The organism is Mesorhizobium huakuii, from assembly GCF_014189455.1.
GTDB lineage: Bacteria > Pseudomonadota > Alphaproteobacteria > Rhizobiales > Rhizobiaceae > Mesorhizobium > Mesorhizobium huakuii_A.
On sequence record NZ_CP050296.1, the window covers coordinates 2,208,409 to 2,432,011 of the forward strand.

Sequence of the window (223,603 nt, forward strand, 5' to 3'; positions counted from 1 at the left end):
TTTGTCGGCACGGCGAGATATCATATCTAGGCAAGATATCCGGTCGCGGCAAATGACAAAGCCAGCCGGCAGCGGGGACTACCCCTTTATCCCCCCGCTGCAGCCTATCGATGACGTGCCTGCACCTACTGCTTCAGCACGTCAGCCCATTCCGCGTGGCGGCGGAACTGGGCGTTGGCGAACGGGCAAAGCGGGATGATCTTCTTGCCCGCCGCGCGCGCATCCTCGACAGCGCGGGTGACGAGCCGAAGCCCGGCGCCCTGGCCGCGAAACGCGTCCGGCACTTCGGTGTGGTCGATGATGATCTGGTGTTCGCCGATCTTGGTGAAGGTCATCTCGGCCTCGGCGCCGCCGGGGCCACGCAGCACATAGCGCCCTTTGGAGCCGCGGGCTTCCAGTTCGATTTCGGGCAGTTGGTCGGGCATGTCTAAACTCCTTGAGCGACGCCGGCAAAGAGCCGCCGGGCCGCTTCGATTTCATTTGGCCGCACCTCGTGCCCGCCTTCGTGCCACTCCACTGTGACATCGGCGCCATCGGCACGCAAATAGGCCTCGAGCCGCGTCGTCAGGTTCGGCGGGCAGATCGGATCGCGCTTGCCGGCGGTCAGCAACATGTGGCGGCCGGCGAGGCTGCCCTTGACCTGCGGTTCGAACGGGATCAGCGGATGCATCAGCACCGTGGCGTCGAACAGCCCGGGCTCGGCGAACACCACCGAGGCCAGTATGTTGGCACCGTTGGAATAGCCGAGGCCAAGCACCGCCGAGGGCTTCGCCGCTTCGACATGCGCCTTGACGAAGGCCACCATCTTGTCCGTTGCCCGCGCCAGATCGTCCATGTCGTAGACACCCTCGCCGGTGCGACGAAAGAAGCGCGCCGCACCGTATTCGGACACATCGCCGCGTGGCGAGATGATGGTGGCCTGGGGCACGAGATCGCGCCCTGGCGACAGAAGCTGGCTCTCGTCACCGCCGGTGCCGTGGAAGACGAAAAGCAAGGGACCGCCCGGCGAACCGGGCAGCACCTTGTGGATGTAAGCGTCCTTGCTCATGGTCTTAGCCTTCCAGCTTCTGCAGGTGCTGTTCGAGATAGGGCCGCAAATGCTGGTGCTGCGTCGGCAGCTTCAGCGCTTCGCCCAGATGCGCGGTGTCCTCATCCCTGTCGAACCCCGGCTCATTGGTGGCGACTTCGAACAGCACGCCGCCCGGCGTGCGGAAATAGATCGCCCAGAAATAGTCGCGGTCGATCACCGGCGTCACCCCATAGCCTGTGTCCATCAACGCCTTGCGCACTTCGAGCTGCTTGGCGCGGTTCTCGACGGCGAAGGCGACGTGGTGGACCGAGCCGGCACCGAGATCGGCGAAGGCTGCGGTCGGCAGCGATTCGATGTCGACGACATCGGCACCACTGCCGTTCTTCATGGCAAGCCGTCTGACATTGCCCGATTTGTCGACTTCCTCGTAGCCCATGAATTTCAACAGCTCCTCGGTGGCGCCGCCATCCTTCAGCCTGAGCGAAACCGAGTGAAAGCCGCGGATCGCCTCGTCAGTCGGGATGCCGCCTTTGGCCCATGGCGTTCTGCTATCGGCCTTGTCCTCGACAAGCGCGAAACCGTCGCCGTCAGGACCGGCAAATCTGAGCCGCTTCTCACCGAAACTCTCCTCGCGGGAAACACCGCTCACACCTTCGTCGGCGAAGCGCTTTTCCCAATAGGCGAGCGTGCCTTCCGGCACCGAGTAGACCGTGGTGCCGACTTCGCCGACGCCGTGACGGCCCTTGCCGATGTTGGGAAACGGAAAATAGGTCATAACCGAACCCGGCGTGCCAGCCTCGTCGCCATAATAGAGGTGGTAGACGTCGGGCGCGTCGAAATTGACTGTCTTTTTGACCCGGCGCAGGCCGAGCTTGTGGGTGAAGAAATCATTGTTCTGGCGCGCATCCCTGGCCATCGAGGTGACGTGATGCAGGCCCTTGATCTGGTCGAGCATTGTCTTGCTCCTTCCCTTGGTGTTTGTGCGGCCCTCGCCGCTGTCCACGCCAATATGAGGACACCCATGCTTGCGGCAAAGGCGGCAAACACAGAATGGACTGTGCTGTAAAAGTGAACGATGGAAAGAAATTTGTTCACCAATCGACTAACACGGGCGGCCTTGCGCCCTTGATGGAATCGGTTCCATGAATGGCATTCGACCAACCAGCGAAAGGTATCGCGAGTGACAGGAAAAGCCAGGCGCCCGAATGTTCTCCTGATCGCTTGCGACCAGTGGCGCGGTGATTGCCTGTCGGCTGCCGGCCATCCCGTGGTGAAGACGCCCAACGCCGACGCGCTGGCCGCCGAGGGCGTGCTGTTCAGGCGCCACTATGGCGGCGCCGCACCCTGTTCGCCGGCGCGCGCCTGCCTCTACACCGGCCTCTATCAGATGAACAACCGCGTTTGCCGCAACGGCTCACCGCTCGACGCCCGTCATGGCAACATCGCGCAGCACGCGCGCAGCATCGGCTACGATCCGACGCTGTTCGGCTATACCGACGTGTCGCTCGATCCACGCCTGCTGGCACCCCCGTGATCCAAGGCTGAAAAGCTATGAAGGCGTGCTGCCGGGATTCACGGCGCGCCAGCTGCTGCCGGAGCACCAGAAGCAGTGGCTGTCCTGGCTGAAGCAGCAGGGCATCGATGCCAGCGCCGGATTTCCAGGCATCCACCGTCCCGTAGACGAGGACGACAGCGGCGACGCCGTGACCGAGGCACCGCCGATCTATTCGAAAGACCAGACGCCGGCGGCTTTCCTTGTCGGCGAGTTTCGCCGCTGGCTCGGCGAGCAGGAGCAGGCCACGCCCTGGTTCGCGCATCTTTCCTTCATCAGCCCGCATCCACCGTTCATCGTACCGGAGCCCTACAACACACAATACGATCCAGCCGACGGCCCGGCCTTTCACCGTGCGGAGAGCTGGCGGGCCGAAGCGCAAAGCCATCCCTATCTCGCCTATGATCTCAGCCGGCAGAAACGCGCGAAATTCCGCCCCGGCGCCGCGGGCAAGGTGCACGACTGGAGCGAGGATGATTTCCGCCGCATCCGGGCGATTTATTACGGCATGATCTCGGAGGTCGACGCAAAGCTTGGCCTGGTATGGCAGGCGCTCAAGGCTTCGGGCGCGTGGGACGACACAATCATCGTTCTCACCTCGGATCACGCCGAGATGATGGGCGATCATTTCATGCTGGGCAAGGGCGGCTACTTCGATGGCAGCTACCATATCCCGCTGATCATTCGCGATCCGCGGCATGGCAAAGGCTGCCGGCGGCACGGTCGATCGCTTCACCGAAGCGGTAGACATCTTGCCCACGCTTATAGACCTGCTTGGCGAGCCGCCCGAACCACATCTCGACGGATGGTCGCTCAAACCATTCCTGAGCGGCGGAACCCCCGCTATCTGGCGCGACGCCGCGCATTGGGAGTTCGACTTCCGCTCGATCGCCGATGGCGAGGCCGAAGCGCATTTCGGCATTGCCTCTCGCCAGTGCAACCTGGCTGTCATCCGCACCAAAAAATTCAAATACGTGCATTTCGGCGGCGGCTTGCCACCCTTGCTTTTCAACGTCGAGACCGACCCTGGCGAACTGACCAACCTCGCCACCAGCCCCGCGCATCTGTCCACCCGTCTGGAATTCGCCGAACGGCTTCTCGCCTGGCGGGCCGAACATCTCGACCAGTCACTGGCGCTGGCGGAGTTAACGGACAATGGCGTGGTGGGACATGTGAGTAAGGCAGTGAGGGAGTGAAGGCGTAAGGCAGTAAGGCAGGAGTTTGGATACACCGGCACCGACGCCGCTGCCCTACTGCCCTACTGCCCTACTTCACAATCAACCGCTGCTGGTCGCGCTTCTCGGCATAGCTGCCCTTGTCATAGGCAGGCTGTGCCTCGAGCTGTTCCTTGGTGAAGGTGGTGTAGAGATATTTCTTGCCGTCCTTGTCGGTCATGAATTTGAGATTATCCAGACCGACCGCCACCTCCTTCTCGCCGATGCCAAGGAAGCCTCCGACATTGACGATCACCGCGTCGGTCTTCTTGTCGGGCGTCAGTACGACATCGCCGATCTCCCCGACCTTGGCGTCGTTGGCGCCGTAGACCGTCGCACCCTTCAGATCGTCACCTCTGATTTCTCCAACCGGCATCTCGGTCAGAGCGGACTTGTCGATGGCAGCCGTCTGAGTCTGATCAGGGGCAATGGCATCAGGCGTAGCAGCTGTCTTGTCAGCCGGAGCGGCAGCAGGAGCGGCTGGCGCGGTTGCCGCCGGTTCGTTGGATGCCGTCGTTGCCGGCACCGGGTCATAGGCCTTGCGGTTGAAATCCGGCTGCGCCTGCAGCTCTTCCTTGGTGGTCTGCGCCACCAGCCAGCGGTCGCCGTTCTTCTCCGCCCACTGCGCCTTGCTGAAATCATAGGTGACATTCTTGGCGCCGAGGCCAAGGAAACCACCGACGCCGATGACCAGCGATTCCGCCTTGCCTTCCTTGTTAAGCACGATGTCATTGACGCTGCCGATGTTCTGCGCGTCATCGCTGGTGCCGTTGTAGACGGTCTCGCCAATGATGTTGGTGGCAAGGTTGCCATCACCACGCTTCACCGGTTCGGCGGAGGCGGCGGCAGGAGCCTGCGCGGTATCCGTCGTCGCAGGAGCTGCCGGTGCTGCCGCGTCGGTGGAAGTGGCAGGAGCCGGCGCGGCGCCATAGGGCTTGCTGTCAAACTCAGGATGCGCCGTCAGTTCGTCCTTGGTGGTCTGGGCAACCAGCCAGCGGTCGCCGTTCTTTTCGGCCCACTGCAGCTTGTCATAGTCGAACGCGACATTCTTAGTGCCGACGCCAAGGAAGCCGCCGACGCCAATGACAACCGATTTTGCCATGCCGTCCTTGTCGAAGACGACATCGCTGACCTTGCCGATGTTCTCGGCGTCGTCGCCTGTGCCGTTATAGACGGATTCGCCGATGATGTTGGTGACGATACTGCCTTCGGCGTGCGCCACCGGAGCGGCTGCGGCCGGCGCCTGAACGGCAGGAGCGTCGGCCGGAGCCGGGGTCGTCGCGGTCTGCGCAAAGGCGCCCGTCGCGATCAACGTTGCGAGTGCGGTCGTGGCTAAAAGAGTGCGTATCATGATAGTCTCTCCTGGTGCGTGATTTCATGCGCGCCGCGCCCGATTGAACCGTTGCTGGGAAGATCGGGCGCGGCATCTCCACGGGTTCACAACGTCGTGACCATGCCGTTGTTCCGACAAAACTGGCGTGGATTTCGCGTCGGAAAAACACGCAGCAGTTGCGCGGGCGGTTGGTGAACCCGCGTTGAATTGCACCTTTCCAACGGAACCTTTCCCGCATCGCCACGTTTCAGCCTGCGGCTGGGCTCCTCCGGCCGTCTTGGGCTGAAACAACGGAGCGGGGCATGAAATTTGCAGCGGTGCTGAACCGGGATGGGGGCACCTTGCGCACCACCGACCTCGCCGCTTTTTCCGACAGGATGCGCCAGACGCTGGAGGCGGCAGGCCACTCCTTGAGCATTGACGTGGTTGCCGGCAAGGACGTGGTGGAAAGCCTCGACAGCGCGGCTTCGCACCGCGCCGTCGATGTGGTGCTGGCGGGTGGCGGCGACGGAACCATTTCAGCGGCGGCCGCGAGGCTGATGGGCACGAAGAAGGCGCTTGCCATCTTGCCGGCCGGCACCATGAACCTGTTTGCGCGCGGCCTCGGCATTCCGCAGTCGCTCGATGCCGCGCTGAAATCCTTCGCTGATGGTGAGATCATCGCCGTCGACGTGGCCACCGCCAACGGCCGGCCCTTCATTCATCAATTCTCGATCGGCATGCATGCGAAGATGGTGCAGCTGCGCCAGGGAATGGAATTCGGCTCGCGCCTGGGCAAGATCGGAGCTTCGGCCAAGGCGGCATGGGCGACAATCAAGAACCCGCCGGCGATGAACGTCACGCTCACCATCGGCAAGGCTGAGATGACGACGCGCATCTCAGGCATCGGCGTCACCAACAATCTGTTCGGTGAGGGCCATCTGCCCTATGCGGACAATCCTTCGGGTGGCGTGCTCGGCATCTATGTCACGGTGGCGCAGCAGCGCGCCGAGCTGGTGAAATTCCTCTTCAATGTGGCGCGCGGCAAATGGCGTGACAATGAACATGTCGAAATCCATCAGGCTGACCGCACCGTCCTGAAAATCCATTCCGGCAGCAGAAAATTCCGCGCCGTCATGGACGGCGAACTGGTCAGGCTCGAGCATGAGACGACGATCGAAATCCGGCCCGGCGCGCTGAATGTCCTGGTGCCGGCCAGCATTGCCGAGGCAAAGGCCGCCTGATGCGATCTCCAACGATGACGGCCGAAAATCTAGCCGCTCGGCGCGCTTCCCTGCTGCGTCGCCGGTGTCTTGGTCGCCTCACCGTAGATTTCGGCGATGCCCCAGGCAGCAAAGGCCAGAAGCAGCGCGGCGATCAGGATGCGCAGGCCGTGCCAGCCCCACCGCCCCTGACGCGCTTTGTCCTCGGGAATGATCTTGGCCATGGCCGGTCCTTGTCTCGCTCCGCGCCCGTGGGCGCCTTCGGCAAATCACGGTCGGGTAACGGTTCCTCGCTAGGATGGTTCCGGGAATGCCACCTTGCCATGGGCCGTTGGATCGGCAAGACGGCGAAGACCGGCATGGGCATTTGGGGATTGGGGTGAACAGCAAGGCGGAAATAGGGGCGAGCCTGCCGGCCGAGGTGGCGCTCGCGGTCAATGCCGAAGACCGGCTGGCCGTGCTGCACGGGCTGGAGATGCTGGATACGGCGGCCGATCCGGATTTCGACCGCATCAGCAGCCTTGCCGCGGCTGTGATGCAGGCGCCGATCGCCCTGGTCACGCTGGTCGATCTCGAACGGCAATGGTTTAAGTCGTGCTTTGGCCTCGACCAGACCGAGACCGCGACCGACATCTCCTTCTGTGCCCACGCCATCGCCGCCGGCGACGATCCCATGGTGGTGACGGACGCGACGACGGACCCGCGCTTCAAAACCAACCCGCTGGTGACCGGCAAGCATCATGTGCGCTTCTATGCCGGCGCGCCGATGGTGGTGGCGGGTGCCAGGATCGGCACGCTGTGCGTGCTCGATCGCAAGCCGCACGCCTATCCCTCCGGCGCCAAGCTCGATCAGTTGAAGACGCTGGCCAGCCTTGCCGCCAGCCTGTTCACCTTGAAGGACGCGACCCGCAGCGGCGCCATCGCCGAGGCCGCCCTGGCGCGCGAGGAGAAGCGGCGGGCCATCGCGCTCGACGCGGCCTCGCTTGCCAGCTGGGCATGGGATATCCGCACCGACATGATCGAATGCGATGTCCGGCTGTCGGAACTGTTCAACCTGCCGCGCTCGACCCGTCTGCGGGCGCGCGACATCCTGACTGCCATCGATCCGCGCGACGTCTACCAGACCGAAACCCGCTTCCGCGATGCCCTGTCCGGCAGCGACGACTATTTTGGCGAATACCGCGTGAAGGGCTTTCATCCGCCACGTTGGGTGGCCACGCGCGGCCGCGTCATCGAGCGCGACGGCGACGGCAAGCCGACGCTGATCTTCGGCGTCAACTACGACATTTCCGAACGCAAGCTCGGCGACGAGCGGCAACGACTTTGCTGCGCGAGCTCAACCACCGCGTCAAGAACACGCTGGCGACCGTCCAGGCGCTGGCGACGCAGACCGTGCGCCATGCCCGCCAGCCGAGCGAATTCCTCGAAGCTTTCAGCGCCCGTCTTCAGGCGCTGGGCATCGCCCACAATCTCTTGTCCGACCGCGAGTGGCGCGGCATCGGCATCCGCGAGCTCGTCCAGATCGAGATCAGGCCCTTTGACACAGCCGACCAGCCGCGCATCACCATCTCCGGCGCCGACCTCTTGCTGTCGCCCGATCAGGCCGTCGGCCTCGGACTCATCCTGCACGAACTGGCCAGCAACGCGCTGCAATATGGATCGCTGTCGATTGCATCGGGCAAGGTCGATCTCGACTGGAAGACACAAGGCAGGAAGGGCAGCCGTCGGCTGGTGTTGACCTGGCGCGAAAGCGGCGGACCGGCAGTCGCCCCGCCGCAGCGCCACGGCTTCGGCTCGATCCTCATCCGCCGCAGCCTGGCCAAGGTCATTTCAAGCGAAGTGACCCATGAATTCCGGCCGGAAGGCGTCTTCGCCGAAATATCGATGCCGTTGGAGGATCTGTCCAAGTGACGGATCATAATCGGGAGCGGCAGCGTTATTTCCCCTCCCCGCCATCCGGATCGTCGGGCTTCACATTCTCGCGGTAGATGGCATAGGCGGCGAGCGCCACGGCCGGGCCCAGAATGACACCGAGGCCGCCTTTTCCCTTGAGCAATACCGGCAGCACGGCGAGTGCCGCCGTAATGCCGAGCGCCCTCATGTCGGCTTTGCGCCGCCTTGCCTCGCTGCGGGCACGGGCGCCGGACATCAGCCGATGGACCAGAAGCACGAGGCCGGCGATCACCAGGAAGCCGACACCGAAGCCAAGCGCCGCGGAGAATGATCCATAACGGGCGGCGGCCCAGATATAGGCCGCCCCGACCAGAAAGCCGAGGCCGCAAAGTGCCGCCAAAGCGGCTATCGCATACACGATGGCCGCCGTACGTGCGCGACGTATGGCGGCGATGGTTTCACCCGAGGCGAAACCCGAGAGCAGGGATGCCAGCAGACCCATCTCAGGCGGAACTAGCGACGCGCAAGCAGCGCGAAGAGGAAGCCAACGCCGGCGGCGATCGCCAGCGACGTCACCGGCTTTTCGCGAACATTTGCCAGCAACTGCGCCTCGATATCCTTGGCACTGCCGCGAAGGCTGTCAAACGCAGCTTCACCCTGCGCGCGCAATTGCTCGACTCCCTCGGTGGCCGCGCGGCGGGCGGTGCCATAGCCATGTTCACCGGTCTTGGCCAACTGCTTGGTAAGCTTGTCGATATCGGCCTTCAACTGACGGATGTCGGCTTCGAGGTCCGAATTTGCCCGCGCTTCGTTGGCGGTCTTCCCTGCAGCGGTTGCCATTGCTTAACTCCTTGTGATTGCTCGATTTCAAACGCGCCGTGCGTCTCAAGGTTCCGGCATCGGGACAAACTAGAGCAACTCCAGGAAAAGTGCGAAACGGTTTTCCCGGGAAAAGTGCGTAGCACTTTCCCTTGGGAGTTGCGTCAAAACAAAGAGATAGAGCAGTTCGCTGTTTCCGTGAAACAGTGAAATTGCTCTAGCCGAAAAACATGCGCGTGCGCACCAATCGCCAATCCATGGCGAGAGGTGCGTCTCAGATCAGAGGGCGACGCCCCTCGCCCAGCCCTTCCCAGCCCGCGAGCAACTTGAGCGCTTCATTGTCGACGACCTCGCAACCACCATCGCGCCAGACGATCAGCTTGCGGTCCATCAGCTTGCGGATCGTCTTGTTGGTGTGAACCAGCGAGAGGCCAAGCGTGTCGGCGATGTGCTGCTGCGTGATCGGAATCTGGATGGATTTCTTGCCGTTCAATCCGACGACTTTGGCGCGGCTGCCGATGAAGGCGATAAGGTAGGCGGCGCGTTCGATCGCGCTGCGGCGGCCGACACTGAGCAGGTTCTCGTCCAGCATGCGTTCTTCACGCGACGCGATCCAGGTTATGTCGTAGGCGAGACCCGGATGGTTGCGGTAGAGCTCGTGCAGATTGTCGCGCTCGAAGACACACAGCAGCATTGGCGACAGGGCCTCGACGGAATGCTGCATTTCCCCCATGACGCTGCCTTGCAGGCCGATGAGATCGCCGGGCATGAGATAGTTGAGGATCTGTCGGCGCCCGTCCGGCAACAGCTTGTAGCGGAACGCCCAGCCGGACAGCACCGTGTAGAGATGGGCGCTGTGGCTTCCTTCCACGAGGACCGTGGCGCCCTTGTCGACCGCCAGTTCCCCCTTCTTGAATGTGCTGATGAAGGCGAGTTCCTCTTTTTCGAACTCCCGGAACACGGGCAGGGGCCGCAACGGGCAATTTTCGCAAGGGTATTGGCGGCTTGCGAAAGAACGTGCATTCTGGCTTGGCATTTCGACCCCCTTCGAAAGCCTGCCGGTCGGCAGGCCGGTTTCAAACGCTTTGCCGGGGATCGGGTTCCGCCGCTGGTGGCATGTCTTTTTAAATGACAGCGCGCGGAATTGCGATCATGACTCCCGGCGTTTCAAGGAGCGATTACCCGTGCCCCATTTGCTTGACGGATTGCGAATTCTTGTCCTGGAGGACGAATTCCTCATCGCCATGGATGTCGAGCAGCTCTGCCGCGACCACGGAGCCGGCGAGGTGGTGGTTGCCCGCGACCTTGCCGAGATCGATGACCGAAAGATCGCAACGCAATTCGACGCGGCCATCGTTGATCTGATGCTGGGCGGCACCTCGACGCTCGAATTCGCAGCCGGTTTACGTGAAACAGGCGTCCCGTTCGTGTTTGCCTCCGGCTATTCGGACGCTGACGAGATCAAGGCATCCTTTCCGGGGGTGCGGCTGGTCACCAAACCCTATTCAGGCGAAGATCTCGTCGAAGCGGTCGCGCTGGCCTATGGACGTGGCTCTCCCGGATGAGACCGATGCGGCCGCATCCGCATCCCGTTGTCCAGACCTCGCGTTAATGCGCCGCCGTCCCCGTGACCTGAGCCGAGATCGCATCGGGACCATATTCGTCCTCGCCCGAAATCTTCAGGATTTCCTGCAGGCGCGTGCGGGCCCTGCTGACGCGGCTCTTGATCGTTCCGACCGCGCAACCGCAGATTTCGGCGGCCTCCTCATAGGAGAAGCCTGAAGCGCCAATGAGGATGATGGCCTCGCGCTGGTCTTCCGGCAATTGCTCGAGAGCGCCACGAAAATCCTTGAGGTCGAGTTGGCCGTGCTGGGCCGGATGCACGGCAAGCCTGGCCGTCATGATGCCGTCGCTGTCCTGCACCTCGCGGCCGCGTTTGCGCATCTGTGAATAGAATTCATTGCGCAGGATGGTGAAAAGCCATGCCTTGAGATTGGTGCCGGGCTGGAAGCTCTCATGCTTGTCCCAGGCCTTGACCAGCGTTTCCTGAACGAGGTCGTCGGCCTTGTCGGCATTCTGCGTCAGCGACACGGCAAAGGCCCGCAAGCTCGGGATTGCCCCAAGCAGATCGGTCTTGAAGCCTTGGGAGACCGCTGCCATGCCTCAGTCCTTCTTCTGTGCGGGTTCGGCCTGTTCCAGCTGGCTGAGCAACTGGGCGAAGCGATCCGGCACATCGTCGGAGACCAGCTCGTCATAATATTGTTTGAGTTTGCGACCGATTTCGGAGTTCGGCCCGAGCGGATCGCCGGCACCGTTCCGGCGCCTGCCCACGGCGCCAGCCAAAATATCTTTCGTCATGTCCTTCATTTCGCCCTTATATTCCCAGCGCCCAGGCCGCTCATATTCAACTCAACACAAGGCAAGCGGCACCCTCGTCTGGTTGCCCATCCCGACACTGAAACGCCGCTCTCGCCTATTCGTTCCATATCGGCCGGAACTTTTTCGGAAAATCCGCGTTGTATTAGCGGGGCCTGCAATCAGCTTGGCCTGCAATCCGTGCAATCACGTCATTCTGAGGGAGACGTCTTACCATGAGTTTATCCGCCACCATCGCACCGCACCTGCCGTTCCTGCGCCGCTTCTCGCGTGCCGTCTCGGGATCGCAAGAGAGCGGCGACGCGCTGGTCGCTGCGATGCTTGAGGCCATCATAGCCGACGTCGACATCTTCCCCGAGGCATCGAGCGACCGTATCGCGCTCTACAAGGTTTTCGCCAAACTCTTCACCTCGGTGGCCATCCGCGTGCCACAGGAGCAGGCCCAATCGGCATGGGAGCAGCGCGCCGCCGCCAATCTCAATGCGATCGCGCCTCTTCCGCGCCAGGCCTTCCTGCTGGTTGCCGTCGAAGGCTTCAGCGAAGACGAGGCGGCCGAGATACTGGACGTCGGCGACCAGCAATTCTCCGAGCTGCTTGCCCAGGCAAGCAATGAGATTTCCCGCCAGGTGGCGACCGACGTGCTCATCATCGAGGACGAACCGCTGATCGCCATGGACATAGAGGAGATGGTCGAGAGCCTCGGTCATCGTGTCGTCGGGACGGCGCGCACGCACGCCGAAGCGGTGACGATGTTCGGCAAGACGCGGCCGAAGATGGTGCTGGCCGACATCCAGCTCGCCGACGGCAGCTCGGGTATCGAGGCGGTCAACGAGATCCTGTCGTCAACCTCGGTGCCGGTGATCTTCATCACCGCCTTTCCCGAGCGCCTGCTGACCGGCGAGCGCCCCGAACCGGCCTTCCTGGTGACCAAGCCGTTCAATCCCGACATGGTCAAGGCGCTGATCAGCCAGGCGCTGTTCTTCGACCGCCAGGCGAAGGCCGCCGCCTAATGCCTGTCGCCCAAAAGTGATCTCGGTTTTGGGGGAACGACATGCATAAAAGTAAAGATCTAAAGCGCGTCGCATGAACCCGTTTCAGCGCGACGCGCTTTAGGTCCGCTGCTTTTCCGGCAGGAATACCCGACATCAAAGGCCGTTCGATGCGATGCATCGGGCGGCCTTTTGGCAACCCGATCCATCAACCGAGAATTTCGAGAGCTCCACTGCGAACCATTTGCAAGCGCCGTCTTTTTCAGCAAAGGGTGGAACAAACCGCATCCACCCACGTTTCCCTGCATCATTCGGAAGGAGATGAACCATGCTCTACTGGGCGCTCGTATTTCTCGTCGTGGCGATCATAGCCGGCGCGCTTGGTTTCGGCGGCATCGCCGGCACATCTGCCGGTATCGCGCAGATATTGTTCTTCATCTTTCTCGCCTTCCTGGTCATTTCGCTGCTGGCCGGCCTGTTCAAACGGGCGTGAGGGCGAACACCTATCCGAGCGAACACTGGAAGCCGCACCCCTCAAACGGTTTCCAGCCACCGCCGGACGGAGCCCTTCAAAAGGCACCGTCCGGCGGACCGTTTTAGGGGACAGGTTTCCGGGAAATTTCATTTGGGAACCCATTTCACAGTGAGCCGTTCAGCCTGAGTTGGGTGGACAAATCGACCGATGCGCTCCAGGACTGCAGATAGAACGGAAGGCGCACGGAGCGACGAAGTCATCGCCCTGCATCCGGCAGAAAGTGGCATGCAGCTTGGCCGGGCTCTTCTCCACGCACTGCACAATGCCGGCATTTCCGTTCTCTATCAGGATCGCGAGATGAAAACCGTATGGGCTCGCAACGTGCGCGCGCCCTGGGCCTCGGACAATTCCGACGGCAATGGCATTCTACCGATGGCGCAGGCAGACCGCATCAGCGCCGCCAAGCGCGACGTGGTCGCGACCGGCAACCCAGAGCGGCTCGAGATCAGTGTTCCGGTCGAGAACGGCGTCCGCTGGTTTCAGATCTGGGTCGATGCCGACCGGGGTGACGCCGGTGACGTGCAAGGTGTCGTCACCACCATGGTCGAGACGACCGAGCAGAAGCGGCGCGAACAGACACTGACAACGCTGCTGCGCGAGGTCAGCCACCGCTCGAAGAACCTCCTGGCGATCATCCAGAGCATCGCGACCCAGACCGGTCGCTATTCCGATGGCATCGGCGACTTCCTGACGCGTTTTCGCGGCCGGCTGCAGTCGCTGGCCTCCTCCCAGGATCTGGTGACGTCCTCGAACTGGCGCGGTGCAGCCCTTCATGAACTGGTGACGAGCCAGGTCGGCCGCTACGGAACGAACACGTCGCACGGCCTTCGCTTCCGGGGCGCCAATCCCTATCTCAATCCCAATGCCGCCCTGCATATCGGCCTGGCGATGCATGAGCTCGCCGTCAACTCGGTCAGCTACGGCGCCCTGTCCCGGCCGGATGGATTCGTCGAAGTGACCGCCAATCTCAACACCGCCGCCACTGGCGAGGTCGCCCTGTCGCTGACATGGGCCGAGACCACAGGAGCCAATGGCGGCCGGGGGGAATCAAAAGCGTTTCGGCAGCGTCGCGCTGGAGCGGGTGGTGCCTACATCGCTCAGCGGAACCGCGAGCCTCGACATCGCGGACGGCCGCCTTGAATACCGCCTTGTCGTCCCGCACAGCAATTTCGAGACGCAGTGAGTGACTCTATCTCTTTGATTTAGAGGCGGATTCAGATTTCAGGTCGATCTGACCTGAAATCATCCGGCTCTGGCGGTAAGCAACGATCCTTAACCGGCTGTTCACCATAGGAGCGGATGCTGTTTTACCCAGATACGGCTGCAACCCACTGGGCTGCGGCACGGTGTGGGGAGGAAATGCTTGACGGTCACCGACATAAACAGACTGGAACAGGCCGCCCGTGTTTCGATGGGCGAATTTCAGGATCCCGAAGCATCCGCGGAACCGCTTTCCCTATCGCATCACGCATTGCTGTGGGGCATCGTCCTGGCGGCGGCCGCGACAATTCTCCTAATCGCCGTGTTCCAGCTGACCTGACCTAAATCCCCTGCCGGCAACATTGCCCGGCGTTCAACCGCTTGCAGCGCTGGCATTATTCGTGTGTCCACCCCGGTCGCTCAGGAACTTTCGGCCGATCTGGGCCGTTATTGTGGCGAGAGGACACGTCGCCATGGAACACATCGCTGCATTGTTGCTGGTCATCGGTTGCAGCAATTCGATGACCGAGTGCCACGAACTGCAGGTGCCGGTGAGCATTTTCGAAACCGCCGACGCATGCACCGCCGAGCGTCCCTTCGCCATGGGCGACGTGCAGGGACAGGCGCAGCATATTGTCGCCAAGTGTCTCGCTGTCGATCCCGCGCTCGAGGATGACTATGATCAGATCGTCTGGAATGTGCGTCCCGATGGCAGCCTCGAAGCTTCGCTTGCCATTTCCAGCCTGGTCATGGCATCTAACGCAGTACGCCCAGAAAAAGACTATCTTAGCCAACAATAAATTCGAGCAGCAAAGGCCGTCATTTCGTGCTAAATGGCTGTTGGAGCTTACCAAAGTGTGGACACAAAGTGAGGAGTGACTCTATGCGGAAGATGATTATTGCCATGGTTGCGGTGGCCGCTCTCAGCGGCTGCACCTCGACCGAGCAGGACGTCGTTGGCGGCGGCTTGATTGGCGCCGGTATCGGCGGTCTGGTCGGCGGCGGCAAGGGCGCGCTGATCGGTGCGGCTGTCGGTGCCGGTTCCGGCCTGCTGGTTCGCAAGCTGCAGAACGGCTATTGCCAGTATCGCGATCATCGCGGCCGGATTTACACGGCGCGCTGCAACTAATCCGGCGATAGTCGAAACTTCGATCCGGAGGCCGGCCCGCCGGCCTCCGGATTTTGTACGTATTGGCGTTCGATTGCCATCCGCCTGGCTGGTCGCCGTCAGCCAGTCAGTGGGATTCGTATTTCCACCTTCAGACCATCGGCCTGAAAATCGCGCTTGATCGTGCCGCGCAGCTCGCGCGTGACATTGAGGTCGATCAGCTTGGTGCCGAATCCGGTCTCGGCCGGCGCCTCGACTTTCTTCTTTCCGGCCTCCCGCCAGTTCAGCGCCAGCGTCCGCTCGCGCCCACGCCCTTCCACCGACCAGTCCACCTTGAGCGCCCAGTCACTCCTGAGCGAATTGGCGGAATTGCCGGCTTCGCCGTATTTCAGCGCATTGGTTGCCAGCTCATGAAAGGTCAGGCCAAGCGCCTGCGTCGTGGTCTCGTCGAGCAGCACCTCCGGTCCTGACAGCAACCCCTCGGGCAGGTCCTTGCCGAACACCTGGCCAAGCTCGATGCGCAGCAGATCGGCGAGATCGGCCTTCTGCCAACGCGAGCGCGTCAGCATGTCCTGGGAGGCCGCCATTGCCTGCAGCCTGGCCGAGAAGGATGCCGAGAACTCGTTGACGTCAGTCGCCCGCGAAGCCGTCTGCCGCGCGATCGCCAGCACCCGGGTGATCGAATTCTTGATGCGATGCTTCATCTCCTGCAGCATCAGGTCTTTTTCGAGCAGGCTCTTTTCGGTCGTCTCGTGCAGGCGCGATGCCGCCTCATAGGCGCGCTCCTGATAGCGCGCCACCAGTGCGATGGCGCCCGCCGCCAGCAGGCCGAACAGCCCCAGCATCACCGGGATGGCGCGCGACGACGGCTGCGAGAAGGCGCTGGTCGGCCTGAACAGCACCGTCCACGGCCGGCCGGCCACCGTGATCTTGCGGGTGACCAGCAGCCGGTCGCCAAAGGACGAAGCCGGCGGCGTCTCCGACCGGAACAACAGATTGTCGCTGTTCGCCGCGCCGTCATAGATCTCGGTGTTGACCGGCAGCAGCGGCGCGCGGCTGAGCGCGATCTGGAACAGGTCGCGGGCCCGGAAGGCTGCATAGAGAAAGCCCGCGGTCGAGGACCGCGATGCGTTGATGACCTCCGGCGCGGTTTCGACGTTGAGCCGCACGAAGACCAGGAAGCCGGGGAAGGTCTGCGTGGCACCCGTGCCCTGGCCCAGTTGCACCAGGCCGCTCGCGTGCTGCTGATCATCGGCCATTGCCTTCTCGATCGCCGCGCGCCGCACCGCTTCGCTGAACATGTCATAACCGATACTGGCCTGATTGGACGGATCCAGCGGTTCGAAGAGCATGATGGGCGCGCGCCAGGGCTGCGTCGTTTCCGGATAGACCGGATGGCTGACGCCAAAATCATGGAGGATGTCGCGTTCAACCGCCGCCTCGTCGCCCGTCTTGACGAGGCCGAGGAAGCCGATGCCGCGCAGGCCGGCGAAATTGTTGTCGACATCCAGCGCGTTGAAGAACGCCTTGAATTCGTTCTGGGAGATGTCGCCATTGCGGGCATCGAACAGCGCCTGTGTCGACCGCAGCAGCGACAAATGCAGGTCGATCCGGCTCTCGATCCGGTTGAGTGCATCGTCGGCCGCCGCTTCGAACTTGATGCGGGAGGCCTCCTGCGTCGCGAAATAGGCGAACCCCGCCATGGTCATGCTGATCAGCGCAACGGCGATGAACGCGACAATCGGAAAAAGTTTCTTCAACGGATGATGTGGTCCATGGGCAATACCGGACCTTTATGGGCAAGTCGCCGGGCCAACACAATGGCAAGGCCAAGCCATCGCGGTCACTGGCATATCACGTGAGCGGCAACGGGCGATGCCAATCAAGCCCATACCGGGCCGCCGACAGCCTCAGGCGGCGATCTTCAGCGCGCCCGGCCCGGGAATGGCGCCCGGAGGACATTTGCCCAGGATGATCATGCCGAGCACCTCGTCCTGGGTGACATCGGTGGTGCGCGCGGTGCCGACGACCTGGCCGTTCTTCATGACGCAGACCCGGTCGGCCAGTTCGAACACATCGTGAATGTCGTGGCTGATCAGGAAGATGCCGATGCCATCGGATTTGAGCTGCTTGACCAGTTCGCCGACCTGCGCCGTCTCCTGCGGACCAAGGGCGGCCGTCGGCTCGTCCATGATCAGGATGCGGGCGTTGAACAGGATCGCGCGCGCAATCGCCACCGATTGCCGCTGTCCGCCCGACAGCTTGATCACCGGCTCCTTGAAGCGCTGGAAGCGCGGATTGAGCCGGCCCATCACCTTGCGCGCCTCGGCCTCCATGGCAACGTCGTCGAGCGTGCCCCAGCCGGTCATCAGCTCGCGCCCGAGGAACAGATTGGCGGCGGCGTCGACATTGTCGGCCAGCGCGAGTGTCTGGTAGATCGTCTCGATGCCGTATTTCTTGGCATCGCGCGGATTGGCGATCGAAGCCTCCTCGCCATTGACGAAGATCTGGCCGGCATCGCGCTTGTAGGCGCCGGAGAGGATCTTGATCAACGTCGATTTGCCGGCGCCGTTATGGCCGAGCAGCGCCACGACCTCGCCGGGGAAAAGATCGATCGAGGCATCGTCGACGGCGCGGATGCCGCCAAAGGCGATCGAGATGTTGCGCATGTCGATCAGCGGCGTGCCAGAGGGGGCAGTTGTGGGGGAAGTTGCGGGAGCGGTTTTGTCGGCCATGATCGTTTCTCCCCTAAACCCGCTTGCGATAGACGGTGTCGAGCCACACCGCGATGACCAGCACGGCGCCGACGACGATGCTCTGCAGCGGCGAGTCGATGCCGAGCAGCACCATGCCCGACTGCAATGACTGCATCAGAAGCGCGCCCAGCATGGCGCCCATCACCGTGCCGGCGCCGCCGGCGAGCGACGTGCCGCCGATGACAGCGGCGGCGATGACCAGAAGTTCATCCAACGTGCCAAGCGCATTGGTCGACGCGTTGAGCCGCGCCGACGAGATCGCCGCGCTGATCGCGGCCAGCACGCCCATGATCATGAACACCTTCATGGTCACCCAGCGTGTGTTGATACCGGCGAGTTCGGCCGCCTCCGGATTGCCGCCGATGGCAAAGACATAGCGGCCGAAACGCGTGCGCTTGGTGATGAAGGTCATGATGATGCCCACTGCCACCGCCATCAGCACCGGTATGGCAATGCCATGCGCGATGAACAGCCCGCCCTCGGGAACGGTAATGCCGTTCTGCTGGGCGTACTGGCGCACGATGCCGATCGGCCATGGATAGGAATTGGCGATCCAGACGGCGCCAAGGATAGCGGCGCAAGCAACCACGCCAAGCAAGGTCTCGGCCCAAACGGGGCGCAGCGGAAAGTGGAACCGCTTGCGCTGCGACCTGCCGTTGAGCAGCATGAAGGCGACCGCCACGCAAGCGACGACACCGACGATCCAGCTGGCGGTGGCGCCGATCGAGCCGCGTGGTCCGCCGCCCATCAGCTGGAAGGTTGTGTCGAGCGGCGCGACCGTGCGCCCGCTGGTGATCAGCCATGCCATGCCGCGCCAGACCAGCAGGCCGCCCAGCGTCACGATGAAGGCCGGAACCTCCATATAGGCGATGATGAAGCCCTGGAATGCGCCGATCAGGAGACCAAGCACCACGCCGGCCGCCAGCGCGATGATCCAGAGCCAGGGGTTTCCAAGCTGGAAACCGACGACGCGAATGAGGAACTCGGCCTGCGCCACGCCCATGATCATGCCGATCACGCCTTCGACGGATCCGACCGAGAGGTCGATGTTGCGCATGACGATGACCAGCACCATGCCGGTCGCCATGATCGCGACCGAAGAGGTCTGCACCGACAGGTTCCACAGATTGCGTGGCGTCAGGAAAAGTCCACCCGACAGGATATGGATGCCGACCCAGATGACCAGCAGCGCACCGACCATGCCGAGCATGCGCGTGTCGAGTTCGGTAGCCTTGAGAAACCTTCCAACGGCGCTGAGTTCGGATGCACGCGCTTTGTCCGCCGCCGTGCTGCCGACCGGTTGATTAGAGGTCGTGTCGGTCATGCTATCCTCCCACCGGTTTACCGTCTGGCGCGGATGCCGGAACATGGATGCTATTTGCTTTCCGCAGTCACTTGAAGCGGGAAGCCCCTGGAGAAACGCCGCGGCTTTTGGGCCGCGGCGTCGATATCGAACCGTATTGCGCCGTTTAGTTGCAGGCCGCGACGCTGCCGGCAGCGACGCCCGCGCAGACTTCGTCCTTCTTGATCCAGCCGGCGTCGATGACGACGTTGAGATTGTCCTTGGTGATGGCGACCGGGGTCAGGAACAGCGACTTGACGGTGTTGCCGCCAGGCGTCGTGAAGTCCTTGACGCCGGCGATGTCGGTCATCTTCTTGCCGTCGGCCAGCTGCGAGGCAATCTCGGCGGCGTTCTTGCCGAGTTCGCGCGCGTCCTTCCAAACCGACACGGTCTGGGTGCCGAGCGCGATGCGGTTGAGCGCGGCATGGTCGCCGTCCTGGCCCGACACCGGCACGGTGCCGGCGAGACCTTGCGCCGTCAGCGCCGCGACGACGCCGCCGGCGGTGCCGTCATTGGCCGCGACGACCGCATCGACCTTGTTGTCGTTGGCGGTCAGGAACTGTTCCATGTTCTTCTGGGCGTTGGCGGGCAGCCAGCCATCCGTATAGGCCTCACCGACATTCTTGATCTTGCCGCTGTCGATGGCCGCCTTGAGCACTTCCATCGAGCCCGAGAACAGGAAGTCGGCATTCGGATCGGCGCCCGAGCCCTTGATAAAGACATAATTGCCTTCCGGCTTGGCCTTGAACACCGCAGCGGCCTGCAAGCGGCCGACTTCCTTGTTGTCGAAGGTCAGGTAGAAGACGTCCTTGTTCTCGATCAGGCGGTCATAGCCGACGACCGGAATGCCTTCGTCCAACGCCTTCTGCACGGCCGGGCCGATGGCCGAGGCGTCCTGCGCCAGGATGATCAACGAATTGGCGCCCTGCGAGATGAGGCTCTCGACATCGGTAAGCTGCTTGCCGGGATTGGACTGTGCGTCGGCGGAAATGTACTTGTCGCCGGCGGCCTCGATGGCCTTCTTCATGGCGGCTTCGTCAGTCTTCCAGCGCTCTTCCTGGAAGTTGGACCACGAAACGCCGATGACCTTGTCCTTCGCCTGCGCGACCGACGCAAGCGTCAGCGACATGGCGACACCCGCCAGGATGGCGGCTGTGAATCTCTTCATGATATTCCTCCCTGCGCCGCGTATGGCGCGACCAAACTGGCCCTAAGGCCGGCACAGAGGCTCTATTTTTTCGAGCCTCGAAAAACACTGGTCCAACACCGGAACGCTGTCAACAACGATTCTGATGGATTTTGATGTCCCTGCGAATTTTTTCGAGCCTCGGAATAAATAAATGACAGGACGGGCCGCTTCTGCCAGTATTTGACCGTGTCGCACGCGGCGTTTGAGGGGCCGGAGGAACCGCGGCGACCGGGAGGATGTGGAAAACATGTCGGTCGGAATCCGTCACGACGATCTGCGCCGGCGCAACCGCGCCATGGTGATTGCGGCCGTGCGCCGGGCCGGCCGGCCCTCGCGCACCGAGATCGCCGCGACCACCGGCCTCAGCCATTCGACCATATCGGCGATTTCCTCCGATCTGATCGGTGAAGGCATCCTGGCCGAAGGCAAGCCGAGCGAGGCCGGCTCGCTGAAGCGCGGCAGGCCGCAGGTCGGCCTCGGCCTCAACCCGGAGGCCGCGGCCGTCATGACCGTGGTGCTGTCGCTGAATTTCCTGTCCGTCGCCGTCATCGACTATGCCGGCCAGGTGATATCGGAGGAACAGCGCCGGCTGGACACGCTGACCATGTCGCGCGAGGCGCTGATCGGCGAATGCGTCGCCATCGTGCGGCGGCGCCTCGAGGATCCCGATATCGACGTGCGCAGCGTCGCCCGCATCGCACTGGCAATCCAGGGCATCACAGACACCGAGGCCCGGGCGATGCTGTGGTCGCCGATCACGCCACAGACCGACATCGCCTTCGCCGATATACTCGAAGCCGAGTTCGGCATCCCCGCCACCATGGAAAACGACTGCAACATGATGGCGGTGGCGCTGCGCTGGCGCGATCCCGAGCGTTACCGCGACGACTTCATCGCCATCCTGCTTTCGCACGGCATCGGCATGGGGCTGGTGTTGAAGGGCGAGCTGTTCACCGGCACCCATTCCTCGGGCGGCGAGTTCGGCCACATGATCCATCGGCCAGGCGGCGCGCTCTGCCGCTGCGGGCGGCGCGGCTGCGTCGAGGCCTATGCCGGCAACTACGCCATCTGGCGCAATGCCCGGCAGCTCGGTGAGGACACCGAGCCGGTCGCAGATGTCAGCGACGCCCAGATGCGGGCACTGGCCGCGACGGCGCGGGAACGGGACGGGCCCGAGCGCGAAGCCTATCGTAAAGCCGGCGAGGCGCTCGGCTATGGCCTCGGCAGCCTGTTCGCGCTGATCGATCCCGCACCCGTCGCCATGGTCGGCGTCAGCGCCGCCGCCTTCGACCTGATCGAGCCGGCATTGCGCGAGGCGATCGCCCAGACCGCTGGCGGCCAGCACTCGAAATCGATTTCCTTCGACACCGAACCGAACGAACTGCCGCTGATCCGCGAAGGCTGCGCCATGCGCGCACTGACCTTCGTCGACCAGGAGATTTTCGCGCCGGGCGGGCAGGGTAAGTCAGGCGTTGCCGGCAAGAACGTTGCCTGAGTAACGCGCAGGGATATGTTGAGATTCAGGTCAGGCCGAGTCGAGAATGGCGGGTTCCGAGAACCGGAACGGAGCGGACATTTGGGTCCGTGAGTACCGGAAGCGCGGGAAACCGCCATTCGCAGGCCGGCATCACCTGAATATCAGCATATCCCTAATCCTCGCGGATCGCGTAGCCCGCCCCCCGAATGGTCCTGATAACATCGGGCATGCGGCCATTGTTGACCGCCTTGCGCAGCCGGCCGACATGCACGTCCACGGTGCGCTCGTCGATGTAGATCGTCTCGCCCCAGACATTGTCGAGCAACTGGCTGCGCGAGAACACGCGACCGGGATGGCGCATCATGAATTCGAGCAGGCGGAACTCGGTCGGCCCGAGCCGGATCTCGCTCTTCTTGCGATAGACCCGGTGCGATTCGCGGTCGAGCACGATGTCGCCGACCTTGAGCACGCTGGACAGAACTTCCGGCTTGGCGCGGCGCAGCAGCGCCTTGACGCGAGCCATGAATTCCGGCGTCGAGAACGGCTTGACCAGATAGTCGTCGGCGCCGGTCGAAAGGCCGCGCACACGGTCGCTTTCCTCGCCGCGCGCGGTCAGCATGATGATCGGCAGCCGCTCGGTCTCGGGCCGCATCCGCAGGCGCCGGCAGAGTTCGATGCCGGACACCGCCGGCACCATCCAGTCGAGCACCAGAAGGTCGGGCACGTTTTCCTGCAGGCGGATTTCGGCTTCGTCGCCGCGTGTCACCACCTCGACCTGGTAACCCTCCGATTCCAGATTGTAGCGGAGGAGCACGCCAAGCGGCTCCTCATCCTCCACCACCATGATGCGTGGTGCGATCATCGATTGGTTACCCCTGCGCTCAGGCCGCCGGCGCCGACATCGCCGTCTCGTCCTGTTTTGGACGGTTGGCGGGCAGTTGCGTGCCGGTCAGGACATAGTACGCGTTTTCGGCGATGTTGGTCACATGGTCGCCGATGCGTTCGAGATTCTTGGCGCAGAACAGCAGATGCGTGCAAGCCGTGATGTTGCGCGGATCCTCCATCATATAGGTCAGCAGTTCGCGGAAGACGGAGGTGTATTTGACGTCGATGCGCTCGTCGTCGGCGCGCAGCTTCGCCAGCGCGGCGGCATCGCGCGCCGCATACTCTTCGATCACGCCCTGCACCTGGATCAACACCAGCTGCGCCATGGCGTCGATGGAGTGCGAAAGATCGCGCGGCGTGGCGCTGAGCCCGACGGTGCCGACGCGCTTGGCGATGTTCTTGGCAAGATCGCCGATGCGTTCGAGGTCGCCGGCCATGCGGATCGAGCCGACGACATGACGCAGATCGTCGGCCATAGGCTGGCGCTTGGCGATCAGTGTGATGGCGCGGTCGTCGAGCTCGCGCTGGCGCGCATCCATGATGGCGTCGTCGGAGACCACGCGCTGTGCCAGAGCATTGTCGGAATTCAGCAGTGCCTTGGTGGCACCGCCGACCATCGAGCCGGCGAGATCGCCCATGTCGCTGATCAGTCTGCTGATCTGTCCGAGATCCTCGTCGAAGGCTGCGACTGTATGTTCGGCCATGATCCTGGTCCTCGTATGCGTGCGATCAGCCGAAGCGGCCGGTGATGTAGTCTTGCGTGCGCTTCTCGCGAGGCGACGTGAAGATCTTCTCGGTTTTGTCGAACTCGACCAGTTCGCCCAGATACATGAAGGCGGTCTGCTTCGACACGCGCGCCGCCTGCTGCATATTGTGGGTGACGATGACGATCGTGTAGTCGGCTTGCAATTCGTCGATCAGCTCCTCGATCTTGGCGGTCGACAGCGGGTCGAGCGCCGAGGCCGGCTCGTCGAGCAGGATGACTTCCGGCTTCACCGCCACGGTGCGGGCGATGCACAGCCGCTGCTGCTGGCCGCCCGACAGGCTGAGGCCGCTGGCATTGAGCTTGTCCTTGACCTCGGTCCAGAGTGCCGCGCGCTTCAGCGCCTGCTCGACACGGCCGTCCATCTCGGCCTTGCTGATCTTCTCATAGAGCCTGACGCCGAAAGCGATGTTCTCGTAGATCGACATCGGGAACGGCGTCGGCTTCTGGAACACCATGCCGATCTTGGTGCGCAGCAGGTTGAGGTCCTGCGAGCGGTCGAGAACGTTCTGGCCGTCGAGCAGCACCTGGCCCTCGGCGGTCTGCTTGGGATAGAGCTCGTAGATGCGGTTGAAGACGCGCAGCAGCGTCGACTTCCCGCAGCCCGAAGGGCCGATGAAGGCGGTGACGCTGCGTTCGGGCAGCGACAGCGTGATATCCTTCAGGGCCTTCGACTGGCCATAGTAGAAGTTGAGGTTCTTGACCTCGATCTTGGCCTTGGCCACCGCCTCGGCGGCGATCGTCATGTCTGGAGACAACATCTGGCTCATTTGTCCTCTCTGCGTCCGGTCAGGCTGCGCGCAAAGATGCTGAGCGCGAGAACCGTCAATGTGATGATGAGTGCGCCGGTCCAGGCCAGCTGCTGCCATTCCTCGTAAGGGCTGAGAGCGAACTGGAAGATGGTGACAGGCAGGCTGGCCATCGGCGCGTTGAGATTGCTCGACCAGAACTGGTTGTTCAGCGCCGTGAAAAGAAGCGGCGCCGTCTCGCCGGAGATGCGGGCGATGGCCAGCAATATGCCGGTGACGATGCCGGAAAGTGCGGCGCGGTAGGCAACCGAGCGGATCACCACCCAGCGCGGCGCGCCGATCGCGGTGCCGGCTTCGCGCAAGGCGTTTGGCACCAGATTGAGCATGTCTTCAGTGGTGCGCACCACGACCGGGATGACCAGGATGGCAAGTGCGACGGCGCCGGCGATTGCTGAGAAATGCCCCATCGGCCGCACCATCAGCTCATAGACGAACAGGCCGATGATGATCGACGGAGCCGACAAAAGGATGTCGTTGATGAAGCGCACCACGGTGGTGAGCTTCGAGAAGCGGCCGTACTCGGCCATGTAGGTGCCGGCCAACACGCCGATCGGCGTGCCGACGATGATGCCGATGATGGTCATCACGATGCTGCCGTAGATGGCGTTGAGCAGGCCGCCGGCATCGCCGGGCGGTGGCGTCATTTCCGTGAAGACCGACAGTGAGAGGCCGGACAGGCCCTTGTAGAGCAGGGCGCCAAGGATCAGCGCCAGCCAGGCAAGGCCGATGCCGGCGGCAACGACGCACAGCGTCATCATCACGCCATTCTTGCGCTTGCGGCTCTGGTGAAGCGATGCGGCTGTCGACATCGGTCAGGCTCCGGTGCGGGCGTCAATGCGCATCAGCATGTAGCGGGCGATGGCAAGGATCAGGAAGGTGATGACGAACAGGATCAGGCCGAGCGCCACCAGCGAGGAGGTGTAGAGATCGCCGACCGCTTCGGTGAATTCGTTGGCGATGGTCGCCGAGATGGTCGTTGCCGGCGCAAACAGCGACGTCGAGATGCGGTGCGCGTTGCCGATGACGAAGGTCACCGCCATCGTTTCGCCGAGCGCACGGCCGAGAGCGAGCATGACGCCGCCCATGATGCCGATGCGCGTGTAAGGAATGACGACCCGGCGCGTGACTTCCCAGGTCGTGCAGCCGATGCCATAGGCCGATTCCTTGAGCACCGATGGCACCGTATCAAAGACGTCCTTGGTGATCGAGGTGATGAAAGGCAGGATCATGATGGCCAGGATCATCGCCGAGGTCAGCAGGCCGATGCCGTAAGGGGGACCGGCGAACAGGCCGTTGAGGCCCGGAACGCCGTGAAACACGTTGATGATGAAAGGCTGCACCGTCGTCTGCAGGAACGGCGCCAGCACGAACAGGCCCCAGATGCCGTAGATGATCGAAGGGATGCCGGCCAGCAATTCCACCGCCATGCCGATCGGGCGACGAAGCGGACGCGGGCAAAGCTCGGTGAGGAAGATGGCGATGCCGATGCCGAGCGGCACGGCGATCAGGATGGCGATGGCCGAGGTGATGATGGTGCCGTAGATCGGCGCCAGGGCACCGAACTTCTCCGTCACCGGGTTCCAGCTTTCGCTGGTCAGGAAGGAGAAGCCGAAGGTCGACAGAGCTTGCCAGGAACCGGCTACCAGCGAGATCGCAACGCCACCGAGCAGGACCAGCACCAATATGGCGGCGGCGCGGGTCATTCCATGGAAGATCGAATCGGTCAGCGCGAACCGTCGAACGGTGGCGTCGCGCGAACCTCTAACGGCTGGCAAGGCTTCCTGGACAGCGCTCATGTCAAGCTCGGCTCTTTCAAGTTGATGAGAAAAGGAGCGCCGCAGGCGCGACGCTCCTTCAGACGATATTACTCGCCGGCGTAGACGGGCTTGCCGCCGGCCTGGATGTCGGCCTTCCACGAAGCCTTGATCAGGTCGACGACGCTGTCGGGGATCGACACGTAGTCGAGCGCCTTGGCGGTTTCCTTGCCGTCCTTGTAGGCCCAGGCGAAGAACTTGAGCGCTTCGCCGGTGGCAGCGGCATCATCCGGAGCCTTGTGGATCAGCACCCAGGTGGAGGCAGCGATCGGCCAGGTGGTGTCGCCAGGCTCGTTGGTGATGATGACGTTGAAGTTCTTGGCGGTCTTGAAGTCGGCATTCGAAGCGGCAGCGCCGAAGGATTCGAGCGACGGCTCGACGACCTTGCCGGCTGCATTCAGCATCTTGGAGTAGGACAGGTTGTTCTGCTTGGCATAGGCGTATTCGACGTAGCCGATGCCGCCGTCCGTCTGCTTGACGGTGTTGGCAACGCCTTCGCTGCCCTTGGCGCCGACGCCCGTCGGCCATTCGACGGCGGTGTCCGAACCAACCTTGTCCTTCCAGTCGGGCGAGAGCTTCACCAGATAGTTGGTGAAGTTGAAGGTGGTGCCCGAGCCGTCCGAACGGTGGACCACGGCGATCGCGGTCGACGGCAGCTTGAGGCTGGGGTTCAGCGCCTTGATCGCGGCGTCGTCCCAGGTGGTGATGGCGCCGAGATAGATCTGCGCGATCGTCTTGCCGTCGAGGACGAGTTCGCCCGGCTTGACGCCAGTGAGGTTGACGATCGGCACGATGCCGCCCATCACCATCGGGAACTGCACGAGGCCGTTCTTTTCCAGATCGGCATCGGACATCGGCTTGTCGGTGGCGCCGAAGGTCACGGTCTTGGCGATGACCTGCTTGATGCCGCCGCCGGAGCCGATCGACTGGTAGTTGAGGCCGACGCCGGTATCCTTCTTGTAGGTATCAGCCCACTTGGCGAACACCGGATAGATGAAGGTCGAGCCGGCGCCGGAAAGGTCAGCTGCGATGGCTGCGGAAAGGGTGAAAGTAGACGCTGTAGCCATTGCAATCGCAACGGCCGCCGAGCGGATGAAATGTCTCATGTGGCCTGCTCCTGTTCGGAAGATGGTCTCTCGGCGCCATTCAAAACCGGCGCCCGCTGAGGCCAATAGACTTCGATTATTACAGTCGCATGACAGTTTCATGTCAGCCCGGTAACGCGTCGCTGGCACTCGAAAAGACGGTGACGGCAGATGGTCGTGGCCAGGTCCAGGTTTGCCCCCGAAATCAGGGGCTTGAGCCATCCGCCGGCTGCGGCCACCGCCGGATTCGGCGGGGCTTTCCCAGGTGAAGAAAATCCGGACGGGAGTGCGTTGCTCAAAGCCAGAGCGTGTCGTGGCCGGGCCATCGCCAAAAACAGGTCCGTTGGGGTAGGTTGACGCTGTCTCTTTCCGGCGGTCGCTGCTCCCGCCCGTAACTGCAAAAGGCGGAATTCGATTTTGCTATTGTTCCGACTCGGCGCCGCCTTTGGTATGGTGCGATCGCACCATAGGCATTGCACGTAGGGGTAGCAGCAAATCCGCGATTGATTCCCTCGGCTTGCCTCTTCAGATCCTTGGAACCGGGCGACGCGCGCTGCTATCCCGCGCTGCGCTGGACCTGGCGGCTGGCGCCGAGCCAGCGCTCGACTTTCTCCAGCAGGGCCCTGGGGCTGATCGGCTTGGGCAGATAATCGTCCATGCCCGCCTCAAGGCAGCGTTCGCGATCGCCCTTGAGCGCATGCGCGGTGACGCCGACAATCGGCACATGCGTGCCAGTTTCCTGCTCCAGTTGGCGGATCGCGGCGGTCGCCTCGAGCCCGCTCATCTCCGGCATCGAGACATCCATCAGGATCATGCACGGATTGAGCTTGCCGAAGGCGTCGAGCGCCTTGCGGCCATTGCCGACGATCTCGAAGCCGTAACCGGTCTCGCCAAGAATCTGGGTGAAGACCATCTGGTTCACCTCATTGTCCTCGGCCACGAGGATATCCAGCCTGTGTCCGCCATCGCCGGTGGCAGGCAGCCTCGGACGAACCGGCGGCGGCTGCAATTGCGCGCGTTGTTCGGACAGCGCCAGTGGCGGCCGCTGGGGAGCATCAAGTCTCTCGGTTGCAAGCTGGACCGGGATGTCCGTGGTGTGGCGATGGCGCTGGATGGTCGCGACCAGCGTCTCCAGGAGCACGGAGGAGCGCGCCGGCTTGATCAGCTGGGCGTCGATGCCGAGATCGCGGTAACTGGTGTTGGCGAGCGACTGGTCGACCGAGGTCAGCATGATGATCGGCGTCTCGGCAAGGCCTTCGGTGTTGCGCACGATGCGCGCCATTTCGGCACCGCTCATCTCTGGCATCTGGTAGTCGAGCACGACGCAATCGACAGGCACGCCATAGGCGGCGGCCGCGATCAGCACCTTGAGACCCTCGGCGCCGCTTTCGGCCGCGCAAGAATCGAACGTCCACGAAGTCATCTGCTCGGTCAGGATGGCTCGGTTGACGGCATTGTCGTCGACGATCAGCACGCGCGCGCCGGTCACGTCCACCGGCATGATGCGCTGCCCGTTCTGCTGTCCGGCCCTGGGCAACGTTACGGTGAACCAGAAGGTCGAGCCCTTGCCCTCGGCGCTCTCGACGCCGATCTCGCCGCCCATCAGTTCGACCAGCCGTGAAGTGATGGCAAGGCCCAGCCCGGTGCCCTCATGCCGCCTTGTCGAGGAGGTGTCAACCTGGCTGAATTTTTCGAAGACAAGCTTCAGCTTTTCCTCGGGGATGCCGATACCGGTGTCGGTGACCGAGATCGTCAGCCTTGTTCCGGCCGGGACCCTCTCGCCGGTCACATCGACCAGCACATGGCCTTCATCGGTGAATTTCACCGCATTGCCGAGCAGGTTGGTGACGATCTGGCGGATGCGGCCGACATCGCCGATGAACAGGCTTTCGAGCCTCGGCTCGACGCGCACGATGAGCTCGAGGTCCTTTTCCTTGGCCCGTGTCGACACCAGCGTCGCCACGTCCTCGATCGCCTCGGCAAGGTTGAAGGGCGCCGGATCGAGCACCATCTGGCCGGCATCGATCTTGGAGAAATCCAGGATGTCGTTGATGATGGTCAACAGCGCGTTGCCCGACTTGACGATGATGTCGGTGAACGTCTTCTGCTTCGGATCGAGATTGGATTTGGCCAGGAGTTCCGCCATGCCCAGCACACCATTCATCGGCGTGCGGATCTCATGGCTCATATTGGCAAGGAATTCCGACTTGGCGCGGTCGGCGAGCACGGCGCGCTGGCGCGCCTCGCTGAGCTCCGCCTCGCGCATCTTCAGTTCCGTGATGTCGGTGGTCGATCCGATCAGGTAGAGCGAACCGTCCGACGCGATCATCGCGCCCTTGCGCGCGAACTGATGCCTGACGCTGCCATCGGGGAGTGTCACACTCTCCTCGATCTCCTGGGTATCGCCGGTGCGCAGCACCGCCAGATCGCCGGCCACGAAAGCCTCGCCATCCGGCCCGAAGATCTCGATGTCTGTCTTGCCGATCGCATCTTCCCTGCCGAGACCGGTCAGATCGCACCAGCCCTTGTTGACATAGAACTGCCTGAGATCGGAGCGCTTGGCGTAGATCGACACCGGTACATTATCGATCAGGCTGCGGAACACCTCGTTCTCGCGCATGCTCTCTTCCAGAGCCCGCTCGCGCGCCTTGACTTCGGTGATGTCGGTGCTGGAGCCGACCAGATGCACCGATCCGTCAATGGCCACCAGGCGGCTCTTGCGCGTCATCAATTGCCGCACCGTGCCGTCGCGGTGGGTGACGGGCTCCTCGACCTCACGCACGGCGCCGGTCGCCACGACATCGGTGTCGTCATGGCTGTAGCCTTCCGCGTCCTCGGCGCCGAACAGCTGGCGATCGGTCCGGCCGATGACGTCTTCCTTTGCGAGGCCGGTAATCGCGCACCAGGCCTTGTTGACGAATTCGATGCTCAGATCCTGCGCCTTGATGAAGGCGGCCACCGGCAACTCGTCCATAACGTGCCGGAAGAGATCGATCTGGCGCATCGAGTCGCGCAGCGCCGCCTCGCGGCTCTTGATGTCGGTGATGTCGACACGCACGCCGATGAACGTGCTGTCATCGGTGCGCATGTCGTAGACCTGGTACCAGCGTCCATCGGCATTGAGCCGCTCGTAGGAAGAATTTGGCAGGTGGTAGCGCGCCAGCATGCTGTCGAGCCAGCGTTCGGGTTCGGTCTCGTACAGCCTGTCGATGCCGGCATCGCCGCTCGAGCGGAAATAGCCGACCGAATGGCCGAACTCCAGCGCCTCGCGGAAGCTGCGGCCGGGCTGCCAGAAGGGTTTGAGCGCGGGCAGCGAGTCCTGCAGCTTGCGGTTGGCGAAGACGAACTGGTCGTCGCGGTCGTAGATGATGACGCCGGCCGGCAGCGATTCCAGCACGCTGGCAAGATGCCTGCGCGCATCCTGTGCCTCGGTCTCGCGGCCCTTCATGTCGGTGACGTCGACATAGGAGATGAGCCGCTTGCCGCCGGGCAGCGGCGCCAGCGATGCGACAAGCGTGCGCCCGTCATTGTGCGGCAATTGCCTGGAGCCGGCGACGCCAGCCCTGATTTCGGCTTCGCGCTCGGCCGTGTGACGTTGCCAGGCAATTTCATCGGCGCCGTAAGGGTCGATGCCGCGGCTGGCTTCCATCAGCTCGCGGAAGGCCGAGCCGATGCCGGCGCGGCCGGGATCGATCCTCCAGAAGTCATAGAAGGCGCGATTGATGACTTCGGCACGCATATCGGCATCGAGGACGAGAACGCCGATCGGCATCTCATCGACCATGGTGCGCAGATTGGCGAAGGTCTCGGCGATTTTGGCGTTGGCGCTCTCGATCTCGGCATCGCGACGCTTGAGTTCGGTGACCTCATAGTAGGTCAAGAGCCGCTTGCCGCCGGACAGCGCCGTCACCGAGAACATCATCGTCCTGCCGTTGGCATGGACAAATTCGCGTGGCGCGACGGAGCCGGCGCGAATCTCCTCGATACGGGTGGCGAGGTAGCGCTGCCACGGCTGTTCGTCGATGTCGCCATAGATGCCATTGCGGCGGTTGAGTTCCATCAGCCGGCTGAACGGAGCGCCGACGGTCACGGCATCGTCCGGTATCCTCGACAGGTCGCGATAGGCCTTGTTGACGATCAGCGTGTCGAGCTTGGCATCAAGAAGCACGACGCCCATGTGCATGGCGTCCATCGTCCGTTCCAGATCGGCAAGATGCCGGTCGGGTTCGCTGCCCGACAACGGGTTCTGCTCCACGGTCTCGAAGGCGCTGGCCAGCGCCGTGACATTGCGGCCTATGCCGCGATAGCCGGCAAATTCCCCTTCGCCGTCAAACCGTGGGAAGCCTGACGTCAGCACCCAGCGGCAGTCGGCGCCGCCGCCCTTCAGTTCGTAGACGAAGTCGCGGAACGGCCGGCGCGCCTGCAGATCCTCCAGATGCGCAGCCGCGCTGTGGTTACCCTTCAGGACCTGGTTGAGGAAATCGAAGCGGAACCGGCCAAGCACATCGGCCGGATCGATGCCGGTGGCCGCCTGGTAGGTGGGGGAAAGCCAGGAGAACCGCAGTTCGGCGTCGGTCTCCCAAACCCAGTCCGAGCCTGCCTCGACCAGTTGGCGAAGCGCATCGGTCGAATCCATGTCCGCGCGCGGTGGCGCATCGCGGCGATGTACCGCCTTGCCGGGCTCACGCTTGCCGCGCGCGCCGATTGTTTCGTCCGCTTCCGCCATGCTGTCCCCACCCCGAAAATCAAGGCCGAACCCTCCCTCCGCGGTTCGTCGGCGGAATGTGCCCGAGAAGCATTAACGATCCGCTAACCTTAACGGCGCAACCAGCGCGTTCCTCCTGCGTTATTCAGTCCGGTTGTCGGGCGGACCAAGGCCGCGTTATAAGCCCGTGCAGGGGTGTTGCTAATGTATGGACGGATAGGGCCTTTCTTGCTGGGCGTGGTGCTGCTTTTCGGCAGCGGCTGTTCGCGCAGCTATGACGGCACGGTGATCATTCCGCGGCCGCTCGACGCCAGGCGCTTCTGGGACCGGCCGCCACCCAATATCGACTACGCCCCGCCGGCCGACAACGGCGCCTTTCCGGTGCCGCCACAGCCGCCACCCGGACGACTTTCTGATCGCAGGGTTTTGAAGCCTGCCGTGCATAGACGGCACCAGACGCGATTTTCGCCGCCGCCTCCCCCGCCCTCGGACTCGGATTCGCAAAAGCAATTGGCATGCAGGAACGTGAGCGCGCCAGGCCAACGGGTTCGCATGGTCTGCGAATAGGAGCAATTCAGGGAAGCTGCCCGCCGGAGCCTCACAGCGGACAGGCCTATAGCGATGCCGCGCCCTTCTTCGGTTCCTTTGCGCCAAGCTTGTCGAGCGCAAGACGAACCTGGCGCAAATCGTCCTGCCAGCCGTCATCATCGCCCATGGAACTCTCCGACGCCGCCCGCTGCAGGCCGCGCGCCTCGGATTCGATCTCACGCAGTTCGGCGACCTTCTCGTCATTGGTCAGTGAGCCGTCTTCGACGATCTCCAGAACCCGCATTTCCCTGAACGTGGCCATGGCGTTTCTCCTGGCTGATGTCGATCACAACGCCGTGAGCGCCCCTCTGTTCCAGACGGTTCTATAGCCGGCTGCACCATGACAGCCTGCTGCAAGCTGTTATCCGATGGATGCGCAGAGAGGGGCGGTCATTCAGCCGGGAAGAAGGCCGGGCCGACCACGCGCACCGGCCGCTTGCTGGCCTCGATCGACTGCAGCTGAGCGACAGCCGCGGTCTCGGTGCCGGATTGCGGGATCGCCGCAACGTTGCCGAGGTCCGGCTTTGGCTGCGGCAGGGGAATGACGGCGTTGGTCATGTTTGTCGGCGTCACCGTCCTTGCCCGCAATTCGGCAACGCGCTGGTAGTAGCGCTTGACGTCGCAGGCCTTGAAACTGGCATCGTCGCGGTAGCGGAAAGCCGACGGCAGTTCGGTATAGGGTTTGCGCGTATCGAGCGCGACCATCTTTTCGGTTTCAAGACTGGCATCGCTGAGCGTGTAGAGATCGACGGCCGGATCATCGCAGATGTAACGGCACTGATCGGCCATATCCTTGACATCGTCGTTGCCGGCAAATTGCGACTTTGGCGCGGGGAAGAAGTAGCCATCCGACAGGCGCACGCAAAACAGCATCGCATTGCCGGCATAGATTGCTCCGCCGGACTGGGTCTTCGGCGCCGGGCGCTCCTTCGCCCCGAACGTGCAGCCGAGCGCCGCGAACCGTGCCTGCAGGCCGAAATGTCCCGGCCAGAATTGGATGCGGCGGCCATCTGGCGCAGCACCTCCGTGCGGTTTCTGGCAAGGTCGGCACAAGCGTTGAAGAAGCCGCCCGTGGCGCTTTGCGCCGTGCATCTGCGTTGCCTCTCCAGGCCCTGGATCGCCGCAAGCTGGCGGCGCAGTTGCGCCAGTTCGGGGCTCGCGCCCCCACCGCGGCCGCCAGAAAGCAACTGACCTCTGATGGCGCTGCAACTATCCGCGTAGGAAGACGCCGTGCCAAGCGCAGAGGCCGCCACCGTCACCAGTGCGATCATCATGAGAAACCAGAAACGGATCATCGGGGCGACGTTGTCCTTGTTGCTGACGGACTGGAATCGCGTTCTTTCGACTTGGATAATCTATAACTAAATGAGCTATACCTAATAATTGAAGAGTTACGACATGAAACAGACTTTCATCTAGTGTAATAGGATCGCTCCTGTAAATTCGATATTACATTTTTATTTCAAGATTGAGACGAACCGGAAAACAATGCGGCCAGTCCGGCGGCTGTCGAAATCGCTGGACCATGGACCGCAGGGGCGAACGATCAATCCGGCGTTACCGGCACCTGACCTTGAAACCTTTGCCTGACTGCCGCGTTGATGGGCAGAGGAGAACGCAGATGTCGATCCACTTCACGGTATCGGAACTGACAAGAAACCTTTTCCATTCTCTCGGGCTGGATCACGAGCGCGCGCCACGACCGCTCAATCCCGAGCAAAACCTGTTGCTTGAGTGCTATCTGGCCGGACAGATTCCGGAATCGGCCTGGAGCGACTACGTGTTCGAAACACCGGATCTGGCACGGCATGCCGAGGTCCGGCGCCTGAACCATTGAGCAATTGTTTCTTCAAAGCCAGCCTGGCGGAGGCGTAAGGCCTTACCAGGCAGCCTGTCCGAAAGCTTTCCCTCGCCCATGGACATCAGGGATGTGTATCCGGGTGCCGCCATTTCTCACTGAAAGGTCGGCGGCAACAGCTATTTCTTCGGAGAAACCAGTTGCAACGTGAAGACGTTGCCGCCAACGCCTTGCGCCAAAGCCGGTGAAAAAGTCAGGGGCGTGCAATTCTTGACGGCGGCAATGGCCGCGTCGATGAATGCCTTCCGCGCCTTGTCATCGCCGGCGACTTTGACGGCGGTCGGCCGTGGCGGACCGATCAGCGAGCCGTCGCGCTTGAAGCTGAAGCTCAGGGTTACGGTCGAATTCCCGGCGTCCGCCGGCGGCGTCCAGCACGCCTGGATCGCGTCCCCGACATCATCCATTGTGTTGAGCACTGCTGCCTGTGACGGGAGAAGCGTCCCAGCCAGCATTCCACCTGCCATCACAAGCGTTGCCGCCACGCATTTCATCGCAAGCCCTCATCTCGCTCCAGGCCGGCATTCCAAGCCGAATCCGCTGGAAGCGATGTTAGAGCCAGCGTCGGCGATGACAATATCCCGATGTGAAAAGTTGATGCTCTGGCGCAATTCCAGGAAAAGTGTCAGCGGTTTTCCGTCCGGAATTGCGCAAAAACAAAGAGATAGAGCGGCTCGCCGTTTCCGTGAAACGGAGCAATGCTCTGGCGTTGCCTGGTCACCGTCGCGCGATGTCCCGGCATGAGGCCGAAAAAGCAAAAAAGGCCGGCACGGAGCCGACCTTTCCTTCCACCGATCATGCGCCAGTACATCCGTGGTCGCGCGGTGAATTCCTGCCAGTAGACAGGGCTTTGGTTAACGAAGCCTTAAGCTGAAGCCTTCGCCTGCGACCGCACATAGGCGATGTAGCCACGCACGTCGCCGGCCGGCTCGGCGTAGGCCTTGCCGAGCTTCTTCTCGATTGCCGCCATATACTCCTTCGCCCATTTGGGCAGCGCGTAGTCGATGACCGCCAGGAACTCGAGCGTCGCCGCCAGCCTTATGTCGGCGATCGACGGGTTCTTGCCGCCGATGAACGGCTTGCCGTCCCTGAAGAAGCTGTGGAAGACCTCCAGCGGCTCGGCGATCGCGGCCATCGCGGCCTTCTGTGCTTCCGACTTCTTGTCCGGATGGGCATCGCTGTGGCCGACCTCGCCGGCATATTGCGGGAACCCCAGCGCCGGGTAGGTGGCGCGCGCCACAAGGGGGGTAGAGCGTGCCGATCAGGTAGAACATGGCGCTGTCGACCATCGCCCGCTTGGCCGGCGCCTTCGGATAGAATTTCTCCAGCCCGTGCTTGTTGGCGAGGTACTGCATGATGGCGCAGCTTTCCCACAGCACACCCCTGGGCAGCCCCTTGTCCTCGATCATCGGCGTCAGATGCGCCGGATTGCGCGCCATATATTCGGGCGAACGCGTGTGGCCCCAGGCGTCGGTCTCGGCGGCGTCGAACCCGGCCGCGCGGGCAAACACCCGCACCGTCATGTTGTTGACGCTCGGCTTCAGCATGCTGAGCTTCAGCGCCGGCTTTTTCGCCGGCTTGGCCTTGGCGGCCTTCGGCGCCGACTTTTGAGCTGCCGGTTTTGCCGCTGCTTTCGCGGCCACTTTTGCCGCAGCCGCGCTTTCGGCTTTGCCTGGGCACCGGATTTCCCAGCACTCTTGGTCACTGTCTTTGCCATTATTGTCCTCCCTCTGTTTTTGTTGGCCGTCAGTATGGATTCTTCGGCGCCCGGTCGTCCGACAAAGTCGCGCGGGAGCTCTCGACAAGCGCCTGGATCGCGTCGGCAAGGTGTGCCTCGGCGATGTTGTAATCACCGCGTCCGACACGCAGCCTGTGCGCCTGCATCAGCACGTCCGCATGGGTGAAACCCGTTGGCGGCTCGAAGCGGTAGGAGGCGAGTTCGATCAGCAGGCCGAGCGGATCCTCGAAATAAATCGAATCCATGAAGCCGCGATCCTTGACGCCGCTGTGCTTGATGCCGCGCTCATCGAGCCGGGCGACCGCCTGCAGGAAGGTGACACGCGACACCGCAAACGCGATGTGGTGGACGCAGCCCGGATCGGTCGGCGTGCGCCGTTTCTGCGGCGTGCGGCTCTCATCGGTGAAGACGGTGATCAGCCGGCCGTCGCCCGGATCGAAATAGAGATGGCTTTCGCTGGCCTTGTCGAGGTTGGGCTGCTCGAAGATGAACGGCATGCCGAGCACGCCTTCCCAGAAATCGATCGAGGTCTGGCGCCCGGCGCCGACCAGCGTGATGTGGTGGACGCCCTGCGCTTGCAGTTTCTGCATCGGCCTTCTCCCCGTGGCATCGTTGCCCGTCAGGATCTGCCTGGCACCCGGCGTTCAGTGCGCCGCTTGAGCCCTGCCTCGAAATCCATGAGGTGATGCTAGTGCAATCGGACCCGCCGCGCCAGAAGCCGTAAGTCCTATCGCTGCATGACGGGAAACCCGCTCTTGGCCCTAAAAGCTCAAGAGACGGCGGAAGCGATCGCAAGGCGAAAGCCGCCCTTACCACGTCTCGGACGAAGCCACGACTAGGCGACGGCCCTGAGTTCGGCTTCCGCCAGCATTCCCAGGCCACTGCACTCAGTGCAGGTAACGGTTTTGCCCGGGCAACTGGTCTGGTGCGTCCCTTGCGGGCAGCAATGCCCTTTCGACGCACTCCATCTGGAGCAATCGAAAACCTTGCCGCCGCCATAGCAGCGCGGGCAAATCATCTTCACTGACGCCATTCCAACTCTACCCGACCCAAAATCCACGTTGCCGCGGATGCTACCCCACGCCGTAAGTAACAGGGATCGTTGCGCTTTCAAGCGTCGCGGCCTGACTTAAATTGGGGGATTCGAGGCACGCGGGCCGTCGCGCTTTCGCGGGCCTCGCCAATCCCGCCAGGCCGAACGCGATCCGCGCGGGTGCATGCCCCGAGTGTTGTCCAGGGCCATTCTACGCGCAGAGAGGATGGCCCCGAAATGTGGATAGGGCTGTTTCCTTCATCTGTTCGGCCGATGCGGTACGTCATCCTGAGGGCTACATTGGAGATGATCCTACGGATCACTGAGTAGTCCACAGCCAGTCCCCTGCGGCTACTCCAAGGGCCCCGCTTGACTCCCGGTCGGCGGGGCTTTTCCGTGCAGTCAACAGGGCGACCTTGCGGCGTAAAAGCGGATGGTTGATCAGCCCGCAATTGCCCCGATCAAAGATTGAAGACATGCGAAGCGGTCAGTCCGGCCAGCAGCACGCCCGCAAGGAGAGCGATGATCGAGGCGAGGAACCAGCGCAGTGTGACCTGATAGACCGGCTCGTCGTCGTCGCGCGGGAGCAGCGAACGCCACAGTGCGACGAGTTGCAGGACGATGGCCAGCGCGAGCAGGAGCGTCGCCAGGATCGAGGCAGTCGTCCATCCGCCATCAGCTTCGAAATTCCAATACCGCAGGAAAAGAAGCGAAAATCCGAGCAATACGGTGATCGCCGAGATCACGCCCTGTCGGTAGCCGACAGGCAAGGGAACTCTGCGCGCCTCGATTGCCTGAAAACCCGGCTCGATGGCCTCATCGGGATCCTGACGCTTGGGTGAGTCGATCATGAAGGCAACATCTGATTTGGCAGGCCCTTGGAAGTCGGCGCAGGTCTTGTTCAATCGATACCATCGAGGAAGCCATGTAGCGCCGTCATCATCATCCTTGCGCCTTCCTCGCGCAAGGTGAACGACTTGAAACGATCGACAGCGGGGAGTCCGACCAGACACATGGTTGACGCGCCTGTTCGCCCTCCAGATCATCGCTATCTGGAAGTGCGCAGCCAAGGCCGGATCTATGGCCGAGGTGATAATCAATGGCGTGACAGTGCGTCTGGTGCCTGGGATCTATTCCTGATCTTCGGGGCGCCAGCAAGGCGACTTGCGAGGCGTCGGAGGTAAAAAAGAGCGCCGGTAGACTCGGACTCCTCAGCCGGCGCTCAATAGCGCAGGGGTTTAAGCCACGCCATGCATCAAGGTAACGCCGGCCATCATGGGCTTCATCCATCGATTGGATGACACGGGCTGATCGCCGCGAGTGGCGGCAGCAAGCGCTGTGGCTTTCGTGCGGATAGAGGATCGGCTATGGAACTCATCGGCTAGGCTGCGGGCGCCAGTAGCACGGTGAAAAAAGGGAGCCCCACGAGGATCAGCATGCATCTGTCAAACGAGAGCATCATTGTCGTATTGGTAGTCGGCCTTGTTGCCGGATGGTTGGCCGGAAAGATCGTACGAGGGGCCGGCTTTGGTCTGATCGGGGACATAGCAATCGGGATCATCGGCGCGCTCATCGGCGACTGGCTGCTGCCTCGCTTAGGCATCCATCTTGGGACCGGGACGATCAGCTTGATCGTCAACGCCACCGTCGGCGCGATTGTACTTCTCCTGATCATCCGGTTGGTTGCCGGTGGCGGTCGATTTGGTCGTCGGTAGTCGCAGCGCATCGGTCGAACTTGGTGCCGCCGGCTACCTACAGCGGAGACGCGTCCTGCGCCTCCTGGCACGTCCTTGCTGGCGCTCCTTCATTCGCATGTGAGGCCCGCACCCAACTGTGCGCCGGGCCTCGGTACCAAGTCCTTGGGCTTCATCACAACGAAGGACGACATGCATAGGCAGCCATGGAATCCATTCTGAGATATTCACGGGGAATTTCTAAGGTGGAAGCAGTAGGCCTTTACCTTTGCCCAGGAAATCCGCCCTTCGCCTGCATCCTGGAGAAGGCCAAATGCAATTACATGGCCCAGGAAGCCTACCGCGCTGGCGGGCTCAAGCCGGACTTTGACGCATTGCCGTGGGAAGCTGATTACAGGGCAGCAAAACAAAAGGTCTAGAGCAATTCCAGGGAAAGTGTGAGCGGTTTTCCCGGGAAAGCGCGCAGCGCTTTCCCTTGGGAATTGCGTCAAAACAAAGAGTTAGAGCGGTTCGCCGTTTCCATGAAACTGTGAAATGCTCTAGGAACGAAGACCTGCTCTAACGAAGACCTGCTCTAATGTGCTCATTTTTCCCAGAAATCGCACCGACCCGTAAACCACTTCATTAGCCAGTACTTAATTAGGTCTGGGGAATTTTAACGAATCGTTGACCGCGCTGTCCTATTTTGGAACAGCGCGGTCAAACCCCAACCGGACCGCGCAGGCGGCTCCGGCAACCCAGCCCCCGCCGCACTGCCGGAGCCGCTACCACACGCATCTAAAATACCAGCAATGGTTGAATCAACAGTTACCGCACGTACTTTCCAGTGCGCTGTCCCGATCGTTAGACTTTGATGGAAAAAGGGTGGGCATGCGCTGGCTGGTTAGCCAGCCCCTATCAAGTACATCAAGAGGCCTACAACGGCGGCCACCGACGCTCCGCTGATAAGCAACGGCAAGCGGCGGCGCTTGCCTTGTTTGACTGGCCTTCCGTCTGCGGCGGCATAGGCGCTGTAAATGCGCCGGCCGTCCTCTCCGAACCGATCGCTATTTGGGTAAGCCTTTTTTGGCTTAGATCTCGGTCGAAGTATTCCCATGGCCTAGCCCGGATCACGATCCTTGCCGACAGTTTAGGGCTGTCTTCTTAGACTCAGCCATTTTCCGCATCCTGTTTCAATAGATCTGCACACCAAGCCGCTCGTTTTTTCTCCATCGCACGACAGCACGATATCTAGCGTCATCCGCAGGGATGTGAAGAACGAACCGCTCAGGAATAACCACGCCCGGATCCACTCGTAGCTCTGCACCGTGAGCGTGCTGATTTCTGACGGAGCACCGGATGGTCGCATCTTCAGTGATGATGGTCCCGTCTTTTAGGACAGCACTCCGAAGATGCGAGCGTCGCTCAATTGGCGGATCGTCGGAGCCGCTGCTCATGGTTCTCATTCCTCGAAACACCGCGATTCATTTAGCTTGCGCTGAAATGGTTCCCAAAACGAAAAAGCCCGCCGGCCGGAGCCATCGGGCGAATGGGGCGTATGCGGCTCAATGGGAAGCGAAAATGACCTCTACGGAAGGCATGTTTGACGGTTTTGCGAGTGCTTGAAAACTCTGGTACGCCCAAGGGGAATCGAACCCCTGTTCCCGCCGTGAGAGGGCGGTGTCCTGACCGCTAGACGATGGGCGCGTTCAAGAACCGGCGATATAGGCTGACGGCTGGGAAAAAGCAACTGGGGTTCGGCGGCTTTACTGCAGCAAGCGAAAAGCAGCCCGCAGGTTACCGCTTGGGCTCGATCAGATCCCAGAGATTGCCGTGGAGATCAGCGAAAACCGCGACCGTGCCATAAGGCTCGAAGCGCGGCGCCTCGCGGAATTCGACGCCCTTTGCCAGCATCGCCGCATGGTCGCGCGCAAAGTCGTCGGTTTCGAGGAACAGGAAGACCCGGCCACCCGTCTGGTTGCCGATGCTATGCCTTTGTGCCTCGTCGGACGCCTCGGCCAAGAGCAGCCTGGCGCCCTGCCCGTTGGCCGGCGCGACCGTGACCCAGCGCTTGGCGCCGCCGAGATCGACATCCTCGAGGAGCAGGAAACCCAGCCGCCCGACATACCAGGCGATCGCCTCGTCATAATTGGCGACGACCAGCGCGACGGTCGCGACACGGCGATGTCCGGCGAAGCCTGTCATGACTGAGGCCTGTTCATTTCTGCGACAAACTTGTTTGTTGCATTGCCGCCGGCCTATTTGTTGCGAATTGCGAACTGGCCGATCAGGCGGCGCTCGGCGATATCATAGACGAAGATCGCACGGCCGCCGTCGGCAAGCTCGGCGTCGATCGAGATGCGATTGCCGGACAGCGACTGGCTGACCACTTTTGCGCCGACCGGCAGCACGATGTCGCCGCTGAGCGGCTCGCCGGCGGGCACCTGGACATCGCCGGCCAGCGACGCGTTCGCGGGCGGGGCGTTGCGCGCTTTGTAGACAAGGGCTCCGATCACCACCATAAGGGCGACAAACAGCAGGCCGAGATTGATGCCCATGAAGCGGATGAGCTTCTTGCGCACCTTTTCAGCTTCGGCGTCGAGCGGCTTCTCCTGGTCTTCGTCGACAATTGGGCTGGCCATGGCAAAACATTCCGGAATTTTTCAATGAGCGCTCATAACGAAGAGGCCCCCGAATTGATAGAGGAGCAATTCATCGCGGCAGCGCCCACCGTGCTGGTGGCGGGACCGGACGCGGCCGGCCAGCGCCTTGACCAGTGGCTGGCCGCCAGCCTCGGCCCTGATATGTCGCGCAGCCGCGTGCAGATGCTGATCAGGCAGGGCGCGGTCTCTATCGACGGCAAGCCTGTCGACGAGACCAAGCGAAAGGTGATTCCAGGCGAAAGCGTATCGGTTGCGATGCCGGAACCGGAGCCGGCCGCGCCTGCGGGAGAAAACATCGCGCTCGACGTGCTCTATGAGGACGACGCACTGATCGTCATCAACAAACCGGCGGGGCTGGTCGTGCATCCCGGCGCCGGCAACTGGACCGGCACGCTGGTCAACGCGCTGATCCATCACTGCGGCGACAGCCTGTCCGGCATTGGCGGGGTGCGCCGCCCGGGCATCGTGCACCGGCTCGACAAGGAGACCAGCGGCGTCATGGTGGTGGCCAAGACCGACCGCGCCCATAAGGCGCTGTCGGAAGCCTTCGCCGATCACGGCCGGACCGGCGATCTCGAACGCGCCTATCTGGCGCTGGTCTGGGGCATACCGCAAAGGCCGACCGGAACGGTCGATGCGCCGCTCGGCCGTGCCGCCGACCGGGTGCGCCGTGCCGTGGTGCCGGAAGGCCGCGACGATGCCCGCCATGCCGTCACGCACTTTGCCGTCCAGGAGCGTTTTGGCGAAAAACAGCAGGAGTTCGCCACCGCAAGCCTGGTCGAATGCCGGCTGGAAACCGGCCGCACCCACCAGATCCGCGTCCACATGGCCCATATCGGCCACCCGGTGATCGGCGACCCCGATTACGGCCAGGCCTTCCGCACCAAGGCCAACCGGCTGCCGGAACCGCTGAAAAGTCAGGTCAAGGCATTTTCCCGGCAAGCTTTGCATGCCTGGCTCCTTGCATTTCGTCATCCCGATACCGATTTACCGATGAGGTTCGAGGCGCCGATACCGGGGGACATGGAGGAACTCGTCGGCGGCTTTCGCAATCTCTGAACCCGCCATCAACAAGCTCGAAACCAGCCATCAAAAAACCTGACTGGCATTGTTCACTTCAGCGTGACACACTGTTTCGTGTTGAACAAATGCCTGTCTTTTCTGGTTTTGTTCCTGTATATATATCTGACGTCGCGAGCGAGCCTTTGGGTGCTCGCGTCAAATGCCCGCCGCGTTTCGGGGGCATCACTCCAATAGAGAGGGGGCGCTATCATGGCCCAGTCACTACCCAGTATTGTTTCCGGCGAAGGCGGCCTCAGCCGCTACCTGGAAGAAATCCGCCGCTTTCCCATGCTTCAGCCGCAGGAAGAGTACATGCTCGCCAAGCGTTACGCCGAGCATGAAGACACGTCCGCCGCGCACAAGCTCGTTACCAGCCACCTTCGGCTCGTCGCCAAGATCGCCATGGGCTATCGCGGCTACGGCCTGCCGATCGGCGAGGTGATCTCGGAAGGCAATGTCGGCCTGATGCAGGCCGTCAAGAAATTCGAACCAGAGCGCGGTTTCCGCCTCGCGACCTACGCCATGTGGTGGATCAAGGCCTCGATCCAGGAATACATCCTGCGCTCGTGGAGCCTGGTCAAGATGGGCACGACCGCCAACCAGAAGCGGCTGTTCTTCAACCTGCGCAAGGTGAAGGGCAAGATCCAGGCTCTGGACGACGGCGATTTGAAGCCCGATCAGATCACCGAGATCGCCACCAGGCTGAACGTTTCCGAAGCCGAGGTGGTATCGATGAACCGCCGCCTGTCTGGCGACGCTTCGCTCAACGCGCCGATCCGGGCGACGGAAGGCGAATCCGGCGAATGGCAGGACTGGCTGGTCGACGACCACGAAAGCCAGGAAGAGATGCTGATCGAGCAGGACGAGCTGGAAAACCGGCGCGGCATGCTGTCAGGCGCTCTTGCCGTGCTCAATGAGCGCGAGCGGCGCATCTTCGAGGCCCGTCGCCTCGCCGAGGAGCCGCTGACGCTGGAAGAGCTGTCGGCCGAGTTCGACATCAGCCGCGAGCGCGTGCGCCAGATCGAAGTGCGCGCCTTCGAGAAGGTGCAGGATGCCGTCAAGGCCGCCGCCAAGCGCCAGACCCAGGCGCTGCGCACAATCGAGGCCCAGCCGGCGGCTTAAAGTCAGCCTCGGCAACGAAATGAAAAAGGCGGCGCCAGGAAACTGGCGCCGCTTTTTTTGTTCCTGACCGCCGAGTTGCGACCTCAAAGCGGATCCAGCGGAAACTTCAGATACCGCCTTCCATTGGCTTCCGGTTCCGGCAGCCGGCCGCCATTCATATTGACCTGCAGCGCATGCAGGATCAGCCGCGGCATCGGCAATGTCCGGTCGCGCGCCTCGCGCAGCGTCACGAACTCGGCCTCGCTGTGGGCGGCAACGAGATGGATGTTCGTTGCCTTCTGCGCGGCCACCGTGCTCTCCCACAAGGGCTCGCGTCCACCGGGCTGATAGTCATGGCCGACGAAGACACGCGTCTCGTCGGGCAAAGCCAGTATGTCCTGGATCGAGCGCCACAGCCGCGCGGCGCTGCCGCCGGGAAAATCCGCCCGCGCCGTGCCGCTGTCCGGCATGAACAGCGTGTCATGCACGAAGGCGGCGTCGCCGACCACATAGCTGATCGAGGCCAGCGTATGCCCGGGTGAGAACAGCACCTTGACCGGAAGGCTGCCGATCGCAAACGTCTCGCCTTCCCTGAACAGCCTGTCCCACTGCGAACCGTCGGCGGGAAAATCCGGCCAGTTGTAGATCACCCTCCACAGCTTCTGGACATCGACGATCCTGTCGCCGATCGCTACCAACGCCCCGGTCTTCCGTTTCAGATAGTGCGCGGCCGAGAAATGGTCGGCATGCGGGTGGGTATCGAGGATCCACTCGAGCTCCAGCCCGCTTTCTCCAATGAAATCGAGCACCGCATCAGCGCTCTTCGTACCCGTCGCGCCGGATCTCTCATCGAAGTCGAGGATCGGATCGATGATCGCGCACCGCTTCGTCGCCGGATCGGTGACGACATACTGGATGGCCCCGGTCGGCTTGTCGTAAAACCCCCTGACCATTGGCCTGGCCAAAGTTACGTCCACTTCCGGCTCCCTCACCCATCGCCGGCGGGAACGATTTTCTCCACCAGCACCCATTGTGAGCATGGTTGTCCACCCCGGCGAGCCAGTCAAGCATGACTTGGCCCGCAGAGATAGAAACGGCAAAACCGTCCCGGCGCCGACTTCAGGCGGACGGCTGCTTGGTCTTCCTGAGATAGGGCAGGATGGTCTCGAAGGCGCCAAAACGCTTGATTGCATCCTCGTTGGAAACGGCGGCGGTGATGATGACGTCCTCGCCCTGCTTCCAGTTGGCCGGCGTCGCCACCTGATGCTTGGCGGTGAGCTGCATGGAATCGACCGCGCGCAGGATCTCGTCGAAGTTGCGGCCCGTGGTCATCGGATAGGTCAGCACCAGCTTGATCTTCTTGTCCGGCCCGATGACATAGACCGAGCGCACGGTGGCATTGTCGGCGGGCGTGCGGCCTTCCGAGGTCTCGCCAGCACCGGCGGGTAGCATGTCATAGAGCTTGGCGACCTTGAGGTCCTTGTCGCCGATCAGCGGATAGTGCACCGTTTGGCCGGTCGCCGTCTTGATGTCGGCCTGCCACTTGTCGTGGCTTGCAACCGGATCGACGGAGATGCCGATGATCTTGACGTTGCGTTTCTTGAACTCACCTTCCAGCCCCGCCATCGTGCCAAGCTCGGTGGTGCAGACCGGTGTGAAATTCTTCGGGTGGCTGAAGAGGATCGCCCAGCCGTCACCGATCCAGTCGTGAAAGCTGATCGTCCCTTGCGTGGTCTCGGCGGTGAAATCCGGCGCGATGTCGTTGATGCGAAGGCTCATGGTTCCTACCCCTGTGAATGCCGCCCGTTGGCGGGCTCCCACCCTTTTACCACTCCCTCGGCGACGTTCAAAACGCTGAGGTCGCCCGGCAGCGGTGCAGGCCGCGAAAAAATTTCGCCTTTTCTTGGGGAATGTGGAAATTTCGCTGTCGGCGCCGGCAATGTCTAGGATTTCACCGCCAGCGACGTCGCCAGATCTTCCATGCGCTGCGCCAGCGCGCCAAGCGCGTTGGTCAGCACGCTGTCGCTCTTGTCGGCCTTGGTCAGCGCCTCGTCGCGTGTCTTGCGCAAGGTCAGCACTTCGCTTTCCATGCCCTTGACGCGCTTCTGCAGTTCCGAGAGTTCGTCCATCACCATGATGCCGGCCATGACGGTCAGCCGCTGGTCGCCGATCTCGCCGAAAGAATCCTTCAGATGCGAGACATAGCGATCGAAGCGTTCGGCGAGGTCGATCAGATGCTCTTCCTGGCCCTCGTCGCAGGCCATGCGATACTGCTTGCCGTCGATTGAGACCGTGACCTGTGCCATGGGCCAGCTCCTATCTGTCCAACACGGCGCGGATGGTTTCCATGGCGGTCACCAGCCGTCGCGAGACTTCCTTGTTGGCGTCCTCCAGCCGTTCGGCGCGCGCTTCGGAATTGTCGAGTTCCTGCGCCAGCCGGGAGCGGTCGGCATTCATCCGCTGCACTTCGGCCTCGGCTTCCGAGTAATCGCGTTCATGCTCCAGCTTGGCCGCGACGGCGTTTTCCAGCCCCTCGATGGCCTTGCCCAGCCTGGAGATGACTTCCTTGAGCGTGGTTTCCCCGGTCATGGCCTTCGTCCTGTGCCCTGCCCATCACCGAATCGTTCGCGTTCAGAACGCGTTATCCGGGAAACATTAGGCACCGGGTGAAGGCAACGTCAACAAAGCTCTCGCGACTGTCCCCTGCTAACGCTAATGTAGACCCGCCGCCGGCATCACAAGACCGGCAAATCTGCACCCGATTTGTTGACTAAAAGCCCGCGCCTGCTATGTGTCGCGCACCCTTTTCAAGGGCTCTCCCAAGCCCCAAACCCCCACCTCTGGAGGAACCATGACGTCGCGTGAACAACATGACCGGATGGCCAATGCGATCCGTTTTCTCGCCATGGATGCCGTCGAGAAGGCCCAGTCCGGCCATCCCGGCCTGCCGATGGGCTGCGCCGACATCGCCACGGTGCTGTTCACCCGCTTCCTGAAATACGACCCCAAGGCCCCGCACTGGCCCGACCGCGACCGCTTCATCCTGTCGGCCGGCCACGGCTCGATGCTGCTTTATTCGCTGCTGCATCTGACCGGTTATGAAGACATGACCATCGATCAGATCAAGCACTTCCGCCAGTTGGGCTCGAAGACGGCAGGCCATCCCGAATACGGCCATGCCACCGGCATCGAGACGACGACCGGCCCGCTCGGCCAGGGTCTCGCCAATTCGGTCGGCTTCGCGCTCGGCGAGCGCATCATGAACGCTGCCTTCGGCAACGACCTCGTCAGCCACTACACCTATGTGCTGGCCGGCGACGGCTGCCTGATGGAAGGCGTTTCCCAGGAAGCCATCGCGCTGGCCGGGCATCTGAAGCTCAACAAGCTGATCGTCTTCTGGGACAACAACAACATCTCGATCGACGGTCCGGTCTCGCTTGCCGACAACACCGACCAGGTCGCCCGCTTCCAGGCCTCCGGCTGGAACGCCAGCCACATCGACGGCACCGATCCGGAAGCCATCGCCTATGCCATCGAAGCCGCCCGCCACTCCGACAAGCCGACGATGATCGCCTGCAAGACGACCATCGGCTTCGGCGCCCCGACCAAGGCCGGCACCAACAAGGCGCACGGCTCGCCGCTCGGCGCCGACGAGATCGCCGGTGCGCGCAAGTTCTTCAACTGGGAGTCGCCGCCCTTCGAAATTCCGGCCGACATCCTCGATGCCTGGCGCACCGCCGGCAAGGCCGGCGCCAAGCCGCGCGCCGACTGGGAAGACCGTCTCGCCAAGGCCGAGCCGAAGCTGAAGGCCGAGTTCGAGCGCCGCCTGGCCGGCAAGCTGCCGTCCAATTTCGACGCCGTCATCGCCGACTACAAGAAGAAGCTCTCGGCCGACAAGCCGAAGGTCGCCACCCGAAAGTCGTCGGAAATGGCGCTTGAGGTCATCAACGGCGCCGTGCCGGAAACCATCGGCGGCTCGGCCGACCTCACCGGCTCCAACAACACCAAAACCAGCCAGACCAAGAACATCACGCCGGACGATTACGGCCAGCGCTATGTCCACTACGGCATCCGCGAGCACGGCATGGCGGCCGCCATCAACGGCCTGACGCTGCACGGCGGCCTCATCGCCTATGGCGGCACCTTCATGTGCTTCTCCGACTATGCCCGCCCGTCCATGCGGCTTTCCTCGCTGATGGGCATCCGCTCGATCTTCGTCATGACCCATGATTCCATTGGTCTGGGCGAAGACGGCCCGACCCACCAGCCGGTCGAGCATCTGGCGGCCCTGCGCGCCATCCCCAACCACAATGTCTTTCGTCCGGCCGACGCGGTGGAGACCGCCGAATGCTGGCAGATCGCGCTCGAAACCGAGAAGACGCCCTCGACGCTGGCGCTGACCCGCCAGAACCTCCCGACGGTGCGCACCGAGCACTCGGCCAACAACCTGAGCAGCCTGGGCGCCTACGAGCTGGCCGCGGCCAGCGGCGAGGCGGCGGTGACGATCTTCGCCACCGGCTCCGAGGTCGAGATCGCGCTCGGCGCCCGCGACCTGCTCGAGAAGCACGGCCACCCGACCCGCGTCGTGTCGGTGCCTTGCTTCGAACTGTTCGACAAGCAGAGCGACGACTACCGCAAGAAGACGATCGGCAACGCGCCGATCAAGATGGCGATCGAGGCCGGCATCCGCCAGGGCTGGGATCATCTCATCGGCTCGGATGGCATCTTCGTCGGCATGACCGGCTTCGGCGCCTCGGGCACGATCGAGCAGCTCTACCCGCATTTCGGTATCACCGCCGAAGCAGCGGCCAAGGCGGCGGAAGCCTGCCTGCACGCCAAGTAAGGCTGTGCATGCCGCTCAAAACTGTGTCGCGGTTTTGGGACAACGGCATGCACAAAACAAAAATGCCCCGCGAAATCGCGTCGAGCGGTTTCGCGGGACTGGCCCAACCTAATCGATTTAAATCCACGTCGCTGCGGCTGGATTCTTTGCCCGTCCGCCGCTATGAAGCTGCGGACCCATCGTCAGCCTTCCAGCTCCCAGGGAGAGAAAAATGACTGTCAGAGTTGCCATCAACGGATTCGGCCGCATCGGCCGCAACATCCTGCGCGCCATCCATGAATCCGGCCGCAAGGACATCGACGTCGTCGCCGTCAACGATCTCGGCCCGGTCGAGACCAATGCGCACCTGCTGCGCTACGACAGCGTGCATGGCCGTTTCCCCCATGAAGTAAGCGTCGATGGCGACCAGATCACCGTCGGCAAGGAAAAGTTCAAGGTCACCGCCATCAAGGATCCGACGCAGCTGCCGTGGAAGGAACTGGGCGTCGACATCGCGCTCGAATGCACCGGCATCTTCACCGCCCGTGACAAGGCCGCCGCACATTTGACCGCCGGCGCCAAGCGCGTGCTGGTCTCCGCACCTGCAGACGGCGCTGACCTAACCGTCGTCTACGGCATCAACCACGACAAGCTGACCAAAGACCACATCGTCATCTCGAACGCGTCCTGCACCACCAACTGCCTGGCGCCGCTGGCCGCCGTGCTGCATGAGACGGTCGGCATCGAAAAGGGCATGATGACGACGATCCACTCCTACACGGGCGATCAGCCGACGCTGGACACCATGCACAAGGATCTCTACCGCGCTCGCGCCCGCGCCCTGTCGCAGATCCCGACCTCGACCGGTGCCGCCAAGGCCATCGGCCTTGTGCTGCCCGACCTCAAGGGCAAGCTCGACGGCATCTCGATCCGCGTGCCGACTCCGAACGTCTCGGTCGTCGACTTCAAGTTCATCGCCAAGCGCGCGACCACGGTCCAGGAAATCAACGAAGCGGTCATCGCCGCCTCCAACGGCAAGCTGAAGGGCATCCTCGGCGTCACCCATCACCCGAACGTGTCGATCGATTTCAACCACGATCCGCGTTCGTCGATCATGGCGCTCGACCAGACCAAGGTGATGGACGGCAACTTCGTTTCGGTGCTGTCCTGGTACGACAATGAGTGGGGCTTCTCCAACCGCATGGGCGACACCGCCGTCGCTTTCGGCAAGACCATCGCCTGATCGCGGACCCCTCTTCCAGAGACTTGAAACGCCCGGCTCTGTCCGGGCGTTTTCATTTGCCGGAGCAGCAACGCTTGGCCGTCCGAAAATCAGCGGCATAGGGCAAAAAACCACCCTCCCGCCTTGCACTGGTCATGCCTTCGCCTCACTCTCCCTTGAATCGGGAAGACAGAGGAATTCTAGGGGCAAATCACGGATGGAGCATGCGATCTATCTCGTTACGCTGGTTGGCACGGCGCTTGTTGTCGCCGCCGCGTTTTCGAGCCTGATCGCCTTCCGCTTCGGCGCCCCCCTCCTGCTTCTGTTTCTCTGCATCGGGCTCGCCACGGGAACCGACGGCCTCGGCATCGAATTCGACAATGCCCGCATCGCCTATTTTGCCGGCTCACTGGCGCTGGCGGTCATCCTGTTCGACTCCGGCTTCGGCACGCCGCTCAACGCCTTGCGGCAGGCGGCGGGACCGGCCCTTTCGCTGGCGACCTTCGGCGTGCTTATCACCACCGGCCTGTTCGGAGCAGCCGCCTACTATCTGCTCGACCTCAGCTGGCTGGAATCCTTCCTGCTCGGTGCCGCCGTCGCTTCGACCGATGCCGCAGCGGTGTTCTTCCTGCTGCGCGCCGGCGAGATCAATCTGCGCGAGCGCGTGCGCTCCACGCTCGAGGTGGAATCCGGCACCAACGACCCGATCGCCATCTTCCTGACCATCACCCTGGTCGAGATCATCGCCGCCCACGCCAATCCCGAAGCCAATGTGCTCGCCACCAGCCTGATCCTTGGCTTCCTCGTCAATATGGGCCTCGGCGCCATTGTCGGGGTGCTCGGCGGCCTTGCCATCGTGCGCCTCGTCGACCGGCTCAACCTCGACCATGGCCTGCTGCCGATCTTCGTGCTGACGCTGTCGCTGATGATTTTCGCCGCCGCCGGCGCCATTGGCGGCTCGGGCTTCCTGGCGGTCTATATCGCCGGCCTCATCGCCGGCAATTCCGACATCCGCGCCGTCACCATCCTCAAGCGCTTCCAGGACGGCATGTCGTGGCTGGCGCAGATCATCATGTTCCTGATCCTCGGCCTGTTCGCCACCCCCTCGCAATTCCCGGCGATCATGGTGCCGGCGATAGCGCTTGGCCTGTTCCTGATGTTCGTCGCGAGGCCCGTCGCCGTCTGGCTCTGCCTGATCCCGTTCCGCTTGCCACGTCCCGAAGTCGCCTTCGTCTCCTGGGTCGGCCTGCGCGGTGCCGTCTCGATCCTGCTCGCCATCACACCGCTGCTTGGCGGGCTGGAAAACGGCCGCACCATCTTCAATGCCGCCTTCATCATCGTTCTGGTGTCGCTGGTCATCCAGGGCTGGACGGTCGGACCGCTGGCGCGTCGCCTCGGCCTCATCGTGCCGGCGCGGCTCGGCCCTCTCGACAAGGTCGAACTCGAACTCCCCGGTTCGGCCCATCACGAGCTTCTCGCCTATCGCGTGGCGCATGGCAGCCCGGTGGCGCGCGGCGAGCGCATTCCGCGCTGGGCGCGGCCCTCGCTGGTGCTGCGCGACGGACGCTCGATGCGCTTCCAGGACATGGGGCGGCTCGCCGCCGGTGACCAGGTCTACATCTTCGTGCCGGACCGCTATCCGCGCCTGCTCGACAAACTGTTTGCCAGCCGCGCGGTGGTCGACCCGGAAGACGCCGATTTCTTCGGCGCCTTCGCCGTCGACCCGGCTCGCTCCGCCGCCGAACTGGAAGCCGCCTACGCGCCGGGCCTGACCGAGGCGGAGCAGAAGCAGACCGTCGGCGCGCTGGTCACGGCGCGGCTTGGCGGCCATGCCGAATATGCCGATCGCGTGCTGATTGGCCAGATCGAGCTGATCGTCAGGGATGTCGACGACAAGGGCAGGATCACGGGTCTCGGCCTCTCCTTCGAACCGACCGCGCCGGTGGCGCGGGTGCCGGTGTTCCTGAGCGCCGGCGAGATGGGCGACCGTCTCAGCGCCTTCATCCGCAACTGGCGCAAGCCGACCGAGACGCAGGAGGCGGCACAGACAGATGAGCCGCCTGAGCCACCGGTTGAAAAGGCAACGACCGGGAGCTGACAAGGGCGATTGTTTGCCTCACCCCATCCGCGTGGGGCGATCTTCACGGACTATGTCCCCGCCCGCCGCAAAATTTCGCCCCGCACCGCGCGCCAAAGCCTTGCATCGTCATTGATGCGAGGTATGGTCCCGGCGATTTTCCGAGGAAAGGGACCGGCATGGCTGCCTTCAAGACACTGGACGATATCGGCAACATCAGCGGCAAGCGCGTGCTGGTGCGCGTCGACCTCAACGTTCCCGTCGCCGACGGCAAGGTCACCGACGCCACCCGCATCGAACGCATCGCGCCGACCATCGCCGAACTGTCGGGCAAGGGCGCCAAGGTCATCCTGCTTGCCCATTTCGGCCGGCCCAAGGATGGCCCTTCCGCCGAATTCTCGCTTGAGCCGATCGCCAGGGCAACGGCGCAGGTGCTCGGCCGTCCCGTCGGCTTTGCCTCGGATTGCGTCGGCGACACGGCGGGAAGCGCTGTCGCCGCCATGAACAAGGGCGACGTCCTGCTCTTGGAAAACACCCGGTTCTACAAAACCGAGGAGAAGAACGATCCGGCCTTTACCGAGCGACTTGCCGCCAATGGCGACATCTTCGTCAACGACGCCTTTTCGGCGGCCCACCGCGCCCACTCCTCGACCGAAGGGCTGGCGCGTCTGTTGCCCTCCTTTGCCGGCCGCACCATGCAGGCCGAGCTCGAAGCGCTGGAGAAAGGCCTGGGCAATCCGGTCCGCCCGGTCGTCGCCATTGTCGGCGGCGCCAAGGTCTCGACCAAGATCGACCTGTTGATGAACCTGGTGAAGAAGGTCGACGCGCTGGTGATCGGCGGCGGCATGGCCAACACTTTCCTTGCCGCGCGCGGCACCGATGTCGGCAAGTCGCTGTGCGAGCATGACCTGGCCCCCACCGCCAAGCAGATCATGATCGAGGCCGCCGAGGCCGGCTGCGCCATCATCCTGCCGGTCGACGGCGTCGTCGCCAAGGAATTCAGGGCGGGCGCCGCCTGCGAGACCGTCGCCATCTCCGACGTGCCGGCCGACGGCATGATCCTCGATGTCGGCGAAAAGACCGTGACGACGATCGGGGAGTGGATCGACCGCGCCGCGACGCTGGTCTGGAACGGCCCGCTCGGCGCCTTCGAGATCGAGCCTTTCGATCACGCCACGGTTGCCGCGGCAAAACACGCGGCCGCGCGCACCAAGGCCGGCAAGCTTGTCTCCGTCGCCGGTGGCGGCGACACGGTGGCGGCGCTCAACCATGCCGGTGTCGCCGACGACTTCACCTATGTCTCGACCGCCGGCGGCGCTTTCCTGGAATGGATGGAAGGCAAGCCGCTGCCCGGCGTCGACGTGCTGAAGCGCTGAGACCATCAACATAGAGAGAGCGCTCAGTGGCGCTCTCGACTTTCAATCGATTCGAGCTTTCCGATGCCATTCCTTTGGCGGTAGACTTCCGTTAAGCGCGGAACGAACCCCTTTCAGGAGAAGCATGATGAGCGAACGTCTCGAAGACATTGCCGCCGCGATTGTGGCCAACGGCAAGGGCCTGCTGGCCGCTGACGAAAGTTCCGGCACGATCAAAAAGCGCTTCGACGTCATCGGCGTCGAATCGACCGCCGACAGCCGCCGCGACTATCGCGAGATGATGTTCCGCGCCAAGGACGCGATGACCAAGTATATTTCCGGCGTCATCCTCTATGACGAAACGATCCGCCAGAAGGCCGCCGACGGCACGCCGCTGGTCGACATCATCAAGGCATCAGGCGCCATTCCCGGCATCAAGGTCGATGCCGGCGCCAAGCCGCTGGCCGGCTTTCCCGGCGACACCGTCACCGAGGGCCTCGACGGCCTGCGCGAACGGCTTGCCGATTACTACAAGCTCGGCGCCCGCTTCGCCAAATGGCGCGCGGTGATCGACATCGATACCGGCAAGGGCGTGCCTTCGACCAATTCGATCAACGCGAACACCCATGCGCTCGCCCGCTATGCCGCCCTCTGCCAGGAGGCCGGCATCGTGCCGATCGTCGAGCCGGAAGTGCTGATGGACGGCGCCCACGACATCGGCACCTGCTACGAGGTCTCGAAGGCGACGCTGATCAAGCTTTATGATGAACTCCATGCGGCGGGCGTCGTGCTCGAAGGCACCATCCTGAAGCCCAACATGGTTCTGTCGGGCAAGAAGTCGGGCACGGTGGACAGTCCCGAAAAGGTCGCCGAGATGACGATAAAACTGTTCCGCGAGACCGTGCCGACGGCGGTGCCGGGCATCGCCTTCCTTTCCGGCGGCCAGGAGGACGAGGAGGCGACCGCCAACCTCAACGCCATCAACGCCATCGGGCCGCATCCGTGGAAGCTGACCTTCTCCTATGGCCGCGCACTGCAGGCCGCCCCGCAGAAGGCATGGAGCGGCAAGGCGTCGAACGTCGCCGCCGGCCAGGCCGCCTTCACCCACCGCGCCCACATGAACTATCTGGCCGCGCTCGGAAAATGGAAAGCGAGCCTCGAACAGGCCGCCTGATCCCAACTCTTCCGCCTCTCTTCGAACCCGGGCCGATGCGCCCGGGTTTTTGTTGCCTGCGGATTTGGGGGAAGACCTCCTCGTTCCTATTTCCTCTGGGCGTTGCCGGCGGCGATGTCGGTTTGCGCCCATCCCGAACGTCCTTGGGATGAGAGACAGGGAGAGGTTCATGCATCGCAACAAGGTTGTTTCACGCGAAGACTGGTTCCAGGCGCACAAGGCGCATCTGGCCCGCGAGAAGGAACTGACACGGCTACGCGAACGCATCGCGGCCGAGCGGCGCGAACTGCCCTGGCTGAAGATCAGGAAGGACTATGTTTTCGAGACCGAACAAGGGCCGAAGAGACTGGCCGACCTGTTTGGCGCCAACAGCCAGCTGATCGTCTACCACTTCGTGTTCGCGCCAGGTTCCAACCATCACTGCGAAAGCTGTGCCTTCGTCGCCGACCATATGGATGGCGCCAACCAGCATCTCAGGCATCATGACGTGTCGCTTGTCGCCGTGTCGCGGGCGCCGCTCGCTGAGCTGCTGCCCTACAAGCAGCGCATGGGCTGGCAGTTCGACTGGGTGTCTTCCTATGCCTCGGACTTCAACTTCGATATGCAGGTATCCTTCACCGACAAGCAGATCGCATCCGGCGAAGCGGTCTACAATTTCGAAACACCGGTGCTGACGTCGAAAGACCTGCCCGGCACCACTGTCTTCCACAAGAACGAGATCGGTGACCTCTTCCTGACCTTCATGTCGCGCGCCCGTGGCAGCGAACAGTTTATCGGCGCCTATCAGTATCTCGACATCGCACCGAAAGGCCGTGACGAGACCGGTCCTTACGGCACGTTCATGGACTGGGTACGGCTGCACGATGAATATGGGAACAGGTCGCAGCAGGGCGATGCATGCCCTTAGGGCACGGGCCGGCAGTGCAAGGATCCGTTCACCTCGGCCCAAACATGCGCTAAGCCTGCCGCAGATCATTCCACGGTTCCGTCATGCGCTTCCCGGCCTCTCTCACCTGGCTCGCCTTCCCAGTCTATATCTGGCAGGGACTCGGCGTGCGCCGCCGCACCACGCGCATGCTGCCGGCACGGGGACCAGTCATGCACGACCTCGCTGGTAAGGCGCCGGCAATCTCGCTTCTGGTGCTGGGTGATTCCTCGGCCGCCTCGGTCGGCATCGGCAATTCCGAAGACGGGCTTGCCGCGCAACTCGCCGTGCTGATCGCGCAGCGTACCGGCCGCGCCGTACGCTGGCGCGCCGCTGGCTTCAATTCGGCGACGTCAGGCCAGATCCGCGACCATGTCCTGCCCAATCTGTCGGCCGATCCGTGGACGCATATCGTGCTCGCCATCGGCACCAACGACACCAAGAATTTTCATTCGGTGCCGCGCTTCAAGAAGGAGTTCGGCGGCTTGCTCTACGCCTTGCGCGCCAAATGGCCGGAGGCGCGCGTGGTGTGGTCGCCGGTGCTCGAATTCACGCGGGCGCCGGCCATGCCGCCGCTGCTCGGCAAGATCCTCGAGATCCGCGCCACCGCAATGAACCGGATGGGTGAACGCCTCTGCCTGGAGCGCGGCGCAGTGCCGGCGCCACGCCTGCCGATCACCAACCCCGAGGCCGGTTTTGCCTCCGACGGGTTCCACGCCTCGGAGGCAGGTTACCGCGCCTGGGCGGAACATCTCGTCGACCAGGTGCTTGCCGGCTGACTTTGCGGCGGCGGTCCTGTCATGCGCAGGCTACGTCAAATGCCCAAGCACGGCGGCCAACGAGATCGCGGCCATGGCGAGCAGCGCCAGCTTCCAGAAATCGCCGCGGCGCTTGAGCCCCGGCCATCCGATCGGTTTGATCAGCTGGATGACCATGAAGCCGATGATCACAAGGGCAAGGAGTTTCGTCATGTCGCCTTTGACCAGCAACGCGGCTGGCTGTCAAAGCGCCTTGTTCGATCTCTGAGAAAGCACAGGCGCCACAATCCGAACCGGAAACGTGGCGCCCACCTTCAGGCGGCGATCTATTTCAGCGGCTTGAGACCAGCTTCGATCGAGGCGCGCTTCGGTTCAAGGAACGGCGGCAGGGCCAGGCTTTCACCCAGCGTCTCCAGCGGTTCATCGGCGGTGAAGCCCGGCCCGTCTGTGGCGATCTCGAACAGGATGCCGTTCGGCTCGCGGAAATAGAGCGAACGGAAGTAGTAACGCTCGACCTCGCCGCTCGACGGCAGGCGGAATTCGGCCAGACGGGCGGTCCACTGATGCAACGTCTCCTGGTCCGGCGCCCTGAAGGCGACGTGGTGAACAGCGCCGGCGCCTTGCCTTGCTGGCGCCAGGCCTGGCTGCACGGCGACATGAAGCTCCGCCGCCGGCCCGCCAGCCCCCATTTCGAAGACATGGACCTGGCCCTCGCCGTCCGGCGAGGCATAGTCGCGGCCCTTGCGCATGTTCATCACCCGGGTCAGCACCGCCTCGGTGTTGGTGATGTCGGGGACACTGATGACGATCGGCCCGAGCCCGCGGATCTGATGCTCAGCCGGCACCGGGCTTTGCGCCCATGGATGGCTGCCGCCCTTGCCACCATCGCTGATGAGCCGCAGGCGCTGGCCTTCGGGATCCTCGAAATCCAGGCTGGGATAGCCGCCAATGTCGGCAACCTCTCCTGTCACGATGTTTTCACCGGCCAGGTGCTGCTTCCACCACGCAAGGCTTTCGGGACTGCCGACCCTGAGGCTGGTGCGCGCGATGGAGTGGGTGCCGCGCCGCTCGCGGCCAACCGGCCAGTCGAAGAAGGTAAGGTCGGTGCCCGGAGTCGCTTCGCCGTCGGCATAGAAGAGGTGGTAGGCCGATGTGTCGTCCTGGTTCACCGTCTTCTTGACCAGCCGCAAGCCTAGCACCCTCGTGTAGAAGTGAAGATTGCCCGGGGCGTCGGCGGTGATGGCGGTCAGATGGTGGATTCCTGTCAGTTGCAGGCTCATGGTCGTCTCCCTGGTTTTGGGGAAGAATTTTCTCCTTTCATATCAGAACTGCGGTCACGGCGCTGAAGGCCGCCAATCCTGACAGTCCGTCGCCATGAGATGAACAATGCCGCACATATTGTTGCACCTACGGTGAACAATCAGGCGCTCCGCGGCTTGCTGCAGCGAGGGCGCGACGGCATCGAAAAAAGGCTTCCCCTCAAAGAGACGCGTCGAGGCGTAACTATCGCTGAGCGCCTGACATCCTCCTGACAGACTGCTGTCAGGAGGGGTGTGCGATAGTGTCTCCATCAAAAGAGAGGAGACTGGTCATGAACGGTTACACCATTCTGCGCGGCATGCAGCATTATGTCGGCAAGGTTCGCACCATGCGCAACGAAATCCGCACACAGCGTTTCCTGAACGCGCTGCCTGCGGACGTCCGCAAGGATATCGGCTGGCCGGATATGTATGCGGAACGTCGCTCCCTCGGCAATTGAGGCGAATTTTTCGACGTCGATATTGGACATGGACGCGCCAATGCCCAGATGTCAATGCATGTCGCCCAAAAGTGGCCCCCGGTTTTGGGGGCACGACATGCATGACAACAAAGCTGCGGCGCGCTGGGGGATGGAGCGAGCTTATGCCCGATCAGAAGACAATCGGCTTCCTTTTCATCGAAGGTTTTGCCGACTGGGAATATGGGCTGCTTGCGGCCTCGGCGGTTGAATGGTTCGGCGCTCGCGCCGTGTCGCTGACGCCCGAAGGCAAGCCCGTGACCGGAATCAGCGGTTTTCGGCTGACGCCCGACCGTTCGGTCGGCGTCGAAGAGAATGCCGATCTTGACGCCGTTGCCGTCATCGGTTCCGACCAGTGGGCGGGCACGGCACCGCCGGATGTCGCTCGACTGCTCAATGCAGTAGCAACGCGCGGTGGTGTGGTTGGCGGTATCTGCGCCGGCACGCTGGCGCTGGCCCGTGCGGGTATGTTCGAAGAAGCCAGGCATACCAGCAATGGCCGCGACTGGATCAACGGACATGAAGCCGGCTATGCTGGCGACAGCAACTATCAGGACGTGCCGCATGCGGTCGCCGACGGCAGGATCGTGTCCGCGCCGGGTTCAGCGCCCGGCACCTTTGCCCTTGCCTTTCTGAAGACACTCTATCCCGAAAGAGCCAGCGATCTCGCTCAGATGCGAACGCTGTTTGTCAGGGAATATGCTGAAGCCTCCTGACAGTATGCTGTCAGGAGGTGCATGCGATGGTGGGATAATGCGCATGGCCGGCCGAGAGGACAATCGATGAAAAGTTGGAACGACAGGCTGAATACGCCTGGCATCAACGGCGTGAAACCGACGCCGCGCACGGTGGGTGACGTGGTCGAGGGCCAGCCGATGCTGGTGCCAACGGCACGCCAGGTCGACGACTTTATCCGCTCGATTCCCGCAGGCGTCGAGATGGATATCCGTGCGTTGCGCACCGCCCTTGCCATCGAACACGGCGCCGAAGTGACATGCCCGGTCACAACAGGCTATCATCTGCGCACGGTTGCCGAAGCCGCCAAGGAAGACCTCGAGCGCGGCATGACGCTGAGCGACGTCGCCCCCTTCTGGCGCGTGCTCGATGAGAAGACGCCAACAACGAAGAAACTGTCCTTTGGCGCGGAGTTCGTTGCCGCCCAGCGCAAGCGCGAAGGACTGAAACCGTAATGCATGTCATCTGCAAGTGGGCCTGGTTCTGGGGCCACGGCATGCATAGAGATAAAACTGGGGAAGCAAACGATGCGCCGCGCCGACAGGCTCTTTCAGATCGTGCAGCATCTGCGGGGTGGCCGTCTGGTCACCGCCCAGAAGCTCGGCACGTGGCTCGAGGTTTCCGAGCGAACGATCTATCGCGACATAGCCGACCTGCAATCGACCGGGGTGCCGATCGACGGCGAGGCCGGTGTTGGCTACATGATGAGGGAGGGTTTCGACCTTCCGCCACTAATGTTCACGCGTGACGAGATCGTGGCGCTGGTTGCCGGCGCCCGCATGGTGCGCGCCTTTGGCGGCGCCGCCATGGCGCGGGCCGCCGACGAGGCGCTGGTCAAGATCGGCGCCGTGCTGCCCGATGCCGAAAAGGATCGCATCGCCCGCACCGAGATCCACACCCCGATGTGGGTTGTGAGCGACGCCGCCCGCGAGGCGATCGACCTGATCGAGCGTGCGGTCGAAAAACGCCAGGTGCTGACCATCGACTATTGCGACGAGGCCGGCCGCGGCACCGCGCGCGACATCAGGCCGCTCGGGCTGTGGTTCTGGGGCAAGGTGTGGACGCTGGTCGCCTGGTGCGAAATGCGCGACGATTTCCGCGCCTTCCGCATCGACCGCATCGCCTCGGTGGTGATCGCCGGCCGCATCTTCAAGCCGGAGCGCGGCAAGCAGCTTGCCGACTTCTACCGGGCGGTGGAGCGCAGCGAGGATTACGGCATGGCGCCGGACCGCGTGGCGCGAAGCTGAGGTCGACCATGGAATAAAAAAGCCCGCTCGAAGCGGGCTTTTTGTTGGCCTGTAGCGGACCTCACTCGTCGTCCGCGTCTTCGTTCTTCGACTTCAGCGCCGAGAGCTTGGCGAACACGGCGTTGGCGTCGAGTTCGGCATCTTCGTCCTTCGGCTTTTCCGGAGCCGGCACCAGCCGCTCGGTCAGGGCCGCTGGCAGCAGCGTGTCGCCGACCGGCTGCGCCTGTTCGCGGCCACGCGAGGCGCGGTTGACTTCCATGTCGAGGTCGATCTGCGAGGCGAGACCTAGCGTCACCGGGTCCATCGGCTGCAGATTGGCCGAATTCCAATGCTTGCGTTCGCGGATCTGCTCGATCGTCGACTTGGTGGTGCCGACGAGGCGCGAAATCTGCGCGTCCTTGAGTTCGGGATGGTTGCGCACCAGCCACAGGATGGCGTTCGGCCGGTCCTGGCGCTTCGACAGCGGTGTGTAGCGCGGACCCTTGCGCTTGGATTCCGGCACCCGCACCTTGGGGTCGGAAAGCTTCAGGCGCTGGTTCGGATCCTTCTCGGCGCGCGCGATCTCGTCGCGGGTCAGCTGGCCGGTCATGATCGGGTCCATGCCCTTGATGCCTTGCGCCGATTCGCCGTCGGCAATCGCCTTGACCTCGAGCGGATGCAGCCCGCAGAACTGCGCGATCTGCTCGAAAGACAGCGCGGTGTTGTCGACCAGCCAGACGGCAGTCGCCTTGGGCATCAGCAGCGTATTGGCCATTTAAAAAATCCTTCTCGTTCGCCCGCGTTCCCGCGCGGGCGGTGGTTTAGGGCCACCAAAATGGGAAATTCGCGGCCTGTATAACCGTTCCCTTGCTGTTTCGCAATGTTTTTGGAAGTGCGGCGGCCCCGATGCGTTCAGGAACCGGCAAGCCACATTCGAATGGCTAACCTCGGCCGAAGGGACGGGCACTTTTGAACGAGACGCAGAAGTGCTGCACGCGCCCCTTGGAATTGCCAGTGCAATTGCCTGGGCCCAAAAAGACAAAACCCGCTGGACGGGGTCCAGCGGGCTCGGAACCGGAAACGGGAAACGTCTGCGACGGCTCTACTTCTCAGCATGAGCCCGGCCTTGCGGCCGGGTCGTGCTTAAACTCAGATCGCCTGGCGGGCGATCCGTTCGATGTCGGCGCGGTTGATGCCGAGATCGTTGAGCTGACGGGCGTTGAGCTTGTTCAGTTCACGCACGGTCTCGTTGTACATGCGCCAGTTACGGAAAGCGCGGATCGGGTTCATGGTAGTCCTCCTGATGGGGTGTTCGTTTCGATGCTGCACAGATAGTGATCATCGATGGGGACTTGAACGGCCGATTTTGCATAGCAATGATGCAAATGCTGCATTGCACCATTAAGCTTCTGTTCATCTCGTAGGCAGTCCTCGGCGCAGGACGTGTCGAGATTCAGGTCAGGCCGAGTCGAGAATGGTGGGTTCCGGGGTCGCCCTGCGACGAGCGGAGCGTACTTAAGTACGCGAGCACCGGCCTACGCCGGCCATAGCCCTTGGCTGCCGCGACCGCCCAGATGAGTGCTTCGGCCGGCGAAGGCCGGAAGCGCAGGTATCAGCCATTTGCAGGCCGGCCTCACCGGAATATCGGCGCGTCCTAACCGACGTCGAGCACGATCTTGCCTATATGCTCGCCCTCCTCCATCCGCTCATGCGCGCGCCAGGCATCGGTGAGCGGGTAGATCATGTCCATGACGGGTGCCACCTTGCGCGTGCCGAGCAGCGGCCACACCTGCGCCTCCAGAGCCGCCGCGATCGCCGCCTTGAACTCGACAGTGCGCGGCCTCAGCGTCGAGCCCGTATGGGTCAGCCGCTTGACCATGATCTTGGAAAAATCGGCGCTGGCGACGGCGCCGGCCTGCACGGCGATCTGGACGATGCGGCCCTCGACGGCGGCGGCCTCATAGTTTCGCTGGACATAGTCGCCGCCGACCATGTCGAGGATGACATTGGCGCCCTTGCCTTCCGTCGCCTCTTTTACCGCCTTGACGAAATCCTCCTCGCGATAGTTGATCGCGCGGTCGGCGCCGAGCTTCAGGCAGGCATCGCATTTTTCCTCGGAGCCGGCGGTGGTGATGACATAGGCGCCGAAGGCCGACGCCAGTTGGATCGCCGTCGTGCCGATGCCGGACGAGCCGCCATGCACCAGCAGCGTCTCGCCTTTCTTCAGGCCGCCGCGTTCGAACACATTGTGCCAGACGGTGAAATAGTTTTCCGGCACTGCCGCCGCTTCCGTGTGGGTGAACCCGGCTGGCAGCGGCAGCACGCTGCCGGTGTGAACCTTGACATATTCGGCGTAGCCGCCGCCGGGCGTCAGCGCGCAGACCCGGTCGCCGATGCGCCAGCGCGATATCTCGTCACCAAGGGCTGCCACTTCGCCCGACACTTCGAGGCCCGGCAGGTCCGATGCGCCGGGCGGCGGCGGATAGGCGCCCTTGCGCTGCTGCACGTCGGGCCGGTTGACGCCGGCGGCATGCACCTTGATCAGGATCTCGCCGGGACCGGGTTGCGGCACGTCACGCGTTTCCGGTTTCAGCACCCGTGGGCCACCCGGCTCCGAGATCGCGATCGCCGTCATCCTCGCCGGAATTTTCTGTCCGCTCGCCATGAAGTTTCCCGTCTTTCCTCGCCGCATTCTTACCGGCTGTTTGCATCGACGCCCTTGCCCTATGTATGCTGATTGGCAAATCAGGCAAATGGCCAATCTGGTGTGGCGGAGGAGGAGCAACGATGGCGATCTTCGACGACGAACCCAAGAAGAAGACGCGCCCGCACGAGATCGGGCAGGACCTGTCGCTGCTCTCGCTTGGCGAACTGTCGGAACGTATCGGCATATTGCGCGACGAAGTTGCCCGGCTGGAAGCAGAGATCAAGTCCAAGGACAACACCAAATCGGCCGCCGAGGCACTGTTCCGCCGCGGATAGAGGACCGGAGCGGAACGGCTCGCCGCTGAAAAGCCGGAATGCGACTGTCTTCAGACCCTGCCATCCCTTTCAGAGTCCAGCCGGATCAAAAAATGCTCGCATCCTACCGACCGATCCTCTCCCTGCTTCGCGGCACTGCCTTTCTGCTCGCGGCATCGGGTCTGCATGGGCTGCTGTTGCCCCTGCGCGGCCAGGTGGAGGGGTTCTCGACCGCATCGCTCGGCCTAATGGGCACCGCCTGGGCCGGTGGCTTCGTCACCGGCTGTTTCTTCGCGCCGCGCCTTGTGCGCCGCGCCGGGCATGTGCGCGCCTTCGGCGCCTTTGCCGCGTCCGGCGCCATCGTGGCGCTGCTCACCGGCCTGATCATCGACGAATATGTCTGGATCCTGTTGCGCGCCTTCACCGGCTTCACCATGGCCGGCGCTTTCATGGTCATTGAGAGCTGGCTGAACGAGAAGGCCACCAACGAGAACCGCGGCACCGTCTTCGGCCTCTATATGATGGTCACCTACGCCTCGATCATGGGCGGACAGATGATCGTCGCCGGCGGCGACGTGAAATCAGCCTCGCTATTCATGATCACCGGAATCCTGTTTTGCCTGTCGCTGATCCCGACCGCGGTTTCTTCGGCATCGCTCCCCAAGCCGCTGCAGGACGTCAAGCTCGACGTCAAGGGCCTCTACGCCAACTCCCCGGTGTCGGCGGTCGCTTGCCTGTTGGTCGGTATCGCCAACGGCGCCTGGGGCACGCTGGGTGCCGTCTACGGCGCCCGTATCGGCATTTCCACGGCCGAGATCGCCTTGATGATGAGCCTTGTCGTCGTCGCCGGCGCCGCCATGCAGCTGCCAGCCGGGCGTCTGTCCGACAAGACCGACCGCCGTTTCGTGCTCGCCGGTGCCGCTTTTGGCGCGGCGCTGGTCGCACTGCTGGTCTTCCTCTTCGAGCCGCGCTCCGCCGTCTTTGTCATCGTCTTGACCGCCGCTTACGGCGCCTTCGCCTACACGCTCTATTCGATCGCCGTGGCCCATGCCAACGACCACGCCCGTGCTGAGGATTTCGTCAAGGTATCGGGCGGCTTGCTGCTGCTTTACGGCTTCGGCACCATGATCGGCCCTTTGCTGGCGGCGGCGCTGATGGGCTGGATGCGACCGGAGGGTCTGTTCCTGGCGACCGCCTTCGCGCATCTGTCGCTGGCCGGCTACACGCTGCTACGCATCAGCCGCCGCGCTCCGGTGCCGATCGAGAATCGCGATGCTTTCAAGACGCAGCCGGCCGATCGCTCGCTGACGCCGGAAGCATTGCGGCTCGATCCAAGAAGAAAAGCAGAAGCAGACAGTTGAGATTCGAAAAACTTTGCCTCACAAATGAGGCATGATGTTTTCCGACGCCTTCATGGCGATCGCCGACCCCAATCGGCGCCATCTTCTGGAAGAACTTCGACGCGGCCCGAAAACCGTTAACGAGTTGGCCGCCGGCTTGCCAGTCTCACGCCCGGCCGTATCACAGCATCTGAAAGTGCTTCTGGACGCCGGATTGGTCAACGCCAAAGCTGAAGGCACGCGACGTGTCTATACAGTCAGCAATTCCGGCTTCCTGAAGCTCAACATCTGGCTCGATCAATTCTGGGAAGCCTGACCGTTTCTGACCGCGGCCCGATCAACACTTCAGGTCTTTTTGTCCAGAAAGGCGCCGAGCAGATCGAGGAGCACTCCGGTCCCGTGCTCGCGCGTTGACGAGGTGTCGTGGCCATCGAGGAAAGCGCCCTGCTCGGTCAGCACCAGCCGCGTCCCCTTGCCTTCTGCAAAAAGTTCGATCGTGGCCAGCGACACCGAGATGCGGGTTCCGCCGAACAGCATGTCATAGCTGTAGACGATACGCTGGTCCGGCACGATATCCTGATAGGTAGCGGTGTAGACGTGGATCGGACCATCTTTTGGCCCGCCGGCATTGACCTCTTTGCCGCCGACGCGAAAGTCCATTTCAAAGCGGCCGGGCATCGGATTGTCGGGATCGGTGAACCAGCGTCGCTTGGCGTCTGCATTGCTGAGCGCGAAGAAGACTTTCGACGGCGCCGCCGGATAGAGACGCTCGATGACGAAGGTGGAATGGACGACGGATCTTTGGCTCACTGAGATCTCCTTCATGTTTCGTGTTTGGTTTCCGCCAGAAAATCGCCCAGCCGGTCCAGCCGGCGCTCCCAGGCGAGGCGCCGCTCATTGATCCAGTGTTCGGCCGCCCTGAGCGCCTTGGGTTCAATCTGGCAGGTGCGCACGCGCCCAACCTTCTGCGTGCGAACCAACCCGCTTGCTTCCAGAAGGTTGAGGTGCTGGACGACGGCCGACAGCGACATCGCCAGCGGTTCGGCCAGTTGGCTGACCGAGGCGGGGCCACGCGACAGCCGGTCGACCATCTGCCGCCGCGCCGGATCGGCAAGCGCCTGGAACATCAGGTCGAGCTGGGCGGCATCGTGCAGCATAGCGGTCAGCCGTTGTTGTAGGGGAAGAACTTGAAGTAGGGCTGCGCCTCCTCGATTACCCTGGCGAAGGCAGGGCGCTGCAGCAGCCGGTCGTGATAGCGTTTCACGGCCGGATATTTGTCGCCGAACGGCTCGACCTTGTTGGCATAGAAGAGCGCGGGCGACGCCGCGCAATCGGCCATGGTGAAGGCGTCGCCCACCGCCCAAATCTTCGACTGCATCTCCTGTTCGATGATGGCATAGGAGTTGCGCAGCTGGCCGCGCGCCTGTTCGACGCCGAACGGATCTGTCTTGTCGAGCGGCCGCAACCGGTCGCCGACGATCTTCTGCATCGGCTCCTGCACATAGAAATCATAGAAGCGGTCGGCCTGGCGGACCGCCAGCGCCGCGTCGATGTCGGCTGGGATGAGTTCGACCGGCCCCGGATAATGCGCGGCGAGATATTCAACGACGATGGTCGATTCCAGCACCGTGCGGTCGCGCGCATCGTCGCGCAGCGCCGGCATCTTGCCGGTCGGCGAAATCTTCAGGAAGGCCGCGCGCGAATGGTCGTCGCCAAGGTCGACGATGACCGGATTGAAGACCGTGCCGTTCTCATAGAGCGCGATCAGCGGCTTCCAGCAGAAAGAGGCCAGCGGATGGAAATGCAGTGTCAGGGACATTCTTTGCTCGTCTCTTTCTGGTTCGTCGATGGGCGAGAGCTATGCGCCCGCCAGGTCAACACTGAAGCAATTACTTAACTATTGTGGCAAACCTCGCCCGTCAAGACCGACCCCATGAAATCTCAATTGGACCTGATATGCGAGACGATGGCGGCTTCGATGTCCGGCCAGTCTTGCGAATGCAGCTCATGGCCGCCGCCCGCGACGCGAAGGAGGTTCGCGCCGGCGACCGTTTTGGCCAGCGCCTCGCCATGCTCGACCGGAAAGATCGGATCTGATGTGCCATGGATAACCAGCAGCGGCGCCGCCATTTCTGGCAAGCGGCCCTTCCACGCATCGCCACCCTTGAGCGAGAAATGATTGGTTGCGCTGAGGAACCCGCCGGAGCGATCGTAATCCTGTTCGATGAAGGCCCGCATCAGGGCCTCGTCGAACGGGTGTGCGGTGCTGGCGATCGCCCTGGCATCCCTGACCATGAAATCAATCACCTGGCGGCGGTCCGACCAGTCGACATCGGCGCCCGCGCCGAATGCTCGATATAGGCATCGGTCGTCTGCGGCAGATGGGAGGTGTCCATCCCCACCTGCGAACTGCTGATCACCGTCAGCGAAGCGACGCGGGAGGGGTGCCTGAGCGCCGCGATCTGCGCGATCATGCCGCCCATCGACATGCCGGCGACATGGGCCTTGTCGATGCCATGGCTGTCGAGCACACCAATCGCGTCGTCCGCCATGTCGTCGAATGTGTAGGGCGCCTTGCCCGGCGGATATTTGGTCGAACGGCCGGTATCGCGATTGTCGTAGCGGATAACATACAGGCCGGCATCCGCCAGCTCCCGGCAAAACGCCTCCGGCCACCACAGCATCGAGGCCATCGCGCCCATGATCAAAAGCAGCGGGGGATTTTCAGGGTCGCCGAAGGCTTCGGATAGGATCTCGGGGCGATTGATCGTCGTCATCACAGGGCTCCTAATCTGATTGCATTTTGCAATCGGTCGCACCATAATAAAACTGATACGATAATGCAACTGGTTTTGTGTGGAGAGAATCGAATGAGCCTCGATCGCCGGTCCGGCTGCCCGATCAATCTGTCGCTGGAAGTGTTCGGCGACCGCTGGAGCCTGATCATCCTTCGCGACATGATTTTCGGCGGCAGGCGGCATTTTCGCGAACTGCTCAACGGCTCGATGGAAGGCATTGCCTCCAACATCCTTGCCGACCGGCTGAAGCGGCTGATGGAATTGGGCATGCTGACAAAGGCCGACGACCCCAGCCACAAGCAGAAGGCGATCTACAGCCTGACCGAGATGGCCATCACGCTGGTGCCGATTCTCGCCCATCTCGGCGCTTGGGGCCGGGTCTGGCTGCCAACCACCGAGGAACTCTCGATCCGCGCCGAGCTCCTGGAAAAGGGCGGACCGCCACTGTGGGAGAAATTCATGGACGAATTGCGCCATGAGCATTTGGGTACGCCGCTCGATACGGCGTCCGGCCCTTCTGTCCGCGCGACCCTGCAGGCCGCCTATCAAGCCGTGGTCGCCAGCAAGGCTCTCAACGCCAGCCCGGCCGCGTAAACAACTATTTTCCCCGTTGAGAGGCCGGCTCTGCTAGAACAAGCGGAAACCACAATTCACGGGATTGGATAAGGTCTTGGTTGAGAACTCTCGGGATGCCGCCCGCGCGCGCGCCGATCTGCGCTTCAAGAAACAGGAAGAAGCGGCGACCGTCCGCCAGAAGGCGATGGCGGAATATGCCGCCGAGAGTGACGCCCGCAAGGTCAAGACCGACAAGCTGAGGGCGCTCCGGCTCGCCAAGGAAGCCGAAGACCTCGCCAACGCGCCGGCATTGCCCGCCAAGAAGCCTGCACGCGCCAAGAAGAAATAACACGCACCTCTTCGGCACCCCCGCCTGAATCGGCCGGCGCCTGCTCGCCTGTTGCCGTTCGACGGCGCCATCCAGACAGCGGCCCTTCATCCCACCGCTTCACAAGAAGCAATTTCAACCGAAACCGGGATTGCTTCGGCCGGCCGCCCGCCGATGATTGTCGCTTTCCAACAGGAGATTGCCATGACCGCGCTGCCGCTCGAAAAAGCCAGGCAAATCATCGATGCCGCCTTTGCCAAGGGCGCCGATCTCAAGCTCAAGCCGCTGGGTGTCTCGGTGCTTGACGCCGGCGGCCATCTGGTCGCCTTCCAGCGCCAGGACGGCGCCTCGTTCCTGCGCCCGCAAATGTCGGCCGGCAAGGCCTATGGCGCGCTGGCCATCGGCATGGGCTCACGCAAGGTCGAGGCCTTCGCCAAGGAGCGCCCGCATCTGGTCGCCGGCATCTCCGATGTGTCGGGCGGACGCGTCCTGCCGGTGGTCGGCGGCGTGCTGATCCGCGACAAGGCCGGCACTATTGTCGGCGCGGTCGGCATATCAGGCGACACGTCGGACAATGACGAGGCAGCGGCCATCGCCGGCATCGAGGCCGCCGGCTTCAACGCCGATCCGGGCTGAGCCCTTAGTCTAGTTAACGTTGATGTCCCGGCTCGCCGACCGCATCGACACCGCGAATCCGGCCAGCACATCGAACAGCGCGATGATCATCAGCGTGAAGAAGATCGAATGCGCCGCGCCCTTGACCAGCAGGAACTCCACCAGGAAGGCGACGAAGACCAGCGTCGACAGGAGATGGTCCATGATCGAGGCGCTGGTCGTGCGCGCCGACTTCACCATTTCGAGGAACAGGAAGATCAGCCCGATCAGGATCATCAGGTCGCCCAGCGTCATCGAGAACACCCCGCCCGACATCATGCGGAACGAGAAGATCTCGCTCGCCCATGGATCGTCACCGCCGCCGAAAATTCCGAGCAGGCCGAGATTGTAGAGAATGAAAGGCACGATCAAAAGCGGGACGGCACCGAACATCTGGCGTCTCCATATGGGGGCACCTTCTGTAGAATGCGCCACAGCCACGCCGTCAAGATTTTTCGTGAAAAGCCGCAAACACGGTCGAAGACCGGATGCAACAACCATGTCAGCCGGTTGCAAGCGTAAGACAGAGGCTCAGCACTTGAAGTAGCCAGCGCACTGCGCGCCGGTGAGATGGCAGCCCGAGCTTCGGCACCGGTTCGTCCAAGTTCCGCCAAACGCAAAAAGACCGGCCAGAGGCCGGTCCTTTGTAACTCAACCCTTTGGAAAGCTGGTCTCAGCTTTCCTTGGGGGTCAGCACCTGGCGACCGCGATACATGCCGGTCTTCAGGTCGATGTGGTGCGGGCGGCGCATTTCGCCGGAATTCTTGTCCTCGACATAGGTCGGGGCCTTGAGGGCGTCGGCCGAGCGGCGCATGCCGCGCTTGGACGGAGAGGTTTTGCGTTTCGGAACGGCCATGGATATGCTCCACTACATGGTCAAAAAGCCCCGCCCGCCCTCGTGAAAGGGCCATGTCGGGGCCTAAATCTGAGAAAGTCGGGTGCCTATACACGCCCTGTGCCGTTTTGGCCAGCGCTACCATGAACTTTTTTGTGCCGGCTATTCGAGACAGCCGACATAAGCACCGGAACGACCTGCCCTGCGCTCGATCAGATTGGCGAGCCGTCGTAGGCCCGGCCCGGGTTTTGCCGGATTGCGGGCGATCGGATTGGGCAAGGTGACGGCGAGAAGTGCTGCCTGCCGGCGCGACAGCTGTTTTGCCGAAATGCCGAAATGGTGCTGTGCCGCCGCCTCGATGCCGTAGATGCCCGGCCCCCATTCGGCGATGTTGAGATAGATTTCCATGATGCGGCGTTTCGACATCACCGCGTCGAAATAGACGGCCAGCGGCAGTTCGACGACCTTGCGCACCGAGCCCAGCGGCCGCGACCACAGGAACAGGTTCTTCACCGTCTGCATGGTGATGGTCGAGGCGCCGCGCGTTGCCTCGCCGGCCAGCGCGTCGTCGACAACGCCACGCAATTCGCCGAGATCGACGCCGCGGTGGAAGCAGAACTGCCCGTCCTCAGACATGATGACCGAATGGGCCAGCACCGGCGCGACATCGTCGATCGATACCCAGCGCCGGTCATAGCCGGAGAAGGTCGCCAGGTCCTTCAGCATCAGCGTCGACACCGGATGCACGAAGGACGGCAGGTAAAGGAAGGTCAGCACAACCGGGATCAACGCCAGCACGGCGGCCACGACGATGCCGCGCCGAACCCAGCGCCTGAGATTGCGGCGGTTCACGCCGCGCGATCTCGTCGCCATGTCCAGCTTTTCGGTTTCATGATCGACGATCGGTTCCGCCAAGCCGCCCAACCCGTGCCAGAGAGCTTGTTTCGAAACCCGCTCCTGTGAGTCACATGACGGTGTTTTCGAGAACCGGAGCGGAGCGTACATTTGAGTACGTGAGCACCGGAAGCACAGAAAACGCCTTCAGATGACCGCAGGAGTAGAGTTTCCAAACGGGCTCTTACTGCTCCGGCATAATGGCGCTTGCCTTCTTGCGCAACGTCTGAGTGTCGGCTACCGCTCCCGGCCATGACGAATGACGACGAAATGGCGTTCGAAATGGCGCTCATCAGGCGGGCGGCGGCCGTCGAGGTGCTGCTGCGGCGGTTGCTCGACGATCGCCCGCTTTCGGGCGAGATCGCGCGACCCGACCGGCTGATGGCGGCGATGCGCCATGGCGTGCTGAACGGCGGCAAGCGGCTGCGCCCGTTCCTAGTCATGGAAAGTGCCGCCCTTTTCTCCGCCGATGGCGAAGCAGCACTTCGCGTCGCGGCGGCCCTCGAATGTGTGCATTGCTATTCGCTGATCCATGATGATTTGCCAGCGATGGACGATGACGATCTGCGCCGCGGCCAGCCGACCGTGCACAGGGCCTTCGACGAGGCGACCGCGATCCTGGCCGGCGACGCCTTGCTGACTCTGGCCTTCGACATCATCGCCGGCGAAGCGACCGTATTGCCGGCCGAGCGGCGGGCGGCCCTGGTGCTGGCGCTTGCCCGTGCGGCCGGAGCCGGCGGCATGGTCGGTGGCCAGAAACTCGACCTCGAAGCCGAACAGACACCGCCCGACGAGGCCGGTATCATAACGCTGCAGGCGATGAAGACCGGCGCACTGATCCGCTTCGCCTGCGAAGCCGGCGCCATCATCGCCGGCGCTTCGGCGGAAGACCGCGAGCGGTTGGCCGAATTCGGCTCGGCGGTCGGCCTTGCCTTCCAGCTTGCCGACGACCTGCTCGACCTGACCGCCGACGCCAGCCAGATGGGCAAGGCGACCGGCAAGGACGCCGCCGCCGGCAAAGGAACGCTGGTGGCGCTGCACGGCGCGCCCTGGGCGCTCCGACAGCTGAAGGGCCTCGTCTACCAGGCCCACGCGCTGCTCGAGCCCTATGGCGAACAGGCGGCGCTGCTGAGGCAGGCGGCAAACTTCGTGGCGGATCGCAACAGCTGAGTTTGGCATTTGGAAATCGCCTGCCTGGCAGGGCAGGCAGGACTATCCCCGCCCTGCGCCATTCGCCACGACATACACCGAATAGAGCGACTGCCGCGCCGTGATGAACAGGCGGTTGCGTTTCGGGCCGCCGAAGGTGAGGTTCGCCACCGTCTCCGGAATGCGGATCTTGCCGATCAGCGTGCCGTCGGGGTCGAAGCAATGGACGCCATCGCCGGCGCCAGCCCAGACGCGGCCAGCCGTATCCACCCTGAATCCGTCGAACAGGCCAGCCGTGCAGGTCGCGAAGACGCCGAGTTCGTTGAGCGCGGCACCCTCGACAGCGAACTTGCGTATGTGCCGCGCCCATCCTTCTGGTGTGTTACGCCGGTGTCGCCGACATACAGGATGGTTTCGTCCGGCGAGAAGGCGAGACCGTTGGGTTTCGCCATCGTCGAGACGACGCGTGTCACCGCGCCCGTTGCAGGGTCGGCGCGGTAAACGTGGCAGCCCTCGATCTCCTGCTCGGCGCGGTCGCCCTCATAGTCCGTCGCGATGCCATAGGGCGGATCGGTAAACCACACCGTGCCGTCCGAGTGAACCACCACATCGTTGGGCGAATTCAGCCGCTTGCCCTCGAAGCGGTCGGCGATCACCGCGATCGACCCGTCATGCTCGGTGCGGGTGACGCGCCGCGCGCGGTGCTCGCAGGTGACCAGCCGCCCTTCAGTGTCGACTGTGTTGCCGTTGGCGTTGTTCGCCGGCGCGCGAAAAACCGAGACCATGCCGCTGGTGTCGTCATAGCGCATGATGCGGTCGTCCGGGATGTCCGAAAACACCAGATACCGCCCGGCTGCGAACCATGCCGGACCCTCCAGCCAGCGCCCGCCCGTCCACAGCCGTTCGACGGCGACATGGCCGACGAAGCAGCGCTCGAACCGCTCGTCGAGAACCTCGAAGCCTGCGCCTTCAATGTCTCCGAACATGCCTTGTCCTCCACGAAGCCGGCCTATCGATAGCCTTCGCGGCGAGCCATTTTCAAGACTTGACCTGCAAAAATGTTAGCGATAACATCGTTGCCAATTCAGTCCGTTTGTTTGGCTTGGGAGGGCCATAGATGCGGCCCAAGCTCATCGAATTCATCGACATCTCCAAGCGCTTCGGCGGCACCCTGGCGTTGAAGTCGGTCTCGCTCGACATCCACGAGGGCGAGGTCGTGGCGCTGCTGGGCGAGAACGGCGCCGGCAAGTCGACGCTGATCAAGACGCTGGCAGGCATTTACAAGCGCGACCAGGGAACAATCCGCTTTCGCGGCGAGGACTATCACCACCGCCCGCCGCGCCCCAACCAGCCCCAGAAGGTCGCCTTCATCCATCAGGATCTCGGCCTCATCGAATGGATGACGGTGGCCGAGAATGTCGGCATGGCGCAGGGTTTTTCGCGCCGCTCGGGCTTGATCGACTGGCGCGACACCGAGCGTCGTGCCGAGAGCGCCCTGGCACTGGTCGGCTGCGCCTTCGATCCGGCGACGCGCGTCCAGGATCTTTCGCGCACCGAGAAATCGCTGGTGGCCATCGCCCGCGCGCTCGCCACCGAAGCCGACGTGCTGGTGCTCGACGAGCCGACGGCAAGCCTGCCGGCAGATGAGGTCGAACGCCTGTTCCAGGCGCTGCGGCCGTTGCGCGAGCGCGGCGTCGGCATGATCTATGTCTCGCACCGCCTGGACGAAGTGTTCCGCATCGCCGACCGTGTCGCCGTAATGCGCGACGGCCGCATGGTGGCGGTCAAGCCGGTTGCCGAGACGACGCCGCAGGAACTGGTCGATCTCATCGTCGGCCGCCCGGCGCATCAGATGTTCGCCAAGTCGCGCTGGCAGGATGGACCGGAGCGGCTGAAGGTCGAGGATCTGCGCTGCGGCAGCGTCGGTCCGGTCCGCTTCGAGGCGCGATCGGGTGAGCTGCTCGGCCTGGTCGGCTTGCGCGGTGCAGGACAGGAAGCCGTCGGCCGCGCGCTGTTCGGCGCCGAGCCTTTCGAGGGCATTGTCTCACTAGACGGCAAACGCCTCGATTTGTCCTCGGTCGGTGCAGCCCTTGCCGCCGGCGTCGGTCTGATCGCGCGCGACCGCACCGAGGAGTCGGTGGCGCTGTCGCTGTCCGTGCGCGAGAACATGTATCTCAACCCGTCGGCGGTCGGCCGCGGACTTTTCTCCTTCATGAAGCCGGCGCGGGAGAGCGAGCTGACGCAGGAGCTCGGCGCGCGGCTCGGCCTGAGGCCAAACGACCCGCATCTGCCGATCGAGGCGCTCTCCGGCGGCAACCAGCAGAAGGTGGTCGTCGGCCGCTGGCTGGCGACGGGCCGCAAGCTGCTGATCGCCGAGGATCCGACGGCGGGTGTCGATGTCGGCGCCAAGGCCGAAATCTACCGGCTGATCGCGGCGGCCGTCGAGGCCGGGCTGGCGGTCATCGTCGTGTCCACGGATTTCGAGGAGGTCGCCCATATCTGCCATCGCGCCCTTGTCTTTTCGCATAACCGCATCGTGCGCGAACTGGCGGGCGATGCCTTGACGACGGCGGCGCTCATCCACGCCGCCTCCGTGTCCGAAGCCGCCTGAGGAGGATCCATGAACTCGATCAAATCGACTGCGCTGGAGCCGACCCGCTCGGAACTCTCCGGGCTGAGCTTTGGCCAGAAGGCGGCGCGCTATCTGCCGGTCTACGGCCTGCCGATCCTGACGTTGCTGCTCATCCTGCTGTTCTCGCTGCTCCTGCCGCGCACTTTCCCGACGCTGCTCAATCTGCGCTCGATCATCTCCGACAAGGCGATCATCGCCCTGCTCTCGCTGGCAGCGATGATCCCCATGGCCTCCGGCCGCATCGACCTGACGGTCGGCTACGGCATCGTGCTATGGCATATCCTGGCCATCAGCCTGCAGACCGCCTTCGGTGTTCCCTGGCCGATCGCGGTACTTATCGTGATCCTGCTCGGCGTCGTGACCGGCTTCATCAACGGCCTGCTGGTCGAGGTCGCGCGCATCGATTCCTTCATCGCCACGCTCGGCACCGGCACCGTGCTCTATGCCTTGGCCATGTGGTACACGGGCGGCCGCCAGGTCGTTGGCATGCTTCCCGACGGCTTCCTCGCCCTCAACGGCACGATGCTGTTCGGCCTGCCGATCACCGGCTACTACGTGATCGTCCTGGCGCTGGCGATGTGGCTTGTGCTCGAATACATGCCGATCGGCCGCTACCTCTACGCCATCGGCGCCAATCCCAAGGCCGCCGCGCTCAACGGCATACCGGTGCAGAAATTCGTCATGGGCGCCTTCATTGCTTCGGGCGCGCTGACGGCGCTGGGCGGCGTGCTTCTCGCCTCCAAGCTGCGGATCGGCCAGGCCAGCGTCGGCCTCGAATATCTGCTGCCGGCACTGGTCGGCGCCTTCCTCGGATCGACCACCATCAAGCCCGGCCGCGTCAATGTCTGGGGCACGATCATCGGCGTCGTCATCCTCGCCGCCGGCATTTCCGGCATCCAGCAGTTCGGCGGCTCGTTCTGGGTCGAGCCGCTGTTCAACGGCGTCACCTTGCTCGTCGCCATCGGCATTGCCGGCTACGCGCAGCGCCGCCGCGGCGCGGTCGTGCCGCCCCCAGCCGCCAGCCAACCAACAAAGACAAATGACAATGCTTAATGGGAGAAGAAACATGCATCGCAGAACAGTCCTTCAGCTCGGCGTCGCCTGCCTGGCGCTTGGCATCGCCTCGACCGCGCTGGCCGACCCGATGGCCGACGCCAAGGCCGTCGTCGACAAATACGCCAGCAAGGTCGACAAATGGGACGGCCCGACGACCGGACCGAAAGGCGCTGCCGGCAAGACCATCGTGGTGCTTGGCGCCGACATGAAGAACGGCGGCATCCTGGGCGTCACCAAGGGTGTCGAGGAGGCAGCGGCGGCCCTTGGCTGGACGGTCAAGACGCTTGACGGCGCCGGCTCCATCGGTGGCCGCACGGCGGCCTTCGGCCAGGCGCTGGCGCTCAACCCCGATGGCATCATCATCAACGGCTTCGACGCCGTCGAGCAGAAGCCGGCAATGGAGCAGGCGAAAGCGGCCAAGATCCCGATGGCGGCGTGGCATGCGGCACCGACGGTCGGCCCGATCGACGATCTCGGCATCATCGCCAACGTCTCGACCGATCCGATGGAAGTGTCGAAGGCGGCAGCCGACTGGGCCTTTGTCGACGCCAAGGGCAAGCCTGGCGTCATCATCTTCACCGATTCCACCTACCAGATCGCCATCGCCAAGGCGGACCGGATGAAGAAGGAGATCGAGGATCTCGGCGGCAAGGTGCTCGAATATGTCGACACGCCGATCGCCGAAACCTCGCAGCGCATGCCGCAGCTCACCACCTCGCTGCTGCAGAAATACGGCGACGCCTGGACCCATTCGCTGGCCATCAACGATCTCTATTTCGACTTCATGGGCCCGTCGCTGGCGGCCGCCGGCAAATCCGGCACCGACGCGCCGATCAACGTGGCGGCGGGCGACGGTTCCGAATCCGCCTACCAGCGCATCCGCTCCAGCCAGTTCCAGAAGGTGACGGTGGCAGAGCCGCTGAACCTGCAGGGCTGGCAGCTCGTCGACGAGCTCAACCGCGCCATGGCCGGCGAGAAATGGTCGGGCTACATCTCGCCGCTGCATGTGGTGACGTCGGACAATGTCGAATTCGACGGCGGCCCGGACAACCGCTTCGACCCGGGCAACGGCTACCGCGACCAATACAAGAAGATCTGGGGCAAGTAAGCTCGGCCGCAAAGGCCACCAGAAGACGGCTGGCGCTCATCGCGCTGGCCGTTTTCTTTTGGAAACCGTCAAGCCGTGTGACGCACGATCACCTTGGGCGTCATGCCGACCACCACCCGGTCATCGGCAGCGCGGCGATCGTTGAGCAGGTCGAGCACCAGCTCGGCCACCCTGACACCGATCTCATGCGCGCCGACATCGATCGTGGTGATCGAAGGCACCGACTGCTCGGCGAGGTCATAGGCGCCGAAGCCGGCGATTGCGACATCGTCGGGAACGCGGATGCCGCGCCGCACGCATTCCATCAGCGCGCCGAAAGCCGAAAGGTCCGACACGCACATCACCGCCTGCGTGTCCGGCCAGCGTGAGATCATCTCGACCATGGCGATGGCGCCCTCGCGCATCGATATCGGCGGCACGCCCGACGCGATGACGCGCGAGGCGTCGAGGCCCCTATCCTGCAGCGCCGCGACAAAGCCGCGCCGGCGATCGAGGCCGCGCGTGTCGCGCGACGTGTCGCCGCCGATGAAGCCGAGCCTCGAATAGCCGCGTGCGACGAAATGGTCGACCATCAGCCGCCCGGCTTCGGCGTTGGAGAAGCCGACGACATGGCCGATCGGATCGTCCGGCAGATCCCAGGTCTCCACCACCGGCACGCCGGCATTCTCCAGCATCTTGCGGCAGCGCGGCGTATGCCGGCCGCCGGTGACGATGATCGCTTCCGGCCGCCGCCGGAGCAACTGGCCGACCAGGCGCTCCTCCTCCTCGACATTGTAGTCGGTGAAGCCGAGCAGGATTTCCAGCCCGCTGTCGCGCAGGCCCTCGGTCATACCGCGCACCGTGTCGGCGAAATTGGCGTTGTTGATCGACGGGATCGTCACCGCGACGAAACCGGACCGGCGCGACGACAGGTTGGCGGCGATGCTGTCGAAGACATAGCCGAGCTCGTCCGCCGCCCTAATGATCCGGTCGCGCGTGTCGGCGCTGATGGAGGTATCGCGTTTGAAGGCGCGCGACACGGTCATTGTCGAGACGTTGGCGCGATGCGCGACATCGGCCATGGTCGGGCGTTTTGACGAAGGCTGCATGGCCATACGTTATCGATATCACTGCGGAATGCAACGCGCCGCCAAGGCTCACGAGAAGGCGATCTGAACCTTCATCGCCTGGCTGCGGTCGTTGGCGAGTTCGAAGCCGGACAAGGCCTCCTCGCAGGCCACGGTGTGGGTGATCAGCGGCTTCACGTCGATCAGTCCCTTGCGCATCAGCTCAACGCCCACGGCGAATTCCGGATGGAAGCGGAACGACCCGTTGATCGACAGTTCCTTGGTGGTGACCGCCGACATCGGCAGGGCCATCTCGGCGCCGCCGAGGCCGAGCTGGACGATGGTGCCGCGCGGGCGCAGCGCCGCGATGCCCTGCGCCAACGCCGCGGCGGCCCCCGAGCATTCATAGAGGATGTCGAACGTCCCCTTGTCGGCGAGATAGGGGGCCAGCCCATCCGGATCGGTGCGTGTGTTGATCGTCTTGTCAGCCCCGGCCCGCATCGCCATCGACAAGGTGAAATCGGCGATGTCGACGGCGACGATCTCGGCGGCGCCCGCACGCCGCGCGCTGAGGATCGACAACAGGCCGATCGGCCCGCAGCCGGTCACCAGCACCCGCTTGCCCAGCATCTCGCCGGCCCGGCGCGTCGCGTGGAGACAGACCGCCAGCGGCTCGGCCATTGCCGCCTCGCCAGCGCTCAACCCGTCCGCCGGCACGCATTGCAGCGCGTCCGCCACCAGCATTTCGCGGAACGCGCCCTGTATGTGCGGGAATGGCATGGCGCTGCCGTAGAAGCGCATGTTGAGGCACTGGTTGTGCATCCCTTCGCGGCAGTACCGGCAGCTGTAGCAGGGCCGCGACGGCGAGACCGCGACCAGTTGGCCAGGCTGCAGCCCGCTGACGCCGGGCCCAAGCTTTTCGACGACGCCGGAGACCTCGTGGCCGAGAATCATCGGCTCCTTCAGCCGCACCGTTCCGAAGCCGCCATGATTGTAATAGTGCAGGTCGCTGCCGCAGATGCCGCCGGCGGCGAGACGCAGCAGCACCTGGCCCGGACCCGGCTCTTCGACCGGACGGTCCTCGATGCGCAGGTCCTTGGCGGCATGGATGACGATCGACTTCATGGCAGGTGAGCTCCTCGGGCGATTCCAGGAAGGCTGTGCAGCGATTCCCTTCGGAGTTGAAATCTAAGAGTTAAAGCACCGGCGTGAGCAGCGGCTGGCCGGCAAAATGGGCGGCGAGGTTGTCGCGCACAAGCTTACCCATGGCCTTGCGCGTTTCGACGGTGCCCGACGCATGGTGCGGCTGCAGCAGCACATTGTCGAGCGCCAGGAAGCGCGGATTGAGCTTGGGCTCGCCTTCGAACACATCGAGCGCGGCGCAACCGAGTGTCTTGTTCTCGAGCGCGTCGAGCAGCGCATCCTCATCGATGTTGGAAGCGCGCGAAATGTTGATCAGCATGCCGTCCTCGCCAAGCGCCGCGATCACATCGCTGTTGACGATGTGGCGCGTCGCGGGCGACGCGGCAAGCGTCACGAACAGGAAATCCGAGCGCTCGGCCAGCTTGACCGGGTCGGCGACGAACGCCCAGTTCGACGCGAAATCCTTGCGTGTGGGGCTGCTGTACGCAATGTCCATGCCGAAGCCGGCGAGGCGTTTGGCCACCTCGTGACCGATGCGGCCAAGACCAAGCACGCCAGCCCGCCGGCCCCAGACGCGGCGCTGCAGCGGGTACAGCCCCTTGGCCGCCCAACTGCCGTCGTGCACCCAACGCTGCGCGCCCACCACGCCACGCGAGAGGGCAAGCATCATGGCGATCCCGAGATCGGCGACGTCGCCGGTCAACACATCGGGCGTGTTGGTGACACGCACGCCCCGTTCCCGGCATGCCGCGAGGTCCACCGCGTCGAAACCGACGCCATAGACGCTCACGACCTCGAGCGAAGGACAGGCCGCGATCATGGCCCGGCTGGCGCCGAGTTCGCCGCGCGTGGCGATGGCGCGTATGCGCGGCCCAACCTCTGCAAGGAAGGACGGCTTGTCGAGCGCGTCGAAATAACGGTGGACAACAAAGGCCTGGTTGAGTGGCTCCTCGTCCCACGCTGGATAAGGTCCAATCTGAAGGATGTGAGGCCGCTGCATCGGTTTTCGCTCCAATTGACTTGACAGCAATGTTATCGATAACATAACAACATTCAACGACGAGAGGCAATCGGGAAAATGTCGTCCACTCTGTTCGATCTCACGCGGCGCACGGCGCTCGTTACCGGCTCCTCTCAAGGCATCGGATTTGCGTTGGCCGAGGGCCTGGCCGGGGCTGGCGCCAGCGTGGTCCTCAATGGCCGCGACGCGACAAAGCTCGCGGCGGCGGCGGCACGGATACCAGGGGCACGAACACTCGTCTTCGACGCAACCGACCATGAAGCGGTGCGCTCCGCCATTGACGGTTTCGAGCTCTCCGGCGGGCAGATCGATATACTGGTGAACAATGCCGGCATGCAGTTTCGCGCGCCGCTCGAGGACTTTCCCGCCGATGCGTTCGAGCGCCTGCTGCAGACCAACGTCGCCAGCGTCTTCCATGTCGGCCAGGCGGTCGGACGCCACATGATCGGCGCGCCGCGCAAGATCATCAACATCGCCAGTGTGCAGACCGCACTCGCCCGCCCGGGAATCGCACCCTACACGGCGACGAAAGGCGCGGTCGGCAACCTGACCAAGGGCATGGCGACCGACTGGGCCAAGCATGGCTTGCAATGCAACGCCATTGCACCGGGCTATTTCGACACACCGCTCAATGCTGCCCTTGTCGCCGACCCGGCCTTCAGTTCATGGCTCGAAAAGCGCACACCGGCCGGCCGCTGGGGCAGGGTCGAAGAACTGGTCGGGGCCTGCGTCTTCCTCGCCTCCGACGCGTCCTCCTTTGTCAACGGACATATCCTCTATGTCGATGGCGGCATCACAGCGTCGATCTGATCCGCCGCGCCGCATGGTCATCATGGGCGTTGCGGGATCGGGCAAGACAACGATCGGTGAGGCACTCGCCCGCGCGATCTCGGCGACCTATGTCGATGGCGACCAGCTGCATCCGGAGGCCAACATTGCCAAGATGAGCGCCGGCACTCCGCTTGTCGACGCCGACAGGTGGCCGTGGCTGGCAAAGGTCGGCGAAACCCTGAGGCCAGGCACGATGCCCGTCATCGTCGGCTGCTCGGCGTTGAAGCGCGCCTATCGCGATTTCATCACCGAACAGGCCGGAGCGCCGGTGCTGTTCATCTATCTCGACGGTTCGCACGAACTGATTTCCCGTCGCATGCGCGAACGCACCGGCCACTTCATGCCGACCAGCCTGCTCGACAGCCAGTTCGCGACGCTGGAGGTGCCAAGCAAGGACGAGAACGCGATCAGGGTGGCGATCGACGCGCCGCTCGAGGAGATTGTCGCGGACATAACAACGAAATTCGAGGAGCGGCCGTCATGACCAACAACGTCGCATTGATCGGCGCCGGCGCCATGGGCGGGGCGATCGGCGAGCGCCTGCTCGCCACCGGCAATCGCCTCGCCGTGTTCGATCTCGACAAGGTCAAGGTCGAGGCGCTGGTCGCCAAGGGCGCGACCGCCATGGCGAGTGCGGCCGCGCCGCCGGCGCGTCCGACTACGTCATCCTCAGCCTCAATTCGGCGGCGATCGTGCGCCGCGCGGTGTTCGGTGACGGCGGCGTGGCGGCTGGAGCGAAGCCCGGCACGCTGATCATCGACATGTCGTCCATCGACCCCGATGCGACGCGCCAGCTCGCCGCCGACGCAAGCGAGAAGGGTTTGCGCTGGGTCGACAGCCCGCTCTCAGGCGGCGCGCCGAAGGCGTTGATCGGCGAGTTGACACTGATGGCCGGCGGCGAAGAGGATGACGTCGAGGATGCCCACAATGTACTGCGCGACGTCGCGGCCAATTACACCCATATGGGCCCGGCCGGCACCGGCCAGACGACCAAGCTGATCAACCAGGTGCTGTGCGCGCTGAACTTCATGGCCGTGGCGGAAGCGACGCGGCTGGCGCTGGACGCCGGCGTCGACGTGCTGAAGATCCCGCAGGCGTTGAAGGGCGGCCGCGCCGACAGCGCCATCCTGCAGGAATACCTGCCGCGCTTCGCCACCCGCGACTACCGGCGCACGGGCCGCATCGACAATATGGTCAAGGATCTCAATGCCGCGCAGGATCTGGCGCGGCGCACGCATACGGCGATGCCGCTGACGGCCGTCTGCGCCGAAGTGCACAGGCTGCTGACGGCTGCTGGACTGGGCGGCGAGGATCAGGCCGCATTGATGGAATTCTTCCAACGCAACAACGATCAGGAGAACCGGACATGATCACGCGCTATGCGCTGTTTGAAGGCAAGGTGAAGGACGGGCAGACCCTGGCATTCCGCCAGGCTGTCCTCGAGACCGTCCTGCCGAAGTGGAAGGCGTTTCCCGGCGCGCTCGACGTGCGCGTCAGTTTCGCCGAAAAGCGTGACGACGGCGCACCGGAATTCCCGCTAATCCTGGCGATCAACTACCGCGACATGGCGGCCGTCGACGCGGCCCTTGCCAGCCCCGTCCGCGCTGAATCGCGCGCCGCGACCGAGGCGGTCCTGGCCAGATATTTCGAGGGCCGCATCCACCATCACGTCACGATCGCCAACGAGTTCCCCCTGGCCAAAGCGTAGTGGCATCCGCGGTTCCGGCCCCGGCTCGCTTCCTGGCGGGGTCGTGTCAGCAATCGGACAGGCGCGCCAACGAAATCTTAATGTAAATGAAGCGTAATCCCGGTCGTTAAAATAATGCGTATGTGTTGGGGTTGCGCATGCCGGAATATTCTTCCTTCATCCGGTTTGTCCGGATTCGCTATCTTTCAGGATTGCTGATTTTCGCGCTGGCTTCCACGGCCATCATGGTTGCGCTCAACCGTGTCAATTCCTTCCGTCATGAGGTCGATGCGCTTAGCAGCAACCTCGTCGTCTTCACCCGCGATCTGCGCAACGCAACCAGCTTCGCCGAGACGACAGGCTCCGCCTGGCGCAACGAAACGCGCGACGCGCTGACCGCTTCGGCGCGCGACCATTCCGAACGTCTGACCAGCGAAATCGACACGCTGACCGCCCAGTTCGCCGCGCTGCGCTCACGCCTGTCGGCCAAGACCATCAACGAACTCGAAACCGCCTCGGTCAACGGCGACCTGTTCTGGTCGGCGCACGATATGGTGCGCAACTTCAACCTGATGTCGATGGCGCAAAAGGCAGATGAATGGAGCTATCGAGAAATCCGCAACCAGAACGATCTGTTTGTGCAGCCGATGCTGGTCCGCGTCCGCACCGCGATGGACGAGGAGCGCCATCTGGCCGACGCATCCAGTGACCGGTTGCTCTTGTGGGCGAGCGGCCTGTTGTTCGGCGTCCTGGCCATCGTCGCCTTCTGGATTTTCCGGCCGATGGAACAGGCGATCCGCCGCGCCTTTGCCCAATCGGCCGAATCGCTGTTCAAGGCCGAGGCCGCCGACCGCGCCAAGTCTGAATTCCTGGCCAATATGAGCCACGAAATCCGCACGCCGATGAACGGCGTGCTCGGCATGGCCGAATTGCTGGCCAAGACCGAATTGACTCCGCGCCAGAGGACCTTCACCGACGTCATCGTCAAATCGGGCAATGCGCTGCTCACCATCATCAACGACATCCTCGACTTCTCCAAGATCAATGCCGGACAGCTGACGCTGGACCCTGCCCCTTTCCGTCTCACCGAAGCGGTCGAGGATGTGGCGACGCTGGTCTCGGCACGCGTCGCCGAGAAGAACCTCGAACTGATCGTGCGCGTCGACCCGCGCCTGCCGGCCCATGTCGTCGGCGACGCCGGCCGCTTCCGGCAGATTGTCACCAATCTGGTCGGCAATGCGGTGAAGTTCACCGAGAAGGGCCATGTGCTGATCGATGTCGGCGGTGACACTGTCAACGACGTCGTCCAGCTCAAGCTGCGTGTCGAGGACACCGGCATCGGCATTCCGGCCGAGAAGCTGCAGAACGTGTTCGAGAAATTCGCCCAAGTGGACGGATCTTCGACCCGCCGCCATGAAGGCACTGGCCTTGGGCTTGCCATTGCCGCCCGCCTCGTCGACCTGATGGCCGGCAAGATCGGCGTCGAGAGCGAGATCGGGCGCGGCTCCGTCTTCTGGTTCGGCGTGCCGCTGCCCGTGCACCATGCCGAAGCGCGCGATGCGATCGTGCCGGTCGACGTCACCGGCGCGCGCGTGCTGGTCATCGACGACAATCCGGTCAACCGCGAGATCCTGCTCGAGCAGCTCAGAAGCTGGAGCTTCGACTGCGCCGCCGCCGAAAGCGGCGCCGTGGGGCTCGCCTTCCTCGATCGCGCCTGCCAGTTGGGCGCCAGCGTCGACTGCATCATCCTCGACTACCAGATGCCCGGCATGAACGGCGCCGACGTCGCCCGGGCCATCGCCGCCGACAGCCGGCTGTCGGCCATCCCGATCGTCATCCTGACCTCGGTCGACCAGGTCGATTTCGGCAAGATGATCATCGATTTCGGCATTGCCGCGCATCTGACCAAGCCGGCGCGCTCGGCGGTGCTGCTTGGTACGGTCATTTCGGTCATCCAGAAGGCCCGCTCGCAGGTCGGCAAGGCGCAGTTCATCCGTGAGCCGGTCCAGCCGATGCCGCAGCCGGCTCCGCCGGCCTTCACCGTCATCCGCGGCCCCGCCATCCCGCTCGCCACCGCGCCGGAACCGGCCGTCACACCGAACGGTCCGATCGACATCCTCATCGCCGAGGACAATGAGGTGAACCAGCTGGTGTTCGGCCAGATCCTCAACGGGCTGGGCCTCAGCTACCGCATCGCCGGCAACGGTCGCACGGCGGTCGAGATGTACCGGTCGCTGCATCCGAAACTGATCCTGATGGATGTCTCGATGCCCGAGATGAACGGCTACGAGGCGACCCGCGCCATCCGGGCGATCGAGGCCTCGTCGGGCGGTCACATCCCCATCATCGGCGTCACCGCGCACGCGCTGAAGGGCGATCGCGACAAATGCATCGAGGCCGGTATGGACGACTATCTGCCGAAACCGGTCTCGCCCGATCGCCTCGGCGCCAAGATCGGCACATGGCTCAGCGAAACGGTGGTGGCCAAGACGGCGTGAGATATAGCCCCGTTAGGCTGCCAGATCAGCGCAGCCGACCTGTCGGGATGATTTCCGGAGAGGTGTCCGCATAGGATTCGCCTTGCCAGTCGCCGAACCATTGCTCCACCAGCAGGCCGGCGTCATCCAGCATCCCGGCAAGATCTTCCCTGTTCGGAAACGCGATTTTCGATTCGGCGCCCAGAACTGGTCTGCCGCCCGGAATTTCATAGAAGGTCGAATAGGTGACCACCGCACTGGCGGCATCCCAGTCGGCATCATACCATGCCCTGACCGTGCCAAGGCTGGGATGCTCCACCATCCTTTCGGAGCGCTGCGGCGTCCATTCCAGCCACGCCTCCATGGCGGGATTTCGCGTGTCGAAGATGAAGCGCCCACCGGGAGCGAGATGTTCGGCGATGGTACGCAGCACCGCCCGCTGATCCTCTTCGGTCAGGAAAACCTGGAACGCGTGACCGGTCAGCAGCACCAGATCGAACCGCCTTCCGAGCCGCACCGTTCGCGCGTCGCCGACAATCCAGTCGACCTTGTCGCCGCCGCTCCTGCGTCGCGCGACGTCGAGCATGGCCGATGCGGGATCGATACCGGTGACGTTGCACCCTTCGGCCATTTCGGCAGCCAGTTGACCCGTGCCGCAACCAAGATCGAGGACCGAGCCGCCATCCCGGGCAAGACGGATGCAATAGTCGAAATCGGCGCGGCCATCCTGATTCTCGATGTCGTAGAACTGAACGAAGTCGGGATCATTGTAGATCAGATCGGTCATGTCGCCGCCTATAGCTCAAATGCTTGCCATGCCCGACGGGCACAATCCACGCCGCCGATGACGTTGCGGCCTTGCTCGGCCCCCATGCTCAGCCGGCCGCCTCCAGACGATAGCGGCGCATCCAGTCGAGGCTTGTCTCGTCGGCGAGCTTTGCGACGCCTGGCCGGATGTCATCGGCATTCGGCAGTTGAATGCCGACGGCCTCGCAAATGGCCAGTAGGGCCGCCGCCGGGTCGGCGGAAAGCCGCTCGTAGCCAACCCGCAGCGGCGTCAGGCCTTGCGCCGCGAACCAGATGTTCCAGGCCGTGTCATAGGCTTCGAGCCTGGCAGGCTCGGCTTTGATCCGCTCGAAATCATATTGGGGTTCTTGCGCCGGTGCGACCCTTTCGATCTCGGTGCCGTCAGGCGCGATGTGCCAAAGACCGGTCTGCTGTGCCTTGATCAGCGAGATCGCCTGCGCAAGCTTGTTCTCGCGCGACAGGTGGATGTAGAGGGTGCGGCCAAAGGCCTTTTCGAAACGCGCCGTGTCCGACGCCAGCCCGGGGAAAATCCGGTCGAGGATCGCTGAAAGCTCATCCAGGTTTTCGCGCATCAGGCGCAGGCCGAAGACGCCCGTTCCGCCCTTGCCAGCGGTGATTGCCGCATCGAGATAGGCAATCTCGAATTCAAGCTCGCCCATCGTGTCACGAGCTGGCAGTTTCCACTCCTGCGCCCACTCCGCCACATCCTGCCGCCGATAGAAGGAGTGAGGATCGCCTGATGTTCCAGTGGATGCCAGGAGCTTGCACAGCAAAGTGCTGCCGGTTCTCGGCGTGCCGCAGATAATGTAGGCGTCGAACATCCCGCTGCCCTCGTCGTTCATCGCAGGCAGGGCAACCCCGGCCAATCCACCGCCGCCTATAGTCGAAATTGTTGCTGGATGCGACGGGCACATTCCAGCGCGGTGAGATGGCCGGTGTCGACTTCGAGACGCCCTCAGACCATCCGGCTCCGGACCGGCCTACCGGTTGCGCACCACCACGCACGCCCCGCCGACACTCTGCAATTTCTGGCAGATGACATTGGCGGCGGGACGATCGTCGACCCCGATCCGGACCGCGTAGATGCCGCGCCGGCCGATCGGCGTGCGCACCCGGCTCACCACCGGATCATGGCCGGCAAGCAGCGTCGGAAAACGGCTCCTCACCCGCAGCCACTGGCCGATTGCGGCACTGCGGCGGAAATTGCCGGCCACCTGGATGCCCCATGGTTTGACGTTGATCGAAGCCATCGCCACGGTCTGCGACATGATCACCGGCAGCTTGCGGCAGGCGACGGCAAAATCCGCCTTGGCGTCGAGCGGCTCGATTTTTCCGGCATAGGCGGGGTCGGTGAACTTGTCGACCGGCTCGCCCATGACATCGAAGACATAGCTCTCGGTCTCCATCGGCAGGAAGCCGCCCGAACCCAGCCAGCGCGACACCCGGCTTTCGCCGGCATTGTAGGCGGCCGCGCCAGACCAAGATTGCCGTAGCTGGTCTTCATTTCGGCGAGATATTTCGCCGAGGCCGGGATCGCCTGGTTGATGTCGAAGGAATTTTCGAGACCGCGCATCTTGGCGGTGCCCGGCATGAACTGGGCGATGCCTTCGGCGCCGACAGGGCTGACGGCGTTGGGATCGAAACGGCTCTCTTTCCAGATCAGCCGGGCGAAGAAATCCCGGGGCAGGCCGTTCTGGTCGGCATGGGCCTGGATCAGGTTGCAGACCTTGTCGATCAGCCGCTGCTTGGCCGATTGCGGTGGATCGGCCTGGACAAGCGTTGACCAGGCCAGCCCGCAAAGCAAAATCAGCGTTGCCAAGAGGAAACGCTGCATCTGAGCTACTCTGCCGCAGCCTTGCCGCGACCAAACCGTTGCTCGATATAGTCGGCGACCATTTTCTCGAAATCCGCCGCGATCGACGGCCCGCGCAGCGTCGCCGCCTTCTTGCCGTCGACGAAGACGGGCGCCGTCGGCGTCTCGCCGGTGCCGGGCAGCGAAATGCCGATATCGGCATGCTTGGACTCGCCCGGTCCGTTGACGATGCAGCCCATCACCGCGACCTTGAGGTTCTCGACGCCGGGATATTTTTCGCGCCACACCGGCATGTTCTTGCGCAGATCCGCCTGGATGTTCTGGGCGAGCTCCTGGAACACGGTGGAGGTCGTGCGGCCGCAGCCGGGGCAAGCCGCGACGATCGGCACGAACTGCCTGAAACCCATGGTCTGCAGCAGTTCCTGCGACACCTGCACCTCGCGCGTGCGGTCGCCGTTCGGCTCCGGCGTCAGCGAGATGCGGATGGTGTCGCCAATGCCCTGCTGCAGCAGGATGCCCATGGCGGCGGACGAGGCGACGATGCCTTTCGAGCCCATGCCGGCCTCGGTGAGGCCGAGATGCAGCGCGTGGTCGGAGCGGGTGGCAAGCTCGGTATAAACGGCAATCAAATCCTGCACGCCGCTGACCTTGGCCGACAGGATGATCTTGTCGCGGCCAAGGCCGATCTCTTCGGCCATCTCGGCGGACAGGATCGCCGACTGCACGATCGCCTCGCGCGTCACTTCCTGCGCCGTCAGCGGAAAACCCTTGTCCTGGTTGTCGTCCATCAGCCGGGTCAGAAGTTCCTGGTCGAGCGAGCCCCAGTTGACCCCGATGCGCACCGGCTTGTCATGTTTGATCGCCATTTCGACGATCGCGGCGAACTGCCGGTCCTTCTTGTCCTTGAAGCCGACATTGCCGGGATTGATGCGGTATTTGGCCAATGCCTCGGCGCAGGCCGGATGGTCGGCGAGCAACTTGTGGCCGATATAGTGGAAGTCGCCGACCAGCGGCACGTTGATGCCGAGCCGCTGGAGCCGCTCATGAATGCGCGGCACGGCGGCAGCGCTCTCGTCGCGGTCGACGGTGATGCGTACGATCTCGGAGCCGGCGCGGTGGAGTGCTGCGACCTGCGCGACTGTCTGGTCGATGTCGGCCGTGTCGGTGTTGGTCATCGACTGCACGACAACCGGAGCGCCGCCGCCGACGACCACGCCGCCGACATCGACGCCGACCGAAGGGCGGCGGGGGAAGGGAAAAGAAAAATATCCGGTCATGCCGGCCGCCTTTTAGCTGGAAGGTCCGGGCATGAGGTGGAGGAGCAAAGATGGCTTGTCAATGGCGACAGGTCGCCACAAAGGCGCGTCGCCTGAAACTGCGGGGTGAATTTGGGGCACCCTCGGCGAAAAAACGGAGAGCGCCCCGTCACGTCGAGCATGACAAGTTGGCGAAAGTCGCATAGCGGCCGAGCCGCCAGTTTCCAAGTTCCGTATTTTCCGCCGGCGTCAAGGGGGGGAGGATTCGGACTCACGCCACCAGATTGTTTGGAACTTGAATGCCAATGAAACCCTGAGCGATCCTCGTTGCGAACAGCCTCTACCCAGGATAATATTTACTCACACGTCCAAACCCATATGCAGATGAGATCATGAACTGGCGACAAAAATTATATTCCAAAATACATCTAGTCAAAAATGCCTTTATAGCAGATATATCTGTATATATACTTATGTTTGCTAATGTTTCAATTTCTCTATATATAGTAACCAAAATAGGCCCTCAGCACAACTACAACAAGCTCTATCACGCGTTAATATTATACCTTCTAGCTATGTTTTCACTTGATATAATCCTGAAACTTGTAGGAATTGGCATAAAGAGATATCGCGGATTGTCCATGCTTCAGATATTCGAGACATCCAAGAGAAAATTCTGGAGCGAGCCTCATAAATATATATCGCTGTCAATTGGCTTTCCCATAAGCCTTTATCTTGCGCTAACAGCAGGGCCTGAATACGATTTCAAAGAATTATTCTACGCAGCACTTTTCGGTCTTCTGGCAGCAGCTGCAGTCAATGCAATCTTCGGACTGCTCAGAAAGCGGTGGTCTTGAATATCTTCTGTTCTCGGCAAACCGGCCAGTCAGCGCGGTCGCGAGCAGACAAATTTCACCTTGGCTAAACGGAAAAGCGTCCGGCGACAGCAACTGCCGCCGGCAAGACATTCCGCGTGAAACGGCTATGTCAGTCGGGCATCAATGCGTGGTCGGTTGCGCTTTCAATTTCTCAATCGCATCCTTGAGTGCCAGCTTGCGTCGCTTGAGATTCACGATTTCGAGGTCGTCCACCGAGGGGTGGTTCATCGCGTCATCGATCTCACGTTCGATGTCGCCGTGTTTCCGCTGCAACTCATCAAGATGGGAAGCAAGAGACATGATTGGTTCTCCCTTTCATGGTTTCCTCGATTGCAGCCGTCAAGGCGCGTCCACCGCAGGCTCGCTTCTGTGACGGCACAATGACACTTTGCCACCTTCCGACTTCGATGTCGAATGCTGCGTGGTAGCATTCCACGACAATGTGAAATGTGATATGGGCTCCCCGCCGGTGGCAGAAATTGCCACCCCCGCCCAATCAGGCCCAGCTTTTGGGCGCCGCAGACGTGCAGACGGTAGAGAATGTCCGATCAGGAACAGGCCGATATTCGCCTCGAATTTTCCCGGCTGAAGCAGGAACACGCCGATTTCGATGCGGCGATCAACGCGATGATCGCCACCAATTGCGATCCCCTGCAGATCCAGCGCATGAAAAAGAAGAAGCTGGTGCTCAAGGACCGGCTGATGGCGCTGGAAGACAAGATCATTCCAGACATCATCGCTTAGCCGTCTCTCGCTATCCGCCGATCGACAGCCTGCCGGCGCGGTCGCGCAGCAGGCCGATGAGGTTGCCGGTCCGTTCCTCGGACGTATCGATGGGAACCACCAGGCACATCGTCGCCTCGACCTTGCCCGGCGCCGAAAAGACCGGCACGGCAAGACATTTCGTGTAGGCATCGACCAGCCCCGAGGTGACGCAGTAGCCGGTCACCCCAGCCTTGGCGATGTCGGCGATGAAATCGTCTAGCCGCAGCTTGCGGCCATCGGGCAGCACGAGATCGTCTTCCGACACCATGGCTTCGATTTCAGGCCGCTCCAGCCCTGCCAGAAGCAGCCGGCCCGACGCGGTCCAGGGCAGCGGTATCTGCAGGCCGGTGGCCGAGCTGATGCGGAACGGCCTGGTGCCCGGGCTGGAATGGACGATGGTGTAGCGGCCGCTCTGCAGCATGCACAATTCCGAGGTCTCGCCGGTTTCCCGCGACAGATGGTCGACTTCCTGGCGCCCGCGCCGCAGCAGGTCGTTGCCGCGCACATAATCCATTCCATAGAGATAGAGTTTTTTACCGAAATAGACGCGGTTGCCGTCGCCCGCCATTTCCAGCAGGCCGGCATCGACCAGCGAGCGCACCAGCGTGTAGGTCGTCGAACGCGGGGCGTTCACCCCCTTGGCAAGATCGCCAATGCCGATCGCCCGCTGCGTCGTGTGCAGAAAGTCCAGGATCTCGAGCACCCGGTTGAGGCCCTTCTCGCGGGAGGCCGTCGTCTTTTCGTCGGCCGAAACGGCCAAGGCATTGCCATCTTGCATTGTCGATTCCTGGTGCTAGTATCTGTCTTGTACAGGATACATGCGTCTCTTGTAAGAGACAATCTTATGATAATCACCGTCGCGTGTATTGCCTGTGCGTAGGGGAACACAACACGAAAGGAGGTCGCCGTGAACGACACATCCGGAAGACGTGATTTTCTGAAATTGGGAATGGCGGGACTGGCGACGGCCGGCGTGCTGGCAACCGTCGATGCTCAGAAGGCCGCCGCCCAGGCCGCATCCGACAGCCTACTGCGCACCGTGCTCGACCGCGGCAAGCTGATCGTCGGCACCGGCAGCACCAACGCGCCCTGGCATTTCGAGAACGATGCCGGCGAGCTGGTTGGCATGGACATCACTATGGGGCGCATCCTGGCCAAGGGCCTGTTCGACGATCCGACCAAGGTCGAGTTCGTCATGCAGGATCCGGCGCAGCGCATTCCCAACGTCACCACCAACAAGGTCGACATCACCATCCAGTTCATGACCATGAGCGCCCAGCGTTCGCAGCTGGTCAATTTTTCCCGGCCCTACTATGTCGAGGGCGTTGCCCTGCTGAGCCTTCCGACAGCCGAGAACAGGACGTTCGACAAACTGCTTGCCGGCGGTTCGGCGACGCGCATCTCCATCCTGCAGAATGTCGATGCCGAGGCACAGGTGCATTCGGTCCTGCCGCAATGCCAGGTCATGCAGATCGACACCCAGGCCAACGTGCTTCAGGCGCTGGAATCGAAGCGCGTCGACGCAGCCGCAGTCGATCTGTCCACCGTGCGCTGGCTCGCCTCGCGCAACCCGGACAAATATTTCGACGCCGGCAAGAGCTGGCTGAGCATGCTGTATGGTGCAGCACTCCGGCAAGGCGATCTCGACTGGCTGGCCTTCGTCAACGCGACCTTCACCATCGCCATGTTCGGCCACGAAAACGCCCTCTACGATGCAGCATTCAAGGACTATTTCGGACAGGAGCCGCCGGCGCGCCATCCCGGCTTCCCGGCCATCTGATTCCGGACTGCGGAAGGGTGGCAGTTCAGCCCTTCCGCAATCCATTCGACGCCCTTCACACCGAGGCGGACGCATGGGCTATGCCCTGAATTTCAACCTGATCTGGCGGCATTTCGACAAGCTCTGGGGCGGACTGCTGCTCAGCCTCGAGCTTGCCGTGATCTCGATCGCCATCGGCACCGTCATCGGCCTGGTGCTCGCGGTCTGGTACGTCTCGGCCGGACGTACGGTGCGGGCGATCATCGCCGCCTATGTCGAATTCATCCGCAACGTGCCGCTGATCTTGCTCGTCTATCTCGTCTTCTACGGCCTGCCGACCGTGGTCGACCTGGCCTACAGCGCACCGACCTCGTTCGTCCTGACGCTGTCGGTCTATAGCGGCGCCTATCTGGTCGAGGTGTTTCGCTCGGGCCTCGAGGCCGTCCCGCGCGGCCAGCTCGATGCCGGCAAGGCGATCGGCCTGACGCCCTGGCAAAGGCTCATCCATGTGCGCCTGCCGACCATGCTGCGCATCACGTTGCCGGCGCTGTCCAACACCTTCATCTCGCTGTTCAAGGACACCTCGATCGCCTCGGTCATCTCGGTGCCTGAGCTCACCTTCGGCGCCCAGTGGATCAACTTCAACACCTTCCGCATCGTCGAGGTCTATCTGGTGACGACGGCGATGTATCTGCTGACCGGCTACATCCTGCTTTTCGCGCTCAGGCTCGTCGAGCGCCGGTTCAGGGCGGCGCGCTGACATGCTGAGCCAGATCCTCTACGCCCTGCCCTTCCTCGCCAAAGGCTTCGCCGTGACCCTTTGGGTATCGCTCCTTGTCGTCACCCTGTCGCTTATCGCCGGCGTCCTGCTGGGTGTCGGCCTGGTCTATGGCCCAGCCCCGTTGCGCTGGGCCGTGCGCATCTTCTCCGACACCATTCGCGGCATTCCGATCCTGGTGCTGATGTTCTTCGTCTATTACGGCCTGCCCGCGATCGGACTGCATCTGCCGTCCTTCTGGGCCGCGGTGCTGGCGCTGACCCTGTTCAAGACGGCGCAGGTCATCGAATATCTCAGGGGCGCGGTCGCCTCGATCCCGAAAGGCCAGTCCGAGGCCGCGATGGCGATCGGGCTGACCTTCCGCCAGCGTCTGACCTACGTCATCTTTCCGCAGGCCTTCAGGCGCTTCCTGCCGCCCTGGATCAATGGCGTCACCGATGCGGTCAAAGGCAGCGCGCTGGTGTCGCTGCTCGGCATCACCGATTTGATGCAGGCCATCAACCAGGTCATCGGCCGCACCTATGAGGCAATGCCGCTCTATATACTGGGCGCGCTCATCTATTTCGCGGTCAACTACGCGCTCTCGCTCGCCGCCCGGCGGCTCGAGCAGCGCTTTGCCTTCATTCGGGAATAGCACGATGTCCGACGCCACAAATGCCAGTCCCGCGCTGCTCGACGTGCGCGATGTCTCCAAGGCCTTCGGCGCCGTCGATGTGCTGCGTTCCGTCAGCCTTCAGGTGAAGCGCGGCGAGGTGGTGACCGTCATCGGCCCCTCGGGCAGCGGCAAGACCACGCTGCTGCGCTGCGTCAACTTCCTCGAAAGCTATGATAGAGGCTCGATCCGCATCGACGGCAAGGAGGTCGGCTACCTCTCAGCCGGAACGCGCCAACGCCGCAGCGAGCGCGACTTGGCCGCGATGCGCGCCGAGACCGGCATGGTGTTCCAGAGCTTCAACCTGTTTCCGCACCTCACCGCAGCCGGCAACATCATGCTGGGCTTGACCAAGGTGCGCGGGAAGAGCGAGGCCGAGGCGCGCCAGGTCGCCGAACACTGGCTTGGCCGCGTCGGCCTCGCCCACAAGGCCGACAGCCTGCCGGCCGAGCTTTCCGGCGGCCAACAGCAGCGCGTCGGCATCGCGCGCGCCGTGGCGATGGAACCCAAGATCCTATTGCTCGACGAGATCACCTCCGCGCTCGACCCCGAACTGGTCGGCGAGGTGCTGGCCGTGGTGCGCAGCCTCGCCGAGGACGGCATGACCATGCTGATGGTCACGCATGAAATGGCCTTTGCCCGCGACGCTTCGAGCCGCATCGTCTTCATGGCCGATGGCGGCGTCAGCGCCGTTGGCCCACCCAAGGAGATCCTCGCGGCGGAAACCAGCAACGAGCGCCTGCGCACCTTCCTGGCGCGCTTCCGCGCCTCGCATTTCTGACATTGGACGGCCGACGCCATTTATTTTCGACATCGGATGGCTGAAGCCATCCAAGGGAGCCTTCCTCCATGACGCCTTACATCCGGCTCGCCGAACTCGGCCTGACGCTGCCCGAGCCGCCGACGCCCATCGCCAACTTCGTCACCCATGCCGAGAGCGGCCGGCTGATCTTCCTGTCCGGACAGGGGCCGCTGCGCGCCGACGGCACGCTCTGCACCGGCAAGGTCGGCGAGGACGTGACGGTCGAGCAGGCTTACGAGCATGCGCGCCTGACCGGGCTCAATCTGCTGGCCGTCATGCATGCCGCCGCCGGCGATCTCGGCCGCATCGTGCGCGTCGTCAAGCTGCTCGGCTTCGTCAACGCGATACCGACCTTCAGCGACCACCCGAAAGTGGTGAATGGCTGTTCCGATCTTTTCGCCGATGTGTTCGCTGATATTGGCGGCCATGCCCGCTCGGCGATCGGCGTCGGCTCCTTGCCAGGAAACATCACCGTCGAAATCGAAGCGGTCGTCGAGATCGCCGCCTGATCTGCCACTTACGGGATCCGCTCACATGAAAACCACTTCCTCCGCCGGCTCCAACACCACCATCCGCGAACGGCTGGGCTTGCGGCCGATCATCAATGTCTCCGGCACCATGACCGCGCTCGGCGCATCGATCATCGTCCCGGAAGCGATCAGCGCCATGGCGGAAATGGCGTCGCAATGGGTGGAGATGGACGATCTGCAGCGTGCCGCAAGCACGGTCGTCGCACGCCTGACCGGCGGCGAGGCCGGCTTTATCACCGCCTGCTGCGCCAGCGGCATCACCATGGCGATCGCCGGTGCGATGACGGGAACCAACCTGCTCGCCATCGAGCGTCTGCCTGATGACACCAGCGACCTCAAGTTGGAGGTCGTCATCCAGCTCGGTCACATCGTCAATTACGGCGCCCCGATCGATCAGTCGATCCGCGTCGCCGGCGCCAAGGTGGTGCCTGCCGGCACGGTCAGCGTGACCCAGGACTATCATGTGCGCGAAGCGATCAACGACCGCACGGCGGCGGGCCTCTACGTCGTTGCCCATCACACCGTGCAGTACGGCATGCTGTCACTGGAGGAATTCTGCGAAATCTGCCACGCCAAAGGCGTGCCGGTGATCGTCGATGCCGCGTCCGAATATGATCTGCGCGGTTTTCTGGCGCGCGGTGCCGACGTCGTCATCTACAGCGGCCACAAATTCCTGAGCGGGCCGACCAGCGGCATCGTCACCGGCCGCAAGGATCTGGTGCGATCAGCCTATCTGCAGAACCGCGGCGTGGCGCGCGCCATGAAGGTCGGCAAGGAAAGCATCGCCGGCACCATGGCGGCACTGGAAGCCTGGGAGAAGCGCGATCACGCCGGCATCCGCCAGCGCGAGGACGCGGCGCTCAATCTCTGGAAGGACGCTTTGCAAGGACTGCCGGGCATCTTTGCCAAGATCATTCCGGACCCTACCGCCAATCCGCTCGACCGGCTGCAGATCTTCGTATTGCCGGAGAGCCGCTTCAGCGCCGCCGGCCTCGCCTCGGCGCTGGCGGCGGGCTCGCCACCGATCATCGTGCGCAACCACGAGGTCGAGCGCGGCCATTTCTTCCTCGACCCCTGCAACCTCCACCCCGGCGAGGCGGAGATCGTCGCCGAACGGCTGCGGGCCACACTTACCGCGAAGGACCGCCCGGCCGATGCGATCAAAGCCGCACGCAAGGATTCGTCGGGCGTCTTGCGCTGGCCGGATTAAGCGTCAAACCGACCAAAAGCGGCAGCTGATCACGCGACTGTGATCAGCCGGATTCGTCGACGGTGGGAATAAACCGGCTCCGTCACAGGTCTCCTCGGCATACGCCACGTCTGGCGTTGAGGAGACCGGCATGCCGCATCATTGCAAAGACGGCGAACACGGCTGCGGCGTCGGCCGTGGCTATGCGCTGGGCAGCATGAGCGTCGTCAGGCTCTCCTTTGTAGCGCTTGACACCGGTGACGCAGATGAATTCAGTTTCAGCAAGGCAGGCGGCTCTGCCTGTTTCCGGGGGCTTTGCCCCTGCGAGCAGGGCGAGATCGCCGTCGCATCTTGAGGCGGCACGGCCCGGAGTATGGGATCATGGTGCTGCTTTGAGCGAGAGGGCCCTGGCGGAACGCTTCAACGAAGTGGTGCTGCCGCATCTCGGCGACGCGCTAGCGCTGGCCCGCTGGCTGACCGGCAATGCCGCCGATGCCGAGGATGTGGTGCAGGACGCCTGCATCAAGGCGCACGCCGGTATCGCGGGCTATGCCGGCGGCAATGCCCGCGCCTGGCTGCTGACCATCGTGCGCAACACCTCCTACACCTGGATGGCGCGCAACCGGCCGCGCGGCATGCTGGCCGTTGGCGACCTCGGCGATCTCGACGACATGGCTGCGGCCCACGGCACCAGCCTGCCGGACGAGGACGGCCCGGAGGCGAGCCTGATCGCCAAAGCCGATACGGCAGCACTGGAGGCGGCGATCGCTGCCTTACCGCCGCCGTTTCGCGAAACGCTGGTGCTGCGTGATATCAACGGCCTCAGCTATCGCGAGATATCGGCCATGCTTGCCGTGCCGATCGGCACGGTGATGTCCAGGCTGGCCCGCGCTCGTGGCCTGCTGGCGTCTGAATTGGGGAGAGCGTCATGACGCACGACGACGGACTGCCCAACGATCCCGAAGGTATCAGACTGATGATCCATGCCCTTGTTGATGGCGAGCTTGATGCGGCGGCCGCACTTGCCGTGGAACGCCGCATCGCCGCCGACCCGAAGCTTGCTGCAGAGCATGCCCGCATTGTCGCCTTGCAAGGCGCGGTCAGCCGCTTGCCTCGCCCCGATGTCAGCGATGCGTTTCGGGCCCGCATCGCGGCGATCGGCACGCCGACCACCGAACAGCAGGCGCCAGCCGAGGCGACCGAGCCGCCGCGGGGTGCGCCGTCGGCACTGCCGGGATTGATTGCGGGCGCTGGTGGCGGCCAGCGACGGGAAGCCGGGACACGTCCTTCCCAGGCGCGGCCATCGCCGAGAGCGCGCCGCTTCGTCTCGTTCGACTGGCGCGCCATGGCCGCGTCGATCATGATCAGCGCGGTGCTGGCCAGTGGAGCGACGCAATGGGTGATGCAGAGCGGCGTCGATGACGGCTTTGCCGCGGCGGTCGCCAGCGGCCATCGCCGCAGCCTGCTTGCCGCGAGCCCGATCGACATCGTCTCGTCCGACCGCCATACGGTCAAGCCGTGGCTCGACGCCCGCATCGGCGTCTCGCCGCCGGCGCCCGACCTTGCCCAGGACGGCTTCGCGCTGATCGGCGGCCGGGTAGAGGTGATCTCCGGCCGGCCGGTGCCGGCCCTAGTCTACCGTCACCGCGAGCACCTGATCACGCTGGTCGCCGAGCCGCAGCAGGGCGGCAAGACCACCAAGCCGGACGACCTTTCGTCCGGCGGCTTCTCGATGGTGCACTGGAGCGACGGCGCCTTCTCCTACTGGGCGATCTCCGACATGGAACGGCCCGAACTCGACGATTTCGTCGCCCGCTTCCGCAAGGCGGCGGTGTGAAGGCAGTACAGCCCCGCTCTTGATCCTGACGCTCTGAAGGAGTCTCCGACCGGGAGACTGCCGGCGCGCCCGTGTGCACTCAGCCCGGCTGCAAGCCGGATCACCGGCCTCGCGGTTCTCTTCAAAACAATAACTTTACAAACTTTTGTATTTATGTGAAGTCATGACGATTGAAGGATCGTCCATGACAGCCAACCGTTTCGCCACGCGCCTCAATTCCTTTGCGTCACAGCCACAGGCCGAATGGCCCGATCTTGCCGGCAAGCCGTCGCTGATGCAGATGGCGGCGCGCGCCGCCAAGGTCGAGGGGCTTACCGATCTAGACCTCAACTTTCCTGACCATGTCGGTGAAAGGCCGTCGGAAATCGCCCGCAAGCTCAGCGATCTCGGGCTTTCCATCAATGGCTTTGCCATGCGCTACTACTCCAACCCCGCCTTCAAGCTCGGCGCCTTCACCAATCCCGATCCGGCGGTGCGCCGCGAGGCCATCGACCTGACCAAGGCCGGCATCGACGCCACGCGTGAAGCCGGCGCCAACCTGATGACGCTGTGGCTGGGACAGGATGGCTTCGACTACGCCTTCCAGGCAGACTATGCGACGTTATGGAAACACGAAATCGATGGAATTCGTGAAGTGGCCGCGCATGATCCCGACTGCCAGGTCAGCCTGGAGTACAAGCCCAACGAGCCGCGTTCCTACTCGCTGATGCCGGATGCCGCGACCACCTTGCTGGCGATCCGCGAGGTCGGCCTGCCCAATCTCGGCGTCACCCTCGACTTCGCCCATGTGCTTTACGCCGACGAGCAGCCGGCCTTTGCCGCCGCACTCGTCGCCCGGCACAGCAAGCTTCTCGGCGTGCATCTCAATGACGGCTACGCCAAGCGCGACGACGGCCTGATGGTCGGCGCCGTGCACACGCTGCAGACGATCGAATTACTGCGCCAGATCCGCCACGACGGCTACGCCGGCGCCATCTATTTCGACACCTTTCCCGACATGACCGGGCTCGATCCGGTGCGCGAATGCGAGGTCAACATCGCCACCGTCAAGCGCATGCTCGGTGTCGTCGAGCGGCTCGACAGAGACAACCGTCTGTCATCCGCCATCGACCGCCAGGACGCAGTCGCCACGCAGGCCATCGTCCAGGAGATCATGCTCGGGGCCTGACCGCCGAAGCCGCTCAACCACACCGCCGTTTTCAAACCAGGGAGGAAGACCATGAAGTTTCTGCTTGCCGCCGCCACCGCCACGCTGATGGCGCTCGCCATCGCGCCGGCCTATAGCGCCGATCTTGCGCCGCTCAACTCCGACACCGAGAAGGATCGCATCGACTGGTCGCAGCTCGAAGCCAAGTTCGGCGCTTTCCCCAAGCTGCCCGCAGGCACCAAGGCGGGCGCCGTATCCAAGACGCTGACCAATGAATATTGGCGTTCGCTGGGCGAAGGCTACAAGGCCTTCGGCGACAAGGTCAGCGTGCCCGTCGTCTACCAGGCGGCACAGAACGAGGGCGACCAGCTCGGCCAGCTCACCATCGCCGAGGGCCTGGTGACGCAGGGCTACAACGTCCTGCTCGTCTCGCCGCAGACCGATTCGAACCTGCAGCCGATCATGGAACAGGCCAAGGCCGCCAACGTGCCGGTCGTCAACGTCAACGACGCCGTCATCCCGCAGGCCGAGCACTATGTCGGCAATGTCCAGCGCGACAATGGCGTGCGCGTCGCCAAATGGTTCATCAAGAACCGGCCGAATGGCGGCAAGGTCGCCATCGTCGAGGGCCAGGCCGGCGTCTATGCCGCCGTCCAGCGCACCGACGGCTTCAAGTCCACCATCTCCGAGGGTGGCAAATTCCAGGTCGTCGCCAGCGTGCCCGGCAACTGGGACCGCCAGACGTCCTATGACGCGGCCACCAACATCCTGCAGCAGCACCCCGACCTGATCGGCTTCTACGCCAACAATGACGGCATGGCGCTGGGCATCGTCGAGGCGGTCAAGGCTGCCGGCCTGCAGGACAAGGTCGCCGTGTTCGGCACCGATGGCATTTCCGACGCCTACGCCTCCATCCGCGCCGGCGAACTGACCGGCACGGTCGACTCGTTCCCGGTGCTGACCGGCGAGGTGGCGCTCGAAGCGGCGCTGCGACTGGTGGCCGGGCAGAAGCTGCCGCGCGTCGTCGCCACGCCACAGGCGCTGATCACCAAGGACAATGCCGACCGCTATTCCGGCCCCGATGCACGAAAGGCGCTGCTCAAGGACGCGGCCGCCGGCCAGTAGGGCATCGACCCTATCCCTAGGACAAAGGCGGGGCGGCGGGTGCCGGCCAGGGCATTTTGCTCCCGGCTGGCACCCTTGCCCGCGGAACAGGACCCCATGTCACCCCGGCTGCAATTCGAGGGCATTTCAAAGGACTTTCCGGGAGTGCGGGCCCTAGGCGACGTGTCCTTCTCCGTCGGCGCCGGCGAAATCCATGGCCTGCTCGGCGAGAACGGCGCCGGCAAGTCGACGTTGCTACGCATCTTGTCGGGCGTCTACCGGCCGAGCGCCGGACGGGTGCTGATCGACGGCGTACCGGTGGCGCTCAACAACCCGGTCTCGGCGCGAGCCGCCGGTGTCGCCATGATCCACCAGGAACTGCAGCAGGTGCCGCGCCTCAGCGTCGCCCAGAACATGTTCCTCGGCCATCCGCTGACGCGCGGCGGCCTCTTCGTCGCCAGACGCGAGCAGGAGCGCCAAGCCGCATCGGCCCTTGCCGCGCTCGATGCCTCGATCGATCCGGCGGCTCCGCTCGGCAGCCTGAAAGTGGCGCAGCGACAGATTGTCGAGATCGCCCGCGCGCTGCGCGACCGCGCCCGGATCGTCGCCATGGACGAACCGACATCCAGCCTGACGCCGAGCGAGTTCGAACGGCTGGCCAAAGTCATCAAGGGCCTCGCTCGCGACGGTGTCGCCGTCGTCTATGTCTCGCACAAGCTGGACGAGGTGTTCGGCATCTGCCGCCGCGCCACCATCATGCGCGACGGCGCCGTCATTGATTCCGTCGAGCTGGCAGGGATCTCGGAACAGGCCGTGGTCTCGATGATGGTCGGTCGCGAGCTTGCTCAGGAACAACACCGCTCCCACGCCACAAGGGATGTCAGGCTCGGCGTACGCGGGCTGTCGTCGCCGAAGGTCCGCGATATCTCCTTCGACCTCCACCGCGGCGAGGTTCTGGGCATTGCCGGCCTCGTCGGCTCGGGCCGCACCGAGCTGCTGCGACTGCTGGCCGGCGCCGACCGCGCCTCGTCGGGCACCGTCGAGATCGACGGCAAGGCGGTCCGGCTGTCCAGCCCGCGCGCTGCGATTGCCGCCGGCATTGGCCTGGTGCCTGAGGAGCGCAAGCGCGAAGGCATCGTACCGCTGCGTCCGATCACCTCCAACATGGCGCTGGCGTAACCGGGGCAGATTACCGGGCAGTCAGGCTTGAGCGGCTTGCCTAACGAGATCCGGGAGCGGCGGAATCGACTCTTGTGTTGGTATGCCGAGGCGGTCGCCGAGATAGCGGAAGAATGAGACGTCGAGCTTGATGCAGGTCTTCATCAGGCCGAGCAGGACGTCGCGGGCGTTCTTGCCTGCCTCGCTGACGGTTCCGCCGGAGATCTTGCGCTTGGTGACGAAGGTGCGGATGTCGTTTTCCGAACCATTGGTGTGGAGCGGGATCTCGGGACGATCGAGAACGCGCAGGAGTTCATGCTTGCGGCGATGCAGCCTGGCAAGAAGCCGGTCGAGCATGACGTAGCCGGTTCGTCGTTTGAACAGGCGCTCGAAGCGGGCGCGCAGGGCCGCCGCGTGGCGCGGACAAGGAGCACGCTGGTAGCTCTTGAGGTCGCGATAGAACCACCAGATCAACTGGCGCATGATGTCGACGGCCTGACGTTGATCCGGGGTCACGGGTATCAATTTGTGGACGAGCCGCTCGGCGTGGACCCAGCACAGAGCATGGTCGCCGATGCGGAACTGGCCGGCATCATCGGACACGACCACGGTATCGCCAAGAAAGCCGTGGTGGCGGATCGCTCCCCACATCGCCCCTTCGGTGGCGATCCTGACTGGGTTGGGCTCAACCGCGAGCTGGTCGAGGCCGAGTGCGGCCAGATGCGCCTGCCATGCGGCGCTGTCGGCAAATGCCTTGTGCGGCGCAGCCGCCAGCCGCGCGATCACCGGACCGGCGAGGTTGCGGCCGCGCATATAGGCCAGGGCCTCTTCATTGATGAAGTAATCGCTGTGCCCGGCACGCAGCGTCGCCAGGAACGCCTCCCGTGACTTCGATCGCCCGGTGCGGAACGCGGTGAAGCGGCGATCGCCGATCTGGGTGGTGTAGCCGTCCTGGTGGGCGTGGCGCGCCGACGTATCATCGACGGTGATCCAGGGCGCCGTAGCCAGCCCGGCGCGCAGCACGTCACGGTCCTCCGCCGCGAAGGCCTCCAGGCCCTCCGAAATCAGCCGCACCACCTGGCGCTTCGAAATGTCGACCCCGATCCCGGTCAACAACGCCGTCAACCGCTCCGTCGTCACCTGGCCTTGAATGTGACAGGCCAGAATGAAGCGGCGCAGGTTCGCGCCCCAGCCGCCGATGATCCCCGCCGGCAACGGCGCCACCATCGTTTCGCCGGTCGGTGTCACCCAGCGCTCGCGGCGATAGCGCACCACCTCGGCCGACAACGCCAGATCGCGCACCAGGATCGTCTCATACCCCTTGAAGCGAGAGCCCGCAGGAGCGCTCACCGCAACCGTCACCTCGCGGCTCACGCGACCGCCGTCGCGCTTGGCGCCGCGCCGGCGGCGCTTGCCCTTGCCAGATGTCGGCTGCGTCGCCTTCTCCATGCCCGATGGCTTGGTCGGCTTGACCGGGGGACGCGGCGGCAGGTCCTTCAGCCGGGCGATCTCATCCTTCAGGGTCTGGTTCTCGGCGCGTAGCGCCTGGTTCTCGATCTCAAGGCTCTCGACCCGGCTTTGAAGACCGCGCACTTCGCCGATCAGCGCAGAAACCAGCCCGCGGAGTTCCGCGAGCGACAGGCCTTCAAGCGAATCAGTCGGTGGTAGCGTCACGCAAAGGGTGAATCACGAAAGCACGCGCCTGCAAACCCCCACCGCCCGGTAATCTGCCCCGGTTACGGCGCTGGCCTCAATGGGCGTCTTCGCCAGGCACGGTGTCATCGACCACGCCAGGCTGAGGCGCGTGGCGGGAGAGAAGATGAAGCGGGTCAATCTCAGGCCCTTCCTGCTCGACCGGCCTATCCGCCTGTTCAGTGGCGGCAACCAGCAGAAGGCGATCATCGGCCGCTGGCTGGCGGCGGGAACGCGGATCCTGCTGTTCGACGAGCCGACGCGCGGCATCGATGTCGGCGCCAAGGCGGAGATCTACCATCTGATCGAGGAACTCGCCGCCGAAGGCCATTGCGTCATCGTCGTCTCGTCCGAACTTCCCGAGGTGATCAGGCTCGCCGACCGCGTGCTGGTGATGCGCGAGGGTGCGATCGCCGCCGAGCTCGACCGGGCAAGCCTCAGCGAGCAGGCGATTGCAGCGCACGCCATCCCCCAGTCGCAAGGCTCGGCCAGCCGGCCAGGCGCGCAAGGAACCGGCGCATGAAAAACAAGAACAGGATTGCCCATGTCTGACCTAGCGCAAGCCGCGCCGGCACGGCCGGGCGCCGCCATCCTGCAGCGCTTTTCCATGCGCGACGCCGGCACGCTGATCGGCCTTCTGGTGATCCTCGCCGTCTTCGGCGCGCTGGTGCCGGGCTTCTTCGCCGAGCGCAACCTGATCAACATCCTGCAGCAATCGAGCATCAATGCCTGTCTGGCGCTGGGCATGACACTGGTCATCATCTCCGGCGGCATCGACCTGTCCGTCGGGCCGACGGCGGCACTCTCGGCCGTCATCTCGGCCTCGATGCTGGTTGCCGGCGTGCCGTTTCCGCTGGCCATCGCCGCCGGCTTCGTCATCGGGTTGCTCTGCGGCCTCGTGAATGGCGTGCTGGTCGCCTATGTCGGGCTGCAGCCTTTTATCGTCACGCTGGGAACGCTGAGCACCTACAGGGCACTGGCGCTGATCTACACCGGCGGCAATCCGGTGCTCGGCCTGCCCGTAAGCTTCCGTGCCATCTTCAACGGCTCGCTGTTCGGCCTGCCGCTGGCGGTGATCATCGTCGCCTGCGTGGCCGTTATCGCCTGGATCGTTTTGAAGAAGACACCCTTCGGCGAGTATCTGCTCGCCGTCGGCGGCAATGAGGAGGCGGCCTATATAGCCGGCGTGCCGATCGCCCGCACCAAGATCGCCGCATACATGATCTCCGGCCTGCTGGCCGCCCTTGCCGCGCAGATCCTGATCGGCCGGTTGGGTGCGGCCGAACCCATCCTCGGCAATCTCTGGGAACTCGACGCGATCGCGGCGGCGGCCATCGGCGGGGCATCGCTGATGGGCGGCAAAGGCAGCATCGTCGGCACCATCCTCGGCGCCGTCATCCTTGGCGCCATGCGCAACGGTTTGACGCTGATGAACGTGCAGTCCTTCTATCAGCTCTTGGCAACTGGTCTTATAATCCTCGCCGCGATGCTTATTGATCGCGTGACGAGGGGGCGTGGATGACCTTGAGCGGGCTGGACCTGAAAGCGGTAGGACCGCGCATCCGTATGATGATGCCGCATCTCACCCCACTGGAAGCCAAGGTGGTGGAGACCGTCTTCGGACGGCGCGGCTTCGACGAGACGATCCCGCTGAAGCAGATCGCTGAAGAGTCCGGCGTGTCCGAGGCGATGGTGGTCAAGATCGCCAAGAAGCTCGGCTTCTCCGGCTATCGCGACTTCCGCACCGCCGTCTATGAATACAGCCGCCTGCCGACCGCCGAGATGCATCAGGAACTGTCGTCCGACGACAGTTCGGCCGAGATCGTGCAAAAGTGTTCCGCACCTCGATCCAGGCGCTGGAGGAGACGCTCGCCATCCTCGACATCGAGGATTTCGACCGCGCGGCCGAGCTGCTCTTTCGGGCGAAGAACCGTGACTTCTACGGCGTCGGTGGTTCGGCGCAGATCGCCCGCGACGTCTCGCACAAATTCCTGCGCATCGGCATCCGCGCATCCGTCTACGACGATTCGCACATGATGCTGATGTCGGCCTCGCTGCTTGGTGCGGACGACATCGCCGTCGGCTTCTCGCATTCCGGCAATACGTCGGCGGTCATCGACGCCATCCAGCTCGCTCGCATGAATGGCGCCCGCACGCTGGCCATCACCAACTACGACAACTCGCCGCTGGCCCAGATCGCCGACATTGTGCTGTGCTCGACCGCGCAGGGCTCGCCGCTGATGGGCGAGAATGCGGCGGCGCGCATCGCCCAGCTCAACATCCTCGACGCGCTGTTCGTGGCGGTAGCACAGCGCGACTACCAGGCGGCGGAGCGCAATCTCGGCCGCACCATGTCGGCGGTGACATCGAAACGAAAAGACCGGGGCTCATGACGCTGCCGAAAACGCCTCTGGTCACCGTCTTCGGCAGCCTGCATTACGACATCATGGTTGACGCCCCTGACCGCCCGCGCAAGGGTGAGACGGTGACCGGCCATGCCTGGCACCCGAAATGCGGCGGCAAAGGCGGCAACCAGGCGGTCTCGGCCGCGCGGGCCGGCGCGAGATCCGCGATGATCGGCGCCGTCGGTGACGACGATTTCGGCCGCGCATTGCTGGCCAATCTCGATCGCGGCGGCATCGACCGCCGCTTCGTGCGGGTGGCCGCCGGCGCCGGCTCCGGCATGAGCGTGGCGATCTTCGACGCAGGCGGCGACTATGGCGCGGTGATCGTCTCGGGCAGCAATCTCACTCTGGGCGACGCCGACATTGCCTCAGCTTCCGGGATGATAGCCCAGACGACGGTGCTTCTATTGCAGAACGAAGTGCCGGAAGCCGCCAACATTGCGGCCGCGCGTGCGGCGAAGGCGCAAGGCGGCCGCGTCCTGCTCAACGCAGCGCCGGCGCGCAAGCTTTCCGACGAGTTGATCGCGCTGGTCGACATCTTCGTCGTCAATGCCATCGAGGCGGAATTTTTGGCCGGCGTGTCGGTGGTGGAAACGCTCGACGGCGCCGCGCAAGCCGCGCGGCTTCTGGCCAATCTCTGCCCCGTGGCGATCGTCACGGCGGGCGGCGAGGGCGTCGCCTGCTGCGAACGGACCGGCGAGGCCTTTGCGCTGCCCGCCATCCCGGTCAAGCTTGTCAGCACCCATGGCGCGGGCGATGAATTCGTCGGCGCTCTGGCCGCGGCACTTACCCGTGGGGAGGGCATGCGAGCGGCCGTCACCGCCGCCAACGCCGCTTCGGCCTTGCTGGTCTCGACGCCCGAGGCCGAGCGTCAAAGCCTCTAGCCGGCCGGTTTCCGCCTTCCCAGACGGCAAGCATGCCTGCGTATCCTTGCGGCCCCGCGCGAATTCCGCTAAGGCGCGCCTTTGTCGCCGGAGAGCATTAGCTTGAACGATCAACGCGCCGACGTCGCCATCATCATGGGCAGCCAATCCGACTGGGCAACGATGCGCCAGGCGGCCGAAACGCTGGAGGCACTGGGCGTTCCGCACAAACGGCTGATCATCTCCGCGCATCGTACGCCTGACAGGCTCTATGAGTTCGCCAAGGGCGCCAAGGCCGCTGGCTATAAGGTTATCATCGCCGGCGCTGGCGGCGCGGCGCATCTGCCCGGCATGACGGCGGCGATGACGCCGCTGCCGGTGTTCGGCGTGCCGGTCGAATCGAAGGCGCTGTCGGGACAGGATTCGCTGCTCTCCATCGTCCAGATGCCGGCCGGCATCCCCGTGGGCACTTTGGCGATCGGCAAGGCCGGTGCGGCCAATGCGGCTCTCCTGGCCGCCGCCGTGCTGGCGCTCTACGACGACAAGCTTGCCCAGCGGCTCGATGCCTGGCGCGCCTCGCAGACCGCCAAGGTCGCCACTGAGCCGACGGACACGCCGTGAGCCTGCCCGGCGGATCGACCATCGGCATCATTGGCGGCGGCCAGCTCGGCCGCATGCTGGCGATGGCTGCCGCCCGACTCGGCTACCGCACCATCGTGCTGGAGCCGCAGGCGGATTGCCCGGCCGCCCAGGTCGCCAACCGGCAGATTACGTCAGCCTATGACGACCCGGCTGCCCTTGCCGAACTGGCGGCGGCCAGTGCCGTCGTCACCTACGAGTTCGAGAACGTGCCGGTCGTGGCGGCAGAAGCGCTTGCCGCCAAGGTTCCGGTCTACCCGCCGGCGCGCGCGCTCGACGTGGCGCAGGACCGGGTGAGCGAGAAGACATTCCTCAACGGCATCGGCATCGCCACCGCCGAGTTTCGTCCGGTCGACACCGACGAGGAACTGACGGCGGCGCTGAAGGCCTTCGGCGGCAGCGGCATCCTGAAGACGCGGCGCATGGGCTATGACGGCAAAGGCCAGCGCGTCTTCCGCAACATGGAAACGGGTGGTTTTGCCGGCGCCTGCGAGGCGATGGGCAATGTGCCTCTGATCCTGGAGGCCTTCGTGCCCTTCGAGCGCGAGATTTCGGTGATCGCGGCGCGGGGGCTGGATGGCGCGGTCGCCGCCTACGATCCGGCCGAGAATGTCCATCGCCACGGCATTCTCCACACATCGACCCTGCCGGCCAATGTCAAACCCGAAACGGCTGATGCAGCGCGTGCGGCAGCGGCAAAAATCCTGTCGGCGCTCGACTATGTCGGCGTCATAGGCGTCGAGTTCTTCGTGCTTTCCGACGGCTCGCTGCTGGCCAATGAGATCGCGCCCCGCGTCCACAATTCCGGCCACTGGACCGAGGCCGCCTGCATCGTTTCGCAGTTCGAACAGCATATACGCGCCGTTGCCGGCCTGCCGCTCGGCAGCCCCGGCCGCCATTCCGATTGCGTGATGGAGAACCTGATCGGCGACGACGTGCTGCGCGTCCCGGCCCTGCTCGCCGAGCCAGATCTGATGCTGCATCTCTACGGCAAGGCCGAATCTCGGCCCGGCCGCAAGATGGGCCATTTTACCCGCATCAGCCGCCGTACTTAACGCGCCTATTGCACCTCGTCGCTCTCGTCGGGGCTGGCGCAACTCGCATCGCCTTCCTCGCAATTGGCCGAGGCGGCGAGCTGCTTGATGCGCTCATTGGTCAGCCTGGTCAGACATTCTGAAACCTCCATCGCGTGGATGGAGCCGCCAGCGCTGGCGGCGGTGGTGTGCGCGCATTCGGCGTCGCGGAAGGCGATCCAGGCGCGTTGTGCCGCTTGCAGCAATCTCTTGGCATCGGCATCGTCGGAACTGATCAGGTCCTGATAGGCGGCATTGAGCTTAGCGTCCGCGGCCTGGTAGTCCTCGCCGGCACAGATGTTCATCATCTGCTGGCTGTCGTCGGAGCGGTCGCATTCCTGCGCGCGCGCAACCGATGCTCCCGCCAGCAAGACAAGGCAGGCAGACAGCAATATTCGGCGCATGGTCATCCCCAAATCACTTGAACCCAAGGCATCATCCCAGCCCGCTCGGGGCCGTGCAATGCCGAGGGAACCGACATGGCGGATATTTGATGATATCAGGACATGGAGCACGCTTGCGGTTGACACGGACAAGGCTCCTCGTTTATGAGCCACCCACCGTTGAAAAGGCGCGTCTTCTGGCGCGCCTTAAAATTTCGACCCGGGACCGGGTCCACACCGACAGGCAAGACCATGAAGATCAAGAATTCGCTCAAGGCGCTGAAGGCGCGTCACCGCGACAACCAGCTGGTTCGCCGCAAGGGCCGCGTTTACATCATCAACAAGACCGCCCCGCGCTACAAGGCGCGCCAGGGTTGAGCTTTCGGCCGGGGGCTTTTGCCTCCGCCCATTGATGCTTGTCGGCCTGCCGACCTTCTTGCGTTAAAATCACTTTGCTGTTCCGCCGCCCGGGACTAGGATCGGGCGATGCGGATTCTTTTTGCATTTTTGATAGCTCTCCCTGTTTCCGGCGCCATAAGCGTGCCGGTGTGGGCCGCGGACGATCAGCCCGCAGCGCCGGCTGCCCCGGAGGCGCCTGCCGCGCCGATGACCAAACAGGCCCGGCTCGACAAGCTGTTCTCCGACCTCAAGCGCGAGCGCAACGAAAAGGCCGCCGAACGCATCGCCGGCAACATCTGGACCGAATGGTTCCAGTCCGGCAGCGCCTCGATCGATCTGATGATGCTCTGGTCGCAAAAAGCGATGGACAACCAGAAATTCGACGTCGCGCTCGATTTCCTCGATCAGGTGGTGACCTTGCAGCCGACCTATGCCGAAGGCTGGAACCGGCGCGCCACGGTGCATTTCATGATGAAGAACTACGGCAAGTCGATGGCCGACATCGACCGCACGCTGCAGCTCGAGCCGCGCCATTTCGGTGCGCTTTCGGGCCTGGCGCAGATCATGGCGCTGACCGGCCACAAGCAATCGGCGCTCGAGGCCTGGCAGAAGGTGCTGGCCATCTATCCGATGATGCGCAGCGCCCAGGACCAGGTCGCGACACTTTCCGAAGAGCTTGCCGGCGAAGGCATTTGATACCCTGAAGGGAGTAAGGGAATAGGGCAGTAAGGCAGTAAGGCAGTAAGGGTACCGCGGAACACTCACCCTACTGCCCTACTGCCCTACTGCCCTACTGCCCTACTGCCCTACTGCCCTACTGCCCTACCAAACTTATCCCGTCCCATCCCGTATCTCCCCGCATGAACCTGATCTCCGCCGCGTTCGCCTTTCTCCTCGCACTCGTTTTCAGCCTCGTCGGCGTTACGCGCGTCGGCTCATGGCTGATCGAGCGCCGCAATCCGCCCATTGGTGAATTCGCCGACATCGGCGGCGCCCGTATCCACTATGTCCACATTCCGGCACCCGCCAATGCGGAGCTGCCACCGATCGTCTTCATCCACGGCGCCAGCGCCAATCTCAGGGATCAGATGCTGCCGCTCCGGCCGCTGCTCGAAGGCCGCGCCGAAATGCTGTTCTTCGACCGGCCGGGCTTTGGCTGGTCGGGGCGTGGGCCTGGCAACAATGAGGATCCGTCGGCGCAGGTCAAGACCATCGCCGCGCTGATGGACCGCCTCGGCATCAAGAAGGCGATCATCGTTGGCCATTCCTTCGGCGGCGTGGTGACGACGGCTTTCGGCCGCGAGCATGCCGACAAGACGCTCGGTCTCGTCTTCCTGGCGCCGGCAACCCATCCCTGGCCGGGCGGCGCGACATCCTGGTACTACGATCTGACCACCGTTCCGGTGATCGGCCGGCTGTTTTCCGAAACGCTGACCTATCCTGCTGGCACGTTACAGATGGCCGATGCCACGACCTGCGTGTTCTCGCCCAACAAGGTGCCGGATAATTATCTCGGCACGGCCGCGATCCCCCTGGTGTTACGGCCTGCAGCCTTTCGCGCCAACGCCACCGACGTTGCCGGGCTCTACAGCTACGCGCTTGGCGCCGCACCGCACTACAAAGAGATCACCGCGCCGACCGTGGTCATCTCCGGCGACCGCGACAAGGTCGTCTACGCACATATCCATTCCGTCGGCCTGGTACGCGACATCTCGGGCGCAGAGCTCATCTGGGTCCACAATCTCGGCCACAAGCCGGACTGGATCGCCCCCGACCTCGTCGTCGGTGCCATCGAGAAGGTCGCCGGCAAGGAGATCGACCTGGAGGCGATGGCCAGAACGGTGGAAGCGCGGATTGCTGGCGATGCCTATGGTGTGGGCAAGTGCGCCGACATCAAGGAACCGCAGGCCGAGCTCGCGCCGACCTGACATGTATGTCCTCAAGCATGGCATAAAGAGAAATCCAGAGAGACGATGGGCGCTGCCGGATCGCATCTTCTTCGGTTACGGCGCATGCCACATTCTTGCAGGTGTTTCCTCAAGCATCGCCCTCTTGAGGGATTTCATGCAGAACGGATCATTCCGGCGGAGAGCTTTGCGGGAAACCATATCTATGTGACGAACGGCGTCATCGCTTTCGACTACCACGGTTACTCCGGCCGCGAGCGCCTCCTGGATCATCATCGAAGGGGCTGGACCTCCCACAGTGCCGGTTGGCACTGCACGATCGAGAAGGTCGATTTCGACTTGCTCGACACGGCCGAATTAAATCAGCGAAAGATGCTGGGTCCGGATCAGTATCTGTATGACGCCGTTCTTCGTGCGCGCCGGTTTCTTCAGCGCATAGACCACGCTGAAGCTGCGGCAAGAGCGCTCAGGATCGCGACGGCTTGAAGCCATTCGGGCCGCACCCCTGAAAAGCGCTCGGCCGATGTTTCCGTGAAGGATGAACCGCTCTAACGGTTGCCCTGCGCGTCCGACCCGACATAGGCGATGCGCAGCATGTTGGTCGAGCCGGGCGTCCTCAGCGGCACACCGGCCGTGATGATGACGCGATCGCCCGGCTTGCCGAATTCTTCCTCAAGGGCAATACGGCAGGCGCGGTTGACCATGTCGTCGAGATCGGTGGCATCGGGCGAGACGACGCAATGCGTGCCCCACAAGAGCGACAGCCGCCGCGCGGTGTTGAGGATCGGCGACAGCGCGATGATCGGCACCTGCGGCCGTTCGCGCGCGGCGCGCAGCCCGGTGGTGCCGGACGCCGTGTAGGTGATGATCGCCGACAGTTTCAGCGTCTCGGCGATTTCGCGGGCGGCCAGTGAAATGGCGTCCGCGCCCGTCGCTTCCGGCTCGGAGCGCTGGGCGTTGATGATGCCGGCATAGGTCGGGTCGGTTTCGACCTTGGTGGCGATCCGGTCCATCATCGCCACGGCTTCGACCGGATAGGCGCCCGCCGCCGATTCCGCCGACAGCATGATCGCATCGGCGCCCTCGAAAACGGCGATCGAGACATCGGACACTTCGGCGCGGGTCGGCACCGGCGCGGTGATCATCGATTCCAGCATCTGCGTGGCGACCACCACCGGCTTGCCTGCACGGCGCGCGGCGCGCGTGATCTGCTTCTGGATGCCGGGCACGGCTTCTAACGGCATCTCGACACCGAGGTCGCCGCGGGCGACCATCAGCGCGTCGGACAGTTCGATGATCTCGGCCAGGCGGGCAACGGCCTGCGGCTTTTCGATCTTGGCCATGATCAGCGCCCGGCCGCGCGCGATCTTGCGCGCTTCGGCCAAATCTTCGGGGCGCTGCACGAAGGACAGAGCGACCCAGTCGACGCCCGTGGCGAGCACCGCGTCGAGGTCCTTGCGGTCCTTCTCGGTCAGCGCGCCGACCGGCAGGTCGGTATCGGGCAGGCTGACGCCCTTCTTGTCGGAAATCGTGGTGCCGGCGACGACCGTGCAGACGATCGACTTGCCGTCGCTCTTCACGGCCTTCAGCTCGAGCTTGCCGTCGTCGATCAAAAGACGGTGACCAGCCTCGACCGAGCTCAGGATTTCGGGGTGCGGCAGATAGACCCTGGTCGATGTGCCGGGCTCGGGATTGTCGTCGAGCGTGAAGGTCTGGCCTGGCGTCAGCACTTCCTTGCCGTTGGCGAACTTGCCGACGCGCAGCTTGGGGCCTTGCAGGTCGGCGAGGATGCCGATCGGCCGGCCGACCTTTTCCTCGACGGCGCGGATGCGGCCGACCAGCGTGCGCATCAACTCATGGTCGGTATGGCTCATATTGATGCGGAACACATCGGCGCCCGCTTCGAACAATTTCTTCAGCATCTCCTCGGAGGAGGAGGCCGGACCGATTGTGGCTAGGATCTTGACCTTGCGGCTGCGTCTCATTGACTGTTGGTTCCCGGGGTGGCTGGTGCGCCTCCCGTTGCGGGCTCATCGGTCAGCTGGACCATCCAGCTCGCCTGTTCGCCCGTGTCATATTCCTGAAATCCGGCGCGCTGGAAGCCCCGGGCGACGCAGTCGTTTACGCCGGCGATCTTGAACTCTTTTTCAGCCACGCACATGTTGATCGGGCCGTCCCAGCGTCCACCGCGCTCAGCGTCTTCTGCATAAAGATAATAAAACCTTGATGACAGCGGCCCTTCGATCAACGTCTTGCAGCTCGATCCTTCAATGTGCCACCAGCCTTCGGTGATCCAGCCGGCCTTGGCGCGATAGCCGATACCGACGCCGACCAGGTTCTGCGTGGCGTTGCAAACGCGGAAATCGGCCCGCGCCGGCGAGGCCATGACCGTCGCCGACAGGCCAACGGTCAGGATCAGGAACGGCATGGCAAAGGCAGAGCGCATGCGCTGCCTGCCGGCGGAACCCATCCCAATACCCCTCAAGAACCACATCAGCATCTCTCTGCGCCCCTTTTCGGAAAAGTCCGGGCGCATGTCAACGCGCCGTTTTGACCAATTCCAATCGATTTAGGAAGGCTCCCGGCGCACTATCCGTCGCCCCTTGCCAGATTTCCCGGGAAACCTTGGCCAAACAACGGCATTGCGCACACGTCGTCTTCGTGGAATGACGATAGCATCCTCCCCGGAAGCCAGCGAACAGACCATTTCCCGCCAATGACCCGATCCACAGTTTTCGCGCCTTTCGACATTGTCGAGGGCGACCGCAAGCGGGGCATCGTGCTTCTGGCCGATCATGCCCGCCGCGACCTGCCCGAGGACTATGGCAGCCTCGGCCTGCCCGCGGCGGAATTCGAGCGCCACATCGCCTACGATATCGGCGTTGAAGCGGTGACGCGTGAACTCGCCGCCTTGCTCGACGTGCCGGCGGTCATCGCCAATTTCTCGCGGCTCTTGATCGATCCCAATCGCGGCGAGGACGATCCGACGCTCATCCGCCAGCTCTATGACGGCACCGTCGTGCCGGGAAACTATCCCATCGCGCCGGAAGAGCGCGAAAGGCGGCTCGACCGCTTCTACCGTCCCTACCACGACGCCGTCGGCGCCATGATCGCCTCGGTCGCGCAGGCTTCCGCCAAGGCGCCCTTCATCTTCTCGGTGCATTCCTTCACGCCGGCCATGCAGGGCAAACAGCGCCCGTGGCATGTCGGCATCCTCTGGGATCGGGACGACCGGGTGGCGCGGCCGCTGATCGATATGCTGGCCGACGACAAGATCCTCGTCGTCGGCGACAATGAGCCCTATGACGGCGCGCTGCGTGGCGACACCATGTTCAAGCACGCCATCGTCAACGGCTACGCCCACGCGCTGATCGAGATCCGTCAGGATCTGATAGCGGACCAGAAGGGTGCGATCGCCTGGGCCGAGCGTCTGGCGCCGATCGTTGACGCGATCGACCGCCGTGCCGATATACATGTCGTGAAGATGTTCGGCTCGCGCACCGGGCCGCTCTAGAGACTGTTTCGAAATTCGCTCTGGCGAGTCATATGATGGTGGTTTCGAGAACCGGAGCGCAGCGGACATTGGTCCGTGAGCACCGGAAGCGCAGAAAACGCCATCAGATGGCCGCCAGAGTAGAATTTCCAAATAGTCTCTGGGCAAGGAGGTTTCGATGACTGAACTCAGCGACGAGCAGAAGCGCGATTTCGAGGCAGCCGCCTTTCGCCGGCTGGTCGAGCATCTCAGGGAACGAAACGACGTGCAGAATATCGACCTGATGAACCTCGCTGGCTTCTGCCGCAACTGCCTGTCGAACTGGTATCGCGAAGCGGCCAATGCCGAGGGTGTCGATCTCTCCAAGGACCAGTCGCGCGAGATCGTCTACGGCATGTCTTATGCCGAGTGGCAGGCGCTCAACCAGACGGAAGCGTCGGATGCCAAGAAGGCCGAGTTCGAGGCGAGGCGGCCGAAGGATCACTAAGTCCTCCGTCGACACGCCCCGATCGCTTGCCTCCGTTTGGTCCAAGCACTTCCTCGAGCGCGGTTCTTGACTACAAATTGAATCGATCTAATTTGCCGCGCAAAGCCATTTTCGGACCGGATTCGCCTATGAACGCACAAAGCGCCATGCAGACTGCCATTCGTGGGCGATGGGCCGTGGCGGCCATTTTCCTCGCCAATGGCTTCCTGACCGGCAGCTGGGCGCCGCAGATCCCGGTGTTCCTGACCCGGCTCGACATCTCGAAATTCACGCTCGGCCTGCTGATCCTTCTGTTCGGCGCCGGCGCCGTCACCGCCATGACCTGGTGCGGCCACCTGATTTCGAAACATGGCTCGCGCACGGTGCTGCGCTGGTTCGGCCTCTGCGGCAGCCTCGGCCTGCTTGTCGTCGCGCTGGCGCCCAACGTGCCGCTGGCGGCCATCGCCATGTTCATCTTCGGCGGCTCGATCGGCGGTATGGATGTCGCCATGAACGCCAATGCCGTGGTGGTCGAGCGAAAATTGTCCCGCGCCATCATGTCGTCCTCGCACGGCTTCTGGAGCCTTGGCGGTTTCGCCGGCGGCGCGCTCGGCGGCTTTGCCATCCAGCACTACGGTCACCTCGCCCATGCCGCGGTGGTGACCGTGCTCGCCTTCGCGGTCATCGCGCTGGCGGTCGGCTATCTCGTCGCCGAGGACAGGCCGCAGGCGGTCGAGCATCATAAGTTCACGCTGCCGGCGAACCCGCTGGTCTACCTCGTCGGCTTGATGGCGCTGCTGACGATGATCTCCGAGGGCGCGGTGCTCGATTGGGCAGCCCTATATCTGCGGCAGGAACTTGGCGCCGACCTTGCCGTTGCCGGCCTTGCCTATGCCGCCTTCTCCGGCGTCATGGCCATCATGCGCTTCTTCGGCGATGGCGTGCGCGACCGCTTCGGCGCGGTCACGACGCTGCGCGGCTCGGCCATTGTCGCTGCCGCAGGCATGCTGATTGCCGGCCTGTCGCCTTCGCCATGGCCCGCCATCGCGGCCTTTGCGCTGTGCGGCTTCGGCATCGCCAATATGGTGCCGATCATCTTTTCGGCCGGCGGCAACCAGGAAGGCATGTCATCCGGCACCGGCATGAGCGTCGTTACCACCATGGGCTATTCCGGCATTCTGGTGGCGCCGTCGGCGATCGGCTTCGTTGCCGAGCATTCCAGCTTCGGGCCGATTTTCATCGCCATGTCGGGGCTGCTGATCGTCGTCTTGCTGATGGCGGGCCTGGCTCACCGCGCCGAATTCGCGCCCGCACCCGCCGAATAGCGCTTCAGCTCCTCGTGGAGAAAATCCGCCACGCGGCGGATGCGCACGCTGCTGCGCACGTCGCGATGCATGGCGAGCCACACCGGCAGGCTTGGCAGCGGCAGGCCGGGCAGCACCTTCTCCACCAGCGGATCGCGGTCGGCCAACGGCTCCTGGCCAAGGCCAATGCCGTTTCCCGTCCGCACCGCCTCCCACAGAACGATCTGGTTGTCGGCCCTGAAGCGGAAACTGCTTCGGGTGACCGGGAGGCCGAATTGCGTAAAGCCCCGGATCATCTCGTCGCTGCGATCGAAGCCGATCAGCGGGTGATCGGCGAGGTCGGCCGGCCCGAGCGGGCGGCCGCGCCGATCAAGATAGGAAATGGCCGCGCAGGCGCAGAGCGGGATGTCGCAGACCTTGCGCGCCACCAGTTCGTTCTGCGCCGGCTTGACCATGCGGATGGCGATGTCGGCGTCCCGCCGCAGCAGGTTCTCGACCTGGTTCGAGGCAACGATCTCGACCTCGATGCCGGGTTCCTCGAGGCCGAGCCGCGCCATCATATCGGGCAACACATAGGCAGCCACCACTTCGCTGGCGGCGATGCGCACCGTGCCTTCGATGGCCTCGACCGAGCCCAGCGCCAGCCGTGAAAAAGCACTCGCCTGCTCGCTGACCGCCTTGCCGCGTTCAAACAGCGTGGCACCGGCTTCCGTCAGCGCATAGCCGCTCCGCCCACGCCGGAACAGCGTGACGCCGAGCGCCTGTTCCAACTCCGAGATGTGACGGCCAAGCGTCGGCTGGCTGGCCGACAGCTTGCGCGCGGCGGCCGACAGGCTGCCGGTTTCCGCGACCGTGACGAAGCTCTTGATCAGGTTCCAGTCGACATCAGCCATTCATTTTTGAATATCAAAACTCCAGTCATAGTCAATTTCTATTCGTATGTGATGTTGTCATATTCGGACCTGCAAACAACGACACAACAGCCAGCACCAAGCAGGAGAACTCAATGACCAAGATCGCAATTCTCGGCGCCAATGGCCGGCTCGGCCGTGTGGTCGGCCAGGCCTTTATCGATGCCGGCTTCGATGTCCGCGCCGTCACCCGTACGGGTAAGGTGCCGGCCGAACTCGAAGGTGCCACCGCGGTTGCCGGCGACGCGCTGGATCGTCAATCGCTGATCCGCGCCACAGAGGGCGTCGATATCATCTTCAACGGCCTCAACCCGATCTATACCGACTGGGGCAAGTGCCTGCCGATGGCTGAGAATGTCATGGCCGCCTGCCATGCCAACAACACGCTGCATCTCTTTCCCGGCACCGTCTACAATTACGGCTCGCCGATGCCGGCGGTGATCACCGAAGACACGCCGTTCCACCCGACGACGGAAAAGGGCCGCATCCGCTGCGCCATGGAGGAGCTGTTCCGCCGCGAGGCCGATGCTGGCCGCGTCCGCACCATTCTGCTGCGCGCCGGGGACTTCTTCGGCGGCACCGGCAGCGGCTCCTGGTTCGACCTGGTCGTCGCCGCCAAGATGAGCAAGGGCGTCTACACCGCACCCGGTCCGGCCGATCTCGTGCATGAATGGGCCTATCTGCCGGACTTCGCCGTGGGCTTCGTTGCACTCGCCAAGAATCTCGACAAGCTTGGCTCCTATGAGGCGCTGAATTTTCCCGGCCATGCGGTCACCGACCTGCAGATCAAGGCCGCCGCCGAAAAGGCGCTTGGCCGGCCGCTGAAGATGACCTCGATGCCTTGGTGGGTGCTGCGCGCCGGCAGCCCGTTCGTGGCGATGTGGCGCGAGATCGTCTCTATGTCCTATCTGCGCTTCGAGCCGCACCAGCTGGCCTCGACGCGGCTGGAGGGAATCATCGGCGAAATCCCGCATACGCCGCTCGATCAGGCGGTCGCCCAAGCCCTGGAGGACATCGGCATCGCCATTGCGAAGGTCACGTCGAAAGCGGCCTGACGCACGTCAATGGGCCATGCCCGCCGCGCACCGAAGAGGCGGTTCAGAGCCGCCCCATCAGCAGCAACACAAGAACCCCCATCAGCACCACACCGACAATGCCTGAAGGTCCATATCCCCAGGAGCGCGAATGCGGCCAGGCCGGCACCGCGCCGATGAGGACAAGGATCAGGACGACGATGACGAGCGTACTGATGGGCATAAGACATTCCCCGCGTTTTGCCGAGACAATGCTTCGCATTGCTCGTGCAGGGACAATGCGAAAGGCCGCCCGGTTGTTCCGGACGGCCTTTGCCGTTCAGATCGGGGTCTGTCTATTCGGCCGCCTTCGGGAAGGCGATCGCCGGTTCCGCACCGGCATCCACCGCCGGTGCGTCCGACGAGATCTCGCCCTTGCCACGCCGGAACAGCCGGCTGAACAAGCCGCGCCGCGCACCGGGTTTGACCTTGGCGCGGGTGAACACCATCAGCATCGACGGTGTCACCACCAGCGTCAGCACCGTGGCGAAGGACAGGCCGAAGACGATGGCCGAGGACAGCGAAATCCACCATTGCGTCGACGGCGCGTTGATCGTCGTCTCGTGATGGAAGATTTCCAGCCCGAGACCGAAGGCGATCGGCAGCACGCCGAGGATGGCCGACACCGCCGTCAGCACCACCGGTCGCGCACGCTCACGGCAGGTCTGCAGCACGGCCTCCATCTTGTCCCAGCCTTCTTCGCGCAGCCGGTCATAGGTGTCGATCAGCACGATGTTGTTGTTCACCACCACGCCGGCCAGCGCGATGACGCCGATGCCCGACATGACGATGCCGAACGTCTCGCCGGTTATCAGCAGTCCGAGGAACACGCCGATCGTCGCCATGACCACGCAGGACAAGACCAGCCAGACGCTGGTGAACTTGTTGAACTGCGCCAAAAGCACCAGGAAGATCAGGAAGATCGCGGCACCAAAGGCCTTGCTGAGGAAGGCGCTGGCTTCTGCGCTGTCCTCGTTCGAGCCTGCCAGCTTCCAGCGTATGCCGCTGCCGAGGTTCATGTCGGTGACGGCCTGGGTGACCTCCTGCTGCACGGCGGCGACCTGGGCGCCGGCGGCGACGTTGGCCTGCACCACCACGGTGCGGGCGCCGTCGATGCGGTTGAGGATGCCGACACTCGGTTTCGCCTCGCGGACGACGAAGTTCGAGATCGGCACCGATCCTTGCGAGGTCTGCACCCTGAGCTCGTCGAGCGTCGACAGCGTGCGCCGGTCCTCCGGCAAGCGCAGCCGGATGTCGACCGCCTTGTCAGCGCCAGCCGGCCGGTATTCGCTCAGCTTCAAACCGTTGGTGACAAGCTGCACCACCGTTCCGACCGAGGTTGGGCTGATGCCGTATTGCGCCGCCCTGGCGCGGTCGACCTCGATCGCCCAGTCGACGCCGGGTGGCGGCAAGCCATCGGAAATGTCGATGACACCGGGTACCTTGGCGATGCGCGCCGCGACGGCGCGCGCCTTCTCGTCCAGTCCCTTGGGGTCGACAGCCGAAAGCCTGATCTGGATCGGCTTGCCGGTCGGCGGGCCGGCTTCCGGCACGCGCACCTCGACGTCGACGCCGGGAATGCCGGCCATGACGCCACGCAGATCGTTCAGGATCTGGTTCGCCGATTTGCGTTCGCGCCAGTCGATGAATTCGTACTGGATGACGCCGACAACGTCCTCGGGCACATCCTGGCCGCCGCCGTCGGACTTGCCGACGCGGGTGTAAACCGACTTCAGGCCCGGCCAGCCGAGCAGCCGGTTTTCGGCAATCTTGGTCGCCGTGTCCATTTCGGCCAGCGAGAGGTTGCCGCGGGCGTGCACATAGAGCAGGCCGTAATCCGGCTCCACGCTCGGGAAGAACTCGACGCCGGCGCCATACTTCGAATAGCCAACGAAGATGCCGGCCAGCAACATGACGGTGAGCACCATCACAGTGATGGGGAAGCGCACCGCTTGCTTGACGACAGCCATGTACCAGCCATCGCGATTGCCATCCTCATGATGCTGAGGCGCCTTGGCGAAGATCGCGCCAAGCGTCGGCGCGAAGACAAGCGCATAGAGCATCGAGGCCGACAGCGTGACGATCAGCGTGATCGGCATGTACTTCATGAAGTCGCCGATGATGCCCGGCCAGAACAGCAGCGGCGAGAAGGCGGCGATGCGCGTCATCGTCGCCGCGATGACCGGACCGGCCATGCGCTTGGCGGCAAGTGCGAAGGCTTCCTGCTTGGGCATGCCCTCGCTCATCCGTCGTTCGGCGAATTCGGTGACGATGATGGCGTCGTCAACCAGCATGCCGACCGCCAGGATGAGGCTGAACAGCACGATCATGTTGATCGTGTAGCCCATCATCGCCAGCAACAGGATGCCGATCAGGAAGGACGACGGGATGGCGAGGCCAATGAGCAACGAGGCACGGCCGGACAGCGCGTAGAGGATGACGATGAACACCAGGATGACGGCGATCATCACATGGTTCTGCAGGTCCCCCAGCAGCTGGTTGACGAAGACCGACTTGTCCTGCGTGTAGGTGACGTGCATCCCCTCGGGCATCGTCTTGACGAAGGTATCGGACACTTCCCTGACCTTCGTCAGCGTGTCGATCAGATTGGCACCGATGCGCTTCTTGACTTCGATGGCGATGGCCGGCTTGCCGTTCAGGCGCGTGATCGTCGTGGCGTCGGCAAAGGTCGAGCGGATCGTCGCGATGTCCTTGGCCTGCACCACGGCGTTGGGGCCGGCAACCACCGGCAGCGCCGCCACATCCTCCGGAGTCTCGATCAACGACGGCACCTTGACGGCGTATTTGCCCTCCGAGCCCTCGATGTTGCCGGCCGCGACCAGGCTGTTGGAAGCGCCGACGGCGCCGATCAGCTGGTCGAGCTGCAAACCATAGGACGACAGTTTCATCGGATCGATGACGACCTCGACAAGATCGTCGCGGGAGCCCTGCAGCGAGCCTTCGAGAACGCCGGGCACCTCCTCGATGCGGTCACGCAGTTCACGCGCCGCGGCGGCCAGAACGCGCTCGGGCAATTCGCCGGACAGTGTGACGACGAGCACCGGGAATTCGGAAATGTTGACCTCGGTGACGACAGGTTCCTCGGCCGCCTGCGGCAGGTCGGCCTTGCCGTCCTGCACCTTGGAGCGCGTATCCTGCAGCGCCGTCGCCAGATTGGTCTGCGGCTGGAACTCGACCAGCACGTAGCCGCCGCCCTGGAAGGCGGCCGAGCGCATTTCCTTGAGGCCCTTCAGGCTTTTCAGCTTGCTTTCCATCGGCCGAAGCAGAAGGCGCTCGGAATCCTCCGGCGAAATGCCCTGATAGATCAGGCTGACATACATCATCGGAATCGGAACGTCGGGTTCCGCTTCCTTCGGCGTCGATTGATAGGCGACCCAGCCTGCAATCAGCAGGAAAACCAGGACCGAGATGGTCAGGCGGGCATTGTTGATTGCGAGTCTGACGATATCCATGACTTATGCCTGCTGTTGCTTTCGGGAGTGGCGAACGGACTGACGTCGCCGGGCAGGGCCCGGCGCTCGCGCCCGTGCGCTACTGCGTGCCGGCGGTGGCTTCGCCGATCAGCTTGTTGATGGTCGCCTGGTCGGCCTCGACTGGCTTGACCTCATCGCCTTCCTTCACCAGTTCCTGGCCGGCGACGATGATGCGCGCATCGGCCGGGATGCCGCCGAGCACGAGACCGGTCGGCGTGTCGTCGACCAGATCGATCGGGAAGAACGCCACTCTGTTGTCCTTGCCTACGGCGCGGATGCCGAGATCGCCCTTGTCGCCGAGCGTCACCACCGACCGCGGCAGCAGAACCGCGTCGGTCGGCAATGCGCTGAGCTGGATCTCCGCCGTCATGCCGGCCGGCACCGAGCCATCGCCATTGGGGATGGCGACCTCGATACGGAAGGTGCGGGTCGCCGACGACGCATCGCGGCTGATGTATCGCACCGTGCCTTCGACAGTCTGGCCGCTGACCAGCCGAACGCTGGCCTTGTCACCGATCTTGAGATAGCCGAGGTCGCGCTCGCTGATCTCGCCGCGCGCGATCACCGGATCGAGCTTGAGGATGGTCGCCACCTCACCGCCCTGCATGACGGAGCTGCCGAGTTCCACCGGCACCCGGTCGATGACACCGTCGAACGGCGCCTTGACTTCGTTGCGGTCGAGCTCGGCCTGTGCGGTATCCAGCTGCGATTGCGCCAGGGTCAGATTGGAGCGGGCGGTGTCGAGCTGCAGCTTCGGCAAATTGCCGGTCTTCATCAGCCGCAGCGACGCGTCCAGCTCGGCCTGGCGCTGCGCGACAAGCTGCTTGGCATTGTCGACCATCGAGATCTTTTCCTCGGCGGCCAACATCAGCACCAGATCGCCGGTCTTGACGTGATCGCCTTGCTTGACCGGCAGCTTGTCGATGACGCCGGCCACGCGGGTTGCGAGCACCGCGCGCTTGTCGGCCTCGGTCAGCCCTGAAATGCGGATGGCGCGCGCATAGGTCTTGCGCGGCGGCGTCACGACGGCAACGGTGCGCAGCGGCGCCTTCGGTTCGGCTTCCGCCGCCTTTGGCTTGCTCGCATCCGGCGTCTTGCCCTGCTCGACTTCGGCCGCCTTGGCCTTGTTGGCCGCTACGCTGCCGACCGACGAGAATTCGCCTGTCGCCATCCACGCCGCGAAACCAATGAGCACAACAATGGCTGCAAGCTTGTGAAACCTGATTTTAGGCATCGTCATTTTTCCACTGCGGGTTCGGCCAGCACCGCGCCTTCATGACGCGGGCGCGTCGCCGATATGGGTGCGCGCCTGACCGTGTTCAAATTGCCGTGATAGGCGAGCGTGCTTCTACATCAAAGTTGCACTGCAATATAGTCCGAAAGTTGCAGCAGCATTGCGTAGCCGGGCAAGGTGTGGCCGCCGCGAAACTGTTCTCGACTTGCTAAAATACCAGTAGGGCGGGTTCGCAGCCGGCTCACGATCTCCCCCATCATCATCAGTCCCGAACGACCGCTCGGTCATTGCTGACCGACAGCGTGGCACTCCCGCAGATGCTGGCGCGATCGTGCCCGGGACCTCTGATCTGGACGCGGATTTTGATCGCCAGGCCAGATCATTTTCGGTCAGCGAAGGACATCAAGCTCCGGCGTCGGGAAGCTTGGCCAAGCTATTGGAATTGCTTGTGAAATGCCAAGACAAACACGGGATCGCTTGAGGCCGGTTCGTTGATGTAGAACCGGGCGTCGAGAGCGCCGGCACCTGCGGCACTGGAATGCCAGGGATCGGCGTGGCCCCTTGGTTCGCGACATGGCAAGAGCACAGTGCGCGTGCTGGAACCCAGATTATTTTCAGTTTATTCGCAAGGCTGGTGTCGATCAGTCCGCTCGTCATTTTCCAACAATACCGTGCGACGGCGTGCGGCCTCGTCGGCATGTTGGTGGCAGCAGGCGTCAGCATGATGAAGCGTCTTCCACACGCGAGGGTTGTCGCCTTGCCGGATCGTCCTGGTCGCTACTCCGACTTCCGGAACACTTCGCTGATGGTCTTGATCGAGCAGCGCCTGACGCAGATCGGCTATCGCTCCTTCGGCACCCGGTGGGCTCAGGCCCGCCGGCGCTCCGCTTCCGGGTTCTTGCGCGCTGCAAGAAACTCCTTGACCCGTCGGCCAGGCGCTGGCCCTCGCACCGGCTTGAAACCGTCGTCAAGCTCACCGGAGAGATCGAGCGTCGGCCGCTTGCCGACGGCGTCGTAATTCTCTTCCAGCCAGTCGCTGGCGGCGGTGCGGCCGAGATCTCTGAGATAGCTCAGGAAGGCCCATTCGGCATTGACCTTGGATGACGCCGACAAGTCCTTGAACGCCTCGTCGGCATCGATGCGGTGCATGCGGATGTCGCGGTATTCGCCATGCGGCAGACGGCCAGCGGCGATCAGTTCCTTGACGAAGGCGATCGAGCGGAATTCGTTCAGCAGCCCGGCGTTGAAGGTGATCTCGTCGATGCGGTTCTGGATCTCGTTGGCGCTCTTTGGCGTACCTTCGCGCACCACCGGATTGATCTGCACCAGAAGCACGTCTTCCGTCGCCGCCGTCTTGAAAAACGGGAACAGCGCCGGATTACCGCCATAGCCGCCATCCCAATAGGGCACGCCCTTGATCTCGACGGCGCGGAACAATTGCGGCAGGCAGGCCGAGGCCATCACCGTGTCGAGGTCGATCTCGCCATCGGAAAACACCCGCAACTGTCCGGTCTCGACATTGGTGGCGGAGATGAACAGTTCCATCGACTTGCAGGCGCGGACATTCCTGAAATCGATCTCCTGCGCGACCACGTCGCGCAACGGATTGAGGCCGAGCGGATTGGCGACATAGGGCGAGAACACCCGCGACATGGTGTCGAAGAAGACATAGCCCGGCGTGTTCTCGATCGACCAATTGCCCCAGGCGACATCCCACGGCATGCGTTGTACCGGGCTGAACCGGCCTTTCGCCGCGACGGCGTGCCAGAAATCGTCAAGTTTTTGCCGCGCGCCTTCGACCCCGCCACGCACATATCCGTCGGCCAGTGCCACGGCGTTCATGGCGCCGGCGCTGGTGCCGGACACGGCCGCTATCTCAAGCCTGCCGTCCTCCAGCAGCCGGTCGAGCACGCCCCAGGAAAAGGCGCCATGCGAGCCGCCGCCCTGAAGCGCGATGTTGATCTGCTTCTTTTCCTCCGCCTTGCCGTTCTTCGTCATGGCGTTCCTGTCATCCTGGTGCGCCAACCTGCCCCAACGTCACCGAAGGAAGCAGCTATTGGCGGCTTATGTTGCAGTGCAGCATATAAGGACGGACCAAGGCAAGAACACGAACACGGTCGCGTGATCACATGAAATTTCGGTCATGAGAGAAAGCCCCTCCGCTTCGAGGCGGAGAGGCCCTCGTCTTTCGAAACAGACTGGGTGTCTAGGCAACCAGATCCGGCACCGGGCCGACATAGCGCGATTGCGGACGGATCAGCCGTCCGGTCGTCTGCTGCTCACGCGCATGCGCAATCCAGCCGGCAACACGCCCGGCGGCGAAGACATTGCTGAAGGCTTGCGGCGGGAAACCCGCCGCTTCCAGCACCAGCGCGGTGTAGAATTCGACGTTGGTCTGCAGCGCGCGCTGCGGCTTGGCAATCCGCAACACCTCGAGCGCCGTCTGCTCGACCTTTTCGGCGAAGGCCAGCCGGCGGCCGGTCTCACCCTCGCCGCCAAGCTGCCGCACGACGGCCTTCAGCACATCGGCGCGCGGATCGCGCACACGATAGATGCGATGGCCGAACCCCATGATCCGCCTGCCTTGCGCGATCTCGTTGCGCAGCCAGCCGGCTGCATCGCCATGCGCCTCGATCGCATCGAGCATCTCGATCACCGGGCCGGGCGCGCCGCCATGCAGTGGCCCCTTGAGCGCGCCGAGCCCCGCCAATACCGACGAGGTCAGCCCGGCCAAAGTCGAGGCAACGACGCGGGTGGTGAAGGTCGAGGCGTTGAGGCCGTGGTCGCAGACGGTCACCAGATAGGTGTCGAGCGCCTTTGCCAATGCCGGCGACGGAACGGAACCCCGGAGCATCCGCAACATGTCGGCGGCATGACCGGACTTGCCGTCCGGCGCGATCGGCTGCGCGCCACGCTGCAGGCGCAGCAGAGCAGGCGTCAGCACCGCCGGCGCCGCAATCAGCCGCAAAGCGCCCGTCAGGGTCTCGCCGTCCGGCAACAGAGCCATGCCGGCGCGCATGGCGCTGTAGATTTCGAGCGGCGCCAGGAAGGGCAGCGAGGGCAAAAGCCGCTCGAACACCTCGACGCGCGCCTCACCCAGTTTGGCCGCCAGTTCGGCATCGCCAGGCAGATCCTCGAAGAAGCCATCGAGCAGCAAGCGAACCACCTGCGGATAGGTCCATCGTCCGGCCAGCTCCGGCAGCGAATGACCGCGGATCGTCAGGCGGCCGCCCAGACCATCTACGTCGGACAGCACGGTTTCAGCCGCCACCACATCATCGAGCCCATTCGCCATAGCCTTGTCTCCTTGAAGCTTTTCCGGATCGGAGATAAGGCTGGGCAAGGCAAGCATCAATCTTGATCAATAGAATCAATATCAGAGCTGAAAATGTCGGACTGGCTGTCGCGGGAAGAGGCGCTGGAGAGGCTCAAGGTGCGGCCGCAGACGCTCTATGCCTATGTCAGCCGTGGGCGCATCGGCATGCGCCCGGACCGCGCCGATCCGCGCCGCAGCGAATATCGCGCGGACGATATCGCGGCACTGGCAACGCGCAGGGCGCGCGGACGCAGCCCTTCGGCCATCGCCGAAAGCGCTATTGCGTGGGGTGAGCCGTCGATCGTTACGGCGGTTTCGACCGTCTGGCACGGTCACCTCGTCTATCGCGGCCGGGACGCAGCTATCCTGTCCGACCATGCCACGCTGGAAGAAACCGCCGCCGTGCTTTGGGGTCTGCCTGAGCCGGTCCGTTTCGAAGCGCCGTCGCCGGATGCGTCGCGGCAGTTCGGCCGAGGCCCGGCCTTTGCGCAACTTGCCTTGCTGGCCGGCCAGGGGCGGCCGTCGCTTGGACGCAGCGCCGCCTCGCTATGCGTCGACGCCGCGCGCGCAATCGGCGTGCTGGCCAGTGCCCTCGGTGCCGAAGCCGGGCCGGAGCCGGTGCATCGGCGCCTGGCAAAGGGCTGGTCGGTCGATGAGAACGGAGCCGAAGCGATCCGGCGCGCCCTTGTGCTGCTCGCCGATCACGAACTCAACGCCTCGACCTTCGCGGCCCGCGTCGCTGCCTCGACAGGCGCCTCACCCGCCGCTTGCCTGCTGGCCGGTCTGGCGACACTTTCCGGCCCACGGCACGGTGGCGCTGGCGAAGCGGTGATGCAGTTGGCGGAAGATGCGGCGCGGCACGGCGCCGATGCCGCGATCCGGCGCTGGCTCGGCCACGACCGGCCTTTGCCGGGCTTCGGCCACCAGCTCTATCCCGAAGGTGATCCCCGCGCCACGGCGCTTCTGGCGGCCATCGGCAACACCGACGAGACGTTGCGGTTGCTGGAAACCGCCGCCATTGCCGCGACCGGCACCCAGCCGAACATCGATTTTGCCCTGGCCGTGCTGACGCGCGGCCTCGGCCTGCCGCGCGATGCCCCGTTCCATCTGTTCGCGCTTGGGCGCAGCGTTGGCTGGGCCGCGCATATGGTCGAACAGATCGTCAGCGGCAGCATTATCCGGCCGCGCGGCCGCTATGAGGGGCTGTTGCCCTGACGACGTCGTCAGGCGGAGTTGGCATTAGTCCCGAACCGCGCCCTGTAGGCGGCGGGCGTCGTGGCGAATTGTTGGCGGAAGTGATGCCGCAACGTCGCCGCCGCGCCAAATCCGGCGGTCTCGGCAATCCGCTCGATCGGCAGGCTCGTGTCTTCCAGCAAAGTGCGCGCCCGCGAAAGCCGCTCCGAAAGCAGCCAGCGCGCCGGCGTGACGCCGGTTGCGGCCGCGAACCGGCGCAGGAATGTCCGCTCGCTCATTCCAGCCATTCCGGCCAAAGTGGCGACGGGATAGTCGGCGGAAATGTCGGCGCGCATCCGGTCGATCAACGGTCCAAGCCGGCTGCGTTCGTGAGGCTCGGGAACGGAACTCTCGACATACTGCGCCTGGCCGCCGTCGCGGTGCGGCGGCACGACCAGGCGGCGTGCCACCATGTTGGCCGCCTTTGTGCCGAAATCGCGCCTAACCAGATGCAGGCACAGGTCGATGCCGGCCGCGCTGCCAGCCGATGTCAGCACATTTCCCTCATCGATGTACAAAACGTCAGGAACCACGGTGATGTCGGGATACATCTCCCTCAGTCTGTCGCTGTAGCGCCAATGCGTGGTTGCCTTTTTGCCTGAGAGTAGGCCGGCCGCGGCAAGCACGAAGACGCCCGAACAGATCGACAGGATGCGTGCGCCGCGCTCATTGGCCTTGCGAAGCGCCTCGATCAGGAAGGGCGGCACCGGACAATCCACACCGCGCCACCCCGGCACGATCACCGTGCCGGCCTCGCCGATCAGGTCGGGGCCACCATCGGCGACGATACGCACGCCACCCATCGCGCGCATTTCACCGGCGTCTATGCCGGCGACGGCGAACCGGTACCAGTCCGCACCCATCTCCGGCCTGGGCAAGGCGAACACCTCGGCCGCCACGCCGAATTCGAACGTGCACAGCCCATCATAGGCAACGGCAACGACCAGCCGGTTGGCAGCGGGCGGGTTGGGAGGAGGCACATTTGGCATGATCTTGACGATATATGGCAAAGCTGCCAGCTGCAATCGCCCGGTTCGGTGCGCTACCTCAGCTCCATCAAAAGCGATGGAGACCAGCTCCATCAGCGATGGAGACCCCTGATGAGCTATGTGACTGACATTCCGACGGCATCGGCGGAAATCGCCCGGGACCATTTCCTGCACCGGCTTTCCGTGGAGACCGACTGTTCAGACGTCGCCGCGACACTACGCGGCGGCGAGCCGGACTTCGTGCTTCTGCACGTGGTCGGTTCGCCGCAAGCCTACGAGCGCCGCCATGTGCCGGGCGCGCTGCATCTACCTCACCGCGACATTTCGGCCGAGCGGATGGCGCAATGGCCGGCAGGCACGCTGTTCGTCGTCTATTGCGCGGGACCGCATTGCAATGGCGCGGACCGGGCAGCTTTGAAGCTCGCCAGCCTCGGCATGCCCGTCAAGATCATGATCGGCGGCATAACCGGCTGGCAGGACGAAGAGCTTCCTTTCGCCTCGGGCAAGGAGCCTGGCGTTTTGCACGCATGATCGTTGGCTGGCGCGGAAGCGTTTACGCGATATGGTCGACATTGAAGACGCGGGAAGGCATGCAGATGGCGGCGATTACGGTTCGGCAGTTCGAGCAGCAGGATGTCGCCGCGGTGCTCGCGCTTATGCGGGCGCTGGCCGTCTTCGAGGGCTATGATGACAAGTTCCACCTCACCGAAGCAGACCTCATCACACACGGATTGGGGCCATCGCCCCGGTTCGGCGTGTTCGTGGCGGAGCTGGAGGGCGTGGTCGTCGGCATCGCCGTCCACTACCTCATCCCGTGGACCTACGACCTGAAGCCGGTTGTGTGGCTGAAGGAACTCTACGTAGCCGAGACGGCGCGCGGCATGTCGGTCGGCCATGCCCTTGTGAAACGGCTCCGCGACCATGCCATCAATATCGGCGCATCCGCCATCAAGTGGACGGTGCAGCAATCCAACATGCCGGCCAAGGCATTCTATCGCTCTCTCGACGGGCGGGCCGACGAAATCTGGGAATTGTGGCAGATGCCGATCGACGGATAAGGCACGGCCGGGTTGGCCTGAGCGTGCCTAACCGCTGCCCGGCTTACGACATCGTGTCGAGCTTGCGCTGCATGGCCGCGATCTGGCTCTTCAGCTCCTGAAGGTCGTCGGATTTTTCCGGCGCTTCCTTCTTGGCTGGCTCAGCCGGAGCCGCGGCTGGCGCGGAGCCAGCTGGCGGGAACGGCGTGAAAAGGCGCATCGCGTTCTGGAACATTTCCATGTTGCGGCGCGTCTGCTCTTCCAACGCCTTGATCGGTGTCGCGATCTTCATCACGTCCAGCGGCGACTTGCCGATGGCGCCCTTCATCTGCTCGCGGAAGCGCTCCTGCTCCTTGGAGAAGGCGATCATCGACTGTTCGAGGAAGCTCGGCACGATCATCTGCATCTGGTCGCCGTAGAAGGCGATCAGTTGGCGCAGGAACGGGATCGGCAGCATGTTCTGCCCATCCTTGTTCTCCAATTCGAAAATGATCTGGGTCAGCACCGGATGCGTGATGTCGTCACCGGTCTTGGCGTCCTGGACGGTGAACTCCTCGCCTTTCTTGACCATCTCGGCCAGATCCTCGAGCGTCACATAGGTGCTCGTCCCCGTATTATAGAGGCGGCGATTGGCGTATTTCTTGATAATGATCGGATCGTCTTTTGCGGCCATCTGCATCCTCCCCGGACACCGGCACGCCTGAGTAAGCAGCCGGTAACGATTGCGCCCTTTTCGAGGATATGCGCAAAAGCCTCATAATTCCAAGCAGTTTGTGCAGTGCGGGATCACATAATGCTGCATAGCAGGCAAAATATGCTGCGCAGCAGCGGCCAGCTCGCCGGCACCGCGACGGGTGACCTGCTTGGCGTGCATGGGCGCCATGCCGATTTCCGGTTTGACTTGGGGTTGGGAAAGGGCAAGAAAAGTCTTCAACGACAGAACAACACCTTGAAGTCTGGAGAAGAAAATGCCCGATTCCATCGTCATTGCCAGCGCCGCGCGCACGGCCGTCGGCTCCTTCAACGGCGCGTTTGCCGCCACGCCAGCCCATGAACTCGGCGCCGTCGTCATCAAGGAACTTTTGTCGCGCGCCGGTGTCGAGGCCGCCGAGGTCGACGAGGTCATCCTCGGCCAGGTGCTGACCGCCGCTCAAGGCCAGAACCCGGCCCGCCAGGCCTCGATCCTTGCCGGCCTGCCCAAGGAGACCACGGCCTGGGGCCTCAACCAGGTTTGCGGCTCGGGCCTGCGTGCCATCGCGCTCGGCATGCAGCAGATCGCCACCGGCGACGCCAAGGTGATCATCGCCGGCGGCCAGGAGTCGATGTCGCTGTCGCCGCACGCCGAGCATCTGCGCGCCGGCGTCAAGATGGGCGACTACAAGATGATCGACACCATGATCAAGGACGGCCTGTGGGACGCCTTCAATGGCTACCACATGGGCAACACCGCCGAGAACGTCGCCCGCCAGTTCCAGATCACCCGTGACGACCAGGACCAGCTCGCGCTGGCCTCGCAGAACAAGGCAGAGGCCGCGCAGAAGGCCGGCAAGTTCAAGGACGAGATCGTCGCCTTCACCATCAAGGGCAGGAAGGGCGACACCATTGTCGACCAGGACGAATACATCCGCCATGGTGCGACCCTGGATGCCATGACCAAGCTGAAGCCGGCCTTCGACAAGGACGGCACCGTCACCGCCGCCAACGCCTCCGGCATCAATGATGGTGCCGCCGGCGCGCTGCTGATGAGCGAAGCGGAAGCCGCAAGGCGCGGCATCACCCCGCTGGCGCGCATCGCGTCCTGGGCAACCGCCGGCGTCGATCCGGCAATCATGGGCACCGGACCCATTCCCGCCTCGCGCAAGGCCTTGGAAAAGGCCGGCTGGTCGGTCGGCGATCTCGACCTGGTCGAGGCCAACGAGGCTTTCGCCGCGCAGGCCTGCGCCGTCAACAAGGGCATGGGCTGGGATCCTTCGATCGTCAACGTCAATGGCGGCGCCATCGCCATCGGCCACCCGATCGGCGCCTCGGGCGCCCGCGTCTTCAACACGCTGGTTTACGAGATGCGCCGCCGCGCGCCAAGAAGGGCCTCGCCACCCTGTGCATCGGCGGCGGTATGGGCGTTGCGCTCTGCGTGGAAGCGCTCTGAAAAAGAAGTGAATAGTGAATAGGGAGTAGCGAATAGGGAAGAATGGCTTCAGTGCGGCGGGACATCAAATCCCTACTCACTATTGGCTACTCCCTACTCGCTCTTCCGACCAAAGGGAGGACATATGACCAAGGTTGCAATCGTCACGGGCGGATCGCGCGGCATCGGTGCGGCGATCTCGATCGCTTTGAAAACCGCCGGCTATTCGGTCGCCGCGAACTATGCCGGCAATGATGAGGCGGCGGCGAAGTTCAAGGCCGAGACCGGCATTCCGGTCTACAAATGGTCGGTCGCCGATTATGACGCTTGCGCCGCCGGCATCAGCCGGGTCGAGGCCGACCTCGGCCCGGTCGCGGTGCTGGTCAACAATGCCGGCATCACCCGCGATGCCATGTTCCACAAGATCACCCGCGACCAGTGGAAAGAGGTCATCGACACCAATCTGTCCGGTGTTTTCAACATGACGCATCCACTGTGGAACGGCATGCGCGAGCGCAAGTTCGGCCGCGTCATCACCATCTCCTCGATCAACGGCCAGAAGGGCCAGGCCGGCCAGGTCAATTATTCCGCCGCCAAGGCTGGCGACATCGGCTTCAGCAAGGCTCTCGCTCAAGAGGGCGCGCGCGCGGGTATCACCGTCAATGTCATCTGCCCCGGCTACATCGCCACCGAAATGGTCAAGGCGATCGACGAGAAGGTGCTCAACGAGCGCATCCTGCCGCAGATCCCGGTCGGCCGCCTCGGCGAGCCGGAAGAGATCGCGCGCTGCGTTGTCTTCCTCGCTTCCGAAGACGCCGGCTTCATCACCGGCTCGACCATCACAGCCAATGGCGGCCAGTATTTCGCCTGACGTCCGGCGGATTCAGCCTGTGACGAACGGACCGGAAAACCGGTCCGTTTTCATTTGATGACTTGGCGCCGTCAAGATCCTGCTACGGCCCAATGCCCCAATCCGGCACGCAAAGGTTAACGGCGGCAGCGCCGCCTGTGCGAACCCTGTGGTCAAGCCTGTGGATTGTCGGTGGATAAGCTGTTCACAACACAAGATATTGAGGGAACAAAACGGGAAAATACCTTCGGCGCTGGTTTGTCGCCGATTCGTTCCGGCTTTGAGCGGAAGTTAACGTTAATGGCCCGGAATCCGCTGCAATCGCTTAACATCCGGTTCAGAAAGATTAACAATTTCATAATCTTGAGCGGTGGACACCGGGTCGCTGCCCTCGTTGCCCGGCAAAGGTTAAGGGCAGAGATCGCCCAGCATAAAATGGGCCAGTTCGACGATTCAGCATGTGGTGAGACTCATGGTCACAAAATCCATATGTAGCCGTGAACAAAAGCTGAATCTTGGCGAGTCACCGATTCGTCGCTGATTCGTTCCAGACTCGTTCCATCAGTTAAGCAGCAGCCAATTTAGCGCTGGACATAGAGGCCTTCGAGCCGCCGACGGAACATTCCGCTTTCGCTTCGCGCCCGAAATCCCTATGTGTCGCCTGTCATACGCGCCAGTTGAGGCACGCTCCCGACAACCAGAGGCCTGAAAGCCCATATTTCCGAGCCGATGAACATCCAGCCCAAACACACCGAGCCGCTGATCCTGTCGGGCCGCGACGTGACCGCCGTGCTTGGGCCGACCAACACCGGCAAGACCCATCTCGCCATCGAGCGCATGGTGGCGCACGAAACCGGTGTCATCGGCCTGCCGCTCAGGCTGCTGGCGCGGGAAGTCTATAGCCGCGTCTGCGAAAAGGTCGGCGCCCACAAGGTCGCGCTAATCACCGGCGAAGAGAAGATCCAGCCGCCGGGCGCCAAATATTCGGTCTGCACCGTCGAAGCCATGCCGCGCGAGACGGATGCCGCCTTCGTCGCCATCGACGAGGTGCAACTCGCCGGCGACCTCGAGCGCGGCCACATCTTCACCGACCGTATCCTGCATCTGCGTGGCCGCCAGGAAACGCTTTTGCTGGGCGCCGCCACCATGCACGGCATCCTGCAGCGCCTGCTGAAGGGCGTCTCGGTGGTGACCCGGCCGCGGCTATCGCATCTGGCCTATGCCGGTTCGAAGAAGCTGACCCGCCTGCCACGCCGCACCGCGATCGTCGCCTTCTCTGCCGACGAGGTCTACGCCATCGCCGAGCTGATCCGTCGCCAGCAGGGCGGTGCCGCCGTCGTGCTTGGCGCGCTCTCACCGCGCACCCGCAACGCCCAGGTGGCGCTGTTCCAGTCAGGCGATGTCGACTATCTCGTCGCCACCGACGCCATCGGCATGGGTCTCAACCTCGATCTCGACCATGTCGCCTTTGCCCAGAACCGCAAATTCGACGGCTACCAATATCGCAATCTGACGGCCGCCGAGCTTGGCCAGATCGCCGGCCGCGCTGGCCGGCATCTGCGCGACGGCACCTTTGGCGTCACCGGCCAGGTCGACCCGCTTGACGAGGACCTGGTCAAGAAGATCGAGAGCCATGATTTCGAGCCGGTGAAGGTGCTGCAGTGGCGCACCGCGCATTTCGACTTTGCCAGCCTAGATGCGCTGAAGCGCTCGATCGAGACCAACGCGCCGGTCGAGGGCCTGACGCGCGCGCTGCCGGCGGTCGACGCACAGGCGCTCGAATATCTCTCCCGCGACGGGGACATCCGCGCGCTTGCCACCGATGCCAAGCGCGTTGCCCTGCTGTGGGAAGCCTGTGCCCTGCCCGACTACAGGAAGATCGCGCCGGCCCAGCATGCCGACCTCATCGCCTCGATCTACATGGACCTCGCCCGCCACGGCCATGTCGACGAAAACTACATGGCCGAGCAGGTGCGCCGCGCCGACACCACCGAGGGCGACATCGACACGCTGTCGCACCGCATCGCCCAGATCCGCACCTGGACATTCGTGTCGAACCGGCCCGGCTGGCTGGCCGATCAGGCACACTGGCAGGAAAAGACGCGCGAAATCGAAGACAGATTGTCGGATGCGCTGCATGAGCGGTTGACGAAACGCTTCGTAGACCGCAGGACTTCCGTCCTCATGCGGCGCCTTAGAGAAAATACCATGCCTGAAGCCGAAATTAGTCCTACCGGAACCGTCCTTGTCGAAGGCCATCATGTCGGTGAGTTGCAAGGGTTCCGCTTCACCGCCGATCAGACCGCCGGCGGCGAAGACGCCAAGGCCGTGCGAACGGCCGCGCAAAAGGCGCTGGCCGCCGAATTCGAGGCGCGTGCCGAACGTTTTGGCGCCTGCGCCAATGGCGACTTGGCGCTCGGCTCGGACGGCACGCTGCGCTGGATCGGCGCACCGATCGGGACGCTGGTTTCCGGCGAGGACGCGCTGAAGCCGCGTCTGGTTCTGCTGGCCGACGAACAGCTGACCGGCCCGGCGCGCGACAAGGTCGCCGCGCGCGCCGAACGCTTCGTCAATTTCCAGATCGAGTCGCTGCTGAAGCCGCTGGTCGACCTGAAAAACGCCGACCAGATTTCCGGCATCGGCCGTGGCATCGCTTTCCAGCTGGTCGAGAATTTCGGCCTCATCAACCGCCGCGACATCGCTGAAGAGATGAAGTCGCTCGACCAGGAAGGCCGCGCGGCACTGCGCCGGCTTGGCGTGCGCTTCGGCGCCTATCACGTCTTCGTGCCGGCGCTGATCAAGCCGGCCCCTGCCGGGCTGGTGACCTTGCTGTGGGCGCTGAAGAACGACGGCAAGGACAAGCCTGGCTTCGGCGACGTGGTCCATGCGCTGGCGTCGGGCCGCACCTCCGTGGTCATCGATCCAGCCTTCGACAAGGCCTTCTACAAGCTTGCCGGCTACCGCAATCTCGGCCGCCGCGCCGTGCGCATCGACATTCTGGAGCGGCTGGCGGATCTCATCCGTCCGGCGACCAACTGGAAGCCTGGCCTCGGCCAGCGTCCGGACGGCGCTTATGACGGCCAGTCCTTCATGGTGACGCCGCCGATGATGTCGATCCTCGGCGCCACCGCCGACGACATGGAAGAAATCTTGAAAGGCCTGGGCTACCGCGCCGAGCCGAAGCCGGCGTCCGAGGTCAAGGCACGGCTGGAAGCGCAGGACAATGCCGCGCGGGAAGCCGCCGCAGCCAAGCTTGCGGCGGACGAAGCTGCGCGCGCCGAGCAGGCCAAGGCGGCGGAAGCCTCCGCTTCGGATGCGGCTGCGGAGGCGGCAGTTGAGGGTTCGGAACCGGCTGCTGCCGAGGCCGCCGTCGAAGTCCCCGCCGCGGTCATCGCGGAGACGGCGGCTGAGCCTGTCACGGAAGAGCAATCGGACACTCCGGCCCTGGCCACCGAAGAGCCTGCAACGGAGCCTGTCGCCGAAGCCGCTGCTGAACCTGCTCCCGAGCCCGTGGCGGAAACCATCGCTGACGTCACCGTCGCCGAAAGCGTCGACGCTGCCCTTACCTCCCCCTCGATGGGGGAGGTCGCGGCGCGAAGCGACGCGGGTGGGGGTGATGGCGCTGACGACGCAAGCAGTGCTGCCGAAACCAACGCGGCAGTTGATGCCGGCAGTGCTGACGGTACCGCCACTCCCCCCACCCCGGCGCAGCGCGCCGACCCTCCCCACGAGGGGGAGGGTGAAGTGGCCGAAGCGCCCAAGCCGATCCTGCTGTGGCGCCAGGGCCGGTTCGAACAGCGCCCCCGTCATCACGAAGGCCGCAACAACCGCCAGCGCAACGGACAAGCGCGCGGCCGAAACAATGCACCGGCCGACGCCGCCGGCGCGCAGGCAGTAGCCGCACCTGGAGACCGTCCCGCCCAGGAAGGGCGGCGCGACGGTGCCGGCAAGCCGCGCTTCGACCGTTCGAAGTTCAAGTCCAAGCCGCAAGCCGAAGGCGAACAGCGGCGCAATGCCCGCCCGCAAGGCGAGCGTCCCGACCGCCGCGAAGGCCGTCCCGACTGGAAGGGTGGCCGGCCCGAGGGCAAGGGCGGTCCCGATCGCGGCAAGGGCGGCGCAAAGCCGGCCTTCCAGCCGAAGCCGCGCGAGGAACGTCCGGTGCGCTTCGATCCGGACTCGCCCTTCGCCAAGCTCGCCGCCTTGCGCGACCAGCTGAAGAAGTAGGCTCGGTAGGGTTCGATGGTTGCCGAAGGCCGCCAGCGCATCGACAAATGGCTGTTCTTCTCGCGCGCCGTGAAATCGCGCTCGCTGGCGGCGAAGCTGGTCGTCGCCGGACGCGTGCGCATCAATCGCGACAAAGCAGCGCAGGCCTCCGATCAGGTCAAGCCGGGCGACGTGCTGACCATCACGCTCGACCGGCGCATTTTCGTCTGGAAGGTGCTCGGCGCCGGTGTCAGGCGCGGCCCGGCGGAGGAAGCCCGCACCCTCTATGAGGACATGTCGCCGCCGCCCACACCGAAGGGCGAGGCGCTTCCCGATGCTATTCCAGCGCTGCGCGAGGCCGGCAGCGGCCGCCCGACCAAGAGAGAACGCCGGCAGACCGACCGCCTGATTGGCGAAGAGTGAGACCGGCCGGAACGCGGGTAGCGATCCCAGGCCAACGGCGGACGCCGAACGGAACCGAACCCGCCAAACAAGATGCTCCCGGGACGTCACACGCCCTCGCCGCACCTGCAGTCTGGAATTCCTTTTCGGAAACGCCGAAGCCGCCGGGCATGGCAACCCTTGCAAGCGACGGACAAAGGCGTTACCTCACGGAAAAAGCCCAAGAAAACTGGCCCATTAAGCTGGGACATCCCGGAGCCGACCGATGACCTATGTCGTGACCGACAATTGCATCAAGTGCAAATATATGGACTGCATCGAGGTCTGTCCGGTCGACTGTTTCTACGAAGGCGAGAACATGCTCGTCATCCATCCCGACGAGTGCATCGACTGCGGCGTCTGCGAGCCCGAATGCCCGGCTGACGCGATCAAGCCTGACACCGAGCCAGGCCTCGACAAATGGCTGCAGATCAACACCGAATATGCCGACAAATGGCCCAACATCACCGCCAAGAAGGAACCGCCGGCCGACGCCAAGACCTTCGACGGCGAGGCGGGCAAGTTCGAGAAATACTTCTCGGCCGAGCCTGGCGAAGGCGATTGACAATACGGCCGTAAAGGCTTGTATGACGTTGCGTAACAGGCACGCTGGATTAACCGCCTTGACAGGCGGCGATTGGTTGTGGCCTTCGCGAATGCAGCAAAACCTTGATTCTTCCGACTTTTTGTGTTACATCAGCCAAACATGCCGGTGACACAACGTCGATTTATGGCGCAGACGCCCCAAATCACTGAAAGGTGAAGATCCCACTCCGGACCAGAGCGATCTGGGCCAGGCGGTCGCAATTCGTGCGGTTTGCCGGTCCCGGCCTTTCCGGTGGGTTCATCTGTTGTGCGGCTAACGATCGGTTTCCCCGGTCGCACGAGTTCAGCCGGCACCGCCGCCGGCCCACAACAAGGAGTTCAGGGCGTAATGGCAACGATCACCCCGCAGAAGAAGTCCACTGGTGCGCGTCATGGTTTCAAGACCGGCGAGTACATTGTCTACCCGGCGCATGGCGTCGGCCAGATCGTGTCGATCGACGAGCAGGAAGTGGCTGGCCACAAGCTGGAACTGTTCGTCATCGACTTCCAGAAGGACAAGATGCGCCTGAAGGTGCCGGTCGCCAAGGCGACCTCCATCGGCATGCGCAAGCTGTCGGAAGAGGATTATGTCGAGCGCGCGCTGAAGGTTGTGCAGGGCCGCGCCCGCGTCAAGCGCACCATGTGGTCGCGCCGCGCCCAGGAATATGATGCCAAGATCAATTCCGGCGACCTGATCTCGATCTCGGAAGTCGTGCGCGACCTCTATCGCGCCGACAACCAGCCGGAGCAGTCCTATTCCGAGCGTCAGCTCTATGAGGCGGCACTCGACCGCATGGCCCGCGAGATCGCGGCCGTCAACCGCATGTCGGAAACCGAAGCCGTGCGCCTGATCGAGGTCAACCTCAACAAGGGCCCTAAGCGTGGCGCCAAGGCCGACAATGAGGAAGCCGAGCAGGAAGAAGCTGCCTGAGTTCTTGAGCCTTTAAGCTCACGAAAAACCCGGCCTCGCGCCGGGTTTTTTGTTTCTCGGACAAGGCAAGGGCCGCGCCTACGCCTGGCCGCCGCCTTCCCTCTCCGCTTCCTGCTTCAGCGTCGCGATAAACCGCTTCGTCCGTTCACGCTCCGGATTGCCGAACAGCACGGCGGACGGCCCCTTTTCGACGATAACGCCGGCATCGAGGAACACCGCCTCCTGCGCAATCTTGGAGGCAAGGCGCAGATCATGCGTCGCCATCACCATGGTCGTGCCTTCGCTGGCGAGCTTGCCGAGCACATCGACCACCTCTTGCGCCAGTTCCGGATCGAGCGCGGAAGTCGGTTCGTCGCACAGCAACACCTTTGGCGACGGCGCCAAGGCGCGGGCGATCGCCACGCGCTGCTGCTGGCCGCCTGACAGCGTCGCCGGCCAGGCATCGGCCTTGTGCGCCATCCCGACCTTTTCCAGCAAAGCAAGCGCCCGCTCTCGGGCTCTCTCAGGCGACCACTTCAGCACCGTCACCAGTCCCTCCATCACATTCTCGATCGCGGTGCGATGCGGGAACAGCTGAAAATTCTGGAACACCATGCCGGTCTGCAGGCGCAGCCGCCTGATGTCTCCCGCCGGCACCTTGACGCCCGGACGGAATTCGAGCGTCTCGTCGCCGATGCGCACCGTGCCCGAGGTCGGGATCTCCAACAGGTTGATGCAGCGTAAGAGCGTGCTCTTGCCGCCGCCCGATGGGCCGACAAGCGCTGTGACGCTGCCTTCGGCAATGACGACGGTCACGCCCTTCAGAACGAGATTGTCGCCGAAGCGCTTCTCGATGTTGGTGAGGCCGATCATGAGCGTGCCTCCAGGAAGCCGCCATAGCGGTTGAGCCGGGTTTCCAGCCGCGTCTGCAAGGCCGACAGCACCGAACTCAGCGCCAGATAGAGGATCGCCGCCTCGACATAGAGGATCAGCGGCTCATAGGTGGTGGCGACGATGCGCTGCGCCGCCTGGAACATTTCCGGCACGGTGATGGCGGCGGCGAGCGACGTGTCCTTGACCAGAGAGATGAAGGTGTTGGAGAGCGGCGGCACCGCGACCCGCCCAGCTTGCGGCAGGATGGTGCGCCGCATCGCCTGGCTCCAGGTCATGCCGATCGAATAGGCGGCCTCCCACTGGCCTTTCGGCACCGAGCCGATGGCCGCGCGGATGATCTCCGACGTGTAGGCGCCGATGTTGAGCGTGAAGCCGATCAACGCTGCCGTGAAGGCGTCGAGCAGGATGCCGGCCGACGGCAGACCGTAGAAGATCAGGAACAGCTGCACCAAAAGCGGCGTGCCGCGGAAGATCCAGACATAGAAGCGCACGAGCATGACCAGCGGCTTCGGCCCGAACAGCCGGCCAAGCGCCGCACCGAGGCCGACGGTCAAGCCAAGGACGAAGGACAACAGCGTCAACGGTACCGTGAAGATCAGGGCGGCCCAGAGCAGCGAAGGCAGCGACTCGAGCATCAGTTGCAGCCAGTGCGGCACGAAAGACCCTCCGGGATGGTCGAGGTGGCTTCATCGAAGCGCGAATGCCTCAGCCATATCACGACAAAGCGGCGAGCCGTCAAAAGACGCTCGCCGCTGAGTGCTTTGCGGGACCGGGGCCGGCCCCACTCAAAAAGTTACTTCGAAACGTCCTGGCCGAAATAGGTGTCGGCGATCTTCTTGTAGGTGCCGTCGGCCTTGATGTCGGCCAGCGCCTTGTTGATGGCGGCGACCAGTTCCGGATCGCCCTTGCGCACGATGACGCCAGAATAGTCGGCGTTTTCCTCTTGCGCGGCGATCTTCACATTGGCGTCGGGCTTGTGCTTCTTGAAGTCGAGGAACGACAGGCTGTCATTGATGGTGGCGTCGGCGCGGCCGGTCAAAAGCAGCTGGATCGACTGGTCGAAGCCGTCGGTGCCGACCAGCTCGGCGCCGTTCGTCTCGGCCAGCTTGCCGAAGTTCGAGGTCAGCGACTGCGCCGACTTCTTTCCCTTGAGGTCGGCGAAGGTCTTGATGTCGGTGTTGTCGCCGCGCACGATCAGCACCGCCTTGGAGGCGATGTAGGGATCGGAGAAATCGTACTTGGCCTTGCGCGCGTCGGTGATGCCGACTTCGTTGATGACGGCGTCATAACGACTGACGTCGAGACCGGCGATCAGCCCGTCCCACTTGCCTTCGAGGAACTCGACCTTGACGCCGAGCTTGTCGGCGATTGCCTTGGCGATCTCGACGTCGAAGCCGACCAGGGCGCCGGAAGCGTCATGATAGGTGAAGGGTGCGTAGGTGCCCTCCGTGCCGATCTTGAAGGTGCCGGCCTGCTTGATCTGGTCGAGATTGGCGCCGGCGTGGCCAGCGGTGACCGCCAGGGCCTGCAGCGTTCCGGCGACGATAAGCGACTTGAGCCATTTCATTTTTTTGTGATCCCGTCCTTGGCCTGATGTCAGGCTTGTTGTGAGGACTGGAAAATGACAGATGCCGGTCGAAAGAATAAGGAACCAGATTTCAAAAACAAAGAAGTCCAGAAACCAAATTCTCTAAAAGCGATTTTTTGCAACGTTTGAAAGCTCCCGGCAACCGCATCGAAATCGCCCGGACGGCATCACGCGCCTGCCCGCGCCAGCGGAACCTTTCTCGCGCATGGCAGTTTTGGCTGTTCTAGGGCGCGACGCCGCGATTTCAACCGGTGCCCTGCCAGTTCGTAACGTCGGTTATATCGCCTGAGCCAGGGAGCGCCTCATGATGGAAGACACAGCAGGACGGATCATGGTCCGCGCGGCAATGAAGGCTCCCTACCTCGAACGCGATGAGGAACATCGGCTGGCCTTGCTCTGGAAGGAAGACAACGACCAGAACGCGTTGCACTGCATCACCGTCGCCCATATGCGGCTGGTCATTTCCATGGCCTCCAAATTCCGTCACTACGGCTTGCCGCTTGGCGACCTGATCCAGGAAGGCCATGTCGGCCTGTTGGAAGCCGCCGCCCGCTTCGAGCCCGAGCGCGAAGTGCGGTTTTCGACCTATGCGACGTGGTGGATACGCGCCTCTATGCAGGACTACATCCTGCGCAACTGGTCGATCGTACGTGGCGGAACGAGTTCCGCGCAGAAAGCCCTGTTCTTCAACCTGCGACGCCTGCGTGCCCGGCTGGCGAATGGCGCGGAGCCGCTCTCCAACACAACGCTCTACCGCGAGGTGTCGGTTGCGCTTGGCGTCTCCGAGGCCGATGTGGCGATGATGGATTCACGGCTGTCGGCGCCCGACTCCTCCCTGAATGCGCCGCTTGCCGATGATGCGGGCGCCACCGAGCGGATGGATTTCCTGGTTTCGGACGAACCCCTGCCCGACGAGATCGTCGGCGACAAGATCGATGTCGCGCGTCGTTCGCTTTGGCTGAAAGCGGCTCTCGCCGCCCTCAATGCCCGGGAGCTTCGCATCATCGAGGAACGTCGGCTTACCGACGAGGGCGCCACGCTCGAAGCCCTCGGCGAAACGCTGGGCATTTCCAAGGAACGCGTCCGCCAGATCGAGGCGCGCGCCATGGAAAAGCTCAAGGTCGCGCTGGTGAAACAGAACCCGGAATTTCTGGCGACAGCCGCTTGACGCTAATACAGAGATTCGAGATTTAAAATATAGGATTTATCTTAAATAACATATGTTACCAGCGTGGGGGATTCTATTCTTTTTAAACCTGCGAATTGTGATTTCTCTAACAGATCCAGGCATGGCAAAAAGCCTCTCTAGGCTACCGGACCAGAACGAAGGTGGGTTTTGCCATGCTGAAACGCTACGCGTTCCTCGCTGCCTTGATCCTCATGAGCCTCTCGGCGTTCGAGGCTCGCGCCGATCGAAGGGTTGCGCTCGTGATCGGCAATTCGCAGTACCGTGAAATCCCGACGCTCAAGAATCCGGACAAGGACGCTGAGGACGTTTCGAACACGTTCCGGCAGGCCGGCTTCGACGTGTTCGTCGCAAAGGACGTGACCAAGCTCCAATTCGAAGAGAAGTTCCGCAACTATCTGGCCGCCGCCGACGGCGCCGATCTCGCCGTCGTCTATTATTCCGGCCACGGCTTTCAGATCGGCGGCGAGAATTTCCTGATCCCGGTCGACGCGTCGTTGAAGGATGCGGCCGACATGGAGGTCCAGACAATCAGGCTTAACGACGTGCTGCAGCAATTGCGCGCGAAGTCGAAAATCCAGATGATCATTCTCGATGCCTGCCGCAACGATCCGTTCCCGCGCAAGGACTACTGGCTGCGCGACCAATTGATCGTCTCCGGCGGCACCGGGCTCGCGCAGGTAACAGGCTCGCAGAATGAGCTGATTGCCTTTGCCACCGAGCCCGGCGCTGTCGCTTATGACGGGTCCGGCGATCTCAGCCCCTTCTCATCGGCCTTTTCCCGCCGCGCGCTGGCGCCGAACCAGGAAATCCGCGCCGTCATGGCCGCCGTGCGGCGCGATGTGGTCAAGGCGACCAATGGCAGGCAGGTTCCGTGGGAGAATTCCTCGCTGATCGACGATGTCGTGCTGATGCGCGCGGCGGAGCAACCGGCGCTGCCGGCGTCCGACGCCCAGCAAAACCAGCAGGTGGCGGAGCGCGGGATCCAGGTCGCCGCGGCCGCCGAAGCCATCGAAAATCGTGACATCAGCGTCCCGGTCGGCGTCGGTCCGGTTGCGCTGAAGCTGGATTTTCCGACCAGCGATGTCTCGACCAGCCTCAAACTCGCTGGCTATCCGGCAGTTGGAACGCTGTCCTTGCCGGATCGCGTCCTGTCGCCGCAGTCGATCCTGATAGCCGCTGAAGTCGACCAATTGCGCTACGAGCCGCAGATCGGCTCGACGGCTCCCGTCGAGATTGGCTTTCAGATCCGCGCCGGCGACGCGTCGAAACGGGCGACGATGAAGCTGTCGCCGAGCGTCGACCCCTGCGACCAGGCAGCCGGCGAGCCGCTCGACCTGCAAGGCGTCGTCCCCGGCCGGTTATCGAACGAGATCGCAGACGGCGCGGTCGAAGCCTGCGAGGCGGCCGTGAAAGCCTATCCCGATGTCGCCCGCTTCCGTTACGAACTCGGGCGGGCGCTGCTGGCCGCCGGCAACATCGACGAGGCCAGGAAGGCCATCCACGAAGCGTCCGACAAGGGACACGTCCGCGCCGTCTACGAACTCGGCTACCTCGCCTCCTCGGGAATAGGCACGCCGGTGGATGCCACGCAAGCGAATGGTCTCTATTCGCAGGCATCCGACAGGGGCGACCCCTACGCCATGAGCGCGTGGGGCCGCGCCCTGTTCAATGGCGTTGGCGTGCAGCGCGATACCGGCAAAGGGCTTGACCTCATGCTCACGGCAGCAGCGATGGGGCATATCAGCGCCATGAATGATCTTGCGATGATCTTCAAAGACGGCCGCAATGGCGTGCCCGCCGATCCGGCCCGTGCCTTGGCTTTCCTCAAGGCTGGCATTGAACGGCAAGAGGCTTATTCGATGGGCATTCTCGGTCTTTCGCCCAGGCCAAGCACGCTGACGGTCGCGGCATGCACGCCCAAGGTGGTGACGAAAATCATCACGAAGATAAAGGTGATCCGTACACCTGTGCCAAAAGCGCCGCCGCCGAAGATCGGCAAGCCAAAGGCCCCGATAGTGCCAGGCGAAACCGGACCAGCGCCCTGGCGTGGCGGCAATGGCGGCGACCACTCTGACCACAGCACCGGCGGCGGCAACAGTGCCGGCTGACGACAGCGACGCCATGGCCGCACAGGCAGTGTCGAAACTGACTATTCCGCAGCCGCCTGAACGCCGATACCGACTTACTTGTCGGTGACGATCTTGACCTTGTCGCCGGCCGAAACCGCGGCCCCCGGAGACAGCGCATTGAGCACACGGAACAGGTCGAGCTTACGATCGACGCCGACCATCTGCGCGGCGAGCGAGCCCATGGTCTGGCCCGGCTGCACGGTGAGCACGCGGATATGCAGCGGCTTCAAGGCCGCCTTTTCAGCAGGACTGAGGATACGGAACGACCCGCTGACCGAGCGCGCCACCGTTTCCAGCGAGGTGCTGGCCGACGGTGCCGCAGTCAGCAGCCGGTAGACCTGGCCGCCGGCCCGGATCACCGCGATGTCGAACTGCCAGCCTTCGGCACCGGCATGCGCGGTCGCGGCCTCATTGCCGTTGATGGTTTCCTGCTTGACGGTGCTGTCGTCGAGACCGGCCACCCAGCCGCTTCTGATATAGTCCGTCAGGGCGCGATTCTTGTCTATCGAAACGCCGTCGAAGCGGATCGCGATGTCGCCCGGCCCGGTCGCTGTCACCGCCGCCGCCGAATTGTCGATGATGAAACCATCCGGCACCGTGAACGACACGCCGAGGCCCGGATGCAGGAAGGTCTCGCCGCGCACATAGCCTTCCTCCGGCGTGTCGCCATAGAGCAGGCCGTCTATGCCGGCGAGGAAGGAATCGCGGTCGCGCGTGCCGACGCCGGGGGCGCCGAACTGGCGGGCATGGCGTTGCGCCAGGTCGATGCGCTGCGGCGTGTTGGGATGCGTCGCCAGGAAGTCGAGGCTGGCGTCGGTGGCGCCGCTGATCGAGCGGAAATCGGTATAGGCCGACATCGACTGCAGGAAGCGGCCCGCGGCGTAGGGATCGTAGCCGGCTTCGCCGATCGACTTGATGCCGATGGCGTCGGCTTCCAGCTCCTGGTTGCGCGAGAACTGCGCCAGCCGAAGCTTGCCGCGGATCAGCGCCGCCTTGGCGGTCGGGCTGTCGCCGAGCACATCCGAGACGACCTTGGTCGCCAAACCTTCCTCGGCCTCCAGCTGCTGACGCTGCAGGCCGTGATTGGCGGTGACATGGCCCATCTCATGCGCGATGACGGCGGCGAGTTCGGACGAATCGTTGGCGAGCGCCAAAAGGCCGCGCGTGATGTAGAGATAGCCGCCCGGCAGCGCGAAGGCGTTGACGTTGGGCGAATTCAGGATGGTGATGCGATAGGTCTGGGTCGGGTTCGCCGACACCACGGTCAGATTGCCGACCACCTTGGCAACCATTCGCTCGAGCTTGGGATCGGAATACTCACCGCCGTAGGTGGCCAGGATGCGCGGATGCTGCGCCTTGGCGAGTTCCGCGAGCTTGTTGTTTGCGCCGACATTGTCGACCGTGATCGGCCTGTCGGACGGCTGGAAGCCGGACTCCTGGACTTCCGGAGGCGTGAACATCTGGCAGCTTGCCAAGGCCACGGCAAAGCCGGCCAGCGCCAGAAAGCGCGCCAGCGGATTCATTCGTAGCTTGTCGACGCCGATCGCCAGAACGGCTTCCTTTCAGGTCCCGGCGCATGACCACGAAAATCGGGGGCGATCCTCGGAACCCGTCATGCGCTAAAAACAAACTTCTACAGCATCCGTCGCGCGTCCCTCGGGGCGTGCGGCGGATGCTGTAGGCAAATCACGGCTTGTGCCGACCAGTAGGGCCGACCTAGCCACACTACGTCTGCCATGGCAAGCAAGCGCCCCATCGCCTGAGGCCGGTTTGACCGTAAATTATGTCGGCTTCCGGGCAATATCTCGTGATACCGCATTCCCGGCACTTTCACCGACATAGCGCCGAAACGCCTCCGGACCAGCCCCGGCAAAGAAGTCGTCCGCACTACCGGCGGCGGCGACTGTGCCATTGTCCAGAAACACCACATTCTGGCCGATGCGGCGGGCATCCTGAGGCTGATGCGTGACGAACAGCACCGTCATGCCGCGTTCGGCATGCAAGCCTGCAACCAGATCGAGCATGTCGTCGCGCAAGGCGGGTCCTAACGAAGCAAAGGGTTCGTCGAGCAGAAGCACCGGGCGATCGCGCACCAGGACCCGCGCAAGCGCGACGCGCTGGCGCTCGCCGCCGGAGAGTTCGCGCGGCAAGCGTTTTTCCTTGCCGCCAAGCCCTGTGCGTTCCAACGCCTCGGCTATGGCGGCCTGATCGGTCTCGGTCAGCCGCAGCGCCGGCGAGCGGCCAAGCCCGACATTCTGCGCGACGGAAAGATGGGCAAAAAGATTGTTTTCCTGAAACACCATCGACACCGGCCGCGCGGCCGGCGACGCGGCGCCGACATCGGCCCCGCCGATCAGCACACGGCCGGACTGCGGCGTCTCGAAGCCGGCGACGAGGTTGAGCAGCGTCGACTTTCCTGAACCGCTCGGCCCCATGACGGCGGTGATTTCCGCCGCGGCGAACGCGACATCGAAAGTGAGCGGCGCCTCGCCATAGCTGAACGAGACCTTGTCCAGCCGCACCGGAACGCCCTTCCTGCCCATCGCCCCGTCAGACATTGCGGACCTTTTCCCTTCCGAGCCAATCCGCAACCAGCACCAAAGCGAGGCAGACCAGGCCAAGCAACAGCGCCAGGCCGGCGGCGTCCTCAGTGCGGTAGCTGCCCATGCGCGCCAAGAGAAGGTAGGGCAAGGTCTGCACGGAATCACTGCCGAACAACGCGATGACGCCGAGATCGCCGAGCGACAGCGCCATGGCGAAAGCAAAGGCTGTGGCAAGCGGCCGTCGCAATGACGGCCAGTCGACCAGCCGCAGCCTCGCCCAGCCGGAAATGCCGAGCTGTGCGCAGAGGCGTTCGTGGCGCTCGCTCGCCGCATCATAGGCGGGACGGATGGCGCGCAGCGCGAAGGGCATCGCCATCACCGCGTTGACCATGACGACCATGACCGGCGCGATGGCAAAGACGTCGCCGGCATGGCGCAGCAGGAGGAACCAGCCGGCGCCGATGACGATGGGCGGCACGACCAGGACAAAGCTGGCGCCGGTGTCGGTGGTATGTTCGAGCAGTGTTTTTGCACCGGCGCGGCGGCTCAGCCCCAGCGCCCGGCGCGCCATGGTCAGGGCCAGCGACAACATTACCGAGAGCAGCGCCGACAGGAAGGCAAGCACCGCACTGGTCAGCGTCGCCTGCCGGACAGTCGCCTCGCCGGCAAGCCGGCCGAGATCGGCGCCCAAGCCTGCCATTACGGTCGCGGCCATCGGCCCGACAACGAACAGCAGCGCCAGCACAATGAGTGCGGCGTTCAGCGTGGTTTCGGTTCCATTGACGGAGAGATAGCGGCGCGGCGCAAGCGGCAGGTTGGTGTCGCCGACGACATTGGCGCCAAGCCGCGTCAGCGCCAGCACCACGACGAAGGTGAGCGCGATCTGCAGCATCGTCAGGGCGACAGCCCGAGCTGGATCGAAATCGAAGCGCAGCGCCTGGTAAATACCGACCTCCAGCGTCGTCGCGGCCGGCCCACCGCCAAGCGTCAAAACGATGGTGAAGGACGTGATGCAGAGCATGAAGACCAGCCCGGCGACGCCGGGCAGAGCGGCGCGCAGCGTCGGCCATTCGATCAGCCGGAACGCCGGCCGCGCCCCCATGCCGAGCTGGCTCGCCAGCCGCCACTGGTCGGCAGGGATGGTCTGCAGCGCCTCGAGGAACAGCCGCGTTGCGAGCGGCAGATTGAAGAAGACATGGGCGACGAGAATGCCGGACAGGCCGTAAATGCCTGGCCAACCCTGGCCGCCAATCGCGCTGAACAGGCCGGCGAAATAGCCGGCGCGGCCATAGAGCGCCAGTATTCCGAGCGCCGCGACGATCGCCGGCAGCGCCAGCGGCACGGCGAAGAGCTGCAGGATGAAGGCGCGGCCGAAAAAGCGCGGATGCCGCGACAAAGCACGCGCCACGAACAGCGCCGGGCCGGCAGAAAGCAGGGTCGAGAGGGCGGCCTGCCAGAGCGTGAAGCGCACGACACGTAGGAGATAGGGATCGAAAGCTGCCCAGGCGCCCGAAAGGTCATAAGCGCCTTCGACAAGCAACCCGGCAAACGCGCCGCCGATCAGCAGTGTGATCGCGGCGAGCGCGATGATGCCGGCGCTGATGCGGGGGTCGGACGCGCGCCTTCCACCCTCCCCCTTGTGGGGAGGGTCGGAACGCGGATGCCGCGAAGCGGTGTCCGCGAGCCGGGGTGGGGGTGAGGCCGTGCTCAGCGTCGCAGCCCCCACCCCGCTCCGCTTCGCGGATCGACCCTCCCCACAAGGGGGAGGGTGAGAAGCGCGCTCATTTGCTCATCACCGCCAGCCATTCATCCACCCAGGCCTTGCGGTTGGCGGCAACCTCTTCGGGGCTGAACAGCAAGGTCTTGGTCGGCTTGACCAGTTTGTCGAAGGCCGGGTTGAGCGGCTTGTCGGTCTTTCCTGCCGGGAACATCCAGTTGGTCTCGGGGATGGCGTCCTGGAATTTCGGTCCGGTCATGAAGGCGATGAATTTTGCCGCCAGCGGGTTCTTGGCGCCGGTCGTGGTGATGCCGGCGACCTCGATCTGCAGATATTCACCTTCTTCGAACGAAGCCGCCTGATAGCGCTCGGTATTCTCGGCGACCATGTGGTAGGCCGGCGAGGTCGTGTAGGACAACACCATCGGCGCCTCGCCCTTGGTGAACAGACCATAGGCCTCGCTCCAGCCCGGCGTCACGGTCAGCACCTTTGTCTTGAGCTTGGCCCAGGCCTCCGGCGCCTTGTCGCCATAGACCGACTTCACCCACAACAGCAGGCCGAGGCCCGGCGTCGAGGTGCGCGGATCCTGGATGACGATCTTGTCGTCGGCACTGCCTTCGACCAGCTCCTTCAGGCTCTTGGGCGGCGTCTTCAGCTTCTGCGTGTCATAGACAACAGCGAAATAGCCGTAGTCGAAGGGCACAAACGTATCGTCCGTCCAGCCGCCCGGCACGTTGATATCGGAGACCGCGCCATGCGGGGCAAACAACCCGCTAGCCTTGGCATCGGCGGTGAGATTGGTGTCGAGGCCGAGCACGATATCGGCCTTGGTCGATGCCCCTTCGAGCTTGACGCGGTTGAGCAGGGCGACACCGTCGGCGACCGAGACGAACTCGACATCGCAGCCGCATTCGGCCTCGAATTCCTTCTTCACCACCGGGCCTGGACCCCAGTCGGCGGTGAAGCTCTCATAAGTGTAGACGGTGAGCTTGTCCTTGGCCAAGGCCGGCCCGGACAGCGCCACAACCGTGGCTGAGACAAGAGCGTATAAAAGCGTGCGCATCGGCGCCTCCTTCGTTCGAATTGAAAGGAATTGAGGCGTCGGACTGTCCGAAACGTCTAATCCCTCCGCCGGTACAAACCGGATCAGGTTCAGCGGGTTGGCGAGATTGCCTCTCAGCCGGTCCGCGAAGATCGCGTCCGGCACCCCGTTAGAGCGTTTCGACACATAGGCCCGGCCGAGGAACCGCGCAAGTGGCAGTTTGCCGGCCTTCCGTTTCCGCTGCCGGGCTGGTACAGGCCACCAGATATGAGCACATTCACCATCCTGCTTGGCGGCGATCTCATCCGCACGCCCCGGCTCGACCGCCAGGTCGAGGGCTCGCGCGTCATCGCCGCGGATGCCGGCATCGGCCATGCCCGGCTGCTCGGCCTTGTGCCGGAACTGTGGGTGGGCGATTTCGATTCGGTGCCGGCCAATCTGCCTGACGACCTCGCTGCCGTGCCCCGCCAGACCTTCCCGGCGGAGAAGGACAAGACCGACGGTGAACTGGCGATCGCCGCAGCCCTCGAGCGCGGCGCGACCCGCCTTGTGCTGGCAGGCGCGTTCGGCGGCAAGCGCGCCGACCACGCTTTCCTGCATCTGGCGCTCGCCCTGCGCCTGGCCGAGGCCGGAACGGACGTCCTGCTGACCAGCGGCGCCCAGGAAGGTATCCCTCTGCTGTTGGGAACGGCCGGCTTCGATTATGCCGACGGCACCCTGTTTTCGATCCTCGGCTTTTCCGAACTTGCCGGCCTGACCGTCACCGGCGCGAAATGGCCGCTGAGCCAGGTCGAGGTGGCCTTCGGCTCGTCCCTGACCATCTCCAACGAGGTCAAGTTCGACAAGACCGGGGGCAGCCTCGAAATCGCCCTCGGCCACGGCCGCGCGCTGCTGCTCGCTCATCCCTATCCCTTGCCCGAAAGCTGACATGGCCCCGCCCCTTCTCAATCTCGACGGGATAAAACTGACCTTCGGCGGCACCCCGCTGCTCGACGGCGCCGCCTTGACGGCTTCGGCCGGCGACAAGATCGCCCTGGTCGGCCGCAACGGATCCGGCAAGTCGACGCTGCTCAAGATCGCCGCTGGCCTGATCGAGCCGCAGGACGGCGAGGTGTTCCGCCAGCCTTCGGCGACGGTCCGCTATCTGCCGCAAATGCCCGACATGGAAGGTTTTGCCACCGTGCGCGCCTATGTCGAGGCGGGGCTTGGCCCCGCCGATGATCCCTACCGTGCCAGCTATCTGATGGAGCATCTCGGCCTCACCGGCGAGGAGCGGCCGGGCGATCTCTCCGGCGGCGAGGCCAGGCGTGCCGCACTGGCGCGCGTCATGGCGCCGGAGCCCGACATCCTGCTGCTTGATGAGCCGACTAACCATCTTGACCTGTCGGTCATCGAATGGCTCGAAGAGGAACTCGTGCGCACCTCCTCGGCGCTCATCGTCATCTCGCACGACCGCCGCTTCCTCGAGCGCGTGTCGCGCGCCACTGTCTGGCTCGATCGTGGCCAGACCCGCAGGCTGGACAAGGGTTTTGGCCATTTCGAGGAATGGCGCGACCTGGTTCTGGAAGAGGAAGAGCGCGAGCAGCACAAGCTCGGCCGCCAGATCGTGCGCGAGGAACACTGGCTGCGCTACGGCGTCACGGCACGGCGCAAACGCAACATGCGCCGCCTTGGCGAGTTACAGACCATGCGCCAGCGCTTCCGCGGTCATCGCGGCGCCGAAGGCAACGCGACCATGGTGGCGAGCGACGCCGCCGAATCCGGCAAGCTGGTGATCGAAGCGAAGAGCATCGAGAAGAGCTTTGGCGACCTCACCGTGGTCAAAGGCTTCTCGACCCGCATCCAGCGCGGCGACCGCGTCGGTCTCGTTGGCCCAAACGGCGCCGGCAAGACCACGCTTTTGAAGATGCTGACCGGCGAATTGGCACCGGACGCCGGTTCGATCAGGCTTGGCACCAATCTGGAAATCGCCACGCTCGATCAGAAGCGCGAGGCGGTCGATCCGCAGGAGACGCTGGCGCAATACCTCACCGACGGGCGCGGCGAAAACCTCGTCATCAATGGCGAGCAGCGCCATGTCGTCTCCTACATGAAGGATTTCCTGTTCAAGCCGGAGCAGGCGCGCACGCCGGTGCGCGAGCTGTCCGGCGGCGAGCGGGCGCGGCTGATCCTGGCGCGCGTGCTGGCCCGGCCGGCGAACCTTCTGGTGCTCGACGAGCCGACCAACGATCTCGACATGGAGACGCTGGAACTGCTGCAGGAACTGGTCGCCGGTTTTGCCGGCACCGTCATCCTGGTCAGCCACGACCGTGATTTTCTCGACCGCACGGTGACCAGCCTGATCGCGCCAGACGGCGACGGGCGCTGGATCGAATATGCCGGCGGCTATTCCGACATGCTGGCGCAGCGCGGCGGCACCCGGCTCGACGATCGCAAGGCGCGCGCCAAGGCCGAAGCCGGCGATGCACCGGCATCGAGCAAGAGCGAACCGGCGGCTCCCAAAGGCCCGGCCAAAAAACTGTCGTTCAAGCAGAAATTCGCCCTGGAGTCGCTGCCGAAGAAAATCGAGGCGGTGATGGCGTCGATCTCGCGGCTGGAGAACAACATCGCCGACCCGGCCTACTACGAGCGCGATCCGGCCTCGTTCCAGAAAACCATCGCCGCCCTCGACAAGGAACGCGCGACGTTGGCGGCGCTCGAGGAAGAGTGGCTGGAACTGGAGATGCTGCGGGAAGAGATGGAGGGGTGAGGAGCGCTCGGCCGTAAGGCCAAGCAATCGACAACGATTTGTCGATTGAAAACGACGAACGTCCGGAGCCATAGCGGAGGGTCGGGCGCATCACCGTATTCGCTCGATTATTGCTTCTGTACGAGAGTGCGCATACATTATGCGCATGTTCCGGAGGCTATTATGCGTAAGATTGCCTTGAATGCGATCCGTCAGCCAGCCAATCTGTCGATCGATTCCAACCTCATGAGGGAAGCCAAGGGGCTAGACGTGAATGTCTCACGCGCCGCGGAAGCTGGCATCGCGGAAGCCGTGGCGGCTGAAAAAACGCGGCTGTGGAAGCTTGAGAACCGGGCCACGATGGATGCGTGGAACGACTATGTCGAAAAGAACGGTATTCCGCTGGAAGAATATCGGCAGTTCTGATGGCGCGCTACGACGTCTTCGCCAGTCGCATCGAAGGCAATTATCTGCTCGACGTTCAATCCGACCTGCTCGACAATTTCAAGACACGGGTGATCGTTCCGCTTCTTCCGGTCGCAGCAGTGCCGCCACCGATGCGAAAGCTTCATCCGATTTTCGAGATCAACGGCCGGAAGCTGGTCATGGCCACGCACCTGATTGCCACCGTCCCAGTGAGTGAACTGGGCGAAAGTCGGCTGAACCTTTCGAAGCACCACGACGACATCGTCGCCGCGCTCGACATGCTGTTTCAGGGCTTCTGAGCGAAGGCAGCCTCTACGGCGTGTCCTATCAGCCCGCCGTCTTCGCCTGCCAGGCCTTGATCGCCTCGTCGAACACCTTCTCGCCGGGAATGCCCTTTTCCATGGTCAGCAGCGCCCGCCGGCCGGTCTTGTAGACAACCGGAACGTCGATCCAGTCCTGGCCGCGCAATAGGGTCATGTTGGCGTCCTCGTCGGCCTTGGTGTCGTTGAGCGCGACGAGGAAAAAGCCGTCGGCGATCTTGGCCGGAATACCGATCAGCGGGCTGCCGGCATCCTGTTCGGAGCTTTTCATGGCGACGCGCAATATGTTGTCGACACCGCCGCCCTCAAAACCGTCGGGCGTCAGGAAGATCATCTCGATGATGTGGCTGGCCGGCAGCGTCTGGTCGGTGTTGCGGCGGATGGTCATGCGCAACTGGATGTCCTTGCCCGGGATGGTTGCTTCGGCGCGAATCGCCGGCTCGGGCGGCAGGTCGCCGCCGGGCGATTCCTGCACCAGCGACCAGACGATGCTGCCGGGTTCGGCCGAACCCTGCGCGGTGCTGGTGCGCTCCTCATAGAAGATCGCCTTCTGGCCGACCGGCACCGAGGTCGCCGTCGCCGGAGCGGCGGCCGCCGGTGCTGCGGGCGTAGCGCCTGCCGGTGCGGGTGGCGTAGCGCCTGCCGGTGCGGGTGGCGGCGTGGCAGCAGCATCGGCCGGCGCCGCCGGTGCGGTTCCGTTGGCAGGCGGAGTTGCGGCGGGCGCGGTGCCTGCCGCGGTGCGGCCGCGGCAGGTGTGGCCGCGGCTGGTGCCGCCGCGGCGGGCGTGGCTGCAGCCGGTGGCTGCGCGGCCGGCGCATTCGTCGCCGATGGCGGCGTCGTCAGCGCGGCGACGGATTCACCCTCGCCTATGCCGGTTTGTCCACCCGCCGGACCGGGGTCGGTTTCGCCGCCTTCGGGCGTCAACCGTTGCGTGAATTTCGTCGCTTCGGCGCCTGCCGCAGGTGCCGGTGGCGTCGACGCGGCGTCGGTCGCGGGCTTGGCCGGCGCCGGTTTCACCGGCTCGGTCTTGGCGACAACCTTGCTGCCGCCCAGGCCCAGCATCTTGCCGAAGGCATCCTTGTTCAGCCAGATGCCATAGCCGCCACCGGCAACGATCAGCAGAGCGACGACGGCGGCAATCAGCCCGCCATAACTGCGCTTGCGCTCGGCCGGACGCAGGCGCGGGAAAGCGTCAGCCTCCGCGACCGGCTCGTCATCGTTCGGGAAAACATCGGCGCGGTCATCGTCCTGGTCTGCATCCATGCCCGGCAAGGCATGATCAGCAAGGTCGGGTGCCGCCGGCTGCACCGGCACAGGCTTTTGCCAGCTTGGCTCGGACTTGGCTGCGGGCGGCGGCGCTGGCCGATAGGGCTCGGGCTTCGCGACTGGCGGCGCCGACCACGCCGGCTCCGCCTTCACCGGCTGGCGCGTGTGGCTCGGCTGGTTCTTGTTGCGGTCGATCGAGGAAAAGATGTGTTCCAGCTCGGCGAGCGGGTCCGTTTCCGGCACGCTCTTGGCATAGTCGCGCTCGACGCTGGCAATGGCGTCTTCCAGCGAGCGCTTCTGCTTGGCTATGACCTCGGCGGCCAGCGGCGGCGAATATTCCGCGAGCTTCTTTGCCAGCGCGGAACGGGCGCCATCGTAGGTCCGCGTGCGCGTTTCGGGCGTCGGCTCGCCGTACTTGTCGAGCGCCTTTTTCAGAACAGCAACGAAATCTGCCATGCTTCAGTCGACCTGTATTTTGCTTCCGCGCCGGCCCCCGCAAATCAGCCGCGATGCCCGGAAGGGCTTCAGAAACTAGTCTTGAAACGGATCGGTCACAAGTATCGTGTCGTCCCGTTCCGGGCTGGTGGAGAGGAGGGCTACCGGCGCGCCGATCAACTCCTCTATGTACCGGACATATTTGACGGCCTGGGCCGGAAGATCGTTCCAGCTGCGCGCGCCGGCAGTGGTGCCTTTCCACCCCTCCAGCGTCTCGTAGACCGGTTCGACACGGGCCTGCGCGCCCTGGCTGGCCGGCAAATAGTCGATCATCTCGCCGTCGAGGCGGTAGCCGGTGCAGACCTTGATCTCGTCCAGCCCGTCGAGCACGTCGAGCTTGGTCAGCGCGATGCCCTTGATGCCGTTGACGGCGACGGCCTGGCGCACCAGCACCGCATCGAACCAGCCACAGCGGCGCTTGCGCCCGGTGACGACGCCGAATTCATGGCCGCGCGTGCCGAGGAATTCGCCGATCTCGTTCTTCTGTTCGGTCGGGAATGGACCTTCGCCGACGCGCGTCGTGTAGGCCTTCGTGATGCCGAGCACATAACCGATGGCGCCCGGACCGACGCCAGAGCCGGCGGCGGCCTGCCCGGCCACCGTGTTGGACGAGGTGACGAACGGATACGTGCCGTGGTCGATATCGAGCAGCGTGCCTTGCGCGCCCTCGAACAGGATGCGCTCGCCGGCGCGGCGCTTGTCGTCGAGTATCTTCCAGACACGGTCCATATAGGGCAGGATCTCGTCCGCGACCGAGGTCAATTCCGCCATGATCGCGTCATGCGTGACTTCGCCATGGCCAAGCCCGCGGCGCAGCGCATTGTGGTGCGTCAGCAGCCTGTCGACCTTCAGGGGAAGCGTTTCCAAATCCGCCAGATCCATCACCCGCACCGCACGCCGACCCACCTTGTCCTCATAGGCCGGACCAATGCCCCGGCGGGTCGTGCCGATCTTCGTCCCGGAATTTGAGGCGGCGTCCTCGCGGAATCCGTCCAGCTCCCGGTGCAGCGACAGGATAAGCGCTGTGTTTTCGGCTATTTTCAGGCGATCCGGCGTCACCTCGACACCCTGCGCCTTGAGCTTCGCCACTTCCGCCACGAAAGCATGCGGGTCGAAGACGACGCCATTGCCGATGATGGACAGCTTGCCTTGCCGCACGACGCCGGACGGCAACAGCGACAGCTTGTAGACCTTGCCGTCGACGACCAGCGTGTGGCCGGCATTGTGGCCGCCCTGGAAACGCACCACGACATCGGCGCGCTCCGACAGCCAGTCGACGATCTTGCCCTTGCCTTCGTCGCCCCATTGCGAGCCGACGACCACCACATTGGCCATGTTTCTTTTCCCTTGAGACGCCGCCGAGCGGCTTGGATATGGTTCGAAACGACAGGCCTCTATAGCGTCAAGACCTCGCGAGTGCGACCTTTCTTTGCCGTCGAAAATGCCCTGAGGCACAACAATTTTCGGCTTTGACATCATTTACTTGGACTGACGGGGGCAATAGGCCGGCAAACACCGCAGCGCATCCGCCGCGGCCGGAATCGCGCGATGCATCGACACGCCTACTTATTCCTGCTGCTCACCACCTTGCTGTGGGGCGGCAATTCGGTGGCCGGCAAGCTCGCGGTCGATCATGTCTCGCCGATGATGCTGGTGTTCCTGCGCTGGGTGCTGGCGGTGGCGATCCTGCTGCCGATCGGCTGGCGCACGATCCAGGAGGACTGGCCGGTGGTGCGCAAGCACTGGCTCATCCTGGCGGCACTCGGCGCCAGTGGCTTCACGCTGTTCAACGTGATCTTCTACACGGCGCTCAACTACACGACCGCGATCAACGTCTCGATCGAACAGGCGGCGATGCCGATCCTGATCATCGTTGCCAATTTCATCTTCTTCCGGCTGCGCGTGAACTGGGCGCAGATCGCAGGCGTCGTGCTGACCATTGCCGGCGTCATCCTGACCGCTTGCCACGGCGACCCGCGCCGGCTGCTGACATTGGAGCTCAATTTCGGCGACGCCATCATGCTGGTGGCGGTTATCCTTTACAGCGGCTATTCGGTCGGCTTGCGGCTGAAGCCGGCGATGCGTTGGCAGAGCCTGATGCTGGCCATGTCGATCGCCGCGCTCATCACCTCGCTGCCCTTCTTGCTGTGGGAGGTCGCTGCCGGCAAGGTCATCGTGCCCGACGCGCACGGCTGGACGGTCATCGTCTACACCGCGATCGGCGCCTCGGTCATCTCGCAAATAACGTACATCAGGGGCAACGAACTGATCGGCGCCAACCGCGCCGGCCTGTTCATCAATCTGGTGCCGATCTTCGGCACGCTGCTTTCGGTGCTGATCGTCGGCGAGACGTTCCAGCTCTATCAGGCACTGGCGCTTGTGCTCGTGCTGGGCGGCATCGGGCTTGCCGAATACAGCGGGCGCAAGGTGGCGATGACCCCGCCGCCAAGGCGCATTGAGCCGCAAGAAGGCGCGACATAGGCCGCGCCTTCTGATCTTCACGAAGGGCCGGGATCAGATCCCGCCGACGTCGAACTGCAGCCGCTTGGCCGAGTCGATCGACTTGTGCGCCCGCACCTGCTCCAGAACTTTTTCCGGGAATGGCGCATCGAGATAAAGCAGCGCGATGGCGTCGCCGCCCGGCCGATTGCGGCCAAGCTGGAAGTTGGCGATGTTGACGCCGTTCTCGCCGCACACCGTGCCGAGCAGGCCGATGATACCGGGCGCGTCGGCATTGGTGGTGTAGAGCATGTGCTGGCCGACCTCGGCATCGAGGTTGATGCCCTTGATCTGGATGAAGCGCGGCTTGCCGTCCGAGAAGCAGGTGCCGGCGATCGATCGCGTCATGTGCTCGGTCTTGACGGTGAGCTTGATGTAGCCGTCGAAGACGCCCGACTTGTCGCGCTTGACCTCGGCGACGATGATGCCGCGCTCCTTCACCATGATCGGCGCCGACACCATATTGACGTCGGCGACCTGCGGCCTGATCAGCCCGGCAAGGGTGGCACTGATCAGCGCGCGCGTGTTCATCGTCGCGGTCGAACCGTCGAACAGGATTTCGACCTCCTTGATCGGATCCTCGGTGACCTGGCCGACGAAGGCGCCGAGCACTTCGGCGAGCTTGACGAAGGGCTTCAGCCGCGGCGCTTCTTCCGCCGTGATCGACGGCATGTTGATGGCGTTGGAGACCGCACCCTTGATCAGATAGTCGGCCATCTGCTCGGCGACCTGCAGCGCCACATTCTCTTGTGCTTCCGCCGTCGAGGCGCCGAGATGCGGTGTCGCCACCACGTTTTCCATGCCGAACAGCGCGTTCTGTTCGGCCGGTTCGACTTCGAACACGTCGATGCCGGCACCCGCCACCTTGCCGCTCTTCAGCGCAGCGATCAGATCGGCCTCGACGACCAGCCCGCCGCGCGCGCAATTGATGATGCGCACGCCGTTCTTCATCTTGGCGATTGCCGCGGCATCGATGATGTTGCGCGTCTTGTCGGTCAGCGGCGTGTGCAGCGTGATGAAATCCGCGCGCGCGAACAGTTCGTCGAGTTCCACCTTGTCGACGCCGAGCTCCTCGGCACGCTTGTCCGACAGAAACGGGTCGAAGGCGACGACATGCATCTTCAGGCCGACGCCGCGCGTCGCCACGATCGAACCGATATTGCCGCAGCCGACGACGCCCAGCGTCTTGCCGGTGATCTCGACCCCCCATGAAGCGGTTCTTCTCCCACTTGCCGGCATGGGTCGAGGCGTTAGCCTCCGGGATCTGTCGCGCCAGCGCGAAGATCATCGCGACCGCATGTTCGGCCGTCGTGATCGAATTGCCGAAGGGCGTGTTCATCACGATGATACCCTTGCGGCTCGCCGCCGGGATATCGACATTGTCGACGCCGATGCCGGCGCGGCCGATGACCTTGAGGTTCGGGGCGGCGTTGATCAGCTTCTCGGTGACCTTGGTCGCCGAGCGGATGGCGAGGCCGTCATACTGGCCGATCACTTCGAGCAGCTTTTCCTTGTCCTTGCCTAGGTCGGGCAGATAGTCGACCTCGACACCGCGATCCTTGAAGATCTGCACGGCGGTGGGAGAAAGTTTGTCAGAGACGAGAACGCGGGGCGCCATGGCGGCCTCCTTGAAAATAGGGATTGATCCGGGAATGGGCGGCCCGCAGGCCGCCACGGAGAGTCTCAGGCCGCCGCTTTCAGCGACGCCTTCTGCGCGGCGAAGGCCCAGTCGAGCCAGGGCAGCAGCGCTTCGAGATCGGACGTTTCGACCGTCGCGCCGCACCAGATGCGCAGGCCGGGGGCGCGTCGCGGTAGGAGCCGATGTCATAGGCGACGCCTTCCTTGTCGAGCGCCGAAACCAGCCCCTTGGCGAAAGCCGCCTGGCCATCGGCGTCGAGCGCCGCCACATCGGGGTCGGTGAAAGACAGGCAGACGGACGTGTTCGACCGCGTCGCCGGATCGACGGCGAGATGGCCGAGCCATGACGACTTGTCGACAAAACCGTCGAGCACGGCGGCATTGGCATCCGCTCTGGCAATCAACGCATCGAGGCCGCCGAGCGACTTCGCCCAATGAAGCGCGTCGAGATAGTCCTCGACGCACAGCATCGACGGCGTGTTGATGGTCTCGCCCTTGAAGATGCCCTCGATCAGCTTGCCGCCCGAGGTCAGGCGGAAGATTTTCGGCAGCGGCCAGGCCGGTTTGTAGCTCTCCAGCCGCGCGACAGCGCGGGGCGACAGGATCAGCATGCCATGCGCGCCCTCGCCGCCCAAAACCTTCTGCCAGGAGAAGGTGACGACATCGAGCTTTTCGAAATCGAGCCTCTGCGCAAACGCCGCCGACGTCGCGTCGCAGATGGTCAGGCCCTTGCGGTCGGCAGGAATGAAATCGCCATTCGGCACGCGCACGCCCGACGTGGTGCCGTTCCAGGTGAAGACCACGTCGCGGTCGAAGTCGACCTTGGCCAGATCCGGCAGGTCGCCATAGCCGGCCTCGAGCTTGCGCACGTCGGGCAGCTTCAACTGCTTGACCACGTCGGTGACCCAGCCGGAGCCGAAGCTCTCCCAGGCGACCATGTCGACGCCGCGCTCGCCGAGCAGCGACCACAGCGCCATCTCGACAGCGCCGGTGTCCGACGCCGGCACGATGCCGATGCGGTAGTCGGCCGGAACCTGGAGGATTTCGCGCGTCAGCTCGATCGCCTGTTCGAGCTTGATCTTGCCGATCTTGGCGCGATGGGAACGGCCGAGCGCGGCATTTTTGAGCGCCTCGACCGACCAGCCGGGACGCTTTGCGCAGGGACCTGAAGAGAAATTGGGGTTTGCCGGACGGAGTCCGGGCTTCGTATGCGTCGTCATCGTGGTCTATCCTTCCAGATAGTGGCCCCTCGTTGGGGAGGGGTGGCCCACGGACGGCGATATGCGTTCAGACCTCGGGCGTCAAGAGGAAAGTTTTTGTCGTTGCCGGGATACCGGCGGTCCGCGATCAGGATCGCGTGATTTCAAACGCAAACGGCGGACCGCAGGGATCCGCCGCTAAAGTCCCGATTTGCCCCTGGCCTACCAGAGATCGTAACGCAGCCCGAGCTTGACCTGGTGGTTGCTGATTCCCTTCTTGACCGGAAAGGAGGTCAGGCTTTCGGCCGTCACATACTCCGCGCTCGGGGCGGAAAAATACTGATAGCCCAGGTCGACGGAAACGTTCTTGGAAACCTGGTAGCCAAGGCCCGCATTCAACGTATAGGCCAAGGAGTATTGTGTCTTATTGTCCTGCAGCTCGAAACTGTTGGCGGGGACATTGTTGTCCGTGTAACTTGCCGAAAGCTTGCGCGTGCTGCGGACAAAGCCGATGCCGGCGCCAACATAAGGCGTGATTCCGACATATGTGCCGAGATCGACATAGCCATTGAGTATCCCCGAGAAGGCATAGTTCTTCAGCGATCCCGATCCCTGGGTCGGCAATGTCGGCAGTGCGACGACCGCTGAATCGTCATAGCCGAAGCTGGCCTTGTTACCCGGCAAATAGCCGAAGTTGAGATCGGCGCGGAGGTAATCGTTGAAATGATATCCGAAGCCGATGCTCGCGAAGGCCGCGTTGTCGCTCTCGCTAAAGCTTTCGTTGTTGATCGCCGACGGGAAAGTGAAATCCCCATTTTTGAAGCTCTTCTGCACCAGATAGGAGACGTCGCCGCGCAGATACCAGCCCGAGCCGACCTCGACCGGCACATAGTCGGGCGCCTGATCGGCGTAGATCGGCGGATCGTAGTCGGCGGCGAATGCCGGTGTCAGCGGCAAGAGGCCGAGTCCGGCAAGCGCCAGCACAATACGCGATGTGAGTGTCATGGTCCCCGACTCCCGGATTTGGCGACATCTGCAATCAACACAATCAACGCAGCAGCCGTCGTTTCAGAGAGCATTGTTAACCATAGTGGTTAAGTCGCAGTTAAGGCTAACAGAGCGTTAGCGAATTCATTTCAGCTAATGCACGGCGCCGGAGATTGGCCTTCGTTTCCAGGCACTTCATTGGCGACAGCACAAACGAAAACCGCCCGGTCAAGCCGGGCGGTTCGCTTACATTTGCGGCTGCAAAGTTCTTACTTGGTGTAGATCGGCTCAGGTTCGGGCTGGTAGGCCACCACCGGTGCCGCGCACCCATTGTTGCCACCGAACTGATAGCGCAGGCCACCGCGTACCTCGTGGGTGTTGATGCCACGGTCGAAGCCCGGGCCGGAGCTGCTCACATCCCATTCGAACATGCGGCCGCCCTGGATATGGGAGAAGCGGTAGCCAGCGTCGAGGATGATCTTATCGGTCAGGCAGTAGGAGGCACCGGCCATCAGAGCATAGGCGAAGCGCCAGTTGGATGCTCCGGGGTTGGTCTCGGTGGTGTTCGGGTCACTGACGGTATCCCACTTGACGTGCGCGCCACCGATACCGGCGCCGACATAGGGCGTGATGCCGTGCCAGGTGCCGATGTCGACATAGGCGTTGGCGAGCAGCAGGAAGGCGCTCATCTTCGACACTTCGGTCGAGGTCGAAACGAGATCCGAAGTACCGCCGTTGAAGTTCGACTTGAACCAGTAGTCGGCGGTCACGTCAGCGCGCAGATGATCACTGATCTTGTAGCCGACGCCGCCGCCGAGCGAGAAGCCGCCCTTGAGCTTGCCGTAGTCGAAGCTTTTGCCGCCGGGCGTCACCGAACAGTTACAGGGATCGACAGTGTAGGTCATGTAGTCGATGCCGCTTACGTACGACTTGTGGTAATCGAGGTCGCCACGGATGTACCAGCCGCCGACATCGACCGGCTGCTCATAGACCGGCGGCGGTGCTTCTTCGACCTGCGGCTCAGGCAGGTCGGCTGCGAACACTGGCCAGGCCAGGCCCGCGAACAGCAGCGCGAACAGGGCCTTTCTTGCTGTATTGAACATGCTTGTCACCCCTAGGAACCCTCGGAACGCGATCGCGGCCGAATGAGATTGGCTTTCAGGCGTGGATAATGAATTGGAAAAGTTAAAAGGCGTTTAACCCTGTCGATTAGCCACGAATCTCTAAAATTCGAGGAATCCAGGAATGATTTCGACAAGTCGAGGGCGGCTCCCGGCCAACAAAAAAGCCCGCCGGAAGGGCGGGCTCGATGCAACCGGAGCGGCGAGGCGCGCCCTGCGGGCGCGCTGGAGATCAGGCGGCGCTGCGGGTCTCCGAAATGACCTCGACAATGTCGTTGACGACCGCCTCGACCAGCTGCGGATCGTCGCCCTCGGCCATGACACGGATCAGCGGCTCGGTGCCCGACGGACGGATGACCAGCCGCCCGGCCTTGCCGAGACGGTTGCGGGCATCCTCGATGGCGGCCTTGACCGGAGCTTCCTCGAGCGGCTTGCCACCGGCGATGCGGACATTCTTCAGGAGTTGCGGCACCGGTTCGAACTTCTTCGACAGTTCGCTGACCGGACGGCCCTGGCGCTTGATGCAGGCCAGCACCTGCAGCGCCGACACCAGGCCATCGCCGGTGGTCGAGAAATCCGACAGCACGATGTGGCCCGACTGCTCGCCGCCGACATTGAGCCCATGCGCGCGCATATGCTCCACGACGTAGCGGTCGCCAACCTTGGTGCGGTGCAGCTGCAGCTTCATGTCGCCAAGGAAGCGTTCGAGGCCGAGATTGGACATGACCGTCGAAACCACGCCGCCGCCGGCAAGCCGTCCGCTCTGGTGCCAGGACTCGGCGATCAACGCCATGATCTGGTCGCCATCGACGATCGCGCCATTCTCGTCGACGATGACGACGCGGTCGGCATCACCATCGAGCGCAATGCCGATATCGGCGCGCACTTCGTGCACTTTCTTCTGCAGGCCGGCCGGATGGGTCGACCCGCATTCCTTGTTGATGTTGAAGCCGTTGGGCTCGACATTGATGGCCACGACTTCGGCGCCAAGCTCCCACAGCGCCTCGGGCGCCACCTTGTAGGCGGCTCCATTGGCGCAATCGACGACGATCCTGAGGCCAGAGAGCGACATAGAGCGTGGCAAGGTGCGCTTGGCGAATTCGATATAGCGGTCATGCACGCCGTCGACGCGCTTGGCGCGGCCAAGCCCGTCGGAATCGGCGAGTGCCAGATCGATATCCTTGTCGAGCATGCTCTCGATGCGCTCTTCGATCTCGTCGGAAAGCTTGTAGCCGTCCGGCCCGAACAGCTTGATGCCATTGTCGTAATAGGGGTTGTGCGAAGCCGAGATCATGACGCCGATATCGGCGCGCAATGAACGCACCAGCATGGCAACGGCCGGGGTCGGGATCGGGCCGAGCAGGAACACGTCCATGCCGGCGGCGCAAAGACCGGCCACCATCGCATTCTCGATCATGTAGCCGGAAAGCCTGGTGTCCTTGCCGAGAACGACACGATGGCGGTGGCTGCCACGCTGGAACGAAAGGCCTGCGGCCATGCCGACGCGCATGGCGATCTCAGCGGTCATCGGAAACTTGTTGGCGCGCCCGCGAATGCCGTCGGTGCCGAAGTAATTTCCTGCCATGCTAGTTAGAGTCCCTGACGGTTCTTTTGCCGGCATCTCATGCCACAATTGGCCGATGCGCCATGATCACATTGTGTGATTATATGTTACCAATCCTTAGAAAATCATTGTTGTGCGCTGCACACAACAAGGCCGCAACCCAACATGCTGGCACTGTGGCACTGCAATATACCAGTTCTGCGAGCTATTCGGCGCAGATGCACGCGGAAAATCTTGTTTTTAACCCGGTAAGGGACAATGATTTCATCACCTTATCGGGAGGACCGAGCTTCCGGCGATATATACCTCACTTAGCATCTGGCGCAACCGATCGTTGAGCGTTATTGATTCGCAGGGACGTATAATGGGCTGCTGCAACGGAGAAACGCTATGCTCATCCACCGACTTGCCACTTTGACCGGCCTTGCCGTAGCGACGTTGTTCCTGGCTGCGCCAGCCAACGCGTTGACGATGGCCGAATGCAGCACGAAATATAACGCCGCCAAGGATGCGGGGACACTTGCCGGACAGACCTGGAACCAGTTCCGCAAGGCACAGTGCGGCACCGATGCCGCCGCCACCACGGACACCAAGCCGGCCGACACGAAGAAGGCTGCTGAAACCAAGCCGGCCAAGACCACCAAGCCAGCTGCCGCTGCGGCTGACAGCACGGCCAAGGGCCTGACGGCCAAGGAATGCAGCGCCAAGTACCAGGCGGCTAAGGCCGCCGGCACGCTGAACGGCATGAAGTGGAACGACTTCCGCAAGGCTGAATGCGCCGCCGGCGCATCTGCCGCCGCCGCTGACACCACCAAGCCGGCAACCACCAAGGCTGCCGCGGCTCCCGCCGCCGGCAAGGGCCTGACGATGGCCGAGTGCAGCGCCAAGTACCAGGCTGCCAAGACGGCCAACACGCTGAAGGGCCAGAAGTGGAACGACTTCCGCAAGGCCGAATGCGGCGCCGCTGCCTCGGATGACGACAGCGCGCCTGCTCCAAGCGAGGCAAATTACACCAAGGAGCCGGCAAAGCCGACGACGGTTGCGCCCAAGGGCGTCACCTTCCCGTCCGCGATCTCGCCAAAATATGCCAGCGAGACCCCCGGAAAGGGCCGTATGCACACCTGCCTCGACCAGTACTATGTCCTCAAGGACGCCAACGCGCTTGGTGGCCTGAAGTGGATCCAGAAAGGCGGCGGCTTCTACAGCCTGTGCAATGCCAAGCTGAAGGGCTGATCGCCTAGTTATTTGAAGAAAGAAGGCCCGCGCATCGTGAGATGCGCGGGCCTTTTTGTTGCGCGTTTGTTGCGCGCGAAGACGCTTGCGGTTCCGCTCGCATCTGCATCTGTCGGGAGCGATCGGCATCATCAACCCGCCCACACTTCCCACCGGCAGGCTTTACAAGTAGCTCGCAAAGATTCCGATTGAACATATACGGAACAAACAGTATACAGAAAGGCATCGAACTCGTTATCAACCAGGAGGGTCTTATGTCCAGTTTGAAATTGGCGGTATTGGCTGTGACGGCATTGGTTGCGTGGGGCGTCGCCCCTGCAAGCGCACTGACGATGAAGGAATGCGGCGAGACTTATCGGACAGCCAAGGAAGGCGGCACTCTGAACGGCATGGACTGGGCCGCTTTCCGCAAGGAGAAATGCGCGACGTCCGCTGCGGAGAGTGTCAGCTCGGATACCGTCAAAACCGCGTCGCAGCCGAAAAAGGAAACCGACGCGGCGGTCGCCCCCACTGTAGCGCCGGCGGGCGTGACATTCCCGACCACCCTCGCCGCCGAGTTCAAGACCGAAAAGCCCGCGAAGGCGCGGATGAAGACCTGCCTGCAGGGTTACCACGGCAACAAGGAGGCGGGTACGTTGAACGGCCTTCGCTGGATCCAGAAGGGCGGCGGTTATTACAGCCTGTGCAATGCGCGGCTGAAAGCTGAATCATAAAAATCGAATACAGCAGATAAACAATTCACCGTTTTTCCTGCAGACGTTGAGCCATCATCCTCGGGCTTGTCCCGAGGATCTGCTGTCGGGCGACATCTGGGCCCCGGTATGAGTTGGCAACCGTCAACTCGGTTGCGTTGGCAGGTCCTCGGGACAAGCCCGAGGATGACGCTCCAACGTACGTCCGGCGCGTCTCCTGAGGCAATGTCGCCCAAAAGTGGTTCAGTTTTGGGTACAACGACATGCATAAAAACAAAGACTTGAAGCGCCTCGCCTGAATCCCGTCGGGAATAGCGTCAAACGAAATGGTAAGAGCGCTTCTGCGTTCGGTGAAACGGTCAACCGCCCTGGTCTAGCTCGACGGCTGTGGCTCCATGCCGCCTTCAGGCTCGGGGCCTTTCTTGCGGCGGCCGCCGGACTTCGGAACGGCCGAGCCACGGCTGGGCGGCGTGTCGTCGCCGAGGTCGCGCGCGGGCTTCTCGCCGGCGATCAGTTGCTTGATCTCGTCGCCGGACAGCGTCTCGTATTCGAGCAGCCCCTCTGCCAGCGCGATCCATTCCTTCTTCTTCTTGGTCAGGATGGACTTCGCCGTCGAATAGGCCTCGTCGATCAGGCGGCGCACTTCGGCGTCGATGATCTGCGCGGTTTCTTCCGAAATGTTCTGCGTACGCGCCACCGAATGGCCGAGGAACACCTCTTCCTGGTTGTCGCCATAGGCGACATGGCCGAGCTTGTCGGAGAAGCCCCAGCGCGTAACCATGGCGCGCGCCAGCTTGGTCGCCTGCTCGATGTCGGAGGACGCGCCCGAGGTGATGTTCTCCTTGCCGAACTTGAACTCCTCGGCCACGCGGCCGCCCATCATGATGGCGAGGCGCGAGATCATGTATTTGTAGCTCATCGAATAGCGGTCGCCTTCCGGCAACTGCATGACCATGCCGAGCGCCCGGCCACGCGGGATGATGGTGGCCTTGTGCAGCGGATCGGCCGACGGCACGTTGAGCGCCAGAATGGCGTGGCCGGACTCGTGATAGGCGGTCAGCTCCTTCTCGGCCTGTGTCATGGCCGACGAGCGCCGCTCGGCGCCCATCATGATCTTGTCCTTGGCGTCCTCGAACTCGGCCATGGTGACGAGGCGCTTGTTGCGCCGCGCCGCCATCAGCGCGGATTCGTTGACCAGGTTCATCAAGTCGGCACCGGAGAAGCCCGGCGTGCCGCGCGCGACGACCTTGAGGTCGACATTGGGCGCCAGCGGCACGTTGCGCACATGCACCTTGAGGATCTTCTCGCGGCCGACGATGTCGGGGTTCGGCACCACCACCTGGCGGTCGAAACGGCCCGGCCTGAGCAGCGCCGGATCGAGCACGTCGGGGCGGTTGGTGGCCGCGATCAGGATGATGCTTTCGTTGGATTCGAAACCATCCATCTCGACCAGCAGCTGATTCAGCGTCTGCTCGCGCTCGTCATTGCCGCCGCCGAGGCCGGCGCCGCGATGGCGGCCGACGGCGTCGATTTCGTCGATGAAGATGATGCAGGGCGCGTTCTTCTTGGCCTGGTCGAACATGTCACGCACGCGGGATGCGCCGACGCCGACGAACATCTCGACGAAGTCCGAACCGGAAATGGTGAAGAACGGCACGTTGGCTTCGCCGGCAACCGAGCGGGCCAGCAGCGTCTTGCCGGTGCCGGGAGGGCCGACCAAAAGCACGCCGCGCGGAATCTTGCCGCCGAGGCGCTGGAACTTCTGCGGATCGCGCAGGAACTCGACGATCTCTTCCAAATCTTCCTTGGCCTCGTCGACGCCGGCGACATCCTGGAAGGTGACGCGGCCATGCGCCTCCGTCAGAAGCTTGGCCTTCGACTTGCCAAAACCCATGGCACGCCCGGATCCGGACTGCATCTGGCGCATGAAGAATATCCAGACGCCGAGGATGAGGATCATCGGCAGCCACGAGATCAGATAGCCGAAGAGCGAATTGGAACCGTCGGTTTCAGGCCGCGCGTTGATGGTGACGTTCTTGTCCTGCAGCCGCGAGACCAGCTGGGGATCGCCGGGCGAATAGGTCTGGAAGCTGGTGGAATTGTCGGTGTAGGTGCCGGTGATGCGGGCGCCAGCAATGGTCACCGTCTTGACCCGGCCGGCCGCGACATCCTGCAGGAACTGCGAATAAGGCACATCGCTCGAAGCCCCACGCGTCTGCGGCGTCTGGAACAGATTGAAAAGCGCGATGAGCAGGACCGCTATGATCGCCCAGAGCGCGAGGTTGCGATAGTTCGGATTCATCAATTGTCCCGTTGGCGTCCGCACACGGACAGCATCATGAGAGGAAACTTGGGCCTAACATAGGGAGAGCGCCTCCCCTTGCCAAGCAGAACAGCACGTCTGGGTTAAGCTTTCGACCAACCATCAATCGGCACTATGGCCGCGCAATGGCAGAGCGGGAAGCGGTGACGCGCCGATCAACCCGGCGACGGCCCGCGCCGGCGCCAGATCGAAGGACGGCAGGAAGCGGGCAAAAGGCGACACGACCGGCCGTGCCGCGAACCCTGGCGAACCCGGTTCGCCCCGCTGCAAACCAGGGTTTTCAAGGGTTTGCCGCAATGTCGGTTCCGCGGCCAGTGCGGCGCGCATCAGGCTTGCCGGGGTTTCTCCATCATCGATCGCCAGCCGCTTCGCTGCTGCCGAACCCAACGGGGCGATCAACAATGCGTCTGACCTGTCGTTCAATGTGATGTGGCGGCGGCCATCCCAGATGGTGTTGTCGGTGACAGTGGCTGCCTGCGGCAAACCCCTCGCCTCGCGGCGCAGGAAGATGCCGGCACGCCGGAAATCGACCACGGTCCGCGACAATGTGGCGCAAAGAAATCCGGCCTTCAGCCGGCCGAACAGCGCCTCGCTGCGCGCCTGGTCCGGCAGAAAAGCAACGCCCCCGGCGGTGGCCAGCAGGATACGCAACGCGTAGATGGCCGCCCGATTGTCGTCCACGGTCAGCAGAGCAGGATCGAGGCGACTGAGCCCGATGGCTGGCTGGCTGGCGAAGCGATCGATCAGATCGGCGGCGCCGGCGCCAAGCTGCCTGCGTTCGACGGCGGCCTGGCCGGCTAGCAGCAGCACATCCTCGATGCGCCCGACAGTTTCGCCGGCAAGAGCGGCGCGCACGCGCGGCCGCTCGAAGGCCTCGTCGATATTGGTCGGATCATCGGCCCAGCCGACATGCTCACGCCGCAAGAAATCGCGAAGCGCCGAGCGCCGTGTGCCCAGAAGCGGGCGAACGATCCACTCGCGCCAGTCATAGAGGGTGGCCGGCGCCATGCCGGCAAGCCCACGGCCAGCCATGTCGGCAAACTCTCGGCCCTCATCCCGCGCCTGCCGCATCAGCACCGTCTCGGCCTGGTCGTCGGCGGTATGGCCGGTGGCGATCAGGCCGATACCTTCCGCGCGCGCCGCCTCGGCCAACAGCCGATAGCGCGCTTCCCGCGCCGCCGCCGGCAGACCGGTCGATGGTTTGCTTCCGGTCCAGACCAGAGTGCGGTGGGCGATGCCGCGCTCCAGGCAAAGCTTCGCTACAGCTTGCGCCTCGGCTGCCGAGCCCTGCCGTAAGCCATGGTCGACCGTCGCAGCCAGCAGCTTCGCGGACGGCGCGGTTCGGTCGAGATGTTGTTTGAGAAGGAGAAGCAGGGCGGTCGAGTCGCTGCCGCCGGACACGGCCGCAACGGCGCCGTGGGTAAAATCGATATGCGAAAAAAGTCTGGTCGAAAGATCAGGCTCGGTTTCGAGCATCAACGCATGTCGACCAAAAGTGGTCCCGGTTTTGGGAATAAGACATGCGGGAGAAAGATCAGCACGCAGCCAGGGCCTTCTCCTGCTTGACGCGTTCCTTGAGCGCATTGGAAATATCGGGGTAGCGCTTGCCGACTTCGCTGAAGGTGGCGCAGGCGACGTCGTGCTGCTTGAGACCGACCAGCGACACGCCGAGCTTCAAAAGCATGTCGGGCGCCTTCTTGGCCTTCGGGTAGTCCTTGCTGGCGGCAAGGAAGACCTCGGCCGCGTCGCGGTATTTCTGCTGGCCAAGCAGCGATTCACCCAGCCAGTAATGCGCGTCCGCCGTCTTGGCATCCTTGGGGAAGCGGGAGATATGATCGCGGAAACCCTGTTCGGCGGTGCTGTAATCGCCCGACAGGATGAACTGATAGGAATTGCGGTAGAGTTCTTCCGGGTCCTTGGTGGAAGGCAGCGCCGCGACGACCGTGCCCTCGGACTTGCCGGCCTTGGCCGGTGCCTTGGTGGCCGGGGCCGCGTCTTGCGTCGGCGCGGTTGACTGGGTGTTACCGCCGGCATCGATCACATTGCCGTTCTTGTCGACGGTGATCGAACCAAAGGTCTTTTCCGGTGCTCCCGTGCCGGGGATCACCTTGCCAGGATCGCCTTCGGGTGATTCGACGATAACATCCTCGACCGTCTTGCCGCCCGTCGACTGATCGCTGCCGGGCGCGGCGCCGGCATCGGCCGGCGCCTGGGTTGCCGGGGCCGCAGCCACGTCTGTGTTGGTGTCGGTGGTTGCGTCGGACTTCTTCTTCGGTGCCGCCGGTGTCTGTCCGCCCTGCGAGCCGCCTTCCAGCTGCTGGAAGCGGAACTCGTTGTCTTCCTGCTGCTTGCGGATTTGCTCCTGCATCTGCAGGACCTGGAAATTGAGTTCCTCGATCTTGCCGTTCATCTGCCGCAGCTGGTCTTCCAGGCTGGTGACGGCAGTAGGATCGGACTGCACCATCTGAACCTGATCCGGCTTCTTCTTTTCACCGAAAAGCTTCGGCAATTCGATGCTGGGCAGATGGAAGGAAAACCCGCTGTCGGTTGATTGCCCCGTGCCGCTAGCCCCCAAGCCACTAGCCGGGGCTGTGACGCCTGAAAGGAGCAGCAGCGCAAGCGTGCCGCTCAGAACCGATCTCAAATGCATGTGCCTCTCGCCGTGTGTCGTTGGTCTGTTTCGCGCCTTCCAACCAGAGTAGGACCAGCCAAGCGCCCTCGGCTCATAGCAGGGCGCGAGACTTCGGCCAAATTTTGTTTCGAGCATCCGGATATGAAAAAGGCGGCCCGGAGGCCGCCTTTCGCGAAGCTGTGTTGTATTTTTGCCGATTAGGAACCGGCGCCGCTGAGCGTGGTGACGGCGCGGCGGTTCTGCGACCAGCAGGAGATGTCGTCGCAGACAGCGACCGGACGTTCCTTGCCGTAGGAAATGGTCTTCAGGCGGCTGGAGGCGACGCCCTTGGAGACCAGGAAGTCGCGGGTGGCGGCTGCACGGCGGGCACCGAGCGCCAGATTGTATTCGCGCGTGCCGCGCTCGTCGGCATGACCTTCAACGACGATGGCATACTGCTTGTACTGGTTCAGCCACTGCGCCTGACGCGAAAGCGTCTGCTGTGCGTCAGCCCGGATCGAGGTCGAGTCCGTGTCGAAGAAGATGCGGTCGCCGATATTGACGGTGAAGTCCTGCGCCGAACCGGGCGTTGCAGCACCCGCGCCATTGAGGCCAAGGTCAGCGGCATTGTTCGGTGTCTTCTTCGAGGCGCAACCGGCGATGGCGAGCATCGCCACCAGCGCGATCATGACCGGGTTTCTGGTAAGTGCTGCGATACGGCCCATGCCGCCTCTCCTTCGTATTTCGAGTGATCGTATTCGAGTGATTTCGTTGATCACCCAGTAACCACGTTTGGGTTAACCGGCATTCAAGAAACACGGTTAAAATTTGGTTTAGCTGCCCGTCCGCAGCCGTTTGGCATGAAGCCACAGTTGGCGCGGACCCTAGGCGGAAATGCGGCCAAAACATGAAAGAAAGAGGGAATTGAGGAACTGAAGAACTGAGGAATTGAAGAAAGGGTTCAGGTCAGCCTCTCTCTAAGGCTCACGAGCATCCCATGGATTTGGGCATAGGATTGTCGCCAAGCGTCGAGTTGGGACGGCGTGATGTATTGAAGATCGAACGCGTAGGATATCCACGTCTCCACTTCGCTGCATGACCCGATCGCCATCGAAACGAAACGAGCAAATTCGGCTTTGGAGTGGCTCTGTTTGGCAAATCCTTCAGCCAGATTGGCGCAGATCGCTTTACTCCAGCGGCGCAACTGATCAGCCAGTGCATACTGCTCAATTTTCGGAAAACCAAGAGTGGCTTGATGCACCTCGAGAGAAGCTGAGTAAGCGCGCTTGTAGACTTCTAAGTCTCGCGCACGCTCGACGAAGCGCCCCGGCTTCTCCATTCCTCAGTTCCTCAGCTCGTCAGTTCTTCAATTCCTATTCAAGAAGCGGCGACCAGGCCGGGTCGGACGCGAAATTCGAGGTCGGGATTGGCTGCTCGTTACGGCCGGTGAGGTCGACCGAAACCAGCTTTGGGCCGCCATTGGAGTCGCGGAAGAACATCAAGACGCGGCCATTCGGTGCCCAGGTCGGTCCTTCCTGCTGGAAGCCGGAGGACAGGATGCGCTCGCCGGAGCCGTCGGTCTTCATGACGCCGATCTGGAATTCGCCGCCAGTCTGCTTGGTGAAGGCGATGAGGTCACCGCGCGGCGACCACACCGGCGTCGAATAGACGCCATCGCCGAAGGAGATGCGGGTCTGGCCCGAGCCGTCGGCGCCCATGACATAGATTTGCGCACGGCCGCCGCGGTCGGAGGTGAACACCACCTTGCTGCCGTCGGGCGAATAGGAGGGTGAGGTGTCGATGGCGGTCGAGTTGGTCAGCCGCGTCGTCGAGCGGCTGCGCAAATCCATAGCGAAGATGTTGGAATTGCCGTCGTCGCGCAGCAGGCTCATAATCACCTTCTGGCCGTCGGGCGAGAAGCGCGGCGCAAACGTCATCCCGGGGAAATTGCCCACCAGTTCGCGCTGCCCGGTCTCGATCTGCAGGAGATAGACCCGCGGCTGGCCGCTTTCATACGACATGTAGGTGATTTCCTGCCGGTTCGGCGAGAAACGCGGCGTCAGCACGATCGAACGGCCATCCGAGAGATAGCGGACGTTGGCGCCGTCCTGGTCCATGATGGCAAGGCGCTTCTTGCGCGCGTTCTTGGCGCCGGACTCGTCGATGAACACCACGCGCGTGTCGAAATAGCCCTTCTCGCCGGTCAGCCGCTCATAGATGGCGTCGGCGATGATGTGGGCGACACGGCGCTGGTTGGCGTCGTTGGCGAAGAACTGCTCGCCGGCCATCTGCTGGCCGGCAAACGTATCCCAAAGCCGATACTGCGCGCGGATGCGCCCATCGGCCTCCTTGCTGACGCTGCCGGTGACCAGCGCCTGCGCGTTGATCACCTTCCAGTCGTCGAAGCGAGGGGCGGCGTCCGGGTTCGTTATCTTTTCGATGAAGGCGCTCTTGTCGATCGGCGCGAACAGACCGGAGCGCTTGAGGTCAGCCGTGACGATCTGGGATATCTGCGCGCCGAGCGCATCGCCACCCTGGAAATCCGTGATGGCGATCGGCAGCGGCTCGACATTGCCCTTGTTGACGTTGAGCTCGACGAGCGCCCATGCCGGCATGGGGACTACGGCCGTCATGCCCAGCGCCATGGCTGCAATCGTCAGGAGCGGCTTGAGGAAAGATCTCATATCTTCTCGCTTCTCTTCTTTGATTGGTGGACGCCAGGCCTAAAGGCCGAGCATCTCCCTTGGATCGAAAGTGACCCGGATGTCGTTCCAGATGTCCTGCTTGCCGGCAGGAACCTGCAGGCCGGCCACGTCGCATTTCTGAACCGCGCGAACCGCGCTTTCATCGAACTGCCGGTTGCCGCTCGACTTTTCGACGGACGGGCGTCCGTCGAGCTTGCCGGAGTTGTCCAGGTTGAAGCGCACGACGACGACGAAATTCTCTGAACCTTCCAGCCCGACCGGCAAGGTCCAGCAACCGCCCAACTGGCTTTCCAGGGCGCCCTGCTCCGACTTCGAAAGCTTCTGGCCCTGATCCTTGTCACCGCCGAGCGACGCCTGCTGGGTCGAGCGTTTGGCGCCACCGCCCGACGGCTTCTGCTTGTCGAGAAGAGCGGAAATCTCGGCGGCGTTGAACTGCTTGTCGTCGGACTTCGGCTTCGACGACGCTTCCTTGACCGGCTTGTCGGCGTCCTTGCGTTCCGGCGCCTTGGCGCTTTCCGCCTGTGCCGGCTGCGGCTTCGGCCGCGCTTCCGGTGCGGGCGCCGAGCTCGGCAACTGCGTCTCTTCGGTCGGCGGATCCTTGGCTATGGCCTCGGCGACAGCATCCGGCTTGACCTCGGGCGTCGGATCGATCGCGGCGGTCTTGTCCTGCGGCGGCGGGGTCGGCGCCGGCTTGGCCGGCGTCGGCTTGGGCTCGGTCTGCTTGACCGGCTCGGGCTTGACCTCTTCCTTGGGCGTCGGCGCAGGCGCCACTTCCGTCGCCGGAATGGGTTTGGGCTTTTCCTGCGGCTTAGGCACGTCCTCGGTCTTCGGCTTTTCTTTGGGAGTCGGCGCTGGCGGCGGGGCCGAGGTCGTGTCGACCGGTTTCGGCTTAGCCTCCGGCGTTATCGGCTTGTCGGTATCGACGCTGTTCTCGCCAACCTTCTGCGAAGCCGGCACGATATCCGGACGCTGCGTCGGCAGCGGCGCCGGCTTCTCATGCATCACGGCCTTCTTGTCGCCCTGCAGCGTCTGCGCAATGGCTTCCATCGGCACGATGTCGACCGCGACGGACTCGACATCGGCGGACGGAAGCGCGGCCGGCGCCGACAGGGTGAACAGGCCGAAGGCCAGCACCGCCGTATGCAGTATCACCGATGTGGTGAGGCCGGTCTTCATCTCGCGTCTATTGATCCTGTTCCTGCAGCGAAACCAGGCCGATGTTCTTGTAGCCAGCGGCCGAAATGCGGGCCATCACCTTCATCGCCGTGCCGTAGTCGGTGGACTTGTCACCACGGATGAAGATGCGCTCCTCGTAGCCGGTCTTCGAGATCGCCTGCAGCTTGGCCACCAGCTCCTCGATCGGGATCTCGGTTTCCTGCAGGAAGATCTTGCCCGTGGCATCGATCGAGACGGTGATCGGCTGCGTGTCGGCGTTCATCGCCTTGGCCTGCGTGTCCGGCAGGTCGATCGGCACGCCGACCGTCAACATCGGTGCCGCGACCATGAAGATGATCAGCAGCACCAGCATCACGTCGACCATCGGCGTGACGTTGATTTCGGACATCAGCGCATGGTGACGGCCGCGCCGCCTGTGGCCGCGCCCGCCGCGTCCCACCATGCCTACGGACATACCCATCAGCTACTCCTCAGGCCTTCGGCGCGACTTTTTCATCGATTTGGCGCGAGAGTATGGCGGAGAACTCGTCGGAGAACCCTTCCATGCGCACAGCGATCTTGCTCGCATCCGATGACAGCTTGTTGTAGGCGATGACCGCCGGGATGGCGGCGAGCAGGCCGATGGCCGTCGCCAGCAACGCCTCGGCGATACCGGGCGCAACCACCGCGAGACTGGTGTTCTTGGAGCCGGCAATGGCCTGGAACGAGGTCATGATACCGATGACCGTGCCGAACAGGCCGATGAAGGGGGCCGCCGAACCGGTGGTGGCGAGGAAACCGAGACGCCCCTCCAGCTTCTCCATCTCGCGGGTCAGCGCCAGGTCCATCGCCTTGTCGATGCGGGTCTGCAGCCCGAGCGGCGTCTTGGCGCCCTTCTCAAAACTCTTCTTCCACTCACGCATGGCGGCGACGAAAATGGCGCCCATGCCTGAGGTTTTGCGGTCGGCGAGCGTGCGGTAGAGCTCTTCCAGCGACTGTCCGGACCAGAAGACCTGCTCGAAGCGGTTCAGCGCCAGCCGCATGCGGCCATAGGCGACCAGCTTGTCGATGATGATCGCCCAGGTCCACACCGAGGCGCAGAGCAGCCCGATCATGACCAGCTTGACCACCCAGCTGGCCTGCATGAACAGCGCCCAAATCGACAATTGCGCGCCCGGTTCGGCGAGTGCGATATTTTCCATCGTTACGTCCTTAAGATTTTCCGGGCGAAGCTGGCGGCTGGCCCCTGGCATCCCTTGTGGTCGGTTCGCACGAAGCTACCGGACGCCCCAAACCGTGCCGTTAGCGGCCTTTTCGGGGCAAATATTGGTGAAAGGAAGGCGCTGGATGGCGTCAATCTTCACCAATCTCTTCATGAACCGTTATGGTTAAGGATGAGTTAGTAAATAAGGCGCGGCGCATTGCCGCGCCTGGTAGCGGGACCGACGCGCTTCCGCAGGCCAGGAATCCGTCTCGTCCACGTGGTGAGGGTAGTCCTGCCCGCCATAGAGGCCACGCAGGATGAGCACCTGCTCTGCGTCGACCCGGAACAGGATCGACGCACGACGTTCAAAGCCAACGACGCGGACTCCGGGGCCGACGGCGTCGCGAACGGAGCCGCGTTCCGGGAACGTCGATAGCGCCATGCACGCCGCCTCGATGCGGTCGATATAGGTGCCGGCACGCGCGGCACCGCTTTCCTGTTCGATGTAATTGTAGGTGGCAAAGAGGTCGGACCGCGCCGAAGGTCTGAAAACGACCTTATGTGTCACGCTTGGCGACCTTCATGCGGTCTGCATGGTGCTCTCGCAATGCCTTGAACACGTCCTCGGCCGGGATATCCGGGCGCGGATCGTCTAGAGCTTCCTGCACCTTGGCTCGCATGATGGCGGTGATGACCTGCTCCTCGCGGTCAAGAGCGCGAAGCGCGGCACGCATGACTTCGCTCGCGGAATCATATGCTCCGGACGCCAGGCGGGCATCCAGGCTGCTTTGCTGGCGTCCAAGCGTCACGCTTATGGGTTTGCTGGTTCTCATGGCGATGTCTTCCTTGTCCTACCCCCTATAGCACAATGTATGACACTGTCATACTATTCCCGGATGCGCGCAAGCTCCGCTGTCGGGCAAATCCGTTCAATCAGCCGAAGCACCAGACTTGGGCATGAATGCCGCGACCCATTCCCTGGGAAAACGCCTCGGCCGGCCATTCTCGCCGATGATCGCCGCCTCGACCTTGGCCTCGACCAACACCTCGTCGCCGCGCTTGAGCTGCTGGGCCATGAAAATGCGCGCGCCGGAAATGCTGTCGGTGCGGGTGTCGACGGTCAGGATGTCGTCGATGCGGGCAGGGCTGCGGAAATCGATCTCCATGCGGCGCACCACCCAGACGATCTTCTCGCCGTGCTTGCCGTCGGCGAGTTCCGTGTGGTGTACGCCGGTGAGCCTGAGATAATCGGAGCGGCCGCGCTCGAGGAATTCGAGATAGCGCGCGTGGTAGACGACGCCGGAGAAATCGGTGTCGGCATAATAGACCCGCGCCATCAGCCGGTGCCCGAACGCCGTCAGCGCGCCGGAAAGCCCGGCCAGCAACGTCGCCGATTCACCATGATCGTCCATTGCGCTTCCTTTTTCAGTCGCGGCGAGGCACCAGTTCCGCGCTTGACATGACATCGGATGGCACTGTTGACGGCGATGATCAAGAGTTTGATGGCGGCGCTACTTGTGCTGGTGGCTTTGGCGCTACCTAGTCAGGCAGCGACTTTTACAATGAAGCGCGGCCTCAATCTTGACCAATGGGTCACCTGGCCCGGTGAGGATCAGTGGGGCGACGCCAAGGCCATCCTGCCCTATCCGGAATGGCGCAAATTCCTCAAAGACGGTGATCTCAAGGCGCTCAAGGAAGCAGGTTTCGATTTCCTGCGCATGCCTGTCGACCCCTCGCCCTTCCTGTCTGACCAGACCGAGGCCCTGCGCGACGACCTCTATGCCAGCGTGCTGGATTCAGTGCGCATGATCAACCGCGCCGGGCTAAAGGTGATCGTCGACATGCACCTGATCCCGGCCGGCGGCAGCCGCAGGATCGGCATGGCCGAGGTGATGGACGATCCGCGGACCTTCGACCGCTACGTCGACATGGTGCGCAAGATGGCCCGCACCCTGGCCGGCGAGGACCCCAAACAAGTCGCGTTCGAACTGATGAACGAACCGATCGTCGATTGCGACAGCGACGGCACCAGCCTGTGGCCGGACCGCCAGCGCAAATTGTTCGCCGCGGCGCGATCGTCGGCGACGAAGCTGACGCTGGTGCTGACCGGCGCCTGCTACTCCGCCGCCTCGTCCCTGCAGAAGATCGACCCGAAGGCGATCCCCGACGACAACGTTATCTGGACCTTTCACTCCTACGATCCATTCCTGCTGACCCACCAGGGCGCGACCTGGGCCGGCGATTTTATCCCCTACGTGACCGGGCTGCCCTACCCGCTGACATCAGTGCCGAAGGCGCAGCTCGACGTGACACTCGACACCATCCGCGCCCGGATCAAGGCCGAGGCGCCGTGGACGCGGCAGAGTGGCCTGCTGGCCTATCTCGACGAGCAGGTCGCCAGCATGGATAGTCCCGACAAGCTGCTTGGCCTGATGGACGCGCCGTTCAACAGGGTCGAGGCATGGGCGAAGACCAACGGCATCAAGCCGGAAAACATCACATTGGGCGAGTTCGGCATGATCCGCCAGGAATACGGCAATGCCTATGTGATGCCGGCCGAATACCGCGCCGCCTACGTCAAGGACATGATCGCGCGCGCCGAGGCGCATGGTTTCTCATGGTCGGTATGGAGCTATGGCGGCGCCTTCGGCATCGTCGATGCCTTCAATGGCGACAAGGCCGAGCCGGATGTGATGGACGTGATCCGCTCGCTTCACTGAGAGCTACTTTCAGATCAGCCGAGGTCGATCTGCAGGATCTCCGGCCGCACGCCGAAACGCACCGGCATGATGCTGAAGCCGAGCCCGCCCGAGACGATCAGGTTCCGGTCATTCTCGACGACATGGCCATAGGCAAAGCGATTGCCGAAACGCGACGGCACGACAGGCGAGTAGCCGAACAGCCGCACCTGCCCGCCATGGGTGTGGCCCGACAGGGTCAGCGAAACCCGCCACGGCACGGTCGGAAAAATGTCGGGCTCATGGGCAAGCAGGATGATCGGTGCGGTATCGCTAACCTTGGCCAGCGTGCCGTCGAGATCGTCGAACCCCTTGCAGTCGTCGCCCCTCCTGGCCGGCAGCAGCGCCAGCTGGTCGGCCAGGCCGGCGATCCAGACGCCATGGCCATCCTTCTCCAGGCGCACGACATCGTTCTCCAGCACCGGGATACCGACCTTCTCGAGCGCCTTGCGCGCGATGGTCGGGCCGGTCCCGGCGCGCTGCGCGAAGCCGTCGCTCCACCAATCATGATTGCCGAGGATCGACAGCACGCCGAGCGGCGCCTTGAGGCCCGACAGGGCGGAGGCCCATTGCGATGGCGTCACCGGCCCCGTCACCAGGGGCATGCCCGCAATATAGTCACCCAACAGCACGATCAGGTCCGGCTGTAGCGCATTCGCGTCTTCGCAGAGCGAGGCAATATGCTCCTGCGTCATCCAAGGCCGGCAGGCATGGATATCGGCGAGCGCGACAACCCTCAGCTTCAGGCCATCAGGCCAATGCGGCGGCGTCAGCGCATAGCGCTTCACATGCGTCAGCAGCATCGGCTCGATGCCGACCGCATAGGCGCCGAGCGCGGCGGCCGTCAGGAATGACCCGCCGATGAAGCGCAGGAACCCGCGTCTGGTTATCATTCTTTGGCCCCGGCACGTGGATCGCGGCGGCATGCCGCGAGACAGCGCCGATAAAATCCAGGATTGCGCCGGCAAATCGGCAAAGACGAGCAGATTTTGCGCAAACCGTTCACGGATGCTTGATCATTGGTCCGGGAACCCCCGCCTGATCGCTTGGCGGCTATTCTTCCTGGAACAGGTTGATCTGCTGCTGCGCCAAGTCCTTCGGCGCATCGAGGCCGAGATGGCGCCAGGCATTGGCCGTCAGCATGCGTCCGCGCGGCGTGCGCTGGATGAAGCCCTGCTGGATCAGATAGGGTTCGATGATGTCCTCGATGGCGTCGCGCGGCTCGGACAGGCCGGCGGCGATGGTCTCGATGCCGACCGGCCCGCCGCCGAAATTGCGGGCGATCATAGAGAGATAGCGACGGTCGAGCGCGTCGAGGCCGAGCGCGTCGACCTCGAGCCGGGTCAGCGCCTCGTCGGCGATGAGACGGTCGACATGGCCGTCGCCAGCGACCGAGGCGAAATCGCGCACGCGGCGCAACAGCCGGCCGGCGATGCGCGGCGTGCCGCGCGCACGCCGCGCGATCTCCAGCGCGCCGTCGTCGCCGAGCGGCATTTGCAGGATGCGGGCACCACGCCGCACGATCTGTTCCAGTTCCTCGACCGTGTAGAAATTGAGCCGCACCGGAATGCCGAACCGGTCGCGCAGCGGATTGGTCAGCAGGCCAAGCCGCGTGGTGGCGGCGACGAGCGTGAAGCGGGCAAGGTCGATCTTGACCGAGCGCGCCGCTGGTCCCTCGCCGATGATCAGGTCGAGCTGGAAATCCTCCATCGCCGGATAGAGGATTTCCTCCACCGCCGGGTTCAGCCGGTGGATTTCGTCGATGAACAGCACGTCGCCTTCTTCGAGATTGGTGAGCAGCGCGGCGAGATCTCCGGCCTTCGCGATGACCGGCCCGGAAGTCGAGCGGAAATTGACGCCGAGTTCGCGCGCCATGATCTGCGCCAGCGTCGTCTTGCCCAGCCCGGGCGGCCCGACGAACAGCACATGGTCGAGCGCCTCGTTGCGCCCCTTGGCGGCCTCGATGAACACTTTGAGATTGGCCCGCACCGCCGCCTGGCCGACGAAGTCGGCAAGCGTCTGCGGCCGCAAGGTCTGCTCGGCATCCTCGCTGCGTTTTTCGGGAGCGATCAGGCGGGGCGACAGGCTCATGCTGTCTTCCTTGCATATGGCAGGGAAACGGACAAGCGAGCCCTCACCGCGCGAGTTCCTTCAGCCCGAAGCGGATCAACTTCGGTGCATCGGCGTCCTCGCCTGCGGTCTTCAGCGCCGCCGCCACCGCATTGGCGGCGGTGTCGCGCGAATAGCCGAGATTGACCAGCGCCGAGACCGCGTCGGTGATTGGCGCCGGGGCCACGCCTTCGCCCAGCTCCTGCTTCAGGCCGATGGTGCCGGAGGCGGCGCCCGCATAGGCCGGCGCCTTGTTCTTCAATTCGGTGACGATGCGCTCGGCCACCTTCTTGCCGACGCCAGGCGCGCGGGAAACCATGGCGATGTCGCGCAACGCAATCGCGTTGGCGAGGTCGGCCGGCGCCAGCGTCGACAGGATGGCCAGCGCCACCTTGGCGCCGACACCCGGCACATTGTTCATCAGCAATCGAAACCACTCGCGCTCAAGCTGCGACTGGAAGCCGTAGAGGCGCAGCATGTCCTCGCGCACATAAGTCTCGATGAACAACACCACCGCCTCGCCGGGCGACGGCAGCGCGGCCAGCGTGCGCGCCGAGCAATAGGCGACATAGCCAACGCCATGAATGTCGACGAGGCAATGATCCTCGTCGATCTCGTCCAACGTGCCCTTGAGCTTGCCGATCATTGGACGCAGCCCCCGTTAGGGATGAGTATCGGGCGTAATGAGCTCGACATCTGGAAAGTACTTTCTGAAACCTGCGGGATCGCGAGTAAGAATGGGATAGCCTCGGATGGCGGCATGGGCTCCTATCAGGAAATCGGGCATCACCTTCTCTCGAGGTCCGCCCAATCGCCGATAGACAGAGAACGCTCTCGCCGCCGCAAAGGCCGCTTCGAACGGGAGACTTTCGCGCCGGAACTCATCTTCAGGCAAGGCATCATCGACGTCGTCTATCGCCTCATAGCGCATCGAAAACTCGGCGTAGATGATCTGATTGATGACCAGGCTGCCCCGCTCAAGAGCAGACACCATTTTGGACCACGACCACTTTGACCAGGCGGGATCGCGAACGGCCACATCGATAAGTACATTGGTGTCCACAAGCGTCGCCAAGATCAGCGATCCCGGGTCAAAGCCATGACGGCATCGGCATTCATTGTTTGATCGCCGCTGCCCTCAAGCCGATCGAGCGCGGCAAGAAAACGATCTAGTCTTTCGCGGTCAGCCAGCCGCCCCTTGTCATGCTTCGGCGTGATCGTGATCTTGCCGCCCTCAATGCCGAAAATGACTTCGCTGTTGGCGCCAATCCCAAATGTCTCCCGCAGATCCCGTGGGATTGTCACCTGGCCCTTGCTCGTCACACGCATCAAACACGCCTTTCTTACAAGTAAGAAATATTCCAACTATGTGAACAAGTCAAGAACATCCCTAGCCGGCAAGCGCCATGCGATAGGCGGCGCTCTGGCGGTGATGCGCATGGCAAATCGCGATGGCCAGCGCGTCGGCGGCATGTTCGGTGTCGAAGGTCGCCTTGGGCAGCAGCACCTTCACCATCATGTGGATCTGCTTCTTGTCGCCATGGCCGACGCCGATGACCGCCTTCTTCACCGCATTGGGCGCATATTCGGCAACGACCAGGCCAGCGCGCGCCGGCACCAGCATGGCGATGCCGCGCGCCTGGCCGAGCTTCAGCGTCGCCACGGCGTCCTTGTTGACGAAGGTCTGTTCGACGGCCGCCTCATGCGGCATTGCCGCATGCAGGACTTCGGCGAGTCCGTCATGCAATTGGCAGAGCCGTGTCGCCAGCGCCGCCTTGTCCTCGGAGCGCACGGTGCCGGACGCGACGAAGCGCAAGGAATTGCCGAGGCTCTCGACGATGCCCCATCCGGTGCGCCTGAGCCCCGGATCGATACCGATGATGCGAATCGCTTCCCCCATGCCGTCACTTTACCCCCTGGGCGGACAGCGATGCCAGCGAAATGTGAACAAACCGGAAACAGAACCCTATCGAGCCGGGAAATATTCCGAAGCCGCTCAGTTGCGGGCGAAAGCGGTGTTGAGCAGGCTGATCTGGTCCGAAACCGGATTGGGCCGGCGGCCCATCGGCTGCATGTCGACCACGGCGCCGGCGCCGTAGATCTCGTCGTCCATGCGGCGCACCAGCGCCTGCAGGCGAAGCGAGCGGTTGACGAGGTCGAGAAAATCCTCGGGCAGTTCGGCCCAGCCGGCGGCTTCGTCATGCGCGGAAGCGGTATCGAGGCGCACCTTGGATTTTTCCGAAGCGACCTGGTCGCGGGTCATTTCGCCGGAATTGGCCGCGCGCTGCAAAAGCAGCCAGGAGGCAACCTGCATCAGCCTGGTCGTCAGCCGCATCGATTCGGCCGCGTAGAGCGTGGCCGCCAGCCGCGACAGTTTCTTGGCCTCGGCCCGGCCCTTGCCGTCGAGATATTCAGCCGCCTGTTCGACCAGCCCCATGCCTTCCTGGTAAAGCGGTTTGAAGGAATGCGAAAAAACCCGACGCTCCGCCAGTTTAACGGTTTTCGCACTGCCCTTCGAAGGCTCGTTCATTGCTACGCCCCTGCACTTGCAACCGGCCGATTCGGTTCACTGCCGATACACCCGGCACCCTATATAACTGAAGCTTGAAAATGCGCTTCGCCGGGGGTGAAGGCAAGCACATGTTTAACAGAAGGTTAACAGCGGACCGACGCCCGGCGTGCCACCGGAATGCGGACAAAAAAAGAGCCGCGGATAAGGCGGCTCTCAGGAGTTTAACAGGGAGGCGTCAAACAAAGTGGCTCCAACCACTCGGTAAGAATCCAGATCACTGGATGCGCATAGTAAACGCCTGTAAAGCTTAATGAACCTTTAACGGCGCCGATGTTTTTTGACTGAACGCCCCATTCCTGTGCCGTAACAGCACAGTCTCGAGACCTCGGCCGGCCATCAGTTCAGGCCCTTTTCCAGACCACCGGCAGCGCGATGAAGGCAAATAGCAGCATGCCTGCATAGAAGCCGATCGAGGCGATTCCCAGCAGGGGTTCGATTGCCGGCGTGCCGGCAAGCAGAATGAAGAGGCCGATCATGAGTCCGATGCCGCTGATCGCGGTCAGCCAGAAGTGAACGACGGCGATCGTCTTTTGCCCGACGGTTGGAAACAGGTGATAGAAGAAGGCGAAGACCGCCGACATCAGCCAGCCGGCCACCATGATATGGGCGTGGGTCGGCATCTGGCCATGGTCTTCGCTGATCGCCATGTGGATGCCGAGCGCCATCCCGCACAGCGCATAGATGATGGCCAGTGTGAAGAAATTCCGTGCTACCCCTTGCATGCTTGTCCCCTCGAATTGCCTTTTCCCGTTTTCGGGAATGGGTTGATCGTCAGGCGATTGTCGCCGCCGCCGGGCTCCCGGCGTCGGCGCACTAGCATCGGCAGTGTTTCCAGACGATGTCGCGCTCCCCTGACGCATCCGACAATAGCAGAAAATGAAACCGCGCATCGGCTTGTTGTTCGGACCGGCGCCGACCGAAAACCACCGAAACAGAAACTGTTTTTCGCGACATCGTTCCGAAACAGCCATCACGCTAAACGGCCGCTCCCCTGACGGCCGGCGCATATCCGCTCCGCCGCGAAAACCCGGAAATATCCAGGAGCAACCGATGGACTGGTATTCGATCGTCAAATTTCTCCACATCGTCTCGGCCACTTTGTGGGTCGGCGGCGGCTTCGTGCTGTTCCTGCTCGGTGTGCTTGCCGAGCGCGCCGGCAATATCGAGGACAAGCTTCAGGCGATGCGAGCCAGCGGGCAGCTGGGTGGGCTTTTCTTCGCGCCGATGTCGATGCTCACACTCCTCTTCGGCCTCGTCATGTGCATCTTCTGGGTCGGTTTCTCCGACCTGTGGATCATCATCGGCCTGGCAGGCTACGCCACGACCTTCTCGATCGGTATGTTCATCTTCAAGCCGACCGGCGAGCGCATGGGCGCCATGATCGCCAAGGAGGGCGTCACGCCTTCCGTACTTGCCATTGGCCAGCGCATGATGAGCGCGGCGCGCTTCGACTATGCGGTGATGCTGGTGATCGTCGCCGACATGGTGCTCAAGCCGACAACGCATGACATCGGCATCCTCGCCGGGATGATCCTGGTCCTGGTGGCGGGTGCCACGCTGGCCTTCGGCGGAAGCCGCCGGCTGGTGGAAAGTGCCGTCTGACGCTGGCGGTGAGGTGTATGCGGCAGTAAAGCCGCCGGCCTGTTACAGCAGGCCGGCAATGCCGTCCCACAAAAGCTTCAGCGCCACGACCGCCACGGTCGCGTAGGTGAACGGATAAAAAATCTCGGGCCGCATGCGCCGCACCAGCCAGGCACCGGCGATGGTCGACAGCGGCGCCAGCGGCATCAGCACGGCGGACGCCGTCAGATTGGCGGTGTCGAACTGGCCGAGCGCGAAATAGGGGATGAGCTTCAACGCATTGGTGGCGGCAAAGAAGATCGCGGCGGTGCCTGACAGGACCTTGGGGTCGAGGCGGATCGGCAAGGCATAGACCTGGAAGGGCGGGCCACCGACATGGGCGACGAAGCTCGTGAAGCCGGCGACCGCACCCCAGATCGCGGCAGCCACGCGGTTGGGTTCGGCGGCGTGGTCGGAGCCATGGCGGAATTGCAGATAGAGCCAGCGCAGCACGAAAATGATGGCGACGGCGCCGACGATCAGCCGCACCGCCTCCTCGGTGACGAGTGCCGCCGTCAGCCAGCCGAAGCCGATGCCAATGACGGCGCCCGGCATCATGTCGACCAGCATCTTGCGGTCGTAAACGCCCCACCACGTCCACACAGAGACGATGTCCATCAGGCACAGGATCGGCAGCAGGATGGCGGCCGCCTGCACCGGCGGGATGGTCAGCGCCATCAGCGGCACGCCGACGAAACCGACAGCACCGCCGAAGCCGCCTTTGGACAGGCCAACCAGAATGACCGCCGGTATGGCGGCCGCGTAGAACCACGGATCGAGAAGCAGGCCTGACATGGGGAGGGACTGGTCTGGAGGGAAAAGCGCGTCAGCGCCTGAATAGCCCAGAATTCCAAGCGGAGCGACAGCAAATGCAAGCAGCGGCGCGTTTGGCCAGCGGCGCCTTCATCGCTTGCAGCGCATTTTGATCAAGACGATGAAGCTGATGGCGCGCCGAGCGGCGGCGGCCGCCGCCGGATCGGCTGCGCCTTGATGATGGCGGTGCTGGTCTCGGCCTTGTCGGCGATGCGGTCGAGAATGCCGTCGAGGTCGCCGATCGAGCGCACGAACAGCCGGGCGACGAAACAGTCATCGCCCGTCACCTTGTCGCATTCGCCGAACTCGGCAATCTCCTCGATCAGCTTCTGGACGATGTGCAGCTTGCCCGGCAAAGGCTTGATGCGCACGATCGCCTGCAAGGTGTAGCCGAGCGCCAGCGGATCGATCTCGACGGTGAACGCCCGAATGACGCCGCGCTCCTCGAGCCGCCGCAGCCGCTCCGAAACGCTCGGCGACGACAGACCGACCTGGGCAGCCAGTTCCTTCAGCGAGGTCCGTGCATCCCGCACCAGGATTTCGAGGAGACTTCGGTCAAGATCGTCAAGCATTTCAGATTTCTCACCAATCCGCAAAAGTCACCTAATATAATTAGGCTGATTTCCCATATCGCCTTTTCCACGAGATGGAAAGTGCTCACTCCGCATGAGATTATGTCACCTCAACTGACTCAGAGGTTTATCATGAACGATACGGTACGCGGCACGGTCGAAATGTCGGCCGCAATGGCGATCCTGGGCACGATCGGATGGTTCGTCATCATGTCCGGCCAGCCGATCATGGATGTCGTGTTCTGGCGCTGCGCGTTCGGCGCGATGACGCTGCTGATCATCTGCGCTTGCCTCGGACTGCTGCGCGACAGGCTGTCCTTGCGCATCATCGGCCTCGCTGCGCTTGGCGGCGCAGCCATCGTCATCAACTGGGTTCTGCTCTTCAGCGCCTTCTCACGCGCATCGATCTCGATCGCCACCGCCGTCTACAACACCCAGCCCTTCATGCTGGTCGGCTTCGGCGCGCTGTTCTTCGCCGAGCGGCTGACGCTGACCAAGCTGACATGGCTGACGATTGCCTTCGCCGGGATGGTGTTGATCGTCGAGGCCGCGCCTGACGCCGGCGATGTCGGCACCAACTATTTTGCCGGCATCCTGATGGCGCTGGCCGCGGCCTTCTTCTGGGCCGTCGCGGCCGTCGTCACCAAGAAGCTCAAGGGCACGCCGCCGCATTTGATCGCGTTGATCCAGGTCTGCGTCGGCGTCGTCATGCTGGCGCCCTTCGCCAGTCTCTCGCATCTTCCCGCCGACCCATGGAGCTGGGCCATGCTGGCGACGCTCGGCATCGTCCACACCGGCCTGATGTACATATTGATGTACGGCGCCATCCAGAAGCTGCCGACGCATCTGCAGGGATCGCTGTCCTTCATCTATCCGGTCGTTGCCATCCTGGTCGACGTCACCGCCTTCGGCCATCGGTTGCATCTCAGCCAGATCGTCGGCGCCGCTTTGATCCTGACGGCGGCTGCCGGCATGAATCTCGGCTGGACCTTGTGGAAGTCGAAACCGTCCGCCGCGAGCCCTGAGCCGGTCAAGTAGGGCAGCACACCGGCCGCCCGGCGGTCTGGAAACGCGATCCCGACTGTCCGCCTGTTCAAAGCGGGCAGTTTGCTCTATGCCGCAATCCAACCATCTTCGCCCGGCATAGGCGAAATCCGGGATCGAAGAACCATGAACGACGCCACACCCCCAAATCGCTGCCGCATCGTGCTGATCGCGCCGCCCGGCGTGCCGGCCGCCCGTACAGCCACCGCATTCGACGGTGGCGACGTCGCTTCGCTGATCCTGCCCGAGAACGGCATGGACGAAGCCGCCTTCCAGGCTTTTGCCGAGCAGATCGTGCCGGCGGCTCAGGCCGCGGGCGTGGCGGTCGTCATCGCCGGCGACACCCGCATCGCGGGGCGTGTCCAAGCCGACGGCATCCATGTCGAGGTTTCCAAGGCCGAACTCGCCGAGACGATCGAACATTTCCAGGCGAAAATGATGGTCGGCGCCGGCGGCGCCAAGACACGTGACGATGCGCTTGAGCTTGGCGAGACGCGGCCCGACTACATCTTCTTCGGCCGCTTTGGCTATGACAACAAGCCCGAGCCGCATCCGCGCAACCTGTCGCTGGGGCGATGGTGGGCCGACATGATCCAGATCCCCTGCATCGTCATGGCCGGATCCGATCTGGCCTCCATTGAGGAGGTGGCCGCCACCGGCGCCGAGTTCGTCGCGCTGTCGAGCGCAGTCTTCGCCGATGGCGTCGATCCGCAAGCGGCGGTAAGCCAGGCCAACGCGCTGCTCGACGAAACCGCGCCGCGCTTCGAGGACTGATGTGGCTCCGGTGAGGCTTCTCCTTCAGGCCTTGCTTGCAGCGGCCATGATCCAGGCCGCCGCCGCCGAAACCATACCCTTGCCGCAGCCCAAGCCTGAAGCCGGTGTGCACACCGACAAGCCGATCGAAAACCAGCTGCCGCAGCCCGCCACCACGGCGGAGCCCGCACCCCTGCCCTCGGCCGACAGCATCAATCCAGACCGTTTCGGGGCCAAGCCCGCGGACGCGGCCTATGGCGCCTTCCAGCGCGGGCTCTACAAGACGGCCTACAACCTCGCGCTGGTGCGCGCCCAGAATGGCGACCCGGCCGCGCAGACATTGGTGGCCGAAATCCTGTCGCGTGGGCTTGGCGTGCCGTTGAACGCGGCGGAAGCGGCGAAATGGTACGCTAGCGCCGCGGAGCAGGGCGTGCCGGAATCGCAATTCCAGTACGCGCTGATGCTGCTCGATGGGCGTTACGTGAAGAAGGACACGAAGGAGGCCTATGCGCTGATGCAGGCCGCCGCCGAAGCCGGCAACCAGCTGGCGCAGTTCAATTTCGCACAGATGCTGGTCCAGCAGGATCCCGGCGAGGCGGGTCTGGCCAAGGCAGCCGCCTATTATGAGCGCGCTGCCGCGACCGGCCTCGCCGACGCGCAATACGCCATGTCCCAGATCTACGCCAACGGCGTCGGCGGCAAGCCGCGCGACGATGTGCAGGCAAGGCGCTTTTTGGCGCAGGCCGCACGGCAGAACTACGACACCGCGCAGATCGATCTCGCCGCCTGGATGATCGAGGGCCGCGGCGGCGCCCGCGACCTGAAATCGGCTTTCGGCTGGACGAAGCAGGCAGCCGAGGGCGGCAATGTCGCCGCCCAGAACCGCCTGGCAAAGCTCTATATGCAAGGCATCGGCACCGACCCGGACCTCGTGCTCGCCGGCGCCTGGTACATCGTCGCCCGCCGCGCCGGTCTCATCGATCCCGACATGGACGATTTCCTGCAAGGACTGGGCGACGACCAGACCAAGCAGGCCCTGCAGAAGGCAAATCGCCTGCCCTGACGACCGCTGCTCGATTTATTGCATGTGATCGAGGACGACCTTGCCGAAGGGCGATCCGTGCTCGAGGTGTCGGTAGGCCTCTGCTGCCTCCAGCCAGGGAAAGACCCGATCGACCACCGGCCGCAGTCCGTTCACGAGGAGCGCCCGGTTCATCGCCTCGAAGGATTCGCGCGAACCGACCGGTATGCCGCGTGCCGTGACCTGGCGGCGAAAGATGTCGAGCGGATTGATCGCTCCCTCGCTGCCGCCGAGATAGCCGATGACGTTGATCTGGGCGCCACGCGCCGCCGCCTTCAACGATTGCTCGAAGCTTTGTGGTCCGCCGACTTCGATAATGTGGTCGGCCCCTCGGCCTTCGGTCAGCGCCAGCACGGCCGACGACCAATCGGGATTGTCGCGGTAGTTGATGCCGTCATGCGCGCCAAGCGCCTTTGCCCGCGTGAGCTTGTCGTCGCTGCTTGACGTGACGATGACCCGTGCGCCGGCTGCCGCGGCGAACTGCACTGCAAACAGCGACACGCCGCCAGTGCCCAGGCTGAGCACCGTCTCGCCGGGCTTCAACTGGCCTTCGGTGAACAGCGCGTGCCAGGCCGTGACCGCGGGGCAAGGCAATGTCGCCGCTTCGACATCGCTCAGATGGGACGGCGCGAGCACGGCCGCCTGTTCGTCCAGCCGCGCGAACGCGCTGAGCAGCCCATCGATGGGACCGCCGCGCTGATAGGACGGTTCGGCCATGGCGAAACTGCCGCCGACCCAGCGCTGCCAGAACGTGCCGCAGACGCGGTCGCCGATCTTGAAGCGGGTCACTTCGGCGCCAACCGCGACCACTTCGCCGACGCCGTCCGAAAGCGGTATCAGCGGCAGGGCAAAGGCAGTGTGGTAGCTGCCACGGGCGATCTCCACGTCGCGGTAGTTGAGCGCGGTTGCCTTGACCTTGATGATCATCTCCTGGCGGCCCGGTTCCGTCATCGGCCGCTCGACCAGTCTGAGATTGTCGATGCCGCCGGGCGCCTGCAATTCGATTGCTTGCATTGTCTTCTCTTTCCTTTTCGAGATCCGTCGAAAGGAAAATCGCTTGCCGGCGTCGTGATTTCAAATTCATAATAATCAGAGTGATTATGCACCTGGAGCATTTTCGGAATGCTGGAAGAATTGCGCACGCTCGTTCTCTTCGCCGAGGAAGGTTCTATCCAGAAAGTCGCGCAGCGTCTGCCGCTGACGCAGCCTGCCGTCACTCGGCAGATGCAGCGGCTGGAGGACATGCTCGCGACAACGCTTCTCGATCGCCGGCAGAAGCCGCCACGCCTGACCGCGGCAGGATTGGAGGTGCTGGCGCGCGCAAAGGCCATACTGGCTTCGGTCGAGGCTCTGAAAGCGTTCGCCGCCGACGCCGAGCCACAAGGCGTGCTGCGTGTCGGCCTGGCGCATGGCTTGTCCGATGCAAGCGTTGCCGGCGCTATCGCCGGCGCGGCCGCTGAGTTTCCAAAAATTTCGTTGCGGCTCAAGACCGGCTGGAGCGCGGAGTTGGTCGAGCAGTTCGAACGCGGTCAGCTCGACATGGCGATCATTCTGCGACCTGCCGATCATCAAGGCCCGGACGCGCTCGGCACCGAACGTCTCTGCGTCATAGCCCAGGCTGGCGGCACCGAACCCCATGTCACGGACACTCGCATGCCTTGGGTTCTTAGCCCCGAGCCCTGCGACGCGCGTCAGAGCCTCCTCTCCAGTCTGAGCGGCGAACGGCATCGGTTCGTCGTGGCGGCGGAAATCCAGGACCCGGCGATGCAGATGGAATGGGTCCGTCGGGGACACGGCCTCAGCCTCATGCCGTTGCGGCTCGCGGCGCGCGGACTTCCCGACGGCCTCATGCTTGTCGATATCGAAAATGTAGACCTTTCATTGCAGCTCGTGGCACTGCGCTCCCCGCACCTCAACCGGCTGGCGAAGGCTGTGGAGGCCATTGCAAAGGCCGTCGGCGAAGCCATCAAGATCGAGGTCTGATGCCGGCCAGCCGGCTGGAGCCGATCCGGCGTCCCTTGCCTCTCCGGGCGATTTGTGGTCTTGGGAGCCCCTAAATCGCTTGTCCAGGCGAAAATCTCATTCCGGATCCCATCATCATGGCCAAGATCAACGGCAACGAAATCCGTCCCGGCTACGTCATCGAGCACGATGGCGGCCTGTGGGTCGCGGTCAGGACCAACACCGTCAAGCCCGGCAAGGGCGGCGCCTACAACCAGGTCGAACTGAAGAACCTCATCAACGGCACCAAGCTCAATGAGCGCTTCCGCTCGGCCGAGACGGTCGAGCAGATCCGCCTCGACCTGAAGGATTTTTCCTTCCTCTACGAGCAGGACGACGCGCTGGTGTTCATGGACACCCAAAGCTACGAGCAGCTCGAACTAAACAAGGATTTCGTCGGCGACCGCGCCGCCTTCCTGCAGGACGGCATGATGGTCACGGTTCAGCTCTATGAGGAAAGGCCGATCGGCATCTCGCTGCCCGACTATGTGACCTTGACCATCACCGAGGCCGATCCGGTGGTGAAGGGCCAGACGGCGGCATCCTCTTACAAGCCGGCAGTGCTGGAGAACGGCATCCGAGTGCTGGTGCCGCCCTTCATCGGTGCCGGCGAACGCATCATCGTCGACACCAACGAAATCACTTACGTGCGCCGCGCCGACTGACGCGCGGGCACAGGAAGACACACTATGGCACGCTCAGCCCTTCTCAACGTCATGGTCCAGGCCGCAATGAAGGCCGGCCGATCGCTGTCGCGCGACTTCGGCGAGGTCCAGAACCTGCAGGTCTCGCTGAAGGGCCCGGGCGACTATGTCAGCCAGGCCGACCGCAAGGCCGAGGACATTCTGTTTGCCGAGCTGTCGAAGGCGCGCCCGGGCTACGGTTTCCTGATGGAAGAGCGCGGCGTGGTGGAAGGCGACGACAGCCAGCACCGCTGGATCGTCGACCCGCTCGACGGCACCACCAATTTCCTGCATGGCATTCCGCTTTTTGCCGTTTCGATCGCGCTGGAACGCCAGGGCCAGATCGTTGCCGGCGTCATCTACAATCCGGCCATGGACGAGCTCTATACGACCGAGCGCGGCGGCGGCGCCTTCATGAACGACCGCCGGTTGCGCGTCGCCGGCCGCATCAAGCTGGTCGACACGGTGATCGGCTGCGGCATGCCGCATCTGGGACGCGGCCACCATGGCAATTTCCTGGTCGAGCTGCGCAACGTCATGGCCGAAGTCGCCGGCATCAGGCGGCTTGGCTCGGCCTCGCTCGATCTCGCCTATGTCGCCGCCGGCCGCATGGACGGCTTCTGGGAAACCGGCCTGTCGGCCTGGGACATCGCCGCCGGCCTGCTGCTCATCCGCGAAGCCGGTGGTTTCGTCTCGGACATGGACGGTGGACAGGACATGCTCGACAACGGCTCGGTGGTCGCCGGCAACGAGGTCATCCAGCGTGCGCTGCTGAAGACGGTGAAAACGCCCCTCGCACCCCGCTAAAGCCTTCCGCCGCGCTGAACCGCCGCAGTCGCAAAACCGCAACCAAAGCTTGAAATACTGTCCGGCGGTTACAGATTAAAGGTGACGCAGGACGATTGATGACCAACACACCGCCGCAACTCGACATTCCGTTCATCGGGCGCTGGCACTATTCGCGCGCCGAGTTGATCGCCGACGGTATCGTCCATGCTGTCGGCATCGTGTTGGCGATCGCGGCCGGTTCGGCACTGCTGGCGCTGGCGGCGTTTCGGGTCGGGCCGGGCGAATACATCGCCGCCGCGTTCTATGTCGTTTCGCTGCTTACGGTCCTGTCGGTGTCGCTGGCCTACAATCTGTGGCCGGTGTCCTCCCCGGCTAAATGGGTTCTGCGGCGTTTCGATCACGCCGCGATCTACCTTCTCATCGCCGGCACCTACACGCCTTTTCTGGCCCAGATCGACGGCTCCCCGCTGGCAAGCTGGATGATCGTTTTGGTCTGGATCGCGGCCGCAACGGGCATCGCCATCAAGGTGTTCTTTCCCGGCCGTTTCGACCGGCTGGCTGTTGTCTTCTACCTCGCCATCGGCTGGAGTGGCGTCGTCCTAGTCAAGCCACTCGTCGAGACGCTGCCGACGACCTCGATCGTACTCATCGTCGCCGGTGGCGTCGTCTATTCCTGCGGCGTCATTTTCTTCGCCTGGAAGGGACTGCGCTTCCACAACGCGCTGTGGCACGGCTTTGTCGTCACCGGCGCCGGCCTGCATCTGGCGGCCATGGTCGACTGCCTGGTCATCAACCGGCTCTGACCTGGGTTTCGATCGTCGATCGCACGAGCGGCACACCGGCCTCACGGCAATATTGCCAAGCGCCATTCAATTTGGTCACAATTCCGTTTAGAGTCGCGAACTACGTGATCGGCGGCGCTGGAGCAATTCCAGGGAAAGTGTGAGCGGTTTCCCGTTCGGAATTGCGTAAAGGCAAATAGAGCATCGGAAACGGGGCACGGATGGCTTTTCTCAGATCCTTCGGCATGGGCAGGCGCTCCGACGTTCTGATCTACGATCCGCATAAATTGTCGAGTCCGCAGGTCTTCCTGCTGACCATGGTCATCTTCCTGGCCATCGTCGCCTTTATTGCCGCCATCCTGACCCGCCAGATCTCGACGGCTTTCGTCACCAATCCCGGGCTCAACGGCCTGATCATCGGCGTGCTCGTGGTCGGTATCCTGCTCGCCTTCGCCCAGGTCGGGCGGCTGTTCCGCGAAGTGCGCTGGGTCAACTCCTTCCGTGCCGGCTCGGAGACAACAGAACCGGTGCTGCTGGCGCCGATGAAGGCGATGATCGGCCGCTCCTCCGCGACAGCCTTTTCGACCTCCTCGATGCGCACCATGCTCGATTCCATCGCCACGCGCCTCGACGAAAGCCGCGACACCTCGCGCTATCTGGTTGGCCTCCTGGTGTTCCTCGGCCTGCTCGGCACCTTCTGGGGCCTGCTCAACACGATCGGCTCGATCCGCGAGACCATCGAATCGCTAGACCCCGGAACCGGTGACGCCGCGGCTGTGCTCGATTCGCTGAAGCAGGGGCTGTCGGCGCCGCTGGCCGGCATGGGCACGGCCTTCTCGTCCTCGCTGTTCGGTCTGTCCGGCTCGCTCGTGCTCGGCTTCCTCGACCTGCAGGCGGGCCGCGCCCAGACGCGCTTCTACACCGAGCTTGAGAACTGGCTGTCTTCGGTCACTGATCTCTCCTCCGACATCGTCGTCTCCGACACGGCCAAGACCGAATCCTCCGACGAGATTCGTGTGCTGTCGGAGCGGCTGCGCAGCATGCAGGAGAATGGCGGCGGCTCCAATCCGCGCGTCGCCACCGCCATGGCCAATCTCGCCGACGGCATTTCCGGCCTGGTCAAGAACATGCGCTCCGAGCAGCAGATCATGCGCGACTGGGTCGAGGCCCAGTCCGATGAGCAGAAGGCGATGCGCAACACGCTGGAAAAGATCGCCGACGCCCTGAAGAAGCCCGGGGTGCACTGACATGGCGCTTGCCAGGGGCCGGCGCACCGATCGCCGCATCGACTACTGGCCGGGCTTTGTCGACGCGCTGTCGACGCTGCTGCTCGCCATCATGTTCCTGCTCACCGTCTTCGTGCTGGCGCAGTTCCTGCTCGGCCGTGAAATCTCCGGCAAGGACACCGTCCTCAACCGGCTCAACTCGCAAATCAACGAACTGACCCAGTTGCTGGCACTGGAGCGCTCGACGGCGCAGGACAAGGACGATTCGCTCGCCAATCTGCAGGCGTCGCTATCGGCGGCCGAGGCGGAGAAGAGCCGGCTCGAACAGTTGCTGGCGCAAGGTGCCGGCGCCGGCGATGCCGCCAACCAGCGGGCCGCGGAACTGGGCGGCGAACTCGACAACCAGCGCCAGATCAGCCAGCAGGCGCTGAGCCAGGTCGAGATCCTCAACCAGCAGATCGCCGCCCTGCGCAAGCAGATCGGGGCGCTCGAGGATGCGCTCAACGTGTCCGAGACCCGCGACCGCGATTCCAACACCAAGATCGCCGATCTCGGTCGCCGCCTGAACGTCGCGCTTGCGCAGCGCGTGCAGGAATTGAACCGCTACCGCTCCGACTTCTTCGGGCGCCTGCGCGAGATCCTCGCCGACCGTGAGAACATCCGCATCGTCGGCGACCGCTTCGTCTTTCAGTCGGAAGTGCTGTTCCCGACCGGCTCCGAGGTGATCAACGATGCCGGTAAGGTCGAGATGAAGAAGCTCGCCGACGCCATCATCGAACTGCAGAAGGAAATCCCGCCCGAGATCAACTGGGTGCTGCGCGTCGACGGCCACACCGACAACAAGCCGCTCTCCGGCACCGGCCGCTATCGCGACAATTGGGAACTGTCGACGGCGCGTTCGACCTCGGTGGTCAAGTTCCTGATCGAGAACGGCGTGCCGGCCAACCGGCTGGTCGCTGCCGGCTTCGGCGAGTTCCAGCCGCTCGACCCCGCCGATACCGACGAGGCGCGCAACAAGAACCGCCGCATTGAACTGAAGCTCACCGAACGTTGATTTCTCATCACGCGAACTCACGCGAATTTGTTCGTCGGCTCAACTCTAGGGCGCAGACGGAGGCCGGCAAGGCCTGAAAACATTATCTTTTTTTAATTACACTTCGCACCGGAGCGCTCCTAGCTTGCTGCGCAGGGCCGAGAACCGCCGGCGATGCCTCCCATCGCGACGTGACGGAACTGGACGACCCAAACGGTCGGAAGGCGAGGCGGCAACGCCGCTCCCTTCCTAGCAGGAGGAAGCGCCCCATGCGCACATCAGCATCACTCAAGACTGCAACGCTTGCCGCAATTCTCATTGTCGCCCCGCTCGCTGGCGCCTATGCCGCGGGCCACCACAAGGGCGCTCTCGACGCGTCCGATCCGACCGACATGACCGGCCCGCGTGTCGAGGCCCTCATTCAACAGGCCCAGGGTCTTCACCAGGGCATCGTCGACGCCAGGCAGGCCAACAACATTACCCCGGCCGTAGCGGAACACCTGGAAATGCGCACCAACCAGATCAGCCAGGCCGCCGAGAAGATCGCCGCATCGGATCACGGCAGAATACCGGCCGCGCAATATCATGACCTTTTGCGTCATCTCGACCATGTCGAGCAGCGGCTGAGGGTCAACACCGGCAGCGGTTTCCTGATGGGTGACGGCTCCGACGGTGGAAACTATCCGAACGGCTGAGGCGATCCCGCCTGGAAACGGTCCAGGAGGAAGGGACCACCTGGCGCCTTCGGGACCCCAATCCCGCGGGCGTCCTTTTTCCTCACCAGCCCAGTCTGCCTACCAACCGAGCCAGATCGCGATCAGGGCGACCACTGCCGGCACGGTCTGGATGAACAGGATCTTGCGGCCAACCGTTGCCGCGCCGTAGAGGCCGGCAATGGCCACGCACAACAGGAAGAAGACCTTGACCTGAAAACCGGCGGCGCCGAGGTAAAGCCCCCAGATCAGGCCGGCGGCGAGGAATCCGTTGTAGAGGCCCTGATTGGCGGCAAGCACTTTCGAGGCCTTGGCGAATTCCGGCGTCAGGCGAAATGTCTTGTGCCCGCGCGGCGTGTCCCAAAGCACCATCTCGAGATAGACGATGTAGACATGGATCAAGGCCACCAGCCCGACCAGGATGTTGCCGATCATTCGCTCCCCCTTCATGCGTTGCCGGCAGCATTTCATGTGTGGCGCGGTCTACGCAAGGTGCATCTGCCGGACCGCATCTGAGGGTTGCCAACGCTTTTGCGTTGGTGTCTTTTCGCGCCGTCCTCAATCACGGAAGCCGCTATGTCCTTTCAGAAACTCGACGACCTCGGCCACAAGCTCGAAGCGCTTGAGCATGCGCTGGCCATCCTCGGCGCCGATGAAGCGACGCATATGGCCGTCGGCGGCGGCGAGAAGCGTGCCGAGGCGATGGCGGCACTTGCCGGCATGTACCACACCAGGGCGACGGCCCCGGAAATCGCCGACTGGATCGCCGCCGCCGAAGGCGAGGCGCTCGATGACGAGCAGCGCGCGGCTGTCGCCGAACTGCGGCGACAGTACACCAACCTGACATGCCTGCCGGTCGAATTCGTCGAACGCCAGACGACGGCGCGCATGCGTTGCGAGCAGCTGTGGCGCGACCTGCGCGCCAAGAACGATTGGGCTGACTTCCAGCCGGCGCTCGCGGGCGTGGTGGCGCTGGTGCGCGAAGAGGCGGCCCTGCGCTCCGACGTACTCGGCCTCGCCCCTTATGACGCGCTGATGGAGCAATTCGACCCCGGCAACCGCACCGTGGACATCACCCCTGTCTTCGCCGATTTGAAAGCCTTCCTCAAAGGCTTCGTGCCGGAGGCGCTGGCGATCCAGGAAGCGCGGCTGCGCAAGCATCCGCTGAAGCCGCTTTCGGGCACCTATGCGATCGAGAAGCAGCGCGAACTCGGCCTTGCCATGATGGCGGCGGTCGGTTTCGACCTGACGCATGGCTCGCTGTCGGTGTCGCACCATCCCTTCTGCGGCGGCGTGCCCAGCGACGTGCGCATCACCACCCGCTACAAGACATCGGATTTCCTGTCGGCGCTGATGGGCGTGCTGCACGAGACCGGCCATGCGCTCTACGAGCAGAACCTGCCGAAGGCATGGTCGCACTGGCCGCTCGGCAAGGCGCGCGGCATGGCCGTGCATGAAAGCCAGAGCCTGTTCGTCGAAAAGCAGATCGGCCGCAATCCTGCCTTCTGGCGCTGGGCGCTTCCGGTGGTGGAAAAGCATCTCGGCGAGGCCTGGTCGCTCGACGATCTCTTGCCGCATGTGCATCGCGTCGAGCGCGGCCTGATCCGCGTCGACGCCGACGAGGTGACCTATCCGCTGCATGTCATCCTGCGCTACGAACTGGAGCAGGAGCTGGTCTCGGGCCGGCTGGAGGTTGCCGATCTGCCCGAAGCCTGGGACGCCAAGATGCGCGACTATCTCGGCCTCTCCACATTGGACAACCCGGCCGACGGGCCGATGCAGGACGTGCATTGGCCGGGTGCCGCCTTCGGCTACTTCCCGTCCTACACGCTGGGCGCGATGATGGCGGCGCAGCAATGGGCCGCGCTGACGCGGGAGCATCCCTCCGCCGACGACGATCTGGCGAAAGGCAATTTCGCCGCCATCAATGATTGGCGCCGCAAGAAGATATGGTCGCAGGGGTCGCGCTGGTCGACGCCGGAGCTGCTCGAACGCGCCACCGGCGAAAAGCTCAACGCCGTGTATTTCGTCAATCACCTGAAGCAGCGCTACGGCGGATGAGATCGGCCGTCCCGTTTCGGTGACCAGCGGCAGTGAACAAGGATGGCTGGCTGTGAAGCGTCATCGCCTGGCGGCGATCTTGCAGGATCGCCACTACTTTTCTATCACTGGTGGTATCCGACGATATTGCGAGACGTGCGGATCATGAGGGCGGGTACTTCCGGTGACATCTTCTGCGATCACGCGGCTTTTCGTCTTGATTGCCTTTACGCTTTTCTGCGCCCCGGCCATGGCCGACGCCGAGATCCACAAGGGCAGCCCTGGCGCCTGGATCGACCGGATCGAGCTTCCGAAGGCGGACCCGCATCTCGACAGCCGGATCAAAAGCGGCATCTCCAATCTTGTCTCGGAATATCAGATCCGGCAGCAGCCCGGTGGCATCGAGGCCTTCGACCACTATGCCTACAGGATCGTCGACCGCACCGGGCTTGAGCGCGGCGCCGCTATCAATTTCGAGTTCGACCCGGCGACATCGCAGGTCACGATGAACTGGCTGAACATCATCCGCGACGGCGTGGTCATCGACCGGCTGCCCGGAGCCACTTTCGATGTGTTCCGGCGCGAAAAGGATGCGGAGAAGGGCCTGTTCGACGGCTGGCTCACGGCTTACGTGAATGTCGACGATGTCCGTGTCGGCGACATCATCGACTATGGCAAGACCACCGTCAGGACACCGATCGTCGGCGCCGACCTGTTTTTCCACTCGGTCGCCATGGCCTGGGGCGAACCCATCGCGCTCATCCGCGAGAAGGTCGTCTGGCCGGCAAACCAGCCCTTGAACATCCGCCAGGTGCGCACCGACATCCAGCCGGATATCAAAACCGACGGTGCGTTGAAAACCTACACCTGGCAAAGCTTCAACCCTGCACCGGTCAAGCCCGAGGAAAACCTGCCCGCGGATTTCCTGACCTACCCGACGATCCAGATCTCCTCGACAGCCAAATGGCAGGACGTCGTCGATGCGATGTTGCCCTACTACCGGCTCGACCAGGAATTGCCGGCCGCCTTCGCATCGAAGCTCGATGATATCGCCGCCAGATACGCCAGCCCGGAAGACCGGATGATCGAGGCGATGCGGCTGGTTCAGGACACCATCCGTTATGTCAGCCTGTCGATGGGTCGTGGCTCCTACATTCCCCGCAGCCCCAGCACCGTGATTGCCTCGGGCTTCGGCGATTGCAAGGACAAGGCGCTGCTTCTTGCCTCCAGCCTGCGCCGGCTCGGCGTTCAGGCTGACCCGGCCTTGACCGATCTTGATGACGGACTGGCGCTTGGCGACATGCTGCCGACGATCCGCGCCTTCGACCACGTCATCGTCAAGGCGACGATCAAAAGCCAGACCTACTGGATCGACGCGACCAATTACCTGCAGGGTGGCCGCGCCGAGAACCTTGTTCCGCCCGACTATGGCTTTGCCTTGCCGATCGTCGCCGGCAGCGCGCGGATGGAACGGATGGAGCGCAAGGAGCTCTTCCAGCCGACCACCTTCGTCAGCGAGGCGTTCGATTTTCCCAAACTCAAAGGCGAGGCGCTCAAGCTGACGGTCAGCACGACCTATCGGGACGCTGATGCCGACTCAATGCGCTACAGGCTGGTTTCGCAATCGGCCACCAAGCTCGCCGACGACTATCTCCAGTATTACAACCGGCAGTATCCGGGGATGACCAGCCTGGCGCCGTTGTCGACACATGACGATCGCGACGGCAATGTCGTCACCACGGTCGAATCCTACGAGCTGCCGGCCGAGGACCTCGACGCCGATGATCTCATCAAGAATTTTCCGTTGAAGGCGGATGTCGGCATCAACAATTTGCCGGAGCCGGACATGGTTGGCAGGACCGGGCCAATCTGGCTTGGCAGCCCGATCTTCAAGCACCATCAGTGCATCGTCAAAAACCTGAAGGCGGCGTTTGTCGGTCCCGAAAAATCCGACGACGTGATCACGCCCTATGTCGCCTTCAAGGCGCGCTGGTCGAGCACACCGACCGAATTCCAGGTCGACTGGTTTCTCAAGACGATCGGCGACCGCGTTCCCGCCAAGGATGTCGGTTCGTATCTGAGGTCACGCAGGAAGATGAGCGACAATTCCTCCTGGAGCTACAATTTCGGCTATGCCGAAACCGAGGCGAATTGAGCCGCCAAGGCAATTGCGGTGAAAAGGTCTCCGACCGGAGGCCACCCGGAAAAGCTACTCGGCTGCGCCCCTGAAGGCGCTGGCGCCGGTCTCGAACTGTAGCTTGGCCAGCCTGGCATAGATGCCGCCCTTGGCGACCAGGCTCTGATGCGTGCCTTCTTCGACGATGCGACCGCCATCCATCACCAGGATCCTGTCGGCCTTCAGCACCGTCGCCAGCCGGTGGGCGATGACGATGGTGGTGCGGCCCCGCATCAGCCGTTCCAGCGCCGTCTGCACCAAGGTCTCGCTTTCGGCGTCGAGTGCCGAGGTGGCTTCGTCGAGCAGCAGGATCGGCGCGTCGCGCAGGATGGCGCGGGCGATCGCCACACGCTGGCGCTGGCCGCCGGACAGCGTCACGCCGCGCTCGCCGACCTGGCTGTCGTAGCCGTTCTCGAGCTTGAGGATGAATTCATCGGCCAGCGCGTCCTTCGCCGCCGCCTCGATCTCGGCATGGACTGCCCCCGGTCGGCCAAAGCCGATATTGTCGCGCGCGCTCGCCGCGAAGATGGTGACATCCTGCGGCACGATGGCGATGCGCTCGCGCACCGAAACCGGATCGGCTTCGCGCACGTCGACGCCATCGATCAGGATCTTGCCGGTCTCGGGATCGTAGAAGCGCAGGATCAGCGAAAAGACCGTGCTCTTGCCCGCCCCCGAGGGACCAACGATGGCCACCGTCTCACCGGGCATGACCTGGAAACTCAAGCCGTGGACGGCGGCACGGTCGGGCCGCGCCGGATAGGAGAAGGAGACGTCGTCGAAGACGATCGCGCCCTTGGCGACCGCCGGCAGCGGCTTCGGATTGGACGGCGCCTGGATCGCCGGCTTTTCGGCCAGAATCTCGGTCAGCCGTTCGGCAGCACCCGCCGCTTGTGCGAGCTCGCCCCAGACTTCCGAGAGCGCGCCGAGCGCGCCGGCGGCAAACACCGAATAGAGCAGGAACTGGCCAAGTGTGCCCGGCGATATCGTGCCCTCGAGCACGTCGCGCGAGCCGAACCACAGCACCGCGACGACAGACGAGAATATGGTGAAAATGGCGAAGAAGGTGAGGAAGGAGCGCGCGAAGATCGAGGCGCGCGCCGCCTCGAAGGCGGCTTCCACCGCACCCGAAAACCGTCCGGTGACCAGTTTCTCATTGGTGAAGGCCTGCAAGGTGCGCACCGCGCCGATCTGCTCGCTGGCATAGGCTGTCGCCTCGGCAAGCGTGTCCTGCGCCTGCCTTGACTTGCGCCGCACCGAACGGCCGAAGGCGACCAGCGGCAGCACGATGACGGGAATGGCGGCTATGACCAGGAAGGACAGTTTCGGGCTGGTGATGACCATCATGCCGACCGCGCCGAGGCCGAGGATAACGTTGCGCAGCGCAACCGAGGCCGTGGCGCCGACCGCCGATTTGACCTGCGTGGTGTCGGCGGCAAGCCGCGACACGATCTCGCCCGACTGGGCCGTATCGAAGAAGGCAGGCGACAGCGTCGTCACATGGGCAAAGACATCGCGCCTGATGTCGGCGACGACGCGTTCGCCCAGCGTAATGACGAAATAGTAGCGGCAGGCCGATGCCGCCGCCAGCATGGCGGCCATCGCCACCAATGCGGCGAAATATTCAGCGATGAAGGTGGTGCTGGCCGACGAGAAACCATGGTCGATCATGCGCCGCACGGCCAGCGGCAGCGCCAATGTCGTTGCCGCCGCGATGGCCAGCGAGATGAGGGCGCCGACGACCAGCGTGCGATATCCAGTGATATAGGGGAACAGGCGCCTGAGCGGCTTGAGCGAGCGTCGGCGCTCGTCTGCGCTGCTGATTTGCGCCATCTCGATGTTTCCTCTAGCCGCTTAAGCTTTATGCGCTTCAATATGCGCTTGCCGCGGCCTTGTGATTCAATTCCGCCTGATGTATAGGCTCGCCGACCGTTTTAGAAGCCGTGGCTCCTCAATAGCTGCGGCTTCGAGTTTTAAAAAGAGGCGCATCGACGCAGGCTTATGCCCGTCAGCCGCGCCGGCAAGCCAGGAACCGAGCCATGAAGAGCGCTATTCATCCCGACTACCACACCATCAAGGTCGTCATGACCGACGGCACCGAATACACGACCCGTTCGACCTGGGGCAAGGAAGGCGATACGATGAACCTCGATATCGACCCGACCACGCACCCGGCCTGGACCGGCGGCCAGCAGACCCTGCTCGACCGCGGCGGCCGCCTGTCGAAGTTCAAGAAGCGTTTCGAAGGTTTCGGCCTCTAAGCCAACTTCGGCATTGTCGCAGATCAAAAACCCGCCTCCGAGGCGGGTTTTTTGTTGACCTCAAATGGCCGTATTGGGACGAAGTCGTCATCAGGGAGAGTGACATGTCTATTCTCGACGATATCAGATGGTCCGGCCTCAAAGGCGGGTACAAGGTTATCTACGATCCGCGGCCGGCCTTGCAAAAGCTGGCCGTTCACTACACCAGCAAGTCGGCCTGGGATGAACTCTGGAATGAACTGCATCATCAGGGGGATGTCGGGGACGCTTCCTATGCTGCCGTTGTGGAAATCGCTCGTATCTCCGAAGACCACGCTCCGGCCTATTGGGGTGCTTACGGTCTGGCCGCGACGATCGAAGAAGCGCGATTGCTCGATGACCAGAACCCACCGGTTCCGGATTGGATCGAACCGCACTACAGCGTAGCGTGGCAGACGCTTCTGCACCTAGCATTGCGGGACCTGGCAACTTCGACTGACGACGAGACCGCGAACTGTGCGTTGGCTGTTGTCGCGCTCCGTCGAGGCAGGCTGAGCCTTGCCCGCATGGCGATGTGCGCAGAGGATGAGCGCGCGGAAATGCTTCGCAGCTATTTCGGCACATAGCGCGCTTGTTCAACGAATGGTGGCGCGAACAAAGTCCCCCTTGATGACGACCGAGGGCTTGGCACCGGCGGTGTTGGCAAGCGCGCTGTCGACTAAGGACGCCGTCGCGGTGACTGAATAGTTGATCGCAGCCCCCTGGCCGAAAGACAGCGTGGCATCCAGCGCCTTGCCGGTGATGGTGATGTTTTCGTCCTTCCTGACGCTGCCAAAGGCGAGATTGGCTTTCAGCGCGTCGCCTTTGAGGTCGACGGTCGAGGCATGCCCGTTCAGCGAAACGTCGGCGGCCTTGCTGGTTATGGCGATGCTCGAGAAATTCCCCGCCATGTTGGCCTGCAGCGCCGCCTGGTCGATCGACACCGAACTTTCGGGCTGAATGTTGGCGTAGATCTCGACCCTGCAGTCGGAGGGATCCAGCCATGAGGCGGGGGCAACGTCGATACGCAATGTCGAAGCCTCCAGCTTCATGTCGCTGGCAAGGCTGCAGTCATCGGCGAACCAACTCGAATACCAGCGCGCGAACCAGCCTTCGCGGCGGCTGCCGATCATCGCCTGGTACGGCGCCGAGGCCGAAGTGGTGAGCCTGACGGAACTGGCTTCGCCGGTGATGACGACGGCGCTCACACCGGCGAGATCGAGCGTCTTGCCGGCATCTCCGCTCGCCGGTGACGCAAGGGCTGCGCTGCCGAATGACAGCAGGCCAAGAATTGCGGATTTCATTGATATCTCCGATCATGTGTGGCGGTCCCGGCTGGACCGTGGCGTTTGTCGGAGTGGCCGGGAATGTCGATTTCCGCGACCTCGATCGCGATCCGGGACGACCGTGAACGCAATCCAGGTCATCGTCGGTCGCTGCCAGCCCTGGAACCACGCTTGCTATCATGATCTTCATTCCCCTGCCGTTCGTCGTCTCCCTGCTGCTCGTCATCCTGCTCATACAGATGATCCGCCGAAACGAGGCCGACCTGCGCGAGAACATCGCCTTCATGCTGCTGATGGCGGTCTACGCCTTGCAGTCGGTGCTGATCGGCATCCGCTGGGGTTATGATGCCAGGGTCGTCATGCCGTTCCTGTCGGTGATGGCGACGCTGATCGCGCCGCTTGCCTGGATCGCCTTCAGCAGCCTGACGAAGGAACGCTCGGAGCATCGGCTGGCACGGCTGTGGCCGCATCTGCTGCCGGCCTGGCTGGTTGCCCTGCTGCTGATCTTCTGGCGCGAGCCGGTCGGGCCGGTGATCATCCTGGTGTTCCTGTCATATGGGCTGGCACTTCTTTGGCTTGCGTTGGCCGGCCCCGATATCCTCGTCGAATCGCGCCTCGACGGCGTCTTGCGATCCTACCGATCGCTGTGGGTGACGGCGCTGGCGATCCTCGTGTCGCCGATCACCGACATCATCATCAGTTTCGATCTGCAGTGGACTGGCGGTGCTCATTCCGGCGCGGTCATTGCCGGCGGCAACGTGCTGGCGCTGTTGCTGCTCGGCGGCGCTGCCGCGGTCGCCAGCGAAGCCGCTGCTTCGGACGAGGACGAAGAGGATCGGCCTCAGGTGGAAACACCACAGGCAACCAGCGAAGATTCCGCGATCGCGGCGGCGGTCGACGCGCTGATGCGGTCGAAGGAACTCTACAAGGACGTCGATCTCAACCTTGGGCGCATCGCCAGGCGGCTCGGCCTGCCGGCTCGGCAAGTGTCGTCGGCGATCAATCGCATCCACGGATCGAGCGTGTCGCAATATGTCAACAACCAGAGGATCGACGAGGCGCGCCGGCTGCTGGCTGCGACGGACGAACCGATCACCCGCATCATGTTCGACGCCGGTTTCCTCAGCAAATCGAACTTCAATCGCGAGTTCCTGCGCATCACCGGCCTGAGCCCGAAGGCATGGCGGCTTGAGCACCAGCCGCCAGGCGGTGCGATGTCGGCCACATCCTTGCCAGCCACATCCTTGCCGGCCACATCTTTGCCGGCAGGAGGAAAATAAACAGGCGCAACGCCACTCAGTCTCCGGCCAATTCCCTCAGCGCCATGCGCTTGTAGGCGGCGACCAGCCTGTCGCCCTCCTGCCGCTCGACCGAGATGGCCAGCCTTACCGCAGCCTCGCCCATTTGCCAGACGAGAAACGCCGTCGTCTCCAGGGCGACCGGATCGGCGCCGGGACGCAAGCGCTTCAGCACCGCCACGAGGAATTCGGCATTGGCGCGGCTGTCGGCGAGTTCCAGCTGGCGCAGCGCCTTGTCGGCCTGGGTGCCCGACCAGATGTCGCGCATCACCGGCTCGGCCAGGAACAGCCCGTAATAGATATCGACCAGCTCTGAAAAGGCTTGGTTCAGCCCTTCCACATCGCTGACATCGGCAAGTGCCGCCGAGATACAGGCCTGGCTTTCGGCGGTGTAGCGCTCGGCCAGTGCCCAGATGATCGCCCGCTTGTCGGGAAAGAACTGGTAGAGCGAGCCGATCGACACCCCTGCCCGTTCCGCGACTTCGCCCATGCGCATGGCGTCGCTGCCTTGCTCGGTGATCAGCGCCGAGGCGGCCGCCAGCATGCGCTCCACCCGCTCGCGGCTGCGCTGCTGGCTTGGCGCCCGCCGTGGCGAAGCGATCTGCTCATTGGCCGGCGTGCCTTCCATGGACTGTCTCCAACAACGCATTCGGCAAAATCGCCGAGGTAATGGCTTGACTCGCAAAATACGAGGGTTTATCACGTTTTGCAAATGTGAGGATTGCTCATGTTTTAAACAAGGAAACCAGAGATGACCAACACGACAACCAAACCAATCCTGATCCTCGGCGGCACCGGCAAGACCGGCCGCCGTCTCGCCGAGCGGCTGACGGCGCGCGGCATTCCGGTACGGATCGGCTCCCGTTCCGCCACGCCGCGCTTCGACTGGGAAGTCCCCGCAAGCTGGGCTCCTGCACTCGAGGACGTCAGCGCGGTCTACATCAGCTACTACCCCGATATCGCCGTGCCGGGCGCCGCCGAAGTGATCGCTGCCTTCGCCCGCCTTGCGGTGCGGCATGGCGTTCGCCGGCTGGTGCTGTTGTCTGGCCGCGGCGAGCACGAGGCGCAGCGCGCCGAAGAGATGCTGAAAGCTTCCGGGGCCGACTGGACGATCCTGCGCTGCGCATGGTTCTCGCAGAATTTCAGCGAAGGCTTTCTCGTCGAGCCGCTGCTGGCGGGCGAGGTGGCACTGCCGGTCGGGCCTGTCGGCGAACCCTTTGTCGATGTCGACGACATCGCCGACGCTGCCGAAGCGGTGCTGACTGAGCCCGGTCATGTCGGCCAGCTCTATGAGCTCACGGGGCCGCGGCTGTTGAGCTTCGCCGGCGCGGTCGCCGAAATTGCCAAGGCAGCAGGGCGCGACATCCGCTTTGTCAGAATTTCGCATGACGAGTTCACGACCGCTGTCGCGTCGCATGAACTGCCACCCGAAATCGTCTGGCTGCTCGATGAGCTGTTCACCCAGGTGCTCGACGGCCGCAACGAGTCGCTCACCGACGGCGTCCAACGCGTGCTCGGCCGTGCACCGAAAGACTTTTTCGCCTACGCAACCGAAACCGCCGCAACCGGCATTTGGAGTAACTGAGATGATCAAGCTTGTCCCCGCCCTCACCATCATCGCCGCGATCAGCTCGGGCGTCGTCGGCGGTGTGTTCTTCGCCTTTTCCAACTTCGTCATGGCAGCACTTGCCCGGCTGCCCGTCCCGCAAGGCATCGCGGCGATGAATTCGATCAACATCACGGTGATCACGCCGACTTTCATGACAGCACTTTTCGGCACCGGCCTCATCTGCCTCGTGCTCATTGCCGCTGCTCTCTTGGGCTGGAGCCAGTCGGGCACCTATTGGCTGCTCGCCGGCGCCGCGATCTATTTCGTCGGCAATCCGATTGTGACCATGGTCTTCAACGTGCCGCTCAACGATGCGCTTGCCGCCGTCGACCCCGCCAGCAGCAATGGCGCCGCCGTGTGGGCGAACCATCTGAGCCAATGGGTGATGTGGAACCACGTCCGCACCATCACCGCCATCGTGGCGATGGCCTGCTTTATCTTCGCATTGCTCTAGAGCAATTCCAGGAAAAGTGTGAAGCGGTTTTCCGTCCGGAATTGCGTTAAAACAAGGAGTTAGAGGCCTTATACAACGCAAAAGACTCCGCTCAGGCGGGGTCTTTTTGCGTGTGCCCCTTCGACGTGTGACCCTTGCGGTCGGAATGACCGAGATCGCGATCCGGGTCGATCACGTCGCGCACCAGCTGCTTGAGTTTTGCCGCATCGGGAAAGCCGCCGTCGCGCTTGCGGTCCCAGATGAGAACCTCATTGCAGGAGACGGTGAAGATGCCGCCGGTACCAGGCACCAGCGTCACTTCGCCAAGATCCGTGCCGAAGGTGGAGAGCAGTTCCTGCGCCATCCAGGCGGCGCGCAGCAGCCACTGGCACTGCGTGCAATAGGTGATGCGGATGGTGGGCTTCTCGCCTAGCATTACAGTTGCATATTTATCTACGGTCTGAATCTATGGGTCTCCATGATTCGGAGGTCATGGATGACAGGTGCATCAATCGAGACGACGCTTGAGCTTTGGGCATCATCGCTGCGTGACGTGAAGGCTCGCATGCGCGGACTGTTTACGCAGGAGCGAGTTGCAGCCTCTGCGAACCTCTTCCTGGACGGCCTGCTGGGTGACGAGCGGCGTAAGACAGGTTGGATGCGCGCTGAGGCGGCCGGTGACCCCGGCCCGTGGCGGCAACAAGCCGTTCTGGGTCGCGGGCGTTGGGACGCGGACGCACTTCGCGACATCGTGCGAGAGTATGTTGTAGAAAACCTCGCCACGGATGATGCGGTCCTGGTCATCGACGAGACGGGCTTCCTCAAGCAGGGCAAGACGTCGTGCGGTGTTGCGCGTCAATATACAGGTTCGGCAGGCAAGATAACGAACTGCCAGATCGGTGTGTTCGCCGCCTATGTGTCCGCTCGCGGTCATGCCTTTATCGACCGGGCCTTGTACTTGCCCAAAAGCTGGACCGGAGATCGGGCAAGGCTTGCAGCAACCCATGTTCCTGAGGCTATAGCCTTCGCTACCAAGCCAGGCTTGGCTGTCGATATGATACGGCGTGCGCTGGCAGCCGATGTGCCGTTTTCATGGGTGGCCGCAGATGCGGTGTATGGCGTCGGGGACGTCGAAGGAACCCTGCGCCGAGCCTGCAAAGGCTACGTTCTTGGGGTCAAATCGGACCACCATTTCGGCTCCTGGTCGGGTAAGCCTCCGGTCGCCGGCACAGCTCAGGAGATCGCCCGTGATCTTGATCCAACTGCATGGCAGCGTCTTTCCGCCGGTGAGGGCACCAAAGGCGCGCGGCTTCATGACTGGGCCTACTGCGAACTCGCCGATCTCGATGCCGACGAATATAACGAGACGAAATCGGGGCTTTGGACCCGTGGCCTCCTAATCCGGCGCAATATCAGCGACGGTGATCTCGCATTCTTCACCACATGGTGCCCGGCCGGGACGGGCATCCAGACGCTCGTTTCCGTTGAAGGCCATCGCTGGGCGATCGAAGACAGCTTCGAGACCGCCAAGAACGAGCTCGGACTCGATCACAACGAAACCCGGTCATGGCATGGCTGGCATCGCCACGTCTCCCTCGTCATGCTGGCCTTCGCCATGATGGCGGTGATCCGATACCGCGCCAATGACGTGACGCCCCAAAAAAGACCGCGGATGCCGACCATCAGGATTTGATCCGCTGGTCTATCCAGGAAGTCCGGCGCATCGCCATCAGACTCGCCCAGCGTCGCATAAAACCCGCCTACGTCATCGCATGGTCATGCTGGAGGCGCGCCCATCAGGCGGCCGCTCGACGAGCTCATCTGAAATCTAAACCGCAACTGTAATGCTAGGTCGGACTGGGCCACACTCATCTCGGACGGGGCTCCGCTCATGCCGCGCTGAGCTTGGCCAGCGTCTCTTCGTCGACTTCGAAGTTGGCGTAGACGCTTTGCACGTCATCGTCGTCCTCGAGCGTGGCGACCAGCTTCATCAGCGACTGTGCCCGCTCCTCGTCGACCGGAACATTGTTCTGCGGCCGCCAGATCAGCTTCACCGATTCCGCCTCGCCGAGCGAGGCTTCGAGTGCCTTCGACACCTCGCCGAGATTCTCGAAGGCACAATAGATCGTGTGACCTTCCTCGTCGCTTTCCACGTCATCGGCACCGGCTTCGATCGCCGCTTCCATGACCTTGTCGGCGCTGCCGGCCGACGCCGGATAATAGATTTCGCCAACACGATCCCACATGAAGGACACCGATCCGGTTTCGCCCATCGCGCCGCCCGCCTTGGTGAAGGCCGCGCGCACATTCGACGCCGAGCGGTTGCGGTTGTCGGTCAGGGCCTCGACGATGACGGCGACGCCGCCCGGGCCATAGCCTTCATAGCGCACGGCCTCGTAGTTTTCGGCATCGCCCATCGAGGCCTTGTTGATGGCGCGCTGGATATTGTCCTTCGGCATCGACACGGCCTTGGCGTTCTGGATCGCCAGTCGCAGGCGTGGATTCATCGACGGATCGGGCGTGCCGCTCTTGGCGGCGACGGTGATTTCGCGCGCCAGCTTGGAAAACATTTTCGACCGCACCGCGTCCTGACGGCCCTTGCGGTGCATGATGTTCTTGAACTGTGAATGGCCAGCCATGGCACCCCTGTCGTCTTCTCGGCTAGAGCATCTCGCGGCCAGGTGGATCACCTCGCTTTTGCAAAATGCTCGAATTCAAAATTCAGAGCGTCCCAGGTGCAACCCGTGGAAGCACGGCGGTCTCTGTCGGAATGGCCGGCTTATAGATAAATCGGCTCAATTCGTCCAGCCGCGCTGTGCTGCGGGCAGGCGCTCAGGATCGTCGCTTTTCCTGCCTGCGGCCAACATGGATGCTTCGGCGAGCTTGAGACCAACTATCGGACGGCACTTCCGGAATGTCCGAAGTGTCGATCTTGTGGTCAGGCAAATCAGCCAGCTTGGCTAACTGATCGCGCTGATCCTGGCTGAGATCATTGATAGTCATATTCAATGCCCGTCGCCTGACTTCGCCTTCTTGCGCCGCCTCGCCAGCATGTTGAGCCCTTCGACCAGCGCCGAGAAACCCATCGCCGCGTAAATGTAGCCCTTGGGCACGTGGTAGCCCATGCCGTCGGCGATCAGCGTCATGCCGATCATCAGCAGGAACCCCAGCGCCAGCATGACGATGCTGGGGTTCTTGGCGATGAAGTTGGCGAGCGGCCCCGCCGCCAGCATCATCACGGTGACGGCCACGATCACGGCGATATACATGATGGCGATCTCGTCGGTCATGCCGACGGCGGTGATGATGGAATCGATCGAGAAGACGAGGTCGAGCAGCAGGATCTGGAAGATCGCGCCGGCAAGGCTGATCTGCAGCGTCCCGCCCAACATCGTGTCCTGATGATCGTCGGGATCGACCGTGTGGTGGATCTCCTTGGTCGCCTTCCAGACCAGGAACAGGCCACCGGCGACCAGGATCAGGTCGCGCCAGGAGAAACCGTGACCGAAAGCGGTGAACACCGGCGTCGTCAGCTGGACGATGATCGAGATGGTGGCGAGCAGCACCAGCCGCATGACCAGCGCCGCCGAGATGCCGAGCCGGCGGGCGCGGGCCCGTTGCGCTTCCGGCAGCTTGTTGGTCAGGATCGAGATGAAGATCAGATTGTCGATGCCGAGCACAATCTCCAGCACCACCAGCGTCAGCAAGGCGACCCATGCCGTTGGATCGGAGACGAATTGAAAATGCGGCGCAAGAAATTCGATAAGCTGCATGGAGGTCGTTTTCCCCTCGTTTAACGATCTGAAGCAGATGTCGTCGGCAGTTAGGTACTGCGTGCGCCTATATCAATGTCATGACCAGAAGGATGGAGCCGTTTCTTCGAGTCTCGGCCCGCGACGAAACGGCGCGATCTTCTCGGTCAGTCCTGTACGATCGGAAATATTGACGCCAACCCCACACAATGTCGCCGGTCCGGTCGCCGCCTCGAAACGCCCCTTCGGCACTTTCGACAGGAACCGGTTGAGCGGTTCTTCCTTGTCCATGCCGAGCGAGGAATCGTAGTCGCCGCACATGCCGGCGTCCGACAGATAACCGGTGCCGCCATTGAGGATCTGGTGGTCGGCGGTCGGCTGGTGCGTGTGGGTGCCGACGACCAGGCTGGCGCGGCCGTCGACGAAATGCGCGAAGCACATCTTTTCCGAGGTCGCCTCGGCGTGGAAGTCGATCACTACGGCATCAGCCTGCTCGCCGAGCGGGCAGGCGGCAAGCTCACGCTCGCCGGCCTGGAACGGATCGTCGAGCTCGGGATGCATGAACACCCGGCCCATAATGTTGGCGACCAGCACCCTAGCCCCGCTCCTGGCGATATAGACGCCAGAGCCGCGCCCCGGCGTGCCCTTGGGAAAATTCGACGGGCGCAGGAAGCGTTCTTCGCGCGGCGCGAAGGCGAGCGCGTCGCGCTGGTCCCAGACATGGTTGCCGGTGGTGACAACATCGGCGCCGGCCGCGATGGTCTCGCGAAAGATCTCTTCGGTGATGCCGAAGCCACCGGCGGCATTTTCGCCGTTGACGATGACGAAATCGAGTTTGAAATCCGAGATCAACCCGGGCAGTTGTTCCCACACTGCCGTGCGTCCCGTCTTGCCAACCATGTCGCCGAGGAAAAGAAGTCTCATGCGGCGCTACGCGTGCCGAGCGCCCGCGATACCGTTTCCGGCTCCTTGGCGATAACCTGCAAATAGGCCTGTGCTGCCTGGTCCGGCTCGGTTCTTCCTTGCTCCCAGTCTCTGAGCGTACCGAGCGGAATGCGATAGCGGACCGAAAACTCCTCCTGGGTGAGATGCAAAGCCCGACGGATCACTTTGACACGCGCGACAGGTGCCATGCCCGGCCGATCCGTGGCGATCGGAGGATTGTCCTTGTCCGCCAAAGCGCCAGCCTCCGCATCCGCGTCGCTCATCGTGCGCAGGCGGTCCCAATCGGTCTCGGATTCAGTCCCTGCGTGCTTGGTCATATGCTTTCTGCTCATGGCGCGTCGCCTTTCTGGCGGAGATCAGTCTTATTCGGTCGCCGCGTTCGGTGTAAACCACCGTCAGCACCAATCCGTTGACGATGCCGATGCCGATGAACCGCTCCCCCTCGTAGCCCATGGAGCGATCGGAATAGTGCAGCGCATGAATGTCATCGAACAGGCGCTTGGCATCGGAAAATGCCACACCATGCTTGGCAAGATTGCTCGCTGCTTTCTCGTCGTCCCACTCGAATTCAAGCATGCCAACCTACTGGAATTCAGTAGTATTGCCAGACGGGCATAAACGTCAAGCCGTGAACCGGCGCAATTCGCCCTCGGTCAGCACTTCTGCCTCTAACGCCGACCGAAAGTACCACGCTGCTGTTGGCCCTGCTTTGCGACCGCGCCAATGACGCGAACAGGCGACGACGGCGACGGCGGCTTCCGTCCGCGCAACCAGAAAAACCAGACATAGAAGACGATGAAACCGCCCGTAACGGCAACAAGCAACAGCCCACCGCGCCAGCCCTTCATCGCGGCGGTATCGAGCTTCGAAGGATCGGCAGGGTCGTAGTACAACTCCACCTTGTCGCCCACGACTGCCTTGTAAAGGCCGATGATCTTTCCCTTGCCGGACCAGCTCATCGGCGCGTCATTGGCCACATAGGCGACGGCTACATTGATGCCATCCGTGGTGAGGCCGCTTTCCTGCTTTTCGCTGTAGGGACTGACAGAGGTCACGGTGGCAACCGTCTGCTGCCAGGCGGCCTGGTGATGCAGGGAGGTTCCGATGATGTGCAATGCCATCGCCAGCAACGTCACCGCGATCAGGACGAACGGCATCAGCAGGAAGCGTGCAACGACAAAAACCATGGTCGCCATCGGCCCGGACTGTATTGCAGGAATACTATCCGGTATGTCTTGGAAACGCGTTAAGCAGATCGCGATATTTTAAGCGATGCCGAAGCGGCGCAACCCGCTCTCGGTGAGTATTTCCGGGATGACCACGTCATGGTTCTCGTCCGGAACCTGCGCCACCTCCTGGCAGTCGAAGGCGATGCCGATCAGCCTGGGCGTATGCCCCTTGTCGACGAGCCTGGCGATCGCGCGGTCGTAATAGCCGGCGCCGTAGCCGATGCGGTGGCCGCGCGCATCGAAGGCGGCGAGCGGCACCAGCATCACCTCGGGATCAAGCACCTCGGCCTCTTCATGGGGCCCGACCGTGCCAAAGCCCATGTCCACCATCGGCGCGCCGCGCACCAGTTCGCGAAAGACGATCGTGGTCTTGTCGAGAATGGCCGGCAGGCAAAGCCTGGCGCCCTGTTCGCGCAGGGCAAACATCAAGGGCCTGACGTCGACTTCCGAACGCATCGGCCAGAAGCCGGATACGATCTGACCGGGCTCGATAGCAAGATGATCGCGCGCCGTCTCGGCCATTTCGAGCGCCATCTCCACCCGCCAGAATTCGTCGAGCGCATCGCGGCGTCCAAGCGCCTGGAGCCGCAGCTGTTTTTTCTGGTCTTTGAGAGATGTCATGCGCGGACGATAGAAAAGGCCGGATACGGATGGCGTTTTGGGAGCGACGTTTTCTACCGCATCATCCACCGCAATGCATGGATGCGCTGCAAGAAGTGACGATCCACACAACCGGTGGAGAGAGCGATCCCGGGAACCTACAAAGTAGGTGGGCGCCGTGTGAGAAAACCCACGGGTCTTCCCAGGGACAGCTCCCTAAGGATCGTTAAGGCCCCGGGGAAAATGTTCTCCTGCCGGGAAGCACAGACCGTCCTCCCCAATATAGGCCGCTCATCGGTCAAGCGCCAGTGACGCAGGTGGCCTCGGCGGCTTTATTCGCCTCCCGCGTCGCGCCCTTGCACAGGCCGGGCGGCGTCCTTACGCTCACGGAATGAACCAAGGAGCAAAAATGCGTTTCGAAGGCACGGCGGCCTATGTCGCCGACAAGGATCTGATGGTGGCCGTCAACGCGGCGATCGCGCTGGAGCGGCCCTTGCTGGTCAAGGGCGAGCCCGGAACCGGCAAGACCGAGCTAGCCCGCCAGGTGGCGGCGGCACTCGGCCTCGATCTCATCGAATGGCACGTCAAATCGACGACGCGGGCACAGCAAGGCCTTTACGAGTATGACGCCGTGTCGCGGCTGCGCGACAGCCAACTCGGCGATGCCAGGTTCAATGACATCAAGAACTACATCAAGCGCGGCAAGCTCTGGGAGGCATTCGCGGCGGGCAAGAAGGTCGTGCTTTTGATCGACGAGATCGACAAGGCCGACATCGAATTCCCCAACGACCTGCTGCAGGAACTCGATCGGATGGAGTTCTTCGTCTACGAAACCGGCGAGACCATCCGCGCCGCCGTCCGCCCTATCGTCATCATCACCTCCAACAACGAGAAGGAACTGCCGGACGCCTTTCTGCGCCGCTGCTTCTTCCACTACATCCGCTTTCCCGACGTCGACACGCTGCACAGGATTGTCGATGTCCACTATCCCGGCATCAAGCAGAACCTGGTGCGCGCGGCCCTCACCCAGTTCTACGAGATCCGCGAGGTGCCAGGCCTGAAGAAGAAGCCGTCGACCTCCGAGGCGCTCGACTGGATAAGGCTGCTGGTCGCCGACGACATCGCACCCGAGGATTTGCGCGCCGACCCGAAAAACGCACTGCCCAAACTGCACGGTGCGCTGCTGAAGAACGAACAGGACGTGCATCTGTTCGAGCGGCTGGCCTTCATGGCGAGGCGGCAGCAATAGCGCTTTCCCCTTCTGTGGACCGTTGCTGCCAGTCGGACAGGAAGGCAGCTTCGGCTCAGAACCTTCGGAGGAGATGAAATGTCTGAAATTATTGTCCGCCCGCTCGCGCAGTCCGACCATGCCGACTGGAAGCGCCTGTGGACCGACTATCTCACCTTCTACGAGACCAAGCTGCCGGAAGAGGTCTACGCCGTCACCTGGAAGCGGCTGTTTACGGAAGGTGAGTTCGAGCCGAAAGGTTTTATTGCCACCTTCGACGGCAAGGCGGTCGGCCTCACCCACTATCTCTACCACCGCTCAGGCTGGTCCGAGAAAAACAATTGCTACCTGCAGGATCTGTTCGCTGACCCAGACGTGCGCGGCAAGGGCATCGGTGCGGCATTGATCAAGGCGGTGAAGGACGCTGCAGAAAAAAACGGCGTCAAGAACGTCTATTGGATGACGCACGAGACCAACACAACGGCTCGCAAGCTCTACGACCACGTAGCGCGCCGCACCGGCTTCATCGAGTACGACCTGCTGTGAAGAAAGTTGACGATTGAAATAGCAGCTTTTGCGCAATATATTGCGCATGATCAGGAGTGTGGATGCCACTGATCGAGACCAATACGCGCAAGATCGTCACAAGGCTTTTGCGCGACGGTTGGCTAAGTGTCGGCGGCGGCAAGCACGACAAGTATGAGCATTCGGACCGACCCGAGGTGATAATCATCGTGCCTCGGCATCGTGAACAATCTCCCGGTGTCGCCCGGTCGATCGCCCGACTGGCTGGATGGATTTGAGGACGGACCGCATGACGCATTATGTCGGAATTCTAGATGGCGCGAGGGATGTCTGGGGGTGCGGGTGCCTGATCTTCCCGGCTGCCATGGTGGCGGCGCAAGCCCCGAAGAGGCCATTGCCGACGCGACGTCCGCCGTGCGCGAATGGGCCGAAGCACGCTTGGCAAAACATCTGCCTCTGCCTGGATCCAGTACAGTTGCCGAGCTGCTCAAACAGGGTGAAATCGACAGCGCCTCAGGTGAATCCGCCGTGATGATACCGGTGCTGATCGACTCCGGCCGCCCCGTCCGGGCCAATCTATCGCTCGACGCCGGTCTCCTGGCGGCGATCGACGAGGAAGCCGGCCGGCGTGGCTTGACACGTTCCGCCTTCATTGCAAGCGCTGCTCGAGAGAAGATCGAGGGCCATAGATAACTGACCATGTTCATCCCCTTCTTCCTCGAACTGAAGGCCGCACGTGTCCCCGTTTCGCTGCGGGAATATTTGTCGCTGCTGGAAGGGTTGGAAGCCGGACTGGTCGACTATGACGTCGAGGGTTTTTACTACCTGGCCCGGGCTGCTCTGGTGAAGGACGAGCGCCATATCGACCGCTTCGACCAGGTGTTCGCGCATGCCTTCAAGGGCATCGAGGCGCTGGGCGGAACGGATGCGGTCAATGTCGCCAATATTCCCGAGGAATGGCTGCGCCGCCTTGCCGAAAAGCACCTGACCGAGGAAGAGAAAAAGCTGGTCGAGGCGCTCGGCGGTTTCGAAAAGCTGATGGAGACGCTGAAACAGCGGCTCGAGGAACAGAAAGGCCGTCACCAGGGCGGCTCGAAATGGATCGGCACCGGCGGCACTTCGCCCTTCGGCGCTTATGGCTACAATCCCGAAGGCGTGCGCATCGGCCAGCACGAAAGCCGCAACCGGCGTGCGGTGAAAGTGTGGGACAAGCGCGAGTTCCGGAATTTCGACGATGCCGTCGAGCTCGGCACCCGCAACATCAAGATCGCGCTGAAGCGGCTGCGCCGCTGGGTGCGCGAGGGCGCCGAGGAGGAATTCGACCTGCCCGGCACCATCCATGCCACCGCCGAGCACGGCTATCTCGACGTGCGGACGCGGCCCGAACGGCGCAACGCCCTGAAACTGCTGATGTTCTTCGATGTCGGCGGCTCGATGGACGACCACATCAAGAGCGTCGAAGAGCTGTTTTCGGCGGCGCGGGCCGAATTCCGCCAGCTCGAATATTTTTACTTTCACAACTGCCTCTATGAGGGCGTGTGGAAGGACAACCGGCGACGCCACGCCGAGGTGATCCCGACCTTCGACCTTCTCCACAAATACGGTCCAGACTACAAGGTGATCGTCGTCGGCGACGCTTCGATGAGCCCTTACGAGATCGCCCACCCCGGCGGGTCAGTGGAACACTGGAACCCGGAGGCCGGCGCCGTCTGGCTTGGCCGCCTGCTGCAGCAATGGCCGAATGCGGTATGGCTCAATCCCGAGAGCGAGAAGAACTGGGGCTACACCCATTCCATCGCCATGATCCGCGACATCTTCGGCGGCCGCATGTTCCCGCTGACGCTGGCCGGGCTCGAAAGCGCGACGAAGCAGCTTTCCAGAAAGCATTGAAAGACCTACGGGAGATCCATGACCTGCTTCCTCTGCCTGCAGTGTGGCGTCCAGTTCGCGGCGACGGAGACACCGCCACAACACTGCCCGATCTGCGAAGACGAGCGGCAGTTCGTGCGCTGGGAGGGCCAGGCCTGGATCACGCCGCAGGAGCTCGCCGCCGGGCATCGGCTGATGATGCGGGACGATGCCGGCGTGCTCGGCTTCGGCATCGAGCCGCGCTTCGCCATCGGCCAGCGGGCGCAGCTGGTGCAGACGCAGCACGGCAATGTGCTGTGGGACTGCGTCTCGCTGGTCAGCGACGAGGCCGTGGCCGAGATCACCCGCCGCGGCGGCCTGGTGGCCATCGCCATCTCGCACTGCCATTTCTATTCGGCGATGGGTGAATGGAGTGACGCGTTTGGCGGCGTGCCGATCTATCTCCATGCCGATGACCGCCAATGGATCATGCGGCCGCATCCCTCGATCGTCAGCTGGCAAGGCGAGACACTGGCCATAAACCCGTCGCTGACACTCATCCGCTGCGGCGGCCATTTTCCCGGCAGCCAGGTGCTGCACTGGCAGCGCGAGGGCGGCAACGCGCTGCTGACCGGCGACACCGTGCAGGTGACGCCGACGCGCCGCCATGTTAGCTTCAGTACAGCTATCCCAACCAGATACCGCTCAACGCGGCGGCCGTACGCCGCATCGCGGCAGCACAGGAACCCTTCGACTTCGACGACATCCGTGGCGCATGGTGGGAGCTGAATATTATCAGCGGCGGGAAGGCGGCGTTCAACGCATCGGTCGCTCGTTATCTCGCGGCCATCGCATGACAGGCGATCGAAAATGCGAGAAAATCCGGTAACAAATGCCTATGTTGGTGCGAATATGAGGTTGCAATCAACAACGAGCCGGCAAGGCTGAGGAGATCAAATGGACACCCACACCTACCCTGTCACCCGCACCGATGCCGAATGGCGCGCCCGGCTGACGCCGGAGCAATATGCGGTCCTGCGCGGCCACGGCACCGAGCGGCCGGGAAGCTGCGCCCTGCTCTACGAGAAGCGCGCCGGCACATTTTCCTGCGTCGGCTGCGACCAGCCGCTGTTCGAATCCAAGCTGAAGTTCGAGAGCGGCACCGGCTGGCCGAGTTTCAACGATCCCGTGCCCGGCTCCGTCGAGAACACCATCGACCGCAGCTACGGCATGGTCCGCACCGAGTGCCATTGCGCGCGCTGCGGCAGCCATCTCGGCCATGTCTTCGAAGACGGCCCGCCGCCGACCGGCCTGCGCTACTGCATCAACGGCGTGGCGCTGAAATTCGAGCCGGCCGCCTGATCGGCATCTTATAGCTTTCGGCAAAGGGCGGCTTCGGCCGCCCTTTTTCGTATGCGCAGGCTGAGCGCTTCAGGCAACAACTGTCGCGATCAGCCAAAGCGCCGAACCCAGCATCACCAGCGAAGCCTTGGCGCCACCGGATTTCTCGGCCGTCCGCCAGACCGCGATGGTGAGAAAGATGTTGTAGGGCACCGGCAGAAAATGCACCGCCAGCACCGCCCAGAGCGGCAGCTTCAGCCCGAGCAGCACCAGAGCCAGCGCCGAAGAGGCTATGTTGAGGGCCGTCCCGACAAGCATCATGTCGCGCCAGAACAGCCGGTCGATCGGGACCTCGCCAAGCCAACGCGAGCGAAAGAAGCCGGCGTTGCGTTTGGCCCCTTCGGGCGCCGCGCCCAGCGCATCGAGATCGTCCATCGGTCGAGCCTTCGCTAACTCAGCATGTCTCGAAAAAGCACCTCGGACGGCGCAGAAATCTGTCGTCATACCATGTATGATCACGTAACTGTGATCCGTATCGCATTCTGTCATTTGCGCAAACATGGAGGGGTTCGGAATGAGCGATCATGTCTACAACGTTCTCTTTCTTTGCAACGCCAACTCCGCCCGCTCGATCATCGGAGAGGCCATCTTGAACCGGATCGGATCCGGCCGATTCAAAGCCTATTCCGCTGGCGCGCGACCGAAAGGCAGCGTCAACCCCTATGCGCTTCAGTTGCTGGAAAGCCTGAGCTACGACACGTCCTTTGCCCGTTCGAAGAGCTGGGATGAGTTCTCCGGGCCCGACGCGCCGCAGATGAATTTCATCTTCACCGTCTGCGACAACACTGCGGATGAGAGCTGCCCTGTCTGGCCCGGTCATCCGATGACGGCACTTTGGGCGGTGCCCGACCCCGCCAAGGCCAGTGGCACGGAAGCCGAGTGGCATCTCGCTTTCGCCGACGCCTATCGCATGCTGAACAACCGCATCGCGGTGTTCACCAATCTGCCGATGGGGTCACTTGATCGTCTGGCCTTGCAGGAACATTTGGACGTTATCGGCAGGGAGGCCCCGCAGCCGAGCTGACGGGTCGCTGGGCGAGTCGAGGCCGTCAGACTTGCGACCAGGCGTTTCCGACCACCGCAATGACGGCCTGCTCGACGCGCGAGCATTCCGTCACCAGCCAGTCGGTCATGGCAGGCCAGTTGTCCTCGGCATAGCAGTTGACCCGCCACATCGAATTGATGCCGAGGCCCTCGCAGCTTTGTTCCGGCCTGAGCTTCAGCCTGTCTTCGATCGCCGGCTGGAACGGCTTCAACCGCGACCAGCTTTGCGTGGCGCCGAACTTCTCGTTACGGCCGAAGAAGACGCCGACATGGTTCTGCGCCGGCGCGACATACATGGAAAGGACCAGGGCGAAGTCGGGCAGCCCGCGCTGCCAGAACCAGGGTCCGCGCCGCGCCAGCCGGGTTCTTTCTTCCGGATGCCGTTCGGCGAACAGCGACCAGAAGCCGCGATGGCGGAACTCCGAGGCGCGGCGACCGCCAAAGTCGAATTCGCTCATGGTTCGATGCCCGCTCCAAGCATCACGCTCAGGCTGTTTCGAAATTCGCTCTTGGCGAGTCATATGGTGGTGGTTTCGAGAACCGTAGCGGAGCGTACTTAAGTACGTGAGCTCAGTTCTACTGCGCCGCCGCAGTAGAACGGGGAAGCGCAGAAAACGCCATCAGATGGCCGCCGGAGTAGAATTTCCAAACAGTCTCTTTATTCCATGCCGAGCGCGGCCATGTACAGATCTAAGATGGCGTCCTCTTCCTGGCGCTCGGCCTGGTCCTTCTTGCGCAGCCGGATGATGGTGCGGATCGCCTTGGTGTCGAAGCCGGTGCCCTTGGCCTCGGCGAAGACTTCCTTGATATCGTCGGCGATCGTCTTCTTCTCTTCCTCGAGCCGTTCGATGCGCTCGATGAGGGCACGCAGCTGGCCGGCGGCAACAGTCTGGCTGGTCTCGGTGATATCGTCGGCCATGTTTTTCTCCAAAGATTGGTTCTATGCCGCGACTCGGGCAGAGGCGGCGGCAAATTTGAGCCGGTTCGATGCCCGACCGGCGGCGGCGGGTCAAGCTGTTATCGAACAGCTCCCCACGGGCTGCCGACAGAAGCCGACAGCCTGCCCGTTCTTTGCGGGCGCTTAAGCGAACGCGATCAGCAGATCCTTGGCATCGATCTGGTCGCCGGCCTTGACCAGCACCTCGGCGACGGTGCCGTCGCGCTCGGCATGCAGCGCCGTCTCCATCTTCATCGCTTCGATGGAGAGCAACACGTCACCGGCCTTCACCGCCTGGCCGGCGGCGACCGAAAGTGCCGAGACCACGCCCGGCATCGGCGCGCCGACATGCGCCTCGTTGCCTGGCTCGGCCTTGCGGCGCGCCTTGACGGCGGAGGCGCCGTGCGCCCGGTCCGGCACCTTGACGCGGCGCGGCTGGCCGTTGAGCTCGAAGAACACGGTGACCATGCCCTTGTCGTCGACATCGCCGATAGCAAGGCAGCGCACGACCAGCGTCTTGCCCTTCTCGATGTCGACGAAGATCTCGTCTTCCGACTTCATGCCGTAGAAATAGGTCGGCGTCGGCAGCACGCTGACCGGGCCGTAGGTCTCCTGCGCGCCGGCAAAGTCGGTGAAAACCTTCGGATACATCAGCCACGAGGCGAATTCGTATTCCGAGAGCTTGCGCTCGAGCTTCTCCTCAATCTCCTTGCGGCTGGCCTTGAGATCGGCCGGCTTCAACAGCGAGCCCGGCCGCGCCGTGATCGGCTTGTCGCCCTTCAGCGCCTTCTTCTGCAGCGCCGCCGGCCAGCCGCCGGGCGACTGGCCGAGATCGCCACGCAGCATCGAGACGACCGAGTCCGGGAAGGCGATGTCCCTGGCCGGGTTCTCGACATCGGCGACGGTCAGATCCTGGCTCACCATCATCAGCGCCATGTCGCCGACGACCTTGGACGACGGCGTCACCTTGACGATGTCGCCGAACATCAGATTGACGTCGTGATAGGTCTGCGCCACCTCGTGCCAGCGTGTCTCCAGCCCGAGCGAGCGCGCCTGTTCCTTGAGGTTGGTGAACTGCCCGCCCGGCATTTCGTGCAGATAGACTTCCGAGGCCGGCCCCTTGAGGTCGCTTTCGAAGGCAGCGTACTGGTTGCGCACCGCTTCCCAGTAGAATGAGATTTTGCGGATCCATTGCGGGTCGAGGCCCGGGTCGCGCTCGGTGCCCTTCAGCGCTTCGACGATCGAGCCCAGGCAAGGCTGCGACGTGTTGCCGGAGAAGGCATCCATCGCCGCGTCGATGGCGTCGACGCCGCTCTCCACCGCCGCCAGCACGGTCGCCGCCGACAGGCCGGACGTGTCGTGGGTGTGGAAATGGATCGGCAGGTCGGTCGCCTCGCGCAGCGCCTTGAACAGCACGCGGGCCGCGGCCGGCTTCAAGAGGCCGGCCATATCCTTGACCGCGATGATGTGGGCGCCGGCGGCCTGCAATTCGCCGGCGAGCCCGACATAATATTTGAGGTCGTACTTGGCCCGCGCCGGATCGAGAATGTCGCCGGTGTAGCACATCGCCGCCTCACACAGCTTGCCCTCGGCGCCGACGGCGTCCATGGCGACGCGCATGTTCTCGACCCAGTTCAGGCAGTCGAAGACGCGGAACAGGTCAATGCCGCCGGCGGCCGCCTGCTTGACGAAATGCTGCACGACATTGTCGGGATAATTGGTGTAGCCGACGCCGTTGGCGCCGCGCAGCAGCATCTGCAGCAACAGATTGGGGGCCGCCTCGCGCACTTTGCTCAGCCGCTCCCACGGATCCTCGGTGAGGAAGCGCATGGCGACGTCGAAGGTCGCGCCACCCCAGCATTCCAGTGACAGAAGCTGCGGCAGGGCGCGCGCATAGGTGCCGGCAATGTTGGCGATGTCGTGCGTGCGCATGCGCGTGGCGAGCAGCGACTGGTGGCCGTCGCGCATCGTCGTGTCGGTGACCAGAACTTCCTTCTGCTCACGCATCCAGCCGGCGAATTTTTCCGGACCGAGCACGTCCAGCTTCTGCTTGCTGCCGCCGGGCACATTGCCGTTGAGGTAGGGCACGACGGGTGCGGCAGCATCGGCCTTCGGCATCGGCCGGCCGCGTGTCTCGGGATGGCCGTTGACGCTGACATCGGCCAGATAGTTGATGAGCTTGGTCGCGCGGTCCTGCCGCTTGACCTGCTGGAACAGCTCCGGCGTCGTGTCGATGAACTTCGTCGTATAGGAATTGTCAGCGAAGCTCGGGTGGTTGATGATCGCTTCGAGGAAGGTGAGGTTGGTGGCGACGCCGCGGATGCGGAATTCGCGCAGCGCGCGGTTCATGCGCGCGATCGTCTCGGCTGGCGTCGGGGCCCACGCCGTCACCTTCTCCAGCAGCGGATCGTAGAAGCGGGTGATGACCGCGCCGGAATAGGCGGTGCCGCCATCCAGCCGGATGCCGAAGCCGGTGGCGCCGCGATAGGCGGTGATGCGGCCATAATCCGGGATGAAATTGTGCTCGGGGTCCTCGGTGGTGATGCGGCACTGCAAGGCATGGCCGTTCAGCCTGATGTCCTTCTGCGCCGGCACACCCGATTGCGGTGTGCCGATGGCGAAGCCGTCGAGGATGTGGATCTGCGCCTTGACGATGTCGATGCCGGTCACCTGCTCGGTGACGGTATGCTCGACCTGGATGCGCGGGTTGACCTCGATGAAATAGAATTTCCCCGTATCGGCGTCCTGCAGGAACTCGACCGTACCGGCGCCGATATAGCTGGTCTCGCGCGCGATCTTCAGCGCGTAGCCGCAAAGCTCCTCGCGCTGCGACATTTCGAGATAGGGCGCGGGCGCCCGTTCGACGACCTTCTGGTTGCGGCGCTGGATCGAGCAATCGCGCTCGAACAGGTGCACGACATTGCCATGTGTGTCGCCAAGCACCTGCACCTCGACATGGCGCGCGCGCTCGATCAGCTTTTCGAGATAGACCTCGTCCTTGCCGAAGGCGGCTTTCGCCTCGCGCTTGCCTTCCGTGACCTCGCGGGCGAGATCGGCCTCGGCGCGGATGGCGCGCATGCCGCGCCCGCCGCCGCCCCAGGAGGCCTTCAGCATCACCGGATAGCCGATCTCCTTGGCCAGTTTCTTGACCGCATCCATATCATCCGGCAGCGGGTCGGTGGCGGGGATGACCGGCACGCCGACCTCGATGGCGAGGTTGCGTGCCGCGACCTTGTTGCCGAGGCGGCGCATCGTGTCCGGCTTCGGGCCGATGAAGGTGATGCCGGCTTGCGCACAGGCT

At 63.3% G+C, this 223,603-nt stretch carries 225 protein-coding genes, 1 tRNA gene, 1 other RNA gene, 17 pseudogenes and 1 riboswitch (1 of these 245 cut by a window edge); of the genes and pseudogenes, 119 read left to right on the forward strand and 125 right to left on the reverse strand.

From position 1 onward, the window contains the following. Positions 1-125: 125 nt before the first annotated feature. Genes HB778_RS10770 through HB778_RS10780 form a run of 3 tightly spaced genes read right to left on the reverse strand, consistent with a single transcriptional unit; the run spans position 126 to position 1,985 of the window. Complete coding sequence (locus tag HB778_RS10770) at positions 126-425, reverse strand: GNAT family N-acetyltransferase (RefSeq protein WP_183463701.1); 300 nt, start codon at positions 423-425, stop codon at positions 126-128. Between the two features lie 2 nt (positions 426-427). After that, on the reverse strand, positions 428-1,048 hold the full coding sequence (locus HB778_RS10775) for an alpha/beta hydrolase (RefSeq protein WP_183463703.1): 621 nt from the start codon (positions 1,046-1,048) through the stop codon (positions 428-430). A gap of 4 nt (positions 1,049-1,052) precedes the next feature. After that, positions 1,053-1,985, reverse strand: coding sequence for a VOC family protein (locus HB778_RS10780; RefSeq protein ID WP_183463705.1), 933 nt, complete (start codon positions 1,983-1,985; stop codon positions 1,053-1,055). 225 nt (positions 1,986-2,210) lie between these two features. Here HB778_RS10780 and HB778_RS10785 point away from each other — a divergent pair. Then, positions 2,211-3,778, forward strand: a pseudogene (locus HB778_RS10785) (alkaline phosphatase family protein). Between the two features lie 70 nt (positions 3,779-3,848). On the opposite strand, the gene HB778_RS10790 reads toward HB778_RS10785, so the two are convergent. Next, positions 3,849-5,147 (reverse strand): PRC-barrel domain-containing protein, encoded by a 1,299-nt coding sequence (locus HB778_RS10790; RefSeq protein WP_183463707.1) that lies wholly within the window; start codon positions 5,145-5,147, stop codon positions 3,849-3,851. Between the two features lie 284 nt (positions 5,148-5,431). Between HB778_RS10790 and HB778_RS10795 the strand changes: the two genes are divergently transcribed. Further along, positions 5,432-6,352, forward strand: a complete 921-nt coding sequence (locus HB778_RS10795; protein ID WP_183463709.1) for a diacylglycerol/lipid kinase family protein — start codon at positions 5,432-5,434, stop codon at positions 6,350-6,352. Positions 6,353-6,381: 29 nt separating this feature from the next. Here HB778_RS10795 and HB778_RS10800 read toward each other — a convergent pair whose 3' ends face one another. Further along, positions 6,382-6,555 (reverse strand): hypothetical protein, encoded by a 174-nt coding sequence (locus HB778_RS10800; RefSeq protein ID WP_095201314.1) that lies wholly within the window; start codon positions 6,553-6,555, stop codon positions 6,382-6,384. Positions 6,556-6,710: 155 nt separating this feature from the next. Here HB778_RS10800 and HB778_RS10805 point away from each other — a divergent pair. Next, positions 6,711-8,242 (forward strand): annotated as a pseudogene (locus HB778_RS10805) (sensor histidine kinase). A gap of 25 nt (positions 8,243-8,267) precedes the next feature. Here HB778_RS10805 and HB778_RS10810 read toward each other — a convergent pair. From HB778_RS10810 to HB778_RS10820, 3 genes are all read right to left on the reverse strand, one after another. Further along, positions 8,268-8,726: a hypothetical protein gene (locus HB778_RS10810; protein WP_183463711.1), complete on the reverse strand. Its 459-nt coding sequence runs from the start codon at positions 8,724-8,726 to the stop codon at positions 8,268-8,270. Between the two features lie 11 nt (positions 8,727-8,737). After that, entirely contained in the window at positions 8,738-9,064 is a 327-nt protein-coding gene (locus tag HB778_RS10815; RefSeq protein ID WP_069090305.1) for a DUF883 family protein, read from the reverse strand. Between the two features lie 253 nt (positions 9,065-9,317). Continuing rightward, a complete protein-coding gene (locus HB778_RS10820; RefSeq protein WP_183463713.1) occupies positions 9,318-10,079 on the reverse strand; it encodes a Crp/Fnr family transcriptional regulator in 762 nt (253 codons plus the stop codon). Between HB778_RS10820 and HB778_RS43435 the strand changes: the two genes are divergently transcribed. Next, positions 9,967-10,608: a response regulator gene (locus HB778_RS43435; RefSeq protein WP_432421245.1), complete on the forward strand. Its 642-nt coding sequence runs from the start codon at positions 9,967-9,969 to the stop codon at positions 10,606-10,608. The genes HB778_RS10820 and HB778_RS43435 overlap by 113 nt on opposite strands. Before the next feature lie 43 nt (positions 10,609-10,651). On the opposite strand, the gene HB778_RS10830 is transcribed toward HB778_RS43435, so the two are convergent. Next, a complete protein-coding gene (locus tag HB778_RS10830) occupies positions 10,652-11,203 on the reverse strand; it encodes an RNA polymerase sigma factor (protein WP_010911883.1) in 552 nt (183 codons plus the stop codon). 3 nt (positions 11,204-11,206) lie between these two features. Then, on the reverse strand, positions 11,207-11,410 hold the full coding sequence (locus tag HB778_RS10835) for a NepR family anti-sigma factor (RefSeq protein ID WP_095201308.1): 204 nt from the start codon (positions 11,408-11,410) through the stop codon (positions 11,207-11,209). Between the two features lie 224 nt (positions 11,411-11,634). On the opposite strand from HB778_RS10835, the gene HB778_RS10840 reads away from it, so the two are divergent. From HB778_RS10840 to HB778_RS10865, 6 genes and pseudogenes are all read left to right on the forward strand, one after another. Further along, positions 11,635-12,429: a response regulator gene (locus tag HB778_RS10840; RefSeq protein WP_064990804.1), complete on the forward strand. Its 795-nt coding sequence runs from the start codon at positions 11,635-11,637 to the stop codon at positions 12,427-12,429. Between the two features lie 307 nt (positions 12,430-12,736). Continuing rightward, positions 12,737-12,901 carry a DUF1328 domain-containing protein gene (locus HB778_RS10845; RefSeq protein WP_027031438.1) on the forward strand — a complete coding sequence of 55 codons (165 nt, stop codon included), beginning with the start codon at positions 12,737-12,739 and terminating at the stop codon, positions 12,899-12,901. A 189-nt stretch (positions 12,902-13,090) separates the two neighbouring features. Beyond that, positions 13,091-14,126 (forward strand): annotated as a pseudogene (locus tag HB778_RS10850) (sensor histidine kinase). Between the two features lie 180 nt (positions 14,127-14,306). Next, the gene (locus HB778_RS10855) at positions 14,307-14,483 is read left to right on the forward strand and encodes a hypothetical protein (RefSeq protein WP_183463715.1); all 177 of its coding nucleotides are present in this window, start codon (positions 14,307-14,309) and stop codon (positions 14,481-14,483) included. Positions 14,484-14,616: 133 nt separating this feature from the next. After that, positions 14,617-14,943, forward strand: coding sequence for a hypothetical protein (locus HB778_RS10860; protein WP_183463717.1), 327 nt, complete (start codon positions 14,617-14,619; stop codon positions 14,941-14,943). 83 nt (positions 14,944-15,026) lie between these two features. Further along, entirely contained in the window at positions 15,027-15,272 is a 246-nt protein-coding gene (locus HB778_RS10865; protein ID WP_096450964.1) for a YMGG-like glycine zipper-containing protein, read from the forward strand. Between the two features lie 98 nt (positions 15,273-15,370). Here the strand turns inward: HB778_RS10865 and HB778_RS10870 are convergent, their stop codons facing one another. From HB778_RS10870 to xylF, 4 genes are all read right to left on the reverse strand, one after another. Next, on the reverse strand, positions 15,371-17,011 hold the full coding sequence (locus HB778_RS10870) for a CHASE domain-containing protein (protein WP_183463719.1): 1,641 nt from the start codon (positions 17,009-17,011) through the stop codon (positions 15,371-15,373). 150 nt (positions 17,012-17,161) lie between these two features. Next, complete coding sequence (locus tag HB778_RS10875; protein WP_183463721.1) at positions 17,162-17,986, reverse strand: ATP-binding cassette domain-containing protein; 825 nt, start codon at positions 17,984-17,986, stop codon at positions 17,162-17,164. A gap of 13 nt (positions 17,987-17,999) precedes the next feature. After that, positions 18,000-19,331 carry a sugar ABC transporter permease gene (locus tag HB778_RS10880; RefSeq protein WP_183463722.1) on the reverse strand — a complete coding sequence of 444 codons (1,332 nt, stop codon included), beginning with the start codon at positions 19,329-19,331 and terminating at the stop codon, positions 18,000-18,002. A gap of 145 nt (positions 19,332-19,476) precedes the next feature. Next, complete coding sequence (xylF, locus tag HB778_RS10885; protein WP_096450970.1) at positions 19,477-20,517, reverse strand: D-xylose ABC transporter substrate-binding protein; 1,041 nt, start codon at positions 20,515-20,517, stop codon at positions 19,477-19,479. Between the two features lie 268 nt (positions 20,518-20,785). Here xylF and HB778_RS10890 point away from each other — a divergent pair, with 268 nt between their 5' ends. After that, the gene (locus HB778_RS10890) at positions 20,786-22,033 is read left to right on the forward strand and encodes an ROK family protein (protein ID WP_183463724.1); all 1,248 of its coding nucleotides are present in this window, start codon (positions 20,786-20,788) and stop codon (positions 22,031-22,033) included. A 154-nt stretch (positions 22,034-22,187) separates the two neighbouring features. Here HB778_RS10890 and phoB read toward each other — a convergent pair whose 3' ends face one another. The 7 genes from phoB to HB778_RS10925 all read right to left on the reverse strand — a co-directional run bounded on the left by phoB (position 22,188) and on the right by HB778_RS10925 (position 32,097). Next, entirely contained in the window at positions 22,188-22,877 is a 690-nt protein-coding gene (gene phoB / locus HB778_RS10895) for a phosphate regulon transcriptional regulator PhoB (RefSeq protein WP_010911896.1), read from the reverse strand. A 19-nt stretch (positions 22,878-22,896) separates the two neighbouring features. Beyond that, the gene (gene phoU / locus HB778_RS10900; protein ID WP_010911897.1) at positions 22,897-23,604 is read right to left on the reverse strand and encodes a phosphate signaling complex protein PhoU; all 708 of its coding nucleotides are present in this window, start codon (positions 23,602-23,604) and stop codon (positions 22,897-22,899) included. A gap of 25 nt (positions 23,605-23,629) precedes the next feature. Continuing rightward, positions 23,630-24,433, reverse strand: coding sequence for a phosphate ABC transporter ATP-binding protein PstB (gene pstB, locus HB778_RS10905; RefSeq protein ID WP_027053973.1), 804 nt, complete (start codon positions 24,431-24,433; stop codon positions 23,630-23,632). After that, the gene (gene pstA / locus HB778_RS10910; protein WP_183463726.1) at positions 24,430-25,281 is read right to left on the reverse strand and encodes a phosphate ABC transporter permease PstA; all 852 of its coding nucleotides are present in this window, start codon (positions 25,279-25,281) and stop codon (positions 24,430-24,432) included. The genes pstB and pstA overlap by 4 nt, the downstream gene beginning before the upstream one ends. A 3-nt stretch (positions 25,282-25,284) precedes the next feature. Further along, a complete protein-coding gene (pstC, locus tag HB778_RS10915; RefSeq protein ID WP_183463728.1) occupies positions 25,285-26,268 on the reverse strand; it encodes a phosphate ABC transporter permease subunit PstC in 984 nt (327 codons plus the stop codon). Positions 26,269-26,336: 68 nt separating this feature from the next. Beyond that, entirely contained in the window at positions 26,337-27,392 is a 1,056-nt protein-coding gene (gene pstS, locus HB778_RS10920; RefSeq protein ID WP_183463730.1) for a phosphate ABC transporter substrate-binding protein PstS, read from the reverse strand. Positions 27,393-27,927: 535 nt separating this feature from the next. Further along, positions 27,928-32,097, reverse strand: coding sequence for a PAS domain-containing protein (locus HB778_RS10925; RefSeq protein ID WP_183463732.1), 4,170 nt, complete (start codon positions 32,095-32,097; stop codon positions 27,928-27,930). A 216-nt stretch (positions 32,098-32,313) separates the two neighbouring features. Between HB778_RS10925 and HB778_RS10930 the strand changes: the two genes are divergently transcribed. Further along, positions 32,314-32,643, forward strand: coding sequence for a hypothetical protein (locus HB778_RS10930; protein WP_244661974.1), 330 nt, complete (start codon positions 32,314-32,316; stop codon positions 32,641-32,643). Positions 32,644-32,689: 46 nt separating this feature from the next. Here HB778_RS10930 and HB778_RS10935 read toward each other — a convergent pair whose 3' ends face one another. Further along, complete coding sequence (locus HB778_RS10935; RefSeq protein ID WP_095201295.1) at positions 32,690-32,926, reverse strand: hypothetical protein; 237 nt, start codon at positions 32,924-32,926, stop codon at positions 32,690-32,692. 128 nt (positions 32,927-33,054) lie between these two features. Next, complete coding sequence (locus tag HB778_RS10940; RefSeq protein WP_244661888.1) at positions 33,055-33,756, reverse strand: DUF2865 domain-containing protein; 702 nt, start codon at positions 33,754-33,756, stop codon at positions 33,055-33,057. A gap of 529 nt (positions 33,757-34,285) precedes the next feature. Here HB778_RS10940 and HB778_RS10945 point away from each other — a divergent pair. Further along, entirely contained in the window at positions 34,286-34,501 is a 216-nt protein-coding gene (locus tag HB778_RS10945; RefSeq protein WP_183463736.1) for a hypothetical protein, read from the forward strand. Positions 34,502-34,641: 140 nt separating this feature from the next. Here HB778_RS10945 and HB778_RS10950 read toward each other — a convergent pair whose 3' ends face one another. Continuing rightward, a complete protein-coding gene (locus HB778_RS10950) occupies positions 34,642-35,013 on the reverse strand; it encodes a hypothetical protein (RefSeq protein WP_183463737.1) in 372 nt (123 codons plus the stop codon). A 128-nt stretch (positions 35,014-35,141) separates the two neighbouring features. Here HB778_RS10950 and HB778_RS10955 point away from each other — a divergent pair, with 128 nt between their 5' ends. After that, positions 35,142-35,393, forward strand: a complete 252-nt coding sequence (locus HB778_RS10955; RefSeq protein ID WP_183463739.1) for a hypothetical protein — start codon at positions 35,142-35,144, stop codon at positions 35,391-35,393. Here the strand turns inward: HB778_RS10955 and HB778_RS10960 are convergent. The 3 genes and pseudogenes from HB778_RS10960 to HB778_RS41065 form a co-directional block, all read right to left on the reverse strand. After that, positions 35,385-36,236 (reverse strand): annotated as a pseudogene (locus HB778_RS10960) (glutathione S-transferase family protein). The gene HB778_RS10955 and the pseudogene HB778_RS10960 overlap by 9 nt on opposite strands. 29 nt (positions 36,237-36,265) lie before the next feature. Next, the gene (locus HB778_RS10965; RefSeq protein WP_183463741.1) at positions 36,266-36,847 is read right to left on the reverse strand and encodes a VOC family protein; all 582 of its coding nucleotides are present in this window, start codon (positions 36,845-36,847) and stop codon (positions 36,266-36,268) included. Between the two features lie 904 nt (positions 36,848-37,751). After that, entirely contained in the window at positions 37,752-38,360 is a 609-nt protein-coding gene (locus HB778_RS41065; RefSeq protein WP_210308073.1) for a hypothetical protein, read from the reverse strand. Between the two features lie 366 nt (positions 38,361-38,726). Here HB778_RS41065 and HB778_RS10975 point away from each other — a divergent pair, with 366 nt between their 5' ends. Then, positions 38,727-39,005 carry a GlsB/YeaQ/YmgE family stress response membrane protein gene (locus HB778_RS10975; protein WP_183463743.1) on the forward strand — a complete coding sequence of 93 codons (279 nt, stop codon included), beginning with the start codon at positions 38,727-38,729 and terminating at the stop codon, positions 39,003-39,005. 1,151 nt (positions 39,006-40,156) lie between these two features. On the opposite strand, the gene HB778_RS41440 is transcribed toward HB778_RS10975, so the two are convergent. The 4 genes from HB778_RS41440 to HB778_RS10990 all read right to left on the reverse strand — a co-directional run bounded on the left by HB778_RS41440 (position 40,157) and on the right by HB778_RS10990 (position 41,605). After that, entirely contained in the window at positions 40,157-40,429 is a 273-nt protein-coding gene (locus HB778_RS41440) for a PilZ domain-containing protein (RefSeq protein ID WP_348524706.1), read from the reverse strand. A 166-nt stretch (positions 40,430-40,595) separates the two neighbouring features. Beyond that, positions 40,596-40,670: transfer RNA gene (locus HB778_RS10980), tRNA-Glu, on the reverse strand. Positions 40,671-40,760: 90 nt separating this feature from the next. Next, the gene (locus HB778_RS10985) at positions 40,761-41,168 is read right to left on the reverse strand and encodes a VOC family protein (RefSeq protein ID WP_183463745.1); all 408 of its coding nucleotides are present in this window, start codon (positions 41,166-41,168) and stop codon (positions 40,761-40,763) included. 53 nt (positions 41,169-41,221) lie between these two features. Continuing rightward, positions 41,222-41,605 carry a fimbrial protein gene (locus tag HB778_RS10990; protein WP_183463747.1) on the reverse strand — a complete coding sequence of 128 codons (384 nt, stop codon included), beginning with the start codon at positions 41,603-41,605 and terminating at the stop codon, positions 41,222-41,224. A 24-nt stretch (positions 41,606-41,629) separates the two neighbouring features. On the opposite strand from HB778_RS10990, the gene HB778_RS10995 reads away from it, so the two are divergent. Next, positions 41,630-42,685: an RluA family pseudouridine synthase gene (locus HB778_RS10995; RefSeq protein WP_183463749.1), complete on the forward strand. Its 1,056-nt coding sequence runs from the start codon at positions 41,630-41,632 to the stop codon at positions 42,683-42,685. 213 nt (positions 42,686-42,898) lie between these two features. Beyond that, on the forward strand, positions 42,899-43,810 hold the full coding sequence (gene rpoH / locus HB778_RS11000) for an RNA polymerase sigma factor RpoH (RefSeq protein ID WP_172223104.1): 912 nt from the start codon (positions 42,899-42,901) through the stop codon (positions 43,808-43,810). An 83-nt stretch (positions 43,811-43,893) separates the two neighbouring features. Here the strand turns inward: rpoH and HB778_RS11005 are convergent, their stop codons facing one another. The 4 genes from HB778_RS11005 to HB778_RS11020 form a co-directional block, all read right to left on the reverse strand. Further along, on the reverse strand, positions 43,894-44,766 hold the full coding sequence (locus HB778_RS11005) for an MBL fold metallo-hydrolase (RefSeq protein ID WP_244661890.1): 873 nt from the start codon (positions 44,764-44,766) through the stop codon (positions 43,894-43,896). A gap of 142 nt (positions 44,767-44,908) precedes the next feature. After that, positions 44,909-45,568, reverse strand: a complete 660-nt coding sequence (locus HB778_RS11010) for a peroxiredoxin (RefSeq protein WP_019861622.1) — start codon at positions 45,566-45,568, stop codon at positions 44,909-44,911. 164 nt (positions 45,569-45,732) lie between these two features. Continuing rightward, positions 45,733-46,095, reverse strand: coding sequence for a cell division protein ZapA (locus HB778_RS11015; protein WP_010911917.1), 363 nt, complete (start codon positions 46,093-46,095; stop codon positions 45,733-45,735). 10 nt (positions 46,096-46,105) lie between these two features. Further along, on the reverse strand, positions 46,106-46,378 hold the full coding sequence (locus tag HB778_RS11020) for a DUF4164 domain-containing protein (RefSeq protein ID WP_095089347.1): 273 nt from the start codon (positions 46,376-46,378) through the stop codon (positions 46,106-46,108). A gap of 262 nt (positions 46,379-46,640) precedes the next feature. Here HB778_RS11020 and tkt point away from each other — a divergent pair, with 262 nt between their 5' ends. The 7 genes from tkt to HB778_RS11055 all read left to right on the forward strand — a co-directional run bounded on the left by tkt (position 46,641) and on the right by HB778_RS11055 (position 56,143). Then, entirely contained in the window at positions 46,641-48,632 is a 1,992-nt protein-coding gene (tkt, locus tag HB778_RS11025; protein ID WP_183463751.1) for a transketolase, read from the forward strand. 211 nt (positions 48,633-48,843) lie between these two features. Then, the gene (gene gap / locus HB778_RS11030; protein ID WP_183463761.1) at positions 48,844-49,854 is read left to right on the forward strand and encodes a type I glyceraldehyde-3-phosphate dehydrogenase; all 1,011 of its coding nucleotides are present in this window, start codon (positions 48,844-48,846) and stop codon (positions 49,852-49,854) included. 196 nt (positions 49,855-50,050) lie between these two features. Next, entirely contained in the window at positions 50,051-51,931 is a 1,881-nt protein-coding gene (locus tag HB778_RS11035; RefSeq protein WP_183463763.1) for a potassium/proton antiporter, read from the forward strand. 158 nt (positions 51,932-52,089) lie between these two features. Next, entirely contained in the window at positions 52,090-53,286 is a 1,197-nt protein-coding gene (locus HB778_RS11040; protein WP_183463765.1) for a phosphoglycerate kinase, read from the forward strand. Positions 53,287-53,413: 127 nt separating this feature from the next. Then, on the forward strand, positions 53,414-54,439 hold the full coding sequence (locus HB778_RS11045) for a class I fructose-bisphosphate aldolase (RefSeq protein WP_183463767.1): 1,026 nt from the start codon (positions 53,414-53,416) through the stop codon (positions 54,437-54,439). Between the two features lie 169 nt (positions 54,440-54,608). Continuing rightward, the gene (locus tag HB778_RS11050; protein WP_183463769.1) at positions 54,609-55,346 is read left to right on the forward strand and encodes a DUF899 domain-containing protein; all 738 of its coding nucleotides are present in this window, start codon (positions 54,609-54,611) and stop codon (positions 55,344-55,346) included. An 83-nt stretch (positions 55,347-55,429) separates the two neighbouring features. Next, positions 55,430-56,143 carry an SGNH/GDSL hydrolase family protein gene (locus HB778_RS11055; protein WP_183463771.1) on the forward strand — a complete coding sequence of 238 codons (714 nt, stop codon included), beginning with the start codon at positions 55,430-55,432 and terminating at the stop codon, positions 56,141-56,143. 30 nt (positions 56,144-56,173) lie between these two features. On the opposite strand, the gene HB778_RS11060 is transcribed toward HB778_RS11055, so the two are convergent. Together HB778_RS11060 and HB778_RS11065 are read right to left on the reverse strand one after the other, a co-directional pair. Further along, positions 56,174-56,335 (reverse strand): hypothetical protein, encoded by a 162-nt coding sequence (locus HB778_RS11060; RefSeq protein WP_080643995.1) that lies wholly within the window; start codon positions 56,333-56,335, stop codon positions 56,174-56,176. A 113-nt stretch (positions 56,336-56,448) separates the two neighbouring features. Beyond that, on the reverse strand, positions 56,449-57,402 hold the full coding sequence (locus HB778_RS11065; RefSeq protein WP_183463773.1) for a ring-cleaving dioxygenase: 954 nt from the start codon (positions 57,400-57,402) through the stop codon (positions 56,449-56,451). A 311-nt stretch (positions 57,403-57,713) separates the two neighbouring features. Between HB778_RS11065 and HB778_RS11070 the strand changes: the two genes are divergently transcribed. The 4 genes from HB778_RS11070 to HB778_RS11085 all read left to right on the forward strand — a co-directional run bounded on the left by HB778_RS11070 (position 57,714) and on the right by HB778_RS11085 (position 59,881). Then, positions 57,714-57,881 (forward strand): hypothetical protein, encoded by a 168-nt coding sequence (locus tag HB778_RS11070; RefSeq protein WP_183463775.1) that lies wholly within the window; start codon positions 57,714-57,716, stop codon positions 57,879-57,881. A gap of 143 nt (positions 57,882-58,024) precedes the next feature. After that, positions 58,025-58,615, forward strand: coding sequence for a DJ-1/PfpI family protein (locus HB778_RS11075; RefSeq protein WP_183463777.1), 591 nt, complete (start codon positions 58,025-58,027; stop codon positions 58,613-58,615). Positions 58,616-58,681: 66 nt separating this feature from the next. Further along, complete coding sequence (locus HB778_RS11080) at positions 58,682-59,089, forward strand: hypothetical protein (protein WP_183463779.1); 408 nt, start codon at positions 58,682-58,684, stop codon at positions 59,087-59,089. 72 nt (positions 59,090-59,161) lie between these two features. Then, the gene (locus HB778_RS11085; protein ID WP_095201249.1) at positions 59,162-59,881 is read left to right on the forward strand and encodes a helix-turn-helix transcriptional regulator; all 720 of its coding nucleotides are present in this window, start codon (positions 59,162-59,164) and stop codon (positions 59,879-59,881) included. A gap of 61 nt (positions 59,882-59,942) precedes the next feature. On the opposite strand, the gene HB778_RS11090 is transcribed toward HB778_RS11085, so the two are convergent. The 3 genes from HB778_RS11090 to HB778_RS11100 form a co-directional block, all read right to left on the reverse strand. Then, positions 59,943-60,635, reverse strand: a complete 693-nt coding sequence (locus tag HB778_RS11090; RefSeq protein WP_044548374.1) for a DUF1013 domain-containing protein — start codon at positions 60,633-60,635, stop codon at positions 59,943-59,945. 374 nt (positions 60,636-61,009) lie between these two features. Continuing rightward, complete coding sequence (locus tag HB778_RS11095; RefSeq protein ID WP_006327955.1) at positions 61,010-61,150, reverse strand: DUF1127 domain-containing protein; 141 nt, start codon at positions 61,148-61,150, stop codon at positions 61,010-61,012. 364 nt (positions 61,151-61,514) lie between these two features. Beyond that, positions 61,515-62,525, reverse strand: a complete 1,011-nt coding sequence (locus HB778_RS11100) for an NAD(P)H-quinone oxidoreductase (protein ID WP_183463781.1) — start codon at positions 62,523-62,525, stop codon at positions 61,515-61,517. 122 nt (positions 62,526-62,647) lie between these two features. Here HB778_RS11100 and HB778_RS11105 point away from each other — a divergent pair, with 122 nt between their 5' ends. The 3 genes from HB778_RS11105 to HB778_RS11115 all read left to right on the forward strand — a co-directional run bounded on the left by HB778_RS11105 (position 62,648) and on the right by HB778_RS11115 (position 64,477). Beyond that, a complete protein-coding gene (locus HB778_RS11105) occupies positions 62,648-62,842 on the forward strand; it encodes a DUF1192 family protein (protein WP_183463783.1) in 195 nt (64 codons plus the stop codon). Between the two features lie 92 nt (positions 62,843-62,934). Continuing rightward, the gene (locus tag HB778_RS11110) at positions 62,935-64,182 is read left to right on the forward strand and encodes an MFS transporter (RefSeq protein WP_183463785.1); all 1,248 of its coding nucleotides are present in this window, start codon (positions 62,935-62,937) and stop codon (positions 64,180-64,182) included. A gap of 31 nt (positions 64,183-64,213) precedes the next feature. After that, on the forward strand, positions 64,214-64,477 hold the full coding sequence (locus tag HB778_RS11115) for an ArsR/SmtB family transcription factor (RefSeq protein ID WP_027041916.1): 264 nt from the start codon (positions 64,214-64,216) through the stop codon (positions 64,475-64,477). Positions 64,478-64,506: 29 nt separating this feature from the next. Here the strand turns inward: HB778_RS11115 and HB778_RS11120 are convergent, their stop codons facing one another. The 4 genes and pseudogenes from HB778_RS11120 to HB778_RS11135 all read right to left on the reverse strand — a co-directional run bounded on the left by HB778_RS11120 (position 64,507) and on the right by HB778_RS11135 (position 66,938). Next, positions 64,507-64,971 carry an SRPBCC family protein gene (locus tag HB778_RS11120; protein WP_183463787.1) on the reverse strand — a complete coding sequence of 155 codons (465 nt, stop codon included), beginning with the start codon at positions 64,969-64,971 and terminating at the stop codon, positions 64,507-64,509. 11 nt (positions 64,972-64,982) lie between these two features. Continuing rightward, complete coding sequence (locus tag HB778_RS11125; protein ID WP_183463789.1) at positions 64,983-65,318, reverse strand: ArsR/SmtB family transcription factor; 336 nt, start codon at positions 65,316-65,318, stop codon at positions 64,983-64,985. Between the two features lie 5 nt (positions 65,319-65,323). Further along, positions 65,324-65,980 carry a glutathione S-transferase family protein gene (locus tag HB778_RS11130; protein WP_183463790.1) on the reverse strand — a complete coding sequence of 219 codons (657 nt, stop codon included), beginning with the start codon at positions 65,978-65,980 and terminating at the stop codon, positions 65,324-65,326. A gap of 122 nt (positions 65,981-66,102) precedes the next feature. Then, positions 66,103-66,938 (reverse strand): annotated as a pseudogene (locus tag HB778_RS11135) (alpha/beta fold hydrolase). A 93-nt stretch (positions 66,939-67,031) separates the two neighbouring features. On the opposite strand from HB778_RS11135, the gene HB778_RS11140 reads away from it, so the two are divergent. The 3 genes from HB778_RS11140 (at position 67,032) to HB778_RS11150 (ending at position 68,478) form a co-directional block, all read left to right on the forward strand. Continuing rightward, a complete protein-coding gene (locus tag HB778_RS11140) occupies positions 67,032-67,553 on the forward strand; it encodes a winged helix-turn-helix transcriptional regulator (protein WP_183463792.1) in 522 nt (173 codons plus the stop codon). 76 nt (positions 67,554-67,629) lie between these two features. After that, the gene (locus tag HB778_RS11145) at positions 67,630-67,863 is read left to right on the forward strand and encodes a hypothetical protein (protein ID WP_183463794.1); all 234 of its coding nucleotides are present in this window, start codon (positions 67,630-67,632) and stop codon (positions 67,861-67,863) included. A gap of 183 nt (positions 67,864-68,046) precedes the next feature. Further along, positions 68,047-68,478: a GlcG/HbpS family heme-binding protein gene (locus HB778_RS11150; RefSeq protein ID WP_183463796.1), complete on the forward strand. Its 432-nt coding sequence runs from the start codon at positions 68,047-68,049 to the stop codon at positions 68,476-68,478. Positions 68,479-68,487: 9 nt separating this feature from the next. Here the strand turns inward: HB778_RS11150 and HB778_RS11155 are convergent, their stop codons facing one another. From HB778_RS11155 to HB778_RS11165, 3 genes are all read right to left on the reverse strand, one after another. Beyond that, positions 68,488-68,889 (reverse strand): hypothetical protein, encoded by a 402-nt coding sequence (locus tag HB778_RS11155; protein ID WP_095201239.1) that lies wholly within the window; start codon positions 68,887-68,889, stop codon positions 68,488-68,490. A gap of 280 nt (positions 68,890-69,169) precedes the next feature. Then, complete coding sequence (gene rpmF, locus HB778_RS11160) at positions 69,170-69,352, reverse strand: 50S ribosomal protein L32 (RefSeq protein ID WP_008834724.1); 183 nt, start codon at positions 69,350-69,352, stop codon at positions 69,170-69,172. A gap of 141 nt (positions 69,353-69,493) precedes the next feature. After that, positions 69,494-70,255, reverse strand: a complete 762-nt coding sequence (locus tag HB778_RS11165) for a biosynthetic peptidoglycan transglycosylase (protein WP_183463797.1) — start codon at positions 70,253-70,255, stop codon at positions 69,494-69,496. A 222-nt stretch (positions 70,256-70,477) separates the two neighbouring features. On the opposite strand from HB778_RS11165, the gene HB778_RS11170 reads away from it, so the two are divergent. Further along, complete coding sequence (locus tag HB778_RS11170; protein ID WP_183463799.1) at positions 70,478-71,395, forward strand: polyprenyl synthetase family protein; 918 nt, start codon at positions 70,478-70,480, stop codon at positions 71,393-71,395. Positions 71,396-71,437: 42 nt separating this feature from the next. On the opposite strand, the pseudogene HB778_RS11175 reads toward HB778_RS11170, so the two are convergent. Next, positions 71,438-72,360: pseudogene (locus HB778_RS11175) on the reverse strand (SMP-30/gluconolactonase/LRE family protein). Positions 72,361-72,491: 131 nt separating this feature from the next. Between HB778_RS11175 and HB778_RS11180 the strand changes: the two are divergent. From HB778_RS11180 to HB778_RS11190, 3 genes are read left to right on the forward strand one after another with little or no spacing between them, the layout of a single operon-like run. After that, on the forward strand, positions 72,492-73,985 hold the full coding sequence (locus HB778_RS11180) for a sugar ABC transporter ATP-binding protein (protein ID WP_183463801.1): 1,494 nt from the start codon (positions 72,492-72,494) through the stop codon (positions 73,983-73,985). Between the two features lie 9 nt (positions 73,986-73,994). After that, entirely contained in the window at positions 73,995-75,059 is a 1,065-nt protein-coding gene (locus HB778_RS11185; RefSeq protein WP_095201234.1) for an ABC transporter permease, read from the forward strand. A 13-nt stretch (positions 75,060-75,072) separates the two neighbouring features. Then, on the forward strand, positions 75,073-76,170 hold the full coding sequence (locus HB778_RS11190) for an ABC transporter substrate-binding protein (protein ID WP_096451060.1): 1,098 nt from the start codon (positions 75,073-75,075) through the stop codon (positions 76,168-76,170). A 68-nt stretch (positions 76,171-76,238) separates the two neighbouring features. On the opposite strand, the gene HB778_RS11195 is transcribed toward HB778_RS11190, so the two are convergent. From HB778_RS11195 to HB778_RS11205, 3 genes are all read right to left on the reverse strand, one after another. Then, on the reverse strand, positions 76,239-77,258 hold the full coding sequence (locus HB778_RS11195) for a LacI family DNA-binding transcriptional regulator (RefSeq protein ID WP_244661976.1): 1,020 nt from the start codon (positions 77,256-77,258) through the stop codon (positions 76,239-76,241). A gap of 48 nt (positions 77,259-77,306) precedes the next feature. Then, the gene (locus HB778_RS11200) at positions 77,307-78,341 is read right to left on the reverse strand and encodes an L-idonate 5-dehydrogenase (protein WP_183463803.1); all 1,035 of its coding nucleotides are present in this window, start codon (positions 78,339-78,341) and stop codon (positions 77,307-77,309) included. A gap of 70 nt (positions 78,342-78,411) precedes the next feature. Next, entirely contained in the window at positions 78,412-79,359 is a 948-nt protein-coding gene (locus HB778_RS11205) for a 2-hydroxyacid dehydrogenase (protein WP_183463805.1), read from the reverse strand. Positions 79,360-79,437: 78 nt separating this feature from the next. Here HB778_RS11205 and HB778_RS11210 point away from each other — a divergent pair, with 78 nt between their 5' ends. The 5 genes and pseudogenes from HB778_RS11210 (at position 79,438) to HB778_RS11230 (ending at position 84,396) form a co-directional block, all read left to right on the forward strand. Beyond that, positions 79,438-80,190, forward strand: a complete 753-nt coding sequence (locus HB778_RS11210; RefSeq protein ID WP_183463807.1) for an SDR family oxidoreductase — start codon at positions 79,438-79,440, stop codon at positions 80,188-80,190. Then, positions 80,159-80,695 (forward strand): gluconokinase, encoded by a 537-nt coding sequence (locus HB778_RS11215; protein WP_183463808.1) that lies wholly within the window; start codon positions 80,159-80,161, stop codon positions 80,693-80,695. Before HB778_RS11210 ends, HB778_RS11215 begins: the two co-directional genes overlap by 32 nt. Continuing rightward, positions 80,692-81,581: pseudogene (locus HB778_RS11220) on the forward strand (NAD(P)-dependent oxidoreductase). Before HB778_RS11215 ends, HB778_RS11220 begins: the two are co-directional and overlap by 4 nt. After that, positions 81,578-81,919 (forward strand): hypothetical protein, encoded by a 342-nt coding sequence (locus HB778_RS11225; RefSeq protein WP_183463809.1) that lies wholly within the window; start codon positions 81,578-81,580, stop codon positions 81,917-81,919. The pseudogene HB778_RS11220 and the gene HB778_RS11225 overlap by 4 nt, the downstream one beginning before the upstream one ends. 137 nt (positions 81,920-82,056) lie before the next feature. Continuing rightward, positions 82,057-84,396, forward strand: coding sequence for a response regulator (locus tag HB778_RS11230; RefSeq protein WP_183463811.1), 2,340 nt, complete (start codon positions 82,057-82,059; stop codon positions 84,394-84,396). Positions 84,397-84,421: 25 nt separating this feature from the next. On the opposite strand, the gene HB778_RS11235 is transcribed toward HB778_RS11230, so the two are convergent. The 4 genes and pseudogenes from HB778_RS11235 to ispG all read right to left on the reverse strand — a co-directional run bounded on the left by HB778_RS11235 (position 84,422) and on the right by ispG (position 88,272). Then, positions 84,422-85,162: a class I SAM-dependent methyltransferase gene (locus HB778_RS11235; RefSeq protein WP_183463813.1), complete on the reverse strand. Its 741-nt coding sequence runs from the start codon at positions 85,160-85,162 to the stop codon at positions 84,422-84,424. Between the two features lie 88 nt (positions 85,163-85,250). Next, a complete protein-coding gene (locus HB778_RS11240; RefSeq protein WP_244661891.1) occupies positions 85,251-86,048 on the reverse strand; it encodes a Stf0 family sulfotransferase in 798 nt (265 codons plus the stop codon). A 114-nt stretch (positions 86,049-86,162) separates the two neighbouring features. Beyond that, positions 86,163-87,016, reverse strand: a pseudogene (locus tag HB778_RS11245) (lytic transglycosylase domain-containing protein). Between the two features lie 5 nt (positions 87,017-87,021). Beyond that, a complete protein-coding gene (ispG, locus tag HB778_RS11250) occupies positions 87,022-88,272 on the reverse strand; it encodes a flavodoxin-dependent (E)-4-hydroxy-3-methylbut-2-enyl-diphosphate synthase (RefSeq protein WP_183463815.1) in 1,251 nt (416 codons plus the stop codon). A 371-nt stretch (positions 88,273-88,643) separates the two neighbouring features. On the opposite strand from ispG, the gene HB778_RS11255 reads away from it, so the two are divergent. Next, the gene (locus tag HB778_RS11255) at positions 88,644-89,108 is read left to right on the forward strand and encodes a hypothetical protein (RefSeq protein WP_183463817.1); all 465 of its coding nucleotides are present in this window, start codon (positions 88,644-88,646) and stop codon (positions 89,106-89,108) included. 141 nt (positions 89,109-89,249) lie between these two features. Here the strand turns inward: HB778_RS11255 and HB778_RS11260 are convergent, their stop codons facing one another. Further along, on the reverse strand, positions 89,250-89,429 hold the full coding sequence (locus tag HB778_RS11260) for a YdcH family protein (protein ID WP_010911953.1): 180 nt from the start codon (positions 89,427-89,429) through the stop codon (positions 89,250-89,252). A 240-nt stretch (positions 89,430-89,669) separates the two neighbouring features. On the opposite strand from HB778_RS11260, the gene HB778_RS11265 reads away from it, so the two are divergent. Continuing rightward, entirely contained in the window at positions 89,670-89,873 is a 204-nt protein-coding gene (locus tag HB778_RS11265; protein WP_091578683.1) for a YdcH family protein, read from the forward strand. 10 nt (positions 89,874-89,883) lie between these two features. Here HB778_RS11265 and HB778_RS11270 read toward each other — a convergent pair whose 3' ends face one another. Next, a complete protein-coding gene (locus HB778_RS11270; protein WP_183463819.1) occupies positions 89,884-90,672 on the reverse strand; it encodes an IclR family transcriptional regulator in 789 nt (262 codons plus the stop codon). Positions 90,673-90,801: 129 nt separating this feature from the next. Here HB778_RS11270 and HB778_RS11275 point away from each other — a divergent pair, with 129 nt between their 5' ends. From HB778_RS11275 to HB778_RS11330, 12 genes and pseudogenes are all read left to right on the forward strand, one after another. Continuing rightward, the gene (locus tag HB778_RS11275) at positions 90,802-91,674 is read left to right on the forward strand and encodes a transporter substrate-binding domain-containing protein (RefSeq protein WP_095201220.1); all 873 of its coding nucleotides are present in this window, start codon (positions 90,802-90,804) and stop codon (positions 91,672-91,674) included. A gap of 73 nt (positions 91,675-91,747) precedes the next feature. Further along, complete coding sequence (locus HB778_RS11280; RefSeq protein WP_183463821.1) at positions 91,748-92,413, forward strand: amino acid ABC transporter permease; 666 nt, start codon at positions 91,748-91,750, stop codon at positions 92,411-92,413. A gap of 1 nt (position 92,414) precedes the next feature. Beyond that, positions 92,415-93,065, forward strand: a complete 651-nt coding sequence (locus HB778_RS11285) for an amino acid ABC transporter permease (protein WP_183463823.1) — start codon at positions 92,415-92,417, stop codon at positions 93,063-93,065. A gap of 4 nt (positions 93,066-93,069) precedes the next feature. Continuing rightward, a complete protein-coding gene (locus HB778_RS11290; protein ID WP_183463825.1) occupies positions 93,070-93,864 on the forward strand; it encodes an amino acid ABC transporter ATP-binding protein in 795 nt (264 codons plus the stop codon). Positions 93,865-93,932: 68 nt separating this feature from the next. Next, positions 93,933-94,394: a RidA family protein gene (locus HB778_RS11295; protein WP_183463827.1), complete on the forward strand. Its 462-nt coding sequence runs from the start codon at positions 93,933-93,935 to the stop codon at positions 94,392-94,394. 25 nt (positions 94,395-94,419) lie between these two features. Further along, the gene (locus HB778_RS11300; RefSeq protein WP_183463829.1) at positions 94,420-95,625 is read left to right on the forward strand and encodes an aminotransferase class V-fold PLP-dependent enzyme; all 1,206 of its coding nucleotides are present in this window, start codon (positions 94,420-94,422) and stop codon (positions 95,623-95,625) included. A gap of 130 nt (positions 95,626-95,755) precedes the next feature. Beyond that, positions 95,756-95,959: a hypothetical protein gene (locus HB778_RS11305; RefSeq protein WP_183463831.1), complete on the forward strand. Its 204-nt coding sequence runs from the start codon at positions 95,756-95,758 to the stop codon at positions 95,957-95,959. Between the two features lie 37 nt (positions 95,960-95,996). After that, positions 95,997-96,536 (forward strand): sigma-70 family RNA polymerase sigma factor, encoded by a 540-nt coding sequence (locus tag HB778_RS11310; protein ID WP_183463833.1) that lies wholly within the window; start codon positions 95,997-95,999, stop codon positions 96,534-96,536. Further along, positions 96,533-97,441, forward strand: coding sequence for an anti-sigma factor family protein (locus HB778_RS11315; protein ID WP_183463835.1), 909 nt, complete (start codon positions 96,533-96,535; stop codon positions 97,439-97,441). The genes HB778_RS11310 and HB778_RS11315 overlap by 4 nt, the downstream gene beginning before the upstream one ends. 184 nt (positions 97,442-97,625) lie before the next feature. Continuing rightward, the gene (locus HB778_RS11320; protein WP_183463837.1) at positions 97,626-98,609 is read left to right on the forward strand and encodes a sugar phosphate isomerase/epimerase family protein; all 984 of its coding nucleotides are present in this window, start codon (positions 97,626-97,628) and stop codon (positions 98,607-98,609) included. 51 nt (positions 98,610-98,660) lie between these two features. After that, a complete protein-coding gene (locus tag HB778_RS11325; protein ID WP_183463839.1) occupies positions 98,661-99,713 on the forward strand; it encodes a sugar ABC transporter substrate-binding protein in 1,053 nt (350 codons plus the stop codon). Between the two features lie 96 nt (positions 99,714-99,809). Next, positions 99,810-100,868: pseudogene (locus tag HB778_RS11330) on the forward strand (sugar ABC transporter ATP-binding protein); the annotation flags it as partial. Between the two features lie 24 nt (positions 100,869-100,892). Here the strand turns inward: HB778_RS11330 and HB778_RS11335 are convergent. Beyond that, a complete protein-coding gene (locus HB778_RS11335) occupies positions 100,893-102,524 on the reverse strand; it encodes an IS66 family transposase (protein WP_183463841.1) in 1,632 nt (543 codons plus the stop codon). 67 nt (positions 102,525-102,591) lie between these two features. Between HB778_RS11335 and HB778_RS11340 the strand changes: the two are divergent. The 6 genes and pseudogenes from HB778_RS11340 to HB778_RS11365 all read left to right on the forward strand — a co-directional run. Continuing rightward, positions 102,592-103,065: pseudogene (locus HB778_RS11340) on the forward strand (ATP-binding cassette domain-containing protein); the annotation flags it as partial. A gap of 21 nt (positions 103,066-103,086) precedes the next feature. After that, the gene (locus HB778_RS11345) at positions 103,087-104,064 is read left to right on the forward strand and encodes an ABC transporter permease (protein ID WP_183463843.1); all 978 of its coding nucleotides are present in this window, start codon (positions 103,087-103,089) and stop codon (positions 104,062-104,064) included. Next, positions 104,061-104,935, forward strand: a pseudogene (locus tag HB778_RS11350) (MurR/RpiR family transcriptional regulator). The gene HB778_RS11345 and the pseudogene HB778_RS11350 overlap by 4 nt, the downstream one beginning before the upstream one ends. Then, positions 104,932-105,831 carry a PfkB family carbohydrate kinase gene (locus HB778_RS11355; protein ID WP_183463845.1) on the forward strand — a complete coding sequence of 300 codons (900 nt, stop codon included), beginning with the start codon at positions 104,932-104,934 and terminating at the stop codon, positions 105,829-105,831. Before HB778_RS11350 ends, HB778_RS11355 begins: the two are co-directional and overlap by 4 nt. A gap of 102 nt (positions 105,832-105,933) precedes the next feature. Beyond that, complete coding sequence (gene purE / locus HB778_RS11360) at positions 105,934-106,431, forward strand: 5-(carboxyamino)imidazole ribonucleotide mutase (RefSeq protein ID WP_096451108.1); 498 nt, start codon at positions 105,934-105,936, stop codon at positions 106,429-106,431. Then, positions 106,428-107,504, forward strand: a complete 1,077-nt coding sequence (locus HB778_RS11365; protein ID WP_183463847.1) for a 5-(carboxyamino)imidazole ribonucleotide synthase — start codon at positions 106,428-106,430, stop codon at positions 107,502-107,504. The genes purE and HB778_RS11365 overlap by 4 nt, the downstream gene beginning before the upstream one ends. A gap of 5 nt (positions 107,505-107,509) precedes the next feature. Here the strand turns inward: HB778_RS11365 and HB778_RS11370 are convergent, their stop codons facing one another. Then, a complete protein-coding gene (locus HB778_RS11370; protein WP_183463849.1) occupies positions 107,510-107,926 on the reverse strand; it encodes a lysozyme inhibitor LprI family protein in 417 nt (138 codons plus the stop codon). Between the two features lie 231 nt (positions 107,927-108,157). Here HB778_RS11370 and ykgO point away from each other — a divergent pair, with 231 nt between their 5' ends. From ykgO to HB778_RS11390, 4 genes are all read left to right on the forward strand, one after another. Then, positions 108,158-108,283: a type B 50S ribosomal protein L36 gene (ykgO, locus tag HB778_RS11375; protein ID WP_006327841.1), complete on the forward strand. Its 126-nt coding sequence runs from the start codon at positions 108,158-108,160 to the stop codon at positions 108,281-108,283. Between the two features lie 108 nt (positions 108,284-108,391). Next, positions 108,392-109,000 carry a tetratricopeptide repeat protein gene (locus tag HB778_RS11380; RefSeq protein ID WP_095201203.1) on the forward strand — a complete coding sequence of 203 codons (609 nt, stop codon included), beginning with the start codon at positions 108,392-108,394 and terminating at the stop codon, positions 108,998-109,000. 164 nt (positions 109,001-109,164) lie between these two features. Further along, the gene (locus tag HB778_RS11385) at positions 109,165-110,232 is read left to right on the forward strand and encodes an alpha/beta fold hydrolase (protein WP_183463851.1); all 1,068 of its coding nucleotides are present in this window, start codon (positions 109,165-109,167) and stop codon (positions 110,230-110,232) included. Positions 110,233-110,277: 45 nt separating this feature from the next. Continuing rightward, positions 110,278-110,697 (forward strand): hypothetical protein, encoded by a 420-nt coding sequence (locus HB778_RS11390; protein ID WP_244661892.1) that lies wholly within the window; start codon positions 110,278-110,280, stop codon positions 110,695-110,697. Between the two features lie 62 nt (positions 110,698-110,759). On the opposite strand, the gene pyk is transcribed toward HB778_RS11390, so the two are convergent. Next, entirely contained in the window at positions 110,760-112,196 is a 1,437-nt protein-coding gene (gene pyk / locus HB778_RS11395) for a pyruvate kinase (RefSeq protein ID WP_095201200.1), read from the reverse strand. Continuing rightward, positions 112,193-112,639, reverse strand: a complete 447-nt coding sequence (locus tag HB778_RS11400) for a DUF1036 domain-containing protein (RefSeq protein ID WP_244661977.1) — start codon at positions 112,637-112,639, stop codon at positions 112,193-112,195. The genes pyk and HB778_RS11400 overlap by 4 nt, the downstream gene beginning before the upstream one ends. Before the next feature lie 288 nt (positions 112,640-112,927). Here HB778_RS11400 and HB778_RS11405 point away from each other — a divergent pair, with 288 nt between their 5' ends. From HB778_RS11405 to HB778_RS11415, 3 genes are all read left to right on the forward strand, one after another. Continuing rightward, the gene (locus HB778_RS11405; RefSeq protein ID WP_183463855.1) at positions 112,928-113,725 is read left to right on the forward strand and encodes an N-formylglutamate amidohydrolase; all 798 of its coding nucleotides are present in this window, start codon (positions 112,928-112,930) and stop codon (positions 113,723-113,725) included. A gap of 157 nt (positions 113,726-113,882) precedes the next feature. Then, a complete protein-coding gene (locus tag HB778_RS11410; protein WP_183463857.1) occupies positions 113,883-114,191 on the forward strand; it encodes a DUF1244 domain-containing protein in 309 nt (102 codons plus the stop codon). 128 nt (positions 114,192-114,319) lie between these two features. Continuing rightward, the gene (locus HB778_RS11415) at positions 114,320-115,495 is read left to right on the forward strand and encodes an MFS transporter (protein WP_183463858.1); all 1,176 of its coding nucleotides are present in this window, start codon (positions 114,320-114,322) and stop codon (positions 115,493-115,495) included. On the opposite strand, the gene HB778_RS11420 is transcribed toward HB778_RS11415, so the two are convergent. Next, a complete protein-coding gene (locus HB778_RS11420) occupies positions 115,459-116,367 on the reverse strand; it encodes a LysR family transcriptional regulator (RefSeq protein WP_183463860.1) in 909 nt (302 codons plus the stop codon). The two genes, HB778_RS11415 and HB778_RS11420, sit on opposite strands and share 37 nt — an antisense overlap. Before the next feature lie 113 nt (positions 116,368-116,480). Here HB778_RS11420 and HB778_RS11425 point away from each other — a divergent pair, with 113 nt between their 5' ends. Continuing rightward, positions 116,481-117,440, forward strand: a complete 960-nt coding sequence (locus tag HB778_RS11425; protein ID WP_183463862.1) for an SDR family oxidoreductase — start codon at positions 116,481-116,483, stop codon at positions 117,438-117,440. A 43-nt stretch (positions 117,441-117,483) separates the two neighbouring features. Here HB778_RS11425 and HB778_RS11430 read toward each other — a convergent pair whose 3' ends face one another. From HB778_RS11430 to HB778_RS11450, 5 genes are all read right to left on the reverse strand, one after another. Beyond that, a complete protein-coding gene (locus HB778_RS11430) occupies positions 117,484-117,642 on the reverse strand; it encodes a DUF3309 family protein (protein WP_183463864.1) in 159 nt (52 codons plus the stop codon). 112 nt (positions 117,643-117,754) lie between these two features. Beyond that, positions 117,755-120,931, reverse strand: coding sequence for an efflux RND transporter permease subunit (locus HB778_RS11435; RefSeq protein ID WP_183463866.1), 3,177 nt, complete (start codon positions 120,929-120,931; stop codon positions 117,755-117,757). Positions 120,932-121,010: 79 nt separating this feature from the next. Beyond that, entirely contained in the window at positions 121,011-122,186 is a 1,176-nt protein-coding gene (locus HB778_RS11440; protein WP_095201389.1) for an efflux RND transporter periplasmic adaptor subunit, read from the reverse strand. Between the two features lie 867 nt (positions 122,187-123,053). Continuing rightward, positions 123,054-124,184 carry a patatin-like phospholipase family protein gene (locus HB778_RS11445; protein WP_183463868.1) on the reverse strand — a complete coding sequence of 377 codons (1,131 nt, stop codon included), beginning with the start codon at positions 124,182-124,184 and terminating at the stop codon, positions 123,054-123,056. A gap of 208 nt (positions 124,185-124,392) precedes the next feature. Beyond that, entirely contained in the window at positions 124,393-125,481 is a 1,089-nt protein-coding gene (locus HB778_RS11450) for a citrate synthase/methylcitrate synthase (protein ID WP_183463870.1), read from the reverse strand. A 93-nt stretch (positions 125,482-125,574) separates the two neighbouring features. Here HB778_RS11450 and HB778_RS11455 point away from each other — a divergent pair, with 93 nt between their 5' ends. Next, positions 125,575-126,717: a citrate synthase gene (locus HB778_RS11455; protein WP_183463872.1), complete on the forward strand. Its 1,143-nt coding sequence runs from the start codon at positions 125,575-125,577 to the stop codon at positions 126,715-126,717. An 8-nt stretch (positions 126,718-126,725) separates the two neighbouring features. On the opposite strand, the gene ftrA is transcribed toward HB778_RS11455, so the two are convergent. After that, positions 126,726-127,724: a transcriptional regulator FtrA gene (ftrA, locus tag HB778_RS11460; protein WP_183463874.1), complete on the reverse strand. Its 999-nt coding sequence runs from the start codon at positions 127,722-127,724 to the stop codon at positions 126,726-126,728. 111 nt (positions 127,725-127,835) lie between these two features. Here ftrA and HB778_RS11465 point away from each other — a divergent pair, with 111 nt between their 5' ends. Both HB778_RS11465 and HB778_RS11470 read left to right on the forward strand, forming a co-directional pair. After that, positions 127,836-128,255 carry a rhodanese-like domain-containing protein gene (locus HB778_RS11465; protein WP_183463876.1) on the forward strand — a complete coding sequence of 140 codons (420 nt, stop codon included), beginning with the start codon at positions 127,836-127,838 and terminating at the stop codon, positions 128,253-128,255. A 41-nt stretch (positions 128,256-128,296) separates the two neighbouring features. Further along, complete coding sequence (locus HB778_RS11470; protein ID WP_183463878.1) at positions 128,297-128,782, forward strand: GNAT family N-acetyltransferase; 486 nt, start codon at positions 128,297-128,299, stop codon at positions 128,780-128,782. A gap of 43 nt (positions 128,783-128,825) precedes the next feature. Here HB778_RS11470 and phaR read toward each other — a convergent pair whose 3' ends face one another. Together phaR and HB778_RS11480 are read right to left on the reverse strand one after the other, a co-directional pair. After that, positions 128,826-129,434, reverse strand: a complete 609-nt coding sequence (phaR, locus tag HB778_RS11475) for a polyhydroxyalkanoate synthesis repressor PhaR (RefSeq protein ID WP_183463880.1) — start codon at positions 129,432-129,434, stop codon at positions 128,826-128,828. Positions 129,435-129,515: 81 nt separating this feature from the next. Continuing rightward, positions 129,516-129,749: a hypothetical protein gene (locus HB778_RS11480; protein ID WP_183463882.1), complete on the reverse strand. Its 234-nt coding sequence runs from the start codon at positions 129,747-129,749 to the stop codon at positions 129,516-129,518. Here HB778_RS11480 and HB778_RS11485 point away from each other — a divergent pair. From HB778_RS11485 to HB778_RS11515, 7 genes and pseudogenes are all read left to right on the forward strand, one after another. Continuing rightward, positions 129,730-130,907, forward strand: a pseudogene (locus tag HB778_RS11485) (acetyl-CoA C-acetyltransferase). The gene HB778_RS11480 and the pseudogene HB778_RS11485 overlap by 20 nt on opposite strands. A gap of 124 nt (positions 130,908-131,031) precedes the next feature. Next, a complete protein-coding gene (gene phbB / locus HB778_RS11490; protein WP_095201186.1) occupies positions 131,032-131,757 on the forward strand; it encodes an acetoacetyl-CoA reductase in 726 nt (241 codons plus the stop codon). A gap of 171 nt (positions 131,758-131,928) precedes the next feature. Next, on the forward strand, positions 131,929-132,231 hold the full coding sequence (locus HB778_RS11495; RefSeq protein WP_183463884.1) for a hypothetical protein: 303 nt from the start codon (positions 131,929-131,931) through the stop codon (positions 132,229-132,231). A gap of 234 nt (positions 132,232-132,465) precedes the next feature. Continuing rightward, on the forward strand, positions 132,466-135,960 hold the full coding sequence (locus HB778_RS11500) for a helicase-related protein (RefSeq protein ID WP_183463886.1): 3,495 nt from the start codon (positions 132,466-132,468) through the stop codon (positions 135,958-135,960). Positions 135,961-135,975: 15 nt separating this feature from the next. Beyond that, positions 135,976-136,362 (forward strand): RNA-binding S4 domain-containing protein, encoded by a 387-nt coding sequence (locus HB778_RS11505; protein WP_183463888.1) that lies wholly within the window; start codon positions 135,976-135,978, stop codon positions 136,360-136,362. A 244-nt stretch (positions 136,363-136,606) separates the two neighbouring features. Next, positions 136,607-136,945: a ferredoxin FdxA gene (fdxA, locus tag HB778_RS11510; RefSeq protein ID WP_095201183.1), complete on the forward strand. Its 339-nt coding sequence runs from the start codon at positions 136,607-136,609 to the stop codon at positions 136,943-136,945. Positions 136,946-137,314: 369 nt separating this feature from the next. Further along, positions 137,315-137,896 carry a CarD family transcriptional regulator gene (locus tag HB778_RS11515; protein WP_010911999.1) on the forward strand — a complete coding sequence of 194 codons (582 nt, stop codon included), beginning with the start codon at positions 137,315-137,317 and terminating at the stop codon, positions 137,894-137,896. Between the two features lie 78 nt (positions 137,897-137,974). On the opposite strand, the gene HB778_RS11520 is transcribed toward HB778_RS11515, so the two are convergent. The 3 genes from HB778_RS11520 to HB778_RS11530 form a co-directional block, all read right to left on the reverse strand. Next, positions 137,975-138,748: an amino acid ABC transporter ATP-binding protein gene (locus tag HB778_RS11520; RefSeq protein WP_183463890.1), complete on the reverse strand. Its 774-nt coding sequence runs from the start codon at positions 138,746-138,748 to the stop codon at positions 137,975-137,977. Further along, positions 138,745-139,425, reverse strand: coding sequence for an amino acid ABC transporter permease (locus tag HB778_RS11525; RefSeq protein WP_095201181.1), 681 nt, complete (start codon positions 139,423-139,425; stop codon positions 138,745-138,747). Before HB778_RS11525 ends, HB778_RS11520 begins: the two co-directional genes overlap by 4 nt. Positions 139,426-139,562: 137 nt before the next feature. Beyond that, positions 139,563-140,336: an amino acid ABC transporter substrate-binding protein gene (locus tag HB778_RS11530; protein ID WP_183463892.1), complete on the reverse strand. Its 774-nt coding sequence runs from the start codon at positions 140,334-140,336 to the stop codon at positions 139,563-139,565. A gap of 325 nt (positions 140,337-140,661) precedes the next feature. On the opposite strand from HB778_RS11530, the gene HB778_RS11535 reads away from it, so the two are divergent. Continuing rightward, entirely contained in the window at positions 140,662-141,525 is an 864-nt protein-coding gene (locus tag HB778_RS11535) for an RNA polymerase factor sigma-32 (RefSeq protein ID WP_095201179.1), read from the forward strand. A gap of 173 nt (positions 141,526-141,698) precedes the next feature. Further along, positions 141,699-143,654 (forward strand): caspase family protein, encoded by a 1,956-nt coding sequence (locus HB778_RS11540; RefSeq protein ID WP_183463894.1) that lies wholly within the window; start codon positions 141,699-141,701, stop codon positions 143,652-143,654. A 74-nt stretch (positions 143,655-143,728) separates the two neighbouring features. Here HB778_RS11540 and HB778_RS11545 read toward each other — a convergent pair whose 3' ends face one another. From HB778_RS11545 to thiB, 4 genes are all read right to left on the reverse strand, one after another. Continuing rightward, positions 143,729-145,198 (reverse strand): M48 family metalloprotease, encoded by a 1,470-nt coding sequence (locus tag HB778_RS11545; protein ID WP_183463896.1) that lies wholly within the window; start codon positions 145,196-145,198, stop codon positions 143,729-143,731. 258 nt (positions 145,199-145,456) lie between these two features. Beyond that, the gene (gene thiQ / locus HB778_RS11550) at positions 145,457-146,233 is read right to left on the reverse strand and encodes a thiamine ABC transporter ATP-binding protein (RefSeq protein WP_183463898.1); all 777 of its coding nucleotides are present in this window, start codon (positions 146,231-146,233) and stop codon (positions 145,457-145,459) included. Continuing rightward, the gene (gene thiP / locus HB778_RS11555) at positions 146,226-147,821 is read right to left on the reverse strand and encodes a thiamine/thiamine pyrophosphate ABC transporter permease (protein WP_183465060.1); all 1,596 of its coding nucleotides are present in this window, start codon (positions 147,819-147,821) and stop codon (positions 146,226-146,228) included. Before thiP ends, thiQ begins: the two co-directional genes overlap by 8 nt. A gap of 178 nt (positions 147,822-147,999) precedes the next feature. Beyond that, positions 148,000-148,998: a thiamine ABC transporter substrate binding subunit gene (gene thiB, locus HB778_RS11560; protein WP_183463900.1), complete on the reverse strand. Its 999-nt coding sequence runs from the start codon at positions 148,996-148,998 to the stop codon at positions 148,000-148,002. A 43-nt stretch (positions 148,999-149,041) separates the two neighbouring features. Then, positions 149,042-149,156: riboswitch (TPP riboswitch) on the reverse strand. An 88-nt stretch (positions 149,157-149,244) separates the two neighbouring features. Here thiB and HB778_RS11565 point away from each other — a divergent pair. The 4 genes from HB778_RS11565 (at position 149,245) to HB778_RS11580 (ending at position 152,430) form a co-directional block, all read left to right on the forward strand. Continuing rightward, positions 149,245-149,904 carry a thiamine diphosphokinase gene (locus HB778_RS11565; protein WP_183463902.1) on the forward strand — a complete coding sequence of 220 codons (660 nt, stop codon included), beginning with the start codon at positions 149,245-149,247 and terminating at the stop codon, positions 149,902-149,904. 1 nt (position 149,905) lies between these two features. Then, positions 149,906-151,726 (forward strand): ABC-F family ATP-binding cassette domain-containing protein, encoded by a 1,821-nt coding sequence (locus HB778_RS11570; protein ID WP_183463904.1) that lies wholly within the window; start codon positions 149,906-149,908, stop codon positions 151,724-151,726. Between the two features lie 162 nt (positions 151,727-151,888). Then, the gene (locus tag HB778_RS11575; protein WP_056576468.1) at positions 151,889-152,131 is read left to right on the forward strand and encodes a type II toxin-antitoxin system CcdA family antitoxin; all 243 of its coding nucleotides are present in this window, start codon (positions 151,889-151,891) and stop codon (positions 152,129-152,131) included. Continuing rightward, a complete protein-coding gene (locus tag HB778_RS11580; RefSeq protein WP_183463906.1) occupies positions 152,131-152,430 on the forward strand; it encodes a CcdB family protein in 300 nt (99 codons plus the stop codon). Before HB778_RS11575 ends, HB778_RS11580 begins: the two co-directional genes overlap by 1 nt. Positions 152,431-152,458: 28 nt before the next feature. Here the strand turns inward: HB778_RS11580 and HB778_RS41445 are convergent. Then, a pseudogene (locus HB778_RS41445) lies at positions 152,459-154,173 on the reverse strand (hypothetical protein). Positions 154,174-154,248: 75 nt separating this feature from the next. Then, positions 154,249-155,547, reverse strand: coding sequence for an adenylosuccinate synthase (locus HB778_RS11590; protein ID WP_010912013.1), 1,299 nt, complete (start codon positions 155,545-155,547; stop codon positions 154,249-154,251). A gap of 213 nt (positions 155,548-155,760) precedes the next feature. Here HB778_RS11590 and HB778_RS11595 point away from each other — a divergent pair, with 213 nt between their 5' ends. Next, positions 155,761-156,693 (forward strand): DMT family transporter, encoded by a 933-nt coding sequence (locus HB778_RS11595; RefSeq protein ID WP_183463908.1) that lies wholly within the window; start codon positions 155,761-155,763, stop codon positions 156,691-156,693. A gap of 33 nt (positions 156,694-156,726) precedes the next feature. On the opposite strand, the pseudogene serA reads toward HB778_RS11595, so the two are convergent. Next, positions 156,727-158,329: pseudogene (serA, locus tag HB778_RS11600) on the reverse strand (phosphoglycerate dehydrogenase). A 34-nt stretch (positions 158,330-158,363) separates the two neighbouring features. On the opposite strand from serA, the pseudogene HB778_RS43440 reads away from it, so the two are divergent. Further along, positions 158,364-158,621, forward strand: a pseudogene (locus HB778_RS43440) (hypothetical protein); the annotation flags it as partial. On the opposite strand, the pseudogene HB778_RS11605 reads toward HB778_RS43440, so the two are convergent. From HB778_RS11605 to glmM, 4 genes and pseudogenes are all read right to left on the reverse strand, one after another. After that, positions 158,565-159,569 (reverse strand): annotated as a pseudogene (locus HB778_RS11605) (phosphoserine transaminase); the annotation flags it as partial. The pseudogenes HB778_RS43440 and HB778_RS11605 overlap by 57 nt on opposite strands. A 201-nt stretch (positions 159,570-159,770) precedes the next feature. Further along, positions 159,771-160,553, reverse strand: coding sequence for an outer membrane protein (locus HB778_RS11610; RefSeq protein WP_183463910.1), 783 nt, complete (start codon positions 160,551-160,553; stop codon positions 159,771-159,773). Between the two features lie 251 nt (positions 160,554-160,804). Then, positions 160,805-161,638 carry an outer membrane protein gene (locus HB778_RS11615; protein WP_183463912.1) on the reverse strand — a complete coding sequence of 278 codons (834 nt, stop codon included), beginning with the start codon at positions 161,636-161,638 and terminating at the stop codon, positions 160,805-160,807. A gap of 250 nt (positions 161,639-161,888) precedes the next feature. Then, on the reverse strand, positions 161,889-163,241 hold the full coding sequence (gene glmM, locus HB778_RS11620) for a phosphoglucosamine mutase (RefSeq protein WP_183463914.1): 1,353 nt from the start codon (positions 163,239-163,241) through the stop codon (positions 161,889-161,891). A gap of 369 nt (positions 163,242-163,610) precedes the next feature. On the opposite strand from glmM, the gene HB778_RS11625 reads away from it, so the two are divergent. Both HB778_RS11625 and HB778_RS11630 read left to right on the forward strand, forming a co-directional pair. After that, positions 163,611-164,453: a hypothetical protein gene (locus HB778_RS11625; protein ID WP_183463916.1), complete on the forward strand. Its 843-nt coding sequence runs from the start codon at positions 163,611-163,613 to the stop codon at positions 164,451-164,453. A 254-nt stretch (positions 164,454-164,707) separates the two neighbouring features. Then, positions 164,708-165,166: a hypothetical protein gene (locus HB778_RS11630; RefSeq protein ID WP_183463918.1), complete on the forward strand. Its 459-nt coding sequence runs from the start codon at positions 164,708-164,710 to the stop codon at positions 165,164-165,166. Between the two features lie 352 nt (positions 165,167-165,518). Here the strand turns inward: HB778_RS11630 and ftsH are convergent, their stop codons facing one another. From ftsH to ybgC, 12 genes are all read right to left on the reverse strand, one after another. Then, positions 165,519-167,447 carry an ATP-dependent zinc metalloprotease FtsH gene (gene ftsH / locus HB778_RS11635; protein WP_183463920.1) on the reverse strand — a complete coding sequence of 643 codons (1,929 nt, stop codon included), beginning with the start codon at positions 167,445-167,447 and terminating at the stop codon, positions 165,519-165,521. 123 nt (positions 167,448-167,570) lie between these two features. Then, the gene (gene tilS, locus HB778_RS11640) at positions 167,571-168,944 is read right to left on the reverse strand and encodes a tRNA lysidine(34) synthetase TilS (protein ID WP_183463928.1); all 1,374 of its coding nucleotides are present in this window, start codon (positions 168,942-168,944) and stop codon (positions 167,571-167,573) included. Between the two features lie 58 nt (positions 168,945-169,002). Next, a complete protein-coding gene (gene ybgF / locus HB778_RS11645; protein ID WP_183463931.1) occupies positions 169,003-170,118 on the reverse strand; it encodes a tol-pal system protein YbgF in 1,116 nt (371 codons plus the stop codon). A gap of 179 nt (positions 170,119-170,297) precedes the next feature. After that, on the reverse strand, positions 170,298-170,804 hold the full coding sequence (pal, locus tag HB778_RS11650) for a peptidoglycan-associated lipoprotein Pal (RefSeq protein ID WP_183463933.1): 507 nt from the start codon (positions 170,802-170,804) through the stop codon (positions 170,298-170,300). Positions 170,805-171,040: 236 nt separating this feature from the next. After that, the gene (locus HB778_RS11655; protein WP_183463935.1) at positions 171,041-171,418 is read right to left on the reverse strand and encodes a four helix bundle protein; all 378 of its coding nucleotides are present in this window, start codon (positions 171,416-171,418) and stop codon (positions 171,041-171,043) included. 34 nt (positions 171,419-171,452) lie between these two features. Then, positions 171,453-172,763, reverse strand: coding sequence for a Tol-Pal system beta propeller repeat protein TolB (gene tolB, locus HB778_RS11660; RefSeq protein ID WP_183463937.1), 1,311 nt, complete (start codon positions 172,761-172,763; stop codon positions 171,453-171,455). Between the two features lie 39 nt (positions 172,764-172,802). After that, positions 172,803-173,960 carry a cell envelope integrity protein TolA gene (locus HB778_RS11665; protein WP_183463939.1) on the reverse strand — a complete coding sequence of 386 codons (1,158 nt, stop codon included), beginning with the start codon at positions 173,958-173,960 and terminating at the stop codon, positions 172,803-172,805. A 7-nt stretch (positions 173,961-173,967) separates the two neighbouring features. Next, positions 173,968-174,420 (reverse strand): protein TolR, encoded by a 453-nt coding sequence (tolR, locus tag HB778_RS11670; protein ID WP_183463941.1) that lies wholly within the window; start codon positions 174,418-174,420, stop codon positions 173,968-173,970. A gap of 10 nt (positions 174,421-174,430) precedes the next feature. After that, positions 174,431-175,141, reverse strand: a complete 711-nt coding sequence (tolQ, locus tag HB778_RS11675) for a protein TolQ (RefSeq protein WP_023766137.1) — start codon at positions 175,139-175,141, stop codon at positions 174,431-174,433. 186 nt (positions 175,142-175,327) lie between these two features. Then, positions 175,328-175,711 carry a type II toxin-antitoxin system RelE/ParE family toxin gene (locus tag HB778_RS11680; RefSeq protein WP_183463942.1) on the reverse strand — a complete coding sequence of 128 codons (384 nt, stop codon included), beginning with the start codon at positions 175,709-175,711 and terminating at the stop codon, positions 175,328-175,330. Then, positions 175,701-175,976 carry a type II toxin-antitoxin system ParD family antitoxin gene (locus HB778_RS11685; protein WP_183463944.1) on the reverse strand — a complete coding sequence of 92 codons (276 nt, stop codon included), beginning with the start codon at positions 175,974-175,976 and terminating at the stop codon, positions 175,701-175,703. The genes HB778_RS11680 and HB778_RS11685 overlap by 11 nt, the downstream gene beginning before the upstream one ends. Before the next feature lie 96 nt (positions 175,977-176,072). Then, positions 176,073-176,555 (reverse strand): tol-pal system-associated acyl-CoA thioesterase, encoded by a 483-nt coding sequence (ybgC, locus tag HB778_RS11690; protein ID WP_183463946.1) that lies wholly within the window; start codon positions 176,553-176,555, stop codon positions 176,073-176,075. A 57-nt stretch (positions 176,556-176,612) separates the two neighbouring features. Between ybgC and HB778_RS11695 the strand changes: the two genes are divergently transcribed. Continuing rightward, a complete protein-coding gene (locus HB778_RS11695) occupies positions 176,613-177,863 on the forward strand; it encodes a glycoside hydrolase family 5 protein (protein ID WP_183463948.1) in 1,251 nt (416 codons plus the stop codon). 14 nt (positions 177,864-177,877) lie between these two features. Here the strand turns inward: HB778_RS11695 and HB778_RS11700 are convergent, their stop codons facing one another. The 8 genes from HB778_RS11700 to HB778_RS11735 all read right to left on the reverse strand — a co-directional run bounded on the left by HB778_RS11700 (position 177,878) and on the right by HB778_RS11735 (position 183,284). Further along, entirely contained in the window at positions 177,878-178,774 is an 897-nt protein-coding gene (locus HB778_RS11700; RefSeq protein WP_183463950.1) for a metallophosphoesterase, read from the reverse strand. A 160-nt stretch (positions 178,775-178,934) separates the two neighbouring features. Then, complete coding sequence (gene ruvB, locus HB778_RS11705; protein ID WP_183463952.1) at positions 178,935-179,972, reverse strand: Holliday junction branch migration DNA helicase RuvB; 1,038 nt, start codon at positions 179,970-179,972, stop codon at positions 178,935-178,937. Positions 179,973-180,015: 43 nt separating this feature from the next. Then, complete coding sequence (gene ruvA / locus HB778_RS11710) at positions 180,016-180,636, reverse strand: Holliday junction branch migration protein RuvA (protein WP_183463954.1); 621 nt, start codon at positions 180,634-180,636, stop codon at positions 180,016-180,018. 15 nt (positions 180,637-180,651) lie between these two features. After that, positions 180,652-181,065: a type II toxin-antitoxin system VapC family toxin gene (locus HB778_RS11715; protein ID WP_183463956.1), complete on the reverse strand. Its 414-nt coding sequence runs from the start codon at positions 181,063-181,065 to the stop codon at positions 180,652-180,654. Between the two features lie 2 nt (positions 181,066-181,067). Continuing rightward, positions 181,068-181,319 (reverse strand): AbrB/MazE/SpoVT family DNA-binding domain-containing protein, encoded by a 252-nt coding sequence (locus HB778_RS11720; RefSeq protein WP_013529138.1) that lies wholly within the window; start codon positions 181,317-181,319, stop codon positions 181,068-181,070. A 61-nt stretch (positions 181,320-181,380) separates the two neighbouring features. Then, a complete protein-coding gene (ruvC, locus tag HB778_RS11725) occupies positions 181,381-181,890 on the reverse strand; it encodes a crossover junction endodeoxyribonuclease RuvC (RefSeq protein WP_140892609.1) in 510 nt (169 codons plus the stop codon). Positions 181,891-181,986: 96 nt separating this feature from the next. Next, entirely contained in the window at positions 181,987-182,520 is a 534-nt protein-coding gene (locus HB778_RS11730) for a DUF1465 family protein (RefSeq protein WP_096451211.1), read from the reverse strand. 383 nt (positions 182,521-182,903) lie between these two features. Beyond that, positions 182,904-183,284, reverse strand: a complete 381-nt coding sequence (locus tag HB778_RS11735) for a hypothetical protein (protein WP_183465061.1) — start codon at positions 183,282-183,284, stop codon at positions 182,904-182,906. A gap of 328 nt (positions 183,285-183,612) precedes the next feature. On the opposite strand from HB778_RS11735, the gene HB778_RS11740 reads away from it, so the two are divergent. Further along, positions 183,613-184,164, forward strand: coding sequence for a DUF2269 family protein (locus HB778_RS11740; RefSeq protein ID WP_183463958.1), 552 nt, complete (start codon positions 183,613-183,615; stop codon positions 184,162-184,164). A gap of 42 nt (positions 184,165-184,206) precedes the next feature. Here the strand turns inward: HB778_RS11740 and HB778_RS11745 are convergent, their stop codons facing one another. Then, a complete protein-coding gene (locus tag HB778_RS11745; protein ID WP_183463960.1) occupies positions 184,207-184,977 on the reverse strand; it encodes a sulfite exporter TauE/SafE family protein in 771 nt (256 codons plus the stop codon). Between the two features lie 131 nt (positions 184,978-185,108). Then, positions 185,109-185,567 carry an Lrp/AsnC family transcriptional regulator gene (locus tag HB778_RS11750; protein WP_095201140.1) on the reverse strand — a complete coding sequence of 153 codons (459 nt, stop codon included), beginning with the start codon at positions 185,565-185,567 and terminating at the stop codon, positions 185,109-185,111. 132 nt (positions 185,568-185,699) lie between these two features. Here HB778_RS11750 and HB778_RS11755 point away from each other — a divergent pair, with 132 nt between their 5' ends. From HB778_RS11755 to HB778_RS11765, 3 genes are all read left to right on the forward strand, one after another. Next, complete coding sequence (locus HB778_RS11755) at positions 185,700-186,605, forward strand: DMT family transporter (RefSeq protein WP_183463962.1); 906 nt, start codon at positions 185,700-185,702, stop codon at positions 186,603-186,605. Between the two features lie 132 nt (positions 186,606-186,737). Continuing rightward, a complete protein-coding gene (locus HB778_RS11760) occupies positions 186,738-187,385 on the forward strand; it encodes a thiamine phosphate synthase (RefSeq protein ID WP_183463964.1) in 648 nt (215 codons plus the stop codon). 1 nt (position 187,386) lies between these two features. Beyond that, complete coding sequence (locus tag HB778_RS11765; protein ID WP_183463966.1) at positions 187,387-188,427, forward strand: tetratricopeptide repeat protein; 1,041 nt, start codon at positions 187,387-187,389, stop codon at positions 188,425-188,427. A 15-nt stretch (positions 188,428-188,442) separates the two neighbouring features. Here HB778_RS11765 and HB778_RS11770 read toward each other — a convergent pair whose 3' ends face one another. Further along, complete coding sequence (locus tag HB778_RS11770) at positions 188,443-189,459, reverse strand: zinc-dependent alcohol dehydrogenase family protein (RefSeq protein ID WP_183463968.1); 1,017 nt, start codon at positions 189,457-189,459, stop codon at positions 188,443-188,445. A gap of 108 nt (positions 189,460-189,567) precedes the next feature. On the opposite strand from HB778_RS11770, the gene HB778_RS11775 reads away from it, so the two are divergent. The 7 genes from HB778_RS11775 (at position 189,568) to HB778_RS11805 (ending at position 195,654) form a co-directional block, all read left to right on the forward strand. Further along, on the forward strand, positions 189,568-190,428 hold the full coding sequence (locus tag HB778_RS11775; RefSeq protein ID WP_183463970.1) for a LysR family transcriptional regulator: 861 nt from the start codon (positions 189,568-189,570) through the stop codon (positions 190,426-190,428). Positions 190,429-190,544: 116 nt separating this feature from the next. Then, a complete protein-coding gene (gene efp / locus HB778_RS11780; RefSeq protein ID WP_019861758.1) occupies positions 190,545-191,111 on the forward strand; it encodes an elongation factor P in 567 nt (188 codons plus the stop codon). A gap of 24 nt (positions 191,112-191,135) precedes the next feature. Next, the gene (locus tag HB778_RS11785) at positions 191,136-191,936 is read left to right on the forward strand and encodes an inositol monophosphatase family protein (RefSeq protein WP_183463972.1); all 801 of its coding nucleotides are present in this window, start codon (positions 191,136-191,138) and stop codon (positions 191,934-191,936) included. A gap of 98 nt (positions 191,937-192,034) precedes the next feature. After that, complete coding sequence (gene trhA, locus HB778_RS11790) at positions 192,035-192,721, forward strand: PAQR family membrane homeostasis protein TrhA (RefSeq protein WP_183463973.1); 687 nt, start codon at positions 192,035-192,037, stop codon at positions 192,719-192,721. A gap of 200 nt (positions 192,722-192,921) precedes the next feature. Continuing rightward, complete coding sequence (locus HB778_RS11795; protein WP_183463975.1) at positions 192,922-193,947, forward strand: MotA/TolQ/ExbB proton channel family protein; 1,026 nt, start codon at positions 192,922-192,924, stop codon at positions 193,945-193,947. 1 nt (position 193,948) lies between these two features. Beyond that, positions 193,949-194,980, forward strand: a complete 1,032-nt coding sequence (locus HB778_RS11800; RefSeq protein WP_183463977.1) for a peptidoglycan -binding protein — start codon at positions 193,949-193,951, stop codon at positions 194,978-194,980. A gap of 248 nt (positions 194,981-195,228) precedes the next feature. Continuing rightward, positions 195,229-195,654, forward strand: a complete 426-nt coding sequence (locus HB778_RS11805; protein ID WP_183463979.1) for a hypothetical protein — start codon at positions 195,229-195,231, stop codon at positions 195,652-195,654. A gap of 99 nt (positions 195,655-195,753) precedes the next feature. Here HB778_RS11805 and HB778_RS11810 read toward each other — a convergent pair whose 3' ends face one another. Next, complete coding sequence (locus HB778_RS11810; protein WP_183463982.1) at positions 195,754-196,107, reverse strand: DUF1304 domain-containing protein; 354 nt, start codon at positions 196,105-196,107, stop codon at positions 195,754-195,756. A 141-nt stretch (positions 196,108-196,248) separates the two neighbouring features. Here HB778_RS11810 and HB778_RS11815 point away from each other — a divergent pair, with 141 nt between their 5' ends. Both HB778_RS11815 and HB778_RS11820 read left to right on the forward strand, forming a co-directional pair. Next, positions 196,249-197,733: a carboxypeptidase M32 gene (locus HB778_RS11815; protein WP_183463984.1), complete on the forward strand. Its 1,485-nt coding sequence runs from the start codon at positions 196,249-196,251 to the stop codon at positions 197,731-197,733. 163 nt (positions 197,734-197,896) lie between these two features. Beyond that, positions 197,897-199,867, forward strand: coding sequence for a DUF3857 domain-containing protein (locus HB778_RS11820; protein ID WP_183463986.1), 1,971 nt, complete (start codon positions 197,897-197,899; stop codon positions 199,865-199,867). A 54-nt stretch (positions 199,868-199,921) separates the two neighbouring features. Here HB778_RS11820 and HB778_RS11825 read toward each other — a convergent pair whose 3' ends face one another. Next, positions 199,922-201,721, reverse strand: coding sequence for an ABC transporter transmembrane domain-containing protein (locus tag HB778_RS11825; protein ID WP_183463988.1), 1,800 nt, complete (start codon positions 201,719-201,721; stop codon positions 199,922-199,924). A gap of 206 nt (positions 201,722-201,927) precedes the next feature. Between HB778_RS11825 and rpmE the strand changes: the two genes are divergently transcribed. Further along, on the forward strand, positions 201,928-202,149 hold the full coding sequence (rpmE, locus tag HB778_RS11830; RefSeq protein ID WP_010912060.1) for a 50S ribosomal protein L31: 222 nt from the start codon (positions 201,928-201,930) through the stop codon (positions 202,147-202,149). A 104-nt stretch (positions 202,150-202,253) separates the two neighbouring features. Beyond that, positions 202,254-202,754: a hypothetical protein gene (locus tag HB778_RS11835; protein ID WP_183463990.1), complete on the forward strand. Its 501-nt coding sequence runs from the start codon at positions 202,254-202,256 to the stop codon at positions 202,752-202,754. Between the two features lie 9 nt (positions 202,755-202,763). On the opposite strand, the gene HB778_RS11840 is transcribed toward HB778_RS11835, so the two are convergent. Next, on the reverse strand, positions 202,764-203,471 hold the full coding sequence (locus HB778_RS11840) for a hypothetical protein (RefSeq protein ID WP_183463992.1): 708 nt from the start codon (positions 203,469-203,471) through the stop codon (positions 202,764-202,766). A gap of 161 nt (positions 203,472-203,632) precedes the next feature. On the opposite strand from HB778_RS11840, the gene HB778_RS11845 reads away from it, so the two are divergent. After that, the gene (locus tag HB778_RS11845; RefSeq protein WP_183463994.1) at positions 203,633-204,733 is read left to right on the forward strand and encodes a helix-turn-helix domain-containing protein; all 1,101 of its coding nucleotides are present in this window, start codon (positions 203,633-203,635) and stop codon (positions 204,731-204,733) included. 16 nt (positions 204,734-204,749) lie between these two features. On the opposite strand, the gene HB778_RS11850 is transcribed toward HB778_RS11845, so the two are convergent. Continuing rightward, positions 204,750-205,379, reverse strand: coding sequence for a TetR/AcrR family transcriptional regulator (locus HB778_RS11850; protein ID WP_183463997.1), 630 nt, complete (start codon positions 205,377-205,379; stop codon positions 204,750-204,752). Between the two features lie 123 nt (positions 205,380-205,502). Here HB778_RS11850 and HB778_RS11855 point away from each other — a divergent pair, with 123 nt between their 5' ends. Further along, entirely contained in the window at positions 205,503-206,336 is an 834-nt protein-coding gene (locus HB778_RS11855) for an NAD(P)H-binding protein (protein WP_183463999.1), read from the forward strand. A gap of 1 nt (position 206,337) precedes the next feature. Continuing rightward, positions 206,338-206,814 (forward strand): DUF1772 domain-containing protein, encoded by a 477-nt coding sequence (locus tag HB778_RS11860; RefSeq protein ID WP_183464001.1) that lies wholly within the window; start codon positions 206,338-206,340, stop codon positions 206,812-206,814. 91 nt (positions 206,815-206,905) lie between these two features. Here HB778_RS11860 and HB778_RS11865 read toward each other — a convergent pair whose 3' ends face one another. Beyond that, the gene (locus tag HB778_RS11865; protein WP_183464003.1) at positions 206,906-207,229 is read right to left on the reverse strand and encodes a SelT/SelW/SelH family protein; all 324 of its coding nucleotides are present in this window, start codon (positions 207,227-207,229) and stop codon (positions 206,906-206,908) included. Positions 207,230-207,271: 42 nt separating this feature from the next. On the opposite strand from HB778_RS11865, the gene HB778_RS11870 reads away from it, so the two are divergent. Beyond that, the gene (locus HB778_RS11870) at positions 207,272-208,486 is read left to right on the forward strand and encodes an IS701 family transposase (RefSeq protein ID WP_183445108.1); all 1,215 of its coding nucleotides are present in this window, start codon (positions 207,272-207,274) and stop codon (positions 208,484-208,486) included. A 196-nt stretch (positions 208,487-208,682) separates the two neighbouring features. Here the strand turns inward: HB778_RS11870 and HB778_RS11875 are convergent, their stop codons facing one another. From HB778_RS11875 to ssrS, 9 genes are all read right to left on the reverse strand, one after another. Further along, entirely contained in the window at positions 208,683-209,432 is a 750-nt protein-coding gene (locus HB778_RS11875; RefSeq protein ID WP_183464005.1) for a YebC/PmpR family DNA-binding transcriptional regulator, read from the reverse strand. A 193-nt stretch (positions 209,433-209,625) separates the two neighbouring features. Beyond that, a complete protein-coding gene (locus HB778_RS11880) occupies positions 209,626-209,802 on the reverse strand; it encodes a hypothetical protein (RefSeq protein WP_183464007.1) in 177 nt (58 codons plus the stop codon). Continuing rightward, positions 209,799-210,566: a TerC family protein gene (locus HB778_RS11885; RefSeq protein ID WP_183464016.1), complete on the reverse strand. Its 768-nt coding sequence runs from the start codon at positions 210,564-210,566 to the stop codon at positions 209,799-209,801. The genes HB778_RS11880 and HB778_RS11885 overlap by 4 nt, the downstream gene beginning before the upstream one ends. 78 nt (positions 210,567-210,644) lie before the next feature. Continuing rightward, the gene (locus tag HB778_RS11890) at positions 210,645-211,469 is read right to left on the reverse strand and encodes a TIGR00282 family metallophosphoesterase (RefSeq protein ID WP_019861780.1); all 825 of its coding nucleotides are present in this window, start codon (positions 211,467-211,469) and stop codon (positions 210,645-210,647) included. After that, a complete protein-coding gene (locus tag HB778_RS11895; protein WP_095201110.1) occupies positions 211,466-211,753 on the reverse strand; it encodes a helix-turn-helix domain-containing protein in 288 nt (95 codons plus the stop codon). Before HB778_RS11895 ends, HB778_RS11890 begins: the two co-directional genes overlap by 4 nt. A gap of 31 nt (positions 211,754-211,784) precedes the next feature. Next, a complete protein-coding gene (locus HB778_RS11900; protein WP_183464018.1) occupies positions 211,785-212,066 on the reverse strand; it encodes a BrnT family toxin in 282 nt (93 codons plus the stop codon). Between the two features lie 92 nt (positions 212,067-212,158). Beyond that, positions 212,159-212,647: a DUF3592 domain-containing protein gene (locus HB778_RS11905; protein ID WP_183464020.1), complete on the reverse strand. Its 489-nt coding sequence runs from the start codon at positions 212,645-212,647 to the stop codon at positions 212,159-212,161. A gap of 108 nt (positions 212,648-212,755) precedes the next feature. Beyond that, positions 212,756-213,340 (reverse strand): 5-formyltetrahydrofolate cyclo-ligase, encoded by a 585-nt coding sequence (locus HB778_RS11910; RefSeq protein ID WP_183464022.1) that lies wholly within the window; start codon positions 213,338-213,340, stop codon positions 212,756-212,758. 96 nt (positions 213,341-213,436) lie between these two features. Beyond that, a non-coding RNA gene (gene ssrS, locus HB778_RS11915) (6S RNA) lies at positions 213,437-213,592 on the reverse strand. A gap of 136 nt (positions 213,593-213,728) precedes the next feature. On the opposite strand from ssrS, the gene HB778_RS11920 reads away from it, so the two are divergent. The 7 genes and pseudogenes from HB778_RS11920 (at position 213,729) to msrB (ending at position 218,282) form a co-directional block, all read left to right on the forward strand. Next, the gene (locus tag HB778_RS11920) at positions 213,729-214,568 is read left to right on the forward strand and encodes an AAA family ATPase (RefSeq protein ID WP_183464023.1); all 840 of its coding nucleotides are present in this window, start codon (positions 213,729-213,731) and stop codon (positions 214,566-214,568) included. A 78-nt stretch (positions 214,569-214,646) separates the two neighbouring features. After that, positions 214,647-215,093 carry a GNAT family N-acetyltransferase gene (locus HB778_RS11925; protein WP_183464025.1) on the forward strand — a complete coding sequence of 149 codons (447 nt, stop codon included), beginning with the start codon at positions 214,647-214,649 and terminating at the stop codon, positions 215,091-215,093. Positions 215,094-215,155: 62 nt separating this feature from the next. Beyond that, positions 215,156-215,350, forward strand: a complete 195-nt coding sequence (locus tag HB778_RS11930) for a type II toxin-antitoxin system HicA family toxin (RefSeq protein WP_095201105.1) — start codon at positions 215,156-215,158, stop codon at positions 215,348-215,350. A gap of 64 nt (positions 215,351-215,414) precedes the next feature. Next, complete coding sequence (locus HB778_RS11935) at positions 215,415-215,765, forward strand: type II toxin-antitoxin system HicB family antitoxin (RefSeq protein ID WP_244661893.1); 351 nt, start codon at positions 215,415-215,417, stop codon at positions 215,763-215,765. A 6-nt stretch (positions 215,766-215,771) separates the two neighbouring features. Continuing rightward, positions 215,772-216,962, forward strand: coding sequence for a vWA domain-containing protein (locus HB778_RS11940; RefSeq protein ID WP_183464027.1), 1,191 nt, complete (start codon positions 215,772-215,774; stop codon positions 216,960-216,962). 18 nt (positions 216,963-216,980) lie between these two features. Next, a pseudogene (locus HB778_RS11945) lies at positions 216,981-217,777 on the forward strand (MBL fold metallo-hydrolase). Positions 217,778-217,877: 100 nt separating this feature from the next. Further along, the gene (gene msrB / locus HB778_RS11950; RefSeq protein ID WP_183464029.1) at positions 217,878-218,282 is read left to right on the forward strand and encodes a peptide-methionine (R)-S-oxide reductase MsrB; all 405 of its coding nucleotides are present in this window, start codon (positions 217,878-217,880) and stop codon (positions 218,280-218,282) included. 69 nt (positions 218,283-218,351) lie between these two features. On the opposite strand, the gene HB778_RS11955 is transcribed toward msrB, so the two are convergent. Next, entirely contained in the window at positions 218,352-218,696 is a 345-nt protein-coding gene (locus HB778_RS11955; RefSeq protein ID WP_183464031.1) for a hypothetical protein, read from the reverse strand. Between the two features lie 139 nt (positions 218,697-218,835). On the opposite strand from HB778_RS11955, the gene HB778_RS11960 reads away from it, so the two are divergent. Then, on the forward strand, positions 218,836-219,345 hold the full coding sequence (locus HB778_RS11960; protein WP_183464033.1) for an arsenate reductase ArsC: 510 nt from the start codon (positions 218,836-218,838) through the stop codon (positions 219,343-219,345). A gap of 25 nt (positions 219,346-219,370) precedes the next feature. On the opposite strand, the gene HB778_RS11965 is transcribed toward HB778_RS11960, so the two are convergent. The 3 genes from HB778_RS11965 to pyc all read right to left on the reverse strand — a co-directional run. Beyond that, positions 219,371-219,823, reverse strand: coding sequence for a hypothetical protein (locus HB778_RS11965; RefSeq protein WP_183464035.1), 453 nt, complete (start codon positions 219,821-219,823; stop codon positions 219,371-219,373). A 200-nt stretch (positions 219,824-220,023) separates the two neighbouring features. Then, positions 220,024-220,284: a DUF2312 domain-containing protein gene (locus HB778_RS11970; protein ID WP_027053014.1), complete on the reverse strand. Its 261-nt coding sequence runs from the start codon at positions 220,282-220,284 to the stop codon at positions 220,024-220,026. 162 nt (positions 220,285-220,446) lie between these two features. After that, positions 220,447-223,603: the 3' portion of a pyruvate carboxylase gene (pyc, locus tag HB778_RS11975; RefSeq protein ID WP_183464037.1), read on the reverse strand. The gene runs 302 nt beyond the window's last position; only the last 3,157 of its 3,459 coding nucleotides appear in the window; its start codon lies beyond the right edge, outside the window — the gene reads right to left on this strand; the stop codon is at positions 220,447-220,449.

Bases quoted from the DNA above. Each gene is read 5' to 3' on its own strand.
- HB778_RS10770 (WP_183463701.1), bottom strand. From the start codon at position 425: ATGCCCGACCAACTGCCCGAAATCGAACTGGAAGCCCGCGGCTCCAAA.
- HB778_RS10775 (WP_183463703.1), bottom strand. From the start codon at position 1,048: ATGAGCAAGGACGCTTACATCCACAAGGTGCTGCCCGGTTCGCCGGGC.
- HB778_RS10780 (WP_183463705.1), bottom strand. From the start codon at position 1,985: ATGCTCGACCAGATCAAGGGCCTGCATCACGTCACCTCGATGGCCAGG.
- HB778_RS10790 (WP_183463707.1), bottom strand. From the start codon at position 5,147: ATGATACGCACTCTTTTAGCCACGACCGCACTCGCAACGTTGATCGCG.
- HB778_RS10795 (WP_183463709.1), top strand. From the start codon at position 5,432: ATGAAATTTGCAGCGGTGCTGAACCGGGATGGGGGCACCTTGCGCACC.
- HB778_RS10800 (WP_095201314.1), bottom strand. From the start codon at position 6,555: ATGGCCAAGATCATTCCCGAGGACAAAGCGCGTCAGGGGCGGTGGGGC.
- HB778_RS10810 (WP_183463711.1), bottom strand. From the start codon at position 8,726: ATGGGTCTGCTGGCATCCCTGCTCTCGGGTTTCGCCTCGGGTGAAACC.
- HB778_RS10815 (WP_069090305.1), bottom strand. From the start codon at position 9,064: ATGGCAACCGCTGCAGGGAAGACCGCCAACGAAGCGCGGGCAAATTCG.
- HB778_RS43435 (WP_432421245.1), top strand. From the start codon at position 9,967: ATGAAGGCGAGTTCCTCTTTTTCGAACTCCCGGAACACGGGCAGGGGC.
- HB778_RS10820 (WP_183463713.1), bottom strand. From the start codon at position 10,079: ATGCCAAGCCAGAATGCACGTTCTTTCGCAAGCCGCCAATACCCTTGC.
- HB778_RS10830 (WP_010911883.1), bottom strand. From the start codon at position 11,203: ATGGCAGCGGTCTCCCAAGGCTTCAAGACCGATCTGCTTGGGGCAATC.
- HB778_RS10835 (WP_095201308.1), bottom strand. From the start codon at position 11,410: ATGAAGGACATGACGAAAGATATTTTGGCTGGCGCCGTGGGCAGGCGC.
- HB778_RS10840 (WP_064990804.1), top strand. From the start codon at position 11,635: ATGAGTTTATCCGCCACCATCGCACCGCACCTGCCGTTCCTGCGCCGC.
- HB778_RS10845 (WP_027031438.1), top strand. From the start codon at position 12,737: ATGCTCTACTGGGCGCTCGTATTTCTCGTCGTGGCGATCATAGCCGGC.
- HB778_RS10860 (WP_183463717.1), top strand. From the start codon at position 14,617: ATGGAACACATCGCTGCATTGTTGCTGGTCATCGGTTGCAGCAATTCG.
- HB778_RS10865 (WP_096450964.1), top strand. From the start codon at position 15,027: ATGCGGAAGATGATTATTGCCATGGTTGCGGTGGCCGCTCTCAGCGGC.
- HB778_RS10875 (WP_183463721.1), bottom strand. From the start codon at position 17,986: ATGGCCGACAAAACCGCTCCCGCAACTTCCCCCACAACTGCCCCCTCT.
- HB778_RS10880 (WP_183463722.1), bottom strand. From the start codon at position 19,331: ATGACCGACACGACCTCTAATCAACCGGTCGGCAGCACGGCGGCGGAC.
- xylF (WP_096450970.1), bottom strand. From the start codon at position 20,517: ATGAAGAGATTCACAGCCGCCATCCTGGCGGGTGTCGCCATGTCGCTG.
- HB778_RS10890 (WP_183463724.1), top strand. From the start codon at position 20,786: ATGTCGGTCGGAATCCGTCACGACGATCTGCGCCGGCGCAACCGCGCC.
- phoB (WP_010911896.1), bottom strand. From the start codon at position 22,877: ATGATCGCACCACGCATCATGGTGGTGGAGGATGAGGAGCCGCTTGGC.
- phoU (WP_010911897.1), bottom strand. From the start codon at position 23,604: ATGGCCGAACATACAGTCGCAGCCTTCGACGAGGATCTCGGACAGATC.
- pstB (WP_027053973.1), bottom strand. From the start codon at position 24,433: ATGAGCCAGATGTTGTCTCCAGACATGACGATCGCCGCCGAGGCGGTG.
- pstA (WP_183463726.1), bottom strand. From the start codon at position 25,281: ATGTCGACAGCCGCATCGCTTCACCAGAGCCGCAAGCGCAAGAATGGC.
- pstC (WP_183463728.1), bottom strand. From the start codon at position 26,268: ATGAGCGCTGTCCAGGAAGCCTTGCCAGCCGTTAGAGGTTCGCGCGAC.
- pstS (WP_183463730.1), bottom strand. From the start codon at position 27,392: ATGAGACATTTCATCCGCTCGGCGGCCGTTGCGATTGCAATGGCTACA.
- HB778_RS10925 (WP_183463732.1), bottom strand. From the start codon at position 32,097: ATGGCGGAAGCGGACGAAACAATCGGCGCGCGCGGCAAGCGTGAGCCC.
- HB778_RS10935 (WP_095201295.1), bottom strand. From the start codon at position 32,926: ATGGCCACGTTCAGGGAAATGCGGGTTCTGGAGATCGTCGAAGACGGC.
- HB778_RS10940 (WP_244661888.1), bottom strand. From the start codon at position 33,756: ATGCACGGCGCAAAGCGCCACGGGCGGCTTCTTCAACGCTTGTGCCGA.
- HB778_RS10945 (WP_183463736.1), top strand. From the start codon at position 34,286: ATGTCGATCCACTTCACGGTATCGGAACTGACAAGAAACCTTTTCCAT.
- HB778_RS10950 (WP_183463737.1), bottom strand. From the start codon at position 35,013: ATGAAATGCGTGGCGGCAACGCTTGTGATGGCAGGTGGAATGCTGGCT.
- HB778_RS10965 (WP_183463741.1), bottom strand. From the start codon at position 36,847: ATGCAGAAACTGCAAGCGCAGGGCGTCCACCACATCACGCTGGTCGGC.
- HB778_RS10975 (WP_183463743.1), top strand. From the start codon at position 38,727: ATGCATCTGTCAAACGAGAGCATCATTGTCGTATTGGTAGTCGGCCTT.
- HB778_RS41440 (WP_348524706.1), bottom strand. From the start codon at position 40,429: ATGAGAACCATGAGCAGCGGCTCCGACGATCCGCCAATTGAGCGACGC.
- HB778_RS10985 (WP_183463745.1), bottom strand. From the start codon at position 41,168: ATGACAGGCTTCGCCGGACATCGCCGTGTCGCGACCGTCGCGCTGGTC.
- HB778_RS10990 (WP_183463747.1), bottom strand. From the start codon at position 41,605: ATGGCCAGCCCAATTGTCGACGAAGACCAGGAGAAGCCGCTCGACGCC.
- HB778_RS10995 (WP_183463749.1), top strand. From the start codon at position 41,630: ATGAGCGCTCATAACGAAGAGGCCCCCGAATTGATAGAGGAGCAATTC.
- rpoH (WP_172223104.1), top strand. From the start codon at position 42,899: ATGGCCCAGTCACTACCCAGTATTGTTTCCGGCGAAGGCGGCCTCAGC.
- HB778_RS11010 (WP_019861622.1), bottom strand. From the start codon at position 45,568: ATGAGCCTTCGCATCAACGACATCGCGCCGGATTTCACCGCCGAGACC.
- HB778_RS11015 (WP_010911917.1), bottom strand. From the start codon at position 46,095: ATGGCACAGGTCACGGTCTCAATCGACGGCAAGCAGTATCGCATGGCC.
- HB778_RS11020 (WP_095089347.1), bottom strand. From the start codon at position 46,378: ATGACCGGGGAAACCACGCTCAAGGAAGTCATCTCCAGGCTGGGCAAG.
- tkt (WP_183463751.1), top strand. From the start codon at position 46,641: ATGACGTCGCGTGAACAACATGACCGGATGGCCAATGCGATCCGTTTT.
- gap (WP_183463761.1), top strand. From the start codon at position 48,844: ATGACTGTCAGAGTTGCCATCAACGGATTCGGCCGCATCGGCCGCAAC.
- HB778_RS11035 (WP_183463763.1), top strand. From the start codon at position 50,051: ATGGAGCATGCGATCTATCTCGTTACGCTGGTTGGCACGGCGCTTGTT.
- HB778_RS11040 (WP_183463765.1), top strand. From the start codon at position 52,090: ATGGCTGCCTTCAAGACACTGGACGATATCGGCAACATCAGCGGCAAG.
- HB778_RS11045 (WP_183463767.1), top strand. From the start codon at position 53,414: ATGAGCGAACGTCTCGAAGACATTGCCGCCGCGATTGTGGCCAACGGC.
- HB778_RS11050 (WP_183463769.1), top strand. From the start codon at position 54,609: ATGCATCGCAACAAGGTTGTTTCACGCGAAGACTGGTTCCAGGCGCAC.
- HB778_RS11055 (WP_183463771.1), top strand. From the start codon at position 55,430: ATGCGCTTCCCGGCCTCTCTCACCTGGCTCGCCTTCCCAGTCTATATC.
- HB778_RS11060 (WP_080643995.1), bottom strand. From the start codon at position 56,335: ATGACGAAACTCCTTGCCCTTGTGATCATCGGCTTCATGGTCATCCAG.
- HB778_RS11065 (WP_183463773.1), bottom strand. From the start codon at position 57,402: ATGAGCCTGCAACTGACAGGAATCCACCATCTGACCGCCATCACCGCC.
- HB778_RS11070 (WP_183463775.1), top strand. From the start codon at position 57,714: ATGAACGGTTACACCATTCTGCGCGGCATGCAGCATTATGTCGGCAAG.
- HB778_RS11075 (WP_183463777.1), top strand. From the start codon at position 58,025: ATGCCCGATCAGAAGACAATCGGCTTCCTTTTCATCGAAGGTTTTGCC.
- HB778_RS11080 (WP_183463779.1), top strand. From the start codon at position 58,682: ATGAAAAGTTGGAACGACAGGCTGAATACGCCTGGCATCAACGGCGTG.
- HB778_RS11085 (WP_095201249.1), top strand. From the start codon at position 59,162: ATGCGCCGCGCCGACAGGCTCTTTCAGATCGTGCAGCATCTGCGGGGT.
- HB778_RS11090 (WP_044548374.1), bottom strand. From the start codon at position 60,635: ATGGCCAATACGCTGCTGATGCCCAAGGCGACTGCCGTCTGGCTGGTC.
- HB778_RS11095 (WP_006327955.1), bottom strand. From the start codon at position 61,150: ATGAACCCGATCCGCGCTTTCCGTAACTGGCGCATGTACAACGAGACC.
- HB778_RS11100 (WP_183463781.1), bottom strand. From the start codon at position 62,525: ATGGCGAGCGGACAGAAAATTCCGGCGAGGATGACGGCGATCGCGATC.
- HB778_RS11105 (WP_183463783.1), top strand. From the start codon at position 62,648: ATGGCGATCTTCGACGACGAACCCAAGAAGAAGACGCGCCCGCACGAG.
- HB778_RS11110 (WP_183463785.1), top strand. From the start codon at position 62,935: ATGCTCGCATCCTACCGACCGATCCTCTCCCTGCTTCGCGGCACTGCC.
- HB778_RS11115 (WP_027041916.1), top strand. From the start codon at position 64,214: ATGATGTTTTCCGACGCCTTCATGGCGATCGCCGACCCCAATCGGCGC.
- HB778_RS11125 (WP_183463789.1), bottom strand. From the start codon at position 65,318: ATGCTGCACGATGCCGCCCAGCTCGACCTGATGTTCCAGGCGCTTGCC.
- HB778_RS11130 (WP_183463790.1), bottom strand. From the start codon at position 65,980: ATGTCCCTGACACTGCATTTCCATCCGCTGGCCTCTTTCTGCTGGAAG.
- HB778_RS11140 (WP_183463792.1), top strand. From the start codon at position 67,032: ATGAGCCTCGATCGCCGGTCCGGCTGCCCGATCAATCTGTCGCTGGAA.
- HB778_RS11150 (WP_183463796.1), top strand. From the start codon at position 68,047: ATGACCGCGCTGCCGCTCGAAAAAGCCAGGCAAATCATCGATGCCGCC.
- HB778_RS11155 (WP_095201239.1), bottom strand. From the start codon at position 68,889: ATGTTCGGTGCCGTCCCGCTTTTGATCGTGCCTTTCATTCTCTACAAT.
- rpmF (WP_008834724.1), bottom strand. From the start codon at position 69,352: ATGGCCGTTCCGAAACGCAAAACCTCTCCGTCCAAGCGCGGCATGCGC.
- HB778_RS11170 (WP_183463799.1), top strand. From the start codon at position 70,478: ATGACGAATGACGACGAAATGGCGTTCGAAATGGCGCTCATCAGGCGG.
- HB778_RS11180 (WP_183463801.1), top strand. From the start codon at position 72,492: ATGCGGCCCAAGCTCATCGAATTCATCGACATCTCCAAGCGCTTCGGC.
- HB778_RS11185 (WP_095201234.1), top strand. From the start codon at position 73,995: ATGAACTCGATCAAATCGACTGCGCTGGAGCCGACCCGCTCGGAACTC.
- HB778_RS11190 (WP_096451060.1), top strand. From the start codon at position 75,073: ATGCATCGCAGAACAGTCCTTCAGCTCGGCGTCGCCTGCCTGGCGCTT.
- HB778_RS11195 (WP_244661976.1), bottom strand. From the start codon at position 77,258: ATGCAGCCTTCGTCAAAACGCCCGACCATGGCCGATGTCGCGCATCGC.
- HB778_RS11200 (WP_183463803.1), bottom strand. From the start codon at position 78,341: ATGAAGTCGATCGTCATCCATGCCGCCAAGGACCTGCGCATCGAGGAC.
- HB778_RS11205 (WP_183463805.1), bottom strand. From the start codon at position 79,359: ATGCAGCGGCCTCACATCCTTCAGATTGGACCTTATCCAGCGTGGGAC.
- HB778_RS11210 (WP_183463807.1), top strand. From the start codon at position 79,438: ATGTCGTCCACTCTGTTCGATCTCACGCGGCGCACGGCGCTCGTTACC.
- HB778_RS11215 (WP_183463808.1), top strand. From the start codon at position 80,159: ATGTCGATGGCGGCATCACAGCGTCGATCTGATCCGCCGCGCCGCATG.
- HB778_RS11225 (WP_183463809.1), top strand. From the start codon at position 81,578: ATGATCACGCGCTATGCGCTGTTTGAAGGCAAGGTGAAGGACGGGCAG.
- HB778_RS11230 (WP_183463811.1), top strand. From the start codon at position 82,057: ATGCCGGAATATTCTTCCTTCATCCGGTTTGTCCGGATTCGCTATCTT.
- HB778_RS11235 (WP_183463813.1), bottom strand. From the start codon at position 85,162: ATGACCGATCTGATCTACAATGATCCCGACTTCGTTCAGTTCTACGAC.
- ispG (WP_183463815.1), bottom strand. From the start codon at position 88,272: ATGACCGGATATTTTTCTTTTCCCTTCCCCCGCCGCCCTTCGGTCGGC.
- HB778_RS11255 (WP_183463817.1), top strand. From the start codon at position 88,644: ATGAACTGGCGACAAAAATTATATTCCAAAATACATCTAGTCAAAAAT.
- HB778_RS11260 (WP_010911953.1), bottom strand. From the start codon at position 89,429: ATGTCTCTTGCTTCCCATCTTGATGAGTTGCAGCGGAAACACGGCGAC.
- HB778_RS11265 (WP_091578683.1), top strand. From the start codon at position 89,670: ATGTCCGATCAGGAACAGGCCGATATTCGCCTCGAATTTTCCCGGCTG.
- HB778_RS11270 (WP_183463819.1), bottom strand. From the start codon at position 90,672: ATGCAAGATGGCAATGCCTTGGCCGTTTCGGCCGACGAAAAGACGACG.
- HB778_RS11280 (WP_183463821.1), top strand. From the start codon at position 91,748: ATGGGCTATGCCCTGAATTTCAACCTGATCTGGCGGCATTTCGACAAG.
- HB778_RS11285 (WP_183463823.1), top strand. From the start codon at position 92,415: ATGCTGAGCCAGATCCTCTACGCCCTGCCCTTCCTCGCCAAAGGCTTC.
- HB778_RS11290 (WP_183463825.1), top strand. From the start codon at position 93,070: ATGTCCGACGCCACAAATGCCAGTCCCGCGCTGCTCGACGTGCGCGAT.
- HB778_RS11295 (WP_183463827.1), top strand. From the start codon at position 93,933: ATGACGCCTTACATCCGGCTCGCCGAACTCGGCCTGACGCTGCCCGAG.
- HB778_RS11300 (WP_183463829.1), top strand. From the start codon at position 94,420: ATGAAAACCACTTCCTCCGCCGGCTCCAACACCACCATCCGCGAACGG.
- HB778_RS11305 (WP_183463831.1), top strand. From the start codon at position 95,756: ATGCCGCATCATTGCAAAGACGGCGAACACGGCTGCGGCGTCGGCCGT.
- HB778_RS11315 (WP_183463835.1), top strand. From the start codon at position 96,533: ATGACGCACGACGACGGACTGCCCAACGATCCCGAAGGTATCAGACTG.
- HB778_RS11320 (WP_183463837.1), top strand. From the start codon at position 97,626: ATGACAGCCAACCGTTTCGCCACGCGCCTCAATTCCTTTGCGTCACAG.
- HB778_RS11325 (WP_183463839.1), top strand. From the start codon at position 98,661: ATGAAGTTTCTGCTTGCCGCCGCCACCGCCACGCTGATGGCGCTCGCC.
- HB778_RS11345 (WP_183463843.1), top strand. From the start codon at position 103,087: ATGTCTGACCTAGCGCAAGCCGCGCCGGCACGGCCGGGCGCCGCCATC.
- HB778_RS11355 (WP_183463845.1), top strand. From the start codon at position 104,932: ATGACGCTGCCGAAAACGCCTCTGGTCACCGTCTTCGGCAGCCTGCAT.
- HB778_RS11370 (WP_183463849.1), bottom strand. From the start codon at position 107,926: ATGCGCCGAATATTGCTGTCTGCCTGCCTTGTCTTGCTGGCGGGAGCA.
- ykgO (WP_006327841.1), top strand. From the start codon at position 108,158: ATGAAGATCAAGAATTCGCTCAAGGCGCTGAAGGCGCGTCACCGCGAC.
- HB778_RS11380 (WP_095201203.1), top strand. From the start codon at position 108,392: ATGCGGATTCTTTTTGCATTTTTGATAGCTCTCCCTGTTTCCGGCGCC.
- HB778_RS11385 (WP_183463851.1), top strand. From the start codon at position 109,165: ATGAACCTGATCTCCGCCGCGTTCGCCTTTCTCCTCGCACTCGTTTTC.
- HB778_RS11390 (WP_244661892.1), top strand. From the start codon at position 110,278: ATGGGCGCTGCCGGATCGCATCTTCTTCGGTTACGGCGCATGCCACAT.
- pyk (WP_095201200.1), bottom strand. From the start codon at position 112,196: ATGAGACGCAGCCGCAAGGTCAAGATCCTAGCCACAATCGGTCCGGCC.
- HB778_RS11400 (WP_244661977.1), bottom strand. From the start codon at position 112,639: ATGCCGTTCCTGATCCTGACCGTTGGCCTGTCGGCGACGGTCATGGCC.
- HB778_RS11405 (WP_183463855.1), top strand. From the start codon at position 112,928: ATGACCCGATCCACAGTTTTCGCGCCTTTCGACATTGTCGAGGGCGAC.
- HB778_RS11410 (WP_183463857.1), top strand. From the start codon at position 113,883: ATGACTGAACTCAGCGACGAGCAGAAGCGCGATTTCGAGGCAGCCGCC.
- HB778_RS11415 (WP_183463858.1), top strand. From the start codon at position 114,320: ATGAACGCACAAAGCGCCATGCAGACTGCCATTCGTGGGCGATGGGCC.
- HB778_RS11420 (WP_183463860.1), bottom strand. From the start codon at position 116,367: ATGGCTGATGTCGACTGGAACCTGATCAAGAGCTTCGTCACGGTCGCG.
- HB778_RS11425 (WP_183463862.1), top strand. From the start codon at position 116,481: ATGACCAAGATCGCAATTCTCGGCGCCAATGGCCGGCTCGGCCGTGTG.
- HB778_RS11430 (WP_183463864.1), bottom strand. From the start codon at position 117,642: ATGCCCATCAGTACGCTCGTCATCGTCGTCCTGATCCTTGTCCTCATC.
- HB778_RS11435 (WP_183463866.1), bottom strand. From the start codon at position 120,931: ATGGATATCGTCAGACTCGCAATCAACAATGCCCGCCTGACCATCTCG.
- HB778_RS11440 (WP_095201389.1), bottom strand. From the start codon at position 122,186: ATGCCTAAAATCAGGTTTCACAAGCTTGCAGCCATTGTTGTGCTCATT.
- HB778_RS11445 (WP_183463868.1), bottom strand. From the start codon at position 124,184: ATGACGAAGAACGGCAAGGCGGAGGAAAAGAAGCAGATCAACATCGCG.
- HB778_RS11450 (WP_183463870.1), bottom strand. From the start codon at position 125,481: ATGGCGAATGGGCTCGATGATGTGGTGGCGGCTGAAACCGTGCTGTCC.
- HB778_RS11455 (WP_183463872.1), top strand. From the start codon at position 125,575: ATGTCGGACTGGCTGTCGCGGGAAGAGGCGCTGGAGAGGCTCAAGGTG.
- ftrA (WP_183463874.1), bottom strand. From the start codon at position 127,724: ATGCCAAATGTGCCTCCTCCCAACCCGCCCGCTGCCAACCGGCTGGTC.
- HB778_RS11465 (WP_183463876.1), top strand. From the start codon at position 127,836: ATGAGCTATGTGACTGACATTCCGACGGCATCGGCGGAAATCGCCCGG.
- phaR (WP_183463880.1), bottom strand. From the start codon at position 129,434: ATGGCCGCAAAAGACGATCCGATCATTATCAAGAAATACGCCAATCGC.
- HB778_RS11480 (WP_183463882.1), bottom strand. From the start codon at position 129,749: ATGACGATGGAATCGGGCATTTTCTTCTCCAGACTTCAAGGTGTTGTT.
- phbB (WP_095201186.1), top strand. From the start codon at position 131,032: ATGACCAAGGTTGCAATCGTCACGGGCGGATCGCGCGGCATCGGTGCG.
- HB778_RS11500 (WP_183463886.1), top strand. From the start codon at position 132,466: ATGAACATCCAGCCCAAACACACCGAGCCGCTGATCCTGTCGGGCCGC.
- HB778_RS11505 (WP_183463888.1), top strand. From the start codon at position 135,976: ATGGTTGCCGAAGGCCGCCAGCGCATCGACAAATGGCTGTTCTTCTCG.
- fdxA (WP_095201183.1), top strand. From the start codon at position 136,607: ATGACCTATGTCGTGACCGACAATTGCATCAAGTGCAAATATATGGAC.
- HB778_RS11515 (WP_010911999.1), top strand. From the start codon at position 137,315: ATGGCAACGATCACCCCGCAGAAGAAGTCCACTGGTGCGCGTCATGGT.
- HB778_RS11520 (WP_183463890.1), bottom strand. From the start codon at position 138,748: ATGATCGGCCTCACCAACATCGAGAAGCGCTTCGGCGACAATCTCGTT.
- HB778_RS11530 (WP_183463892.1), bottom strand. From the start codon at position 140,336: ATGAAATGGCTCAAGTCGCTTATCGTCGCCGGAACGCTGCAGGCCCTG.
- HB778_RS11535 (WP_095201179.1), top strand. From the start codon at position 140,662: ATGATGGAAGACACAGCAGGACGGATCATGGTCCGCGCGGCAATGAAG.
- HB778_RS11540 (WP_183463894.1), top strand. From the start codon at position 141,699: ATGCTGAAACGCTACGCGTTCCTCGCTGCCTTGATCCTCATGAGCCTC.
- HB778_RS11545 (WP_183463896.1), bottom strand. From the start codon at position 145,198: ATGAATCCGCTGGCGCGCTTTCTGGCGCTGGCCGGCTTTGCCGTGGCC.
- thiQ (WP_183463898.1), bottom strand. From the start codon at position 146,233: ATGTCTGACGGGGCGATGGGCAGGAAGGGCGTTCCGGTGCGGCTGGAC.
- thiB (WP_183463900.1), bottom strand. From the start codon at position 148,998: ATGCGCACGCTTTTATACGCTCTTGTCTCAGCCACGGTTGTGGCGCTG.
- HB778_RS11565 (WP_183463902.1), top strand. From the start codon at position 149,245: ATGAGCACATTCACCATCCTGCTTGGCGGCGATCTCATCCGCACGCCC.
- HB778_RS11570 (WP_183463904.1), top strand. From the start codon at position 149,906: ATGGCCCCGCCCCTTCTCAATCTCGACGGGATAAAACTGACCTTCGGC.
- HB778_RS11575 (WP_056576468.1), top strand. From the start codon at position 151,889: ATGCGTAAGATTGCCTTGAATGCGATCCGTCAGCCAGCCAATCTGTCG.
- HB778_RS11580 (WP_183463906.1), top strand. From the start codon at position 152,131: ATGGCGCGCTACGACGTCTTCGCCAGTCGCATCGAAGGCAATTATCTG.
- HB778_RS11590 (WP_010912013.1), bottom strand. From the start codon at position 155,547: ATGGCCAATGTGGTGGTCGTCGGCTCGCAATGGGGCGACGAAGGCAAG.
- HB778_RS11595 (WP_183463908.1), top strand. From the start codon at position 155,761: ATGCATCGACACGCCTACTTATTCCTGCTGCTCACCACCTTGCTGTGG.
- HB778_RS11610 (WP_183463910.1), bottom strand. From the start codon at position 160,553: ATGACACTCACATCGCGTATTGTGCTGGCGCTTGCCGGACTCGGCCTC.
- HB778_RS11615 (WP_183463912.1), bottom strand. From the start codon at position 161,638: ATGTTCAATACAGCAAGAAAGGCCCTGTTCGCGCTGCTGTTCGCGGGC.
- glmM (WP_183463914.1), bottom strand. From the start codon at position 163,241: ATGGCAGGAAATTACTTCGGCACCGACGGCATTCGCGGGCGCGCCAAC.
- HB778_RS11625 (WP_183463916.1), top strand. From the start codon at position 163,611: ATGCTCATCCACCGACTTGCCACTTTGACCGGCCTTGCCGTAGCGACG.
- HB778_RS11630 (WP_183463918.1), top strand. From the start codon at position 164,708: ATGTCCAGTTTGAAATTGGCGGTATTGGCTGTGACGGCATTGGTTGCG.
- ftsH (WP_183463920.1), bottom strand. From the start codon at position 167,447: ATGAATCCGAACTATCGCAACCTCGCGCTCTGGGCGATCATAGCGGTC.
- tilS (WP_183463928.1), bottom strand. From the start codon at position 168,944: ATGCTCGAAACCGAGCCTGATCTTTCGACCAGACTTTTTTCGCATATC.
- ybgF (WP_183463931.1), bottom strand. From the start codon at position 170,118: ATGCATTTGAGATCGGTTCTGAGCGGCACGCTTGCGCTGCTGCTCCTT.
- pal (WP_183463933.1), bottom strand. From the start codon at position 170,804: ATGGGCCGTATCGCAGCACTTACCAGAAACCCGGTCATGATCGCGCTG.
- HB778_RS11655 (WP_183463935.1), bottom strand. From the start codon at position 171,418: ATGGAGAAGCCGGGGCGCTTCGTCGAGCGTGCGCGAGACTTAGAAGTC.
- tolB (WP_183463937.1), bottom strand. From the start codon at position 172,763: ATGAGATCTTTCCTCAAGCCGCTCCTGACGATTGCAGCCATGGCGCTG.
- HB778_RS11665 (WP_183463939.1), bottom strand. From the start codon at position 173,960: ATGAAGACCGGCCTCACCACATCGGTGATACTGCATACGGCGGTGCTG.
- tolR (WP_183463941.1), bottom strand. From the start codon at position 174,420: ATGGGTATGTCCGTAGGCATGGTGGGACGCGGCGGGCGCGGCCACAGG.
- tolQ (WP_023766137.1), bottom strand. From the start codon at position 175,141: ATGGAAAATATCGCACTCGCCGAACCGGGCGCGCAATTGTCGATTTGG.
- HB778_RS11685 (WP_183463944.1), bottom strand. From the start codon at position 175,976: ATGAGAACCAGCAAACCCATAAGCGTGACGCTTGGACGCCAGCAAAGC.
- ybgC (WP_183463946.1), bottom strand. From the start codon at position 176,555: ATGGACGATCATGGTGAATCGGCGACGTTGCTGGCCGGGCTTTCCGGC.
- HB778_RS11695 (WP_183463948.1), top strand. From the start codon at position 176,613: ATGGCACTGTTGACGGCGATGATCAAGAGTTTGATGGCGGCGCTACTT.
- HB778_RS11700 (WP_183463950.1), bottom strand. From the start codon at position 178,774: ATGATAACCAGACGCGGGTTCCTGCGCTTCATCGGCGGGTCATTCCTG.
- ruvB (WP_183463952.1), bottom strand. From the start codon at position 179,972: ATGAGCCTGTCGCCCCGCCTGATCGCTCCCGAAAAACGCAGCGAGGAT.
- ruvA (WP_183463954.1), bottom strand. From the start codon at position 180,636: ATGATCGGCAAGCTCAAGGGCACGTTGGACGAGATCGACGAGGATCAT.
- HB778_RS11720 (WP_013529138.1), bottom strand. From the start codon at position 181,319: ATGCGTGTGACGAGCAAGGGCCAGGTGACAATCCCACGGGATCTGCGG.
- ruvC (WP_140892609.1), bottom strand. From the start codon at position 181,890: ATGGGGGAAGCGATTCGCATCATCGGTATCGATCCGGGGCTCAGGCGC.
- HB778_RS11730 (WP_096451211.1), bottom strand. From the start codon at position 182,520: ATGAACGAGCCTTCGAAGGGCAGTGCGAAAACCGTTAAACTGGCGGAG.
- HB778_RS11735 (WP_183465061.1), bottom strand. From the start codon at position 183,284: ATGCAAGGGGTAGCACGGAATTTCTTCACACTGGCCATCATCTATGCG.
- HB778_RS11740 (WP_183463958.1), top strand. From the start codon at position 183,613: ATGGACTGGTATTCGATCGTCAAATTTCTCCACATCGTCTCGGCCACT.
- HB778_RS11745 (WP_183463960.1), bottom strand. From the start codon at position 184,977: ATGTCAGGCCTGCTTCTCGATCCGTGGTTCTACGCGGCCGCCATACCG.
- HB778_RS11750 (WP_095201140.1), bottom strand. From the start codon at position 185,567: ATGCTTGACGATCTTGACCGAAGTCTCCTCGAAATCCTGGTGCGGGAT.
- HB778_RS11755 (WP_183463962.1), top strand. From the start codon at position 185,700: ATGAACGATACGGTACGCGGCACGGTCGAAATGTCGGCCGCAATGGCG.
- HB778_RS11760 (WP_183463964.1), top strand. From the start codon at position 186,738: ATGAACGACGCCACACCCCCAAATCGCTGCCGCATCGTGCTGATCGCG.
- HB778_RS11770 (WP_183463968.1), bottom strand. From the start codon at position 189,459: ATGCAAGCAATCGAATTGCAGGCGCCCGGCGGCATCGACAATCTCAGA.
- HB778_RS11775 (WP_183463970.1), top strand. From the start codon at position 189,568: ATGCTGGAAGAATTGCGCACGCTCGTTCTCTTCGCCGAGGAAGGTTCT.
- efp (WP_019861758.1), top strand. From the start codon at position 190,545: ATGGCCAAGATCAACGGCAACGAAATCCGTCCCGGCTACGTCATCGAG.
- HB778_RS11785 (WP_183463972.1), top strand. From the start codon at position 191,136: ATGGCACGCTCAGCCCTTCTCAACGTCATGGTCCAGGCCGCAATGAAG.
- trhA (WP_183463973.1), top strand. From the start codon at position 192,035: ATGACCAACACACCGCCGCAACTCGACATTCCGTTCATCGGGCGCTGG.
- HB778_RS11795 (WP_183463975.1), top strand. From the start codon at position 192,922: ATGGCTTTTCTCAGATCCTTCGGCATGGGCAGGCGCTCCGACGTTCTG.
- HB778_RS11800 (WP_183463977.1), top strand. From the start codon at position 193,949: ATGGCGCTTGCCAGGGGCCGGCGCACCGATCGCCGCATCGACTACTGG.
- HB778_RS11805 (WP_183463979.1), top strand. From the start codon at position 195,229: ATGCGCACATCAGCATCACTCAAGACTGCAACGCTTGCCGCAATTCTC.
- HB778_RS11810 (WP_183463982.1), bottom strand. From the start codon at position 196,107: ATGATCGGCAACATCCTGGTCGGGCTGGTGGCCTTGATCCATGTCTAC.
- HB778_RS11815 (WP_183463984.1), top strand. From the start codon at position 196,249: ATGTCCTTTCAGAAACTCGACGACCTCGGCCACAAGCTCGAAGCGCTT.
- HB778_RS11825 (WP_183463988.1), bottom strand. From the start codon at position 201,721: ATGGCGCAAATCAGCAGCGCAGACGAGCGCCGACGCTCGCTCAAGCCG.
- rpmE (WP_010912060.1), top strand. From the start codon at position 201,928: ATGAAGAGCGCTATTCATCCCGACTACCACACCATCAAGGTCGTCATG.
- HB778_RS11835 (WP_183463990.1), top strand. From the start codon at position 202,254: ATGTCTATTCTCGACGATATCAGATGGTCCGGCCTCAAAGGCGGGTAC.
- HB778_RS11840 (WP_183463992.1), bottom strand. From the start codon at position 203,471: ATGAAATCCGCAATTCTTGGCCTGCTGTCATTCGGCAGCGCAGCCCTT.
- HB778_RS11845 (WP_183463994.1), top strand. From the start codon at position 203,633: ATGATCTTCATTCCCCTGCCGTTCGTCGTCTCCCTGCTGCTCGTCATC.
- HB778_RS11850 (WP_183463997.1), bottom strand. From the start codon at position 205,379: ATGGAAGGCACGCCGGCCAATGAGCAGATCGCTTCGCCACGGCGGGCG.
- HB778_RS11855 (WP_183463999.1), top strand. From the start codon at position 205,503: ATGACCAACACGACAACCAAACCAATCCTGATCCTCGGCGGCACCGGC.
- HB778_RS11860 (WP_183464001.1), top strand. From the start codon at position 206,338: ATGATCAAGCTTGTCCCCGCCCTCACCATCATCGCCGCGATCAGCTCG.
- HB778_RS11865 (WP_183464003.1), bottom strand. From the start codon at position 207,229: ATGCTAGGCGAGAAGCCCACCATCCGCATCACCTATTGCACGCAGTGC.
- HB778_RS11870 (WP_183445108.1), top strand. From the start codon at position 207,272: ATGATTCGGAGGTCATGGATGACAGGTGCATCAATCGAGACGACGCTT.
- HB778_RS11875 (WP_183464005.1), bottom strand. From the start codon at position 209,432: ATGGCTGGCCATTCACAGTTCAAGAACATCATGCACCGCAAGGGCCGT.
- HB778_RS11885 (WP_183464016.1), bottom strand. From the start codon at position 210,566: ATGCAGCTTATCGAATTTCTTGCGCCGCATTTTCAATTCGTCTCCGAT.
- HB778_RS11890 (WP_019861780.1), bottom strand. From the start codon at position 211,469: ATGAGACTTCTTTTCCTCGGCGACATGGTTGGCAAGACGGGACGCACG.
- HB778_RS11895 (WP_095201110.1), bottom strand. From the start codon at position 211,753: ATGAGCGACGCGGATGCGGAGGCTGGCGCTTTGGCGGACAAGGACAAT.
- HB778_RS11900 (WP_183464018.1), bottom strand. From the start codon at position 212,066: ATGCTTGAATTCGAGTGGGACGACGAGAAAGCAGCGAGCAATCTTGCC.
- HB778_RS11905 (WP_183464020.1), bottom strand. From the start codon at position 212,647: ATGCCGTTCGTCCTGATCGCGGTGACGTTGCTGGCGATGGCATTGCAC.
- HB778_RS11910 (WP_183464022.1), bottom strand. From the start codon at position 213,340: ATGACATCTCTCAAAGACCAGAAAAAACAGCTGCGGCTCCAGGCGCTT.
- HB778_RS11920 (WP_183464023.1), top strand. From the start codon at position 213,729: ATGCGTTTCGAAGGCACGGCGGCCTATGTCGCCGACAAGGATCTGATG.
- HB778_RS11925 (WP_183464025.1), top strand. From the start codon at position 214,647: ATGTCTGAAATTATTGTCCGCCCGCTCGCGCAGTCCGACCATGCCGAC.
- HB778_RS11930 (WP_095201105.1), top strand. From the start codon at position 215,156: ATGCCACTGATCGAGACCAATACGCGCAAGATCGTCACAAGGCTTTTG.
- HB778_RS11940 (WP_183464027.1), top strand. From the start codon at position 215,772: ATGTTCATCCCCTTCTTCCTCGAACTGAAGGCCGCACGTGTCCCCGTT.
- msrB (WP_183464029.1), top strand. From the start codon at position 217,878: ATGGACACCCACACCTACCCTGTCACCCGCACCGATGCCGAATGGCGC.
- HB778_RS11955 (WP_183464031.1), bottom strand. From the start codon at position 218,696: ATGGACGATCTCGATGCGCTGGGCGCGGCGCCCGAAGGGGCCAAACGC.
- HB778_RS11960 (WP_183464033.1), top strand. From the start codon at position 218,836: ATGAGCGATCATGTCTACAACGTTCTCTTTCTTTGCAACGCCAACTCC.
- HB778_RS11965 (WP_183464035.1), bottom strand. From the start codon at position 219,823: ATGAGCGAATTCGACTTTGGCGGTCGCCGCGCCTCGGAGTTCCGCCAT.
- HB778_RS11970 (WP_027053014.1), bottom strand. From the start codon at position 220,284: ATGGCCGACGATATCACCGAGACCAGCCAGACTGTTGCCGCCGGCCAG.